The following is a 185,876-nucleotide window of genomic DNA, read 5'->3' on the forward strand; positions in this document are numbered from 1 at the left end:
CGACTCCGACTCCGACTCCGACTCCGACTCCGACTCCGACTCCGACTCCGACTCCGACGCCGACGCCGACGCCGACGCCGACGCCGACGCCGACGCCGACGCCGACGCCGGGTCCGGCGGCCAACCCGATCGGCATCAACGTCACCGGGCTTTCCTACTACGGGACCGAGGTGCCGTTCCTGAATCTGTTCAAGCTGTCCGAACCGTGGCTGACCCAGTGCGACGCCTACCAGGATCCGAACTGCAGCACCTTCGTCGAAGCGGGCGGCAGCTCCTGGAACACGAGGGAGCAGGCCAAGCTGATTCTGGATTCGAACGGCTACCCGCGTTCGCTGCCCGATCCCGCCCAGGGGGCGGCTAGCGGCACCAACTACACATCGGTCGCGACCCTGGTCCCGACCGGCTTGAATTCCGCCACCCCGGCCGGACGGTTCATCGTCCTTTATGACGGCGAAGGCACCCTGGCATACGGCCGCGGCGCGAGCAGGAATGCCTCGCTGTCCTCGCCGGGCCGGGATGTCATCGACGTCTCGACCGACGGCATCCAGACCTGGATCCAGGTCTCCATCAAGGCCACCGATCCCAACAAGACCGGGAATCACATCAGGAACCTGCGCCTGCTGCAGGCCGGCGGGGTCTGCAGCAACGATCCGGCGGCGTACTGCGACCCCTCGGCGGCACAGAGCGGCTGTGCAAGCGGCGGCTCGTGCCGGTCGTTCGAGCAGGTTTACCCGACTCAACCGTTCGACCCTCGCTTCCTGCGCAATCTGGCGGGTTTCAAGGCCGTCCGCTTCATGGCGTTCCAGAACACCAACGACTCGCAGGTCGAACTGTGGGCCGACCGCACCCTGCCCGACGACGTCACCTGGGTGTCCGAGCGCGGCGACGGCGGGCCGGTGGAGATGGCGGTGGCGCTCGGCAATCAGCTCGGTGCCGACATCTGGGTGAACATGCCGACCCATGCGGACGACGGCTATGTGCGCAGTTTCGCCACTCTGGTGAAGAACACGCTCGCGGCAAGCCGGAAGGTGTACGTGGAGTACAGCAACGAGGCCTGGAACGGTGCGTTTTCCGCCGGGAGCTGGATGGAAAATCAGGCACTCACGCGCTGGGCCGGCGCCAGCGACACACCCTTCGGCAAGCGCCTGCAATGGTATGGCATGCGCACCGCCCAGATCTGCGACATCTGGAAGGCGGTCTGGGGTGCATCGTTCAGCCGGGTGGTGTGCGTCCTGGGCGCCCAGGCGGCCAATCCCTGGACCGCCAGGCAGGCGCTGGACTGTCCTTTATGGGCGGCGGAAAACGGCGGAGCCTCGTGCGTGCAGCACGGCATCCGCGCGCTGGCGATTGCTCCCTATTTCGGCTATTACCTCGGTCTGCCGGAGAATCGGACGGTCGTGGACGCGTGGACCGGTCAGGCGGACGGCGGGCTGGCCAGCCTGTTCGCCGAGCTCCTGCAGGGCGGTTCCTTCGTCAACGGGCCGGCCGGCGGTGCGCTGGAGGACGCAAGGCGGCAGATGCTGCAGTACAAGGCCGTCGCCGCGGAATACGGGCTGGAGCTGGTCGCCTATGAGGGTGGGCAACATCTGGCGGGTGTCGGCGCGGTGGTCGACGACAATGCGGTCACCGATCTGTTCGTCGCCGCCAACCGCGACGGCCGCATGGGCCCGGTCTACAGCCGGCACCTGAACGACTGGAGCGCCGCGGGCGGCGGACTCTACAATCTGTGGAACAGCGTGGAGCCCTATTCGAAGTGGGGGGCGTGGGGATTGCTCGAATACCGCGATCAGGGCGGCGCGCCGAAATACGACGCGGTGAAGAGCCTCCTCTCCCCTTAGACTCCACGGAACCGGGCCGAAGGCCGTGCCGTCCGGTCTAACGCCGCGTTCCACGGAGCCTGGTGACCGGGCGGTCTCTTTTCACTCTTCGGCGATGGTCCGGTAACCCTCGGCGTCGAGCAGCTGGTCCATTTCCCCGATGTCGTCGGGTCTCACGGCGAACAGCCAGGCCTCGTAGGGCGACTGGTTGACCCGTTCCGGCGCGTCGGCCAGAGCCTCGTTGCGAGCGACGATCTCTCCGCTCAAGGGGCTGTTGACGTCCGCTGCCGCTTTCACCGATTCGACCACCGCACAGGCCTCGCCGGCGTGGACGCGGCGGCCGACGGCCGGCAGTTCCAGATAGACCAGATCCCCCAGCGCTTCCTGGGCATGGTCGGAAATTCCGACCTTGACGGTTCCATCCGCTTCCAAGCGGGCCCATTCGTGGGTCTTGGCGTATTTCAGCCCGGCCGGCAAGTTGCTCATGAGTCGGTGTCCTCTTTCTCGGGGCGGTCAGACCGCCATCGCCACAACTTATGTGAAATCGCCGGGCAGGTAAAGGCGTGTGGCGAGTAATGCAGTGTCGCCGACCGGTGTTACCCGGTCTTTCGGCACCGTTTGCGGGTAAACTACAGGGAACCCATACTGGAAATTTCTGGTCAGGAGCCCTCGAGAATGAGCGTTACCCAGGCGGATGTCGAAGCCGCTCTGAAAAACTTCGTCGATCCCAATCTCGGCGTCGATTGGTTCGCCGCCAAGTCGGTGAAAAAGATAAGCGTGGACGGCGACCGCGTGAGTCTTCGCATTGCGCTGGGGTATCCCGCCGGTTCCTGCCGCGATGAACTGGCGCAGGCCGCGAAAGCCGCGATCCGCGCGGCGGTCGGCGCCGCCGAGGTCGAGATCGACCTCGTCTCGGAAATCGTCTCCCATGCGGTACAGAAGGGCCTGAAGCCGATGCCGGGGGTGCGGAATATCATTGCCGTCGCTTCGGGCAAAGGAGGGGTCGGCAAGTCGACCACGGCGGTCAATCTGGCCCTGGCTCTGGCCGGCGAAGGCGCGCGGGTCGGTATTCTCGACGCCGACATCCACGGTCCCAGTCAGCCGCTGATGCTGGGCGTGTCCGGGCGGCCCGAAACGGAGGGCAGGAAGATCCACCCCATCGTTGCGCATGGTCTCCAATCCATGTCCATCGGCTATCTGATCGACGAGGACACCCCGATGATCTGGCGCGGCCCGATGGTCGTCGGCGCCTTGCAGCAACTATTGAACGATACCCTGTGGGAGGACCTCGATTACCTGATCGTCGACCTGCCGCCCGGCACCGGGGACATTCAGCTTTCGCTGGCGCAGCAGATCCCGGTGTCCGGCGCCGTCATCGTCACCACCCCGCAGGACATCGCTCTTCTGGACGCCCAGAAGGGCCTCAAGATGTTCGAAAAGGTCAGTATCCCCGTGCTCGGCATCATCGAGAACATGAGCGTCCATGTATGCAGCCGCTGCGGACACGCCGAACCGATCTTCGGCGAGGGCGGCGGCGAGAAGATGGCGCAGAAGTATGGCACCGAATTGCTCGGCCAGTTGCCGCTGGACCGCAGCATCCGCGAAGACGCCGACGGCGGGCGGCCGACCGTGATCGCGGCGCCGGACAGCGAGCCGGCCCGGATGTACCGGAGCATCGCCCGCAAGGTCGCGGCGCGGCTGGCGCTCAAGGCCAAGGACTACAGCGGCCGCTTCCCCACCATCACTGTCGTCAACAACTGACCGCATCGACATGGGTATCAAATCAGACCGCTGGATACGGAAGATGGCGCGGGAGCACGGCATGATCGAACCGTTCGAGCCGCATCAGGTCCGCCACGGCGATTGTTCCAGCGTCATCTCCTACGGCACCTCGAGTTACGGCTACGACGTCCGCTGTTCCAACGAATTCAAGATATTCACCAACATCAATTCGGCCATCGTCGATCCCAAGAATTTCGACCAGAACAGCTTCGTCGACCTGGTCTCGGACGTGTGCATCATTCCGCCCAATTCATTCGCGCTGGCTCGGACCGTGGAGTACTTCCGTATCCCCCGCGACGTCCTGACCATCTGCCTGGGTAAATCGACCTATGCCCGCTGCGGCATCATCGTCAATGTCACGCCCCTGGAGCCGGAATGGGAGGGGCACGTGACCCTGGAGTTTTCCAACACCACGCCCCTGCCGGCGAAGATCTACGCTAACGAAGGCGTTGCCCAGGTATTGTTCCTCGGCGCCGACGACGTCTGTGAAACTTCCTATCGCGACCGCAGCGGCAAATACCAGGGCCAGACCGGTGTCACCCTGCCCAAGGCTTGATTTCGACCTTTTTCGGAGAACCCCGTTCATGCTCGATTCGACCACTCTCTTCGCCGATGCCTGCCGTTTCATTCCCGGCGGGGTGAACTCTCCGGTCCGCGCCTTCCGCGGCGTGGGGGGGACGCCGGTGTTCGTCGATCGCGCCGAAGGCCCTTACGTCTATGGCGTGGATGGCAAGGCCTATATCGATTACGTCGGTTCCTGGGGACCGATGATACTTGGCCATGCCCATCCGGAGGTCTTGACGGCGGTGCATGCCGCGGTCGACCGGGGTCTGAGCTATGGCGCGCCGACGCTGGCCGAGACGGCCATGGCGAAGACGGTTTGTGCGCTGATGCCCTCGCTGGACCGGGTGAGGATGGTCAGTTCCGGCACCGAGGCGACCATGAGTGCCATCCGACTGGCGCGCGGATACACCGGTCGCGACAAGATCGTGAAATTCGAGGGCTGTTACCATGGCCATTCCGATTCACTCCTGGTCAAAGCCGGTTCCGGCGCCCTCACCCTCGGCGCGCCCAGCTCGCCCGGTGTGCCGGCCAGCCTGGCGGAACACACCCTCGTCCTGCCTTACAACGATGCCGCCGCAGTGCGGGACGTCTTCGCGCGTCACGGCGCCGAGATCGCCTGCATCATCGTCGAACCCGTGGCCGGCAACATGAACTGCGTACCGCCGGTTCCGGGCTTCCTGGAGACCCTGCGCGACGTCTGCGACGCCAGCGGCGCGGTGTTGATTTTCGACGAAGTGATGACCGGCTTCCGGGTGGCGCTGGGCGGCGCCCAGGCGCATTACGGTATTTGCCCGGATCTGACGACGCTGGGCAAGGTCATCGGCGGTGGCATGCCGGTCGGGGCTTTCGGTGGCCGGCTCGACATCATGGAGCAGCTCGCGCCGGTGGGGCAGGTTTACCAAGCCGGGACGCTGTCGGGCAACCCCGTGGCCATGGCGGCGGGACTGAAGACGCTGGAGCTGATCTCGCAGCCGAAGTTTTTCGATGAGCTGGCGGAAAAGACCCGCCATCTGGCGGAGGGACTGCGGGTCCGGGCCGAGCAGGCGGGGATTCCCCTATGCGTCAACTGGGTCGGGGGTATGTTCGGCCTGTTCTTCACCGAACAGCAAGGGGTGAGCCGGTTCGATCAGGTCATGGCCTGCGACCAGGAGCGTTTCCGGCGGTTTTTCCACGGCATGCTGGAAGAGGGGGTCTACCTCGCGCCTTCGGCTTTCGAGGCCGGCTTCGTGTCCGCGGCCCACGACTACCAGATCCTGGACCGCACCCTCACCGCGGCCGAGCGGGTATTCGCCGGACTTTGAGCCTGGAAGCCGTCCATCTGTGGGTTGGCCAGCACCCGCATCTCGCTGGGCTGGCGGTGTTCGCCATCGTTCTGGCCGAATCGCTCGCGGTCGTGGGCCTGCTGCTGCCCGGCACGGTCCTGATCTTTACTTTCGGTACGCTGGTGGGCGGCGGCTCGATGGATTTCGTCTCGACGTATGTCTGGGCATTGAGTGGCGCGCTCCTGGGGGATGGCATCAGTTTCTGGCTGGGCTGGCGCCATGGTCAGCGGATCCGGACCGTCTGGCCTTTCAGCCGGTTCCCGGCGGTGCTGGAGCGGGGGGCCCACTTCTTCCGGCGTTACGGCGGCCATGGCGTCCTGTTCGGCCGGTTCTTCGGCGCCGTGCGCGGTATCGTACCCCTGGTGGCCGGCATGGCCGGCATGCCGGCAGGCCGCTTCGTCGGCTACAGCGCCGTGGCGGCGGCCCTGTGGGTTCCCGTATTCCTGGCCCCGGGGGTCCTGTTCGGGGCATCGCTGGAACTGGCCTCGGGAACGACGGCCCGGCTGGTCGGGCTCGGGCTCGGGCTCATCGCTTTGCTGTGGTTCGCGGTGTGGGCGACGGTGCGTGTCTATGCGTTCCTGCAGCCCAGAGCCCGCGACCTGATCCTGCTGATGTTCCGCATCGCCGGAGAGCACCGTCTGCTCGGTCGCATCACGCTGCCGTTGCTCGATTCCGAGCGGCGGGACTACGGGGGGCTGGCGCTGGTCGGTGGTCTCATTTTCGCGGTGGTTTTCGCCCTGGGGCGGTCGTTCACGGTTCCTCCGTTGCCCGTTTCATTCGCTGCATGGCGCACGCCGGCGGCGGATTACGGTTTCACGGTGCTGGAGTCGCTGGGGAGCCGTGAAACCCTGCTGATCGGATTCGGCGTACTGGCGCTCTGGCTCGGCTTCCAGCGTTGGTTCGTCGCCCTTGCCCACTGGTTGATCGCGACGGTCTTCGCGCTGTCGTTGGGCTGGCTGGGAGACCATGGGTTCGTCCTGCCGGCGTTCGATGGTCATGTGTTGCGTGGAGGCGTGGCGTCCGGCTTTGTCGCGGTTCTCGTGGCGCCGGCGTTCCGGAGGGTCGGGGGATGGGTGGCGTACGCGGCGGCGGCGGCGCTGGTCGCGGCCTTGGGATTCGCCCGTATTTACCTGGAACACAGTGAAATACCCCAGGTCCTGTTCGCCCTGGCGATCGGTCTGTCATGGACGGTTCCGTTGGGAATCGCCTGCCGCAGGCATTGCGAAGCGAAGGCGGCATCGCCGGCTGTTGCGGCGCTGGTGACGGTTTGTCTGGCGCTGGTGCTGGCGGCCGCAGCCGTGCGGCACGGTCCGGCGGAATTCGTGCATGCCCCGCTCGTTCGCCGGATGACGACCGCCGAGTGGCTCGCGGACGGCTGGAAACGGCTGCCGGCTTACCGGCTGCAGCCGTTGGGGCGACCGCACCAGCCTTTGCCGATTCAGTGGGCGACCTCCCTGAATGGCGCGCGGGAGAACCTCGAAAAGCTGGGCTGGCGGATGGCGGCGCCATTGTCCTGGCAGTCGGCGCTGCAATGGTTCAACCCGCGGGCGAAACCGGAGGAATGGCCGGTGCTGGCGCGTTTCAACGAGGACAGCGAAGACGCCTTGCGCATGTTGCGGCCCGAACACGGCGGGCGCTGGACGGTGCTGCGGCTGTGGCCGAGCCGGTTCGTGCTGGCGGAAGACGGCGTCCCGCTTTGGGTGGGCAGGATAGACCGGCTCGAAGCGGTCAACCGCTTCGGTTTCCTGGGCTATTTCCGGGAGGCGGGCGACTCGGACCGCATCGATGCCGCGATGCTCCTGGCGCCGGAGCGCATCCCGGGGCTCGTTGCCACCCCGGTGATGCGGGATCCCGGATCCCCGGCGGTTCTGATCCGGGAGCGCTGGAAGCCGGTGCCTTAGCGTTTCATCATGTCGAAGAACTCACGGTTGGTCTTCGAGTCCTTGAGCTTGCCCAGCAGGAACTCGTTGGCCGCCATTTCGTCCATGGGCTGCAATATCTTGCGCAGAATCCAGCTTTTCTGCAGTTCGTCCGGATCGACGAGGTATTCTTCGCGACGGGTGCCCGAACGGTTGATGTTGATGGCGGGGTAGATGCGCCGCTCCGCGATCTTGCGTTCGAGGTGCAGTTCCATGTTGCCGGTGCCCTTGAATTCTTCGTAGATCACTTCATCCATGCGCGAGCCGGTGTCGATGAGGGCGGTGGCGATGATGGTCAGGCTGCCGCCTTCTTCGATGTTGCGGGCCGCGCCGAAGAAGCGCTTGGGACGTTCCAGGGCATTGGCGTCGACACCGCCGGTCAGCACCTTGCCCGAGGACGGCACCACCGTGTTGTAGGCGCGTGCCAGGCGGGTGATGGAATCCAGCAGGATGACCACGTCCCGTTTGTGTTCGACCAGACGCTTGGCCTTTTCGATGACCATTTCGGCGACCTGGACATGCCGTGCGGGTGGCTCGTCGAAGGTGCTGGAGACGACCTCGCCCTTGACGCTGCGCTGCATCTCGGTGACTTCCTCCGGCCGTTCGTCGATGAGCAGCACGATCAGATAGCACTCGGGATTCTTCTCTGCGATGGAATGGGCGACGTTCTGCAGCATCATCGTCTTGCCGGCTTTCGGCGGTGATACGATCAGGCCGCGCTGACCCTTGCCGATGGGGGCGACCAGGTCGATCACCCGGGCGGTCAGGTCTTCCGTGGTACCGTTGCCCAGTTCCAGCACGAAACGCTGGACCGGGAACAGCGGCGTCAGGTTCGAGAACAGGATCTTGTGCTTGGCGTTTTCCGGAGGTTCGTAATTGATCTGCTCGACCTTGAGCATGGCGAAATAACGCTCGCTGTCCTTGGGCGGCCGTATCTTGCCGGAAATGGTGTCGCCGGTGCGCAGGCTGAAGCGCCGGATCTGGCTCGGCGAGACATAGATGTCATCGGGTCCGGCGAGGAAGGAGCTGTCCGGCGAGCGCAGGAATCCGAAGCCATCCTGCAAGATTTCCAGCACCCCGTCGCCATAGATGTCTTCGCCGCTTTTTGCCAGTTTCTTCAGGATCGAAAAGATCAGATCCTGCTTGCGGGTTCGGGCGACGCCTTCGATGTCCAGGGATTCGGCGATTTCGATCAGTTCGGATACGGGCTTGCGCTTGAGGTCAGTGAGGTTCATGCGTTTCCATTGAGGAATTATCGGGGTATGGGAAAAGTCCGGGAGAATTGGCCAGGAAGGCCGCTGGACTCGGGGTCAGGGTCAATCCGACAGAACGCTGCCGGGTCAGGGGAAAAAACGGGGTGCTCGATGCTTCGGACGAAAGGGGCATTCGCTCCGGGGAATGACGGCGAATGCCCGGGAGGTTACATATTGCCTTCGAGGAAGGCCGCGAGCTGGGATTTGGTCAATGCGCCCACCTTGCTGGCGACCACTTCACCGCCCTTGAATACCATCAAGGTGGGGATGCCCCGCACACCGTAACGCTGCGGGGTCGCCGGGTTGTCGTCGATGTTGAGCTTGGCGACGGTCAGGCGGCCTTCGTATTCGCCGGCGATCTCGTCGAGGATGGGAGCGATCATCTTGCACGGGCCGCACCATTCGGCCCAGTAGTCCACCAGCACCGGTCCGGGTGCCTTGAGGACCTTGTCTTCGAATTCGGCGTCGGTCACATGAAGGATTTTGTCACTGCTCACTTGGGCGGCTCCTCGTAGGTGATCACCGGCCCGCTCCCTGGACTCAAGGCGTGCCTGCAGCGGGCCGTGATTGCGTAGATGGCTGGCATTTTCGGGCCAAAACGCCATGGATGCAAGTCCTCTCAGAGACGGCTGAGCTCCGGCAACCGGTCAGGGCGTCGATTCAGGCGACCTGCCGCCGTGTTTCGCCTTTTCCCAGGCAGCCGACGACCGTCTGGCGGGCCGCGTGGGCCAGTTCGTCGCGGTTGAGGTGTTCGCTGTCGATGGCGAGGCCGAAACTCAGTTCGGCCACGGTCCGGGGAATCCCCAGCATCCTCAGCAGGTGGGGAAGAAACGCAGCTTCGCCGACGAACGGCGCTATTTTGCCGGCATCCCCCCGGTAAGCCAGCGCGACCGGCTGCACTGCGACGCCGGCGCGTTTGGCCGGCTGGAACAGACGGGGATGGAACCGCAGCACGGTCTCTCCGCTGGAGCTGGTGCCTTCCGGGAACAGCAGCAGGGTGCGTTTCTGGCGCAGCAGCCAGGTCATCCGCTCGCCGAGCCGCTGGGTATCTTCGCGGTCGCCCCGCCGCAGGAACAAGGTGCCGGTGCGACGGGCGAGGAAACCAAACACCGGCCAGCCGGCGACATCCTGTTTGGAGATGAAGGTCAGCGGAGCCTGAGCGCCGATGACGACGATGTCCAGCCAGGAAATGTGGTTGGCGACCCACAGCGGCGCGTCGGGGTTCCATCGGCCACGGCGTTCGACGTGCACACCGAGGATGAGCAGGAGGGTGCGGAACCAGGCCATCTGGACCCTGTCCCGCAGGCACTGCGCGCGGTTTTCTCCCAGGGCGCGCAAGAGGGGGAACAGCAGCACCACGGCCGCCATGCCGCCCAGGCAGGCGACCGCCACCAGGACGGCCCTATAGGCCTGTCTGAAGCGCGGCATTCCGCTCGCCTCCGACGAAGTGGCGTTCATAGCGTCCTTGCAGGCGTTCCATCTTCAGCAGGACGAAGACGTCCATGACGTCGAAATCCTCGTCCCAGCAGGGTTCGCCGAAAACCCAGGCGCCCAGCCGCAGATAAGCTTGCAGCAGGGGGGGGACGCCGCTCTCGTCGCGCTGGCAGCGTTTCCAGGCGGGGACAGGGTGACGGGGCCGGACACCCAGCTCTGCCGGTCCCAGTCGCTCTTCCCCGACGTTGCGGTAGACCGCGTCCACCGCGAAACCGCTCGGGCCCGGCGGGATGCTGGCGCAGCCCATCAGGTGGTCGAAGCCGCCTTGGGTGACGTATTCCGACAGGGCCCCCCATAGGCAGGCGATGACGGCGCCGCCACGGTAGTTCGGATCCACGCAGGTGCGGCCGATCTCGAGGAATCGTCCTTTCAGGGCGAGGACGCCGGACAGGCTGAACTCGCCTTCCGAATAGAAGCGGCCCAGCCGTTTGGCCTGGCTGTCGCTCAGCAGACGGGTGCTGCCGATGACGCGTCGCTCGCGGTTGTCCATGACCACCAGGTGGTCGCAATAGGCGTCGAATTCGTCGATGTCGAGACCGTCGATGGGCGTGTGCAGGCGCGCCCCCATTTCCTCGGCGAAGACGCGGTAGCGAAGTTTCTGTGCGGCAACGATCGTCGCTTCGTCTCTCGCGACGAATGCCGTGAGCCGGCCCGGCCGACTCGTGCGTGATTCCGGTGCTCCCAACGTATATCTCCCGCGAACTTGATAAAGAGGTTCGGCAGAAGATACGGAGCGGAATTGACAGATTGGCTAAGACTCGGTGACGTTTGGATGAAAGCCGGGGTTTTCGATCAGGCTAGCCGCAGCCGAATCAGGGGCGTTCCAGGCGGAAGCGTTGCCCTTCGAAGACCAAGGTCAGGCTGGATTCGTCCACGCTTTCCAGGCGCACCCCTTCGGCGATGGTATCGCCCGCCGAGTGTCGTTTCATGTTGATGACGGCGAAGCGGTCGTCGGGGTGCGGACCGTAGGCGAACAAGTTGATCTTGAGCTGCGGAACCCGGCTCTGGAAGGAGGGTGGCATTTCGCTGAGCAAGGGAACCGTATCCCGCCTTGGCGCGGGCGTGGCCGGAGCGGGCGGCGGTGCCTTCCGTACCGGAGCCTCGGTTTCCGGCTCCTCCTCCTCCGCTTCGGTCGCATCGTCGATTTCGCCGGCCATCGTTTCGTCCCCGGCATCCTCTTCCGCCGCTTCTCCGGTCTCGGTTTCCGGTCCCTTGCCGCCGACGGGCCGGACCGCCGCCGGCGGTGCGGCCGGGTGCGGATGGAGTCCTCTGGGGGGGGCGTCGCCGAGCCGGCGGGCGAAAGGCGGCACCGTCGCCGCAGGAGGGGGCGACGGTTGGGTGGCCGCCACGGGCGCCGTCATTGAAGGAGTTTCCCGGGTCAAGGCCGGCGGCGACTGACTTGCCGGCGCGTCGGGCGCCGGCGGGGTGCCCGAGGTGAGTCCCAGAAAATAGCCCAACGCCGCCACGTTGGCGACGACTACTACGCCCAGGACCCACGCCAGCCAGGGGCGTCTAGGCACCGGTTCCGGTGAGAAGATCACGCTGTCCAGTGAGGCGGCTTGGCTGAGTTTTCGTTCCCGCTCCGATTTGCGGAGCGCATCGAGGATATAGGACATCGATCTAACCGGGCGAAGAGGTCATTCCAGGTGCGGCGCGTCGGCGCCCTTCGTTTCGTTGAGCAGGCGGATGAAAGTATGCGGCCCGACGGTACCATCGACAATCAGGCCGTGCTGTTTCTGGAAGGCGGCGACCTGGGCTTTCAGGGCTTCGTCGAAGCGCTGGGGGTCGGCGGGTCTCTTTTTTGCCGGAAAATGCTGGCGCAGCCATTTGACCGCGGGTGACGATTCGCCGGGCCGGAGTACGGTGACATTCGCCGCCGGCGGACGCCACAGCAGCGTGAACCTGCCTTCCCAGAACGGCAGGTTTTCCGTCAGCGGCAGGGTCGCGGGCTCGCCGCCGAATTCCACCGTCGCCAGATCGCCGGCGATGCCGGTCAGCGTGCCGTAGCGCTTTTCCCCGCCAGGGAGGGCGAATTCCAGCACCGCCGGGTGATTCAGCGGGCGCAGGCCCGGCCAGCCGGAATCCTCGCTGAGACAGCGCAGACCCTGGCGCTCTGCGGTGGCGCACGGCTTGCCGGCGCCTGCTTCGATTCGCCAGAGCGCGAACAGCCGGTCAAAGGCGGCGGATTCGTCCCGGCCTTTCGATTTCAGCAGATCTTCGAAACGGGCGCGGCCGGTCGCTGCCGCCGGCAGGACCGTCTCCGGCGCGGCTCGGGGTGGAGCGGTCGGTGCGGTCGCAGGCGCTTCCTGCGCGGATGATGCGGTGTTGCCGCCGGGCGTGCGGCCGATGAGGACGATCCCCGCGCCGCTCAGGGCCACGACCGCCACCCCCAGGAGCAGCCGCCGCAGGAAGCGGGGATGCAGGTTCCGTGGCAGGACCTCCCGGGCCGCGCGCCGGACGGTGGTGCGGTCCGCCTGGAATTTGCCCTGTGCGTAGGCACCCAGCAATGCCCGGTCGCAGATGATGTTGATCAGACGCGGAATTCCCCCGGACAGCCGGTGAACCGCCGCCAGCGCCGGGCGTGTGAACAGCGGGGCGGGGCAGCCGCTGACCGAGAGCCGGTGCTGGATGTAGTCGATGGTTTCCGCGCGGGTGAGCGGCGTCAGATGGTAGCGCGCGGTGATGCGCTGGGCGAGCTGCCGTAGCCGCTTCTGTTCCAGCAGCCGGGTCAGTTCCGGCTGGCCGATCAGGATGATCTGGAGGAGCTTGTGCTCGCTGGTTTCGAGATTGGTCAGGAGGCGAATCTGCTCCAGCACGTCGAAGCTCAGATTCTGCGCCTCGTCGATCACCAGCACCGTGCGCCGCCCTTTGGCATGGGCGGTGAGGAGGTACTCGTTCAGGGAATCGACCAGAAGCTTGAGACTCGCGCCTGCCTGCGGATAGCCGATGTGCAGTTCGTCGCAGACGGCGGCGAGAAGTTCCAGTGCGTCCAGGCGGGGGTTCAGGATCAGGGCGACGTCGACGTTTTCCGGCAACTGTTCGATCAGGCAACGGCACAGGGTGGTCTTGCCGGTGCCGACTTCGCCGGTGAGGGCGACGAAGCCGCCGCCTTCCTCCTTGATGCCGTAAATGAGGTGGGCCAGAGCCTCGCGGTGTCTGGCACTGGGGTACAGGAACCGGGGGTTCGGCGCGATCGAAAACGGCGCGTCGGTGAGCCGGAAGAATCGGGTGTACATCGTTTCTCGATCGGGGAGAATCCGGGAATGGTAATCCGAATCGAAGGGCATGGGCAGCCGTCACCGGACGCCGGGCGAGGGGCGACGGGCGCGAGCCGCCGCAAACCCGCCGGCGGAAGGAAGGCTTTCCCGGGCCGACTGGACGGGAAGGCCCGTCAACCGTTCACAGCACGATGTAATGATCCACCAGGAGTGCGGAGAATATCCCCACCAGATAGACCAGCGAATAGGCGAAGGTCTGCATGGCGAGGCGGGGATCGGCCTTGCGCTTCAGGCGGATGGCGTAATAGACGAAGATGCCGCCGAAGATCAGGGCGGCGGCCAGGTAGATTTCACCGCTCATGCCGGTGACATAGGGCATGAGGCCGGCCAGGAACAGCAGGATGGTGTAGAGCAGGATGTGGAGCTGGGTGAAGGCGATGCCGTGGGTCACCGGCAGCATCGGGATGTCGACCTTGGCGTAGTCGTCGCGTTTGGCGATGGCGTAGGCCCAGAAATGCGGCGGGGTCCAGACGAAGATCAGCAGAAACAGCAGCAGAGCGTAGGGGTGCACCGATCCGGTGACGGCGCACCAGCCCAGCACCGGCGGCGCGGCTCCGGCAGCGCCGCCGATCACGATGTTCTGCGGGGTGGCCCGCTTCAGATAGACGGTGTAGATGACCGCATAGCCGATCAGCGACAGGAAGGTCAGAAAGGCTGTCAGCATGTTCACGAAGGCGATCAGGATCGCCATGGCGACGATGCCCAGCACCAGTGCGAAGCCGACGACCTGAGCCGGACGGATGTCGCCGGAGGGCAGCGGACGGTTCTGGGTCCGGGCCATCTCGGCGTCGGCGTGGCGGTCGAGGAAATGGTTGAGCGCCGCCGCCGAGGCGGCCGCGAAGCCGATGCCGAGCGAAGCCCAGAAGGCGGTGTCCAGCGGCGGCACGCCCGGCACGGCCAGGAACATGCCGATGATGGCAGTGAACACGATGTGGCCCACCACTTTCAGTTTGCACAGGGCCAGATAGGTACGCCAGGAGATGCCGCCAGCCGGTTTGCCGCTGGAATTCGTCGTCATCGCTCAAGAATCGGTTGGGTTAAAATGCCCCGGCTTCACGACGGCCAGGCCGGCCGTTTCATCAACGGAGTTCAGTTCAATGTCGATACCGAGACTCGGATTTCTGCTCATGGCGCTGCCTCTGGCGGCGCCGGCGGCACCGCCCCAGGTGCACGAATTCACCCTGGCCAACGGCCTCAAGGTGCTGGTTCAGGAGGACCACCGTGCGCCAGTCGCCGTGTCGCAGGTCTGGTACAAGGTCGGATCGAGCTACGAATACGGCGGTATCACCGGCGTGTCGCACATGCTCGAACACATGATGTTCAAGGGCACGAAGAAGCATCCGCCGGGGGAGTTTTCCCGCATTATCGCAGCAAACGGGGGGAGTGAAAACGCCTTCACCGGGCAGGATTACACGGCCTATTTCCAGACCCTGGAGCGGAGCCGCCTGCCGGTGAGTCTGGAGCTGGAGGCGGACCGGATGCGCAATCTCAGGCTGCTGCAGGACGAATTCGTCAAGGAGCAGCAGGTGGTGATCGAGGAGCGGCGGCTGCGTACCGAGGACCAGCCCCACGCACGGATGGAAGAGCATTTCCAGGCGGTCGCCTTCACCGACAGCCCCTACCGCAACCCCGTGATCGGTTGGCCCGAGGACGTGGCCGGTCTCACGCTGGACGATCTGAGCGCCTGGTATCAGCGCTGGTACGCGCCCAACAACGCCACGCTGGTGGTGGTCGGCGACGTCGCTCCCGGGGAGGTGTTCGAGCTGGCCAGGAAGCACTTCGGCCCGCTCAAGCCGGCCAAGCTGCCGGCGCTGAAGCCGCAGGGCGAGGTGCCCCAGCTCGGCTTGCGGCGGATGGTGGTCAAGGTGCCGGCGAAGCTGCCGCACCTGGAAATGGGTTACAAGGTGCCCTCGCTCAAGACTGCCGCCGCGGAATGGGAGGCCTACGCCCTGGAAGTGGCGGCCGGCATTCTCGACGGCGGCAACAGCGCGCGTTTGACCAGCCGCCTGGTTCGGGGCCGGCAGATCGCGGCGGGCGTCGGAGCCGGCTACGATCTTTATGCCCGGCTGTCGCCACTGTTCAGCCTCGAGGGAACGCCCGCGCAGGGGAAGACCGTGGCGGAGCTGGAAGCGGCTTTGCTGGAAGAGGTCCGCCGGCTGCGCGAGGAGCCGGTCGCCGAGGACGAGCTGGCCCGGGTCAAGGCCCAGGTGCTGGCGAGCAACGTGTATCAGAGGGATTCGGTGTTTTATCAGGCGATGCAGCTCGGTATGGCCGAGACGGTGGGTCTGGGTTGGCGGAAAGTGGAGGAATACGTGGACAAGATCAATGCCGTGACGGCCGAGCAGGTGCGTGAAGTGGCCCGGAAATACCTGATCGACGACGGGCTCACCATCGCCCATCTCGAGCCACAGCCGATCCCGGAAGGGGCGAAGATCCAGGAAGGTCCCGAAGGCATGGGAGGCGGCCATGTCCGTTAAGCGCCTCGCCGTCGTTCTCTTGTTCGTCCTGCTGCCGTTGCAGGGTGTGTTCGCCTTGCCGGAAATCCAGACCTGGACTACGGCCAACGGGGCCAGGGTGTATTTCGCCCGGACCCAGGGGCTGCCGCTGCTGGACGTCCGCGTGGTGTTCGACGCCGGCAGTGCCCGCGATGGCGGGCAGTTCGGCTTGGCCGCGCTGACCTCCGCGGTGCTGGACACCGGTGCCGGCGACTGGAATGCCGACGCCATCGCCCAGCGCCTGGACGGCGTGGGGGCGGTGCTGGGCACCGGGATTTCCCGTGACAGTGCCTCGCTCTCGCTGCGAAGCCTGACCCAGCCCAACCTGCTCCAGCCGGCGCTGGAGACCGCCAGGGTCATCCTGGCGAAACCCCGCTTCGCGGCGGAGGATTTCGAGCGGGAAAAGAACCGCGTGCTGCTGGCGCTGAGCCAGCGTGAAGAGTCGCCCGCCGACCTGGCGGGTATCGCCTTCTTCAAGGCGGTATACGGCGATCACCCGTACGCTCACCCCAAGGACGGCCATGTCGCCACCGTGGAGAAGCTCACCCGGGACGACCTGGAGGCCTTCTACCGCAAGTTCTACGTGGCCAGGAACGCGGTGGTGGCGCTGGTCGGGGACATCGAGCGGGCGCAGGCGGAAAAGATCGCCGACGACCTGGTGTCGGCCCTGCCGCCGGGCGAGGCCGCCGCCCCTCTGCCGCCGGTGCCGATGGATCAGCCAGCGCAGACTCTCAGGCGCGCCTTCCCTTCCGAGCAGACCCACGTGTATTCCGGCCAGCCCGGCATGCGCATCAACGATCCGGACTATTTCCCGTTGTACGTGGGCAACCACATCCTCGGCGGCAGCGGTCTGGTGTCGCGGATCAGCGAGGAGGTGCGGGAGAAGCGCGGGCTGTCCTACAGTGCCCACAGCCACTTCTATCCGTTCCGGGTCGAGGGGCCGTTCCTGATGGGGCTGCAGACCCGCAACGAGAAGGCCGACGAGGCCTTGAACGTGCTGCTGCAGACGCTCAGGGATTTCATTGCCAAAGGGCCGAGCGACAAGGAGCTGGATGCGGCCAAGAAGAACATCGTCGGCGGCTTCGTGCTGCGGCTCGACAGCAACCAGAAACTGGTCGAGCAGATCGCCTCCATGGCGTTCTACGGCCTGCCGCTCGATTACCTGGCGACGTACATCCCGAAAATCGAGGCCGTGACCAAGGACGATGTCCGTCGGGTCTGGCAGGCGCGCATCCATCCGGACCGGCTGCAGACGGTGCTGGTGGGCGCGAATTCCGCAGCCGAAAGTGCGCAATGAGCTGCGCATCATTGGCGGGCTGTGGCGCAGCCGGCGGATCCGGTTCGCGCCGGAGCCCGGCCTGCGCCCGACCCCCGACCGGGTGCGGGAAACCGTCTTCAACTGGCTGCAGCAGCACATAGGAGGCGCGGTCTGCCTCGACCTTTACGCCGGCAGCGGGGCGCTGGGTTTCGAGGCGGCCTCGCGGGGGGCGGCGCGGGTGATCCAGGTCGAGCGCAATCCCAGGGTCTGCAGGGTACTGAAACAATCCTGTGCGATGCTGAATGCGGGGCAGATCACCGTGGTGTGTGCCGAAACCATGAAATTCCTTTCGGGGCGCCCGGAAGTCTTCGACCTGGTGTTCCTGGATCCGCCTTTTCGCACTGGCCAGGTCGGTCCCTGCTGCCGAAAACTGGAACAGGGCGGCTGGCTGAAGCCCGGCGCCAGAATCTACGTGGAAGCCGAGGCCGGACCCGCGCCTGACGGAATTCCGGCCAACTGGACGCTGCTGCGGGAAAAAGCCAGCGGTGACGTCGCCTACCGTTTGTATCAGCGTCTCGAGGAATCTCCCGTTTGAACGTCACCGCTATCTATCCCGGCACTTTCGATCCCATCACCCTGGGGCATGCGGACCTGGTGGGCCGCGCCAGCCGCATCTTCGACCGTGTCATCCTGGCGGTGGCCGAGAGCAAGGCCAAGACTCCGCTGTTCGATTTCGGCGAGCGTCTGGCACTGGCCCGGGAGGCTGTTGCCGAAATGCCCAACGTCGAAGTCGTGGGTTTCAACTCGCTGCTGGTCGACTGCGCCCGGACTCATGGCGCCACCGTGATCCTGCGTGGCCTGCGCGCCGTGTCCGATTTCGAGTTCGAATTCCAGATGGCGGGCATGAACCGTTCGCTGGGACCGGAGATCGAAACGATCTTTCTCACCCCCGGCGAAAGCTATGCCTTCCTTTCTTCCTCGGTCATCCGGGAGATCGCCAAATTCGGCGGCGACGTTTCGGCCTTCGTGCCAGGGCACGTGAGAGCGGCTTTGATGCGCAAGTTCGCCGGTTCCGGCTGAAACGGCTGCGCCTCCTCCGCTTTCATGGGTCGGGGGTGAAGGGTTTCAGTTTCCAGATGTTCGCCGCGTACTCCCGTACCGCCCGGTCCGACGAAAACTTGCCCATGCGGGCGACGTTGAGGATGGACATGCGGGTCCAGTGCTGACAGTCACGGTAGGCGTGCCCCACCTGCTGCTGGCAGTTGACGTAGGGCCGATAGTCGGCCATCAGCAGATAATCGTCCCGTTCCAGCAGGTGCGCGGTGAGCGGTCGGAACAGCTCCCTGTCGCCGTGGGAGAACAGGCCGCTGTCGATCAGTTCGATGACGCCCCGCAGTTCCGGATCACCGTGGCAGTAGTCGCCGGGATTGTAGCCGTCGGCCCTGAGCCGGGCTGCCTGCTCGCAGGTCAGGCCGAACAGGAAGAAATTCTCCGCCCCCACCTCTTCACGGATTTCGACGTTGGCGCCGTCCAGCGTGCCGATGGTCAGCGCGCCGTTCAACGACAGTTTCATGTTGCCGGTGCCCGAGGCCTCCTTGCCGGCGGTGGAGATCTGCTCGGACAGGTCGGCCGCCGGGTAGATGTTCTGCGCGTGCTTGACGTTGTAGTCCGGCAGGAATACGACCTTGATGAGATCGCGCACCGCGGGGTCCTGATTCACGGTGTCTGCGACGGCGTTGATCAGCTTGATGATCAGCTTGGCCATGTAATAGCCGGGTGCGGCCTTGCCGCCGAACAGGAAGGTCCGGGGCGTGATCTGCAGTCTGGGATCGTGCTTGAGGCGCTGGTACAGCGTGATGATGTGCAGCACGTTCAGGTGCTGGCGTTTGTATTCGTGGATGCGCTTGACCTGGATGTCGAACAGCGAGGTCGGGTCGACCACGACACCGGTGCGGTCGCGGATGATCCTGGCCAGCCGGCTCTTGTTTTCCAGCTTGATCCGCATCCAGTCCTGCTGGAACCCGGCATCGCCGGCGAAAGCCTCCAGCTCCCTGAGCCGGTCCAGATCCGACAGCCAGCTGTCGCCGATGCACCCGTCGATCAGCCGGGTCAGTCCCGGATTGCTCAGCCCCAGGAAGCGCCGCGGCGTGACGCCGTTGGTCACGTTCTGGAAACGCTTCGGGTCGAGGTCGTGGAAGTCCGGGAAGAGCTGGGTCTTCACCAGCTCGGAGTGCAATTCCGCGACGCCGTTGACGGTGTGGCTCCCGACCATCGCCAGGTTGGCCATGCGCACGTATTTCTCGCCGCTTTCGTCGATGATCGACAGCCGCGCGATCTTGTCCTCGTCCCCTGGGAAACGGGTGCGGACCTCGTCGAGGAAGCGGCGGTTGATCTCGTAGACGATTTCCAGGTGCCGGGGCAGCACCGAGCCGAACAGCGGCAGCGGCCATTTTTCCAGGGCCTCCGGCAACAGCGTGTGATTGGTGTAGGAGAAGGTCCGGCGGGTGATGTCCCAGGCCCGCTCCCACGGCATGGCATATTTGTCCACCAATTGCCGCATCAGCTCCGCCACGGCAATGGCCGGGTGGGTGTCGTTGAGCTGGACACAGAACATCTCGTGGAAGCGCTCCAGCGTCGAGCCCCGCCGCAAGCACAGGCGGATCATGTCCTTGATCGAGCAGGCGACGAAGAAATACTGCTGTTCCAGGCGCAGGCGCTTGCCCTCGAGCTGCTCATCGTTGGGGTAAAGGACTTTCGAGATGTTCTCGGAAAAGACTTTCTCCTCCACCGCGCCGTAATAGTCGCCCCGGTTGAAGTCGGCGAAGTCGAACGACTGGGCCGCCTCCGCACTCCACAGCCGGAGCAGGACGCAGGAGTCGGACAAATAGCCGACGATGGGTGTGTCGTAGGGTACGCCGACCACCACGCGGTCCGGTATCCAGCGCACCCGGAAGGCGCCGTGCTGGTCGGTAAAAGTCTCGGTATGTCCGCCGATCTTGACCACCTGGGCGAAGTTCGGCCGCTTGATTTCCCAGACGTTGCCGGGCAGCAGCCATTTGTCGGTGGTCTCCACCTGCCATCCGTCCTTGATGGCTTGGTCGAAGATGCCGAATTCGTAGCGGATGCCGTAGCCCGTCGCCGGGTATCGCAGCGTCGCCAGGGAGTCCAGATAGCAGGCCGCGAGCCGCCCCAGGCCGCCGTTGCCGAGGCCCGGTTCCTCCTCCAGTCCAATGTACAGGTCGAGGTCCTGGCCGGCCAGTGCCTCGCGGGCATTGTCGGTGATGCCGAGATTGAGCAGGCTGTTGCCCAGATGCGGACCGGGGAGGAATTCCGCCGACAGGTAGGCGACCTGGCGTACGTCGGGGGCATTGCGTTTTTCGAACTGGCGGACCCAGCGCTGCATGATGCGGTCGCGCACCGACAGTGCGATGGCTTGGTACCAGTCCTCGGGCACCGCCGTTTCCAGGGGGCGACCCACGGCCAGTGTGAGGTTGTCGATGAAGGCGGCCTTGAGAATTTCCGGGCTCATGCCGGTGCGGGTGTGTTCCGCTGCATCCGGGGCCGGCGCGGTCTTTTTCGGGTCGGATTTCTTGCTTGCCATGGGGAGTTCCGGGTCGAGGAGGGTGTGTCGGCAATTTTCCCGATAAAGGGGCAAACGCTCGTCCCTGTCAAGATCGTGCCTGGAATCCGCCCAGCCGGGCGCCCTCCATCAACAGCGACTGCGCGGCTCGTTCGGGTTTGCCTTCCGCTGGCTGCCGTTGCAGATAGCGTCCGTCTGGCTGCAGGTCCCAGGCGTGGCGGTTGTCGTTCAGCAGGAAATCCAGCACCTGCTCGAGGTGGCGGACGGCGGCGGGGTCCTCCACCGGCGCGACTGCTTCGACGCGCTGGTCGAGGTTCCGCGTCATCCAGTCCGCGCTGCCGATGTAGATTTCGTCGGCGCCGGCCCGTTCCCAAAGGCGGAGCCAAGCGGTCAAACGCGGCAGGAACGGTACCGGACGTTTGTTAAGGCAGATTGACGGAAACGGATGTCTTTGCGGATTCATTCGTAACATCCGGCGTCGAAGCTCGGCTACCATGGGGCCGATGGCGTCTCCTTGATGCCGGTCGAGCCTTCTGGAGGCGGGGTTGCAGATGAGAGGTATGAGAAGCGGCGAGAAGCGGTCCGGATTCTACCGCCTCGCAGTGGTGGCGGGGATGCTGGCGGTTTGTTCCCATGCGCTTGCCGTTCCGGGCAAGATCGTCATCCTGCGCCACGGCGAAAAGCAGGACGACTGCGCATCTTGCGATGTCGGCAGGGAGCGCTTACCGGTGCCGGGCGTTCGGTATCTGGGCGGGAATACCGCCGATTCGGTTCTGCCGTCCGAAGGCCCGGCGGCCTTGCCCGCCATCACCCTGCACACGCTGGAAACCGTCTCGCCGGTGGCGAACATCCAGGGCAAGCCAGTCGTCACCTGTTCTGCCGTACCGTTGCCGGACCAGTCCGACGGGGAGAAAGACCCGCTGCTCAACAAGCTTGCCCGAGCCGCCGCCCGTGACGTGCTGAACGATCCGCCTTCCAACGACCGGGGGAAGAAACCCCGGGTCTCTCTCCGGCAGCGGGTGCGAGGAATGGACGCCGTAGTCCCCGCCATGCCGCTGCCGCGCAGCCCCCGAACCGCATAGCCACGCGTTCCATGGAATCCTTCGAGCAACTCGTCCTCGGCTTGGGCCTGTTCTTTCTCAGCCTCAGACTGATCGGCCAGAGCCTTTCCGAGTTGGGCGGCGGCGGGTTCCGCCGCGCGGTCGAGGCTGCCACCCATATCCCGCCGCTGGCTTCGATGCTCGGCATCATGAGCGGTGCGCTGACCCAGAGCGCCACCGCCGTGACTTTCATTCTGGCCAGCATGCTCGGCAGCGGCCTGATCAAGCCGGCGGCGGCCCGCCTCGTTGTCGTCTGGTCCAACGTCGGCCTCACCGCCCTGGCTTTTCTCGCCGCCGTCGACATCCATCCGCTGGTGGCCTATTTCGTCGGCGGGACCGGCATCGCCCTGGGTTCCGTGCGCGCCAAGCCCTGGAGTACCGTCGCCGCTGCCCTCCTCGGCGTCGGCCTGTTGCTGTTCGCGCTGGAAAACATGGGGGCAGGTGCCGCCCCGTTGAAGAACGAGTCCTGGTTCCGGGCAGGTCTGGATACGGCGCTGGCTTCGCCCTGGTTCGCCTTCGCCTGCGGCTTCGGTGCCGCGGCGCTGCTGCAATCCAACGCGGGGGCAACGATGCTGGTGATCACCTTGTGCGGGGCGGGGGCGATGCCGGTGTCCGCCGCGCTTCCGATGATATATGGCACCAACCTGGGAGCGATTCCGCTGCGGGCCATGCTGGCTCTCGGCATGCAAGGCGATGCCGTCCGTCTGGTCCGCACCGAGGACCTGTTCTGCCTCGCCAGCGGGCTGCTGATGATGGCGCTGTTCATGGGCGAGCACTTCGGCGTGCCCCTGGTGGGTGCTTTGGTGGCGGAACTGACGGCTTCTCCCTCTGGCCAACTCGCCGTGGCGTTTCTGCTCTCGAATCTGCTGCCAGCGCTGGCGCTCTCACCTTTCCTGCCCGCCTGCGCCCGCCTGCTCGACCGCTTCTGGCCGCCCGCGCCGGAAAAGGCGCTGGGCGAGCCGGCGTTCCTGTCCAGCCATGCACTCACGGATCCGCCGACTGCGCTCGATCTTCTCACGAAGGAACTGGGGAGGCTGCTCGGTTCTGTGCGGGTGGCGCCACGCCGACCGGACGGAAGAAAGCCGTCCGCCGATACCGACCCCGACCTGCTGGAGCCGGAATTCCTCCGGCTCGCCGCCGCCATCGAGAGCTTCTGCGTCAAGCTGGCCTTGCGCGACGGGCTCGGGCCGGCCGAGACCGCCCGTCTGTACCGATTCCGGACGGCGCTCGCCCTCGTGCGGCATGTCGCGGAAGCTTCCGCCGAGTTCTCCACCCATCTCGATGCCCTGCCCGGACCGGTCGAGGTGGTGGCCGCTCCTCTGCGAGCCCGGTTGGATCACCTGCTCACCCTGGCGGCGGGAGCGGTCACCACGCTGGACTCGGCAGCGATCGCCGAATTCCATGCGCAGACCCGCCGCCACGGCGAGCCGGTCACAGCGCTCCGGCAGGCGTATTCGGACGGGGTCGCGGCCCTGGAAACAGAGCAGAGCATCGAGGCCGGCACCTTGGATACGGACTTCGAGCTGTGCGTGTGGCTGTTGCACCGCTTCGCCAAACTGCTCCCAGACCTGGCTTTCAGGCCGATGGCCCATGCTTCAGGGTGACTCCGGCCCGCCTTCCTTTCCTCTCTTCCGCTCGGTCTCAACGGAGTTTTTCGCACGGGGCGTCTTCTTGAACGACCAGTCGACCCGAGTTGCCGCGATGACGCCGGCTCGAGTGCCGATCGCGGCGCGTTCGAGCGGGTTGGACCTGCCCAGTTCAGCAGCGGCCTGGCTGGCCTGGGTTTTTTTCAGGGTGGTTTTTCCGGGCAGTCGGCGATTGTGTGCAATTCTGGAAGAAGGCCAAGCGGGCGATATCAGGCCTGGTCGATGCTCTCGACCTGGTACCGGGAAATCCTCAATGTGTCCGACCAATAGTCCTCCGGCAAACCCGCCTTGAGCTTGAGCTGGCGCAAGAAGTCCTCCGGCCGCGGCAAGGCTTCCCACACGGAAGGCAGAAAGGTGCCGCGCAGGGGGCCTTCCTGAAGTATCAGGCCGTCGATGCCGGCCCTCAGTCGTCCGATCAGGTCGCGCTCGGAAAGGAAACTCATGGGTTCGGGCGGCGTGAGCAGGGAGACATGGATGTCCAGGCCGTCGATTTCGTCCGCCGTGACGGGCGGGAAGCGCGGGTCGCGGAAGGCGGCGGAAAAGGCATTGTCGGCCACGTCGACGGCGAGCGGTTTCAGCGCTTCCAGGCAGCCGATGCAGCCGCGCAGTGCGCCGCCTTTCTTCAGCGTGACGAAAGTCGCACGCCGCTCCTTAAGCCGGGAAGGCAGTCCTGCAAGGTCGACCGGGAGGGGGCTGCCGGTGGTGAGGCCGTGCCGGATCGACGCGCGGGCGAGGTCCAGCAGGTATCGCCGGTGTCCGGGTTCAAGCGGGCAAGGGCCCTGGTTCGATGACATAGGCTCCGTATCCTACGACGCTGTCCTTGGAACCGGCGGTATCGCCGGAATTGCGCAGATCGACCGTTTTCGCCGAAAGACCCCGGCGGCGCGCGGCGATGAGGAGGCCCGCCACAGGCAGCCGTCCGCAGGCGTCTTCGAAGCCGATCTCCTCGGGGTGCAGCGATTCGATGGCGTCGGAGGTCGCCCGGTCCATCCGCCGGGCCGTCGCATAATCGTGATAATGGCTCAAATCCGAACTGACGACGATGAGGGTTTCGTCCCCGCCCCACACCAGGTCGATCGCCTCGGCGACCTGGCCCGGCACTGCATCGCCCACCACGATCGGCACCAGTTTGAAATCTTCCAGCATTTCCTGCAGGAACGGCAGTTGGACTTCGAGGCTGTGTTCCAGTACATGGGCCTGGTCCAAAACGTGTACGAACGGCAGTGCGGCGAGTACCGACTGGGCTTCGAGGTCCAGCGGGATTTCGCCCAGGGGCGTCGCAAAGCTTTGGGTGCTGCTCAGTGCGAGCCCCCGGAAGGCGATGCGGTGCGACGGACCCAGCAGTACGACGCGCCGGATGCTGTGCCGCAAAGGCTTCAGCAGGACATAGGCGCTGGCGGCGACGGGGCCGGAATAGACGTAGCCGGCATGGGGGGCGATCAGCGCCTTGGGCGGTGTACCGGCGGTCTTCGCTTCGCCGAGGAAGCCCTGCAGCAGGGCGTGGAGCTGGCGGCGGTCTGCGGGGTAGAACAGGCCGGCGACGGCTGGAGCTCGAACGGATCGCATGGTGTCCTCCTGCTGTGCAATGAAGAAACACTTGCTTGGCGGCTACAGAATTCATACTGTAGTTCCGTCTGTCAACTTCCCGTCGTTCCCGGGGGTACGTCATGGACACCAACATCGATGCCGCGGAAGCCTTTCCCACTCGGTTCTGGCATGTTCTGGAGGATGGTCGTGTCCAATGCGATGTCTGTCCCCGCTTCTGCAAACTGCACGAAGGGCAGCGCGGTCTGTGCTTCGTGCGGGGCAACGTCGGCGGCAAGGTGGTGCTGCTGTCCTACGGCCGCTCCAGCGGGTTCTGCGTCGATCCCATCGAAAAGAAGCCGCTGAACCACTTCCTGCCGGGGACGCCGGTGTTCTCCTTCGGCACCGCCGGCTGCAATCTGGCCTGCAAGTTCTGCCAGAACTGGGACATCAGCAAGTCGCGCGAAATGGATTCGCTGCTGGACCGGGCCAGCCCCGAGGCGATCGCCAGGACCGCCAAGGCGCTGGGCTGCCGCAGCGTGGCCTACACTTACAACGACCCGGTCATTTTCCACGAATACACGATCGATACCGCGCGCGCCTGCCGCGAGCTCGGTATCAAGTCGGTCGCCGTCTCCGCCGGCTACCAGTGCGCGGAGCCGCGCGCCGAGTTCTATCGCCACATGGATGCCGCCAACATCGATCTGAAAGCGTTCACCGAGGACTTCTACCACAGGATTTGCGGCGGCCATCTGCAGCCGGTGCTGGAGACCCTGGAATACATCAAGCATGAGACGCAGGTCTGGTTGGAGATCACCACCCTGCTGATCCCGGACGAAAACGATTCCGAACGGGAGCTGGAGGCGCTGACCCAGTGGGTGGTGGAGAAGCTGGGGCCGGACGTTCCACTGCATTTCTCGGCCTTCCATCCCGACTGGAAGATGCTGAACAAGAGCGCCACGCCGCCCGCGACGCTGCTCGAGGCGCGGCGGATCGCCATGAAGAATGGGGTGCGCTACGCCTACGTCGGCAACATCCATCACAAAGAGGGGGACAGCACTTACTGCCACCATTGCGGACGGATGCTGATCGGCCGCGACTGGTACGAGCTGTCGGAGTGGAACCTCACGCCGGAAGGACGCTGCAACCGCTGCGGCACGCCCTGTGCCGGCGTGTTCGAGTCCGCGCCGGGGGACTGGGGCGCGAAGCGCATGCCCGTCAGCATGGCTGGACGTGTCTGACGGTAGCCCCCCTTCAAACACACCGAAACGAGGATGCACCCATGAAACTCTACTATTTCCCCGGTGCCTGTTCCCTGGCGCCCCACATCGTGCTGCGCGAAGCGGGTTTGGATTTCGAGCTGGAGAACGTCGATCTCGGCACCAAGAAGACCGGCAGCGGCGCGGACTTTCTCCAGGTCAATCCCAAGGGCTATGTACCGGCATTGCAGCTGGACGATGGCCAGGTGCTGACCGAGGACCAGGTCATCCTGCAATACCTCGCGGACCTCGCGCCCGAGTCCGGCCTGATGCCGCCGTCGGGGACGTTCGAGCGCTACCGGCTCCTGGAGTGGCTGGCCTTCATCTCCACCGAGATCCACAAAACCTTCGGCCCGTTCTGGAATCCGGAATCTCCCGAGGCCAGCAAGCAGATCGCACTCGGGCTGCTGTCGCGGAGGCTGGATTACGTGGAAGACCGGCTGGAGGCGGGTGGTCCCTGGCTGATGGGGGACCGCTACAGCGTGGCCGACGCTTATCTCTCTACCGTGCTGGGTTGGTGCGAATACCTCAAGATCGATCTCTCGAAGTGGCCGCGCATCCTCGCCTATCTTGAACGCAACCAGGCGCGGCCAGCAGTTCAGGCCGCTATGAAGGCCGAAGGGTTGATCCAATAAGTTAAGTCCCGCCGGCCGGAAGAGGCTTCCGCGGCGCTTGCCAACGTGGAGGGGATATGTCGACATTCGATCGAGGATTCGCGCGGCTGTTGCTCGAAATTTGCCGCTATACCTATGCCAAGGCGTTCGCTCTCGCCCCCGAGGAAGGCGATGCGCTCCAGTGGATCGAGCAGCAGGGAGGCAAACCCGATCCCGCCTCGTTGGAGCCCATACGAGGGGGGGATACCTCGGTGGCCTGCGTTTTCCGGTATCCGGACAAGAATGTCGTTGCCTACATGGGCACCAAGACCGAATTCGACAACGCCGTGAACGCCAAGGATTCGATCGAGGATTGGCTCAACAATTTCCGGGCGGCACCGGTGCCGTTCAAACTCGGCAAGGAACATCTCGGCCTGGACAAAGAGGTGGAGCTCCCCGGCCGGGTCCACGCGGGATTCCTTTCCGAGCTGAAAGCCGTCCAGGCCAAGGTCATCGACGTGTTGTCGAAAAACGGTGGCAAGGACAAACCCTTGTACCTCACGGGGCACAGTCAGGGTGGCGCCGAAGCCACGCTCGCGACGGTGGCGTTGCTCGCGGGCGGATTCAAGGTCGCGGCCACTTACACCTTCGCCGCACCGCGCGCCGGCGACCGGACCTTCGCAGACGCGGTTCCGGCCGAGTTTCCGTTCCACCGTATCGAATTCGGCGACGACATCGTTCCCCACGTTCCGCCGACACTGCTGAGCAGGTGGGTGAAGACGCTCGTCACCGTTCCGAGGCATTTGCCTTTGAAGCGCTTTGGTGTTCCGGTCAAGGTGAACGAGTTCCTGGAACTGAGCGTCCACGACCTGGGTTATGTGGGCGTCGGCCGCTTGTGCTACGGCAACCATGAAAGCGGCCAGTTACACGTGGACATGAGCGTCCGCCAGGAGGCCTCCCTGTTTCTGGGGCGCTTGACACGCCTGCTCCGGCATCCGGAACATTGGGCCGAGCACCACCACTTGGCCGGGACGCGGGCCGAGGTCTCCGCAGGCAAGAAAGGCAATTACACCGCCTTGGTCAGTGATTTCCCTATCGTCGAGGGCTAGCAGTCGCCCCGTCTCGTCTCGCTGGAGGCCGTAACGATGAACCACGACGCTCCCTTTACGATCCGAAACACCGATAGATTGGGCTTGGCTCTGTCCGGGGGCGGGTTCCGAGCCGCGCTGTTCCATCTCGGCGTTCTGGCGAAAATGGCGGAACTCGATTTATTGCGACATGTGCAGATGCTCTCGACCGTGTCCGGCGGTTCCATCATCGGCGCGATGTATTATCTGAAGGTAAAACAGTTACTGGAACACGAGCGCACGGATGGGGTCATACCGTCCACACCCGGTGCCTACGTCAAGATAGTCCAGGAGCTGGAAACGGAATTCTTGAAAGGAGTCCAGACCAACTTGCGCGTGCGTGCCCTGCTGAACCCCATCAAAAATGCGAAGATGTTCATCAGCGACGATTATTCGCGCAGTGACCGCATGTCGGAGTTATATAACGAGACATTCTACCGCCCCATCCAGAGACCTGGGAAAGAGACATTGCGGGACTGGCTGCAAGATGCGCTGAGCCTAAAGGATTGCAGAGACATATTTCTCAAGGATCTCAAAATCGTCCCCAAGGGCGAACGGCCCGGATTCGATGTTGCCTTGCATAACCGGGACGCCGAGCACAAGATTCCCGTATTGAATATCAACGCGACGACGCTGAACTCCGGCGACAACTGGGTATTCACGGCGTCTTACGTCGGCGTGGCTTCATCGGATCGCTATCCGAGAATAAGTTTCGCCAATCCCAACGATCCCGGCTTGTCACCGGAGCAAAACAAAAAGCGTGCGGCCATATTGAACAAGCTGACCCTATCCGATGCAGTTGCGGCTTCCGCCTGCGTGCCAGCGTTGTTTGCGCCGTTTGCGATTCACGATTTATACGGAGAAAAAGACGTCATCGAATTGGTGGATGGCGGCGTATTCGACAACCAGGGCTTGACAGCGCTAACCGATGGAAAATGCACGCACATCATCTGCAGCGATGCCAGCGGGCAGTTGTGCCATGACCGCAGCCCTGCAAGCGGCATGGCTTCCGTGTTCATGCGTTCAAACGATGTGTTGATGAAACGGGTGCGGGACCTCATCGTTCGGGAGCTGGAGATGAAAGAGGGCGGCAAAACCGTCGATGCGCGTTTCTGGCATCTCAGGGAGGGGTTTGGCGGCACGCCGTATTTCCGGAGCTTCTCTCCGCCTCCCGACAGCAGCGATTACAACCAGACCGGTGCGGACAACGGGCAAATATTTCTGCTCTCGGCGATACGTACCGATCTGGATGCCTTCGCCGATATCGAAGCCAACGCTCTGATGTATGACGGTTATTGCTTGTGCGATAGATTCCTCAACCAATCCGAAGGCTTGAAGAATCCGCCGTCTCTCCCCTGGGGTTTTTATTCCGTCATGACGAGTCCCACGCTGGATAGCTGCAGACTGACCCATTGTCTTGCCGTGGGCGGTGACATGTTTTTCAAGGTGTTCCGCTTGACCGATACGAAAGGGAAATTGTTGGGAGCAGGTTTGGGACTGGTCGTCCTTCTGAGTATCTGGGCTTTCGTCTATGAAGCGTTGACCGTCTACGCCGATCGAATCCAGGGGGCATTGGCTGCGCCCGGGTGGACGGCGGCGGTCGTCGTCTTCGGCATGGCGGGATGGACGCTGATGAAGAAGCTGCCGCATCCTGTGCAGCATTGGCAGAAGTGGCTTGCCGAGGGCGTTAGAACGGTGCGCACCGGAAACGTGTTGGGTCTGGTTTATCCCCTCGCCATCGTTGGCAGCCTGGTTTCCATCGTGGCCTTTTTCTATCTGAAAGTAATCAATCCCAGATATCTGAAGCTTGGCCGATGAACTCCGCAGCCATGGCCATTTGACATACCGGCACGTTCATGTTGATAACCTTTGAAAGCAAAGTCGGGCGGGTGACGATGTTCGGCGATGTCGCTCTGCACCTGCTCAGGATGATGGGAAATACGGGTACGGTGCCGGGTGCCCTGCTGGCCAGGGACATCCCGGTGGCGCTCGAGAAGCTCGAACAGGGGCTGGCGGCCGAAGCAGCCCCGGTCTCCACTTCCTCCGAAGACGAGGAAGAGGAAAGGCAGGAAAAGCCGAACCTGCGGGTGCGGGCCTTCCCGCTCATCGGGCTGCTCAAGGATTCGCTGAAACATGGCTGCGACCTACTGTGGGAGCAGGAAGGGAAGGCTCCGCTCAAGTTCTGAGGCGGCGTCAGTTTCCGTTCTCCTGGTACAGCCGTTCGATCTGTTTCTTCACCATTTCGCAGGTCGCCTGCAGTTTCAGTGACTCGACCGCGTCCTGCAAGGTCTTCTCGAAATGGCTCCTCACGAGATCGCCCACCTTCACCTGCAGTCCGCCCACGAGCTCGATTTCCGGCTCTTCCCGCCATTCGATGCCGGTCGACACCGCGTTGATCGTGCAGCCGTCGGCGGGATCGATGCCCACGTCGGCCCAGGCATCGACCGCTCCGGTGAATTTCCGGCTGTCGAGCTTCAGGCTTTTGAAGTCCTCGCTGGAGGCCGCCGCTTCGCCGGTGAACCGGACGGGGATGGAGACATGGAAGAGGTTCCCGTTGCGGGTGACGGACGGCTGGCCTTCCGTCACGACCTGGACGTTCCATTCAGTATCGGCGCAGGTCTCCAGGCCGAGGATCTTTTTGCAGACCTTTTTCCGTCCACCCGAGTGAATCCTGGCAGGCTCTTTCAGCAGATCCACCGGCTTCCGGGCTTCGGTGGGGGCATCTGGCGCCGTTTGCTGCTCCGGCGCGGCGAGTGGTATGGGGGTGGGTGCCGGACTGACGGGCGGCGCCGGTACCGACATCCGTGCCTGGGCGCGCTTCGCTTCGTTCGCCAGGCGCTGGCGTACCCCCATGTGCCATGAAAACGCGAATACGGCGGCGAGGACGATCGACGCCGCCAGGATTTTTTTGATCATCGAGCGGTCGATCCTCGAGGCGAAAGGGGACGGTTCGGTCTCACGGGCGACATTCTACCGGTTTTCGAAAGAGCCTCCCCAGCGCAGCAGCATTGCCGGCAGCAACGCGAGATTGAGGCAGGTGGAAGACAGCAGGCCGCCGATGATGATGGCCGCCATCGGTCCCATGATTTCCAGTCCCGGGTCGTCGCTGCCGCTGGCGATGGGCAGCATCGCCAGCGCGGTCACCAGCGCCGTCATCAGAATCGAAGGCAGGCGTTCCTGGGCACCCCGCACGGCGGTGTCGAGATTCCATGTCTGCCTTTCCCTCTCGACCAGATGACGGTAATGCGAAAGCAGCATGATGGTGTTGCGGACGGTGATGCCGAACAGAGTCACGAAACCTACCAGCGCGCCCACCGAAAGGCTGGCGCCGGAAATCCCTGCTGCCAGCACCCCGCCAGCCAGTGAGAACGGCAGGTTGGCCAGGACGATGGCGGTATGGCGTAAACGGCCTATGGCGAGATAGGTGAGCACCAGCACGCCGCCGCCAGCCAGGCAGGCGCGGGCGATCAGTTCGCGCCGGGCGACGCCCTGTTCCATCGCGGCGCCGGTTATTTCCGCATAGACGCCGGTCGAACGTCCCAGCACCGCATCCAACCGGGCCCGCAATTCCTCCACGAACGAGGCCAGGTCGCGCCCCTCGACGCCGGCGGTCACGGTCTGGATGCGGCGGCCGCCGCCGTGCAGGATGTTGTAGCGATCCCCGGTTTCGGAGATTTCGGCCACCTCGCCGAGGGATACGAGCGTACCGTCCTGGCTTTTGAGCGGCAGTTCGCGCAGGCTGTCGAGCGACTGCCGCAAATCCGGCCGGAGGATGACGGACGTTTCGACGATACGCTGGCCGAGGGGGAAGTGGCCGACGGTCCGGCCGGCGAAAGCGGTGTCGACGGCATCCATGACGTCTCCCGGACGTAGTCCCCACACCTGGAGCTGATCGGGCCGCAGCCGGATTTCCGCCAGCGGCGAGCCGGGCGGCGACCGCAGCTGCACGTCCGTGGCTCCAGCCATCCTGCCGATTTCGTCGGCGAGCTCGCGCGCCTTCCGGTCCAGCAGATCCAGGTCTTCACCGTACAGATTGACTGCGACCGGCGAGGTGTAGCCCGAAATCGTTTCGTTGACCCGTTCGGTGAGGAAGGTGTTCACCTCGGCCCGTATCCCGGGGAAGCCCGCCAGTAGTCCGCGCAGCCGCTCCAGCACCTTCTGTTGTCCGCTGCCGGACATCGGTTGGAGGCGCACCTCGTATTCGCTGTAATGGCTGCCGTAGGTATCGGCGCCGCGCTCGGCCCGTCCCGCCCATTGCGAGACGGATTCCACCCCGGGGATCCGCAGGATCTCGCGGACGACCAGTCCGCCAAGGCGCAGCGATTCCTGCAGCGAGGTGCCGGGCAGGCTCGTGGTGTGCACGATGTAGTGCCCCTCGCGCAGGTGCGGCAGGAAGTCCCCGCCCAGCCCAGGGGCAAGCGCGGTCGCCAGGAGGCAGGCCGCGAGGCTGCCGGCCGCGAGCCGGGCCGGCTGCTTCGCGGCCCACCGCAGCCAGCGTCCATAAAGCGGTTGCAGCCAGCGGATCAGCGGCGGCGTTTCCGCCGCCTCTTTCGAACCCGTCAGCAGGGCGACGCAAAGCGCAGGCGTGACCGTCAGTGCGGTCGCCAGCGAGATCAGGATGGCGATGATGTAGGCGTAGCCGAGCGGCGCGAACAGACGGCCGGCGACGCCGCCCAATCCCAGCAGCGGCAGGAATACCAGGGCCACGATGAAGCTGGCGTAGACCACCGACCCGCGGACTTCCAGTGATGCCTCGTAAACGACCGTGAGCGCGGGGCGGGGGGCGGCAGCGGCGCGGTTTTCCCGCAGTCGCCGGAAGATGTTCTCGGTGTCGATGATGGCGTCGTCGACGACTTCGCCCAGGGCGATGGCCAGTCCTCCCAGCACCATGAGGTTCAGGTTGACGCCGAAAGCCTGGAGCACCACGAAGGCGCCCAGCAGTGAAAGCGGGATCGCCGCTGCCGAGATCAGAGCGGTGCGAAGGTCATACAGGAAGGCGTAGAGTACCGCCATCACCAGCAGCCCGCCCGCCAGCAGGTGAGCGCCGAGGTTGTCCAGCGCCCGCTCGATATAGTCGGCGGGGCGGAACAGTCTGGGATGCAGTGTCGCGCCTCGTGCGGCGAGCATCGGGGCGAGTTCCGCCAGGCCGCGTTCCACGCCGCGCGATACCTCGAGGGTGTTGGCGCCATACTGGCCGATCACCATCATGACGATGCCGGCGGCGCCATTGACTGCGGCCGCGCCGATCGGCGGCCTGGGCCCGAAACGGACCGTCCCGACGTCCCGCAGCTTGAGCACCGCGCCGGGCGAACGGTTGAGGATGACGTTGCCGAGGCTTTCCGGACCGAGCGGGACGCCCGTGACCTGAAGGGCCAAACGCTGGTTCTCGTTCTCCACGAAGCCGGCGCCCTGGGTGCGGAACGACTGGCGCACCGCCAGGCTCACGGCGTTGAGGTCGAGACCGAAGCGCTTGAGCCGTGCGGGATCGACTTCCACCTGCAACTGCTGTACTGCGCCACCGAAGACATTGACGTCGGCGACTCCCGGCACGGCGAGGAGGCGCGGCGTCATCACCCAGTCCGCCAGCGTCCGCAGTTCCATGGGGCCGAGGGTCTCCGAAGTCAAGCCGAACGTCTGCACCGTCGCCGAGGAGGAGGACAACGGCACCAGGACCGGCGTCCCCGCGCCTTCCGGAAGCTGACCGGCCAGCAGCGCCAAGCGTTCACTCACCAGTTGCCGGTCGCGGTAGATGTCGGTCTCCTCGGCGAATACCGCCGTTACCACCGACAGACCCTGGATCGACTCCGAGCGCAGGGTTTCCAGTCCGACGATGCCGGCCAGCTTTCGCTCGATGGGTAGGGTCAGGAGGATCTCGACCTGCCGGGTGGTGAGGCCCGGGGCTTCGGTCTGCACCACCACCCGCTTGGCGGAAAATTCGGGAAAGATGTCCAGTTTCGCCGTCGCCGCACGGTACAGGCCGTAGGCCGCCAGCAGCACCGCGAGCGCGATCACGACACCGCTGCGGCACACCGCGAAGCGGACCAAGGCGCCCAGCATCAGTCGTCCTCTTCGGGGATCGCGTGGCGCTGTTCCTCCGACAACAGCAGCTGCGCCCCCCGCGTCACCAGCGAAGCGCCTGGCTCTATCCCTTCGTCGACGAACCAGGCGTCGCCGTAGTCGCGATGAGCATCGATCGGCCTTCGCACGAAACGGTCTGCGCCGATCTGCAGGTAGACCCAGGGCCGGCCCTCGTGCCAGATCTGCGCCGAGCGGGGAATGACGACGCCGCTCAGCTTTTCGGCGGAGGCCGGAATCCATGCCTCGATACGCATGCCGGTACGCAACTTGCGGGCATCGGTGTGAAAGAACCAGGTTTCCCCTTGCACGATGTCGTCGGTCTTCGGCGCCGCCGAGACCAGTTCGGCGGGCTGTGCCGCCTGCCGGTCACCTTCCCGCGCCACCATGATACGGGCGGCGTCCGCAGGCAGCGCCTGGCCGTGGTGCAGGGTGACCAGGAGCAGCACCCGGCGCCGTTGCAGCAGATCGTCGAACAAGCGGGAGTCCCCGGCCACGGCGGCCTGGAACAGCTCCGTGCCCCACGCCTGCAGACCTTCCTCCTGCAACTCCCGGACATGCTGGCGCGCCGTCACGGCCCGTGCCTCGTCGGCGGCGAGTTGGGATTCGGCGTGGATCAGTTCGCGGGTGGCGACGATGGCCTCGCCGTGCAGGCTGGCGAGCCGGTCACGGTTCTTGCGGGCGAGCCGCAGCGCGGCATCGGTGATCTTGGCCTCGGCCTGGGCGGCGCGGTAGCGCGAGCGCAGTTCGAGCAATGGCTGGAGATCCACGATGCGGCCCAGTGATCTCGTTTCGGGCCGGTACTCGACGGCATCCAGGACGCGCGTTTCGATGCCAGCGAGTCGCTGCCGTGCAGGTTCGAGCACGACCCCGGTTTGCTGCACCGGTATTTCGAAAGCCGTCCCGGCCTCGTCGCCTGCGGCGCCGGAAAGGAAACAACAAAGCAGGACGGCCGCGCGCGTGGGGCGGGGCGTCCGGTGGATATACGGCATCGGCGGGGAGCGGAGGTATACTCGGAAAGGCCCGGCGCCCGGTCAGACGGCGAAGGACAGGGGAAACTGGCCGTCATCAGCCGCGACAACGAAAGCCTGTCTGCATTCGAGGAAAAAGACTATGATGGCGACTCCAATCTCAGCAGGTGTTCCCATGCAAATCTCTCCCCACAAGGTTGTCCTCATCCACTATACCCTAACCAACGACGAGGGAGACGTTCTCGACAGCTCCAGCGCGGACGAGCCGCTGGCTTACATCCACGGGATGGGCAACATCATCTCCGGCCTCGAGGATGCGCTGACCGGCCGGGTGGTCGGCGACAGCTTCAACGTCACCATCCCCCCGGAGGAGGCCTACGGCCTGCACGACGAGAACCTGGTCCAGGCGGTACCGCGGCACGCCTTCGAGGGCGTCGACGAAATCCTGCCGGGCATGCAGTTCCATGCCGAGTCCAACGAAGGCATGCAGATCGTGACCGTGCTGGAAGTGCTGGAAGACGAGGTGGTGCTGGACGGCAACCATCCCATGGCCGGCATGACCCTGCATTTCAACGTCGAAGTCGCCGGCATCCGCGATGCCACGCCCGAAGAGCTCGAACACGGCCACGTCCATGGTCCCGGCGGTCATCACCACTGATTCGGCAAGGCTGGCGGCTTCCCGGGGAGTCGTCTCGAAGCGCTAGTCGGCCAGGCGGGCCCAAAGATCGTGCGCGTCCGCGTCCTCGAAGGTGGCTTCCACGAATTCGCCGACCTCGAGGTGGGTGGCGCCATCGATGAAGACCTGACCGTCGATCTCCGGGGCATCGGCCCGGCGGCGGGCGACCGCGCCCTCTTCCACCACTTCGTCCACCAGCACCGTCTCGGTCCGTCCGATTCTCGTCCGCAGCCGCGCCGCGCTGATGCGCTCCTGCACCTCCATGAGACGGGCATGGCGCTCGGCTTTCACCTCGGCCGGCACTGGATCGGGCAGGGCGTTGGCCGCCGCGCCTTTCACCGGCGAGTATTCGAAGCAGCCGACCCGGTCGAGCCGGGCTTCCTCCAGGAAGTCGAGCAGTTCGCGGAACTCGTCTTCGGTCTCGCCGGGGAAGCCGACGATGAAGGTGCTGCGCAAGGTGAGTTCCGGGCAGACCTCACGCCAGCGGCGGATGGCGGCGAGGATGTTTTCCGTCGCTGCGGGCCGTTTCATCGCTTTCAGGACCCGCGCACTGGCGTGCTGAAACGGGATGTCCAGATAGGGCAGGAGTCGTCCTTCCGCCATCAGCGGGATCACTTCGTCCACATGGGGATACGGATAAACGTAGTGCAGCCGGATCCAGACGCCCAGATCGCCCAGCGCCCGCGCCAGTTCCTGGAAGCGCGTGCGCAGCGGCCGTCCGCCCCAGAAACCGGTGCGGTAGCCTAGATCCGCCCCATAGGCGCTGGTGTCCTGTGATACCACCAGGATTTCCTTCACGCCAGCGGCGACCAGCCGTTCGGCTTCGGTCATGACCTCGCCGATCGGCCGGCTCACCAGATCCCCGCGCAGCGCGGGGATGATGCAGAAGCTGCAGCGGTGATTGCAGCCTTCCGAGATCTTGAGGTAAGCGTAATGGCGCGGGGTCAGCCGGACGCCCTGTGGCGGCACCAGGTCCATGAAGGGATCGTGCAGCGGCGGAAGGTGTTCGTGCACTGCGTTCATGACTTCTTCATAGGCATGGGCGCCGGTCACTTTCAAGACCGCAGGATGGCGCGCCTGGATTTCCTCCGGCCGTTCGCCGAGACAGCCGGTGACGATCACCTTGCCGTTTTCCGCCACGGCTTCGCCGATGGCTTCGAGCGACTCCTCCACCGCCGCGTCGATGAAGCCGCAGGTATTCACGACCACCAGATCGGCGTCCTGATAGGTCGGCACGATGGCGTAGCCCTCGGCACGCAACTGGGTGATGATGCGCTCGCTGTCCACGAGCGCCTTGGGACAGCCAAGGCTGATGAAGCCGATTCGGGGGAGTTTCATGTCGGGATGGATTCGGCCGCTCGATGCGGGGGGAGTTCGAAGTATGGGAGAACGACCGGTCATTTTAACGGTTGCTGAGCCCGGAACTCCATCAAGACATGCCTTGGTCGAGAATTCCGGGGTACACTTTGCGTTTTTGCTGCATCGGGCACGAGGCGAGCAGCTCTGGAATGACCCATGTATTATCTCGAACCCAACAAAGATTACCGCAACGACTCCCTGCGCAAGGGCGCCGAGTTTTCCGAAGCCGAAATCCGTATCGACACGGCCAGGCATTACGACGACTGTTACTGGGACTACCGCACCGCCTGGTTCGACAACGAGAACCTGGCGCTGCACTACGGCTACTGGGAAGAAGGGATCAAGACCCACAGCCAGGCCCTCATCAACAAGAACCGCATCATGGCCGCGATCGCGGGGATCGAGGCTGGCGACCACGTGCTGGATGCCGGCTGCGGCATCGGCGGCAGTTCCATCTGGCTAGCCAAGCACGTCGGAGCCCGGGCCACCGGCATCACCGTCAGTGAGCAACAGGTCGAGCACGCCCGGCGTAACGCCCGGCGGCACGGCGTCGCAGACAAGACCGAATTCCAGGTGGCGGACTTCTGCCAGACGCCGTTTCCGGACGCCGTCTTCGACGTGGTCTGGGCCGTCGAGAGCAGTTGCTACGCCACGGACAAGCGCGATTTCTTCCGCGAAGCTTACCGGGTGCTCAAGCCGGGCGGCACCCTCATCGCCTGTGATGGCTATGCCGCCCGGCGCGAGTTCGACGAAGCCGAATGGCGGGCGGTGATGGACTGTCTGAACGGCTGGGCGGTGCCCAACCTGTCCACCGTGGAGGAGTTCCATGCCGGCATGGAGGAATGCGGCTTCCGTGAAATCCACGTCACCGAAGCGACCCGGGAAACCCTGCCTTCGTCCCGCCGCATGTATCTCACCGCGCGCTGGACCGCCCCGATGCAATGGATCATGCATTGGCTGGGGCTGCGCAAGAAGGCCCAGACCGCCAACTACAAGGTGGCACTGGCGCAGTGGAAGGTATTCAGCGAGGGCATGGTGCGTTACTGCATTTTCCGCGCGGAAAAACCCGTGTAAGCTGAAGCCGTCGTGGGCCCGGGGTGTCGGTTTCGGGCTGCCGCAACCGTTGTCCCCGGAGTCGAGAACGATGAACCGTCCCTTCCCACCCTCGATCGCTTTTCGGAAAGCATGGCTGGCGGGCTTTCTGCTTCTGGCCGCATCCCCCGTCCGAGCCGGGCTGACCGCGGGGCAACTCATCGACCAGGTGGGGATCTCCCAGGCCGACGTCGCACGCTTGCAGAAAGGAGAGATCGTTTCCTATTCGGTGGTCGAGACCGGTAGCAAATCGCTGGCGACCGGGATCGCCATGTACCTCAAAACGGCGCCGGCCCGGATCGTCGAGGTCGTCAGGCGCGGCGAACTCGCTGCCCGCGATCCGGACGTCACGGCTCGCGGTGTCGTGCCCAGCGGTGCCGGGGTCGAAGCCTTCGCGAAGTTCGCCTACGGCCGGGCGCAGGTGGACGAGGCTCGCGACCTGCTGAACGTCCGGCCGGGTTCCGGTTTCAATCTGTCGGCCGAGGAAATCGCCGGCTTCGCCGCGCTGAAGGCGAGCCTCGCCAGCGACGACGACGAAACGGTGGTGGAAGCCGTGTCCAGGCAGTACCGCTCGGTGCTTGCCGCCCGCCTGAGGGCCTACCGGAGCAAGGGGCTGGCCGGCATGGCCGCATACGAACGCGGCGACGGTGACAAGGCCGATCCGGCCGCCGAGCTGACCGATGCCATCCGGGCCAGCAAGTTGCTCGGCGATCGGTTCCCTGGGTTGCAGAAGGCTCTGCTCGGCTATCCGGCGGAGATGCCGGCCGGTGCGGAGGATTCGTTCATCTGGCTCAATCGCATGGTGCAGGGACGGCCCACCCCGATCCTGGTCCACCGCATCATTCATGCCGGGAACGACGGGGCCCTCCTGCTACAGAGCGCCTTCTACGTCGGCCATTCCTACGATGTCAGCCAGACTCTCGCCGGCACCGTGCCTTACCTCGATGGCGCCCTGGTCTTCTACTCGGTGCGTTCTTCGACCGACCAAGTCACCGGCCTCGGCGAGGCACTGAAGCATTCCATCGGCCGCGGTCAGATGGAGAAGGAAATGATCGAGAAGTTCCGAGCGCTCAAGGCCAGCGTGAAAGGCTGAAGTCCTCGAGTCCTTTCAACCCCCACCAGCGACACGCCCATGAACGAAGCCGCCGCGAACCTGTCCGGATTCCCCAAGGAATATGCCTTCCTGCTGCTGGGGACAGGCCTCGGCTTCTTTCTCGGCTGGCTGGTGTCCCGGATCGGCGGACCGGCACGGACCGCTCCTGGACGAACCGCAGGTGGGGCCGGCATTCCCTCCGATGCGCAGCCCGTCGACGTGGTCGTGAACGGAAAAATGGTCAGGCTGCCCTCCGATACCGCGGCGGAGATCCGCAGGCTGATCCGGGACGGCAATCCGGGTGGAGCGGTCAATCGGCTGAGGGAGGCGACCGGGCTGCGACCGGCGGAGGCCAAAGCCGTGATCGATTCGCTGGCGCGGATCGGGGATTGAGGCTCACCGTCTCCACTGCGGCGGGTTGACCGCCCTTCCCGCTTTCACCAGTTCCAGCAATCGGCGACCGAGCCGGAGCCGGATTTTCCTTTCACGCCCAGGGAGTTCAGGGTGAGATTGCCGCAGAGTGCGTCGGTGTGCGGACTCTGCGGCGTCGCTTGCAGCGTGAAGCCATTGGCGTCGGCGGCGGTCACGGAAATGACGTAATGGCCTTCGTCGGATTTCCCGTTGGAGGCGAAACCGAGTCTGGTGACGTCGCTCGTATAGGTCTTGTTGTCCATGAAGTACTGCTCCTCGCGTGCGGCGGCCCGCAGGAGCGCGGCTTTGCCGTCGGCGCGGCGGGTCCGGACGATGTGTTCTTTGTAGGACGGGTAGGCGACGGTGGCGAGGATGCCGATGATGGCCACGGTGATCATCAGTTCGAGCAGGGAGAATCCCCGCCCTCGCCGGATCGAGTCCGTGGCAGGCTCCAGGCCGCCTGCCGCCCGGGGGGCGGGAGTGACGCTCACCTTTCCGTTCGGTTCGGCCACGTCCGTTCACTCCTTTTCGTACCAGTAGAGCCGGTTGATGCCGGAATTGCCGACCGGATTGGACAGGTCGGGATTCGCCGGCAGGTTGCCGGCCGTGACGTAGAGTTTACCGTTGACGGCGACGGTGACGGGATCGCTGGGCAGTCCCCGGCCGGTGACGGTGAAGCGCTCGTTGGCCGGGGTCGCCGCGTTGAAGTTGAAGACGCCGGCCGCGTCGGCGAGACGGATGACATAGGTCAGCGACTCGCCTTCGTTGGGTCCGCACTGTCCGGAAACGCTTCCGCCCTGAGGCGCATAGGTGCTGAAATAGACCGAGCCGTTGTAGGTGAGCGGGCTGGAGAGCACTTTTTCGCCGCTGGCCGAACTGCCGATGTCGATGTACCAGCCGGATTTGTCGGGATGGACAGTGGTCGAGCTCGTCAGGTTGTCGAGATCCGCCAGGGTCTTGACCGGTCCCGTCGGCGGCGAGCCGCTGGCGACGTAGGTGTCCTTGAACATGTAAAACTGGTTCTGGACGTTGGTATCGAGTGGGTGCTCGCGGTCGCCGGAGCCGATCAGCACGGCATCGAAGCGGCTTGAGCCGGCGGGGGACGGCACGAAGTCCGGACGGTGGAAGAAGCGCCGGTCCGGCTGTCCGGCATGGCGGCCAACCGAGAGCACGGGGGTGAGGGTCCAGTGGGCGGGCTCGTTGTAGGACGTGGTGCCGTCCGGTTGCACGTAGGCCAGGTCGGCGCGCCACAGCACGCCGCCGGTGTCGCCGACGTACAGGCGGTCCACCATACCGTTGTCGTCGGTATCGACCGCCGTGACCTTGGAGGGAATGCTGTCGGCCAGTCCGGCATGCTGGAACGTCGTTGCCGATGAGGCACCCGATCCTTTGACTGCTTTCCAGACCAGTGCGCCGGTTTTGGCGTTGACGATGTAGATCGCGTTGCCCTCGGTGTCGTCGGTGCCGGTCGCCGCGTTCCGGGCATTCGCGGCGCTGGCTTCGTCTTTGCGGGTGCCATAGCCGCCGCCGAAGATGAGCACGGGTTTGCGGCCTTCGCCCCAGTCGAGCTGGGCGATGGTGGGATCGGAGAAGGTGTAGCCGAGTTCGTTGAAGTTTCCGCTGGCGTCGTTCTTCTCGATCGTCCAGAGCATCCTCGGGGTGTCGGGATCGGTGATGTCGAGCGCGTAATAGCCCTTGCCGCCGCGGCGCATGCCGATGAAGGCGATGACCTGGTCGGCGCCGTTCACGGTGCCGTCGCGGTCCATGTCGTTGACATAGACCGCTGCGGTGCCGTCGAGTCCGTAGACATGGGGTGTCGCCGCGCCGTTGTCCGAGAGCGGCTTTAGATTGCCGAGCAGCCGGCGGGGAATGAAGGCCCAGTCCTCGACGCCGCTGGGTGTTTCAGTGGTGGTGCCTCCCGAAGCCGAATTGCGGAACATGTGCAGGAAGCCGTCGTTGCCGGAGACCAGGATGCGGACGTCCTGAACGTCCCGCGAATAGCCGCTGCGTGCGCCGTAGTTGAGCGGCACGGCGGCCGAATGCAGCGGATCGGCCATCAGCCACTTGCGCTTGGCCTGGTTGGCCGGCGACGCCCAGGGGTGGGCCTCGGTGTAGTTGCCGTCGCCGTCCTCGTCGTTGGCGTCCTGTCCGCGGGCGAACTTGAGCAGTTTCACGGCCGTGGCCTGATCGTCGCTGCTGGCGGTGCCGTAGCTCGCGGCATCGCTCCAGACCTCGCCGCTCTTCGCCCCGTTCAGACGGAGCGTGTTCCAGAGCGCAGCCGCGGTGGTCGAATCGGCGTTCAGTGCGCGCAGGGCCGTCGCCGTGCCGTTGCTCAGACTGTCGGGTTCGGTATAGAGCTTCCGGGCGCCGCTGGTGGAGTTGCTGTCGCCGGGCGAGTTCGTCAGGAATCCGGGGATTCTTTGGCCGCCGCCGCCGCGGCCCACGCTGCGGCCGTCTTTTCCAACCACTTCGCCCTTGCCGGTATCGGCGTAGGTCTGTACATCGAAGCCGGAAGCGCTGGTCCAGTAGGTGAGCGCTTCATGCTTGATCCTGCCGTCGATGGGAGAGATCGCTTCGATCGGCGGACTGGATGCGTCCAGGACCTGGAGTCGGTGCGTGGTGGGATCGGATGCCAGCTTGAGCCGTTTCAGATTGCCGTTCCAGCGGGGCGCCTGTTCCGGCTGGAAGATGGAGAAAAACGCGTGATTCAGCGACTCCGTGCGGTTGAAGACGTTAACCGGTGAGGCGGCCGAGACGAAGGTGGTGCTCACGCTCAGCACTTCCTTGAAGACCTCTTTGAGGGAGGCGATCAGCACAGTGGGATCGGTGCTCAGCGGCAGCGCATTGTTGGTTCCGCCGGCGACCGCGTAACCGTTGGTCGTGGTGTTGATGTTCGTGGGAGCGACGAAGAAATAGGACGTGACGTTCTGTACGTCTTCCAGGTTGCCGGCGCTGCCGTAGGTGCCGTCCGCCAGATCGGCGTCGCGCATCCAGCGGATCACGTTGGCGAAGGCGCTGTTGCTGGTGCCCGGATTGAGGCCGTTCATACCGCCCGAGTCCTTGCTCTGCCTGATTGCGGCGTCGGAGTCGTTGTCCTTGTTGGAGACCTGGAACATGAAGTTGATCATGAACACCTTGGAGCAGTTGTCCACCAGTGGGCTCACGTAATTGGTGCCGTTTTCGATGCCGCTGTCCCACTTGAGCAGCCGGTCGTCGAAACTCGTTCCGGGGTTGTCGACGTCGAGGTTGTCGTTCCGGTTGCTGTCGCCGTAGTCCTGCCAGCCCTTGTGGCCGTTGAAGATGGCCTGGCCGGTCAGGTAGCGGAACAGCTCGAAATAGAGCTCCTTGCCCTGGAAGTCGTGGGCCAGGTTGCCTTGCGGCACGGGAATCCGGGCCAGGGCGTCATGGAAGCGCGCCTTGTCGGTGCTGAAACCTCTCAGCACGTAGGCGCCGTTGCTGCACTGGCCGCTGGGGCCGGCGCCGCACTGGCCGGTGGTGGAATCGGCGTGGTTGATCATGAGTCCCACCCGGACAGTGGCGAGCTCGGTGCCGAGATCGTCCATGGCCTTGCGCAAGGCGGCCCGGATCAGGTCGAAATGGGTCACGTCGCCGCTCGAGGGCAGATAGGTGGTTCCCGAACTGGGGGAGACAGTCGTCCTCAGCGAATGGCAGTCGTCGCCGTGTTCATCGTCGCCATCCTCCTGATGGTCATATCTGTGATCGTCATGCTCGTCGTCTTCACCGGTGCCTTGGCATACCAGTGCGCCCAGGTTCGAGCGGTAGTCCAGGCTGAACATCACCAGCGGTTTCCCGCCCAGCGAGCCGCCGCCAGCGAAATAGATGTCGGTGTCGTCCGCCCGGCCGGCGCAGAAGGGGGCGGCGATCGAAAGCACCATGATTGCGGGTTGGATTTTCATCGTTCTTCTCCGGATTCGACAGGTGCTAGGGGGTGGGCGCGGGTGTCGGTGTCGGGTCGGGAGTTTCGCTGTCGTAACGCACCGAGCCGCTGGAGACGAGGGTGCCGCGGACGGCGGACACCACGCCGGCGCGGGTGGCATCGGCGGACGATCCGGCCGGCGCGCCGTCGTAGTCGCTTTCGATGACGCGCTCGAAGACCTTGTTGCCCTCCTCGCGTCTGGACGAGCCGAAGGCGATGCTGCCGCGGACCCGGACGTGCACCGGCGGTGTCGTCAGCGGTGATGGCAGGGCCGGCAGCGACAGGCCGTTGCAGGTACCGTAGGGATAGCTTGCGGTGCAACGTACATTGTTGCCCATCCGGTCCAGGTTGAGATCGATCGCTTCCGCCGCGACGTAGTCGGCAGCCGCCTGCGCCTGCTGCAGGCCGTTGATGCGGGCCTCGGCGTTGCGCGCCATGCGGACGCTGGTGCTGCTGGAATGGATCGCCGCGATGCCCAGCATCGTCAGCACGATGGTGAACAGCAGGCCGACGACCAGGGCGGCGCCGTTTTGCGTGCTTCTTTTCCGGGCCATCGCCGTCTTCCCCTTCCGACGAAATGCTCAGTGATATTGCTGGTTCCGCAACTGTACCGTGGTCGTGAACACTTTTCGGCGGAAGTGGTCACCGAACGGTCCCAGTGTCACCGAGCCGAATGTATAAGTCTTGTCATCAGTGTAGCTTGAATCGGATTCCATGCTACGCACCAACACGTGGACTCTGGCACTGATGGCGCAGTCGAGCTCGTCGGGGGTGATGGCGGCATAATCCTCCCGGGTGGAGAGATACCGTTCGGGGATGCCATCCATGTCGCAGGACTCATCGGTCATGTTGCCGTCGCCGTCATCGATGCCGAATTCGATGTGGAAATATTCGATACCTTCGGCGATTTCTCCCCCGTCATCCGACTCGAAAATGATGGGGTTCCCGGTTTGTCGACCCAGGGTCTTTCGTATCAGCCTGGGCGCACACCGCGGATCGGTGGGTTTGCTGGCGCATTGTCTCGCCGTGTAACCTCGGCTGATGTAATAGACATGGACGACATACCGCCAATAGGCCGCGGAGCTGGAGCTGACCGGACAGTCGGGCGGCTCCGGCGGCGTGGCGGTGGATACGGGAAGTCTTACGAGATTGCCATTGGAGCCGCTGGTTCGCAGATAGATCAGTCCCGCGAAACGGTCGTTCCTTTTGTCCTCTCCGGTCTGACAATAGACGGGCTTGCCTTCTGCGTGCCTAAGGGCCAGCAGATTGGTTCCAGGCTTGAGATAGTCGTTGGAGTTGAAGCAGGGCCAATCGGCAGGTATCGAGTCCGCCGACGGGGCCATGAGGTAGTGCGTGGCCGGAGACGAGGACGTCGTCGTGGTCGTCCAGTTGGTTCCGCAGTCATTCTGCACGCTGATGGCCGAGGCGGAAGGGCAACGGCTCAGGTCGTTGCAATCGGCGCCACCCCAGAATCCCGCCAGCGCCAGGTCGCTGGCCAGCAGGTTGAGGGTGAACCGTCCGTTTTCCTGCATCAGCGCGAATTGCTCGTTCTGGCGGTAGTTGGTCTTGTGCTGCACGAACAGACTGCCGATGGCGCCGACCACCAAAAGGCCCAGCACCATCGATATCAGCAGTTCCACCGTGGAAAACCCCATCAGGCCGCTCCATCTCGGAATTTTCATGCTCAGATGCATCCTCCGCTGACGCCTTCGCGGCAGATATAGGTGCTGATCCGGAAAATCCGGCGGTATTCGTTGTTGGTGCCGTATTGGCCGTTGCCGCAGGTGTCAGATGCGTTTTCCGACCCTGCTTCGGGCAGGGCAGGCTCGCGGCCGCGCCAGACGATGGTGACGGTGTACTGGCCGGAGCCGCCTGCATTGCTGCTGGTCACGCACAGCGTGGGGTTGGCCAGCCCGCCAGTTTTGGAGACATTCGTTCCGGTGCCGGTCGTTTCGGCGGTGCCCAGCAGGCTGCGCTGGAAGTCGCGGCGATCGCAGACCGCCAGGTTGGCCGGCCCCGCGCAGTCGAGCGAGTCGCTGAACGTGGTGTTCGCGTTGAGGGTCCCGGTGTAGCCGGACAGGGCTTCGGTGTTCAGCCGCATCCGCTCCAGCACGTCCTGGCCGATGGCTGCGGCCAGACTGCGCTGGGCGGATTCGAACGCGGCCTTGCGGGCGGTGATCTGCAGGGCGGCCAGGCCCAGCAGCGCCACGGCAAAGATGAACACGCTGACGAGTACTTCGATCAGGGTGAAGCCGTTAGGGCGAGACCGGTTCATTGGCAGTCGCTTTCGGAAAGATTGACGCCATTGCTGCCCTTTTCCTGAATCTGGTTGCCGTCGTCGTCGCGGGTGGTCCGCAGGCGTCCCGTCATCGCCAGCACCAGACCTCGCGCCTTGGTGTAACCGCGGCTGTCGCAGAAGATGAAGGTGCCGTTGTTCACACCGCTCAGGAACCCCTTGCCGCCGTAAACCACCCGGTTGCTGCCGGTGTACTTGATGGTCATGGTCAGCGACGAAGAAACCGGGTCATGGACTCTCAGTACAGTTGCACCGGCCACCACGATCCAGCCGTCCGTCCAATTCTTCGAGTCGTCGCAGCCGGTGCCGGCGGTGTTCCGCTTGCATACGGTGACCTCGGAGTTGCGCTTCACGGCCTCACTGCGGGCATAGCTCAAGTCGGCCACCAGCGAATTGATCTGGGCCGCCATGCGGTTGTCCAGGATCAGATCGCGGAAACCGGGTATGCCCACGGTGAGCAGGACGGCGGCGAGGGCGATCCCGATCATGAGTTCGATCAGGGTGAAAGCGGCGGTTCTGCGCATCGGCGACTCCAGGAGCGGCGAACGCATGAGTTTCAAGCCTCTCTCCCTTCGGGAACGTTTGATCTAAGACACCAGCTCGAGAAATCCCGTCACTTCTTCCCGGTCGTGGTAGAGCTGGCGGAATCTCAGGCGGTGGGACACCCCTTGTGCGGCTAGCCGTTCCTCGATCAAGCCGCGGCAGCGTTCGACTTCCTCGTAGCGCCTGTTCATCGGCAATTTTAGATTGAACACGGCATAGCGGAAGGCGCCGTCGGCCGCCCAGTCGGCCACCAGCCGAGCGATCCGCGAGGGCTGTTCCACCATGTCGCAGACCAGCCAGTCGACCGGCCTGGAAGGGCGGAAACGGAAACCGTCGGTGCGCAAATGGGTCACCAGACCGGAGTCCAACAGTGCTGGATCCAGGTTGCCATTGTCGACGGCAGTGGTGCGGATGTGGCGCCGCACCAGTTGCCAGGTCCAGCCGCCGGGGGCGGCGCCCAGGTCGACGGCGCTCATGCCGGGGCGCAGCATGGTTTCGGGCCGGTCGACGAATACCAGGAACGCTTCTTCGAGCTTGAGCGTGGACCGGCTCGGCGCGGAGCGGGGAAGCTTGAGGCGGGGGATGCCGCAGGGCCACGGCGCCGAATCGTCCGGCAGCGTGTAGCCCAGATAGGCGGCGGTCGACGTCAGAAAGAACACGTGCAGGCGTGGGGCCTGCGGTCCGCCGCCGAGCAGGCCGGCCGCGGCGGCGGCGAAAGGACGCTCGAACTTGCGGGTGAAGGCGGCCAATTCCTTGGCCTCGTTGGTGTCCGCGGTTTCCAGCCAGAGCGTCGAATAGCGCCGCTGCAAGCCGGCCGCCGTGTCGAGGAGCGGGGTGATCCGGTCGTCGACCGGGAGGTCGGCCAACGGTCCGCTGGCGAAGATCCGCTGGCGGGCGAATATCAGTGCGTCGAACCGCAGCCTGGCGGCTCGGTTGGCCAGGATCTCGGGCTCGTGCGCCACGAAGACCACATGGGCCGAGTTCTCCTTGGCCCGGACATGGCCGGAAATCCCCGCCGCCTGGGTTTGGACCAGGATTTCGGCCGCGCATTCCTTTTCGAAGCCGCGGCGGCAGTAGAGGAGGATCGAGGAGGGCGATGTCAAGGCTTTACCTGGGCGCGGGGCTGGTTTAAGTTGGAACCGGCGAAAGCTGTGCATTCTAACCGACATCCTCGTCCCGACCGTGAGTTTCCCCCGTATCCTGGCCCACCGGCTCGGCAAGAAATTTTCCCGCTCCCTGGGGCATTCGCTATGGCATCGTACGCAGGATCTGGGGCGGCGCCTGATCGGGCGACGGCCGACGCCGGTCTTGCGGGCGGGTGAATTCTGGGCGGTGCGAGACGTGTCCCTCGAAGTCGCGGCGGGCGAGTGCCTGGGACTGGTCGGCCCCAACGGTGCGGGCAAGAGTACGCTGCTACGGATGCTCGGCCGCGAATACCGCCCAGACGCCGGGCGGATCGAATTGCACGGGGCGGTGAAATCGCTGATCCGCTTGGGACACGGGCTCCAGCCGATGTACAGCGGGCGCGAAAACGTCTATCTCAAGTGCGCCGAGCTGGGACTGTCCAAGCGCGACAGCGACGCCAGGCTGGACGAAATCGTGGCCTTCGCCGAACTGGAGGCGGTGTTGGAGCGACCGGTCAAGCATTATTCCGATGGCATGTACGCCCGCCTGGAGTTCGCCATCGCCACCTGCATGCCGGTCGATATCCTGCTCATCGACGAAGTGCTGGCGGTGGGTGACGTCGCATTCCAGTTGCGCTGTCTCGAGCGGCTCCAGACCCTCAAGCGTGAAGGCAGCGCCCTGGTCTTCGTATCCCATTCCGAAATGAACGTGCTCCATGTGGCCGACCGCTGCCTGCTGCTGTTCGACGGCCAGACCGTGGTCGAGGGACGGCCGGAAGCCGTGTTCGGGAAATACTACGAGGCCGTGGGTTATCTCAATCGCGACCTGAAGTCGCTCGGCGTCTTGCCGACTAGACCTCCGGACGTTTCCGCCGGGCTGGATTTTTCCGGGTCGGCGGACGAGCCATTGCAGGCCAACCCCGGCCAGCCGTTGGCGTTCGAACTGGAATACCGGGCCGAGCGCGATTTCGAGGCCGTCGATCTGCGGCTCGAATTCTGGAATACGGCGGGTCTGTTCGCAGCCAGCACACTGACGCCGGCGGACAGCCGGCCATGCCTGGCCGGGGGGCGGGGGCGCCTTCGGGTGGAACTGCCCTTCCTCGGCCTGGATGCCGGGATTTACGACGTTGCCGTGTCGGCGAAGGCGGGCGGGCGCGACCTGGCTTACCGAGGGAAGGCCCGGCGAGTCCAGGTCCTGCAGACGGCTTACGATCGCCCCGCCGGCTTCGGCGTCATGGAAGCGCATATCTGGACGGCACCTTCAGGCAGGCCGTCTTGAACGTCCGCTACGGGAGACGACCTCAGTGACCAAGGAACAGTGTGTGATTCCCAGGTGTCTGATCAATCAGATTCTGCGTTTGGCCCAGGCATCGCCGGAGCGCGAGGTCTGCGGGCTGGTCGGTGCCACCGCTGGGCGGAGGATGCGCTGTTATCCGGTGCCCAACGTCGCCGAACGCCCGGAATGCCGTTTTCTTCTCGATCCCAAGGGGCAGATCGACGCCCTGCGCGCCATGCGGGAGCGGGGGGAGGAACTGTTCGCGATTTTCCATTCACACCCCACGGCCGCAGCCATTCCATCCCCGGCCGACCTCGAGTTCGCCGCTTACCCGGAGGCGCTGCATCTCATCGTTTCGCTGGGCACGAAAGGAGTGCTGGAAATGCGGGGCTTCCGTATCGGATCGTCGTCCAGGCCGCGCGAGGTCGAACTCCTGTTGGCCCCGGAATGATCCGTCAGGCGGCGGTCTGGCGGTCTTCCCGATAGATCCAGCCGCGCCGACGCATCCATTTCTCCAGTTCCACTGCCCAGAACACGAGGGTGGACAGGACGAGACAGGCAGCCAGTTCATGCGGTTCCAAGGCCTCCGTCCGGAAGATGGGGTGGAGGGCCGGGATGTAGAGCACTGCCATCTGCAGCAGGAATGTGAGCAGGACGGCGCCGAGCAGGGGCTTGTTCGAGAAGAAGCCCAGCGCGAAGAACGACACCCGTTCCGATCGGACGGCAAGGACATGCCCCATCTGCGACAGGGTGAGCACGGTGAACACCATGCTTTGCCAGTGAGCCGAACCGGTATGGTAGGCCCATGCCTGCGACAGCAAAGAAACGCCCCCCATCAGCAGCCCGATCCAGAGAATGTGTTGCCACATGCCATGCGCGAAGATGCTTTCCTGAGGCGGACGCGGGGGGCGCTGCATGATGCCGCGTTCTTGGGGCTCGACCGCAAGGGCCAGGCCCGGCAGGCCGTCGGTGACGAGATTGATCCACAGGATGTGGATGGGGAGCAGTGGAATGGGGAGCATGAGGAACGGCGCGAGGAACAGTGTCCATATCTCCGCCGAATTGCTCGTCATCGTGTATTTGATGAACTTGCGTATGTTGTCGAAGATGCGCCGCCCTTCCCGCACGGCGGCGACGATGGAAGCGAAGTTGTCGTCCAGGAGGATCATGTGTGAGGCTTCCCGCGCCACGTCGGTACCGGTCTTTCCCATGGCCACGCCGATGTTGGCGCATTTCAGGGCGGGCGCATCGTTCACCCCGTCGCCGGTCATCGCCACGAACTCGCCTTTGTCCTGCAGGGCCCGGACGATCTTGATCTTCTGCTCCGGGGCGACGCGGGCGTAGACCCGGATTTCCTCCACCCGTTTCTCGAATTCCGCCAGGCTCAGGCGGGCCAGTTCCTCGCCCGTCAGGACCGGGGCGTCCTCGTCGGCGATGCCGAGGCGGAGGGCGATGGTGCGTGCGGTCGCGGGATGATCGCCGGTGATCATGACTGGCTTGATTCCCGCCGTCTTGCACAGAGCCACGGCTTCCGCGGCTTCGGGCCGCGGCGGGTCCATGAGGCCGACGAAGCCGAGGAAGCACAGCCCGGTTTCGACGGTTTCCGGACTCGGCTCCGCCGGCGGCTCCGGCCATTCCCGGAAAGCGAGGGCCATGACCCGCAGCCCCTCCGCCGCCATGCGTTCGGCAATCTCATGTAGCTCGTCGCTCTGGATGGGGACGGGACCCTGGATTCTCCATACCGTCCGACAGCGCGGCAACAGCATTTCCGGCGCGCCTTTGGTGTAGGCGACCAGTCCTTCCCCTTCACGGTGCAGCGTCGTCATCAGCTTGCGTTCGGAATCGAAAGGAATTTCGGCGGTGCGCGGACATGAGGCGGCGAGATCGATGCCGGAATGGCCGGCTGCGGCGGCGGCTTCGTACAGGGCGGTCTCGGTGGGATCTCCCAGGAGACGCCCCTCCTTGTCGACCCGGACATCGTTGTTCAGGGCCATGGCCCGCAGCATCGGCTCCGGCAGCTCCGGGCCCGGCCGGCCGTCGGCATAGAACGCCTCGGCCCGCATCCGGTTCTGAGTGAGCGTGCCGGTCTTGTCCGAGCAGATATAGGTGACCGAACCCAGCGTTTCGACCGCCGGGAGGCGGCGGATCAGCACGTGCTGGCGGATCATCTTGCGCGCGCCCAGCGCCAGGGAGACGGTCGCGACGGCCGGCAGGGCTTCCGGAATGGCGGCGACCGCGAGGCTGACGGCGGTGAGGAACATCAGTATCGGCTGTTCGCCCCGCAGCAGTCCGACGACGAAGATGATGGCGCAGATCGCCAGCACCAGCAGCGCCAGCCGCTTCCCGAGTTGGGCGAGGCGGTTCTGCAGGGGCGTGCGGCTTTCCTTCTCCTCGCGCAGGAGCTGGGCGATCTTGCCGAGTTCCGTTTCCATGCCGGTGGCGATCACGCTGCCCAGGCCCCGGCCGTAGGTGACGACCGTGCCCTTGTAGACCATGTTGCGGCGGTCACCGAGCGCAGCGTCGGGATTGCGTATCGCTTCGGTGGACTTGCCGACCGGCTGGGACTCGCCGGTGAGGGCGGCCTCTTCCACTCGGAATTGGGCCGTGTCCAGCAGACGGATGTCGGCCGGCACGATGTTACCCGCTTCCAGCAGCACCAGGTCGCCGGGAACCAGCTCGTGGGCCGGCAGCTCGTGATGCTGCCCGTCCCGCACCACCCGCGCGAGGGGGGCGGCCATGCTCTTCAAGGCCGCAATGGCGCGCTCGGCACGGTATTCCTGGACGAAGCCGATGGCCGCGTTGAGGATGATGATCACCACGATGGTCACGGTATCGGCGATCTCGCCGACCAGGCCGGAAACGATGCCGGCCAGCATCAGGACGCCGATCATGAAGTCGGCGAACTGACCCAGCAGCATGGCCAGCGGGCCGCGCGGCCGCTGCTCGATGATGAGGTTGGGGCCCCGTTCGGCGAGCCGTTGTTCGGCCTCCCGTTGCGACAGTCCCTTCTGCGGGTCGACCTTGAGCCAGGCAGTGATCTGCCACGGTTCCAGCAGATGCCAGTGCGCCGGCGGGTGAGGTTTCCGGGTCGCGTGGTGCTTACGTTTCATGGGAAGGCCCTCGGTGTTTCATCCTTAAGCAGCAGGGACTGGACGATTCACCTAGGGTAGCCGGCCCGCCGCCCCGGCGGAAGGGCTGGCAGGGCCGGCTCTCGCCTTTCGGAGAGACCCGAGACCTCACCGAAAGACGCTTTCTCTTTTCGGATTACTGCAGCTTCTTCTTGAGCAGTTCGTTGAGCTGGGCGGGATTGGCCTTGCCCTGGGTGGCCTTCATGGCCTGGCCGACGAAGAAGCCGAACAGTTTGTCCTTGCCCGCGCGGTACTGGGCCAATTGCTCCGGGTTGGCGGCGATGATCTGGTCGATGATCGACTCGATGGCGCCGGTGTCGGTGATCTGCTTGAGGCCCTGTCTCTCGATGATGTCGTCGGCGCTGCCGCCTTCGTTCCACATGGTTTCCAGCACCTGCTTGGCGATCTTGCCGGAAATCGTAGCGTCGGCGATGCGGCGGACCAGGCTGGCCAGTCCGGCGGCATCGATCTTCGATGCGGTGATCTCCAGGCCGTCCTTGTTGAGGAGGCCGGACAGTTCCACCATCACCCAGTTGGCGCACAGCTTGGGGTCGCCGGCGGCCTCGCGGACCACGGTTTCGTAGAAATCGGCCATTTCCCGGCTGGCGGTCAGCACTTCCGCATCGTAATCGCTGAGGCCGTACTGTGCCTTGAACCGGTCGCGCTTGGCGTCCGGCAGCTCCGGCAGCGTGGCCTTGACCTCCTCGATGAAGCCGCTGCTGATTTCCAGCGGCAAGAGATCCGGGTCGGGGAAGTAGCGGTAGTCGTTGGCCTCCTCCTTGCTGCGCATGGAACGGGTCTCGTCCTTGACCGAGTCGTACAGCCGGGTTTCCTGGATCACCTCGCCGCCGCCTTCCAGGATCTCGATCTGGCGTGCGATCTCGTGGTTGATCGCCTTTTCCACGAAGCGGAAGGAGTTGAGGTTCTTGATCTCGGCGCGGGTGCCGAACTTCGTCTGGCCCTTGGGCCGGACCGATACGTTGGCGTCGCAGCGGAACGAACCTTCCTGCATGTTGCCGTCGCAGATTTCCAGGTAGCGCACCAGGGCGTGCAGTTTCTTCATGTAGGCCACGGCTTCCTTGGCCGAGCGCAGATCCGGTTCAGACACGATTTCCAGCAGCGGCGTGCCGGCCCGGTTCAGGTCGATGCCTGTGTAGCCGTGGAAGTCCTCGTGCAGCGACTTGCCGGCGTCTTCCTCCAGATGAGCGCGGGTGATGCCGATGGTCAGCGCTTTCCCGTCGACGTTGATGCTGAGCTTACCGCGCGCGACCACCGGCAGATCATACTGGCTGATCTGGTAGCCCTTGGGCAGATCGGGATAGAAGTAATTCTTGCGGGCGAACACCGACACCGGCGCGATCTCGGCGCCGATGGCCAGGCCGAACTTGACCGCCATGCGCACGGCCTCGCGGTTGAGCACCGGCAGCACGCCGGGCAGGCCCAGGTCGATGGCGCAGGCCTGGGTGTTGGGTTCGGCGCCGTAGGCGGTGGGGGCGCCGGAGAAAATTTTCGAGCGGGTGGCGAGCTGGGCGTGGATTTCCAGCCCGATGACGGTTTCCCATTCCATGTTCGGTTACACCTTGAAGCTGTGGGTCAATCGGCGATGCCGGCCGGGGTGCGGGTATGCCAGTCGGTGGCCTGCTGATAGCGGTGGGCGACGTTCAGCAGCCGGTCCTCACTGAAATAGCCGCCGATGATCTGCATGCCGACGGGCAGGCCGTTGGAGAAGCCCACCGGGATCGACATGCCGGGCAGGCCAGCCAGGTTCACGGCGATGGTGTAGATGTCCGACAGATACATGGCGATCGGGTCTGCGCTCTTGGCGCCGAACTCGAAGGCGACCGAGGGCGCGGTCGGGCCCATGATGACGTCGACCTCCTCGAAGGCGCGGCGGAAGTCCTCGCTGATGAGGCGGCGGATCTTCTGGGCCTTGAGGTAGTAGGCATCGTAATAGCCGGCCGACAGCGCATAGGTGCCGATCAGGATGCGGCGTTTGACCTCGGCTCCGAAGCCCTCGCCCCGCGAGCGAGTATAGAGATCGGCCAGGTCGGTGGGGTTTTCGCAGCGGTGGCCGAAGCGCACGCCGTCGAACCGGGCCAGGTTGGACGAGCATTCCGCCGGAGCGACCACGTAATAGGCCGGGACCGACAGATGCATGTTCGGCAGCGAGATTTCCCTGACGATGGCGCCGAGCCTTCTGTACTCGTCCACGGCCGCGTGGATCAGGCCGGCGATGGCGGGATCGAGCCCTTCGCCGAAAAATTCCTTGGGCAGCCCTATGCGCAAGCCGTCCAGATCGTTGCCGAGGGCGGCGCGGTAGTCCGGCACCGGCCGGTCGACGCAGGTCGAGTCGCGCTCGTCGAAACCGGCCATGGTCTGCAGCATGATGGCGCAATCCTCGGCAGTGCGCGCCATCGGGCCGGCCTGATCCAGGCTGGACGCGAAGGCGATCATGCCCCAGCGCGAGACCCGGCCGTAGGTCGGCTTGAGGCCGGTGATGCCGCAGAAGGCCGCGGGCTGCCGGATCGAGCCGCCGGTGTCGGTGCCGGTCGCGCCTGGTACCAGCCGCGCCGCGACCGCTGCGGCCGAGCCGCCGGAGGAGCCCCCGGGTACCGTGGCGGTGTTCCAGGGATTCTTCACCGGCCCGTAGTAGCTGGTCTCGTTGGACGAGCCCATGGCGAATTCGTCCATGTTCAGCTTGCCGAGCATGACCGCGCCGGCAGCGTTGAAGCGCTCGACCACGCAGGCGTCGTAGGGCGAGACGAAACTGTCCAGCATCCTGGAGCCGCAGCTGGTGCGCACGCCTTTCGTGCAGAAGATGTCCTTCTGGGCGATGGGGATGCCCGTCAGGGGGCCGGCTTCGCCTTTGGCGAGGCGCTCATCGGCGGCGCGGGCCTGGGCCAGGGCGATTTCGGGGGTGGTCGTGATGAAGCTGTTGAGGGCGGGGTCGAGCCGCTCGATGCGCGCGAGGTGGGCTTGCGTCAGCTCGACGCTGCTGAATTCTCTCCGTTCGAGACCGGCGGCCAGTTCGGCGAGGGTCTTGCGATGCATGCGGTGGGGCTCCGAAATGTGCGAATTTTGAAAAAAAGGGCGGCGGAACCGGTTTATTCGATGACCTTGGGCACCAGATAGAGTCCGGCTTCGACGAGGGGGGCATGGGCCTGGAACAGAGCGCGCTGGTCGGTCTCGGTGACGTCGTCGGGACGCAGGCGCTGGGCCTCGTCCAGGGGGTGCGCCATCGGCGCGACCCGGCCGGTGTCGACGCTGCCGAGTTGTTCGACGAAGCCGAGAATCTGCGACAGGTCGTGGGCATAGGCCTCGACCTTGTCGTCGTCGATGGCGAGGCGTGCCAGCCATGCGATTTTGTTGACTTCCGCGGCGCTGAGCGACATGAGCGTATCCTGTTGATGGACGATGTGATCCATATCATACCGCATGTCTTGCTGGCCCCCCCAGCCCGTTGCTAGAGTATGCTTTTTTGCCAGGCCGGTTCCCGATGTTTAAGCGTCTGCGCGGTTATTTCTCGAACGATCTGTCGATTGATCTGGGCACGGCCAACACCCTGATTTACATCAGAGGTCAGGGCATCGTCCTGAACGAGCCCTCGGTGGTGGCCATCCGGGAGGACAAGAACCGCGGGGCCAAGTCCATCGCCGCCGTGGGGTCCGCGGCCAAGTCCATGCTCGGACGCACGCCGGGGAACATCACTGCCATCCGTCCGATGAAGGACGGCGTCATCGCCGACTTCACCCTGACGGAAAAGATGCTCCAGTATTTCATCCACAAGGTCCACCCGAACCGGCTGCTGCGGCCGAGCCCCAGGGTCCTGATCTGCGTGCCCTGCGGCTCGACCCAGGTGGAGCGCAAGGCGATCAAGGATTCCGCCGAGGGCGCCGGGGCACGTGAGGTCTACCTGATCGAGGAGCCGATCGCCGCCGCGGTCGGCGCCGGCCTGCCCGTGAGCGAGGCCCGCGGCTCGATGGTGATCGACATCGGCGGAGGCACCTCGGAAGTCGCCATCATCTCGCTCAACGGCGTGGTGTATGCGGCGTCGGTGCGCATCGGCGGCGACCGGCTGGACGAGGCGATCATGAATTACGTCCGGCGCAACTTCGGAACCTTGATCGGCGAGGCCACCGCCGAGCGCATCAAGCACGAGATCGGTTCGGCGTATCCCGGCAGCGAGGTCAAGGAAATCGCCGTGATGGGACGCAACCTGGCGGAAGGCATCCCGCGCAGCTTCACCCTGAACAGCAACGAGATCCTCGAAGCCTTGCAGGAACCGCTCGCGGGCGTGGTGGAAGCGGTCAAGCAGGCGCTCGAGCAGACTCCGCCGGAACTGGGTGCCGACGTGGCGGAGCGGGGCATCGTCCTCACCGGAGGGGGCGCTTTGCTGAAGGACATCGACCGGCTCATCGCCGAGGAGACCGGTTTGCCGGTGGTGGTGGCCGAGGATCCGCTGACCTGCGTCGCCCGCGGCGGTGGCAAAGTGCTGGAGCTGCTGGACCGGAAAGGCGGTACCCCCTTCTTCCTCGAATAGTTCCGTTCCCCATCAGCGTTGATACGAGAGGGGCGCGCCATCAAGCTCGCATTCACCAAGAAGCCGGCCCAGAATTTCCGGCTGCTGGTTTTCGCCGTCGTCTCGCTGGTCCTGCTCGCGGCCGACCGGCGGGGAGCGATCGGCGCGCTCCGGGGCGGGCTGGATGCCGCGGTCTATCCTCTGCAGCAGTTCGTCAGTGCGCCTGTGCGCTTCGCCGAGTGGCTCCGGGAAAACGTGTCCGGCTATGCCAGCCTCCTGGAAGAAAATCAAAGGCTCAAGGAGGAGAGCCTGCGTCTGGAAGCCAGGCTGGCTAAATTCTCCGCGCTGGAGCAGGAAAACATCCGTCTGCGGGCGCTGCTGGGCGCCTCGATCAAGATCGGCGAGCATTTCCTGATTGCCGAACTGCTGTCCATCAATCTGGTGCCCTACGAGCACCTGGTGCTGGCCAACAAGGGTTCGAACATCGGTGTCCACGTCGGCCAGCCGGTGTTCGATGCCCGCGGCGTGGTCGGGCAGGTGCTGCGCGTTTCGCCGGTCAGTGCCGAAGTGATGCTGATCACCGATCCGAATCATGCCATTCCGGTCCAGGTCGAGCGGAACGGGCTGCGGACGATCGCGGTGGGCACCGGCCGGATCGACCGGCTGATCCTGCCCTACCTCAGCGGCAGCGCCGACATCCGGGAGGGCGACCGGTTGGTGACCTCCGGCATGGGCGGCGTGTTTCCCGCCGGCTATCCGGTGGCGACGGTGGTGGACATTTCCAGCACCGGCAGTTCGCTCGCCAAGGTCTCGGCGGAGCCGGTCGCCCCCCTGGACCGTATCCGCGAGGTTCTGCTGGTCTGGACCCGCAGCGATGTCCAGACTCGGGACGAGACGGGGGAAAGCCCGTCCGGCGCAGCGGCTCCGCATGTGGCGCACTAGGCGAACACCCTCCCGTATCCTGATTTTCGCGAGCCTGGCCGCTGCGATGGCGATGCGGATCGTCCCTTTGCCGCAAGATTGGGCGCTGTGGAACCCGGACTGGATTCTGCTGGTGCTGATCTATTGGGCCGTGATGGTTCCCGACCGCGTCGGCGTCGGTACGGCCTGGCTGACCGGCCTCCTGGCGGATGCGCTGACGGGCCGGTTGCTGGGGCAAGATGCGCTGGCATACAGTGTGGTCATCTATGTCGGCGTGCGATTTCACCGGCGATTTCGGGTCTATTCGATGGTGCAGCAGGTTTTGGCCGTCGTGCTGCTGCTCGGCTTGGGGCTCCTGCTCACCCTGTGGACACGCCATATCCGGGGACTGGCCAGTGCGCCGGAAGGCTACTGGTTCGCGGCGTTGTCCGGCGGGCTGGTCTGGCCCTGGGTCCGCGTCGCGCTCGACGGCCTGGGGCGCCGTCACGGCGCGGCGTAGCCTCATGCCTGCGCCGGCCCTGCCGCAGCCATGAATATCCGAGCCGCCCGCAGATTCCCGAACGACGTTCGGGTATTCCAGTCCCGCATCGCCTTCAGCGTGGTCCTGCTGCTGCTGGCGGTGGCGGCGCTGGTCGCGCGTCTGGTTTATCTGCAGATCGTCGGTCACGAGCACTACGCGACCCTGTCACAGGACAACCGCGTCAAGATCGCACCGTTGCCGCCGACACGGGGCGTCATCTTCGACCGCAATGGCGAGGTACTGGCCGACAACGTCCCTTCGTACAGTCTGGAACTGGTGCCGGAACGCATCGACGACCTGGACGCAACGCTGGCGGAACTCCAGACCCTGCTCGGGCTGAGCGACGAGGACGTGCGCCGGTTCCGCAAGCTTCGATCCCAGCACAAGAGCTTCGAGAGCATCCCTCTCAAGATGCGGCTGGATGAAGAACAGATCGCGCGTTTCGCGGTCAAGCAGCCGTTCTTTCCCGGCGTCCAGATTGCCGTGCGCATGATCCGGACCTATCCTTACGCCGAACTCACGGCGCATGCGGTAGGCTACGTCAGCCGCATCAGCGAGGCGGATCTGAAGACGCTCGATCCTTCGCTCTACAGCGGCACCTACCACATCGGCAAGAGTGGGATCGAAAAGACCTACGAGACGTTGCTCCACGGCCGGACCGGCCACCAGGAGCTGGAAACCAATGTGCAGGGCCGCTCGATCGGCGTTCTCAACACGGTACCGCCCATCCCGGGGGCCGATCTGCGCCTGTCGTTGGACATCACCCTGCAGCGCGCGGCGGTCGACGCCCTGGGTGACTACAACGGTGCGGTGGTGGCGATGGAGCCCGCGACGGGTCGGGTGCTGGCCTTCGTCAGCAAGCCGAGCTTCGATCCCAATCCCTTCGTGTACGGCATTCCCAAGGCGGATTACGACCGGCTGCAGGCCTCGCCGGACCGTCCTCTGTACAACCGTGCCCTGCGCGGCGTCTATCCGCCGGGGTCGACGGTGAAGCCGTTCGAAGGGCTGGCGGGACTCGAAGTCGGGGACCTCGCCGCCGACCGCAAGGTGTCCTGCCCCGGCTATTTCCAGTTGCCCAATTCCTCCCACCAGTACCGCGACTGGCGCAAAGGCGGCCACGGCGCCGTCGATTTGAAATCGGCGATCACCCAGTCCTGCGACGTGTATTTCTACAAGTTGGCCCTCAGTCTGGGCATCGACAAGCTGAGCGAATTCATGGGGCGGTTCGGCTTCGGCACGCGCACCGGGATCGACATTCCGGGTGAGTTGCCGGGCGTCTATCCCTCCAAGGAATGGAAGAAGAAGCGCAGCAAATACCCCTGGTTTCCTGGAGAGACGGTCATCACCGGCATCGGCCAGGGCTACGTGGGGGTGACGCCGGTGCAACTGGCGCGGGCCACCGCCATTCTGGCCAACCGGGGTCGCGTGGTCACGCCGCGGTTGCTCGATGGGGTGCAGGGAGGGGCCGGCGCGGCGCCGGAAGAACGCCGCCGGGAGGAACTGGCCATCGCGCCGGAGCATTGGGACACGGTGATCCAGGCGATGATCGACGTCGTGCACAGCCCCCGCGGGACCGCGAAGAGCATCGCCGGCGGCCTTGCCTACCATATTGCCGGCAAGACCGGGACGGCCCAGGTCTTCTCGGTGGCGCAGGGACAGAAATACCGGGAGTCGGAGGTGAGCAAGGAGATGCGGGACCATGCGTTGTTCATCGCCTTCGCCCCGGCGGAGCAACCCCGCATCGCCGTGGCCGTGATCGCCGAGCACGGGGGGCACGGCGGCTCGGTCGCCGCGCCGGTCGCCCGGGCGGTGATGGAGCGCTATCTGAGCGGGAGTGCCCCATGAGATACGATCCCGGGCTGGCCGGTTTCTCTGCCGGGGAAACCCGCTTCGAACGCATCATGAAGCGGATCCACATCGATATCCCGCTGTTCGCCGGCCTGGTGACCCTGTCCGGTGTGGCCCTGGTGATCCTGTATTCGGCGTCGGCCCAGAGCTTCGACGTGCTGTTGCGGCAGGGAATCCGTCTGCTGCTGGCCATGGCGGTGATGCTGGCCATCGCTCAGATCCATCCGCGCCATTTCCGTTTTTACAGCCCGCTGCTTTGGGGCGTGGGGGTGTTGTTGCTGGCCGCGGTGCTGGTCATGGGAGAGATCGGGAAAGGGGCACAGCGCTGGCTCGACCTCGGCGTGGTGCGGTTCCAGCCGTCGGAAATCCTCAAGCTGGCGGTGCCGATGACGGTCGCTTGGTATCTGTCCGAATGTCCGGTTCCGCCGGCCTTCCGGCATGTCGCCGTGGCCGGCGTGTTCATCGCGATACCGGTGGGGCTGATCGCCAAACAGCCCGACCTGGGGACGGCGATCCTGGTCGGCGCCGCCGGAGCGGTGGCGGTATTCCTCGCCGGCATCCGCTGGCTCTACCTGCTGGTGCTCGGCGGCGCCGGGGCAGGGCTGCTGCCTGTGGTCTGGCATTTTCTGCACGATTACCAGCGGGACCGGGTATTGATGTTCCTGAATCCCGAGGCGGATGCTCTGGGCCGCGGCTATCACATCATCCAGTCCAAGATCGCCATCGGCTCCGGTGGGTTCTATGGCAAGGGCTGGCTGCAGGGCTCCCAGGCCCAGCTGGAGTTTCTGCCGGAGAAGTCGACCGACTTCATCTTCGCCGTGGTGGCCGAGGAGTTCGGGCTTCTTGGTTGTCTGGGGTTGCTGGCGATCTACCTGTTCATCATCGGCCGCTGCATCCACATTTCGCTCCAGGCGCAGGATGCCTACACTCGCCTGCTGAGTGGCGCCCTGACCCTGACGTTTTTCGTATACGTTTTCGTCAACACCGGCATGGTCGTCGGTATCCTGCCGGTGGTGGGCGTGCCACTGCCGCTGGTGAGCTACGGCGGGACCTCCATGGTGACGCTGCTCGCCGGCTTCGGCATCCTCATGTCCGTGCAAACGCATCGCAAGCTGTTGCCGGGGTGAGCGCACGAAACGTCGCGCCCCGTTTCCCTGGTGAGGTCCGAAGTGCCCGGCAGCGGTGTTGCGGCGTGCCGGAGGGAGATGCCGCCCACCCCGGCTGTCGTCAATCGGTGGCGGGGGGCGTGGTAAACTAACGGTACTGCAAATCAACCCTACGGCGGATGAACGTGAAAGCCCTCCTGATTCACGCCCGATGGCATGTTTTCCTTTCCCTTGTCCTCCTGGCCGGATGGTGCCTGCCGCTCCGGGCGGAGCCGCCGCTGATCCCCGCCCCCCCCGAACTGCCGGCCAAGGCCTATCTGCTGCAGGATTTCTACAGCGGCCGGGTGCTGGCCGAGCGCAATGCCGACGAGCGCCTGGAGCCCGCCAGTCTGACCAAGGTCATGACGGCCTACATCCTGTTCCGTGAGCTCGCCCAGGGACACGTCAAGCTGGAGGACATGGTGACCGTCAGCGAAAAGGCCTGGCGGACGGAAGGGTCGCGGATGTTCGCCCAGGTCGGTGCCCAGATTTCGGTGGAAAACCTGCTCAAGGGCATGATCGTCCAGTCCGGCAACGACGCCAGCGTCGCCCTGGCCGAGCATGTCGCCGGCGATGAGGCCGTCTTCGCCCAGTTGATGAACCAGAATGCCGAGCGTCTGGGGATGACCAATACCCATTTCAAGAACAGCATGGGCCTGCCCGACCCGGACCACTACACCACCGCGCGCGACCTGGCGACGCTGACCCGGGCGATGATCAAGGAGTTCCCGCAGTACTATCCCTGGCACGCCATCAAGGAGTTCGTGTTCAACGACATCAAGCAGGTCAACCGCAACCGGCTGCTGTGGCGTGATCCTTCGGTCGACGGCGTCAAGACCGGCCATACCGAAGGAGCCGGCTACTGCCTGATCACATCTGCCGTGCGCGACGGCGACCGGATGGTTTCGGTGGTCCTGGGTACCAAGAGCGATACCGATCGCGCCAACGCCAACCAGGCGCTGCTCAATTACGGCTTCCGCTTCTTCGAAACCAAACCGGTTCACAAGGGCGGCGAAGAGCTCGCCAAGGCCCGCATCTGGAAAGGCGAGCAGACCGAAGTGCCGGTCGGTGTGGACGAGGATCTGTACGCGACCTTTCCGCGAGGGCAGTTCCAGAATCTGAAAACGGCGATGGAAGTGGATGCCGACGCCATGGCACCGGTCAGAAAAGGCGACAGACTGGGCAGCATCCGGGTCACGTTCAACAACGAGACCATCATCCAGCGGGACCTGGTGGCTCTGCAGGAGGTGCCGGAGGGCGGCATCTTCCGGCGGGCCCTGGACCATGTCCTGTTGTGGCTGAAGCGGCGGCAGGGCTAGATTCGCGGCGTCCTGCCATGAACGGCCCCGTGGTTTATCTCAACGGCGAGTTTCTGCCGCTGGATCAGGCCCGCGTGTCCGTCCTGGACCGGGGTTTCTTGTTCGGTGACGGCGTGTACGAGGTCATCCCGGTCTACGGCGGGCGGCCGCTGCGGCTGGAAGAGCACCTCCGGCGGCTGGACGACAGCCTGCGAGGCATCCGCATGACCTCGCCCCTGATGAGGTCGGAGTGGTCGGAAATCATCGGCCGCCTGATCGATGGGGTGGACGATCAGTCGGTCTATGTGCAGGTGACGCGCGGCGTGGGCCCTGCCCGGGACCATTCGATCCCGGTCGGGGTTCGGCCCACTGTCTTCGCCATGGCTTCGCCGATCACGCCGGTTCCGGTGACCGGCGTGCGCGCGATCACGCTGGAGGATATCCGCTGGCGCTGGTGCAACATCAAGGCCATCACGCTGTTGCCCAACGTCCTGCTACGGCAGCAGGCGGTCGACCGGGGCTGCGCCGAGGCCGTGCTGGTGCGCGAGGGCCACGTGACGGAAGGGACGGCTAGCAACGTGTTCGCCGTGGTCGGCGGTACCATCGTCACCCCACCCAAGGGGCCCGAACTGCTTCCCGGCATCACCCGTGACTTGGTGCTGGAGCTGGTTCGGGCGGAGGGTCTGCCGGCGCGGGAGCGGGCGATCTCGCTGGAAGAGTTTTCGGGGGCAGAGGAAATCTGGATCACGAGTTCGACCCGTGAAGTGTTGCCGGTGGTCGAGCTGGACGGGCGGCCGGTCGGCCGGGGGAGCCCCGGGCCTGTCTGGGAGCGGGTCAGTGCGCTGTACCAGGACTTCAAGCGCAGGCTCAAGCGTGGCATCACGGCATGAGTCTGGACGCCCTGCTCGAATTCCCCTGTGAGTTTCCGATCAAGGTGTTCGGCCCGGCGGAAGGCGATTTCGCCGCTTCGGTCGAAGCCGCGGTGCGGCTGGCCGCGCCGGAGCTGGAAGAGCTCGGTGTCGCCGTCCGCGCCAGCGGCGGTGGCCGGTTCGTGGCGGTGACCGTGACGTTCATCGCCTCGAGCCAGGCACAGATCGAGGCGATCTACCAGCGCATCGGCACGCTGCCCGGTGTGCTCATGGTTCTTTGACGACTGTTCCGTCCGGGTAGGGTACGAGCCCGGACGCCCTTCCATCCGCCGGCCTCTCCGTCGGCGCAGTGATCACCGAAGTCCGTTGCCAGCCATGTCCGATTCCATCATCGAAACCAGCGACGAAAGACTGCGCCGGCTCGTGCGCGAAGTCGTGGATCTGCTGGAAAAACAGAAGCTGGAGGAGACGATACTTCAGCATCAGCCGATGTCTCGGCATGAGTTGATCGAAAACCTGATGCACAAGCAGCATCAGGTCGCGCTCAGGCAGAAGCTCGATTCGCTCCACGCCGCTGACATCGCTTATGTGCTGGAGTCGCTGCCGCAGGCGCAGCGTCTGGCCGTGTGGGCGCAGGTGGACCCCGAGATGGACGGCGAGATCCTGCTGCATGTCTCGGATGCGGTGCGCGAGTCGCTGATTTCGGACATGGACCGTGACGAACTGCTGCATGCCACCGAGCAGCTCGACACGGACGAAATCGCCGATCTGGCGCCCGACCTCCCCGAAGAGGTCATGCAGGAGCTGCTGAAGTCGCTCAATGACCAGACCCGTGCCCAGCTCGAATCGGTCCTGTCCTACGAAGAGGACACCGTCGCCGCGATCATGGATTTCGGCATGGTGGCGATCCGGGAGGATACGACGCTGGGCGTCGTGCTGCGCTATCTGCGCCAGCGCGGCGACCTGCCGGAGAACACCGACAAGCTGTTCGTGGTCGACAAGCAAGGGGTGCTGCGCGGCGTGCTCTCGCTCAAGCGCCTCCTGCTGCGGAGTCCCGAGGCGCGGGTGGCGGACGTGATGTCCAGAGATGTCGTCATGTTCCATCTGGACGACGATGCGTCCGTCGCCGCCCGTGCCTTCGAACGCTATGGTCTGCTGTCGGTGCCGGTGGTGGACGATCAGCAGCGCCTCGTGGGCCGCGTCAGTATCGACGCCATCGTCGATTACATCCGCCACGAGTCCGACGAGGAGGCACTGGCCCAGGCCGGTCTGCTTCAGGAGGAGGACCTGTTTGCCGGCATCTGGAAGAGCGTCAAGAACCGCTGGGTGTGGCTGGGCATCAACCTGCTGACCGCGTTCGCCAGCACCCGCGTCATCGATCTGTTCGACGACACCATCAGCCGGGTGGTTGCGCTGGCCTCGCTCATGCCCATCGTCGCCGGCATCGGCGGCAATACCGGTACGCAGACCAGCACCCTCATCGTGCGTTCGCTCGCCCTCGGGCTGGTCGATTCGTCCAACGTGCGGCGGCTGGTGTTCAAGGAAATCGCCATCGGCCTGATCAACGGCATCGTTTGGGGCAGCGTCATCGGTGTCCTGACCTACGCGCTCTATCGCGATCCGAAACTGGCTTCGGTGATGGCCGCGGCCATGACGCTGAATCTGCTGGTGGCGGCGGTGACGGGGCTGTTCGTCCCGCTGATCCGGGCCCGGCTGGACCTGGATCCCGCCATCGGCACCAGCGTGCTGCTCACCGCCATCACCGACGGTATGGGATTCTTCATCTTCCTGGGGCTGGCCACCCTGTTTCTCCTGAACTGAACGCCGATGGCCTTTCTTGTCCGCATGCTCGGGCGAGCCGACTACGAACCGGTGTGGCGCGCCATGCAGGAGTTCACCGGGCAGCGTGCCGATGACACCGCCGACGAACTGTGGCTGGTGGAGCATCCGCCCGTCTACACCCTCGGCATGAACGGCGATCCCGCCCACATCCTCGATGCCGGGGGGGTGCCGGTGGTCCGGACCGACCGCGGCGGCCAGGTGACCTACCATGGTCCCGGCCAGCTCGTGCTTTATACGCTGGTGGACCTGCAAAGGCGGAAGCTCGGCGTCCGGCGGATGGTCAGCGCGCTGGAACAGGCCGTCATCGGGCTGTTGCGCCAGTATGGCCTCGAAGCGCGGGCGCGCGGCGATGCCCCCGGGGTTTACGTGGACGGGGCCAAGATCGCGTCACTCGGTCTGCGGGTGCGCCGCGGCTGCTGTTACCACGGCGTCGCGTTGAACGTCTGCCCCGAGCTGGAGGCCTTCGACCGGATCCATCCCTGCGGTCATGCCGGTTTGGCGGTGACGCGATTGACCGACCTGGGCGTCGACGCGCAGGTGTTCGAACCGGCGGCGGCACTGGTGCGAGAATTGATGGTCCAGCTAGGCGACGAGGAAATCGCAGCATGAAAACCCTGGATGAAAATCGGGCGCCGTCGCGCCAGACGCCGGAGTCCCATCGGCGGGGCGCGGAAAAACTCTCGCGCATCCCCGTCAAGGTCGAACCCGGCGCGCCTCTACCCAAGCCCGACTGGATTCGGGTCCGGGCCGGGTCGGGCGACGAAGTTCGGCGCGTGAAGCGGCTGCTGCGCGAGCGCGGTCTGCACAGCGTCTGCGAAGAAGCGGCCTGTCCCAATCTGGCGGAATGTTTCGGCCACGGCACCGCCACCTTCATGATCCTCGGCGACATCTGCACCCGCCGCTGCCCCTTCTGCGACGTCGCCCACGGCCGCCCGGCGCCGCCCGACCCGGCCGAACCCGAGCGTCTCGCGGAAACCATCGCCCTGCTGAGACTGCGCTACGTGGTGATCACCTCGGTCGACCGGGACGATCTGCGCGACGGCGGCGCGGCCCATTTCGCCGCCTGCATCCGGGCCTTGCGCACACGCTCCCCCGCGCTGTCCGTCGAGATTCTGACCCCGGATTTCCGTGGACGGATGGAGATTGCCCTCGATTTGCTCGCTGCCGATCCGCCGGACGTGTTCAACCACAACATCGAAACCGTGCCCCGCCTGTACCGCCAGGCGCGGCCCGGCGCCGACTACCGCCAGTCGCTGGAGCTCCTGGCGCGGTTCCGCGACAAGGTGCCGGGCGTGCCGACCAAGTCGGGGCTGATGCTCGGCCTGGGCGAGACCCTGGACGAGGTGCGCGAGGTGCTGCGCGATCTCCGCGGCCATGGCTGCGAGATGCTCACGCTGGGACAGTATCTGCAGCCCAGTCGGGACCACCTGCCCGTGGTGCGCTACGTTCCGCCGGCGGAATTTGATGAACTCGCGGGGTATGCGCGGGAGCTGGGATTCGCCAGCGTCGCCAGCGCTCCCCTGGTGCGTTCGTCGTATCATGCCGACCAGCAGGCCGCGATCATCGGACGCTGAGACGCCTCCGCCCGGCGTCGACCGTTTCGCTTTATGCGAGCGAGTCCGCGTCTGCGGAGTTTTCGACCAACCACGACAGAAGAGGATTTTGCATGCCCGCCTACCCCCGAGCCGAGCTGGAAGAAATGGTCGCGCGCTGGCTGGCCGCCAACCGTGACGCGGAGCGGGCCGGCGACTGGATCCGGTCGCTCGGTGCGATGTACACCGAAGACGCCGAATACGGCTGGAACATGGGGCCCGATCAGGAGTTCCTGGCCCGCGGACGGCAGCAAATCATGGAGTGGGCGCTGGGCTTCCACATGGAGGGTTTCGAGCAATGGCGCTACCCGTACGACCACGTGGTGATCGACGACGCCCAGGGCGAGGTCATCGGGTTCTGGCGCCAGGTATCGCCGGCCCGGCGGCCCGATGGTAGCCACTACGAGGTCGCCGGGCTCGGCGGTTCCTGGTTCCGCTACGGCGGCGACTACCAGTGGAGCTGGCAGCGCGATTTCTTCGACCTGGGCAATGTCAAGGCGTTGTTCATGGAGCTGGCGGCCAACGGCCAGCTCGACGCGCCGGTGCGGCGCAAAATCGCCAGGCTGGCGAAAGGCCAGGCGATGCCCGGTGTCCATCCCCTGCATCCGGCGCCCGGCTTGCTCGCCAAACTCAAGGGATATTACGCGATGGCCCGCATCGTCCTGTCGGGCGGCTGACGAACGCCGTTCGCTGCCGCCGTCATCGATTTTCCCGACTGTTATAATGGGCTATTTGCTCATTTCGGAGAGAAGTCATGGCCTTGATGAAAGTCAGTTCCGGCCGGCAGGTGCCAGAGGACATCCATGTCGTCATCGAGATCCCGGCGTTCAGCGATCCGGTGAAATACGAGGTCGACAAGGAGACCGGGGCGCTGTTCGTCGACCGGTTCATGGGTACGGCGATGCAGTATCCGTGCAACTACGGTTACGTGCCCCATTCCTTGTCGGAGGACGGCGATCCGGTCGACGTCCTGGTGATCGCGCCCTGCCGCCTGCTCAGTGGTTCGGTGGTGCGTTGCAGGCCGATCGGCGTGCTGAAGATGGAAGACGAAGCCGGCAGCGACGCCAAGGTGTTGGCCGTTCCGGTGGACAAGCTTTCGTCGCTGTACTCCAAGGTCAAGTCCTACCGTGACGTTCCCGAACCGCAACTGGCCCAGATCGCCCATTTCTTCGAGCATTACAAGGATCTCGAGCCGGGCAAATGGGTGAAGATCATTGGCTGGGGAGACATCGACGAGGCGCGGCGGGAAATCACCGGCAGCATCGAGCGCTACAACCAGGCCAAGGAAAAGCCGTATTTCTGATTTCTCCTCAAGGACAAAGGGCATCCCAGGCGGTGCCCGGCGTTGCGCCGATCAGCCCCTCGGCGAAACGCAGCGCGGACTCGAGATTCGATTCCGCCGCCCGGCTCAAGGCATCCCCCAGGTCGAACCGTTCCCCGCGGATGCTCAGGAGATAAGCGGGCGGCGGCTCGCTACGGTTGATGCGCCGGTAGACTTCGAGCAGGGCTTGCGGGCTGACGGCATGGGTGGTGTAGCTGCCGTCGCGCCGGGGAACGAGCCGTTCGAACCGGAACGGCGGGGGGCAGCCGACGTGGGCGTCCACGAACAGCACCCGGTCCCGACCGGCGAGGTCGAGCGCGTGCTCGATCTGGAGCTGGAAATCCTGCAGGAATTCGATGTCCACCCCTGGCGAGCTTGCCAGCCGTACTTGCAGCGCTTCGAGGAACAGCGGTCCGAGCGCGTCGTCACCCCGGCTCGGGTTGCCGTAGGCGAAGACCAGCAGCCCCGCCACCTCAGCGCGACACCGTTCCGTCCGCCCGTCGGTGCAGACGGTCCAGCATCCGGCCGCCGGCGTTCGTCAGCTCGACGACCAGTGGCATCCTGCCCAGGGCATGGGTGGCGCAGGACAGGCAGGGGTCGTAGGCGCGGATCGCGACTTCGATGTGGTTCAGCAGCCCTTCGGTGATCGTCTGGCCGTCGAGATATTCGGCGGCCACCTGGCGGATCGACTCGTTCATCGCCTGGTTGTTCTGGGTGGTGGAGACGATCAGGTTGGCGCGGGTGACCAAGTCGTTCTCGTCGACCTGGTAATGGTGGAACAGGGTGCCCCGGGGCGCCTCGATCACGCCGATGCCTTCCGGCCGGCGCTCGCCATGGACGACGAGGTCGGTACCCAGCAGCTCCGGATCGTCTAGCAGTTCGCGAATACTCTCGGCGCAGTGCAGGGTTTCGATCATCCGGGCCCAGTGGAAGGCCAGCGAGCCATGCACCGGTCCACCGGCGCCTTGGGCCAGGAAGTCCTGCCGAGCCTCTTCGGCCAGGGGGGTGGGAATGAAGTCGCAGTTGTTGATGCGGGCCAGCGGTCCGACCCGGTACCAGCCGTTTTCCTTGCCCAGCGCCTCGATGTAGGGAAATTTCATGTAGGACCAGGAGCGCACCTCTTCGCGCAGGATGCCGGTGTAGCCCCGGTAGTCGAGCTTGTCGAAGATCGTCCGGCCGGAGGCGTCCTTGGCCCGCAGGCCGCCGTGGTAGATTTCGAAAGCGCCGTCGTCGCGGATCAGCCCCATGAAATTGGAATGGATCAGGCCGAAGCGTTCATGATGCTCGCGGTTGGCGAGGTAGATCCGGCGGATAAGCGCGAGTGCGTTGCGGCACCAGCCGAGAACCTGATCGATGTCCTGGCGCAGGAAATCCCTTTCCTCGCACGTCAATGCCTTGTTCATCCCGCCGGGGACGGCGGCGCTGCCATGGATGCGCTTGCCGGAAATGACCCGGATCACCTCCTGACCGTATTTGCGCATGCGGACACCTTCCAGGCCCACGTCCGGATACTCTTTCAGCACCTCGAAGATGTTGCGGCGGCCCGCCGGGCTGTCGAAGCCGAGCAGGAGGTCGGGCGTCGCCAGGTGGAAGAAGTGCAGGGCGTGCGACTGCAGGAACTGGCCGAAATGCATCAGCCGGCGCAGCTTCTCCGCGGCCGGAGTGAGCCGGTCGACGCCGACGACTTGGTCGATGGCTTTCGCCGCCGCGAGGTGGTGGCTCACCGGGCAGATGCCGCACAGCCGCTGCACCAGCACCGGCAGCTCCCAGTAAGGGCGGCCCTGGATGAAACGCTCGAATCCCCGGAATTCCACGATGTGGAGCCGGGCCTGACGGACGTGGTCGTCGTCGTCCAACAGCAGGGTGACCTTGCCGTGCCCTTCGACGCGGGTCACGGGGTCGATGACCACGCGTTTCAGGTTTTCGGGATTTTCGGCGGTCTCGAGATGGTCGTACATCGTCCACACCTTCGGGTTTTGGGATGACCCGATGATACCACCGCCAAGCACGGCGCAATCGGGGATCAGATGACCTTGGAATAGGCCCGCCGCTCCCGGTCCTGGCGCAGGTAGCGGTCGAAAGCCATGGCGATGTTGCGGATCAGGAACCGCCCCTTGGGGGTGACCGTCAGGCGGTCCGGCCCCAGCTCCAGCAGTCCGTCCGCCGCCATCGGTTCGAGGTCGTCCAGTTCGGCGGCGAAGTAGCGGGGGAAATCCACCCCATGCTGTCGACCGAGCCGGACGAAGTCCAGCTCGAATTGGCACATCAGTGCCTGGATCACGGCGCGCCGCAGCAGGTCGTCGTCATCGCATTCCAGCCCGCGCATCACCGGCAGCACGCCCTGGACGAGCCGGGCGTAGTAGTCCTCCAGGGTGCGGAAATTCTGGCTGTAAGTCGGCCCGACCTTGCCGATGGCGGTGACGCCCAGGGCGACCATGTCGCAGTCGGCGTGGGTCGAGTAGCCCTGGAAGTTGCGCTGCAGACGGCCTTCGCGCTGGGCCAGATTGAGTTCGTTGTCCGCCTTGGCGAAATGGTCCATGCCGATGTAGACGTAGCCGGCGCCGGTCAGGTGGGCGACCGCATCTTGCAGGATTTCCAGCTTGGTATCGGCGCTGGGCAGGTCTTCGTCGCGGATCTGGCGCTGTGGCTTGAACAAATGCGGCAGGTGGGCGTAGTTGTAGAGTGAAATCCGGTCCGGATCGGCGGCGAGGATGCGGTCCAGGGTATGGCGGAAGCCGCTCACCGACTGCTTGGGCAGGCCGTAGATCAGGTCGATGCTGACCGAGCAGAAGCCTTCGGCGCGGGCGGCGGTGAGGACGCGCAGCGTCTCCTCTTCGCTCTGGATGCGGTTGACGGCCTTTTGCACCGCCGGGTCGAAGTCCTGCACGCCCAAGCTCATCCGGTTGAAGCCGATTTCGCGCAGCAGGGCGATGGTGGCCGCGTCCACCTTGCGCGGGTCGATTTCGATCGAGTACTCGCCCTCGGCCAGCTCGAAATGCTCGCGCGTCGCTTCCATCAGCCGGCGCATCTGTGCGTGGTTCAGGAAGGTCGGCGTGCCGCCGCCCCAGTGCAGTTGGCGTACCTCCCGATGCGGTCCCAGGTGTCTGGCCTGCAGTTCGATTTCCTTTTCCAGGTAGTCGATGTACTTGCCGGCGTGCTCGCGGTTGGCGGTCACGATCTTGTTGCAGGCGCAGTAGAAGCAGACCGTCTGGCAGAAGGGGATGTGGAAATACAGCGACAGCGGCGAAGGATTCGCCTCGGCCGCGCGCCGCTGCAGCCATTCCTCGTAGCGGGCTGCGTTGAAGTCGGGCACGAAGCGGTCGGCGGTGGGATAGGAGGTGTAGCGCGGGCCGCTGCGGTCGTATTTGCGGATCAGCGCGGGATCCCATTCCACGCGGAGGGCGGTGTTCTGGCGGTTCATCGGGGGGTAGAATCTGGAAAAACCTAAGTGGCGGGGAACGATGCTCCTGGGCTCAGACCTTGTCAAGCCGGAACCGCCGCGCAAGAGGGCACACCGATGATACTCACCGAAAAGACCGTTCAGGACAGTGTGGCATTTGCCAAGGCCCGATCCAAGGCGAAGGAATACGCCGGCGATCCGGGAAAGCTGGCATCGCTGCTGGACAGGGCGTCCAAGAAGGCCGAGGCGAAGAAGGGGCCGCTGAGCGAGGTGCGGGATTCGCTCATGGCCTGCCTGCGGCTGCTCAGGGCCTGCGCCCAGAAGCGGTACTCCCTGCCCTGGCAGAGCCTCGGCCTGATCGTCGCAGCCGTGGTCTATTTCGTGATGCCGGTCGATCTGATCCCGGATTTCATCCTGAGCCTGGGGTTCGCCGACGATGCCGCCCTGCTGGCCTGGACCTTCAGGCAGGTGAAGTCCGACCTCGAGGATTTCCGCCGCTGGGAGCTCGAACAGGCGGAGTCCGAGGCGCCGGGCGACGTGGCGGAGGCTTCGTGACGCCGGGCATGCACGGTGTCCGCGTCGTCGCCGCCATGGAAGCCGCCAAGGGCATCGTCGTGCTCCTGGCCGGCTTCGGGGTGGTCGAGCTGTTGCATCACGGGCTGGAGCCCGTCGTCGACGAACTGGTGCGGCATACCCACCTCAACCCGGCCAGCCGTTATCCCCGGATTTTTCTCGATCTGCTGAAGAACCTGTCGGACCAGCGGCTCTGGGCGCTGGCCGCCCTGGCGTTCGGCTATGCCATGCTGCGCTGCATCGAGGCCTATGGCTTGTGGCGCGGGCGGCGCTGGGCCGAATGGTTCGGCGTGGCCAGCGGCGGTATCTACGTTCCTTTCGAGCTCTACGAACTGGCCGAAGGCGTGTCCTGGCTCAAGCTCGCGACGCTGGCCGTCAACCTGGCCGTGGTCGGCTATCTGGCCTACGCCTTGTGGGCGGGCAGCCGATTGCCGCCTCAGCCGGTATCGTCTTCGCTCGAGTAGACGCGTCCCTTCCAGCGGCTGCGCTCGCCGCGCCAGTAGCGCAGCGCCGAACTCCAGGTCATGGCCAGATAAGCGCCCGCGATGACCGGCATCAGCAACCCCCAGGCCGCGCTTCTGCCATAGAAGCGCAGGGTGGGCATATAAGTGCCCGCCATGAGCAGCACCGCCCAGGCGGCGGCAAGCGTCACCCCCTCATCGGATGCGAACAGGCCCGCCGCCGGCAGCCAGAACAGGATCAGCATGAGCAGCGTGCACAGCGCCAGCAGCCAGGCCGAGTAACGCAACTGGGTGAACGCGGTGCGGGCGATCATGTCCCACACGTCGGCCAGCGTGTCGTAGCGGCGCAGGCTCACCACCGCCCGCGACAGTCCGATCCAGGTCCTCGCGCCCGTCGCCTTCACCTTTTTCGCCAGGGTGCAGTCGTCGATGAGCGCGCCATGGATCGCGGCAAACCCGCCGATCCGCTCCAGCAGCCGGGTTTCCAGCATGATGCAGCCGCCCGCCGCCGCGGCGAAGCGGCGGTCCGGCGAATTGGACAGGGCGAACGGATACAGCATCTTGAAGAAGTAGACGAAGGCCGGCATCAGCAGCCTTTCCCAGAAGTTCTCCATCCGTAGCGAGGCCATCAGGGACGCGAACTGGATGCCCTCGCTGCGCATCTTTTCCCGCAGCACGCCCAGGACGCCCGGCTGAAGCAGGATATCGGCATCCAGCAGTACCGTGTATTCGGTGCCGACCCGGGCCACCCCCTGTTCCAGCGCCCACAGCTTGCCGCTCCAGCCCGGCGGCAGCGACTCGTTCCGCAGGAGGGTCAGATCGAGCCCTTCGACGCGCCCGGCCGCCTCGCCGGTGCCGTCCGTCGAGCCGTCGTCGACCAGCACCACGCGCAGACCTCCGCCCTGTTCCTTCAGCGCGGCCAGGGTTTGCCCGATCACCTCGGCTTCGTCCCGCGCCGGGATCACCACCGTGACATCCCCGAGATCGTAGAAGTGCCCGCCCGGAGATGACCGCAGCACCTCCCGGTTGAGCCAGGGAAACCAGGGAAGCGCCAGGACGATGCTCCAGAGCGTAGCGGAAACGAAAACCAGCCCTCCGAAAATCGAATCTGCGGTGTCCATACTTTCCCAGCCGTTCGAGAAGCGCGGGAGTTTCCACGGATGCCGGCGGAAACGCAACCGTCCCGGCTCAATCGGCGTCGCGCAGCATCTTTCGCAGGCCGATCAGCGCCGTGCGCTCCCAGCCCCGCCGGTCGTAGAAGGTCAGCGCCGGTTCATTGGTCCGGTCCGCCAGGAGCTGCAAGCGGGTGAGGCCGGCGTCGGCCGCCCAGCGCTCGATTTCGCCCAGCAGCCGCCGCCCGATCCCTTTCCCGCGGAACGCCCGCGCCACCACCATGTCTTCGACCAGCCCCACCGGGCCGCCCTCGGCGGTGGAAATCAGCGTCTGCACCGAACACATACCGATCACCCGTCCCTCGCATTCCGCAACCAGCACCCGGTCCGCGCTGCTCCCGATCAACAGGGCGAGTCCCCGGCGCTGGCGGTCCGGATCGAAGGTGAAATCCGCCTCGATGGAGAACAGGGTGCCGAGCAGTTCCACCATGGCTTCGATGTCACGCGTCTCGGCGGGCCGGATCAGGATGTCCATGGTTTTACTTGCAGTGAACTTGAGAAAATGGGGTTCGAGCCGACCGGGGATGGGCCATCCGCCGTGGCCGTCGGGAGCTCCGGCCGCATGGCCGAGCCGCCTGGACGGACGGTTGCCATGACGCGGCCTCGAACCGAAACCTTAGAGGAGCCTCGCAAATGAACACAAGTGAACCCCGTGCATCCGACGGAATGTTGGAAAAGCTGATCTCGCACAGGCTGATAGATCTGTTCATCCGGGTCGGGCTGATCGGTTTTCTGGTCATTTACTGCTATCAGATATTCAAGCCGTTCATCGGCTTGATGCTGTGGTCCGTCATTCTGGCAGTGGCATTTCATCCCATGCACGCCTCGCTGGCTCGAAGAATGGGCGACAAGCAGGGTCGCGCCGCGACCGTCCTGGTACTTGCGATACTCCTGTGTGTGCTTGTTCCCACCGCGCTTCTTGCCATCTCTTTCGCCGATTCGGCGACGGATCTGGTACGGCAGGTCCGGGACGGCAGCCTCAAGGTGCCGGCTCCCCGCGCTTTTGTTGCAGAATGGCCTTTGCTGGGAGACAAGCTGTACGCGCTCTGGTCGGCCGCCCATGAGGACATCGGCAGTGTGGCCGCGAGATTCGAGCCCAAGATTCGCACCGTCACCAAAGAGATATTGGGTTACGCGGCCAGTGCAGGCTCCGCGGTGTTGAAGTTCCTGGTTTCCCTGGTGCTTGCGGGCGTCTGGATGGCCTATGCTTCGTCCGGCCACGCGGCGGCGAGAGCCATCGCCAACCGGATGGCGGGTCCCGGGCAAGGGGACGCCCTGGTCAGGCTTTCGACGACGACCATTCGCGCCGTGGCGCAAGGCGTGATCGGCATCGCCTGCATTCAGGCGCTGTTGCTGGGTGCCGGCTTTATCCTGGTCGGCGTTCCAGCCGCGGGGGTTCTGGCCTTGTTGGTTTTGCTGCTGGGTATCATGCAAGTTCCTGCCCTTTTGATATCGCTGCCGACGGTCATTTATGTCTTCATGACCGATGACTCCACGATCGTGGCGATCATGTTCGCCATCTATACGATCGTTGCCGGCTCCGTCGATAACATACTCAAGCCCTTCATGCTGGGGCGGGGCGTGGACGCCCCGATGCCGGTGATTTTGCTGGGGGCGCTCGGCGGCATGGCGACCGGCGGCATCATCGGCCTGTTTCTGGGATCCGTCATGTTGGCGTTGGGGTATCAGTTGTTCATGGCCTGGGTGTATGACGATGCCGCGGTGGGAGGCAGCCGGGCGACAGGCGGGCAGGAATCCAGGGATTCCCCCCTGGAGTAGTGCTGTCAATCAGGATTTCCTTCTTTCCAGGAATTCGCTGATGAGCCGCTCGATCTCATCAGAGCCGTCAACCTCACCGGACAGAATGTCGGGAACCAACACCAGGGCGCCGACCCGCTCATAGCGGCTGTCGCCGCGGGCCGTGAAGGCCGGATGGATCTCCGGCTTTTCGCCGGGGTACAGCACGAACGCGCCCCAGACGTTACGGATGGCCTCGCGGTAGGTGTGCATCTTGTCGATGTCGGCCGGATTCGGCGACTCGATGCCGGTGTCGCCGCTCGCTTCGCCGCGGTATTTGGCGTCGAGGATCAACAGGCGGTCCCCGTCGCTCAAGATGATGTCCGGGCGCAGGTCATGGGAATAACTGCTCAATCTGCCGGAGGAGCGGGCGGCGCAGGTGGCGTTGTAATACAGAGCGATGCCCCGGCCGTAGTCCAGACGCAGCCCTTCCCGCAGGGCGTCTCCCTCCGGCTGGGCCTCGGCGATGATCGAGGCTCGCCGGGGTAGGCCGAATCGCGCATCGAGCCGCTGTTTCACCTGGAAAAAGCACCAGTACTCGTACAGCAAGGGTGCGTCCTTGATTTCGACCAGGGCGGTGAAGTCCAGCAGATTCGCGTCATGACGGCTGGCTTGCTGAAGCAGGGCGAACAACCGGAACAGTTCGCGGTAACCGGCGCGGCGTTGGAGCACCGTGGACCGGGCGGGAATGTGGCGCAGTTCCCCCACTTCCCGCCAGCGAGGCCCGTCCAGAAAGCGGTCGAGGGCCCGCTCCAGCCGGCCGATCTCGTCGCCCATTTCGGGATGCAGAAACGTGCCGCCGCCCTCGCCCAGCATGGCTTTGATTTGCGCCAGTCGCTGTTCGAGCCGGGTCAGGAAAAATTTCACGAACCGGTTTTCCGGCGTATCCACCGTGGCATGGCGCCGCCGGCTTCGAACCCGTCCGGGGAACAGCCGTCGGCCGGCGCGTTGAAACACGCTGCGGGCCAGTGCGGTGTCCTTGAGCGGATGGCCCGTCTCCAGCCGTCCCCATGCCGCCGGGCGGCTGAGAAGGGTCATGGCCGCGGCACTGTCCAGTTCGCGCACTCGGTCGATGGACGCTTCCTCGACGGTCGAAACCATGCGCTCATGCATGGCGCGGTGCATCAGCGTCGCGATGCCATCGAGATCGGGACGCCCGTGCAGCAGATGGCGCCGGATGAGCAGATACTGCAGATATGGATTGTCCCCGTCCCGCCCGATCCTTGCGCCAGTGGACCCCCGCGCTCTGCCGCAAGCTGAAGATCAATGTCGCATATTGATCACACAGGAAATCCAGCATGGCATTGAAATGCTCTTCCGTGATTTTCCGGTGGACGACCTTGATCCGGAACCCTGCCAGACTGGATTGGCCGACATGGTTTTGGAAGTTGACGCGATAGGTCGGCAGGGCATGGTGCGGGAGCCTTTCGAAGCGGCCCGCGCTCACGGCGTTCAGGCATCGTGAAAACTGGGCGGGTTCTTCACCGTAAAAGCGCAGATAGGCGGTTTGCCACTCATCGATTTCGATGACGCCGGCGCAGTCTTCCAAGGTCTCCCAGCCATTTTCATCGAGTCCGGGAAAGTTTCCCTCGCCGGTAATCAGCACGGCGCGGCTAGCCCGGCAAAAGAACGTCTCACCCATCTCCAGCCGCCCGATGGTTCTGCCAGAGCGCCCAGGCCTCGTCCCGTACGCATTGGCGCAGAGATTCCGGGGCTTCGACGATCACGTCGGCGCCGTGGCGCAGGACGTCCATCGCCAGTTCGGCTTCCACTGCATAGGGGATGCGCAGGCGGTAACTGCCATCCGGCAGCAGTTCGCCCTGCTGATCGCGGTGCCAGCACTCGTTCCGCACCCAGCGGGCGCGTTCCGGCACGAAGCGCAGGACCGCCCAGTGCCGGGTTTCGCCGGAGAAAATGCCGTAGCTCGACGTGTACTGCCGCTCCAGCACCTCGTCCGGAATCTCGTGCGCCGAGGTAGACAGGGAGCGCACCTGTCGCAGCGTGTCGAGTGAAAAACTGCGCAGGCCGTCACGCCAGTGGCACCAGGCATCGAGATACCAATTGTCCCGGTAATGGACCAGCCGCTGGGGGGAAACGATCCGGACGTTCACCTCGTCCCGGCGGCGGTTCCAGGCGGAGATTTCGAGCTGGTGCCGTTGCAGGAGCGCCTGCGCAACCTCGTTGAAGAATCGGGGTTCGACCGGACGCCGCGCCAGCGAGACCAGTTTCACGCGCCGGGCAACCTCCGCCGCCGGATGCCCGCCGCTTTCCAGCAGGGCCGCCAGGCGCGACTTGAGGGGGGCCACATGGGCCGCCAGAACCCCGGGCTCGATGTCTTCCAGCAGGTTTTGCGCTGCCAGCAAGGCATAAAGTTCGGCCGCGGAAAACCACAGGCCTGGCAGTTCATAGGGCGGGCCATCACCCGGTTCGAACCGGTAGCCGCGCGCCTCGCGGTCCCAGACGATGGGCGCATTCAGACGCTCGCGCATGTATTCGATGTCGCGCTTGAACGTGGCATCGGATACGCCCAGCGCTTCCAGAAAAGCGCCTTTGGGAACCAGTTTCCGCTCATGCAGCATCCGGTCGATCTTGTAGAAACGTTCGGTACGGTTCATCTCACTGACGAACTGGATTTCAATGGGGGAGCGTATTCGGGGTGTAGGTGCGGTGCACGCTGTTTCTTGTTCCGGTTACCGCGGCTTTCCGCATTGTCTCGGCCATCCAGACCTGCCTCACCTGTCGAACCGATAGGTACGGGTTCCGCTGTAGTAGCTTCCGTTGATAAAGCCCTGCGAATTGCAGATCAACCGTCCCCCGCTCTTCCAGCAATTGGTGTTCACGGGGCCCGTGGTCTTGGTGTAAGCAATCAAAAGGGAGGGGACGACGATCGGGGCCCATATGGCCATTCCCAGATATTCCATGCTCTTCTCGAATGAACCCTTGTAATCGATTTCCCCATTGGGAAGATGAGCGCAGCCTTCCAGGAGCGAAATATACAGAATCCAGCAAGCCCTTTTCATATAAGCCTCCAATCAGCGGATCGAATTGCGCCGAGCGCTTAAAGGTGCGCTCTGAGCCGAGATTAGAATATTCGAGGCAAAGGCTCATGGAGTGAGCCACTCCGATTGGTTCCCAACATTTTCACGGTGGCCGGCAATCGCGCCATCAGGCGATGAAGCTGCAATAGCCCTGGTCGCTCAGATCCTTCAGCATCCGTTGCAGCTTTTTCGCGCTGCGGGCAAACCCTTCGCTCTCGCAGAACTCGTTCAGTCTGTCGAGCGGTTCTTCCAGTTTGCCCTGGGTGCCGTGGAATTTCGGCAACACTTTCTGGAGGATCTGGATATCGATGGCGTCCTCCAGATGTTCAGCGCCGACCCGCTCCACCGCAAGCAGACGGTTGGACCTGATTTTTAACGATGCCGCAATTCGTACAATACAGCCTCAAATTCACACAATAGACCTTCGATGCTTTCCTTATCTCCTGGCCGACCATTGTGGTCTCGCGTCGCCTCGTCGGGTTGGTAAATCATTACGCCTTCGGCCTTCATCACCTCCTCTGCCGAATTCGGTACGACGCCCCAACGCCTGTTCATGTTCCTGTTCGGTCTGCCACGCCAACCGAGCTGGTACAGCCGTTCGGCAAATCGGTTCACGAGCGAGATGTCGCCGGACGTCTTGAGGAGTTGTTTCATCCGAGGATTAATCTTCATTGACGCCTGACCCGCGAGTTTGCTATGTCGTGGAACGTCCTTGGCGTCTAATTCGGACCAACCGATTACCAGCAGCGGCACGAGGGATTGCTTGACCTCAAACCCAACGTTGAAGGCCATCTGCTTGACTTGCTGGGGCTTCCCGTCCCATCCGAGGCGTAGAAGACCTGGTTGAAGGACATTCAGCCACAAATGTCGAGCTCCCTCGCCGAGTGTGTCAGCGAAAGAGTCTGGGTCGCACCATCTGTTGACCTCCTTCTCTGAAGCGTCGAATCGAGGATCGGGGTCAATGGCAACCGATTGGCGATCAGAAATCCCACTTGCGGTTCGATGCCAACGTAGCTGAAACTCGATTCCAGCGTTTGTTGGTATCCCTTGGACATATGCGAGTGGCCCCCTGTGTTCAAACTGCTGTCCAATATCGACGACATCTGGAGCAAACCGATCAGCCAACACCATGATGCCATAGGTCCCAGTCCCAATCGTTTCAGCCATGCGGCGGTTCAGTTCGTCCGGCGCGACCAAGGCACGGCCGATTCTCTCCTGCCAAGCCGCTAGCGCTTCAACGATCGACTCTGCTTGTAATGATACGACGTCGGTTGGTTTTGTAAGTTCGCGCCCCTTGAGGAATTCCTTCGTATACCTAAGCAACCTTTGGTACGACATCGACTCGATGGCTCGCTTATACCGTTTGAGTTGGTTTTCCCACACGAAGCGACTCAATTCATAGTTATAGCCAAACTTGACTTCTATCAGCCAGACGTTCCCTTTTTCGTCCACGGTGAGTAAATCCGCTGAACCGTCCCCGCCGTTTCGTCCTGCATCAAGCAATTTGATCTCGTGACCCCAGACGAAAACATGTAGATCCTCCTCGGATTTCAACTGATTTGGCAATAGGTCGATACAGTTGATGATTTGTTGGTGGTAATCGGCTTCATTAGAGCAAAACTTGTTCATTGGTAGCTTTTCAGTGAGGTTTTAAAGGTGTGAACACCTTTTTGGCCTAAGAGTCGGTAAATCCGGGCGCTTCAAACCGTATTCTGCGAAGATCACTCGAAATCACCTGTTCCACTGGCTTCAAATTTCGTCCCTACTTCCAAGGCAGCCTCTCCCGAAGTTCCAGTATCTTCTTCTGCTCTTCGCTCTCGATTTCCTCCTCACTCATCGCCTGTGCGGCGCTGGTGGCGTTCTTGCTCCGTGTCACCGTAGCGGTTACCGGGAGGCCGGTGCAATAATCCAGAACGACGCCATCGTCGCAAAGCGTGTGGATCACGAAAGCCTTCGCGGAAAACTTCTTGCCGTAGGGGAAGCAGTAGCTCACGCCGTATATCGGCTTGTCGACGACGGACGCGCACAGCATCGGTCCGTTCTTGACGGCCCAGACCTGTCTCCCCGATTTGGCATCATAGCCGCTGTATTCGCCGTCGCCATCGTTCTGGTCGATGACGACCACGTCCGTGTAGGTCGAGGTGTCCAGGCGGAAGGTCAGGGCGAAGGTGGCGATGGCCTTGTCGGCGCCGGAGGCGCCGAAGCTGGTGAGGGCAGTGGTCAGGAGCAGGGTGGTTCGTTTCATGGTCGTTGGGTTCCCGTGTGTCCAAAGTGAAAGCGCGGTTGCCGGCCGGATTCATCTCCGGACCCGGTTGCGCCGGGTCACACGATACGGGCGCCAGTGGCTCAAATAGTGAGCCACTCATACGGGAAGTGCGAACTTGAGATATCCTTATTCGCTTGAAAAGGGCCCAAGGCGCCTCGAAATCCCATTCCAGGCTTCCACGTGAGGCAACGCGCAGGCCAAGGGCCTGCCTCTTGCGCTTCGGCCGGTGCCGGTCGGGGCCACACCCTCTCACTCCTTTCTCTCGGTAATCATTTTGATCTCTACAGCCAACGTCACCATGCAGTTCGGCGTCAAGCCGCTGTTCGAAAACGTCTCCGTCAAGTTCGGCGAGGGCAACCGTTATGGCCTGATCGGGGCCAACGGCTGCGGCAAGTCGACCTTCATGAAAATCCTCGGCGGCGATCTGGAGCCGACCGCCGGTAATGTTTCGCTCGACCTCAACGTGCGTTTGGGCAAGCTGCGCCAGGATCAGTTCGCCTTCGAGGACCAGCGGGTGCTGGACGTCGTGATGATGGGGCACACCGAGATGTGGGCGGCGATGTCCGAGCGCGATGCGATCTACGCCAATCCGGACGCGAGCGAGGACGACTACATGCGGGCGGCGGAGCTGGAGGCCGCCTTTGCCGAATATGACGGCTATACCGCAGAAGCCCGTGCCGGCGAACTGCTGTTGGGTGTGGGCATTCCGCTGGAGCAGCACGACGGGCCGATGAGCGCCGTGGCGCCGGGCTGGAAGCTGCGCGTGTTGCTGGCCCAGGCGCTGTTTTCCAACCCGGATATCCTGCTGTTGGACGAACCGACCAACAACCTGGACATCAACACCATCCGCTGGCTGGAAAACGTGCTGAACGAGCGGGCCAGCACGATGATCATCATTTCCCACGACCGCCATTTCCTCAACAGCGTCTGCACGCACATGGCGGACATGGATTACGGCGAGCTGCGGGTGTATCCGGGCAATTACGACGACTACATGGTCGCTTCGACCCAGGCCAGGGAGCGCCTCCTGGCCGACAACGCCAAGAAGAAGGCCCAGATCGCCGAACTCCAGGCCTTTGTCAGCCGCTTTTCGGCCAATGCCTCCAAGGCCAAGCAGGCCACTTCGCGCGCCAGGCAGATCGAGAAGATCAAGCTGGAAGACATCAAGCCGTCGAGCCGGGTCAACCCGTTCATCCGCTTCAACCAGGACAGGAAGCTGTATCGGCTGGCACTGGAGGCGAAAGGTCTGAGCCAGGGCTACGGCGGCGATACGCTGTTCAGCGGCCTGGATCTGATGGTCGAAGTGGGCGAAAGGGTGGCGGTGATCGGCCCGAACGGCATCGGCAAGACCACTCTACTGCGCACGCTGGTGGGTGAGTTGGCGCCGAGGGAAGGGGTGGTGAAATGGTCGGAGAACGTCAACCTCGGCTATTTCGCCCAGGACCATGCCGCCGATTTCGCCGAGGACATGAATCTGTTCGAATGGATGTCGCAGTGGAAGCGGGAGGGCGATGACGAGCAGACGGTGCGCGGCACCCTCGGCCGGCTGCTGTTCTCGGCGGACGAAATCAAGAAATCGGTCAAGGTGCTGTCGGGCGGAGAGCAGGGCCGCATGCTGTTCGGCAAGCTGATACTGCGCCAGCCCAACGTCATGGTGCTGGACGAGCCGACCAACCACCTGGACATGGAATCCATCGAGTCGCTCAACACCGCGCTGGAACACTACCCCGGCACCCTGATCTTCGTCAGCCACGACCGCGAGTTCGTCTCCTCCCTGGCGACCCGTATCATCGAGCTGACGCCGCAGGGCGTGGTCAATTACCGCGGCACCTATGACGAGTACCTGCAGTCGCAGGGTCTGGAATAGGCCGGGATCCGGTGGCGCGGCTGATCGTCAACGCCCAGGTTTCGGTCCCGCTGGCGGAGATCGAAATCGGCTTCGTCCGCTCCGGAGGGGCCGGCGGGCAGAGCGTCAACAAGCTGGCCACCGCGGCGCATCTGCGCTTCGACATCGCCGCATCGTCCCTGCCGGAAACCTGCAAGACGCGGCTGCTGGATCACCGCGACCGGCGGATGACCGCCGAAGGGATCATCGTCATCAAGGCCCAGCGCTTCCGCACCCAGGAGAAGAACCGGGAGGACGCGCTTGCCCGGCTGCGCGGGCTGATCCTGCAAGCGCTGGCACAGCGCAGGCCAAGGAAGCCGACCCGGCCGACGCTGGCGGCGAAGAAGAAGCGCCTGGATGAAAAAACCAGGCACGGCGAGATCAAGAGGCTGCGGCGGCGGATCGGCGATTAGCGCGTCTCGGTTACCGCGGCGGGGGCCCGGGTCGAAAGGGGCGAGGCCGGCGTCGTCGCCATCGGCATTTCGGCGCCGAAGGCCGGAGTAAACCGCTCTTTCAGCCCGCCGTTTTCGCCGTAGATCAGCAATGCCTTGAGCCGCTCCCGTTCAGCGATGGCGTAACCCTTTTGCTCGCCCAGGCAAAGCAATGCGGTGGACCACGCGTCCGCCCACGTGGGGTCGGGATGAAGCACCGTGGTCGACAGCAAATGATGGTCGACGGGCCGGCCGGTCCTGGGATCGAGGATATGCGAATAGGTCTTGCCTCCCTCCTCGAAGAAATTGCGATAAGTGCCCGAGGTCATGATGGCGGTCCCCTCCGTCTGGTGGACATCCAGTATCCGTTCGACTTCCCGGGTATAGGGCGTGGGTTTTTCCACGGCGACGCGCCAGGGTTTGCCGTTGGCCTTGCGGCCCTTGACCTGCATCTCTCCGCCGACCTCGACCAGGTAGTTCTGGATGCCCTTCGCTTCCAGCAGGCTGGCTACCCGGCCGACGGTGTAGCCCTGGGCGATGGAGGACAGGTCGATGCGAAGCGCTGGATCCTTTTTGCGCAGGCGCCGGCCGGGAACGTCCACTTCCAGCTTGTCCATGCCGATGTGAGGCAGCACCGCGGCGATTTCGGCGTCGGTCGGCACGCGGGTCTGATGGCGCGAGAAGCCCCACAGGTCGAACAGGGGTTTGACCGTCAGGTCGTAACAGCCGTCGGTCTTGTCATGCACCTGGCGGGCGATGTCGACCAGCTCGGCGATCTCGGGCGAAACGGTCAGCCAGTCGGTCGTGGCTGCGCGGTTGATACGGGAGATTTCCGAATCTTCCCGGTAGTTCGACAGCTTGAGGTCGATGTCGTCGTAGACGGCATCCACGGCTCGCTTCAATTCGGTCTGGTCGGCCGGCAGGCCGTCCAGCACCATCTTGATGTGGTAAGTGGTCCCCTGCACATCGCCCGAGAGCAGGGTTTCGTCTTCCCCGGTCTGGCAGGCAACGAGCGTAGCGCCGAGCAGGAGTCCGCCGAAACGGCGCAGAACCGGGAACATCATGGTGATCTCTTTGCGGCGGCGTAGCGGGTGAGCCGAGCGCTTGCGTGGGAAAAGGACGGGCCAGCGGGTATCATATGCGGCCTTTGGCGGGTTCCGGCTTTGCTCAGCGTGGATTGGCCGCGGCCGGTGCGGGGGTTTGGGCCGGCGCGTTGGGCCGCAGTCCGTGCGGACGGAGAAAGCCCAGTGCGTACCCCAGCAGCAGCGCCAGGAACAGCGCGATCGACAGCCCGATGCGCACGGTCAGGGCGCGCACGGTTCTGGGTGAACGACGGTCGCCGTCCTTGACCAGATAGAACAAGGCGGAACCCAGGCTGGCGACGATCACGACCAGTACCAGCACGATGAGGACTTTAGGCAGCATGTTCGGATTCCTGGACGTCGGGTGCGGCGCACCCGCCACGGTTGGGAAATGAGGCATTATAGCTTCAAACCCGCGGGGGTTGCGGTCGTCGGGATCGCGCTGGCATTGCCTCTGTTCTGCTTGCTCGGAGCCTGGCAGCTCAACCGGGCCGCCGAGAAGCGGGCGCTGCTGGCGCAGCTGGCCAGCCAGTCGGTCGAACCGCCGCTGCGGCTCGATTCTCCCGCCGGACAGGCCGGGCCGCCACGCTATCGGCGGGTGGCGCTGAAGGGAGAATACGATGCCGGGCATCAGTTCCTGCTGGACAACCAGATTCACGACGGCAAGGCCGGTTATCACGTGCTCACTCCGCTCCGGCTCGCGGGTTCGGACCTGGGGGTGCTGGTCAATCGGGGCTGGATCCCCGCAGGAGCCGACCGCCGGCGGCTGCCCGAGCTACCGATCCGGACGCTCGCCGTCGAGCTCACCGGCATGGTGGAGCGTTTCCCGGCCGTGGGTTGGAAGCTGAAGGGGGCGGAAATCCCGGCGCCAGGCTGGCCGGCGATGGTGCAGGTCGTGGAGCGTCAGGCGCTGGAGCGGCGCCTCGGCTACCGTCTGCTGCCTTATCAGGTGCTGCTGGACCAAGGGGAGGCCGAAGGTTTCGTCCGCGACTGGAAGCCAGCCAACGTCGATCCGGATCAGAGCACGGGCTATGCCATCCAGTGGTTTTCCTTCGCCGCCATCGCCCTGGGGCTGTTTCTCCGCCATGGATTCAGGATGGGCGCAGCGCAGGATCCAGACCTTTCTCGATGATTTTTCTTGAACCCTCTCACAGCCATGGCACTCACTCCGACCCAGCGGCGAAACCAGCGTACCATCATCATCATCGCCCTGATCTGCATCGTGCCGTTCGCCGCGGCCTGGTATTTCGCCCGCCATCCGCAGTGGGTGATGGGCGACCTGGGTAACGTCGGGCACCTCATCACTCCCGCCATACCGCTGGACTACGGCGAACTGCTCGCGGCTCCGGTCACGTCTTCCGAATCGATGGCGCAGCTCAGGGGGCGCTGGATCGTCCTGAGCGTCGCCGATGGCCCTTGTGCCGAAGTCTGTCGGCAGAACCTGTACAAGACCCGGCAGATGCGGCTGATGTTGAACAAGGAAATTCCCCGGGTGCGCCGTCTCCTCCTCTTGACGGATCCGGGGGCGGCGGATGCGCTGGCCGACTGGCTGCGGCAGGACGAATTCCTGGCCGTGGCCGGTCTTGCGCCCGCCCTGAGGGAGAAGCTGGAAAAGGCGGTCGGCGGACCGCTGCAGCCGGGGCAGATTCTCCTGCTCGATCCGCTCGGCAACCTGATGATGTATTACGATGCGGACTTCGATCCCTATGGCGTGCTGAAAGATCTCAAGCACCTGCTCCGCGCTTCCCAGATCGGCTGACGCTGGATGGCCTATAACTTTAGAACAACAACCATGTTCAGAAAGCTCACTTTTCTCGGTCTGATCCTCCTGTTCGGCGCGCTGCTGATCGGCGCTTTCCTCCGTATCGCCGACGCCGGCCTCGGCTGCCCGGCCTGGCCCGGCTGTTACGGCGCACCCGTCGCCGACGAGCAGTCCGCCGCGATGATGGCCGCGGTCGGCGGCAAGGCGCTGAAGTGGCTGTGGCTGGGCTGGGTTCACCGGTATCTCGGCGGGGCTTTCGGCATACTGGCGTTGGTCCTGATGGCCATGATTGGGTGGCTGCCGGCGCACCGCGGGAGGGCTGCGTTGCTGGCGGCTGCGCTGCTGCTCCTGGCGGCGGGGCAGGCCGGGCTGGGCCTGTGGGGGCACTATGCCGCGCCGATGCCGCTGGTTTCCGCCGCACACCTGTTCACCGGATTTCTGACCCTCGGCTGCGCCTACTGGCTGTATCTGGCTGTCAAGGCGGAGGTGGACGAGAGGGCGGTGCGGGGAGCACCGGGTTTGCGTTTTCTGGCGCGTCTGGGGCTGGCGCTGCTGTTGGCCGAGATCGCCCTGGGTGGCTGGACCGAGGCCCAGCGCGCCGGCCTCGCCTGCCCGGATTTTCCTACCTGCCTGGGGCAGCCCTGGCCGGAGCTGGATTGGCGGCGTGCCTTCACGCTCTGGCCGAACGTCGCCGCCGACTACGCGGGAGGGGTGCTGCCGGTCGAGGCGCGGGCGGCCATCCATTTCGCGCACCGGCTCGGTGCCGTGGCGGTGTTCCTGGTGTTGAGCCTGTTGGCCATGGGGGCCAGTTCCAACCGCAATGCGGCCCCCATCAGCAAGCCGGCAGTGCTGCTGAGCTTCCTGCTGTTGCTCCAGGTCGGGCTCGGGGTGCTGAGTGTCCTGCTGCGACTGCCGGTGGCGGTCGCCGTCGCGCACCAGGCGGTGGCCGCGCTGCTGCTGCTCAACGTGGTGCACATCAATGTCTACCTGCGCCGGCGCCTGCCCGAAGCCGCCGCCGTTCCCGCAGAGGTGCCGGTGCGCCCGCCGGCTGCCGCGGTACCGCCGCCGCCAGCGCCGGAAAACCTGTTCGAGCGTTTGCGCGGACAGCTCGGCAAGACCCGCAGCAGCCTCACCGGTCTGCTTTCAGCCCTTGGGCGGGGGCGTATCGATCGTGCGTTGCTGGACGAGATCGAAGAGCAGCTGCTGATGGCCGACGTCGGCGTCCCTGTCACGCGAGAAATCATCGCCGATCTGGGTTCGGACCTGGACCGGCAGGAGCCGCCAGACGGCCGGGCGCTGCGTGACCGTCTGCGCGGCCGCCTGCTCGACATCGTCCGCCCCTGCAGCGTACCGCTGGTCATCCCGCCGGAGGTCCGGCCTTTCGTCATCCTGGTGGTGGGGGTCAACGGCGTGGGCAAGACCACGACCATCGGCAAACTCGCCAAACGGCTGCAGAACGAGGGCCACAGCGTCATGCTGGCCGCTGGGGACACTTTCCGCGCCGCCGCGGTCGAGCAGCTCCAGACCTGGGGCGAACGCAACAAGATCGCGGTGATCGCCCAGCACAGCGGAGCCGATTCGGCTTCGGTGATCTACGACGCCGTGGAGGCCGCCAGGGCGCGCGGGGTCGACATCCTGATCGCCGACACCGCGGGGCGTCTGCACACCAAGTCGAACCTGATGGAAGAGCTGAGCAAGATCAAGCGCATCATCGGCCGTCTCGACGAGACCGCGCCGCACGAGGTGCTGTTGGTGCTGGATGCCGGCACGGGCCAGAATGCCCTGTCCCAGGCCAGGCTGTTCAACGAGGCGGTCGGCCTGACGGGGCTGGTGTTGACCAAACTGGACGGCACCGCCAAGGGGGGGGTGATTTTCGCCCTGGCGCGCCAGTTCGGCATTCCCATCCGCTTCATCGGCATCGGGGAGGGTATCGACGATCTGCGCGACTTCGACGCCGTCCAGTTCATCGATGCCTTGTTCGCCGAGGAAGAGACGAGCGGGACCACCCGCCTGCATTGAGGCCGTGCTGGAATTCAAAGAGGTCTACAAGCGTTATCCCGAGTTTGGTGAAGCCCTGCACGACGTCAGCTTCCACATCGGGCGCGGCGAACGGGTGTTCCTCACCGGCCATTCGGGAGCCGGCAAGAGCACCCTGCTCAAGCTGGTCGCCGTGATCGAGCGGGCCACGCGTGGCCAGATCGTGCTGGACGGCCGGAACATCACCCGTGCCTCCAACCGGGAGATTCCCTATATCCGGCGCAAGCTCGGCCTGATCTTCCAGGATTACAAGCTGCTGTACGACCGTTCGGTGTTCGACAACGTGGCTTTGCCGCTGGTCATCGCCGGTTTCAATCCGGGTGAGGTCAGCCGCCGGGTGCGTGCGGCGCTCGGCAAGGTGGGCCTTTTGTCCAAAGAGAAGCGGCTGCCGCAGACCCTGTCCGGGGGCGAGCAGCAGCGCGTCGGCATCGCCCGGGCGATCGTCCACAAGCCGGACTTCATTCTGGCCGACGAGCCGACCGGCAACCTCGATCCGGAGGCGGCGCGGGAGGTCATGGACATCTTCCGCGATTTCAACGATCTCGGCGTGACCTTGCTCATCGCCAGCCATGACGAGCAGTTGATCTCACGGTGTGGTGGGCGGGTCCTGCGCCTTCAGCGCGGAAGTCTGTCGGAGGTGGGCGCATGAAACGGCAGCGCAGGCGTGCTCAGCGGTGGGGCGGCACGTCTGCGGCCCGGCGGCACAGCGGTCCGAGTCCGGTCGACCGGCTGCAGAGCTACTTGGTTTCGCACCTGCATACCGCCAAGGAGGCGCTGCGGCGGATGCGGCGCACGCCTTTCGCCATGGCACTCACACTCTTGGTCATCGCCGCCACGCTGGCGCTGCCCACCAGTTTCCACGTACTGGTGAAAAACCTCCGCATGGTCGGCGGAGACCTGGAAGCGACCAACGAGATTTCGCTTTACCTCAAGCCGGATCTGTCCAACGACGCCGGGCGCAGGCTGGCGGAGCGGTTGAAAAATCATGCGCAGATCGCCGAGACGCGGCTCGTCACCAAGGAGGCCGGCATCGAGCAACTGAAGACCTATAGCGGCTTCGGCGAAGCCTTGTCGGCGCTGAATTTCAACCCGCTGCCGGTGGTGATCGGCATACGGCCGAAGGACTCGCTGACCCAGCCCGAACAGGTCGAACGCCTCGTGGCCGAACTCAAAGCCCTGCCCGAAGTCGATCTGGTGCAGAGCGACATCCAGTGGATGCACCGGCTCCATGCCCTGCTCCAGGTCGCCGAGCGCAGTTTCGGCGTCCTCGGGGCGCTGCTGGCGGCCGCGGTGGTGTTCATCATCGGTAACACGATCCGTCTGGAACTTTACGGCCGCCGCGAGGAAATCGTCGTGCAGAAGCTGCTGGGCGCGACCGACCGGTTCATCCGGCGGCCGTTTCTCTATACCGGTTTCTGGTACGGTTTCCTCGGCAGCCTCGGCGCCTGGATCGTCGTCGGCGTCATGCTGCTGATCGTGCGGGCTCCCATCCGCCAACTCAACGTCCTCTATGGTAGCGACTTTACCCTGGCCTTTCTCGGTTTCCAGGAGACCATGGCGCTGGTCGGCATCGCCTGTTTCCTCGGGGTGGCCGGGGCCTTTGCGGTGCTCATCCAGCATCTGCGGGACGTGCGCCCCGAGTGAGTGGCAGGGCCGAGGGCTTGCCGAAGCCAGGAACTTGCGCTAGTTTTGGCACTCAAAAGGGACGAGTGCTAAAACCCATCACCACCATAACAGGGCATTCCATGACTTACGAATTGACTCTCCCGACCCATTTGCCGCTGGGGTCCATCGACGATTATTTCGCCGCGGTGAACCGTCTGCCGCGGCTGGATGCCGATGAGGAACGGGAACTGGCGATCCGTTTCCGTGACGAGCAGGATCTGGAGGCTGCCCGGCGCTTGGTGTTGGCGAATCTGCGTTTCGTGGCCTACATCGCGCGGGGTTACCTCGGCTACGGGCTGCCTCTGGCGGATCTGATCCAGGAGGGCAACATCGGTTTGATGAAAGCCGTCAAGCGCTACGACCCGGATGTCGGCGTGCGGCTGGTCTCGTTCGCCGTGCACTGGATCCGCGCCGAGATCCATGAATTCATCATCCAGAACTGGCGCATCGTGAAGATTGCGACCACCAAAGCCCAGCGCAAGCTGTTTTTCAATTTGCGCAAGATGAAGAATCGCCTGGGCTGGCTCACTCCCGAGGAAGCCGCGGCGGTGGCAGCCGAGCTGGGCGTGGACGTCGAAGACGTCTACAAGATGGAGAACCGGCTGAACAACCCGGATATGGCGCTTGAGGCGCATGGCGAGGACGACGGCGACGACCGCGAGAGTCATGCGCCCATCCATTATCTCCAGCAGGAAGGAGGCGACCCGGCGCTGCTCATCGAGCACAGCGAATGGGAAAACCGCCAGCAGGAAAAACTGCAGGAAGCCATCGGCCAGCTCGACGAACGCAGCCGTGACATCGTGGCCAGCCGCTGGCTCAGCGAAGACAAGCTCACACTCCACGATCTGGCGGCGCGCTACAACGTCTCGGCCGAGCGTATCCGCCAGCTCGAGAGCAGCGCGATGAAGAAACTGCGGAACGCTCTCGCCGACGCCGCTTAGCTGGCCAAGGCGGACACCGCGCCGGCCGGCGGTGTCCGCCCGTCCTTCATCAGGCCGGTTCCAACCCCAGCGCTTTCCAGACTTCGAGGCAGGCTTCGGCCCGATTCAGCGTGTAAAAGTGCAGGCCGGGAGCTCCTTGTTCCAGCAGCCGCCGGCACAGTTCCGTCACTACCTCCAGGCCGAAGGCACGGATCGCTTTGCGATCGTCGCCGAAGGCTTCCAGCCGCTTGCGGATCCAGCGCGGAATGTCGGCGCCGCACAGGTCCGAAAACCGCACCAGTTGGGAATGGTTGGTGATCGGCATGATGCCTGGCACGATTGGAATGTCGATGCCGAGTCGTTCGCAGTCGTCGACGAACCGGAAATAGGCTTCCGGGTTGTAGAAATACTGGGTGATGGCGCTGTCGGCGCCGGCATCCACTTTGCGCTTGAAATTCTTCAGGTCGCTCTCGGCGCTGGCCGCCTGTGGGTGAACTTCGGGGTAGCACGCTACCTCGATGTGGAAATGGCTCCCTGTTTCGGAGCGGATGAATTCCACCAGTTCGTTGGCGTGGCGGAATTCGCCGGCCGACAGCATGCCGGACGGCATGTCTCCACGCAGCGCCACGATGTGGCGGATTCCGTGCGAGCGGTAGGCTTCGAGGATTTCGCGGATGCTCCGGCGGGTGGAGGCGATGCAGGACAGGTGGGGAGCGCACTCGATGCCGGTGGTCTGCTGAATCTCCAACGCCGTTTCGAAAGTCTTCTCGCGCGTCGAGCCGCCTGCGCCGAAGGTCACGGAGCAGAAGCGCGGCTTGAGCGGCGCGAGCTTGGTCAGCGTGCGTCGCAGGTTCTCCGTCGCCTCTTCGGTTTTCGGCGGAAAGAATTCGAAGCTGAATTCCCGCGGATATTTCAACTGAGTCTTCATTGCACTCCCCATCGCCCCAGTCCTCTCGCAGAGGATGAGGAACGTCGCTGTGGCCTTCGTGTCGAGGAAAACGAAATCCTGCACGAGGCAGGCCGTCGGATTGAGCAGGCTCGAAAGGCCCGCCTCCGGAGCCGGGGGGGTCCGGAGACAAGGCCATTGCTTCGTCAGTAGCGGTAGTGGTCCGGCTTGTAGGGGCCCTCCTTGGGCACGCCGATGTAGGCGGCCTGCTCGTCGGACAGTTCGGTAAGCCGGGCGCCGATCTTCTTCAGGTGCAGGCGGGCCACCTTCTCGTCCAGATGCTTGGGCAGCACGTAGACCTTGTTTTCGTACTTGGCGCCGTGGCAGAACAGCTCGATCTGGGCCAGGGTCTGGTTGGTGAAGCTGTTGGACATCACGAAGGACGGGTGCCCCGTGGCGCATCCCAGGTTCACCAGCCGGCCTTCCGCCAGCAGGATGATGCGGCGACCGTTGGGGAGGACGATGTGGTCCACCTGGGGCTTGATGTTCTCCCAGGTGTATCGCCTCATCGCGGCGACTTCGATTTCCGAGTCGAAGTGGCCGATGTTGCAGACGATGGCCTGGTCCTTCATCTTCACCATGTGGTCGTGGGTGATGACGCCCACGTTGCCGGTGGCGGTGACGAAGATGTCGGCCTTGTCGCAGGCCTCGTCCATGGTCACTACGCGGTAGCCTTCCATGGCGGCCTGCAGGGCGCAGATGGGATCGATCTCGGTGATCCACACGGTGGCGCCGAGGCCGCGCAGGGACTGGGCGCAGCCCTTGCCCACGTCGCCGTAGCCCAGCACCACGGCGATCTTGCCGGCGATCATCACGTCGGTGGCGCGCTTGATGCCGTCCACCAGGGATTCGCGGCAGCCGTAGAGGTTGTCGAACTTGCTCTTGGTCACCGAGTCGTTGACGTTGATGGCCGGGAACGGCAGGCGTCCCTTGGCCTGCATTTCATACAGGCGGTGCACGCCGGTGGTGGTTTCCTCGGTGACCCCCTTGATGCCTGCCTGGATCCTGGAGTACCAGCCCGGTTTGGCTGCCAGCCTCTTCCTGATGGCCGCGAACAGCACCTCCTCCTCCTCGCAGGTCGGGTTGGCGAGGAGGGATGCGTCCTTCTCGGCCCGGGCGCCCAGGGTCACCAGCAGGGTGGCGTCGCCGCCGTCGTCCAGGATCATGTTGGGACCGACATCGCCCGGCCATTCCAGGATGCGGTGGGTGTACTCCCAGTAGTCCTCCAGGCTCTCGCCCTTGTAGGCGAACACCGGGATGCCGTCGGCGGCGATGGCGGCGGCGGCGTGGTCCTGGGTGGAGAAGATGTTGCAGGATGCCCAGCGCACTTCGGCACCGAGGGCCACCAAGGTCTCGATCAGCACCGCGGTCTGGATGGTCATGTGGAGGCTCCCGGCGATGCGGGCGCCCTTGAGCGGCTGAGCGGCCCGGTATTCCTCGCGGATCGCCATGAGGCCCGGCATTTCGGTCTCGGCGATGGCGATTTCCTTGCGGCCCCAGCCGGCCAGGGAGAGATCGGCGACCTTGTAGTCGTCGAATGCGGCGTTTGCTACAGCGTTCATGAATACCTCTTTGTCGGGTCTCCACCGGGGCGAGACTCTGATTACCCGTCGGCAGCCGCGGCCGGTGGAGATAAACAGAGCGCCGTTGGAAAACCGATTGTCCCCGCCGAGCCTGGCGGCCCTCGACGGGCCGTCGCAGCGCTCCTCGGCGCGGACAATGCCGCCGGAAACCGGCGGCTCAAATCTCTGGATCTGAATCAGGCGATCGGCAGGCCGGCCGCTTCGCGCAGCAGGTCGGCTTTGTCCGTCCGTTCCCAGGTGAAAGTGCCTTCGGTACGGCCGAAGTGGCCGTAGGCGGCGGTCGGGCGGTAGATCGGCCGCAGCAGGTCCAGCATGGTGATCAGACCCTTCGGACGCAGGTCGAAGTGCTCGCGCACCAGTTTGACCAGCGTCTCCTCGGCGATCCTGCCGGTGCCGAAGGTCTCGATGCTGATCGAAGTCGGCTCGGCCACGCCGATGGCGTAAGACACCTGGATCTCGCAGCGCTCGGCCAGACCGGCGGCCACGATGTTCTTGGCGACGTAGCGGCCCATGTAGGCGGCGGAACGGTCGACCTTGGACGGGTCCTTCCCGCTGAAGGCGCCGCCGCCGTGGCGGGCCATGCCGCCATAGGTGTCGACGATGATCTTGCGTCCGGTCAGTCCGCAGTCGCCCACGGGGCCGCCGATGACGAAGCTGCCGGTCGGATTGATGAAATACTTGGTGTCCTTGTGCAGCCACTCCCGCGGCAGGACATGGTAGATGATTTCTTCCATCACCGCTTCGCGGATGTCCTTCTGCGCCACGTCTGGCGCATGCTGGGTCGAGAGCACCACGGCATCGACCGCCACCGGCTTGCCGTCCTCGTAGCGGAAAGTGACCTGGCTCTTGGCATCCGGGCGCAGCCAGGGCAACACCTTGTGTTTGCGGACTTCGGCCTGGCGCTGCACCAGACGGTGGGCATAGGTGATCGGTGCCGGCATCAGCACGTCGGTCTCGTTGGTGGCGTAGCCGAACATCAGACCTTGGTCGCCCGCTCCCTGTTCGTGGTCGTCGAATTCGTCCACACCCATGGCGATGTCGGGCGACTGCTTGCCGATGGCGGTCAGGACGGCGCAGCTCTGCCAATCGAAGCCGATTTCGGGGTTGTCGTAGCCGATCTCGTGCACGACCTTGCGCACCAGTTCCTCGGTGTCCACCCAGGCGGAGGTGGTGACTTCGCCGGCGAGCACGACCATGCCGGTCTTCACGAGGGTTTCCACGGCCACGCGGGCCTTGGGATCCTGTGCCAGGATCGCATCCAGCACCGCATCGGAAACCTGGTCCGCGATCTTGTCGGGGTGACCTTCGGAGACGGACTCCGAAGTGAAGATGAAAGAGTTGCTCACGTTTTGATGCTTCCTACGGTTGAACGGCATGATCGCTCCCCTCATGCCAGCCCTCTCCCGCTTTGTGGGAGAAGGGGACGAAGAGACGCCTCGCGTTTTCTTGCGTTAAGCTGGAGGCGCATTATAGGCCAGGGGACCGGGCAGACAAAGCCCGCCGCCGAAGTCGGCCGTCTCGTAACATCGCTGTGTTATCCAACGGGATTTTAGTTCTTTTCGTGATTTTGGAAACAAACCATACCAAGAGGGCGAACCATGAATCTGGAATCCATCACCGTCGTTCTTCCCACCCGCAACGAGGCCGGCAATATCGGGGCGTTTCTGGCGTCGCTGCCCCAAGCGGTGCACTTGATCGTCGTCGACGCCAGCGAGGACGAGACGCCGGACATCATCCAGCGGGAGCGTCCCGCCCGGACGCAGGTGCTGCGGCGCAGGAGCACGATCACACAGGCGCGGCAACTGGGTGCGGAGGTGGCCCTCACCGACTGGCTGCTGTTCACCGATGCCGACATCGTGTTTCCGGATGGATATTTCGAGGCGCTGGAGAGAGTGATGGACGCGGCCGTGGTCTATGGACCCAAACTGTCGCGTGACCGTTTCGCCGCGTATTACCGCTGGTTCGGCTATGGACAGCAATGTTCACACTGGCTGGGGATTCCGGCGGCCACCGGGTCCAACCTGTTGGTCCGGAAGGATGCGCTGATGGCGGTCGGCGGATTCGATCCGGCGCTGGTGTGCAACGAAGACTCGGAGCTGGTCTGGCGGATCAAGCGGGCGGGCTACCGGATCCGGTTCGAACCTTCGCTTCCGGTCTATGCGCGGGATCACCGCCGGCTGGACAGCGGACTTTGGCGCAAGACCTGTCATTCGGTGTTCCGCTGCGCGCTGCTGTATTGGGATCTGATACCGGCCCGCTGGCGCGGGGCGGACTGGGGCTACTGGTCGCCGCAACGGAGCGGAAGGGCGCCGGGTATCTCGCGGGTGGAATGAGCGACGGCGCCAGTCGTCTTGAACCCGCCGATCCTGGAGTGGGAAGATCGACTTTGGAAGTCCTGGTTACGGGAGAGGGGTGATGAAACGTTTCGACTGGAACTTCGTTTTCCGTGGCGGGGTGCTCGCGATGCTTTTGCATCTTCCGCCGGTGTGGATCGCAAATGCCGCCGAAGCGGCAGGGGGAGGAACGGCCATGGCTTTGATCATCACTTCGGAGGCGTTCCCGCCAAACGGCGAGATACCGCGAAAATACACCTGCGACGGCGGTGATGTTTCGCCGCCTCTCACCTGGTCGGGGTTGCCGCCTGGCACTCGCAGTCTGGCGCTCATCGTCGACGACCCCGACGCCCCGGATCCCAGGGCTCCCCGCATGACGTGGGTTCACTGGGTGCTGTACAACCTGCCTCCCGAGGCGCCGGGTTTGCCCGAGGCGGTCCAGGCGCTGCCCGCCGGTACGCTGCAGGGGTTGAACGACTGGAAGCGCACGGGCTATGGCGGCCCCTGCCCGCCGATCGGCCGCCACCGCTATTTCCACAAACTCTATGCCCTCGACACCGTGTTGCCCGATCTGCACCGGCCAGACAAGGCGAAACTCGAACAGGCCATGACCGGGCATGTGCTCGGCCAGGCCGAGCTGATCGGGATTTACCAGCGTGCCCGCTGATTTTCGCCACCTGCGGCTGCATTCCCCCGCTCTCTACTGCCAGCGGTGTCCTTGCGGCAAGCCCGCCGTTTTGTGGGATCATTGGGCGTCGAGCGCCAGGTCCAAAGACGGGCGGATTGTTCTAGAAGGTCGAAGCTGGAAGGTATGCGAGTCGGGAAATTCGAAGTCGATCACATGGCGTTGCTGCTGGTTTTCGTGCCGGTCAGCATCGTGCTGGAGTGGGTTCATGCGGACCCGGTATGGATTTTCGCTGCGTCCGCGCTGGCGATCGTCCCGCTGGCGGGCCAGATGGGGAAGGCCACCGAATATCTCGCCGAACACCTTGGCTCGGGGCTGGGTGGGCTGCTCAATGCCTCGTTCGGCAATGCGGCTGAGCTGATCATCGGCTTCTTCGCGCTGCGGGCGGGTCTGATCGACGTGGTCAAGGCCTCGATCACCGGATCGATCATCGGCAACATCCTGCTGGTGCTGGGTGCCAGCGTGGTGGTCGGCGGGCTGAAGCACGAAACCCAGTATTTCAACCGTACGGCCGCCGGCCTGGGCGTCACCCTGGCCGCGCTCAGCGCGATCGCTCTGGTGGTGCCCGCGATCTTCCACTTGGTCGTCCAGGGGCACCCGGAGCCTCATGAACGGGAACTGAGCCTGGAAATCGCCCTGGTGCTGTTCGTCACCTACATCCTCAGCCTGGTGTTCACCCTGCGCACCCACCGTCATTTGTACGTCGGCGAGTCATCGGAGGAAACCGACGAGGCGCTCGGGGTGGGTGCCTGGAGCATGCGCAAGTCGTTGCTGATTCTGCTGGTGGCCACTGCGCTCGTCGCCTGGATGAGCGAACTGCTGGTGGGGGCGGTGGAGCACGCGGCGCACGACCTCGGAATGACCAACGTCTTCATCGGCGTGATCCTCGTCGCCATCGTCGGCAATGCGGCCGAGCACAGCACGGCGGTGATGATGGCGGCCAAGAACCACATGGACCTGGCCATGAACATCGCCATCGGCTCCAGCATCCAGATCGCCCTGTTCGTCGCCCCGCTCCTGGTGTTCGCCGGCCATGTAATGGGGCAGCCCATGGATCTGGTGTTTTCCACCTTCGAAGTCGTCGCGGTCGCGATCGCCGTCGCTGCGGTGGTCCTGATCGCGATGGACGGTGAGTCGAACTGGATGGAGGGAGTCAACTTGCTGGCGGTCTATGTCATCCTCGCCATTGCTTTCTATTTTCTTCCGTAGGGCTGAGTTACTCATGATAGGAAAGACGAGTCGACGCGATTTCATGCGCCTGGGCGCGAAGCTCGGGCTGGCCGCTCCCTTCCTGGCGGGCTTGGGGCGGAGCTGGGCGGAACCGAAAGGGCTCAAGTTCAGCCCATCCCTTCCCTTCAGCTACGAGATGTTGGTCAAGCGGGCGGAGGCGCTCGCCTCGCGCCCCTACTCGCCGCCGCCGGCCGTCTCCGAGGTGGTGCGTAAACTGGATTATGAGGCTTGGGGGCAGATCCGGTTCCGGACCGAGGACGCCTTGTTCGCCGAAGGGCCGTCCATTTATCCGGTCACGTTTTTCCACCTCGGCCAGTTTTTCCAGAAACCCGTCAAGATTCACGTCGTAGAGGATGGAAAAGCGCGCCAGATCTACTACAGCGCCGAGTATTTCGACATGCCGGGCGACAGCCCGGCCCGGCAAATGCCGGAACGATCGGGCTTCGCCGGTTTCCGTCTGCAAGAGGCCCGCACCCGCTCGGACTGGCGCACGCAGGACTGGATCGCCTATCTGGGGGCGTCCTACTTCCGGGCGATCGGCGCGCTCAACCAATACGGTCTGTCGGCGCGCGGCATCGTCATCGACGCGGCCGAGCCGACGCCTGAGGAATTCCCCGATTTCACCGAGTTTTACATCGAGGGCGCCGCGGCGGAAACCGATCCGGTCATCATCTGCGCGCTGCTGGACGGCCCCAGCGTCACCGGAGCGTACCGCTTCCTCACTTGGCGGAAAGAGGGGGTGGTGCAGGAGGTCGAAGCGGCGGTGTTCCTGCGCCGGAATGTCAAGCGGCTCGGTCTCGCGCCGTTGACCTCGATGTATTGGTTCAGCGAGTCGGAGAAGCGGAGGTTGGAGGACTGGCGGCCCGAGGTCCACGATTCCGACGGCCTGGCCATTTGGACCGGTACGGGGGAGCGCATCTGGCGACCGCTGATCAATCAGCCGTACGCGGTGACATCGAGTTTCGTCGACCACGATCCCAAGGGATTCGGTCTGCTCCAGCGCGACCGGGTGTTCGAAAATTATCTCGACGGCGTGAATTACGAGCGGCGACCCAGCCTGTGGGTCGAGCCGCTCGGCGGCTGGGGAGAAGGGGCGGTGCAACTGGTGGAGCTGCCCACGGATGACGAGATCCACGACAACATCGGTGTTTACTGGCGGCCGGCGGCGGCGCCCAAGGCCGGTTCATCTTACCGCTTACGGTATCGCTTGCACTGGCTGGCCGACGAACCTTATCCGGCCGCCGTCGCCCGCTGCGTCGCGACCCGCATCGGTCGGGGCGGTCAGCCCGGCAAGCCCCGGCCTCGCGGAGTCTACAAGTTTGCGGTGGAATTTGCCGGCGCGGCGCTGGAGCCGTTGTGGGGCGACACCGTGAAGGCGGCGCCGGTCGTCACGGCTTCCAGCGGGGCGATTCAGGGGGCTTTCATCGAGCCGATCCCTCATACCCGCCGTTGGCGGGCGATTTTCGACCTGATCCCCGACGGTACCGCTCCGGTCGAACTGCGCCTCTACATCCAGGGCAACGGCGACGCCCTCACCGAAACCTGGCTGTACCAGTTCCGGCCGCCGGCCTGAGCCGCGCGGATACCTTTCAAGGCTTGGCGTAGCGATCCCGGTAAGGCTGTAGCCGCTCCCAGAGCGCTTCGACAATGACGACGGAGGCTTCGTCCGGCGGCAGATCGTCGCGTCCCACGCTGCGTCCGCAGTCACGCCGCAAGGGGCTGTCCGGTGCCCATAGACCGAAGGTCTTGCGGATGTAACTGCCGAGGCTGAAATGCAGAAGGTAAAGCGCGGTGTTGAAGGTCAGGGCCACTTCGGCCTTCTGCCGTTCGTCGAACTCTTCGAGGAGTCTCTGCACCGCTTCGGCCACGGTGCGTGGACGCGGCGGTAATGTGCTCTTGGCCATGGTCTCAAGACTCGAGGTTGGTCTCCAGGCGGATCATGAGCTTAGTCTCTTCGCATAGAGGGGGTTGGTGCAAGTGGGGCCGTCAACAGTCATGGTTCCGGCCGCCCGTCTCGATTAACATACCTCGGCATGCGTGAGATGTTCCACGCACAAGGGCGCGTAGGCCTTTTTTCCGCATCGACGGAGCGAATGCCGCGATTCCGGCCGCGCTTTTTCGCCCGATTGGACGGTTTCCTTTCCAATATGGACATTTCCGTAAATGGTCCCTGACCCGGCTGGTGCGTTCCGGCTGCTGCTGCGATGCTGCCTCGTTTGCGCGACGGGCCCGGCCTGGGCCGTGGCGGACAGGACCGATTGGTTTCAGCCGTTCGTATCCAATACATTTACGTACGACAGCAATGTGTTCCGCCTTCCTTCGAGCCTCACGGCCGCCGAGGCGAACGCCCTGATCGACAACGTGTCCAAAGGCGGGAGCAAAGCCGATTTCGTCAACCGGATTTCGGCGGGTGCCAAGGTGAACTGGTATTCCGGGCCGCATCGAGTGAATGTGAATCTCGGCGTCGATGACAACATTTTTGTCAGGAACACGGCGCTGCAGAATCTGTCTACGCTCAACGAAGCTTCCTGGATCTGGGACGTTTCCAGGGCTTGGTCGACCCAGGCCGGCGCCGAATATCAGCAATACCTGAATGCCTTCGGAAACTACGTCATCCCGCGCAAGGACATGCTGACCAACATGGCTTATTTCGGAAAGGTGAAATATCAGTTTTCCCCGGACCTGCGTGCTGGAATCGGGGTGCGGTGGGACGAAATCAGCCACAGCGTGCGCAACCGGAGGCAGAACGACGTCCAGGAGCTGGGCGAGACGGTGGAGCTGGTGTATCAGAATGCGACCAGGAATTCGGCTGGAATCGAATACCGCCATGGCGCTGGATTTTATCCTCAGAGAAATCCGGCGAAATTCAGCTTTGACCAATACGAGGTCAATTCCCTGAAGTTTGTGGGCGGTTATATGTTTTCCGTCAAGACCCGTTTCGACGGCTATGTCGGATACCTTGCCCAGACCTTCGCCCAGGCCCCATGGTTCGATTACTCGGGCTGTATTTGGCGCATGGGCGTGGAGTGGTTGCCGACGGACAAGACCAGTGTAAAGATCTCCGGCTGGCAAAATCTCGAAGCCTACCAGGACGTCGCGTCCAGCTACTTCGTCGGCAACGGCGTCAAATTGCTTTCGAAATGGGAGACGAGCCGGAAGGTCGAAGTCGCGGGCGAATTCTCATGGGAGAGCCGAAATTACGTCGGGGGTGGCGGGGCCAATTCTTCCGGAACTCCGGTATCGCGCCGCGTCGACGATTTTTTCGCCGCGCAGGCCGGTTTCACCTACAGGCCCGTGGATTATGTTGATATTTTTCTGACGTACCGGTATGAAAAAAGAAAGGTGAACCGGGTGTTTTTTAATTACGAATATGATGGTCTAGGAGTTGGGGTGGTTTTGCGTTTTTGACGCGCGAAGCATTATGGATGGATATCGCTATGTCATTGAGCAGCGAGGGTGTTTTTTCAGGAGGACGGTCTCCGGTTGTATTGTTGCTGGCTACGGATACTCCCCTCCCTTATCGTGTTCTGCGATGTGCGGCCCAGGCAGGGGTCAAGGTCATTGTGCTGGGGACTAGGCGCGCAAAGCTATTGGCATTTTCCCGTTATTGCAGTGAATTTATTTTATGTCCGGTCGATTTCGTTGACGAAAACATTTCAGTTGTTCTGGATGAAATAAACAGAATTGCCGGCGAAAAGGCGATCGATCAGGTAATTCCTGGCGATGGCGCGACGACGGGGATATTGGTCAGGATTAAAGATCAAGTCCGCGTCAGATGTTTTCCATTGCCATCCGCTGTTGCTTTCGGTCGTCTCAACGACAAGGAAAAATTTGCCGACCTTTGTCGTGAACTGAACTTGCCGCATCCCAAGAGCATGCTGGCAAAGAATATCGGAGGTCTCGGGGAAGCGGTTGAAAAAATGGGGTTGCCGCTGATGGCCAAGCCTGTAAACAATCACGGCGGCGTAGGGGTAACCAGAGTCGATCAATGGCCTGACGAGCGCGTTGCGCAGGCTATAGATTATTCGCCGGTGTTGGTGCAAGAGTATATCGATGGGGAGGATATTTGCGTCAGTCTGTTCTGTGAGCAGGGTATATGCAGGCGGTGTGTGGTATATCAGCGCAAGAATGGCGAATACCGGTTCCGTCCTCATGGGGAGCTTATAGAGCTGGCGCAGACGGTTGCAAGATACCTGCAGGTCGACGGTGTCATTTGCTTTGATGCGAGACTGGCGTCCGATTCTGGAATATTGTATCTGATCGAGTGTAATCCTAGGTTCTGGTATAATCTTGATTATGCGTTGCTGGCTGGAGTGAATTTTGTCGCGCTGGGCCTGCCGAAGTGTTCCGGGTCAGAAGAAGGGGCAACGGATGGCTTCGCCGTCAGTTTGCCTCACACCTTTTTGGCCAAGATGATGATGCCATGGACGATTACTAAGGCCGATCTTAGGGGTGTGAGATTTTGGCTGAGCGATCCTTGGGTATTTTTTGTGATCGAAACGTGGCTGAATCCTAGATTCGGCGTTCTGGGCAGGCTCTGCTCTGTGTGGCTCGGTGTAAGAGCCAAGTTTGAGATCTTTCGGGCATGAGCATCCAAGTGGACTCATCGATGGTTTCGATGCCATCATTGGTGGTTGGTCGTCCAGTATTGCGGCTATTTGCTTGTCAAGGATAGAGGTATGGGTATGACGCATGTCAGTGCTCCTTCGGTTTTTGAAAGCCCTCTGGTTTTTCTGCTCAAGACGCTGTTCGCGCCGGTGGTCGCTTCCGGGGTATTTCTGGCAAGCCTTAGATTCGAGGGGTATCCGCTGGAGGGAGCGAACATCCTGATGTTTTTTCTGGTGTTCATCGTCGTCTCCCACACCTTCAAGGTGACGCGGTTGAACGACAGGCTGACCGCACGTTCTTTTTTCGAGACGGCGTTCGATACCATGGCGAGATGGATTTTTACGCTGGCGGTGGTCGCTTTGCTGACTTATGTCGCCGGTATCGAGGATTTTTTGGACGAACCCGGTTTCGTGGTTTGGGCGGGCGCGACACCATTCATCCTGCTGTTCGGGCAGCTTGCGGTCGGGCCGATGGTCAGGATCTATTTCCGTCGGTATGGCGACCATCGCAAGGCGGTGATCGTCGGGGTGACGGAGATGGGGGTGAAACTGGCGGAAGCGATCAGGAGTCACGCCTTCCTGCGCACGGACGTGCTCGGGTTTTTCGAGGACAGGCCGGCGGACCGCACCGCGGATCCCGGCGATCTGCCGGTGCTCGGGCGTACCGCGGATTTGCCCGCGTTTCTCCGGCAACATGAGGTGCATGCGGTCTACATCACCTTGCCCATCGCCCGCCAACCGCGGATCCTCGAGTTGCTGGACAATCTGAAGGATTCGACGGTCTCGGTGTATTTCGTTCCCGATCTGTTCATGACGGACCTGCTGCAAGCTCGCTGGGACACGCTGGCCGGTATTCCGGTGATGGCGGTCTGCGAATCGCCTTTCATCGGGATACGGGGTTTGAGCAAGCGCCTGATGGACATCGTGGGCGCCACGGTGGCGCTGGTGTTGCTGGCGCCGGTCATGCTGGTGATCGCTCTGGCGGTACGGTTGTCGTCGCCGGGGCCGGTGTTGTTCAAGCAGCGGCGCTACGGCGAGGACGGCGAGCCGATTTTCGTCTACAAGTTCCGCAGTATGACGGTTTGCGAGGATGGCGGCACGGTGACCCAGGCGAAACAGGGGGATGCCCGGGTGACGCCCTTGGGCGCGATTCTGAGAAGGACCTCTCTGGACGAGTTGCCCCAGTTCTTGAACGTGTTGCAGGGCACCATGAGCCTCGTGGGACCACGTCCCCATGCGGTTGCGCACAACGAGCTTTACCGGGGGCTGATCAAGGGTTACATGGTGCGCCACAAGGTGAAGCCGGGTATCACCGGCTGGGCGCAGGTCAACGGCCTGCGGGGCGAGACCGAGACGGTCGAGAAGATGGCGGCGCGCATCAGGTACGATCTGGAGTACCTGCGCAACTGGTCGCTCTGGCTGGACATGTGGATCTTGCTGAAGACCGTCGGCGTGGTCTTGAAGCAGAAGAACGCCTATTGATGGCCGGGTCCGATGGATTTGCGGGACGTGCAATCTGACAGACAGGAGACTCGCGATGCCCGGGAAGATTAGTTCCGGCGTGAAAGCGGCGTGGTGCCGCATCGCTTTGGTCATGGGGCTGATGGCCGGTTGGGGGGCCGTGGCTGGCGATGCGCCCTTGCACGAGGCGGGCGACTACCGGCTCGGACCGGGAGACGTGGTGAGGATCAGCGTGTTCAACTATCCCGAGCTGGCCATCGAAACCCGGATCAGCCAGACCGGGAACATCACGTTTCCGCTCACCGGTCCCATCGCCATCGGAGATTTGACGGCCGCCGAGGCGGAAGGGCGCATCGCCGGCAAGCTGCGCCAGGGCGGATACATCAGCGATCCGCATGTCACCGTGGTGGTCTCCCAGTTCAAGGCGAGGGAGGTCGCAGTGATGGGACAGGTCAGGAATCCGGGCAAGTATCCGATCGAGAGGCAGAGCCGGGTGTTGGACATGCTGGCCGCCGCCGGCGGGGTGACGACGGCCGATGCGGGCGATACGGCGACGCTGCTGCGTGCCAATGGCGAGAAGCTCGTCATCGATCTCAATGCCTTGTTCGAGGGAAGCGCCGGTCAGAATCCCGAGGTGGCGGCCGGCGACACGCTCTTCGTTCCGAAGGCGCCGCAGTTTTATGTCTACGGGGAAGTTCAGCGGCCCGGCGCCTACCGGCTTCAGCGGGGCATGACGGTCAGCCAGGCGATTTCCGCCGCCGGCGGACTGACGCCCCGGGGGACCGACACCTGGCCCGCGCCGATCGTCAAGCGGCGCGACGCCAACGGGGTGGAGCGGGAGACGACGGTGGACGGTTCTTATGCCCTGCAGCCGGATGACGTGCTGTATCTGCGCGAGCGGTGGTTCTGATCCATGGGCGCCAACCGGCTCATCCTGATTTTCCTCGCGCGCTGGCGGGTCTTCGGTTGGACGCTGGCCGTGACCGTACTGACCACGCTGGTGGCCAGCGTCGCGATGTCGAAAACCTATACCGCGTCGACCACCGTCGTGATCGATTACAAGGGAGGCGATCCGCTGACCGGCTCGGCGTTTCCGTCCGATCTCATGGCCGGTTACCTCGCGACCCAGGTGGACATCATCGGCAGCCACGCCGTGGCGGCACGCGTCGCGGATGCGCTGAAACTCTCGGAGGTTCCCGCTTACCGCGACCGCTTCGAAAAAGTCGCCAGGAAGACGGGTTCTCGCGCGGTATTCCGGGATTGGGCGGCGGACAAGCTGCTGGAAGACCTGGATGTGTCGCCGTCGCGGGAAAGCGACGTCATCACGATCTCTTTCGCAGCCTCCGATCCCCTGTTCGCCGCGGATGTGGCGGATACCTTTGCCCAGACCAGCATCCGTGCCAACGTCGAACTCAAGTTGGAACCGTTGAAGCGCCAGGCGGCCTGGTTCGACGAGCAGGTCCTGACATTGCGGAGCGCACTGGAAAAAGCGCAGGCCGAACTTTCCAGCTACCAGATCGCGCATGGCGTGCTCGCCGCCGGCGACAAGCTGGACGTGGAAACCGCTCACTTGTCCGATCTGTCCGCCCAGCTCGCGGCGGCGAAAGGCCAGATGTACGACGGTGAGGCGCGGGTTCAGCAGGTGAGGGCGGCGGCCCGTGGCGGGGTGGACGCGCTTCCCGATCTGTTGCAGAACCCTGCCTTGCAGGCGTTGAAGGCCGAGCTGGCGCGCGCCGAGGCCCGGCTCGCCGAAGTCGGTTCGCGCTATGACTGGAACCATCCGCAGCGGCGCGCCGTGGCGGCCGAGGTCGCCAGTCTGCGGCAAAGGCTTGCCGCCGAGGTGGCGAACGCGACGGGCGCCATCGAGCGCGCCGCCGAACTCGCCCGCCAACGCGTGGCGGACCTCGAAGGCGCGGTGGTCGAACAGAGGAAACGCATACTCGCACTGGGTGCCGAGCAGGACAAGCTGAGCGTATTGAAACGAGAGGTGGAGAATGCCCAGCGGGTCTATGATGCCGCGTTGCAGCGGGCGAGTCAGTTGCAGTTGGAGAGCCGGCTGGAGGGGACCAACATCGTCGTCCTCTCGCCGGCCGTGCCCCCGCTCAAGCCCAGCAAGCCGAAGGTGGCACTGAATCTGGCGCTGTCAGTCATCCTGGGCAGCGGGCTGGGGCTGGCATTCGTCCTCCTGTTCGAGTTCAAGGACAGGCGTATCCGTTCTGCGGAAGATGTCATCGACGAACTGGGTCTGCCCCTCCTGGCCGAAATGCCTCCGGAAAGGACGGCGTGGCCGCGCTTCTTCCGGCTTGCCGCGCCGTCCGCACTCAAGGGATGACCAGAACCTTCCGCGACGAATGCCATGAAAAATCTCCCTTCATCCGAAGGCCCGGCGTTGCCTCGCAGCGATGTCCAGTTGGGACAGCTCTTGCTGCATGCCGGGAAGCTGTCAGAAAAGGACATCGAGGCCATCGGCGTAAAGCAGAAGGAGGATGGGCTGAGGTTCGGTGAAGCGGCGCTACGTCTGGGACTGATCGGCGAGGACGATCTGCGCCAGGCTCTGGCGCGCCAGTTCGCGCATCCATGCCTGCCGGAATCGGATACCAGCGTCGATGCGGAACTGATCGCGGCCTTCTGCCCGCCGGGGCCGGAAGGCGAGGCGCTGCGGGACCTTCGCAGCATCCTGATGCTGCGATGGTTCGGCGGCCACCGGCGGCTGCTCGCCCTGACTTCGGGGCGGCCGGGTGAAGGGTGCGGCCGGTTGGCGGCGAACCTCGCCGTAGTGTTTTCCCAGTTGGGTGAGCGGATCTTGCTGATCGATGCAAACTTGCGGGAGCCGGAGCTGCACCGGCTGTTCAAGCTGTGCGGCGACCCCGGTTTGTCGGGCGTCCTCGCCGGGCGCCACAGTCCGGAGAAGGCGATCAGCAGCATTCCTGCGCTCGGTGATCTGAGCGTGCTGCCCGCCGGTGCGCCGCCACCCAATCCTCAGGAATTGCTGAGCCGGGCGTCTTTCATCCGACTGCTGGATGCCGCCGCGGAGCAATACGACATCGTACTGTTGAACACCCCGCCCGCTCTGCAGAGCGCCGATGCCCGGATCGTGGCGACGCGGGCGGCGGGCTGCATCATCGTGGTCCGCCGCGATGCGACCCGGCTCGGCGATGCCGCGGCGGTCAGGGACCAGCTTTCCGGCGCGGGCGTCGAGGTGCTGGGCGCGGTCCTGACCTCATGACGCCGGGCGGCATGCGCCGGCGTCCCGGCGTACCCCACGGTTCGGGGGAGGCGATGCTCGCTTACCGGCCGTGGGAAATCGGCCTCGTGACGGCCGTCGCGGTTTTTGCGGGCTGGCTTGCCTCGATCAGCCAGCCCATCGTTCTCGCCGTTTTCGTGGGCGGTTTCGTGAGTGTCTTTCTGCTGTCCAGGATCGACTTCGCGGTCTGGCTGTTGCTGGCGGGTACCCTGGTCGTCAACGGGGCGGTGCTCCTGATGTTCCCCCGCATGACCAAGATTTCCTGGGCCTTGTCCATGTTGGGCTTCTTCCTGCTGGCGGCCGGGCTGTTCCCGCTCTTTCTGGGGCGCTGGCGGGAGCGGGTCCGGCTGCCCGGCTTCCTCATGCTGTTCCTGGCTCTGGTCGCGTTGTCGGCAGGCACGTCGCTGCTGGGCCAGGGGCCCGCGCTGGAAATCCTGGCGGGCGTCAAGCGCTCCTACCAGATGCTGGGACTCGCCCTGGTGCTGGCGACGGCTCCCGTGACGGCGGTGTGGCGGCGTCATTTCCACGGCTGGGGCGGCTTTCTTCTGTCAGCCGCAGTTCTGCAGTTGCCGGTCGCGCTTTACGAAAGAATCGTCCTGGTGCCGCTGCGCGTGGGCATGGGCGGCGGCATCGTTCCCATCGACATCGTCGCAGGGACGTTCGAGCCGAATTTCGAAGGCGGCGGAGAAAACGGAACCATGGTCATCTTCCTGGTTGCCTGCCTTGCCTATGTGTTGACGGCGTGGCGGGAGCGGGTGCTTTCAACCTTGTGGGCTGCGGCGTTCGCGGTCGAACTGGGCGTGCCGCTGTTCCTGGGGGAAACCAAGATCGCCCTGGTGCTGCTTCCCATGATGTTCCTCCTGGTGTTTTCGCGGGAAATCCGCCGCAATCCGGCGGTCGCCGCGGCGGCATTGACCACGGGTGTGCTTTTGACGGGGGTTTTGGCCTGGCTGTATTTTTCGGTGTTCTCCATCCAGGGTAAGTCCCCGGAGCAGATGGTGCAGAACACCATCGACTACAATTTCGGTTCAGCGGGCTACTATGGCAACAAGGCCAGCCTCAACCGTACCACCGTCCTGACTTTCTGGTTCCATGAGCACGGGCTGCATAATCCGGCGGAAACCCTTTTCGGCCACGGAATGGGCGCCTCTTACGCGGGCGCGGGTACGCTGGTGGAGGGACACCTCAACCGGAAATATCCGGGGATGGCCATCAACCTGAATACGGCGTCCACTCTGCTTTGGGACTCGGGCGCCGTTGGTACCGCCATGTTTCTGGGCGTGCTCATCACCGCTTGGCGCGCCTCGGGCAGGCTGCTTTCACGGTGCGACGACGGCGCCGAACGCGGCCGGCTGGTGGCGTTGAGGGTTTGCCTCGCCGCCAATGTGTTTTCACTGTGGTATTCGAACAGCCTCATGAACAGTCCGAGCCACGAACTGCTGTTCGCATTCACCCTGGGCTATCTCGCTTGGTTGGTCCGGGCCAAATCCGCTCCCCCAGAATTTCCCGCAACGCCATGAACATCAGACTGCTCTATCTCACGCGTGAGCCGTTTCCCACTTTCCGGGTCGACGTGGCGACGCTGTTCGGCCGTTACCTGCCCAGGTTCGGGGTGTACTCGGACATCGTTGCCGTGCGTGAGGGCGACGGCGGCGAGTGCGCCTGGGAGGCGGGCAGGGCGTTCACCCGGCTCGCCCGTGGCAGGGGGGGGCGGATCCGGGCGCGGCTGATGCTCGCGCTGGACCTGTTCCGGCTGGTGCGCGCCGACCATGCCGCGGTTCAGGTTCGGGACAGGATTTTCGGGGCTCTGTTGGGGCTTTGGGCGGCCCGGCTGCGGGGAAAGCCGTTCTATTACTGGATGTCCTTCCCTTTCCCCGATTACTGGCTGGAACGCGGTTCGCCCGATCCGTCCGGCTTGGCCGGGCCGGGACGGCGCCTGCTGTTCCGGCTGCGTGGGCGCCTTTCCTCCTGGCTGCTGTATCGTCTCGTCCTGCCCGCTGCGGACCACGTTTTCGTGCAAAGCGATGCCATGCGGACGATGCTGGAGAGCCATGGCCTGCCGGCCGCGCGCATGACGCCGGTGCCGATGGGGGCGACGATTCCCGAGCGTATCGAGGACATCCCCCCGGTGGATGATCCGCGCCTGGCCGGTCGGCGCGTCGTGGTCTATCTGGGGGCGCTGGAACGGGCGCGCCGCTCCGAAGTGATGATCGAGGCCATGGCCGCGGTGCGCAAGGAATTTCCGCAGGCCCTCTTGGTTTTCGTCGGGGATGCGGAGGACCCGGGCGAGAGGCTCTGGTTCGATGCCCTGGTGCGCGAACTCGGGTTGCAGGACCACGTCCTGTTCACGGGCTGGCTGCCTGCGGAGCAAGCGCGCCGTTATTTGCGGACCGCCGAGATCGGACTGTCGCCTTGCGCGCGCACGCCTTCACTGGAAGTGGCGTCTCCGACCAAGGTCATCGAATACATGGCCTGGGGCGTTCCGGTGGTCGCCAACGACCTTCCCGACCAGGCCTACCTGATCGGCGAAACCGGCGGGGGTCTCTGCGTGCCGCTGACGCCTGAAGGGTTCGCCGCGGGCATTCTGCAATTGCTGCGGGACCCCGCGGCCGCGCGGCGCATGGGCGAAGCCGGTCGGCGGGCGATACCGGGTCTTAGGAGCTACGAGGTCATCGCGAGAAGCCTCGCCGAAAAATACCGGCAGCTGGCCGGCGGCGTGGCTCAGTGAGCGGTTCCGGCAATCCTTACGGTGGCGTCGCGCTCCGGCGCGGCGCGCTCGCCTACCTGGCGGGGCGGGCCGTTTCCGCATTGCTGACGTTTTCTGCGTTCACGCTGGCTGCCCGGGTCCTGCCACTGGATGCCTACGGGACCTACATGGCCGCGCTGGCTGCCATGGAAACGGGGCTTGCGTTCTCGACGCCGGGACTGGATTGGGTGACGGCCAGGATCCTTCCGGAGTATCGAATGCATGCCGCGGGGAGGGCGATCGTCTCCGTCATCTGCCGGCTCGCCGGGATCCAAATGGCCTTCTATTCCTGTGCGGGTATGGTGCTGTATTTCGATGCGGAACAGGTCGCGTCCCTGTTGCGTATGGAGGCGGCGGCGCCGGTGTTGTCCCTCGCCGGCGCGGTCCTGGCCGTGGAGGGATTCGGACGCCTCTATCGGGAGCAGATGCTCGGCGCCTTGATGCGCCAGGGTGCCGCCCAATCGGCCCAGGTGGTTCGCTCGGGGACGCTGGCCTTTCTGCTGGCGTCCGATTGGTTCGCGGGGCGTGAGATCGCCGCCCTGGACGCCGTGCGCTATGAACTGATGGCGGCCTGCGGGAGTACGGCATTGGGTGCTGTGCTCCTGCTGCGCGAGACGTGGTCACTGCGTCATCGGGTGGCGCCTTCGGGGGACTGGGCGCCGCCGCGCCGGAAGCAGCTTTTCAAGCTGGCGGTCAATACCTACGTCAGCTATCTCCTCGCCTTCGCCTACGGCTCACAGATGCTGACCCTCATCGTCGCCCGCATCCTTGGGGCCGACGCCGCCGCGGTCTTCGGCTTCAGCACCAATTTTTCCGACCAGGTGCGCCGCTACCTGCCGACCGATCTCCTGCGCAGCGTCATTCAACCCACCTTGATCGCGTTTTTCAGCCGGCGCCGGGACTTCGGCGGCTTCATGCTGCGGGTCGGACTCTGGTTCAAATCGTCCATGGTCCTGCTCATGCCGGTCGTCCTTTATTTCATCGTCTTCGGCGGGATGGGAGCCACGCTCGTGGGCGGAGAGCGTTTTCGAGAAGCCGGGCCGATCGTCGCCCTGATGCTGGTAGCGGGCGGGTTTGCTCCGTTGCGCCGAGTAGTAGAGCTGTCCTGCAACGTGGTGCTGGCCACAGACCTTTATGTCCGCTGGGGTTTCTGGCTGCTCGCGGTGCCGGCCGTGGCGGTTTTCCTCTTGACTGCAGGCGGGAGCCTGACCGAACTGATAGTACTCATCATCGCAGCGGAGGCGTTTTTCAACTTCGGCATCATCCTTGCGCTGCGGCGGCGGGGATACCCCTTCGAATTGGCTTGGGGAGGGATGCTTCGTCTGGCCGCCTGGTATGGCGTGGGGGTCGGCGCGCTGGTGTGGTCGGGACCGCTGATCCGTTTCGACATGCCGACGAGCATTGCGGTCTGTCTGCTCCTCGGCGTGGTGGGAACGCTCGTGGCCAAACCTTTGAGCGCCGCCGAAGGGACGCTCGTATCGGACTGGAGTCCGCGCGGTGCCAGGCTGTTGTCGCGTATCCCCGCCGCATGACCGATCGTTCCGGGGAAAGAGAAACCATGCGCAGAGTCTTGATGATCGGTCCGGGGACGAATGGCGGCATTGCGGCAGTGGTCGACGCCTGCCTCGAACCGGAATTCGTGTCCCACTGGAGAATCGAACGGCTCTGCTCGTATGAGGGCCCCGCCCTTCCGACCCAGCTTCGTGTCATGGCGGCGGCCGGGATACGGTTGCTGACCCGGCTGTTGGCGCGCCGTCTGGCCATCGTGCATGCCCACAGCGCCTCGCGCGGCAGTTTCTGGCGGAAATCCGTGCTTTGCGCGCTGGCGGATCTGTTCGGCGTCCCCTATGTCTTCCATGTCCACAGCGGCGAATTCGGCGTGTTCTACGGCAGCGAATGCGGCCCCGCGGCGAAATGGTGGATACGGAGGACCCTGCGGCGCGCCGCCTGCGTGATCGCTCTGACCGAAGCCTGGTCCAAGGTGCTGCTGGCCATCGAGCCTCGGGCGAGCGTTCGGGTCATAGGCAATCCGGTGCGTGTTCCCGATGCCCTGCCGACGGAGGGCGGCTCGGGGCGGCCGCAGGTACTGTTCCTGGGACGTCTGCGGGAGAAGAAAGGCGTCTTCGATCTGGTCCGGGCCATTCCCCTCGTGCTGAAACGCGTCCCCGACGCCGTGTTCACGCTTGCCGGCGTCGGCGAAACGGAGGCCGTCAGGCGGCTCGCCCTGGAGTTGGGGGTATCCGATGCCGTAAGACTGCCGGGCTGGATTGGGGGGGGCGACAAGGACGCCGAGCTGTCGGCGGCCCGGGTGCTGGTCCTTCCCTCCTACTTCGAAGGGCTGCCCGTCTGCATTCTGGAAGCGATGGCGGCTGGCGTTCCGGTCGTGGCGACGCCGGTCGGGGGCATACCCGAACTCCTCGGCGAGGGAGAATGCGGTCTGCTGGTGCCGCCGGGCGACGTGCAAGCACTGGCCGAGTCGCTGGTCGTCGCCCTGGAGGATACCGGGCTGCGCCGCCGGCTGCGCGAAAGTGCATTTCACCGCGCGGTGAACTACCATGCAATACGAGGCGTCCTGCGTCAGCTCGATGCCGTTTACCGGAGTGTCACCGCTGCCGGAAGGGCGGATGCGGCAAGCAGGTAGGGACGCTGGAATTTTTGGCAGGGTAGGTCGTTCCAAGACCATAATACAGCCGTTCGTTCGCCGATCGGGCCGGCGGGTCGCCGTGATCCAAGGCGGAAATCTTGAGGACCTGGTGGAGGGGATATCATGGGCGGGAAATTCGATTCCTTGTTTTCGGGTAGCGCGGCGTCGCCGCAGCGCCGCATTTTCCGGCGCATCGCCGGTGTGCTCTCGTTCATAGTGCTGGCGTCGTCGTTGCAGGCCGCCACGGCGGCGAAAGTCAAATCGTCGAGGGTCAGGGCCACACCGACGCCGAACCCCACGGCGACGCCAACACCGGCTCCCACGCCGACCCCGGTTTCGTCGCCGACTCCGACGCCCACACCTGCGCCGGGTGCCACCATCACCGGTTCGGTTTTTGTGGCTTCCGATCCGTATGACATCATCGTCGGCAGCCAGACCCAGCGCATCGACCTGAGCGGCAAGCCACGCACTTTCGACTTTGGCGGATCGGTTCCTTTCGTCAATCCGAACATCGGCATCGCCGACTTCGATACGATCAACTACTGGGATTCCGCGGCAGGCAAGGCCAAGGTCATCAACGGCTGGACCGTCACCGATGCCGGTATTCCGGGACGGGTATTCAAGACCAACGGCTATACGGCCATCGGCTACAAGGCAGGGGATGGCGTGGTGGAAGGGACGCTCAGAACCCAGCTCAATAGCGTCTACATTCCTTCCCGGCGGCGCTTCGTCTGGGATCTGAGCGTCAGATTCGGCGGCGCTGACCTGACGAAGTCCTGGACGTTTATGCCCACTGACGTTCATCCGGCGACCATCTGGCAGGTCAAACCGGATTCTTCTCCGCCCTCGCTGATAATGTCGCTCGATACCGATCCGGCCAACAGTCAGCGTCTATCTCTGGGCTTCTACATCAGAAATTTCGCTCAGGGAAAGAATGACAACGTTGGAAGCATTGGAGGATTGCTGCCGCAGCAGGACATCGACGTCGTGATCGACGCGTTTCTCGATGAGCGGACAGCGGCTAGCGGAGGGCAGGGATATTTCAAGGCTTGGGTGAATGGCACTCTGGTCGCCAACGTGGTCCGACAGACACTGGTTCCGAACGCCGTGTCTCCGCACCTTTGGTCGATAGGCATGTATCTTTGGAACGATACCACGCCACTGCAGTTCGATTATTTCGGATATTGGAAGCGGGCGCGGATGATCGTGCCGAACTGATCTTTCCTTTCCATGGATTATCGAAGGAGCAACAGCCGATTGATGGACAACGGGAGCAAGCGGCCGCGCATCCTCGCGGTTGCTTCCGGCGGCGGGCACTGGATGCAGTTGATGCGGCTCCGGGATGCCCTCCTCGGCGGCGACATGGCATTCGTAGCGACCCATTTTCCGGATTATCGGAAAAGTATCCCGCCGGGCGCGCGGTTTTATCTGGTAACGGATGCCAACAAGAAGGATTGGCTGCGGGGAGCGCTGCTGATCTGCGAATTGTTCTGGATCATTCTCCGCGAGCGGCCCGACGTCGTGATCTCGACCGGTGCCGCGCCAGGCTATTTCGCTTTGCGTTTCGGCAGGCTGCTGGGGGCGCGTACCGTCTGGGTCGACAGTATCGCCAACGTGGGCAGGATGTCGCTGTCCGGGCGCCTCGCGCGCCGCTATGCGGATTTGTGGCTGACCCAATGGGAGCACCTCGCGCGCCCCGAAGGGCCGCATTACATCGGAGCGGTCCTTTGATTTTTCTGACGGTGGGTTCCCAGGTACCGTTCGACCGGCTGTCCCGCTCCGTCGACGCTTGGGCCGCAAGGAATCCTCAGGCGGAAGTCTTCGGGCAGATCGGCCGTACCGCCTGGCGGCCGGCAGCTATGCAATGGGCCGAGCTGCTGAGTGCGGACGAGTACGTGGAGCTCTTGAAGCGGGCGAGAGTGATCGTCGCGCATGCCGGCATGGGAACCGTCATCAGTGCGGCCGAGCACGGCAAGCCCCTGATCGTGATGCCGCGGCGTGCCGATCTGGGGGAGCACCGCAACGATCATCAGGAATTCACGGCGAAGTGGCTGATGACTCGTTCCGGCATCAGCGTCGTTCACGGGGAGGACGAACTTTGGCAATTGTTGGACAAGGCAGGTACGCTCGTGCCTCCAGGCGGCCTCGGTTCGGAATCCTGCGAGCGGATGGTCACGGTTCTACGCGAGTTCATTTTCGAGGGCGTAAAGCCTTTTCGATAGCCTCACTCAAGCCTGCCAGGGGTCGGTCGAGCCCGTAGCATCAGCGGTACGCGGTGGTTCGGCAGAGGCGGTTTCTCTCTTGGGGCTCTGCCGCCAGAGTCCTCCGGTGGCAAAGCATCCCCACCCCCAGCGCAGCCAGTCGAGCAGCGCGTAGGCCAGCCACAGGGCCCAGGCCAGCATGAGCAGCCGGTAGGCAAACAGCGGTACCGAGATGACCCAGGGCCGGGGCAACATGGGGTCGCTCCGGTCCGTGTACCAGTTGAGCCGATAGGCGTTGGAGTCATAGCCCGTGATTCCCATGTCGGGCAGGCCGAGCAGCCCTCGATGCACGGCTGACAGCAGGATACTCAGCGCCAGCACGGTGAGGATGGCAAGGCCCGTCTGGACGAGGTTGAAGTGCTCCGGCTTGAGCGGCATGTTCGCGCTTCGGCGCCAGTTCAGCGCCACGATCCAGCCGGCGACGACGAGGCTCGCCAAAAGGGGGACCTGGCTCAGGCCGACCAGCAACAGCAGCCAGTGGCGGATCTCGAGCGGCAACCGGTTCAGCCACGTTCCCAGGGCGAACGCGGCGACGACTATCACCCCCAGTGTGCCCCAGAACAGCACGGACGGTCCCCAGGGCGGACCGCCAACCAGGAGGATCCAGCGGTCCTGGCCGAGTTCGATGCCGGTTCGGCTGTTCGTACTGGCGCTGCCCAGGTCGACCGCCGGCGCCACGGTGCGCAGCCCGATTCCGGCCGGTATGCGCCACGCCAGCCGGACGGCCTGTTCCCCGGGATGCAGTGGTACGGCGACGGCGCGCCCATTCTGGCGGATGGGTTGGGCGGTGCCGTCGATTTCGGCCGATTGCAGCTCGGCGCCCTCCGGCAGGGTGACGCTGTGTTGGCCACCTTTCGCGCTGCGGATGCTCAGCACCAGTTCGGAGTCGGTTGCACGGCTGCCTGGCCGGGTCTCAAGCGTGCTGCTTTCGATCGTCAGTGCGTTGCCCGGGAGGGGCGGCGGGCGGCTGATCTGCAGGGTCACCGTCTCCCCCGGCCAGGGGCGCCATTCGGGCAGCCAGTTGCCTCCGGCATCCTGGTGATGGACCACGGGAATGCCGCTCGTTTCGACGTGCCAGACCGGGCTGGTGTCGAGGCGCCAGATTTCGCTCCAGTCGTCGGTCTGCGGCGCGCGCAATTCCAGGCTGCCGGTCCTGTCGAGGGTCGATTCCCAGCTCGCATCGACGATGCCGGGCGGCAGATGAATCCGCACGCTTCCATTTTCGGCCGCCATTCCCGGCGAGATGACCGCCTCGCCGGGCAGCAGCGGAATGGTCAGCGCCACCGGCGCGTCGGAGGGCGATAGCCGTGCCACTCGAGTGGTGACGCGCCAGTCCAGCCCCAGCCGCAGGGTGCGTTCGACCGTCAGGAATACCGGCAAGGGGGCGTCGTCGCTGCGTGGTTCCGGGGAGGTTCCGCTGCTTTTGCGGACGAGCTGGATCTGGGATTCGGGCCTGCCGTTCGGGTCGACTCCGACGATCTCCCATCCCTCGCTGTCGACGTCTACCCGGTACGGGCGCAAGGGTAGAGGAAGGTCTATGCTGGGAAGGTTCGGCAAGGGGCCCGACAGATCGACGCGATGGATGCCGGGGTTCAGCATCAGCCAGAGGGTGCCTTCCGGGTCGGCATAGGGACCGGTGGGCGGGGCGCCGTCGACCCGGATGCTGGACGGTATCCACTGCGCGGACCGTACCGGCAACGGGATGGCGACGCGGTCTTCCGCATGCGCTTCGAGAGTCATGGCCAGTCCGCCGCGGCCGAGCCTGAGCTTCATCCGCTGGATCTGGGCGCATTCCGTTCCGCATTCCGGTGCCGCGAGGATGCGCACCCGGAGTTCGTCGAGCAGTGCCGGCGGCGGGAATTCAGCGGCGTGGCCGTCCGGCGCGGCGAACAGGGCCAGCGGCAACAGGATCAGCCCGGAAACGCCGGGTTTCGTTCGCCAGCCCAGGAGCAGCAGAACGGTCACGGCAAGCAGCGCCACCCTCAAGACATTCAGGCCGCGGTTGGCCCAGGGCGGGATCAGCAGCAGCCTGAGCTCTTGCTCCGCCAGCACCGGTCCGTTCCAGTTCAGCGCTATCAGGTTCCAGTCCCATTGCGGCAGGCCGGGGCCGGTCTGGGCGAGGGACTCGGGATCGATGGTTCGGGTCAAGTCGGCGGGTGGCGGGGTGTGGGGTTCCGCAAGCGAGCCCGGCTTCTGCTGCAGCGCCGCCGCCGGGGCGGCCGGTGCGCCGGCCTCCGGCTCCGCCGCCCGGTCGCCGTAGTCGAAGGAGAAGGCATGCGGCTCGAGTTGCGGATAAAGGCTCAGCCGAAGCTGTTGCACCGCGAACGGCAAGCTTGCGATCGCCAGGGTGGCCAGGACGATCACCCGGACGACGCGCAGCGCCGAGGCGAAGCTGCCGGAAGGAATGACCCGGCTCAGGGCGGTGACCCCGAGCAGCCAGAGCCACACGCTTTGCGGCGCATCCGGTTCGTGCCAGGTGAGGGCGAGGGTGAGAAGTGTGACGGTTCCGGCAGGCCATCCCCACAGCCGCGCGGCCGCAAGGGCGGTGATGAGGACCAGGAACAGGTCGAGCAGGGACCAGCGGCCGACCCAAGAGTCGGGGGCATGGTCGGCACCCGGTGCGGCGAAGAGGCGCCACCCCGGCGGCAGGTGGAGTTCGGCGGCCGCGCTCACGAAGTCGGCGTTCCAGCCCGTTGCGGGCAGCGAGGATATACCGGCTTCCCAGCGGCTTTCCGCCTGCAGGTTGAGCTCGCCTCTGCGGATTTCCACGCCACCGGGGCCGGCCTCGAGACGGGTGATGGTCTGGGGCTGGCCGTCCACCGTCACCCGTCCCGGCACCATGGTGGACGCCGCGTCCAGGCGCCAGCTGCGGCTGACCCGGCCGGAAATGTCATCCAGGATGGTGAGCCCCTGTCCGGAAAAATCCAGCCAAAGCGTCCGGCGGATGTGTAGCGCATCGGGTTCCGGCTCCGGGTCGCCCCGCCGGACCTGATCCAATCGCAAGGCGGTGCCGGGGACCATGGCGTAGGTCGGCAGCGTCCGGTATTCCTCAGGGAGCTGCGTCAGCCGCGGATCGACCGGGGGCGCGCCGGAAACTTCGACGACGCGAATCGAGCGGTCGGCGGCGAACGACCACAGTTCTTCCCCCGGCCACGGCGCCGCGAAAACGGGGAGGGCAATCTCTCGCAAGTCCCGTGTGGCCCGGCTGGTGAGGCCGACTTTCCAGTGGCCGGGGCGCAGTTGCAACCGGAGGCGTCCGTCCGGGTCGATGCGGGCGGGGAGCGGGCTGTCCAGGGAGAGTGGCACGAAACCGGGCAGCACGGAGCCTTCCAGCAGGACCTCGCGTGCTTCACCCGAGACGTCGAGTTCGAGCCGGGTCGAGATTTCCATCGGAACGGCGTCTCGCAGCAGGCGGACGACCTCGAGCCTGAGCGGCGAGGTTTCCGGTGCGGAGCCTTCAGGGGGCTTGCGCAGCCAGACTTGGCCCTGTTCGTCGACGAACGGAAACGCTGTCGCGCGACCGTCGACGCTGAGCCGGACCAGACCGGTTTCGCCGGGAAGGCGCAGGGTGTCGGGCAGGGTGGCCCAGGCGAAGCGCCCGGCTATGGTGTGAGCGCCGGGCGGCAGCCGGACACCGGGAACCGCGTTGCGGGCCGAGACGGTCGCCGGTTTGCCGTCCATCTCGACCGCCAGCGGCCAGGACTGAGGATCGCCGGGGAGGGGCACCCAGACGTCGGTGAAGCTTCGCCAGCGGCTGCGGAAGCTGCCGCCCCTTTCGTGGAGTTCCAGGTCCAGTTCCCCCGGCCAAGCGCACCGGCGTTCTCCGGGCTGCTCCAGGAGATGCGGGCAGGCATCCGTCTCGTGGCCGTGGAGCGCCCAAGGTATCCAGGGTTTGAGGGCTTCCGGCACGTCTGGCGGGTTCGGCGGGCCGCTCCAGGCGGGGACGGCGCAGGCCAGCAGGACCCAGAATGCGATGTGTCGAACCATTGGAGCGCTCCTCACCGGTGATGCCCCCGACTTTAGGCGTAGCGGAGGCAAGGGGCAAGAGCGTTGAAACTCAAGTTTCCCGCAGCGCGGCCTCGGTCTTCTCGTGGACGCCGCCGAAACTCCCGTTGCTCATGAAGACCACGTGATCGCCCGCCCGGCATTCCTGCCGCAAGCGTTCCACGATCGCGCCGATGCTGTCGCAGGTGACGATGCGGTCCGAAGCGGAGCTGACTTTCGCCAGGTCCCATCCGAGGTCGGGGGCCTGGTAAAGGATGGCGAGGTCGGCGGGCGCGAGGGATGCGGCGAGCGTGTCGGCGTGGACGCCCATGCGCATGGTGTTGGAGCGCGGTTCGACGACCGCGATGACGCGCGCGCCATCGACCCGCGCGCGCAGACCTTCGAGCGTCGTTGCGATCGCCGTGGGGTGGTGGGCGAAGTCGTCGTAGAGGGTGATGCCGCGGACCTCGGCGCGCACCTCCAGGCGGCGTTTGACGCTCTGGAACCGGCTCAGGGCCGAGATCGCAGCGGCCGGCTCGATGCCGGCATGATGGGCTGCGGCAATGGCGGACAGGGCGTTGAGCATGTTGTGCCGGCCGGAGAGCTGCCAATGGATCGTGCCCAGCCGTTTCTCACGGAACACCACGTCGAACCGGCTGCCGTCTTCGGCCAACGGGTGCGCCTGCCAGTCGGCGGCGGTGTCCGGCCCCAGGGCGGTTTTCTCGACCGGTGTCCAGCACCCCATTCTGAGCACTTCGGCCAGGTTTTCGTCCCGTTCCGGAACCACCAGCAGACCGTTGCCGGGCACGCTGCGAACCAGGTGGTGAAACTGCCGCTGGATCGCGGCGAGGTCGGGGAAGATGTCGGCGTGGTCGTACTCGAGGTTGTTCAGGATCGTGGTGCGCGGGCGGTAATGGACGAACTTGGAGCGCTTGTCGAAGAACGCAGTGTCGTATTCGTCCGCTTCCACGACGACGAACCGGCCTTCGCCGATGCGGGCGGAAATGCCGAAATTGAGCGGCACTCCGCCGATCAGGAAGCCCGGCTTGTGACCGTCGTGTTCCAGTATCCAGGCCAGCATGCTCGAGGTCGTGGTCTTGCCGTGGGTTCCCGCCACCGCGAGCACCCAGCGTCCCTTGAGGACATGGTTGTAGAGCCACTGTGCGCCGGAAGTATAGGCAAGCCCCATGTTCAGCACCGCCTCGACCTCCGGATTCCCGCGGGACAGCGCATTGCCGATGATGACGAGGTCGGGGACGGGATGAAGGTTGTCCGGGCTGTATCCGTTGCAGAGGTCGATGCCCTGCTGCTCCAGCAGGGTGCTCATCGGTGGGTAGATGTTTTGGTCCGATCCCGTGACGGTGTGGCCGAGCTGGCGGGCCATGATGGCGAGCCCGCCCATGAAGGTGCCGCAGATACCCAGGATGTGAATACGCACTTATCGATGCCTCGGTTTGTTGATCGGAGGGGTGGGGACGGAATCGCCAGGGGGTAGACGCGTGCATCCGGCGATTCGTATTGGGAAATGACCGATTATATCGCCGTATCTTTAGAGGGGGTGATATGGGTGCAGCGTCCATGGCGCCAACGGCCCCGGGACGTACTAGAATAACCGGTCCTGACTACCGGGTATTTTTCGTGGAGAGCTCGTCTGATGCCGTCGCATGGCGGTGACGCCAGTGTCGCTTTGATCTGTCGGCGAGGCTCCGGCTGACATGGCCATCTATGCCATCGGCGACGTACAAGGCTGCTATGCGGAGCTGCGGCGCCTTCTGGAGCTGATCCGCTTCGATCCCGCCAAGGACCGCCTGCTGTTCACGGGAGATCTGGTCAATCGCGGTCCCCAGTCGCTGGAAACCCTGCGGTTCATACGGGGATTGGGACCGGCGGCCGCCACGGTGCTCGGCAATCATGACCTGCATCTCCTGGCGGTGGCCTGCGGGGTCTCCCGGGTCAAGCACAAGGATACTTTCGGCGACGTGCTGGAAGCCGCCGACCGGGACGAGTTGCTGGCGTGGCTGCGTACCCGCCCCCTGGTGCACAGGGAAGGCAGCTATTGTCTGGTTCACGCCGGCATCCCCCCCGCCTGGAATGCGGAGACTGCGATGGCCAGGGCAGCCGAGGTCGAAACGGTCCTCGCGGGCGGAGACATCACTGGGTTCTGCCGACAGATGTACGGTGACAAGCCCGACCTCTGGTCCGACGATCTGGCCGGATGGGACCGGCTCCGTTTCATCACCAACGCCTTGACCCGCATGCGCTATTGTGATCGGACCGGACGGCTGGATTTCAGGCAAAAGGGGGCGCCGGGGCGGCACCCCGCTTCCTTGGTCCCGTGGTTCGACGTCCCTGACAGGGTGCCGCCGGGCACCACGATCGTGTTCGGGCACTGGTCCACGCTCGGCTATTTCGCCGGCAAGGACTGTTACTGCCTGGACACGGGCTGCTTGTGGGGCGGTGAGCTTACCGCGCTGAAATTGGATGGGACGTTGGAGCGATATGCCGTGCCGTCGCTGCACGGGGGATACCAGAAGCCCACCTTGGCGAAATAGCCGGCTCGGGGCCATGAAGCAGCCGCTGTGTCGGATGATAGGCGACATCCCTGTCGATTGCGGCTCGTGCTCGTCGCAAGGTGCTCCATGGGAGGTTATGCATTCCGACGCGAAAGACGGCGCGCCGGAAAACTTGGATCAAGGAGCGTGTTTGTAGGCGGAGTTGGCCGCGTCTTCCTCGATGGCTTTGGCGGCAGTGACGTATTTGCCGTGTTCACTGCTCTTGACCATGGCGAGCGTCACGACGACCGCGATGACCAGGCCCGCGATGTAAAACCAGAAATAATCTTTCTCTTCTTTTGCGTCGTTCATGGTTACTCCTCGTATTGTTTTGGTGACGCTGTATTGAGCCAGCGTTGACAATATATAGAGACTCTCGGGGTCCTTCTTTGACGGGGGTCAAGGTTTCGACGGATGCAAGCCGCCGAGGCTGGACTCATTTCAACTGCGCCAGGGCTTCGGCAATCCGTTCCCGCGAGTCCTCCAGGTCTTCTGGCGCGGCCGCTACCACGGCAGGCAGGCGGGTGATCTCCAGCGTATTGAGGATCAGTTGGCCGGGGGAGTTGAAATACTGCACCCACCACACGTTAGGCAGTCGGGTCAGTGTCACGCGGCAATCGCCGTACCCTCGTGACAGAACGGAAAGGCCCGCCGTCCCCAAGGTATCGATCAGGAATTTCGAATCTTCCGGTGTCAGCGGCAGCAGCGACAGGTTGATGACATGGGGACGATCGTTCGGGCAGTCTGCCGAATGGTCGAATATCTCGGTCAGCAGCGCGGGCGCGTTCATCAGGCCTTCCGGAAAGGACTGGGGACGGTGCGGCGGCCCATCGACCGTCAGGCGTTCCGCCCACTCGTAGACCGCCTCCGGCACTGGCCCGGTTTCCAGATCGTCCCGTCGCAGTTCACCGTCGACGCGATGCTGAACGCGCCAAACCCCGGCGAATACCGATTCCCGGATCGTCACCCGGTCCCGCGGCGTGACGATCCGTATCAGTACCTCGCCTTCGCCGAGTACTTCGTCGACGAAGCGCCTGGCCGCCGGGTCGCAAGGGGCGAGATCGACGATGCCCGGGGCGCCCCCCAGCCGTTCGATCACCTTCTGCAGTACGGCGCATCCCTCGCCGGTTTCATCCCGGCTCAGCGCGTGCAAAGGTGGCGGCGTGAAGGTCGCCATGGCTTCCGGCATGGGTGGACAGGCGCATTCGGGGTCGTCATGCGGGCGGATGAGCGGTGTGTTTCCGGTCGCTATGAAAGCAAATTCGTCTTGCATGGGAAGTCCTCGGAGGTGCCGGAGCCCCGGGGGGGCGGGTCGTCTAGCGCAGATCGCCCGGCAGGAAGCGGGCGTCGCCGATGCGGCAGGCTTCTTCTGCCGAGGGTCGCTGACGCTCGTACTGCGTCATGTCCAGGGCGTCGGCCGTGCAGTTTCCGTCGGGCCGGCGCCAGCCGGCCAGGCCGAGTTCTGCGCAGACGGCGAGTATCCGGGCGATGGCCGGTTCGAGTTGGGCCTTGACGGCCGGTGTCAGGCTGCCGCCATAATCCTTCATGTCGACGGGCTGGACGCCCACCAGATGGAGTCGCTCCGGCCCTTGCCCCATCAGCTTGCACAGGGCCAGCACCTCCTGGAAGCTGACCTGGTGCAGGCTGGTCTTGCCCGAATGCAGGTAGGCGGGCACATCCTCGTCCCGGGCTTCGACCAGCGAGGCCGGCGCCAGGCCGAAATCCACCGCATCGGCGATGATGAGCACGTCGCTTTCCTGGACGTATGGGATCAGTGCCAGCCCCTGGGTGCCGCCGTCCATCACGGTGACGTTCTCGGGGAAGACGTAGTCCCGCTGCAATGCCTGGGCGACGCGCACGCCGAAGCCTTCGTCCGCCCACAGCAGGTTGCCGATGCCCAAGATCAGGACGCGGGGAGGCATCGGATCACGGACGGTCGTCCTTCCATACCCGCCAGCCATCGATCATGGTGGTGGTGACGGACTGGCGCGACAGGTGCTGTTCTCGCACCGCCACGTAGACGTGGATGAGGGTGAAGATCACCAGATACCACATGCCCAGGTGATGCAGGCTGTGGACCTGCTGGCTGCCGCCCAGGGCGGGCAGCACCCAGCCGAAGGCGTTGGCGGCCCAGCTTCCGGCTCCGAGTCCTTCGCCGTACAGGGCGAAGCCGGTCGTGATCATGAAGAGGCTCCCGAGCACATAGAACAGGAACATGGCCAGCCCGGCCAGCGGGTTGTGGCCCGCATGCTTGCCGGGCTCTTCGACCAGAAATAGGTACCAGCGGACCTCGTGCAGCAGCGCCTGCCACCAGTGGACGTCATGGAGGCGTGGCGCAAACAGCTCGCGGGCATACCGGTTGCCCACCAGCGCCCAATAGGCACGGCCGATCAGACCGACGGCCAGCACATAGCCGGCGGAGAAGTGAACGAAGCGGACGTAGCCCATCAGGTAGTGGTCGCTGGCCTCGCCGGCAGTCACCACCGGCGGCCAGGCGATCAAATATCCCGTGACCGCCAACACGACGATGGCGAGGGCATTGATCCAGTGCCACAGCCGTACCGGCTTCTCGTAGACATAGACCGGCCGATCAAAAGTCTCGATGCTCGCCATGGCCGTGCTCCTAAAGTGCTTGCGTCAGCAGAGCCAGCCCCATGGCGCCCATCGCCGCGCCGCAGCCGCGGTACCAGGCCGGCTTCGGCAGCAGCCACCCCCCAAGGATGACGCCGATCAGGTGCAGCAGACCAGTGGCGGTGATGAAGCCGGCGGCATAAGTCCATCGTTCGGCGTCCGCACTGATCTCGGTTCCATGTGCATGGCCGTGGAACAGTGCGAACAGGCCGACCAGGCCCAAGGCAGTGAACTGCGACAGGCGGACCTTGCCCGCCACTAGCAGTCCGAGCAGTACGACCGAGGCGGCGATGCCGGTTTCGGTGTAAGCCAGCGGAATACCGGCGGTGCCCAGCCATCCGCCCAGGCCCATGGCGGCCATGAATGCCAGGGGCAGCAGCCACACCCGCCGCGGCGCGACGGTGACCGCCCACAGTCCCACGGCGATCATGGCCAGCAGGTGGTCGGTGCCGAAGAAGGGATGGGTGAATCCGGACACGAAGCCAGCGACGGGATGCATGCCGGTATGCGCGAGCGCGACGGGGCTCAGCGCCAACAGACTTGCCGTTCCGAACCAACGAACAGGATGCATGGTTGTCTCCTTGAATTTGTCCCGGTTTTCGAACGCGCTCAGCGCACCTTGACCCGCGTGACTTCCCGCCCGTCCTTGTCCATGACATGGGTCGAGCAGGCCAGGCAGGGATCGAAGCTGTGCAGGGTGCGCAGGATTTCCAGTGGCTGGTCCGGATTCTCCACCTTGGTGTTCATCAGGGATGCCTCGAATGCGCCGATGTTGCCCTTGGGGTCGCGGGGCGATCCGTTCCAGGTGGTGGGCACGATGCACTGGTAGTTGTCGATCTTGCCGTCCTTGATCTTGATCCAGTGTCCCAGAGCGCCGCGCGGCGCTTCCGTCGTGCCGGCGCCCATGGCTTCCTTGGGCCAGGTGTCCGGCTCCCATTTGGCGGTGTTGGCTGTCGCCAGATCGCCTGCCTTGATGTTGCTGACCAGTTTGTCCTGGAAATGCCTCATCAGATGGGCGCAATACTGGGCTTCCAGACCGCGGGCGGCGGTGCGCCCCAGCGTGGAGAACAGCGCGGTCAGCGGCAGGCCGAGATCGGTGAGCAGTTTGTCGACCGGCTCCTTGATTTCCGGGATGCCCTTGGCATAACCGACGATGTAGCGGGCCAGCGGGCCGACTTCCATGGCGTGGCCGCGCCAGCGCGGCGCCTTGATCCAGGAGTACTTGGCGCTTTCGTCCAGGTTCTCGATGTGGGTGCGGGTGCCCTTGGTGTTGCGCCCCAGCGCGAAATTCGGCTGGGTGACGCCGTCGAACGGATGCAGTCCGCGGCCCTCGTCGTCGTACTTGTACCAGGAATGGGTGACGAACTCCTGGATCTGCTCGGGGTCCTTCAGGTCGACCTCGTGCACTTCCTTCAGGTTGCCGTTGATGATGGCGCCGTGCGGCAGCAGCAGGTTGTTCACCGAGCGGTCGTTGGCCTTTTCCGGAATGTCTCCGTAGGACAGCACATTGGTGGCCGACAGCCCGCCGCCATACAGCCAGTCCTTGTAGAAGCCGGCGATCGCCTGGAGGTCGGGCAGGTAGACCTGTTCGATGAACTCGATGGTCTGGTCGATGATGGAGGACACCAGGTTGAGACGTTCCATGTTGACCGCGCCCACAGCGCCTACGCCATCGACGTTGATGGCGCAGGGCACGCCACCGACCAGCCAGTTCGGGTGCGGGTTCTTGCCGCCGTAGACGGTGTGGATCTTGACGATTTCCTTCTGGAAATCCAGGGCCTCGAGATAGTGCGCCACCGCCATCAGGTTGGCTTCCGGCGGCAACCGGTAGGCGGGGTTGCCCCAGTAGCCGTTGCCGAACGGGCCGAGCTGGCCGCTCTCGACGAACTTCTTCAGCCGGCTGGCGATGTCGTGGAAATAGCCCGGCGACGACTTGGGCCAGGGCGAAATGCGCTGTGCCAGTTCGGAGGTGGCTTTCGGATCGGCCTTGAGGGCACTGACCACGTCCACCCAGTCCAGCGCGTGCAGGTGGTAGAAATGCACGAGATGGTCGTGGGCCTGCAGGGTGAGCTGCATGATGTTGCGGATGGAGTTGGCGTTCTCCGGGATGGCGATCCCGAGCGCGTCCTCCACCGCCCGTACCGAGGTCAGGGCGTGGGTACCGGTGCAGACACCGCAGATCCGTTCGGTGAAGGCCCACGCATCGCGCGGGTCGCGGCCCTTCAGGATGACCTCCAGTCCGCGCCACATGGTGCCGCTGGAGACCGCGTTGCGGATGATGTTGTCGTCGTCCACATTCACTTCGCAGCGCATATGGCCCTCGATGCGGGTGACCGGATCGACCACGATCCGCTTGCCGGCGTCGTTGAGGGTGAAACCGTTGGGTGTTTGAATGGCAGTCATGGTGCTCCCCGATCCTTATTCTTGAGTTTCTTTCTCGTGGTCTTTCTTCTTGGCGATCGAGATGGCGGCATGCGCCGCGATGCCTGCGCCCACGGCGCCGGCGGCGACCAGCCCGACCTTGTCGGCATTGGCCTCGACGCCGAACGTATTGAGTTCGGTGACGCGGTCGTAGAACGAGCCCTTGTCCCAGAAATTCTCCTCGGAACAGCCGATGCAGCCGTGGCCGGACTGGATCGGGAAGGAGACGCCATTGTTCCAGCGTACCGTCGAGCACGCGTTGTAGGTCGTCGGCCCCTTGCAGCCGACCTTGTACAGACAGTAGCCCTTGCGCGCGGCCTCGTCGTCCCATTGCTCGACGAACTGGCCGGCGTCGAAGTGGGGGCGGCGGTAGCATTTGTCGTGGATGCGCTGGCCGTAGAACATCTTGGGCCGACCCTGGGCATCGAGTTCGGGAATCTTGTCGAAGGCCAGCATGTAGGTCACGACGCCGGTCATGACCTCGGCGATGGGCGGACAGCCGGGCACCTTGATGATGGGCTTGTCGGTGATGACCTTGTGGATCGGCGTGGCCTGGGTCGGGTTGGGGCGGGCCGCCTGCACGCAGCCGTTGGAGGCGCAGGATCCCCAGGCGATGACGGCGGCGGCGTCCTTGGCGGCATAGCGCAGCCGTTCGACGAAGGGTTTGCCGCCGACGATGCAGAACATGCCGTCCTCGTTCAGCGGCGGGTTGCCCTCCACGGCCAGGATGTAGCGGCCTTTGTACTTCTGCATGGTGTCTTCCAGCATGGCTTCCGCCTGGAAGCCGGCGGCCGCCATGAGGGTGTCGTCGTAGTCCAGCGAGAGCATGGACAGCACCACGTCCTTGGCCAGCGGGTGGGCCGAACGGATGAAGGATTCGGAACAGCAGGTGCATTCCAGGCCATGCAGCCACAGCACCGGCGTGCGCGGCTTGGTCTCCATGGCGTGGGCGATCGTGCCGATGAATTCCGGCCCCAGTGCGAGGGCCGATGCGGTCAAGCCGCAGAACTTGAGAAAACTGCGCCGGGTCACCCCTTGGCGGCGCATCACATCGTAGAACGTGTCCGGGCGTGCGGTCGTAGCCATGCTTCCTCCTCGAAGCCTGTAATCAGCCGTTGGGGTCCGACGCGCCAGCCCTGCTATGGCTCACTCGCCGGTCTTATCGTTGTCGATGACGGTTAAACCTTACTGGAAACATGGGAAATGCTTTCTACGAGGTTTGGGGGGCGATGTCAATCGTGGAGAGAGGAAAACGAGGCCCGGCCTACCGTAATCCGGCTGTCTCGTCCGGCCTGGGCATGTCCACCCCCAGGCTGATCACGAAGCTCGAGGCTTCCTCGATCGTCATGTGGGATCGCTTGATCCTCGATTCGTGGAGAATCACGGTGAAGCCGGAGGTGGGGTTGGGAGAGGTCGGTACGTAGATCACGTACCGGTCCCCGATCCGGTTGGTCACGAAGGCCGGGACCCACAGACCCTCCTTCGGGTATTCGATGTAGACGACCTCCCGCAGCTTGGTCGATCCATCGCCGCGGAAGATGTTCACCAGTTTCTGCGTCACTCGGTAAAGGGTACCCAGGAGCGGGATGCGGATGACCAGTTTTTCCACGAAATAGAGCAGGTGTGCCTTGCCGTGCTGCAGCAGGTAGCCGAAATAGGTGAGGAACAGGACGGCCGCGGTGAACATGACGCTCGGGATGAACAGGTTCCGGTAACTGCTGAAAAAACTCACCACGAAGTCTCTCAACAGGTTTTCCACATAGATCACGACCTGCAGGACGATGACGATGGGAAGGACGCCCAGCACGCCGATCAGAAAGTAATGCAGAATGCGCTGTGCCGACTGTTTCATGAACGGATCTCCAGGGGACGGTGGCGACTGAGGATACCAGCCGTCCTCTTTCGCCGCGAGACCGCCTGCCGCAGCGCAATGGTGACTTTCGGGTTCCCGGCGTGGTCGAACGTTATAATCCCGGCACAGATCACCGTCTGCTGCAGCGCTTTTCGGGCGGTCCGCGGCATCCGTCGGGTGAAGCCGACGACAAAGGGAGTATCGATGGTTTTTGAACGCAGGCTGGCAGGGGTGAACCGGTGACCGGACTGGTCCGGTTCGACCGTGTGTCGGTGGCTGTGCAGGGGCGCACGATTCTCCGCGCACTGAGCTTCGACATCCGCGAAGGCGAGAAGGCGGTGTTCAAGGGCAAATCGGGCTCGGGCAAGAGCACGGTGCTCAAGACCCTGCTGGGGGTGTATCCAGTGGCGGACGGTGAGGTCCGTTTCGCGGGCAGGCCCCTCGACCGGGACACCGTCAGCGCGATTCGTGCCTGTGCGGCCTATATCGGCCAGGAGCCCGTGTTGGGCGCCGACACGGTGCGGGAGGCCCTGCTGCTGCCCTTCGGCTTCAAGGCCCATCGCGGCAAGGCGCCTTCCACCGGCAGGCTGGCCGAGATCCTGGGCCGGCTCGGCCTCGCGCCGTTGATCCTGGAGCAGCACTGCAGCCGGATTTCCGGTGGCGAGAAACAGCGCATCGCCGTGGCTCGCGCCCAGCTCCTCGGCAAGCGGCTCTATCTGCTGGACGAGGTGACTTCCGCCCTGGACCCGGAAAGCAAGCGGGCGGTGCAGGACTTCTTCAGCGATCCAGCGCTCACCGTATTGTCGGTGGCGCACGATCCGGACTGGATCGCCCGGTGCGATACCGTGTTCGAATTGCAAGACGGGCGTCTGACGGCAGCGGGATGATGGACACGGTCGACATATCCCCGACGAGAATGATGCTGCTCTACGGCATCGCCGTGCTGCCCTGGCTGCTGCTGTGGAGCGCGGGGTTGCATCTCGCGCGCGAACTGTGGCTGAGCATCGTCCGGATGAGCGTGCAACTGGCGCTGGTCGGCATCTATCTCAAATACCTGTTCGCGATCAACGCTCCGGCGCTCAACGTCCTGTGGATCGTGGTCATGCTGGTGGTGGCTGATTTCACCATTCTCCGCCGGGCGGGTCTCCGCATCAGGCATTTTTTCCTTTCGACGCTTGCGGCCATCGTGGCCGGAACAGCGTTCTCGGTGGCTTATCTGCTGCTTCTGGTGATCCGGCCGGAGCCGATCTACGACGCGCGTTATCTGGTGCCGCTGGCCGGCATGATCCTCGGCAACTGTCTGCAGGGCAACGTGATCGGGCTGGAGCGGTTCTACTCCGCGATCCGGAAAAACGAGAACGAATACCTTACCTATCTGCTGCTGGGTGCGACCCGCCGCGAAGCGGTACGGCCATATTTCCGCGAGGCGCTCAAGGCCTCCGTCAACCCGACGTTGGCCAGCATGGCGACCCTCGGACTGGTCTCCCTGCCGGGCATGATGACCGGCCAGATACTCGGCGGCAGCGAACCCTGGGTGGCGGTGAAATACCAGATCGCCATCATGCTCTGCATCTTCGCCAGCATGAGCCTGGCTGCCGTGCTCAACCTCTCACTCAGCCTGCGCTTCGCCTTCGACGAGTTCGACGTGCTGCGGGAGGCGGTTTTCCGACGACATTGAAGGGTTGATGGTCCGCGTTCCCCCGGCTTTTCTCATGGACGGAGTCAATGGGCAGGTTGCAGGCGGTAACCGCTCAGGGTGTCGGCGAAGTGCTGCAACCAGGGCAGGTCGCTTTGTTTCGCCTGGAGGCACCAGGCGCGCAGGCGTTCCAGGCGCTCCTCGTGGCTCGTGAACGAGTCGGTCCATACCGCCTTGAGCTGCTGCTTGAACTGGAAGATCGTCGCCAAAGTTTGGCTATCTTCCAGCATCCGCCTGAAATTGTGCCAGGCGGCCGGGTCCGCCTTGATGTATTCGCGCAGCAACAAGGGACGTGTCTGTCGGAGTAGGCGTCGACCGGCTTTCGGCGATTTCGCCTGCTCCGACCGCAATACCGGGACGATGACGCGGCGGCCGTATAGGCTCAGGACGTGCGCACGGTTGCGCAGCACGGCTTTGACGGTGTCCATGTCGACGGACGGTTCTGCCGTATGGATGATGGTCTTGGGGGGCATGTTTCTGATCTTGGCCAGCTTCAGGAGGGTCATCAGCCGGATATACAGCCAGCCGATGTCGATTTCCCATCGGCGGCTGGAAAACTTTGCCGACGCCGGGTAGGCATGGTGGTTGTTGTGGAGCTCCTCGCCGCCGATGATGAAGCCGATGGGCCACAGATTGGTGGACGCATCGGGGGTTTCGAAATTGCGGTAGCCCAAATGATGGCCGAGTCCGTTGACGACGCCGGCCGCCCAGAACGGAATCCACAGCATCTGTACCGCCCACACCGCCAAGCCCGCGACGCCGAACAGGAGCAGGTTCAAGGCCAGCATCAGCGTGATCCCCAGGTCGGGAAAGCGGCTGTACAGCTTGCGTTCCAGCCAGTCGTCCGGCGTGCCGTTGCCGAACTGGGCCAGGGTCGCGGTGTTCCTCGCTTCCTTGCGATACAGCATCCAACCTCGCAGCAGGACGGTGAATATGCCGAGGCATTGGGGGCTATGCGGGTCGTCCGGGGTCTCGCAGCGCGCGTGATGCTTGCGGTGGATGGACACCCATTCCTTGGTCACGGTCGCCGTGGTCAGCCAGAGCCAGAAACGGAAGAAATGGCTGGCCAGGGGATGCAGGGACAGTGCCCGGTGGGCCTGGTGACGGTGCAGGAAGATGGTGACGCTGACGATGGTGACATGTGTCAAAGCCAGGGTCGCGAACAACAGCGGCCAGAAGGAAAGATGCGTTAAACCATGTGACATAGAGTACTGGACCTGTGCGGATCGGTTGCGCTTGCCGACGATGAGGCGCCGGCGAGGTGGAGGGGAGGTACTTTCACTGCGGCGTACCGGACGCTTCGCACCGAACGGGGGAGGACGGAGACGTATCTGATGAGACTGGATGCGGCGGGAAAGGTTCCTCAAAGGAGGGAAACAGGCACTGTCTCAGTTCGCCGGTCGCCACGCCCGGAGCTGGGCAACGGCACGGTCGACCGCCTGCGCAAATGCCTGGACCGCGCCGGCGGCATCCGGGCTGGCCGTGGGCTGGTCGAATTGGAACGTTTCGGTGTCTGCCGGCGTTTCGGCGCGCAGGCGGATCATGACATGAGAACTGCCGGGGCGTTCGAACACTTGTTCGAATGCCTGGAGTTCGATGTGCAAACGGTAGCCATTGGCGCTGCGGCCGGCTTTCAGCCGTTGTTCCAGGAGCTCGGACGGCGGCGCGATCCAGCGATCCAGGGTATAGGAGCGCAGTTCGGTCGGCTTGGCGTAGAGCAGGCGGTACTGCAGGCGGTCGTTCCGAAGCCACTCCGGAGCGTCGACGTCGACTGAAGACCAGGGTGCCGGTGCAGCCGCGCCGGCGGCACCGAAATCGTGCAGCGCGGGTTGGGGCGGGCGTTCCGGCAACAGGCTGCAGGCGGATGTGGCGAGCGAGAGCATCAGTGTCCAGGAAAGGCGTCGCATCATTTCGGCTCCTGAAATCCCGGCTCCCCCGGGCCTGGGAGACCCGGCGCCGGTCCCAGCAGCAGGGTCTGCGGGTCTCGTTCCAGTGTTTTCGACAGTCGGCGCAGACTGGCCGCGGTGTGAGCCGCGTCGTCGATCAGCGCGTCCAGTTCCGGCAACCGGCTGCGGATCAGGGTATCGCTCGCGGCTGCTCCGATGTCCACGACCTTTTGTGCGCTTTCGCTCAGTGCCCGGACCTGGCGGGAGGTTTCGCGGACGTCGCGGGCCATGGCAGAATGGTCCGCGAGCGCCTGCCTCAGTCTGCCGTCCAGGATGGGGATGCGTTCCAGCCCCTCTTCGATGTACCGTTCCAGGCGGACCAGTTCGTCCGCCGCCGTGTCCAGGCTTTCCAGGGTGTGCGCGATCCGCTGGCGGTTGCCGTCGTCGAGGAGGGCATTCAGCCGGCTGGTGAGCTGGGCAATCTGGGTGAGGATGTCCGACCCCGAACCGGTCAGCTTGTCCAGGATGGAGGGACGCAGCGGGATGCTGGCCGGGTTCCTGGGGTCGGTGCGCAGGGGTTCCGGGTCGTTGCCTTCGTCGCTGAGATCGATCTGGGCCAGGCCGGTAAGCGGCTGCACCCGCAGCGTGGCATAGGTGCCGCGGGTGATCGGAAGGCCCTTGTCGACCTCGATCCGGACCAGGATGGTGCGGGGATCGTGGGGCGCGAAGCTGATCGAGGCCACCTTGCCGGCCCGCACGCCACGGAAGATGACCAGGGATTCCGGGTTGAGGCCGGATACCGCGCCCTGGGTGGAGACCACATAGACGTCGCGTTCGGTGCCATAGTCGCCAAGAACAAGGGCGATGCCGATCAGCGCGCTGCCAAGAATGACCACGAACAGGCCGGTCAGCAGGGCATAGGTTTCCCTGACCATTTCAGTCGGACCTTCCCAGGATTCTCTGGGCGCGTTTGCCATGGAAGAAGTCGCGGGCGAAAGGATGCGCGCAGGCGATCGCATCGTCCAGCGTGCCATAGGATACCAGTTGCTGCCCGGCAAGCACGGCCACGCAGGTGCACAGGTCGCTGAGGGTGTCCAGGTCGTGGGTCACCATCACGACGGTGAAGCCCAATTCCCGGTGCAGTTGCCCCAACAGGCCGACGAACTCTTCGCCCAGCACCGGATCGAGGCCGGAGGTGGGTTCGTCCAGGAAGAGTACTTCGGGTTCCATGATCAAGGCACGAGCCAGGGCGGCCCGCTTGACCATGCCGCCGGACAGCTCCGCCGGCATCAGCAGGGCATCGGTTTCCCCCAGACCGACCATGGCGAGCTTCATGCAGACCAGTCGGGCGATCAACTCCTCGTCCAAGGTCTTGAGTTCGCGCAGCGGGAAAGCGATGTTGTCGAATACGCTCAGCGCGCTGAACAGGGCGCCGCCTTGGAACAGCACGCCGCAACGGTTGCGGAGCTGCTGCTTGCGGCGCGCGTCGGCTTCCGCCAATGACTCGCCGAGCAGCCAGACCTGACCCTGGGTCGGTGTCTGCAGACCGATCATTTCGCGCATCAAGACGGTCTTGCCGCAGCCGGAGGCGCCGACCACCCCCAGGATCTGTCCGCGGCCCAGGCTGAGGCTGATGTCGCGATGTACGAGATTCTCGCCGAAGCGGGTCCACACATGCTCCATGTGTATGACTTCGTCGTCCGTCATCGTATGCCCACACCTCGGAACAGGATGGCGAACACGGCGTCGATCAGGATCACCAGGGTGATGGAAACCACAACCGAATTCGTGGTCTCGTTGCCGAGGCTCTCGGTATTGGGCTCGATGCGCAGTCCATAATGGCAGGCGATCAGGGCGACGAACAGTCCGAACACGGCGGCCTTGCCCAAGCCGATGGCAAAGTTGGCGACCGGGACGGCGGCGGGCAGTTTCTGGAAGAACTGGTGATAGCCGATTTCCAGCTCCAGGTGGGCCGAGACCGCGCCGCCCGCCAGGGCGACTACATCGGTCCAGACCACCAGCAGCGGCAAGGCTACCACCAGGGCGACGACCTTCGGAAGGATCAGCCGCAGGGACTGGGAAATGCCCATGGCGGCGAGGGCATCCAGCTCTTGGGTCACACGCATCACGCCGATCCGCGCCGTCATCGAAGAACCGGAGCGGCCCGCGACCAGGATGGCCGCCAGCAGGGGTCCCAGTTCGCGGATGATGCTCATTCCCAGGATGTTGACGATGTAGACCTGTGCGCCGAAAGTCTTGAGCTGCAGCGACGACAGGTAGCTGACCACCACACCGATCAGGAAGCCCACCAGTGCCGTGATGCCCAGGGCACGGCCGCCGGTTTCGTGGATGGTAGCGGAGATTTCCCGCCAAGGGATGTCTGCCGGATGACGGGCGAGATGGGCCAGGTCCAGGATCAGCTGGCCGAGCAGGGCCAGGACCGCCAGCAGGTGACTGCCGAGGCCGGCGATTGCGGCGATGATCCGCCGGCGTATCGGCACCGGGGGCCTCCGGCCGTCCCGCACCGCGGGAATCCCCCCCGTTTGCCAGCGACGGAATGCGGATTGTTGTTCGTGGCGCAACGAGATCCGTTCCGGCAGCCGCTCTCCCCAGGCCTGCCACAGGACAAAGGCGCCGGCGCTGTCGAGCACGTTCACTCCGCGCAGGTCCCATTCCAGGTCTGGCCGCCGCGCTGCGCGGCATAGTCGCTCACGCAGATCCGGGGAGGCCGCTATCAGCCCGCGCAGGTTCCAGTGACCGTGGACCACGGCGGTGCCGTCTTCCACGGCGAATTCCGGTGGCGAGAGCGGCGGCAGGGCGGACGTTTCCGCGGAGCTTTGCGAAGCGAGCATGTTTCGACGCGCTTGACGAAATGGGCGGGGGCGCTTTTCCGGATGCCGAACTTGCACGATCATGGACCGCATCGCTCGACAGGCAACCGGAGGCTTGAATCATGAACCCTTCCCGCTGGAAATGCATCTTCGTATTGCTTCTGCTCACACTGCTGGGCGTGGGACCGATGCCCATCACCAGCATCATCGGCATCTATGTCGTGGTCGCCCGGCCGCGCTGGTTCCGGGATCTGGTGCGGCGGGTCTATGACGAGTGAGGCAGACTCCCCCGCTGGGCTGGGTACGGTCGAAGCATGGGGGAGGCTTCCCGCCATCCCTATTGCTTGAACGGTCTGGTCAAGTCGTTGTTCAGCCTGTTGTCGTCCGCCGGCACGTCGATACCCCCGGCAGGCGCGGGTTTTCCGGCATTGCCATACTCTTCGAAAACGCCGAAGGGCTGAATCTGATCGTCGGCGGGCAATTGCTTGCGGTTCCAGCCGCCACCCAGCGCGCGAATGAGCGCAATCGTGTTTTTCAGCCGTTCGGTCTTTAGCACCACCGCGTCGATGCGCGCCGTCAGCGTGTTGATCTGGGCGTAGATGAGGTCGAGGCTGGTGATCAAACCGCCCAGATAAAGCTCCATGGTCAGATTCTGCGTCTTCAGCGCGGCCTTGACGGCTTCGTCCTGCCGGTCGGCCGCCACGCTCAGCCGGTTGGTCAGGCTCAGTCCGTTCTCGACTTCGCGAAAGGCGTTGAGTACCGTCGCTCGGTATTTGTCCTCGGTTTCGCGGTAGGCCGACCAGGACTGCTGCAGTTGGGCGCGGCGCAGACCGCCCTGAAACAGGGGGATCGAAACGGAAGCGCCGTAGGACCAGTAACTGTTGGCGAGCGCGATCAGATTCATGCTGCCGTTCTCGTAGCCTCCGCTGGCCTTGAACACCACGTTCGGGAAGAACGCTGCGCGGGCGATGCCGATGGCGCGGTTCGCCTGTGCCATCTGGCGCTCCATCTGGGCGATGTCGGGCCGGCGTTCGAGCAGCGTGGCGGGAATGGTCTGCGGAATCGTGAATTCCGGTGATGGCAGCTCGTCGACCGGCGCGATGCTGAAAGCGGCCGGCGCCTTGTTGACGAGAATGGCGATCGCATGTTCGGTCACCTGACGTCGGCCCTGAATGTCGAGCTCTTTCGCTTCGGTGCTGTGCAACAGGTATTCGGCGCGGGCGACATCGAGTTGCGGCACGATGGCACCCTTGTACTGGGCGTCGACGATCTCCAGTGATTTTTTGTAGTAGGCGATCGACTGTTTATAGACGGAATCCTGTGCGTCATAGCCGCGCAGGGTGAAATAGTCCGTAGCGATTTCCGCCTGCAGGCTCAGGCGCGCAAGCCCGTACTCGGCTGCGCGCTGTTCGGCCTGGTAAATCTCCGCACGTATCCGGTTGCGGATCGCCGACCAGAAGTCGGGCTCCCAGGAGGCGAGTCCGCCGCTGTAATAATCCGACTGCTCGATCGGCGCATTGGGTGCGCGAAACAGCGTATTGACGGACTGCCGATTGTCCGAGGCGCCGAACTCCAGCCCGAACTGCGGGATCAGACGCGATCGCACCTTCATCATCATGTCCCGGGCCTGGACGAAGCGCTCCGCGGCGGCCTGCAGGTCGGCGTTGGCCGCCATGGCTTGTTCTTCGAGCTGGGTCAGGACCGGGTCGTTGAAAAGTTTCCACCAGTCCGGGCGCAGCTCGCCGTCCGACGGTTTCGCTTCGACGAAGGGACTCGATCCATGCCACGAGTCGGGGACGACGAACTGGGCGGGTTCATAAGGGGGGGCCAGATCCACGGCGGGGCCGTCGACGCACGCCGACAAATGGAGTATCAGCGGTATGAGACTACTGCGCCGCATGCGTGTGCGAAAAATACGTGATGCCGCCGGCTTCATCCGCGAGCCCATGTCCATCATTGGCCCGCAGTCGGAGATGCGGCTTCCTGGAGCCCCGGCGGTCCGTCCTCGCCGGAAAGATCGTAGCCCGGCGCCGGTTTGACGATGCGCACCTTGTCGCCTTCGAGCAGGGCGGCGCTGGGGTTGTTCACGATGCGTTCGTTCGGAGTGACGCCTTCGGTGAACTCCACCGTTCCGTCGAGAATCTTGCTCACCTGGATCGGTTTGAAGTGAATGCGGTCGTCATCTGTCACCACGGCGACCTGCGTGTTGGCTTCCTGAAATACCAGCGCGCTGGCAGGAATGCTGAGAATATGGGTATCGTTCGGCACCGTGAGGGTGACCGTGGCGTACGATCCAGGCCACAAGGCACCGTCTTCATTGTCGATCGTGAATTCGGTCACGATGGTGCGGGTGTTCGGATCGATGCCGTTGGCGGCGGTCAGGAAATTGGCGGTGAAATGGCGGTTGGTGTATTGCGGTACGACCACGTCGGCGGTGAGGCCGGGTTTGAGTATTTCCGCCAGAGTGCTCGGCACGGAAATGAAGAGACGCATCTTGTGTATGTCGGCCACGGAAAACAGATTGCTGACCGTATTGCCGTTGGTGCTGCTGATATAGCCGTCCTTGTTGATGTAGTCACCGACGTTGACATTACGCTGCGTCACCACGCCATCATAAGGGGCGACGATGGTTTTGAAGCGCATCTTCGCCAGGAAATTATTGACGTTGTTTTCCGCGGCCTTGACCTGGGCCGCTTCGGAGCGTTCATTGGCTTCCTGCACCGAGATTGACTGTTCCGACACCGCGTGCGATTCACGCAGCGCCAGCCAGCGTTTCAGGGACACCAGCGCGAGATTGTATTTGGCGCGTTGCGATTCCAGATCCGCCTTGGCCTGAGAAAACTCGGCATCGAGCGTCGGCTGGCTGATTTCCGCGAGCACCTCGCCCTGCTTTACGCGAGCCCCGTAATCCTTGTACCACATCTTCACATAGCCGGGGATCTGGGCGTAGATCGGCGCCTGATACCAGGCGTCGATATTGCCGGGAAGCGAAATGGTCGCGGTCGGCGCGATCGGCCGGGCGTGGGTGATGGCGACGGTCGGCACGGCCTCCCGGAGCGTTTCTTCGCGCAGGGCATCGGCGTCGCGTTTGCGCTGATAGAACTGATAGCCGACATACACGACGCAAAGCAGAATCGCTAGAGCTATGCGCGGTTCGCGCAGGATCTTGGGCATCAGCTTTTCTCCTTCCGGCTGGCGGTTCGCTTGCTGTAAATCATGGCGTAGACGCACGGTACGAAAAGCAGCGTCGCGAAGGTGGCGAGCATCAGGCCGCCCATGACGGCGCGGCCCAGCGGTGCGTTCTGGGAATTGCTCAGCGACATCGGCAGCATGCCGATGATCATGGCCGAGGCGGTCATCAGCACCGGTCGTATGCGCGCATAGCCCGCCTCGACGGCTGCTTTCAGTGCGTCGCCATGCATTTCGAACCGTTCGCGGGCATAGGAAACGACCAGGATCGAATTGGCGGTCGCCGTCCCCATCGACATGATGGCGCCCGTCAGTGCCGGTACCGAAATATTGGTGTGGGTGATGAACAGCGACCAGGCGATGCCCGCCAGTGCACCCGGCAAGGCGGTAATGATGATGAAGGGATCGAGCCAGGACTGGAAGTTGATGACGAGCAGCAGATACACCAGCACGATCGCAGCAACGAGGCCGGCCAGCAGTTCGAAATAAGCGCTGGCCATGGTTTCGGCCTGTCCCTTGATGTCCACCTGCGTGCCGCGGGGCAACTCTTTCTCCATGCTCTCGACGGCTTTCTCGACGTCCGCCAGCACGCCGCCGAGGTCACGTCCTTCGGCGGACACATAGATGTCGAACACCGGCATGATGTCCATGTGGGTGACGACTCCCGGCGTACCGGTCACGGAAAGGGAGGCGACGTTGCCAAGGAGTTGCATGCCCTTCCCGGAGGGATTCATGTCGCCTTTGTCGACCGGAATGGTCAGGAGATCGTTGATGCTGGCGAGCTGCGGCTGCGGCAGATAGATATTGACCTGGTAGGACAGGCCGGTCTTGTGGTCGAGCCAAAATACCTGGTCGACCTGCTGGCTGCCGGAGGTCGACATCAGCAGATTGTCGGTGATGTCTTTCAAGGTCAAATCGATGCCGAGTCCGAGGCTGCGATTACCGTTCACGTTCAGCGTCGGTGTGCGCATGGTCTGCTGGATCGTCACGTCGCTGGCGCCGCTGATCTTGCGCAACTCGCTTGCCAACCGGCGCGCGTATTCGTAGTTGGCTTCCATCTCCGTGCCGTTGATGCGGACGTCGATCGGCGATGGCGAACCGAAGTTGAGGATTTTCGCGGTCAGATCCGCCGGCTGGAAAGTGAATTCGGTTCCCGGATAGCGCTCTCGCAAGCCTTTGCGGAGTATGCGCCGGTAATCCCAGACGGGTGAGGCTTCATTTTTCAGGCTGATCGTCAGATCGCAATCCTGCGAGCCGATGGTCGGGGTCGGAATGAAAGCCAGATTGTGCGGACCGATCGGCAGACCGCAGTTGCTGACGACGCCTTCGACCTGACCGGGCAAGAGATTCGCGATGTCGTTCGAGACCAGCGAGGCGATGCGTCCGGCCACCTCGATGCGCGTGCCGAGCGGCGCCCGCATGTGCATCTGGATGGTTCCCGACTTGATCTCGGGGAAGAAGTCGCGTCCGTTGAAGTAATAAAGGACGAGAGAGCCGACCGCGAACGCCAGGAAGGTTCGGATGAAAGCGCCACGATGGGCTATCGCCTGCTCGAGTCGCGCCTTGTAGTTTTCGCGGAAACGGTCGAAACCGCGTTCGAAACCTTGCTGGAAGCGGCTCAGGAAGCCTGGCGGCTGTGCTGCGTGATGAGCGGAATGCGGCGCGTCGTGAGCTACCAGCACGTATTTCGCCATGGTCGGCACCAGGGTGCGCGACAGGATGAAGGAGGCGAGCATGGCGAAGATCACCGCCTCGGCCATCGGCGCGAACAGATACCCGGATACGCCGCTCAGCTCGAACAGCGGAAACCAGACCGTGACGATGCAAAGGGTAGCCACCAAGGTCGGGACGACGATCTGGTTGGCTGCATCGATGATGGCGGTTTCGAGCGGCTTCCCCATTTCCAGGTGGGTGTCGATGTTCTCGATCATCACGGTCGCATCGTCGACCAGAATACCGACCGCCAGCGCCAGTCCACCCAGGGTCATGATGTTGATCGACTCCCCCAGGAGGTGCAGACAGATGAGGGAGGTCAGGATGGCCAGCGGTATGGAGGTCGCGATGATGACCGTCGGTCGCCAGGAACCGAGAAACAGCAGTACGACCAGCCCGGTGAGCAAGGCGGCGGTTCCCATTTCGTGCAGAACATCCTTGATCGAGTCCTTCACGAAGATCGAGGCATCGTTCAGCAGTTTGATTTTCACGCCCTCGGGAACGATTTGCTCGATGCGCGGAATCATCTTTTTGATGCCGTCGACCACGTCCAGGGTCGATGCATTGCCGCTCTTCATCACCACGATCATGACGGCCTGCTTGCCCTCGACCAGCACGGCGTTGATCTGGGGCGGGCCGGCGATCTGTACATCGGCGACGTCGCGCAGATAGATCGTGGAGTTGGTCGCGTCGACCCGCTTGATCGGGATGTTGTTGAAATCCTCGATCTGCATCGGCGTGGCGTTGGTCTGCACCATCCAGTCGGTCTGCTTGATCTTCATGTCGCCCGCGGGCAGCACGATGCTCTGATCGCCGAAAGCATTGTGGACGTCGGTGGCGGTGATGTTGTGGGCGAGCAGTTTCTGCTTGTCGAGCGAGACCAGCAGCTGCTGGGGTTTGCCGCCGTAGGGTTGCGGCAGGATCGCTCCCGGGATGGTGACCAGCAGCGTCCGGATGCGTGCGTAAGCGAGATTGTAGAGTTCCGACGGCGACAGCGTATCGGAAGTCACCTGCAGCATGGCCACCGGCACCGAGGACGCTTCCAGGCGCATGATCAGCGGGGGTGAGATGTCCGGCGGCAACTGTTTGACCACCGTCTGCGAAATCGCGGTGATCTCGGCCTCGGCACCGGCGAGATTGGTGTCGGGCTGAAGATAGATATTGATGATGCTGATGCCGTAGTACGAATTGCTTTCGATGCGCGCAATGCCTTCCACCGTCGAAGTCAAGGCGCGCTCGTAATAATAGGTGATGCGTCCCGACACGTCCTGAGGCAGCAGTCCGGCATACGACCAGACCACGGAAACGACGGGTATCTTGATGGGCGGAAAGACGTCGGTCGCCGTTTTGAGCACCGACAGGATCCCGAACAAAACGATCAGGATCGAAAGAACCACAAAAGTGTACGGTCTGCGCAGCGCAATGAGGACGATCTGGTTCATGCGGGAAGCCTGCTGAAAACGGTCTTTTTGTCAGTCAAATGCAGGTTTCAAGAGGGATGTCTTCCGGCTTGAATCTCACGAACCAAACCGACGTCATGGCCATTGCTCCGCGGCGCGACTCAATCCGGCCCGGGACTGGGAGGATGGGGTTCGGTTTCGGGTCTTTGAGTCGGGTGGGTCATGGGACGCGGTTCATTCGCGGCAGGGGTGGTCGACCGGCTACCCCCAACGGTGCAAGTTTGGGTGCGCGGACGGCGGGCAGACCCGGTGGCGTCGGCACGATCATGGCCGGCCCGCCGTTCGGGAGCGAGGGATGGCCGCCACCGTATACGCCAAGCGGTTGGAGTTCATGTTCACGAATGATGCTTACAGCTCAAATCAAAGTGCCGGAGTCCGGGGCGTTTCCTTGGCATTGCCTGGAACGGCAGGCGGATGGCCCCGGGCTCGGCCAGAAAGCCGCAGAACGAAGCCGCTGTATCCTGCCACAACGGCCGCTGGCGTGCCAAGGTGGTTTGATGCCGTGTCGCTTCGGGGGCCGAGATGCCACCTCGAGCACGATCGGCCAGGATGCGCCGGCGCCTCGGAGATTCGGCTTTCCGGACGGGGCGAGGCCCCGCTCAGGATCCATCGGCGGATGCCGGCTGTTCCGAGGTCCAGTACTTCAGCCACTGGGTCCGAGGCAGCCACATCTGCGCCAGCGAGGTGAGAATCATCACCGTCGAGGCCAGACTGTAGCCGATGCCGCCGATCATGGTCAGCCAGGCGAAGATGGAGAAGAATTTGGTCAGCCACCACGACAGGACGTCGACGATGAGGAAGGCGAAGGGCGTGGCGATGAGGATCAGCTTCCATTTCCGCGGGAATTCGGCCAGGCCGAAAATCCAGCCCACGAACATGAAGATGAAGGCGATGCCAAACAAATGGATGTGCGAGACGCGGGTCAGTGAAGTGATGGAGGCTCCATGGTCGATCTCGGCGACCTTCTGCACGTTTTCCGGCTTGGTGAAGTCCGGCAGGCCAGAATCCGCGTTGTGGCAGCTTACGCAGTATTGGTCCAGGCGCGGCTTGATCTTGGACGCCCATTCGGTCATCGGCGCGCCGTCTTCCGCCCATTCGATCAGCTCGAACCTTACCTCGTCCGGTGCCATGGGCTTCATCTGGCCTTTGAGCATGGTTTCCAGCTTGGAACCCGTGCGGTTGCCGTAGTAGCTATAAATGATGTCGTTGATGGAAAGACCCGGTTTGCCGTCCGCCTTGCCGTGGGTCAGCATGATCTGCTCCCCTGCCATCAGCAGACCGATGCCGATGACCAGCAGAAAGCCGGTGAAAAGAACCTTATAAGCCTCGGGCAGCCGTTCGAGTGTGGTGTGTTGATGGATCATCAGGTGTGTCCTTTTTTGAAGACAGAAAACTGTGCCCATTAGATATGCGGACCCTGTGCCGGCGCAACCGGCCAGCGCCAGCGGGGCGTGAAATGCAGCGTTGCTTTTTCACGGCCGCTGCGGCCTTTTGGGCGGAGACTGGCGGCGTCTGCCGATAAGCTGTTATGTTGTCACCGGCCCGGCGCCGTTTGTGGCGATGCCGGAGGGCTGACTGGATCAGGAGAAGGCACGATGAACCTGAAAGAAGAGATGGAAAAGTTCCGCGATGGACTGCTGCAGCAGCGCGACGAGATCGTCGTGCAATTGGATCTGGCGCGCATGAACATCCGCGACGAGTGGGAAAAGGCCGAAGAACAGCTCGAGGAGCTGAAGGCCCGGGTGGCCCGTGCGGCGGACGAGGCCAAGGATGCTTCGGAAGACGTCTGGGCCGGCGTCCAGGTACTGGGCGAGGAGATCAGGAACGCGTACGAACGGATCAAGAACAAGCTTTGACCCGGTTCAGCAGCAACGCCGGACGCCGCTCCAGCGGCGTTGCTGCTCGGCTCGGAAGAAGGCCTTGCGGCTCAGCGGCTGGCCTTCGCCGTCATGGTGGCGGCGCCAGTGTTCGAGATAACGCTCGTAGGCATCGTCCCCGGTAGCCGTCCGGAGGGTGCGCCAGAAGGCACTGAGCTTGTCGGCCAGCTTCACCGTCATGCCGGTGGCGACGGGTCTTCCGCCGGAATGGACTTGCCGGGATTGAGGATGCCGTTCGGATCGAACTGGCGTTTGATGGCATGCATCAATGCCAGCGAGGTCCGGTCCAGTTCCTCGCCGACATAGTCTCGCTTCTCGATTCCGACCCCGTGCTCGCCCGACAGGGTGCCGCGCAGTTTCAGCACCAGCGTGAACATCTCGTGCAGACAGGCGTGGGCGCGTTCGTTCTCGTCCGCCCGGTCCGGGTCGAACAGCAGATTGACGTGGATGTTGCCGTTGCCGGCATGACCGAAGTTGACGATGGGAATGGCGTGCCTCCTCGAAAGCTCGTCGAGGCCGGCGATCAGGGCCGGCAGTTCGGTCACCGGCACCACCACGTCCTCGTTGAGCTTCTTCGGCGCGACCTTGCGCAGCGAGGGCGACAGCGCCTTGCGGATGCTCCACAGGGCTTCGACCTCGCTGGCGGTGCGGGCCGCGCGGAACTCGACCAGGCCCTCCAGGGTGGCCGCTGCACGCAGCGATTCGACGGCGGCGTCCAGGCTCTCGGGCGAACCGTCCACTTCGATCATCAACAGGGCGGCGGCGTCTTCCGGCAGGTCGACGGCAGCGTAGCGGCGCACCAGGGCGATGGCGTTGCCGTCGATGAATTCCAGTGCGCAGGGAATCACCGGCTGGGCCATGATCCGGGCGATGGCGCGGGCGGCGGAAGCGACGTCCACGTAGATCGCCCGCAGGGTACGTTTGGCGGAAGGCAGGGGAGTGAGTTTGAGGGTCGCTTCGGTGATGATGGCCAGGGTTCCTTCGGAACCGATGATGAGGCGGGTCAGGTCGTAGCCCACCACGCCCTTGGTGGTGTAGACGCCGCAGCGCAGCTCCTCGCCGGCCCCTGTCACGGCCCGCAGTCCCAGGGTGTTCTCCCGCGGCGTGCCGTATTTCACCGCGCGGGGGCCGGCCGAGTTGTAGGCGAGATTGCCGCCGATGCTGCAAAACTCGGCGGAAGTCGGATCGGGCGGCCAGAAGAAGCCGTCCGGCCTCACTGCATCCTGCAGTGCCTGGTTGGTGACACCGGGCTCGACCACGGCGAAGCGGTTGTCGGGCGAGATCTCGATGATCCGGCTCATCCGTTCCAGCGAAGCGACCACGCCGCCTGCGACGGGCACGGTGGCCCCGGTGGTGCCGGTGCCGCGGCCACGGGCAGTGAGGGGGATGCGGTGGCGGTTGCATAATCTGACCAGGGCCACGACATCCTCGTGCGATCGGGGAAACACCACCGCATCGGGCAGCGCCTGTCGTTTGCTGTTGTCATAGCCGTAGGCCCAGCACTCGGCCGGATCGGTATGCCGGCTGCCAGGTGGGAACAGCTTTTCCAGTTCGCGCAAGAATTCTTCGGAGACGGCCATCGGCATTCTCCCCCCACTATTCGCCGAACAGCTGATGGTCCACCAGATCGCACAGGCAATGGGTGATCAGCAGGTGGATTTCCTGGATGCGTGCGGTGCTGGGTGCGGTCACGCGGATTTCCACGTCGGTGTCGCGCAGCAGCGGTGCCAGGGTGCCGCCGTCACGGCCGTTCAGGGCGATGATGCTCATGTCGCGGTCTTGGGCGGCCACCGCGGCGGAGAGCACGCTGGGCGAGATGCCGCTGGTGCTGTAGATGACCAGGATGTCGCCGGCATGGCCCAGTGCCCGCACTTGTTTGGCGAACACCTCGTCGAAGTGGTAGTCGTTGGCGATGGAGGTGAGGGTGGAGGTGTCCGTGGTCAGCGCCACGGCCGGCAGTCCCGGCCGTTCCCGTTCGAAACGGTTGAGCATCTCCGAGGAGAAATGCTGGGCCTGGGCGGCCGAGCCGCCGTTGCCACAGCACAGGATCTTGCCGTCGGACAGCAGGCAATGGGCCAGCTTTGCCGCGGCGATTTCGATCGCGTCCCCGAGCATGGTCAATGCCTCCTGCGCGGCTTCGATATGGGCGCTGAAATGGCGCTCGATGCGTTCGTGTGGGTTCATTGCGCTTCGATGGCGTTCCTGATCCATTCTGCTTGCGGGCCGGCGGCACCCGGCGACACCGCCACCACGTCCAGTCGGACGGCACCCGTCACGCGGTGCTCGACCATGTAGTGCTGCGCCGTGGCCAGGAGCCGCCGGCACTTGTGGCGGTCGACGCTTGCCAGCGCTCCGCCGTACCGCTTGCCGCTGCGGTAGCGTACTTCGACGAACACCAGGGTTGCGCCTTCAGCCATCACGAGGTCGATTTCCCCCAGGCGGCAGCGGTAGTTCCGCTCGATCAGACGCAGGCCGCGGGCTGTGAGGTATTCCGCCGTCCAGCTTTCGGCCTGGGGACCGGTCAGCGGTCGGTGTCTGCCGCTGACTGCCATTACAGCGAGGGCGCACGCCCGATGAGGCGCGGCGAGTTGCCCTCGAACCGTGCGCAGCTCAACTGGCGGTGGATGCGGTTGCCCTCGCCTACGGTGAGTATACCGGTTGCGCCTTCGAAGCGTCCGCCGGAATGCAGCTCGTCGAGACGGCCGGCGAGCCGGTAGGCGTCGATTCCCATGGCGATCAGCCGGCGGTAGTCCTGCGGGGTCTGCGCGACCTTGGCTTCCAGTGTACGCTCGGATAAGGCGTCGCCGGCGGTTTCATCCAGCAGCCAGGGAATGTCGCAGAACACCACGCCGTTCAGCTCCCGGCCCAGTCCGGGGTCGGGTTCTCCCGAATACAGCGAGGACATCGCGTACACCGGCAGGTCCACGCCCAGCGATTCGAGGTAGGGCTTGATGATGCGCCCGTCGTGCTCATCAGCCGCCAGGAAAATGAAGTCCGCCACGTTTTCGTAAGGGACCGGCGTGGTCTGGCCGCCTTGTCCCACCAGCAGAGCGACGTCTTCCAGAAGCGTCGAATAATCGTTGCCGCCGGCCGTATAGGTCTTCGCCGCTGCGATGCGTCCGCCGGTTTGGCGCCAGTAATCGCTGAAGTGGTTCGCCACCCGCTGGCCGTAAGCCGACGACGGCGCGATCATGAGCGCCGTGTGGCGGTTGTCCAGGCGGGCGCTCGCCGCCACCTGTTCGACTTCCTGCTCGGGCGTGAGGCCGAACTGGAACAAGCGGTCGGCGCTGACCCCCGGATTCTCGTTCAGCGCCAGTACCGGCGTCGCCATGTCGCCGCTGTTGGCGAGGGCGGCGACGTCTTCTTTCAGCAATGGGCCGATGACCTGGGTTGCACCTTCGGCCAGCGCTTTCCGGTACAGGGCCGGCACGTCCCCGGCCTGGGTGTCGTAGAAGCGCAAGGCGGGTTTGTTCTGGGCAGTGTCAGCGTCGTGGGCGGCATCGATGCCGGTCCGGATCGCTTGGGCGGGTGCGGCGTAGGTGCCGGAGAGCGGCAGCAGCACGGCGACGACCGGGGCGGATCGGCTGCCGCCGGGTTCGGCCAGCGGAGTGATCTGGACGGTGGCGCTGGTTTCCGCGGCCGGCATGGCAGTGGTCGGTGGTTCGGCCGCCGCCCGATCGCTGCGCCGCATCAAAGAGTCGGCGAATGCACCCCGGGCCGGATGGGTCGGATAGCGTGCGTTCCACTCTGCGATGGCCTGGGCGCGCTGATCCGGCGTGGTCTGGCGGACCGCCCTGGCCAGCGCCACCCAGCCTTCGAACACCCCGGTCGCGGCCTCGGACTGTTGTTCCAGCACCGGATCGGGAACTCGGCTGAGGGCGTCGAAGATCGCTTCGTTGTTTTTCTGCACCGCCTCCGGCGAGCTCAGCAGGGGGCCGGCGGCGATGCGCTCCCGGGCGCTTTCCACCATGTTTCCCAGCTGGTTGTAGGCCGACGCGCGCAGCGTGTGATAATGCCCTTTCTGGGCCAGGGTCATCTGTGAGTAATCCAGACTGTCCAGCTTGGCCATGGCTTCCCGGGCACGCCCGGCATTGAGGTCGATGCGGGCGTTGAGTAACCCATAGAGAATGTGGTCGTCCACATCCAGCCGCCGCGGGTCGACCGATCCCAGCACCCGCCGCGAGGTCGCCGAATCGCCCGCGCGCAGGTAGGCATCGGCAGCGCGCAGACGGAAGTAGTCCGGCACGTTCGAAATCCCGCCCGCCTTCTCATAGAGCTGGCCGGCGCCGGAGAAATCCCCTGCCCGCAGCCGGGTTTGCGCTTCCGCCGACAGTCTGGCGGCCGGATCATTCGCCGCGGGTTTCAGGCTGGTGCAGCCGGCCAGGGCGGCAGTGATCGCCAGGGCGGCGACTCGAGTGACTATGCGCATGTCGAACCCTTTGATTCCATTTAGAAAATGCAGGCGTCTGAGCGGATGAACGGAGTACTATACCTAGTTGCCACGCCGATCGGCAATCTGGGCGACATCAGCTTTCGGGCCGTGGAAATCCTCAAGACGGTCGATCTGATCGCCGCGGAGGACACCCGGCACAGCCGGCCTTTGCTGGACCGCTATGGCATCGAGCGGCCGTTGTTCGCCCTGCACGAGCACAACGAGCAGCAGGCATCCGATCGCTTGATGGATAGGCTCAAAAACGGCCAGCGCGTCGCCTTGATCAGCGACGCCGGCACGCCGCTGATCAACGATCCGGGATTTCCGCTGGTGAGCCGGGCCCGTGCCGCCGGGATCATCGTAACACCGGTGCCCGGCGCTTGCGCCCTCGTCGCTGCCCTGTCCGCCTCGGGGTTGTCCACGGCGCGATTCGCATTCGAGGGGTTTGCGCCACGCACCGGCGCGGCCAGGCGGCGCCGGTTCGAATCGTTGGTGGCCGATGAGCGCACCCTGGTGTTCTATGAAGCCAGTCACCGTATCCGCGACTGCATCGCCGATGTCGCGACGGTTTTTCCCGGGGACCGCCGGGTCGTGGTGGCACGCGAGCTGACCAAGCTGCACGAGAGTTTCCTGGGAGCCCCTGCCGCGGACATGCCGGCGCTCATGGACCAGGCGCCGGAAAACAGCAAGGGCGAATTCGTGGTGGTGATCGAGGGTGCCAAGCCCGAACCGACCCAAACCGGGCCGTCGGCGGAGGCTGTGCGGGTGTTGAAGCTGTTGCTGGAAGAGTGTTCGGTCAAGAGCGCCACCGGGCTGGCTGCCCGAATCACCGGGGCGCGCCGGGAGGACCTGTACCGGGTGGCTTTGGAACTCCAGCGGGCCGGGAGAGATGGGAGTTGAAATCATCGCGGAGAGAGAAGACTATGCTCAAGCGTATTCTGGCCTCGGGGCTTGCCCTCGCCGGTATCAATGCCATCGCACGGCGGGCCCACCGCAAAGGTGTGACTGTGCTGATGTATCACGGCGTCATGGAGGACGACATCGTGCTGGCAGAAGGCGACTGGCTGCAGGTCCGGGCCTCCGAATTCAGAAGCCAAATGCAGCACCTGTGCCGCCATTACCGCGTCGTTCCTCTGGAGCGTGCCTGGGAGGAGGACGATGGCGGACGGTCCAGGGTTGCTCTGACCTTCGACGACGGTTACGCCAACAATTTCCGCGTCGCTTTCCCCGTCTTGCGGGAATTCGGATTCGCGGCTACCGTCTTTCTCGTCACCGGGGCGATCGGCAGCCGTCGCCTGTTCTGGTTCGACCGTCTGCAGCTTGCATTGGGTGGACGGGTGGCGCCCGCCGCACTCAGGCGCATCAAGGAAGACTTCAAGGCCAATGTACATCCCGACGCCATTGATGATGCGGTGGACGCTCTGCTGCGAGAGTCTCCCTCGGCGGGCGCGCTTCCGGAAGACGCGGTCGAGGCCTATCGGCCTTTGAGCGAGGAGGAAATCCGCGAGATGGCGGCGAGCGGTCTGGTCCGCTTCGGCTCCCATACCCATCGCCACGAGATTCTCCCCCGCCTGAGCCAGGCCGAGGCGGAGCGGACTCTGCAGCAATCGCTGGAAATACTCCAAACCTTGCCGGGTTATGGCGGCTACTTCTGCTTTCCCAACGGCGGATGGAGGCCGGAGCACCTCCCGCTCTGCCGGAGGTTGGGTTTCGAAGGCGCCGTCCTCACCCGTCCCGGCGTATGGAAGGAGCCGGGTGACCGGTTCACCATTCCACGGTTCGGCATCGGGCGGGGGGCGGATGGGGCCACTTTCGCTGCGACCGTTTCCGGCATCCTACCCCGGTTTCAACGGATGCTGCGTCGTTGAACCGGCCGGATCACCGGCCCGGACACTTGTAGGCGATCCCCGAGTAGGTCACGTTCGTCTCGGCCACATGGCCGCTGCCGGAACCATTGGAAATACGCATGCTGCCGGTTTCCCCCGCCCGGCTGGTCAGGAGCAGCACCGTATTCGCTCCCAGCCTGGCCGCTTCGTTTTTCATCCCGTTGCGCGCGCCGGTCTCCAGGTTCGCATTGCTGGTGAAGTCGCCGGTGAAGAAGTTGCCCTGATTTCCCGTGACCTCGCCCAGATATTCGCAACCGGCCGGTTCGCTGGTGACGATTCTGACGGCGCGGGCTTCGGGAAGCAGGGGATTGGCGGAACAGCCCGCCAGTACCGCGGAGCAGATCAAGACGAGACGAGCGCATTTGTGCATGCAAGGTCCTCCAACGGCTAGGCACGGTGTCGATTGCTTGTGAAGATGGTCGGCAGAGTGCTGCGAGCGGCCCTGCATCCTTGGGTCTCGATTGGAAAACCCTGTTTATAAAGGCTAAAATGCACACGAAGCCTTCGATGAGACGGAGGCCTCGCGCCATTTCAACGCCCCGGTAGCTCAGTAGGATAGAGCGTCCCCCTCCTAAGGGGAAGGTCGTACGTTCGAATCGTATCCGGGGCGCCACTTCCGGCCGGCCAATACCCCGTGGGGCACTGGGTCGGGACAAACGGCAACGATCCATCCGCCACTGTGAAGGTAAGATCTCCCTGCTGCGTCGTTTTCATTCGCTCGAGATGATGGACGTCGATGAGGGCGGATACGGAGAGGTCGGCGGGGTGAACCGTTCGATGGGACGCCTGAGGACGAACTTCCTGAGGTCGGTCAGTACCTACCATCCCGCGGTCAGTGGCAGAGCCGGCGCAATCAGGTCTGCTTCCATCGGATTCTTGAGCGTATGGGGATCTGCCTGGCAAGTCCCGGCGGCGGATTCCCGATTTCGGCAGAACCTGCCCGCTCGTCGCGGTGTTTCGCGCCGTTCAGGAGGATCTCCCGACCGCGGGCCGCTCTCCCTGAAGAAGCCTCCGCAGCAGAAACCGGCGCTCGTCTGAAAGACGGGTCGATGCTCGGCGCGCATCCCATTCCAAGGCGCGCGACGGGATTCGGGGGCGTCACGAAAATCGTCCAATCCCCGACGGCTTCCGCCCGGCACCGGCCATAGACACGGGTTCAGGGAACAGGTATGCAGGCCGGTGCGCTGAGTCCGGGTTTCAGTGGTTGGGTTGCCGGATTCTCCAGATATAGCTCGCCGTGAGGATGTCCAGCAGATGAACGGCTTCGCAATGAGGGGTATCGAATCTTCCTTCGACGATTTGCTTGCCCTTGCCGCGGTGAACGGTCTCCACGGGGTAGACCGCCCAGCCATGAGGGCCGCACCTGGATTCGACGGCCCATTCGAATTCCGTGCGGGTCAGGTGTTTGACGACGATGCGCGCGCGGTGCTTCTGGAGACTGATGGATACCGTACGCCCCAAGGCCCGCAGTTCGTTGGAAAAGGTCTCGAGGCTCGGGACCACGACATCGGTCAAATAGGCCTGGCATGCTCGTTGATGCTCGGCCGTTGCGGCGCCCGGGGAGGTTTGTTCGAGCGTCCGGCTTCTGAAGAAGCGGTGAAGCTTCTCGCGCCAGTCCATTATCATCGAGACCTCCGCCGGCAACCAGTCGCCTTCCATGGATCAGCCGGCCGCTTTCAAAATGAAAATTTGTATTGCCGCAAAGAGAGAGGCGACCGGTGACAAGAAGGGGTAGCCACCAGCCGCCACTCCTGGTTTCTGGGACATGAAACTTGGGATTTCATATGAACCGGGAACCACTCCGGTCCACGAGCAGGATTAAACGCCTTCCGGATGAGAAATGCAATGTATTCTCATTGATCGGTGCATGGGGAAGTGTCCGAGGTGCCCTCGCGGTGCTGCTCTGGCGGTTCCTGGAGGCATCTATCGCTGGCTGTGGGGGCGGGTGCTCTGCCGGCGACAGGAAGGTGCCGATGCCGGGAGTGAGGCGCTCACAAGGGGTTCGGGGTCCGTTTGGCCGTTGATGCCCTCACAGGCGGTGACAGATGCGCTCTCCTGGCATCGGGTCGCGAAAATCCGGCTGTCTTCCATGTCCATGGGAGTTCACGAGGCTGCCGCATCGGTTCGTCATGCATCCTTGTCGCGTTCGTCATGATGATATCACTCTTGCGGCAGTAGGATGGCGTCGGATCGCAGTTCATGCGGACCCTGCCATCCTGAAAATGAGCTCGAGGAGGTCGGAATGGAGCGACAAAAAGATAACTTTTGGTTCTATATTGGCGGCTTGATAGTTTTGGTGATTGCTCTCGTGTTCGTCTTCAAGAACACCCACAAGGAAGCGATTCCGGAAAAGGCATATACGGAAACCTCCAAGGAAATCGAAGAGCAGATCGCCAAGGCAAAGCAGCAGTAAAATCCACGATCCCGCCTTATTTGGAGGTGCAGGGAAGCACCTTCCTTTCGAAGATCAAAGCGGCGGCGGCTTGGGGTGTTCTCGACGGTTCACCCCTTCTGAGCCGGTGGCGACTCTTCAGCGATGCGCGGCACTTTCCGGGAAAGATGCGGCGCCGGCCTCGTCAGTGCCAGCCGCCGTAATTCCTGGTCGGATCGCCGCGAAAGCCCGAAGAAGTTTTGTCCTCGTCCGGCACGGAGGTGCTGAGCACGGCTGCGGCCATCAGGTTCTTGCGCGTATAGCCGCCCAGGGATTTGGCTTTCTCGGCTATGGCCGTCGTCAGAGGATTGATGTTGTAGCTGGTCAGCGATGCATCGGCGATGGCCAGCGTGAGTGGGGTCGCGTTTTCCGAGCCCATATCGGGAAGCACCTGCAGCAGGATGGGTAAGGAAGTGCCGGCGGGGATCACGATGGCATAGCGGTTGGTGTTTTCCAGTGTGCTGCTGGAAATCACACGGCCTTTTTCATCGGTGGCAAGGACTTTGCCATGGGTGATGGCGCCGCCGTGGCCGGTGACCGTTCCGGCGAGTGTTACCGTCTTTTCGTATTTTTGTATTGACTCAGGGAGGGCGACGCCGTCATTCGATCGTTCGCCGCAGGCGGTCATAACAGCGGCCGAACCCAGCAGTAGCAGAAGTGCGCGCCCCCCTTTCCGGAAAGGGCCCCATGGAAGATCGTTGAAAATTGTCATTACCGTCTCCTCAAGTCATATTCTTCGCAGGTGAGACGCTTTTTTCGAGCGCATTCCACCGGGGACCGGTGGTGAAGCGATGCCGATGCGGTAGCCTGGTCAGCCGTGGCGTGGGCAATGGCTCGCCACGCCAATGATATCGCCGGGAGTGTTCGGAGGCACTGAAAAACGGTGGGTTGGCGCGGTGTCGATTCCGGATCGGGGTTGACCACGCCGCGCAGGGAAATCGATCGGGAAAACGACTTCGCAAGAATCGATACTTGGCTTCGATCGTCGGGCGGCGAAGGCGGGGCCCCGGCCCAGAGTGAGAGCCCGGCTCGGAGTCCTGCGCCGGGGCGAGCGTACCGTAGCGGATCTCAGACGACGCCGAAAATCTTGCTAGCCAGCTCCTTTTGGGCGACGCGCTCGATCATGGTGTCCACAAAGGCCTCGATTCTGCGTTTTTCCTCCCGGCTGAGAGAAGGATAGGCCCGTTTGTACGCCGTGTTGAAGCCTTGGATGTCCTGGAGCGTGTACGGTGCGCGGATACTGGCGATGTAGCTCGAAACGTCCTGAAATGCTTGCGAGAACAATGGGATTGCCTGAACGGTATTCATGCGACGGACCTCTCTACTCCGGACCAGTTTGAGGATGACTGGTTGAGAGTCTATACCGTGCGCAGTAAATCAACAATGCGCAAAAATCTCCAATATATGTTTCCTTTGGTTAAACATTGATATAGTTGAGAACGTTTCTCTTTTGCGTTAACCTGTTTTCGACATCGGGACCAGTCGGCAAGGTCGTCGAGTGAATCCCTCGCCGTCAGTCCCGGTGTTCGGCGAGTTCCGGCCTCGTTTCCTGGCCGGAACGGCGTTTCTCTTTGTGGTGTGTCTGGGAAAGGAATGCCCCTCTTGGGACCCCGGCAGCGTCATTCGCCGCTGGGGCTTTTTTTTGACGGGACGATGAGCGAGGGAAGGTGTTGACGATGCGTGAGCCGCTCATTCCCTCATCCTTTGATGCATATGATCGGTTCCAGCCGGGCGACCAGCCGTGCTAGCCCGGCTCTGTCGGAGGCCTGCACCACGGCATGGACGTCCTTGTAGGCGCCGGGGGCTTCTTCGGCGACGCCCCGGTAGGAGGGGCTACGGATGAGGATGCCGCGCTCGGCGAGCTGGTCGATCACTTCCCGCCCCTGCCAGGTCCGGGTCGCCTGGTGGCGGCTCATGCTGCGGCCGGCGCCGTGGCAGGCGGAGGCGAAGGAGAGCGTCTCGCTCCCTGACGTGCCAGCCAGGATGTAAGATGCCGTGCCCATGGAGCCGCCGATGAGGACGGGCTGGCCGGTTTCGGCGAATGCCGCCGGCAGGTCCGGATGGCCGGGTCCGTAAGCGCGGGTCGCGCCCTTGCGGTGGACATGGAGCCGGCGGCGCTTTCCTTCCACGAGGTGTTCCTCGAACTTGCAGGTGTTGTGGGAGACGTCGTACAGCAGTTCCAGCCGGGCCGCGGGCAGCACGCGGGCGAAAACCTGCCGGGTGAGGTGGGTGAGTATCTGGCGGTTGGCGAGGGCGCAGTTGATGGCGGCGCGCATGGCGCCGAGGTAATCCTGGCCGACTTCCGATTCGATGGGCGCGCAGGCCAGTTCCCGGTCGGGCAGGGCGATGCCGTATCGCTTGGCCGCACCCTGCATCAGGCGCAGGTATTCGGTGCCGATCTGGTGACCCAGGCCGCGCGAGCCGCAATGGATGCTGACGACCACGTCGCCCTCCGAGATGCCGAAAGTTTGAGCCGATCCCGCGTCGAAAATCTCGGTCACCTCCTGGACTTCCAGGTAGTGATTGCCCGAGCCGAGGGTGCCCATCTCCGCGCGCTGGCGTTCCTTGGCGCGGGCCGAGACGTTTTCAGGCCGGGCGCCTTCCATGCGGCCGTGCTCCTCGACGCGGGTCAGGTCACGCGCCTCGCCCCAGCCCTGTTCGACCGCCCATTGTGCGCCGCCTTTCAGCATCGCATCGAGACCCTGGGCGTCCAGTCGGATCTTGCCGTGGCTGCCGAGCCCCACCGGAATGTCGGCGTAGAGGGTATCGGCCAGCAAGGTTTTCACCGGTTCGATGGCGGGGCGTTTCAGGCCGGTGAGCAGGGTGCGCACGCCGCAGGAAACGTCGAAGCCGACGCCGCCGGCCGAAACCACGCCGCCCGCGCCGGCATCGAAAGCCGCCACGCCGCCGATGGGAAAGCCATAGCCCCAGTGAGCGTCGGGCATCGCGTAACTGGCCTGGACGATGCCAGGCAGTCCGGCGACGTTGGCGGCCTGTTCCAGTACCTTGTCGTCCATGGCGCGGATCAGCGCTTCGTCGCCGTACAAAATGACGGGTACGCGCATTCCGCTTTCCGGATTCAGGCGCCAGGTGCAGGCGTCGAGTCGTTCGAGACGGTCGATGTTCATGACGATCCTCCCGGTTACACATCCACCACGCACTGTGCTCGCCACCGGCCGCCCGCTTCGCGTTCGACCTCGAGTTCGGTGTAGGTGGCGCCTTTGATTTCCACCGCGGGCCGATGGCGCAGCGGGTCCAGCGGCTCACCCCAGGCGATGCCTTTGAGTCGGCCACCGGCGATGTCGACCTGGAACCGCCCGAACACCATGTGTCGCACCGCCATTTCGTAGATGAGGGCGTTGAGCCAGTCCACCAGAGCCAGTTCCAGGTCGGCAGCCTCGCATTCCACTTCGACTTTTTCCATTTCCCGGACCGAAGCCGGGTCACAGATCACCGCCGACAGCGCCAGTGCCGCCTGCGCGAAGGCTTCTTCCGGCGTGGCGCCGAAGCCGCGCACGCCGATGTCGGCCATGTGCTCGAAATGTTCCCAATGGGGGGAATCGTAGTCTTTCATGGGGATACGTGCAGGCCGGTTCGGATTATGATCGGCATCGTAGCGAATTTACGGAAGCAACGACATGGGCGCCGAATCCACGGGACTGACCGCTCGTCTGCTCATCCTGCTGATGGTGGCGAACGGCATGCCCATCCTGCTGCGGAAGCTGCTGGGCGAGCGCTTCGGCTGGCCGGTGGATGGCGGTCGCCGGTTCCCGGACGGGCGGCCGTGGTTCGGTCCGAGCAAGACCTGGCGGGGGGTGGTCTGCGGCATAGGCGCAGCGGCGGTGGCAGCCCCGCTGCTGGGGCTGCCCTGGGAGGTTGGGGCTCTGGTCGGCGCGGCATCGCTGGCCGGAGACCTGTTGTCCAGTTTCCTCAAGCGGCGGCTCGGGATCGGTCCCAGCGGCATGGCGCTGGGTCTGGACCAGGTGCCGGAGTCGCTGTTGCCGCTCTTGGCGGTGCGGGAGCGCTTCGGTCTGGAATGGCGCTATATGGTCTGGTTCGTCATCGTGTTCATCGTCCTCGAACTCGCCTTGTCCGTCATCCTTTACCGCCTCCGCATTCGCAACCGCCCTTACTGAGCCGGTGACGCGAAAGCCGGTGGAGGGTGATTTCAGGAGGGCAGTTCAGGCGGATGTCCAGGATGGAAACGCCGGAGCCGGCCGAGGTGTAGCCTTGCATCCGGTGATAGCGCCAGTAGCCGCGACCGAAGGCACGGGGACAGCGGGCGTTCAGCGTCAGCGCAATGCCGCCGGGCAGGCAGATCTGGCCGCCATGGGTGTGGCCGCAGAGCATGATGTCGAAATCGGCGTAGGCGGCATGGCGGTACAGCTCGGGCGAGTGGGACAGCAGAATGGAGACGGCGCCTTGCGGGATCGGATCGGCGGCTTTTTCGATGTTGTCCGCCCGGTAGTAATGCGGGTCGTCGACGCCGGCGAGGAAGATGGATGCGCCGTCCTGGCGGATCTCGCGGGCTTCGTTGAGGAGTACGCCGATCCCCAAGTCTTCGATCTCCGGTGTCATGCGGATGGTGTCGTGGTTTCCGAGGATGGCGAACACGGGCTTGTCGATATGGGTGCGCACCTGCGCCAACCCGTCGATGGCGCCCCGGTAGGGCCCGAAGGTGCGGGCGCGGAAATCACCGGTCAGCACGCAGGCGTCGTAATGCCCGGCCTGGCCGATGGCGCGGATCAGGGCGTCCGGCAGGTCGCCGGCCATGTCCAGGTGCAGGTCGCTGATGTGGAGCAGGGTATAACCTTCGAAAGCTTCCGGCAGGTGTGGGAGTGTGAACTCGTTGCGGCGGATCTCGATGCGGCGGGCGGCGCGCTGGCCGGGCCGGTACAGGAGGCTCAGTTTGAGCAGGCGCCTCAGCAGGGTGTGCAGGCGGTTCCAGTTCTCGATATGGAAAAAAGTACGACCCTGTCCGAAGATGCGGGCCTCGAAATCGTGCTCGATGCCCAGCCGCTGGTTCAGATGACAGCGGCCGATCCGCCGCTCCAGCCGTGTGTACACATCGGCGGGGATCGGCGGGCAGGCAGGGCGATGCCCGGTCACGGCGTGTGTACGACCTGATCGAGCAGACGCGCCAGCCGGGCGATGGCGTTTTCCACGGACTTGAAGGTGTCCGTGGCATCCGTCGGGTTTTTGGCCAGCTTTTCCACCTTGCCGGCCGCCGTCGAAATCGCTTGTAATGCCTGCTGGTAGGTGGGGGCATCGGCGTTGAGCGAGGCGGCCACCAGGTCGATCTTTTGCTGGAAAAGCTGATCCAGCAGCTCGTCGCTTTGTTCCGCGAGTGCCGGCTTGGTGGTGCTGAGGGTTTCGAGCGCCTGGATGGTCTTCTGCAGGTCGGCAATCAGTCGGTCCATAGTCGGTAAGCTCCCGTGCCTTTATTCACGAAATTCGGTCCCCATGATGCCATGACGGAGGTTGTCGTGGACGGGGACGGTCGAGGTTATTTTGACGAGTTGAGTCCAATCAAGCAAAGGCACTGAATCAAGGAGAAAGCCGGTCATGAATTTGCCCGAGATACAGCAACGGTTGCGTGACTTCGCCGCAGAGCGGCATTGGGATCGATTCCATACGCCGAAGAATCTGGTCATGGCCTTGGCGGTGGAAAGTGCAGAGTTGATGGAGCACTTCCAGTGGCTGTCCCCCGAGCAGTCCCTGGACGTGCAGAGCGATGCCGAACTCAGGCAGGCGGTTGCCGAAGAGTTGGCGGACGTGGCGATCTATCTGATCCGGCTGGCAGACAAACTGGGGATCGACCTGGAGATCGCCATCCAGGACAAGATGCAGCGCAATGCGGACAAGTACCCTGTGTCCCTGGCACGGGGCAATGCCGTGAAATACAACCGGCGCAAGACGCCCTCCGAGGAACGGAATCAGGAAGCCGGAACATGATCAAGACGCTCGACAACCAGGTGATCGCTCTGGCCGGCCTGGCCCAGGCCACACACCTCGTCAGGCAGATCGCCCAGCGCGGTAGCGCGGATGCCGGCGACATGGAGGCCGTGGTCCGCAGTGTGTTCGCGATCGACGCAGACGATGTGCCCTCCGTCTACGGCGGGGTGGACAAGATCAAGACCGGGCTGCAGCTCCTGGACCGCCAGCTCGCGGGCTTCGAGCCCCCCGATGCGGAACTGGCGCGCTACGGCGCCACCCTGATTCTCCTGGAGCGCAAGCTCGTCAGTGCTCCCCGCCTGCTCGAAACCCTGCGTACCGGCATCGAGCAGGTCAAGGAACAGGCGGAGTATTTCGGTGAACTGAACGATACCGTTTATGCCAACCTGGCCGACCTCTACCAGCGCACGGTGAGCCAGTTACGGCCTCGCGTCATGGTCAACGGCCAGCCGTCCCATCTCACCAACAGCACCAATGCCAACCGTATCCGCGCTCTGCTCCTGGCGGGCATCCGTTCCGTGGTGCTATGGCGCCAGTGCGGCGGCGAGCGCTGGAAACTCCTGTTCCAGCGCAGTGCCATGCGCAAGGAGGCGCGGCGGCTGCTTCAGTCCTCACAGTAGCGGTAAGACCGGGCCGCTTTTTCCCCGCCTACGGTTCGGCCGGCGCCGGTGATGCGCCGGTCTTCCCTTTTCGGTCGGCATGACCCAGGTCCCTGCCGGGGGCGACCTCATCCCGCACCAGTCGTTTCAGTTCGGAGATTTCCGGAAAGCCTCCTTGCTCCTTGCGCGACCAGATCCGCTTACCGTTAACCCATACCTCGAAGAGTCCCCCCGTCCCGGGTTTCAAGGTCAGTTCGCCGATCTCCTGGTCGAAGGTCGTCAACAGTTCCTGTGCCATCCAGGTCGCGCGCAATAGCCAGCGGCACTGGGTGCAATACAGGATTTCGACGCGGTTGTTCATGGTGTCTCCCGAAGTTTGTTGAAGTCCGGGGCGTGTGCAGGGGGAGGCGCTTGGTCCGTGGCCGCCGGTTCAAGCCGGTGGCATGAGATTTTACCGACATTGGCCGGTGATGTGTCGTCAAACCGGAGAACCGCCCGCTCCCGATCGCCGCCCGCCTCTTCGACCGCCAGGGTGTCCCGTTTGTCGCGTTCCGGACAAGGTCGGCCCGCCACGGCGGATTTGTGCTCCACGAAACACGCGAGAATCGTGTGGTAATTAAATCAAGGGGTTGTTTTTGCTGGATATATGTTTCGTGGTACGCCGATTGCTTGGGTCTGATCGTGAGTGTCTACCAGTGTTCCGCACCGGGCTTTTCCAGACGGTGGGTAGCGAACGAATTCAAGGGGCGTGGCGGGACGAAGCAGCGACGGGCAAACGAATCTAGGAGTCTAGCAATGCAAACAGTGCAGAACCATACGGGGGCGGAGTCCGCTGGCCTAAACGCCGCGGTGAATGTCGACGAGATCATGCAGAAGGTGGCCGAGCACAAAGGCTGCGGCACTTCCGGCGGTTCCGGAAAAGCCAGCTGCGGTTCCGGCGCGGGCGCAAACGACCTGCCGCCGGAGATTTGGGAGAAGGTGAAGAACCACCCCTGCTACAGCGAGGAAGCCCATCACCACTACGCGCGCATGCACGTCGCGGTGGCTCCGGCTTGCAACATCCAGTGCAACTATTGCAATCGCAAGTACGACTGCGCCAACGAGAGCCGTCCCGGCGTGGTGAGCGAGAAGCTGACCCCGGAACAGGCGGCGAAGAAGGTACTGGCGGTGGCCTCCACCATTCCGCAGATGACCGTGCTGGGCATCGCCGGTCCCGGCGATCCGCTGGCCAACCCGGAAAAGACCTTCAAGACCTTCGAACTGGTCGCCAAGCATGCGCCCGACATCAAGCTCTGCGTCTCCACCAACGGTCTGGCGCTGCCCGATCACGTGGAGCGGCTGTCCCAGTACAACATCGATCACGTGACCATCACCATCAACATGATCGATCCGGAGGTGGGCGCCAAGATCTATCCGTGGATCTACTACAAGAAAAAACGCTACACCGGCGTCGAGGCCGCCAAGATCCTCAGCGATCGCCAGTTGCAGGGCCTGGAGATGCTGACCGAGCGCGGCATCCTGTCGAAGATCAACTCGGTGATGATCCCCGGCATCAATGACGAGCATCTGGTCGAGGTCAACAAGGCGGTGAAGTCGCGGGGGGCGTTTCTGCACAACATCATGCCGCTGATCTCGGCGCCGGAGCACGGCACCGTATTCGGTCTGACCGGTCAGCGCGGCCCGACGGCGCAGGAGCTCAAGGCCTTGCAGGATAAGTGCGAAGGCGAAATGAACATGATGCGCCATTGCCGTCAGTGCCGCGCCGATGCGGTGGGCCTGTTGGGCGAGGACCGTAGCGCGGAGTTCACCACCGACAAGATCATGGCGATGGAGGTCAATTACGATCTCGACGCCCGCAAGGCCTATCAGGAGGCCGTGGAAAAGGAACGCCAAGCGGTGGTGGCAGCCAAGCAGGAAGAACTGCAAACCCTGGCCGGTGCGCATTCCGACATCAAGATGCTGATCGCCGTGGCGACCAAGGGCGGCGGCAAGGTCAACGAACACTTCGGCCATGCCAGCGAATTCCAGATCTATGAGCTGTCCACTGCGGGCGCCAAGTTCGTCGGACATCGTCGTGTGGATCTGTACTGCCAGGGCGGTTATGGCGAGGAAGATGCACTGGGCACGGTGATCCGGGCCATCAACGATTGCCACGCGGTGTTCGTGGCCAAGATCGGCGGCTGTCCGAAGAGCGACCTCAAGGCGGCGGGTATTGATCCCGTGGACCAGTATGCCGGTCAGTTCATCGAACAGTCGGCGATCGCCTACTTCAAGGAGTATCTCGACAAGGTCGCGTCCGGCGAAATCGAGCACGTGGCCAAGGGTGATGCGGTGATCCGCCAGGGCGCTTTGATCGCGGCTTGAGACGACGGTTACAGGCGGGTTCCCTCACCCCAACCGCTCTCCCCAGGGGAGAGGGGCTCCACGCTCCCTCCCCCCTTGGGGAGGTGGGGATGCGGGTGCTCCCAGGAGTTTGAAACATGGCTTACAAGATAGTCGAAGAAAACTGCACGGGTTGTTGCGCCTGTGAACCGGAGTGTCCGAACCAGGCGATTTCGGAAACGAGCAACGGGCTGTTCGTGATCGACCCGGCCAAATGCACGGAATGCATCGGTCATTACGACGAACCGCAGTGTGTGGCGGTGTGTCCCATCGACCTCACCTGCATCATTGACGAAAACTACCCGCGATACGAAGCGGCTTAAGGGGAACATTCATGGATCTGACCATCACTCCGAGTGCGGAGAAGTTCATTCAGCGCATGGTGCGTTTCGGCGGCGCCGGACCCGACGCCGGTTTCAGGCTGGTCGTGAGTCCCGGGGGCTGTTCCGGCCTGGCTTCGGAGTTCAGCATCGAAGCCGCGCCCTTGCCGGGCGATGCCGTCGTCACCGTCCAGGGGCTGAAGCTGTTCCTGCCTGCGGAGAGCCGCTTGCTGCTGCAGGGTGTGACCATGGACTTCAAGGACACCCCGCTGCAGAGCGGTCTGGTATTCATCGACCCGAAGGCGACGGGTTGCGGAAGCTGCGGCAGCAGCGTATCTGCACCGGTTCCGGGCGAGGGTTCCGTGGGAATCTCCGGCATTCCCATCAAGAGCGTCTGAGACCCGGCGGCAATGGTCATGGCCCGCAGCGCAGTGCTGGAAGCAGCGCCGATCTTGGGCGATTCGGGGGCCGAGTGCCTGGGCGAGGGGCTGCCTGCCGAAGCGGAGCGGCATCTGCGTCTGGCCGGCCAGAACTATCACCGGGACGAGGTGGCGTTGGGGCATCTCCGGGCCGCCTGGGAGCACGCACCGGGGCATGCGGCGGTCTACATCGGCAAATACCGGTTCTATTTTTACAAGAACCGGCTGGCCGAAGCCTTGGAAACCGCCAAGGAATGCCTGGTGAAGGCGGCGCTCGACAACGGCATGTCCCCCGATTGGCGGGAGGCCAGACCGGAGGATGCGGATTTCTCCAGCTTCGAGGCCGTCCTGCCGCGGTTTTTCCTGTTCACGCTCAAAGGCTATGCCTATTTGCAGATGCGCCTGGGCAACCTGGAAGAAGGCCGGGCCGCGGTCGAGAAACTGCTGGAGCTGGATCCGACGGACAAGCTCGGCGGCAGGGTGTTGATGGGCGTCCTGGAGAGGCAGGCCAATGGGGACGACGAGGAGTGAGATCGAGGAGGCGCGCGACTGGCAGGGCAATCTGCTGGATTGCAGCCGCTGCGAGCAGCGGGAAGGGCTGACCGAAGGCCGCTGTCATCTCGGCCACGCCTGCGTGCACGATCGCTACGCCCGCCGTATCGACCGGTTCTTCAGGTGGAATCCGGATCTGGCCAAATCCTACCTGGATCATCCGTATTTCGAGACCCGGGCAGTGGCGGCCAAGCACGTGGAGCTGTTCTACCTGCCGCGGCTGGTGGCGGATCCGGACGAGACCGTCCGGCAGAGTGTGGCCCAGCGCCTGCCCGTGCGCTCGAAACCGTTCGAAATCCTCCGGCACGATCCGCACCGGGACGTCCGGGTCAGAGTGGCCGAGCGGCTGGAGCCGCGCGATTTGGCCACGATGATCGGAGATACGGATTATTTCGTGCGGCAGATCGTGGCACGGCGCCTGCCGCCCGGTCTGCTGGTGAAGATGATCCACGATCCCGATCCGGAGGTTCGCAAAGTGGTGGCACAGCGGATTGCGCCGGAATGGCTGCCGACGCTGGCGGCGGATACGGAGATGCCGGTCCGGCTGGCGGCGGTCAGGCGCATGGACAACAAGCAGCTGCGGCAGTTCGTCAAGGACCCGGACTGGCGCTTGCGTTACGAGGTCGCCGGCCGGCTGGAGCTCGCCGATCTGGAGCCCCTGCGCGCCGATCCGGACCCGGCGGTGCGGGAGTTGGTGGCGCAGCGGCTCGATCCACCGCGGGGCGAAGGCGTTTGGCCGGAGGCATGTTGACGATGTATCGAGAGGTTAGCCATGGGTGACATCAGTCGCGACAGCGATAGCATGGAACTGAACGATCCGCCGAAGTTCAACTTCGGGGAAAAGGTCAGATCCAAGAAGGTAGTGCGCAACGACGGCACTTTCACCGGCGCGGAAATCGGCGAAGTGCTGGTCAAGAAGGGTGAGGTCGGCTACGTCAAGAGCATCAACACCTTTCTCCAGCAGTTCTATATCTACGCCGTGGACTTCCCGGACCGGGGTTATGCGGTCGGTATGAAGGGTCGGGAGCTGGAGTCGGTCGACAATCCGCCGCCCCCGAAGCAGGACGCCGAACCGAGGGGGGAAACCGCATGATCGACCAACGCGCTCCGATCTATCAGTGGGGACAGAAGGTCTCCACCGAAGTCGACATCTTCAACGACGGTAGTTACCCCGATCATGAACCGGAGGCGCTGCTGGTCGCGGCCGGCACCGAGGGCGAGATCGTCCAGATCGGCCATCACGAGGAAGCCAACATTCCGGTGTATCTGGTCGAATTTCCCGGAGGCTACGTCATCGGCTGCTTCGAGGAGGAGCTGCGCTCGGAACGGAAATCGGTCCAGGTGGCGGGCCTGCTCTAGCGGGTGACGGCGGAGGGCCGGGTCATGGGGTACGGAGGCGGCGTCATGGGCAGCATTCAGGCGATAGCGAATACCCAACCCAACGAGCTGGATCTGAAACGCATCGAACGTGCCATCCAGGCCCGCAAGCGCTACCGCTATGTCACCCCCGAGGTGCATCCGACCGAGGATGGCTATCTGATCCAGAGTTCCTGCTGTTCGCGCAACATCGATCCCAACGGTGGAGTCATCGACATCGCCCGGCTCGAGTTCAAGCCGAGCCGTGGCTGCTGGTGGCTGTACCACAAGGATCACGCGATCGGACACTGGATCATGCACGGCGAGTATCGCTCGCTGCAGCAAATCCTGGCGCTGTTGAACGAAGACCCGAACAGGCGGTTCTGGCAATGAGCGAGACCTCGATCTACCTGGACAACAACGCCACGACACGGCCGGCTCCGGAGTGCGTGGCGGCGATGATGGCCTGCCTCCAGATGCATTATGGCAACCCCTCCAGCAAGCATCGTCTGGGCGAGGCCGCCAAGATGGAGGTCATCGCCGCACGGGCCAGGCTCGCCGCGCTGCTGGGCGCCTCTCCGGCGGAAATCGTTTTCACCAGCGGTGGTACCGAATCCATCCAGCAGGCCATCCGCGGTGCGCTGGCCTTGGCGGCGGACAAGCGCCGGGTGGTGACCAGCGCCGTAGAGCATCCGGCGACCTTGCTTCTGCTGGAGCATCTGGAAGCGCAGGGGCTCGAAGTGATCCGTCTGCCGGTCGACCGGCAGGGGCGCCTTGATCTCGCCATGCTGGATGCCGCGCTCACTCCCGATACCGGCTTGTTGAGCCTGATGTGGGCCAACAACGAGACCGGCGTGCTGTTTCCCATCGCGGAAGCGGCGGCGCTGGCCGCGAGCCGGGGGGTACTGTTCCATTGTGATGCGGTCCAGGCCGTAGGCAAGCTGCCCATCGATTTGAGACTGGTGCCGCTGGATTTCCTGTCCCTGTCCGGACACAAGCTGCATGGCCCCAAAGGCATCGGCGCGCTGTTCGTGCGCAAGGGCCGCAAACTGCCGCCGCTGCTGTTGGGTCACCAAGAACGCGGGCGCCGCGGCAGCACCGAGAATGTGGTGGGCATCGTGGGGCTGGGCGTGGCGGCGGAACTGGCGGCGGAACATTTGGCGAGCGGGATGGACGCCGTCGCCCGGCTGCGCGACCGCCTGGAAAGCCGGCTGCTCGCTGCGTTGCCGGGGGCTTCGGTGAACGGCGCCGGTGCGCCTCGGGTGGCCGGGACGTCCAGCTTCAATCTGGGGAATGTCGAAGCCGAGCTGGTGCTGGACAAGCTGGACCGCGCCGGGGTCTGCGCCTCTGCCGGAGCGGCCTGCAGCGCGGGTGGTACGGAGCCTTCCCACGTGTTGACGGCGATGGGGCTGGGGAAGGAGGGAGCATTGGCCACCCTCCGTTTTTCATTGAGCCGCTACACCACCGTGGCCGAGGTGGATGCCGTGTGCGGCCTGTTGCCGGGGATCGTGCGCAGCCTGCTGGCCGAGGCGGCGTGATCCCCGGCCGATTCCGAAACGACCGACCGATTTTTTCAACCTCTGACCCGGAGTCTTCATGAAGGTAATGATCCGTAGAAACGCCGCTGGCGAACTGTCCGCCTATGTTCCCAAGAAAGACCTGGAGGAGCCGATCGTGTCCCAGGAGAAACCGGAAATGTGGGGGGGCACGGTGACGCTGGCCAACGGCTGGCAGCTCGTACTTCCGGAGATGGCCGAAGGCACGACGTTGCCGATCACGGTCGATGCCAGGAAGCTCGCCGGGAGCGACGACTGACCATGGCGCTCACGACGGAAGCGCTCGAGCGGATTCGGAGCCAGCTTGGCACAGCGGCTACGGCGGCGGAGCAGGTTTCCGCCTTGCGCCGCGCCTTTCCCGGTCTGTCCGTCACCCGTTGCGACGCCGGCGACATCGATACGGAGACGCCGGTGCTCGAAACGACCCGGTTCAACCTGTATCTGCTCGATGCCGCCGATCATTGTGCCCGCGTGACCGCCGACCTGAGCCGCGCCACCGGCCTGATCCTGGCCGAGAAACCCAAGGGGGCGGCGCCATGAGCGTCCAGCCGAGCATACTGTTTTCCGATCCGGACATGAGCCTCGCCGAACTGGAGGCGGTCGAGGAAGTGCTGAAATCGCCGAGGCTTTCCGCCGGCTCGGTGGTTGAAGATTTCGAAGCCGCCTTCGCCGAATATCTGGGTCGGAAACATGCGGTGGCGGTGAGCAGTGCCACGATGGGGCTGCTGCTGGCGCTTCGGGCTTACGGCATCGGGCCGGGCGACGAAGTCATAGCCCCTCCTTTCGGCTTCCGCGAAACCGCCCATGCCATTACGCTGGCCGGCGCGAAGCCGGTGTTCGTGGACATCGACTACTGGACCTGCACCCTCGTGCCGGACAAGGCGGCTGCCGCCGTCACGCCCCAGACCAAGGCCATCCTGGCCAGCAACGTCAACGGCCACCCGGCGCTGTGGGCGCAGCTCCGGGCGCTGGCCGACGAATGCGGCCTGATTCTGATCGAGGATTCCAGCGAGGCCATCGGCTCGCGTTATCAGGGCAGGCTGGTCGGAAGCTTCGGTGACTGCTCGATCTTCGACTTCACCCAGCCCAGTGCCCTCACCACCGGTGAGGGTGGCATGGTGGTGACCGACGACGGGAATCTGGCGCTCCGCCTGCGCGGCCACCGCAACCGCCGCCTGGACGAGCGTAACTCGGTGGTGTTGGGCGATTCGCCGCCGTACCGGGCGGAAATGAGCGACATCAACGCGGCCCTCGGCCTGGCCCAACTGAAGCGGCTGGACGGGATACTCGAGCGGCGTAAGGACGTCGAAGCCTATTACGATGCCTTCATGCAGTCCTTCGAGGGCATCAAGCCGGCTTATCAGGCGCCGGAGGTCGACGAACTGCACTGGATGGTCTACCTGGTGCATCTGGGGACGCGCTTCACCCGTTCCAGCCGTGACGTGGTCATCCAGGACCTGGCGACGGCGGAGGTGGAATCCGTGGCTTTCTGTTCGCCCCTGCATACCCAGCGCCATTACCTCGACCTGGGTTACCGCAAGGGCCAGTTCTTCGTGACGGAAAAGCTGGCGGACCGGGCCATCGCCCTGCCGTTCCACTGCCATCTCACGGAAGACCAGATCGGCTTCATCGTCCAGACCGCCAAGGATTCATCCGTCAACGTGGGCGCCGGTGCCGCGATCTATCTGTGAGCGAAGAGACGATGTCCGGTTATCTACGTACCGGAATTCGGCGGAATGCAAAGGTCTGCGTGACCGTCCTGCCCTCCGGCAAGACGGTCGAAATCAGCAGTGGCAGCCGTCTGCTGGACGCGGTGCTGCTGACGGGCGATGCGATCGTTCCCCGCTGTGGCGGCCATGCCCGATGCGGGGAATGTCACGTGCTGGTGCGATACGGCGGACGCGGCTTGTCCAAGATCCGTCCCGACGAGCGGGAAAAGCTCGACAACATGCGAGGTACGGAGACCCTGTCCAGGCTGTCCTGCCAGGCGGTCCTGGGCTCCCGTGAGATCACCATCGAACTGATGTTCCAGAAGAGAGGATAACTCCCATGACGACCCCAGAAAAAATCGAATCCTTGATCCATGTCCGCTTCGCGCCCAATGGCACGGTCATGGAAATCGGCGAGCGCCCGCCGGGCGTCGAGGCGCAGACCTGGTTCAACTACCTAAGCCAGAACACGTCCAACTGCTACCAGGCACTGGCCGGCGGACGCGGCATGTTCCGGCTGCCGCGTCCGCAAGTGGATGCGCTCAAAGCCGCCCTTTCATCCGCGGGGTGAACCTCATGACGGCAACGATACCCACCGAGATTCAGGCCGGGCTGGCCGGCGGCCAGGTCATTCCGTACCTGGGTCCTGGCGTGCTGGATCTGGACGGCGGCAGCGCCGTACCCAGCGCTCCGGAAACCCTGGTGGAGCTGATCACCGCCAAGGTGACCGTGCCCCACAAGATCCGCAGGAATCTCACTGCGGCGGGGCAATACATCGAAAACTTCAAGCATCGCAAGACCCTCGTCGGCCTGCTCAAGGAGGCTTTCGCCGCGGCGCCGGCGCCCAACGGTCTGCACCGGTATCTGGCGGGGCAGCCGTTGCCGTTGGTCGTCGATGCCTGGTACGACGCCAGCATGGCGGCGGCGCTGGCCGGGCGGTCCGATTTCGGACAGGTCCAGGGGGTGAGCCGCGCCGAGCATTTCGGCGAGTGGGTGCATTATTTCCACGCCGATGGAAGTCCTGCCGCAGAGGCGGACGCTGCGAACTGGAATCTCCTGCTCTACAAGCCACTGGGCGGTATCGCCCCGGCCGCAAACTTCATCCTGTCCGACTCGGACTACGTCGAAGTGTTGACGGAAATCGACATTCAGACGCCGATCCCGGAACCCGTAAAGCAGATCCGTAGCGGTCGCCACTTCCTGTTCCTGGGCTGCCGCTTCCGTACCCAGCTGGAGCGGACCTACGCACGGCAAATCATGAAGCGCTCGTCGGATCTGCACTGGGCGGTGCTGCCGGACGAGCCGACCCGCAACGAAGAGCGTTTCCTGGCGGAGCAGCGCATCCGGCGGATCGATCTGCCGCTCGAGGACTTCGTGCGACGACTGGCGGGCGCGGCAGCCGCGCGACAGGCGGCTTGAGCCCAAGGGAATCCGCTTCGGGCCCGCCGAAGGCGTGTTCAGCTTGCCCGGATCGCGTCGTATACGCGGGCCATTTCGTCGGCGGCCACTTCGGTGACGGCGGCGGGGGCGAAAACATCCGTCCCGGACAACCACTCCCGGCAGCAATCCTCGTTGCGCAGGGCGATGCAGACGGCGTGATTGAGCTCATAGAGGCGGAATGCCAGCCCGGCGTCGCGCAGCGAGGACTGCAAGGCATTCTGGACCAGGCTGCGCACCACCCGGTGGGGTTCCGAATAGGGAATCTCGCCGGCGCGGCCGGCGGCGGCTTCGACGCAGGCGTGCACATCGTAGGAGGCGTGCCCGCGGCAGGCCAGGGGGCGGACCTGGTAGATCAGGCAGATCCCGTTCTGGATGTAGGGACAACGCAGCCGCAGCGCGACCCGCTGCGCCTCGTCCAGTCCGCGCGTCTGGGCGTCGGCGTCGGCGATGCGGGCGGGGAGGTCGATGCCGATGGACTTGAATCTGCCGTCACTCCAGCGGACGTAGCGGCCGATCATCAGCACTTCGGGCGCCGTGGCGGTGACCCGCAGCGTGCAGCAGGTCGCGCAGCCCTTGTGGCAGGCCAGCGGCGGCTGCCCTTCCGCCTGGATGTCGACGTTGCGGTCGAAGCTGTCCCAGGCCTGGAGCAGCAGGCCGTCGACGAGACCGTCGCTGCCTTGCCGTGTTTTCAGCGTTTCGGCAAAGGCCCGGTGCTGTGCCTTGAAGAAGGACAAAGGTCCGGAATCGCCGCCGTCATGTCCCGCCATTTCTGGGTCAGCTCCGCAAAAAGTTGTTGCCGTCTGCCCATGATAGCCGGACTGCCGGGTAATAACCATATTATTTGTAGTAGAATTGGGCCGAGGGCATCCGGTTCGGTTGTCCGGAGCAATTGATACACGTCGAGGAGCGAGGAGAAAAACATGGTTGGTGAGTTTTGGTATCGCGGAGAAAGATTCAGGGCCACGATTCACGGGCGTCCGGGCAAGGAAGAGCTGTTTCTGATCCACATGCTGGAAGACGACGAGGAGGGGCCGGAAATCTCGCTGGACCGTTTCGAGGATCCCGGCAACGATCCGAACCAGAGCCTGGAAGAGTGCCTGGCCATGCTGGCAGACCGGCTGATGAAGGAACAGGGGATTTCGGCCTCCAGGCCGGATGCGGACTTCGCCTGGGTCCAGCCGAAGACCGGCGTCAATGTGCACAGCGGCGTACAGGCCCATTGACGGGGAAAGCCCTGGACGGACCGGTCCGTCCAGGGCTGTTTGGCAGGGGAGGCAGTCCACCTTGGCCAGTCCGTCACCGAATCGTCATTGGCCGGCCATGGCTCTGACTTAATTCGGGCTTATGGTTCCTCGCTTCGATCAACCCCCCGCGAAGAGTCCCATGATCGCTGCCGCAGCGTCACACCCGCATACCGCCTTCCGATCCGGGTGCCGAAAAAATTCCGTTCAGACGCTCGTTCCCGCCTTGGTTCTGGCCTTGGCCGGCTGTGCTTCCGTCAATGCCGAGAATTCGGTTCCGCAGATGGAACAGGGCATTCAGATCGGGGATCCGGCTCCCGGCAGGGCGGTGATTTGGAGCCGGGCGGACCGTCCCGCGCGCATGATGGTGGAATACGCTTTCAGCGCTGATTTCGCCGGTTCGAAAACCGTTCGCGGTCCCTATGCCCTGGAAGGCACCGACTATACCGCCCGCCAGGAGCTGACCGGCTTGCCGGCGGGCAGGGACGTCCATGTAAAGGTCTGGTTCGAGGATCTGACCAATGCCCGCAGCCGGAGTGAGCCTGTGACGGGGCATTTCCACACCATCGGCAGGCGTGACGACATCCGTTTCGTATGGGGCGGCGACACTGCCGGTCAGGGCTGGGGCATCAACCCCGCTTTCGGCGGGATGAAGATCTACGAGACCATGCGCCGGGTGAAGCCCCGGTTCTTCATCCATAGCGGGGACACCGTCTAGCGTTCTCCCGTCACTCCGGACTGGGTCACGGAACCCGCACCGCGGCGATCAGGCCCGGTTTCGAGGGTAGGGCGCCTCGGTCGTGATCCGCGGATCATCCAACGGGCGGCCTACGGTGAAGTGATACAGCGACTGGAACGCCTTCCCGGACAGCCCCAGCAGTTCGTGGAAGGCATCGTCGAAGTAGCAGCCGATGCCCGTGCCGCGCAGACCACGGGCTTCGGCTTCCAGATAGAGCGCCTGGCCCAGGAGTCCCGCTTCCCAGTGAAGCTGGCGATAACGCCAGGGCGCGGCGTTCAGGATCCCTTCAAACTCCGCCAGCATCCCCAGGGCGAAGGCGCTGTCGGTGGCGATGGCCTGGTGGCAGCAGACGGTGCGGGCCAAGGGGCCGCAGCCGCCTTCCGCCAGCAGGAACAGCGGCAGGTGCCTCGGACAGTCCGAGGGTCGGGTCCAGGCGAAATCCGGCCGCAAGGCCGCGCGCAGCTTCGTTTCCGCGTCCCGGCTGCGCGGCAGGGCGTACAGCCCCGGAGCCAGTCCCGTGACCCGGTGGACGAACAGGACCGGGTGCAGGGCCGGTGTCAGGTCCCAGACGTCCCAGGGAGCGCAAGGTCGGGCCAGCAGCGCGTCCAGCAGGGCATAGAAATCGTTCCTCACCAGTTCGAACCGCCGGTCGAAGCGCTGGGCGCTGCGGCGCTGACGGATCACTGCGGCGGCGGCAACGGCCGGCAGATCGGCGCGAGGCGGATAATCCGTCTCGGGCGGGGAGGGAGTTGCTTGAACAGAACCCCGGCTGGCATCGGCCACCTCGTCGATGACGGGCCAGTGGTACATGGGGTGCGGGTCGAGGACGTTCGCCTTGCCGGCCCACTTCAGATTGCCGAACACAGGTGGAGGCAGCGGCGGGGCAGGTTCGATGAAGACCTCGAGCAGGAGTTCGGCTTCTTCGCCTTCGGCGCCGGCAAACTCGGACGCGCGGTCGAGCCCCAGCAGGCGGGCGGTGACGCCGGCATCCGCCATCTCCACCCGGCGCAGGCCCCATCCCAGGGCGGCGGCGGCGTAGCGCAGGGCGCCGATGGCGTGACCGGTGTCGAGCTGGCAGTAACGAAAAGCCCGTTCGCCGTATTTCCATGCCTCCCGCCAATGGATGGAGCTGAGGCCGATCAACAGCCGGGAGGGACCGTCAGCGGTGTCGGGCGTCGCCCGGGCCCGGCATTCGAGCGCATGGTCGCGGCTGAGGTAATGGTAGATGCCGTCGTCCAGCCCGTCGAGGTTCTGGCAGACTACGTAGCCTTCGGTGGGGTGGAGGTTGCCGCTGGAAGGATTGCAGCGCAGCGACCAGCGGTCCGGGCCGTATTCCTTCCAGGCCGACAAGGCCAGGGACAGTTCGAGCAGCAGGCCGACCGAATCCAGCGTCAAAGCGCGGGGCGGGACGGCGCCGGGCCGGTGCAGATCCGGATACGAGGTATCGAGACGATCCGCCAGCAGGGGAAGCCGGATTCGGTCGGTGCCTTCGAAAGTCCGGAATGGATCGGGCTGCGCGCTCCAGTCCAGGGTCTCGGGTCCTGCCGCGTAGCGTTCGAGCCGGTGTTTGGTGCGTTCGTGATAAGCGAATATGCGCCGCGAATCGCCGTCGTTCATCGGCCGATGGAATCCTCGAGAGCCGGGCAGGGATGAGGCCGGCGGCAGCTTTCCGGATCGGCGTCGGCCGTTTGCCGGCTGCTGCCGAGCCCGATCCAGGCCCGGATCGTTTCCGGATCGAAGCCGACCTCCCGCCGTTCCCCGACCCGCATGAGCGGACGACGGATCAGCAGGGGGTCCGCCAGCATCGAGGCGATCGCCTCCTCCGCGTCCAGGGATTCCGGGACGATTTCCCCTGCCTTGACGCGAGGGGCCGCACGGTTGAACCACTCGGCCACGGGGCGGTCGCCGAAAAACAGCCGCAGTTCGCCGGCGCGCCAAGGCGTCGCCAGGAGGTCGTGGACGATCAATTCGTGCCCGGCCTCGCGGAGCATCTGCTTCTGGCGCGCGTTGTTGGCACAGCCGGGTTTTTCGTAGAAGTGGACCCGAGCCATGGCGGTGTCAGCTCGCCCATGCCTGATGGGGTCGGTAATCGCCGGGGGCGATGGCCTCGGCTTGGCCGATCGCGCCGCATTTGAGGCAGTGTTCCAGCACGTTGAAGGCCTGGTCCGAACACAGATCGTCGCGCGATTGCTTGCAGCCGGTGGCGCCGCAGGTCTTGCAGGTATACAGGGTGCCATTGCAGGGCTCGCCGCTGCTTTTGCGCGTGCCTTGACACAATTTCAGAGCCGATTTGATCACCTGGTAGGTCATGGTTACTCCTTAGTCAGTGTGGTCTATGCGTGAAACTCGTGCCAGCTTTCATCTAGCTCAAATAATTGGCGGAAACGCCGTCGGTATCGATCAGGACTTCACCGTTTTCGATTTTCAGCGGATATTCGGCCAGAGTGCAGCGCTTGCCCTTGATGCAGCCACCATCGCTGTCGAACTCCCAATCGTGGTGCGCACAGGTCAAGGTCCTGCCGTCGAAACGGGCATCCGCCAGCGGCTCCCGGGCATGGGGGCACATCCCCTGGAAGGCGCGGGGCCGCCCGCCGCTTGGCCATACCACCAGCATCAGGGTGCGGTTGACCGCCACGACCTCGTATTTGCCTTCTCTTAGTTCGCTTTCGTCACAGGCCTTGGTGAACATGGCTGATCCTGCCGGTTGAGGGGGACGCCGTCGGCGGCGTCCCTTGTCGAAGGTTCAGACTGGGCGGTTGTCCGGGATACGGATCGGGCCCATGATCTTCAGGCCCTCCTCGAAACTGATCACGTCGAACTTCTCGTCGAAGTTTGCCGCGGCCTCCGCGACGGCGACCAGCTTGCCGGCCGTGTCGAGCTTCTTGAGGTCGTTCTTTTCGATGCGGAACAGTTCCAGCAGTTCGTTGTACACGGTCGCCTCATCCAGCGGCAGCACCCAGAAGGTGGCGCCGCGATGCGTGATCTGGTAGCGCCTGGAAATGTCCAGGTTGCCGGCGAAGAAAAAATACTTGCCGGCAGGCGATAGCTTGTCTCCCAGGACGTCCATGAGCAGATCGAGATGCTCCAGCGACAGCGCCACGCCAGCCAGGAAGGGAAGGGTGGGTTCGCCGGCTTTCGCCACGGTCATCACTTGATCGAACTTGATTTCGGGCGGGCGAGCCTCGTCGCTCACTTGCTGGGCGAACTTCAGGGCGATCATTCCGCGGAAGCCGAAGACCCCCGGCTGGGCAGTGGCGCCTTTGAAGACTGGGCTCAACAGCCGGTTTTCGTTTTCCAGGGACGCGAGGGGAGTTTCGCTAATGTTGGTCATGACGCTCCTTAAAAGTTGGTTTTCGGTGAAATAGACGGTATTGCGTTGAAACGAGGCGTGGGACGGGCTGAACCGCCCCGTTTTCGGCCGATGCACTCAGGTGACGACGACCGGGACGGCGAGCCTGACCTTGCGGCCCAGTTGCATGTCCACCTTCTGGCGAGCTTTTTCGATCGTGAGGGGTTTCGTCAGCAAGGAGTTCGCTCCCTGTTTGAGACATTCCTGCGCCAGGGGATCGGTGGCGGCGTCGGCCACCACGATGATCCGGATGTCTTCCAGACGCGCGCGGATTTCTGCCAGGACGTCGATGCCCCGGCTCCTGACCACGCCCAGCCCTAGCAGCAGTACCGCCGGTTTCCAGTCCAGCGCCTTGGCATAGGCGGCCTCGAGGCTGCCCAGTTCGTGGGTTTCGATTTCGTCGTGCAGCATGAACTGCAGGGCGGCACGGGTGATTTCGTCGTCGTCGACGACGAAGACCCGCCTGTCGTCCACCGCTCTTTCGGTATCGACGCCTATCTGCATGGGCTTCTCCTGATCGTTGGGGTTTTTCCGTCCGGTCGAACCGGCTGCGCCTTCCCTTGGCCTCCGGGGGCGCCACTCGAACCGTCGGCGCCCCAACCATGGAGACCTTCATCCCGAATCTTGCAATCCATGTGCCGTTCTCCGGCCGGTTTCCGGCAGGGTGGTCATTTCAAGGGCTTGGGCCGGATGACGGGCGATTTGAGAGAGGGAGGCTTGTGCCGTTCCCTACAAACAGTGAGGTTTTGTTGCGTTGTGAACATCCCCGAAACTCCTCCGGGTGTCCGTCCATGGGGGGACGTTTACAGGAATTTCATGTCGTTAGCGGGGCGTAAAGAAGGGTGGCACACCGGTTGCTTGGGAGCCAAGCGTGCAGCGTTCACTGCCGTGAAAGTGGCGGCGACAAGAAGAAGAAAAAGAAAGCGCCTTCCTCGTGCGGCGGGTCGGAGGTTCCAACATCGGCAGAACGCTGCTGGCCATGAAGCATCGATCATCCTGATTAATTCGGAGAAACACCATGTCAAGTCTGAGACAAATTGCGTTCTACGGCAAAGGCGGCATCGGCAAGTCCACCACCTCCCAGAACACCCTGGCCGCGCTGGCCGAAATGGGCCAGAAGATCCTGATCGTCGGCTGCGACCCCAAGGCCGACTCCACCCGTCTGATCCTGCACGCCAAGGCTCAGGACACCATTCTGTCCCTGGCCGCCGACGCCGGCAGCGTCGAGGACCTGGAGCTGGAAGACGTGATGAAGGTCGGCTTCCGCGACATCCGTTGCGTGGAATCCGGCGGTCCGGAACCGGGCGTGGGCTGCGCCGGCCGCGGCGTTATCACCTCGATCAACTTCCTGGAAGAAGAAGGCGCTTATGATGGCATCGACTACGTCTCCTACGACGTGCTCGGCGACGTGGTTTGCGGTGGTTTTGCCATGCCCATCCGCGAGAACAAGGCGCAGGAAATCTACATCGTCATGTCCGGCGAAATGATGGCCATGTATGCGGCCAACAACATCTCCAAGGGCATTCTGAAGTACGCCAACTCCGGCGGCGTGCGTCTGGGCGGCCTGATCTGCAACGAGCGCAAGACCGACAAGGAGCTGGAACTGGCCGAATCGCTGGCCAAGAAGCTGGGCACCCAGCTCATCTACTTCGTGCCGCGCGACAACATCGTGCAGCACGCCGAGCTGCGCCGCATGACCGTGATCGAGTATGCCCCGGATTCGGTGCAGGCCGGTCACTATCGCAACCTGGCGCAGAAGATCCACGCCAATTCCGGCAACGGCATCATCCCGACCCCGATCACCATGGACGAGCTGGAAGACCTGCTGATGGAGCACGGCGTGATGGCCCAGGTCGACGAGTCGCAGGTCGGCAAGACCGCGGCCGAGCTGGCGGCGTAAGGAGATCGGCGGCACGGCGGCGTGTGGTCGTTCCGGCCGCGCGCCGCTTCTGGGCCATCTGCCGGTCGTTTTTCACAACTCAATCAGGAGCTTTAGCAATGAGCCTCACAGTTGAGCAAGTCAAACAGAGAAACAAGGACCTCATCAAAGAGGTGCTTGAGGTTTATCCCGACAAGACGGCCAAGCGCCGCGCCAAGCACCTTGGCACCTTCGAAGAAGGCAAGCCCGACTGCGGGGTCAAATCCAACATCAAGTCGATCCCCGGTGTCATGACCATCCGCGGCTGCGCCTACGCCGGTTCCAAGGGCGTGGTCTGGGGCCCGATCAAGGACATGATCCACATCAGCCACGGTCCGGTCGGCTGCGGCCAGTATTCCTGGGCGTCGCGCCGCAACTACTACATCGGCACCACCGGCATCGACACCTTCGTCACCATGCAGTTCACCTCCGACTTCCAGGAGAAGGACATCGTCTTCGGCGGCGACAAGAAGCTGGAGAAGATCATCGACGAAATCGAGGAACTGTTCCCGCTGAACCACGGCATCACCGTTCAGTCGGAATGCCCGATCGGCCTCATCGGCGACGACATCGAAGCGGTTTCCAAGAAGAAATCCAAGGAATACAGCGGCAAGACCATCGTTCCCGTCCGTTGCGAAGGTTTCCGCGGCGTGTCCCAGTCGCTGGGCCATCATATCGCCAACGACGCGGTGCGCGACTGGGTGTTCGACAAGGCCGGCGACAAGCACCCCGAGTTCCAGTCCACGCCTTACGACGTCGCCATCATCGGCGACTACAACATCGGCGGCGATGCCTGGTCTTCCCGCATCCTGCTGGAAGAAATGGGGCTGCGCGTGATCGCCCAGTGGTCCGGTGACGGCACCCTGGCCGAGCTGGAAAACACGCCGAAGGCCAAGCTGAACGTGCTGCACTGCTACCGTTCGATGAACTACATCTCCCGCCACCTGGAAGAGAAGTACGGCGTGCCCTGGGTCGAGTACAACTTCTTCGGTCCCACCAAGATCGCCGAGTCGCTGCGCAAGATCGCCAGCTTCTTCGACGACAAGATCAAGGAAGGTGCGGAGCGCGTCATCGCCAAGTACCAGCCGCTGATGGATGCGGTGATCGCGAAGTACCGTCCGCGTCTGGAAGGCAAGAAGGTCATGCTGTTCGTCGGTGGCCTGCGTCCGCGTCACGTGATCGGCGCCTACGAGGACTTGGGGATGGAGATCGTCGGTACCGGCTACGAGTTCGGCCACAACGACGACTACCAGCGCACCACGCACTACGTCAAGGACGGCACGCTGATCTATGACGACGTGACGGGCTATGAGTTCGAGAAGTTCGTCGAAGCCATCCAGCCCGACCTGGTCGGCTCCGGCATCAAGGAAAAGTACGTCTTCCAGAAGATGGGCGTGCCGTTCCGCCAGATGCACTCCTGGGACTATTCCGGTCCGTACCACGGTTATGACGGCTTCGCCATTTTCGCCAGGGACATGGACATGGCCATCAACAACCCGGTCTGGGGGATGACCAAGGCCCCGTGGAAGAGCGCGGCTTAAGCCATAGCCGGAAGAGAAGGTCAGTAGGGTGCGCCTGGCGCACTACACATAGCAAAGCGGTGCGCCTCTCCTGGTGCATCCTACAACCGAGATTTGGAGTCTGAACATGAGTCAGAATGCAGAAAAAGTCCTAGACCACTTCAACCTGTTCCGCGAACCGGAATACATCAATCTGTTCGAGAGCAAGCGTAAAGAATTCGAGTTCATGCCGCCCGACCAGCAGGTCGAGGAAGTGCGTGAATGGGCCAAGACCGAGGAATACAAGGAAAAGAACTTCGCCCGCGAAGCGCTCGTGGTCAACCCCGCCAAGGCCTGTCAGCCGCTGGGCGCGGTCTTCGCGGCCGTCGGTTTCGAAGGCACCATCCCCTTTGTCCACGGCTCCCAGGGATGTGTGGCGTACTACCGCTCGCATTTCAGCCGGCACTTCAAGGAACCGACCTCCTGCGTGTCTTCGTCCATGACCGAGGACGCGGCGGTGTTCGGCGGTCTGAACAACATGATCGATGGTCTGGCCAACACCTACAACATGTACAAGCCGAAGATGATCGCGGTTTCCACCACCTGCATGGCGGAAGTGATCGGCGACGACCTGAACGCTTTCATCAAGACCTCGAAGGAAAAGGGCAGCATTCCGGCCGATTTCGACGTTCCGTTCGCCCATACGCCGGCCTTCGTCGGCAGCCACATCACCGGCTACGACAACGTCATGAAAGGCATCCTGCAGCACTTCTGGGACGGCAAGTCCGGCACCGTCGAGCCGCTGGTGCGCCAGCCCAATGAATCCATCAATTTCCTCGGCGGTTTCGATGGCTACACGGTCGGCAATCTGCGGGAAATCAAGCGTATCTTCAATCTGTTCGGCATCGACTACACCATCATCGGCGATAACAGCGACGTGTGGGACACCCCCACCGACGGCGAGTTCCGCATGTACGACGGCGGCACCACCCTGGAGCAGGCGGCCAACGCGCTGCACGCCAAGGCCACGATTTCCATGCAGGAGTTCTGCACGGAGAAGACGCTTCCCTTCATCGCCGAGCATGGCCAGGAAGTCGTCGCTCTGAATCACCCGATCGGCGTGAAGGGGACCGACAGGTTCCTGATGGAAATCTCGCGCCTGACCGGCAAACCGATTCCGGTGGAGCTGGAGAAGGAACGCGGCCGTCTGGTGGATGCCATCGCCGATTCCACCGCCCACATCCATGGTCAGAAGTTCGCCATCTACGGCGATCCCGATCTGTGCTACGGCTTGGCGGAATTCCTGTTGGAACTGGGCGCGGAGCCGACCCATGTCCTCGCCACCAACGGTGGCAAGGCCTGGGAAACCAAGATGCAGGCACTGTTCGATTCGTCGCCGTTCGGCAAGAACTGCAAGGTCTACCCCGGCCGTGACCTGTGGCACATGCGCTCGCTGCTGTTCACCGAGCCGGTCGATTTCCTGATCGGCAACACCTACGGCAAATATCTGGAGCGCGACACCGGCACGCCGTTGATCCGCATCGGCTTCCCGATCTTCGATCGCCACCACAAGCACCGTTATCCGGTGTGGGGCTATCAAGGCGGCCTGAATGTTCTGGTCTGGATTCTCGATCGCATGTTCGAGGCGATCGATGCCAACACCAACATTCCCGCCAAAACCGACTACAGCTTCGACATCATTCGCTGAGTCGCGGCACGTAGGTCTTTTCCTCCTGTCCGCGCGGGTGCCCCCTTCACCCGCGCGGCAGGCCGGAAAAGGTCCGTTCGCAAGCCATCGCTCTGCCCCGTGTCCGGCAGGACAGTGCCATGGCAGCAGTCCCGGTAAATACTTCACAAAAAGTGTGGTTATTTTCGATACAATGCCTTGTGGGCGCGGGATTCGTCCCGCCCGCCCGGATTTCCTTCCAACTGGTCGATCAAGGACAACAACATGGCTAACGTGACTTTTTCCTCCCCGCTCTTGCCGAAGGACGTCACCGTCTACGCGGTGGCCGGCGATACCCACACCCTCCTCAAGGTGGCGCAGAAGAATAAGATTCCCCTGCCCTTCGAGTGCGAGGACGGCAACTGCGGCTCCTGCGTGATGGAGGTGGTGTCGCTGTCGGACAAGCCCTTCATGGCGCAGGACCTCACCGAGAAGGAGCGTGCCACCCTCGTGGCGGCGGGCAAACTCTCCAAGGCGGAGATCGAGGAAGCGGTCGTCAACGACAGGCCGCCGCGCTATCGCCTGGCCTGCCAGTACATCGTCCGCGACGAAGACATCCTGGTCCGGTTCAGCGGTGAGCCCGGCGTCGTCTGAGTACAGTGACGTTATTCGTCGGCAACGCCGGTGGTTTGTCCGCCGGCGTATCCTCCGTCTGACCCGGAACTTGCGGACCACTTCGGACCACACCGTCGCTCCGAGATAAACCGGATCGCCTCGCCACAGACGTCTTCCTCGTCTTCGCAGGGAGATCACAGCCCGCATTCCCCCCGCGCGGTCGGGGGCTCCCTCGCATCCCAAGGGGGTGTCTTCGGCGGGTCCCCAAGTTTTAGGCATTTCCCCGTTTTTTGCTCGGTCGTTTCAATCGAACCGCGGTTACTCGACTTGTGCGTTTTCTTACATCGCTCGCTCGGTTTGTTGACAAGGCAACAGCCAGCGTCGTGACCGGGGTTCGGAAATCGGCACGAAATCAATTGGATGTACGGATGGCACATCCTCTGCATGACTGATGTACGTGCAGTCGCGGAGGTGGGGTATGAGCAGCTTATCGAGCAAGATTCAGGACGTCTTCAACGAGCCGGGTTGCGGCAAGAACCAGGGCAAGTCCGAGAAGGAACGCAAGAAGGGCTGCACCAAGCAGTTACAGCCCGGCGGGGCCGCCGGCGGCTGCGCCTTCGACGGCGCCAAGATCGCCCTGCAGCCGATCACCGACGTGGCCCATCTGGTCCACGGCCCCATCGCTTGCGAAGGCAATTCCTGGGACAACCGTGGCTCCAAGTCCTCCGGCTCCAACCTCTGGCGCACCGGTTTCACCACCGACATCAACGAGACCGACGTGGTGTTCGGCGGCGAGAAGCGGCTGTACAAGTCCATCAAGGAGATCGTCGAGAAATACGACCCGCCCGCGGTCTTCGTCTACCAGACCTGCGTGCCGGCCATGATCGGCGACGACATCGAAGCCGTGTGCAAAGCGGCCTCGAAGAAATTCGGCAAGCCGGTGATCCCGGTCAACTCGCCCGGTTTCGTCGGTCCGAAAAACCTGGGCAACAAGCTGGCGGGCGAAGCCATCCTCGACCATGTCATCGGTACCGAGGAGCCGTCCTACACCACGCCTTACGACATCAACATCATCGGCGAATACAACCTGTCCGGCGAGCTTTGGCAGGTGAAGCCGCTGCTGGACGAGCTCGGCATCCGCATCCTGTGCTGCATCTCCGGCGATGCCAAATACCGCGACGTGGCCTGTTCGCACCGGGCCCGGGCGGCGATGATGGTCTGCTCCAAATCGATGATCAACATCGCCCGCAAGATGGAGGAGCGCTACGGCATCCCCTTCTTCGAGGGTTCTTTCTACGGCATCGGCGACACCAGCGACGCCTTGCGCGAGATTGCGCGGCTGCTGATCGAGCGGGGCGCGCCGGCGGAGCTGATGGAGCGCACCGAAGCCCTGATAGCCCGTGAGGAAGCCCGGGCCTGGGCCGCGATCGAACCGTACAAGAAGCGCCTGACCGGCAAGAAGGTGCTGCTCATCACCGGCGGCGTGAAATCCTGGTCGGTGGTGGCCGCGTTGCAGGAAAGCGGCATGGAGGTGGTCGGCACCAGCGTGAAGAAATCGACCAAGGAAGACAAGGAGCGCATCAAGGAGATCATGGGCGAGGACGCCCACATGATCGACGACATGACGCCGCGCGAAATGTACAAGATGCTCAAGGAGGCCAAGGCCGACATCATGCTGTCCGGCGGGCGTTCCCAGTTCGTGGCTCTGAAGGCCAAGATGCCCTGGCTGGACATCAACCAGGAGCGCCATCACGCCTACATGGGCTATGTGGGCATGGTGGAACTGGTCAAGGAAATCGACAAGGCGCTGTTCAATCCGGTTTGGGAGCAGGTGAGGAAGCGCGCACCGTGGGAGGAAACCACCTGGGAAGAGCGGGCCGACGCGGCTCTCGCCGCCGAAGCCGCCGCGTTGGCCGCCGATCCGGAGCTGGCCAGGGCGCAGCGCCGCGCCGCCCGCATCTGCAAGTGCAAGGCGGTGGACCGCGGCGCCATCGAGGACGCCATCCTCGCGTACGGGCTGGAAAGCGTCGAAGCGGTCACCGAGCGTACCCACGCGGGCAGCGGCTGCACCGGTTGCACCGGAACGATCGCCGGCATCCTCGACGGCATCGAAGACTGGCGGCCGGCTCCCTCGGCTGAACCGGCAAAACGGGCAGCGTGAGGCGGCCATGGCCAAGGTCACCCATTCGCAGAAATCCTGTACGGTCAACCCGCTGAAAATGAGCCAGCCGATCGGTAGCGCGCTGGCCTTCATGGGACTGAAGAACTGCATGCCCCTGTTCCATGGCTCGCAGGGCTGCACCTCGTTCGGCCTGGTGCTGTTCGTGCGCCATTTCAAGGAAGCGATCCCGCTGCAGACCACCGCCATGAGCGAGGTCGCCACGGTGCTCGGCGGCCTGGAAAACGTGGAGCAGGCCATCCTCACCATCGCCAACCGGCAGAAGCCCGCCATCATCGGCATCTCCTCCACCGGGGTGACCGAAACCAAGGGCGATGACGTCGACGGATACCTCAAGCTGATCCGGGAAAAGCACCCCGAGCTGGATCACATCAAACTGGTGTACGTCTCCACGCCGGATTTCAAGGATGCATTCCAGGACGGCTGGGCCAAGACCGTGACCCGGATGGTCGAGCAACTGGTCGAACCGGTACCGGCCGATACCGTGCGCGATCCGGCAAAGGTAAACCTGTTGCCGGGCGCCCATGTGACGCCGGGTGATCTGGACGAACTGCGCGACCTGATCGAGGCCTTCGGGCTGGAGCCGGTGATCCTGCCCGATCTGTCGGGATCGCTGGACGGGCATGTGCCCGACGATTTCACTCCCACCACCATCGGCGGCATCTCGCTGGAAGAGATCGCCGGCATGGGACGCTCGCGCCATACCATCGCGGTGGGCGAGCAGATGCGGCCTGCCGCCGGGGCGCTGGAGAAAAAGACCGGCGTTCCGTACACCCTGTTCGACCGCCTCACCGGGCTCGAAGCCAATGACGGACTCATCGCTCTGCTGGCGGGGCTGAGCGGCCGGCCGGTGCCGAACAAGATCAAGCGCCAGCGCAGTCAGCTGGTCGATGCCATGCTGGACGGGCATTTCCATTTCGGCGGCAAGCGCATCGCCATCGGCGCCGAACCGGACCTGTTGTGGACGCTGAGTGGCTGGTTCCATGAAATGGGCGCCGAGGTCGCGGCGGCGGTGACCACCACCGAATCGCCGTTGCTGGAGCGCATCGCGACCGACGAGGTGCTGCTCGGCGACCTGGAAGATCTGGAGGCGCGTGCCGCCGGGTGCGATCTGCTGGTCACGCATTCCCACGGCCGGCAGGCGGCGGAGCGGCTGGCGATCCCGTTCTACCGCATCGGCATCCCGATGTTCGACCGCCTGGGGGCGGCGCACCAGACCATCGTCGGCTACCGGGGGACCCGCGATCTAATTTTCGAGATCGGTAACTTGTTCATTGCCAGCGGCCACGAGCCCACCCCTGAAACCTGGGCTTATCCTGAGGAAACGGGACATGTTGGCGAGAAGACGCTTGCGGCTCATTAAAGCCCCAGACGTATCGGACGAATCGTTTAATCGCGGAGGAAGCATGAAAGTCGCATTCGCTACCCAGGACCTCAAGCGTGTCGATGCCCACTTCGGCTGGGCCAAGAACATCGCCGTCTACGAGCTTTCCGCCGAAGGCGCGGACTTCGTCGAGGCGATCCAGTTCGAAGGCGACCTGCAGGAAGACGGCAACGAGGACAAGCTGGCGCCCAAGCTCGAGGCCATCAGGGACTGCGCCATCCTCTACGTGGCCGCCATCGGCGGCTCCGGGGCGGCGCGGGTCGTGGCTCAGGGCATCCATCCGATCAAGGTGCCCCAGCCGGAACCGATCGCCGAGCTGCTGGACAAACTGCGGGATGTCCTCCGGGGCAACCCGCCGCCCTGGCTGCGCAAGGTGCTGGCGAAGGAAAACAAGGGTCGGGAACGTTCATTCGATTTTGAAGACGACGAAGAGGTGCAACATGGCTGAAGCAGCCAAAGTCATGGCGGAAGTCCCCGCCTCGCCGATGGAATCGGCGTTCATCAAGGAGCTGGTCAAACAGTGGCGAGCCCAGGATTCGTACGGAACCTGGGAGGGCAAGAGCGACGAACAGTTGCTCGATCCGTACATCTTGGACAAGGAGAAACGCGCGTCGATTCCCATCATCGGCGATCCCGATCCGGAAACCTTGTGGCGGCTGGAGCTGTTTTACAACGCCGTGGGCCTTTCGATCGAGCGTGCCACCAAGGTGATGGTCACCCCGATGATGAAGATGTCCCATGAAGGTTTCGGCCGCATGGTCCTGATCGCCGGTCGGCTGATCGTGGTCAACAAGCAGCTGCGGGACGTGCACCGCTTTGGCTTCCCTTCCATGGAGAAGCTGGCCGAGGAGGGCGAAAAGCTGGTGAATGCCGGTGTCGAAATGATCCGCCGCTATCCCGATGTGGCGAATTACAGTTGATCGGAGGTTCGTCGATGAGTGAAGGAGCAGAAGAACTGAAGGCCAAACTGAAGAAACTCAACGCCCAGGCCACGGCGCTCAAAATGGACCTGCACGATCTGGCGGAGGACTTGCCCACCGGCTGGAACAGGATCATGGAAGTCGCCGAAAAGACCTATGAGGCATACCGCCAGCTCGATGAATTCCGTAAGAGCACGGCCAGTTAGGAGTCAAATCATGAGTGAATTTTCCGTGACCCTCCCCAGTGGGAAAGTCTGGGTGCCGAAGTTCGTCGGCGAGATAAACCAGGACAAGTGCATCGGCTGCGGGCGCTGCTACAAGGTCTGCGGGCGTGAGGTGCTGGAAATGGTCGGCATCAACGAAGATGGCGAAGCCGTCGCCATCGGCGCCGGCGAGGACGATGACGACGACGAGTACGACAAGAAGGTGATGTCGATCGCCAATGCCGACAACTGCATAGGCTGCGAGTCCTGCGCCAAGATTTGCCCCAAGCAGTGCTACACTCACGTACCCTTGGCGGCTTGATCCAGGGTTTGTGGGGCGTGTTTTTCATTGGTGCCGGGGAGGGAGGAGCATGCTGGCCAGAAACGGCGTTTTCAGCCATGACCCCTTGCTGGCTTATGCCGAGAATCCGAGCGAGCCGTTGACTCTCGCGTTTGCATCGGCCATAGAATTGGCGCGCAGTTCATCCAGGCTGGCAGGCCGCGGCTGCTTCGGCCTCGATCCCGCCGAATTCTGCACGCTGCTCGACCGCTATTTTCCCGGCGCGCGCGGCGTTTACGTCAAGCCGGCGGGCGGAGCGGGGCGGGCGCCGGGCGATGAGTTCGACTCCCTCCTGGGCCTGCTGCTCGAACATTGTCGCGGCGACGCCGTGGAATCCCGCTGGCTTGCGCATGCCATCGCCGCCTGCTGCATGGGCGACGACCACCTGTGGCAGGACATGGGGCTGGCAGACCGGAAGACGCTCTCGGATCTCCTGGCGCGCCATTTCCCCGCGCTGTACGCTCGCAACGACGGCGGCATGCGCTGGAAAAAATTCTTCTACAAGCAGCTCTGCGAGCGCGAAGGTGCCCATGTCTGCCGTTCGCCGACCTGTGCGGAGTGCGACGAATATGCGAACTGTTTCGGACCGGAGGAGGATGACGCATGGCAGCCGGTGAAGCGTTGAAGGGACAGATGCCGGGGTGCGCCGCCGTGAATGCGCCCGCCGAATGGATGGATTTTCTGGACCGCCGCGGCGCGTCCGGCGGTGAAGGCGCGGAACTGGCGCTGGGGGGCGACCTCATCGCGGATCTGTCCCATTTCGGGCTGATCGAAGTCAAGGGCGAAGAGGCCGGCAAGTTCCTGGGCAGCATGCTGACCGGCGACGTGCGCCTGGTGTCGGAGACCCTGGGCCAGTTCACCAGCTGGTGCGACGGCAAGGGAAGGATCCAGGCGACGTTCTGGCTGTTCAAGCGGGGTGGCGCCTATTACCTGTTGCTGCCGGAGGCGCTGCTGCCCGGCGTGATCACGCGGCTGAAGATGTTCCTCCTGCGCACCAAGGCGACCATCACCAATGCCAGCGGTACGCTGGCCCGGATCGGCCTGTCTGGCGCCGGGATCGCCGACACGCTGGGCTCGGCCTTGCCGGAGCCACGGGGCGGTACCATGTCGGTCGGCGACTGCACATTGCTCGCCCTGGGTGGCGAACCCAGGCCGCGCTGGCTGGCCGTCGGCACTTCCCCGGCCGTGAGCGCGCTTTGGAACAAGGCTGCGGCGTCGGCCCGGCCCGCGGGCGCTGGTGCTTGGGCCTTGCTGGATATACTGGCCGGTATTCCTTACGTCACCACCGAGACGGCCGGCGAGTTCATCCCTCAGATGCTGGACCTCGAAGCGCTCGGTGGTCTGAGCTACAAAAAAGGCTGCTACCCCGGACAGGAGGTGATCGCCCGGTTGCATTACCGGGGCCAACTCAAGCGCAAGGTCTTCCTGGCTCATGCCGACTGTCCGGAGGTTCCCGCACCGGGCACCCGGCTCCATCGGCCGGGGTTCGACGAAAGCGTCGGTCTCGTGGTCTCGGCGGCGAAGGATGGGCGAGAGTATCCGGTCACCATGCTCGCCGTGGTCGTGCTCGAACGAAAGGCGCAGGGGGACATCCGCCTCGGCAGTGCCGACGGTCCATTGCTGGTGTTCGCCGACCAGGACGATGATCCGCCGCATTCCGACGCCGGCTGCTGAGGCAGCGAGGTCCCGTGATTTTCACGTTGATCCTGAACGAAAGGACAATGCCATGCGACGTAAACCCTATGAACTGAAAGTCGAAGTCAAAGCCGTCTATCTGCGGGAGCACTCCCGGCCCGATGCTCATCAGTACACCTTCGCCTACACCGTGACCATGGAGAACACCGGCACCGTTCCCGCCAAGCTCCTGGGCCGGCGCTGGATCATCACCGATGCCAACGGCAAGACGGTGGAGGTGGTCGGGGAGGGCGTCGTCGGCGAGCATCCGTATCTCCGGCCCGGCGAGGCTTTCGAGTACACCAGCGCCGCGACCATCGCCACCCCGGTCGGCAGTATGCACGGCAGCTATCAGCTGATCGCCGACGACGGGATGCCATTCGAGGCGCCCATCGCCGCGTTCAGCCTCGCAATCCCGCGCCGGCTGCACTGAATCTCCCACAGGACGAGGACGAATCCGATGAATTTCGTGAAGGGCGGGTACGGCATGGATTACGCGACGAGGGCCGCCGGCGGACTGGTTCCGGTGGTGATCGAGCAGTCGGCGCGCGGCGAGCGTGCCTTCGACATTTATTCGCGGCTGCTGAAAGAGCGCGTGATTTTTCTGGTGGGCCAGGTCGAGGACTACATGGCCAATCTGGTGATCGCGCAGTTGCTGTTCCTGGAATCGGAGAATCCCGACAAGGACATACATCTCTACATCAACTCCCCCGGCGGGCTGGTGACGGCGGGACTGGCGATTTACGACACCATGCAGTTCATCAAGCCGGACGTCAGCACCCTCTGTGTCGGCCAGGCCGCCAGCATGGGGGCACTGCTGCTGGCCGGGGGCGCGGCCGGCAAGCGCTACTGCCTGCCGCATTCGCGGATCATGATTCACCAGCCGCTGGGGGGATTCCAGGGGCAGGCCTCGGACATCGACAT

General features: G+C 64.0%; 190 protein-coding genes, 1 tRNA gene and 1 riboswitch. Of the genes, 106 read left to right on the forward strand and 85 right to left on the reverse strand.

Going from position 1 to position 185,876, the window contains the following annotated elements; translation table 11 throughout:
• Nucleotides 1–1,838: cellulose-binding protein (locus tag H156_RS17225; RefSeq protein WP_211221992.1), on the forward strand; the 1,838-nt coding region annotated here is incomplete at its 5' end.
• Between the two features lie 81 nt (nt 1,839–1,919).
• Here the strand turns inward: H156_RS17225 and gcvH are convergent.
• Entirely contained in the window at nt 1,920–2,303 is a 384-nt protein-coding gene (gene gcvH, locus H156_RS0106665; protein WP_010959423.1) for a glycine cleavage system protein GcvH, read from the reverse strand.
• Nucleotides 2,304–2,492: 189 nt separating this feature from the next.
• Here gcvH and apbC point away from each other — a divergent pair, with 189 nt between their 5' ends.
• The 4 genes from apbC to H156_RS0106685 are packed head-to-tail and all read left to right on the forward strand — an operon-like array spanning nt 2,493 to nt 7,386.
• On the forward strand, nt 2,493–3,578 hold the full coding sequence (gene apbC, locus H156_RS0106670) for an iron-sulfur cluster carrier protein ApbC (RefSeq protein WP_010959424.1): 1,086 nt from the start codon (nt 2,493–2,495) through the stop codon (nt 3,576–3,578).
• Nucleotides 3,579–3,588: 10 nt separating this feature from the next.
• A complete protein-coding gene (gene dcd, locus H156_RS0106675) occupies nt 3,589–4,155 on the forward strand; it encodes a dCTP deaminase (protein WP_010959425.1) in 567 nt (188 codons plus the stop codon).
• A gap of 28 nt (nt 4,156–4,183) precedes the next feature.
• Nucleotides 4,184–5,464: a glutamate-1-semialdehyde 2,1-aminomutase gene (gene hemL / locus H156_RS0106680; RefSeq protein ID WP_017365925.1), complete on the forward strand. Its 1,281-nt coding sequence runs from the start codon at nt 4,184–4,186 to the stop codon at nt 5,462–5,464.
• A complete protein-coding gene (locus tag H156_RS0106685; protein WP_017365926.1) occupies nt 5,461–7,386 on the forward strand; it encodes a VTT domain-containing protein in 1,926 nt (641 codons plus the stop codon). Before hemL ends, H156_RS0106685 begins: the two co-directional genes overlap by 4 nt.
• Here H156_RS0106685 and rho read toward each other — a convergent pair.
• The 7 genes from rho to cyoE all read right to left on the reverse strand — a co-directional run bounded on the left by rho (nt 7,383) and on the right by cyoE (nt 14,447).
• Nucleotides 7,383–8,639: a transcription termination factor Rho gene (gene rho / locus H156_RS0106690; RefSeq protein WP_010959428.1), complete on the reverse strand. Its 1,257-nt coding sequence runs from the start codon at nt 8,637–8,639 to the stop codon at nt 7,383–7,385. The genes H156_RS0106685 and rho overlap by 4 nt on opposite strands.
• A gap of 185 nt (nt 8,640–8,824) precedes the next feature.
• On the reverse strand, nt 8,825–9,154 hold the full coding sequence (gene trxA / locus H156_RS0106695; protein ID WP_010959429.1) for a thioredoxin TrxA: 330 nt from the start codon (nt 9,152–9,154) through the stop codon (nt 8,825–8,827).
• A gap of 163 nt (nt 9,155–9,317) precedes the next feature.
• Nucleotides 9,318–10,085 (reverse strand): lysophospholipid acyltransferase family protein, encoded by a 768-nt coding sequence (locus tag H156_RS0106700; RefSeq protein ID WP_017365927.1) that lies wholly within the window; start codon nt 10,083–10,085, stop codon nt 9,318–9,320.
• On the reverse strand, nt 10,060–10,836 hold the full coding sequence (locus tag H156_RS0106705; protein WP_017365928.1) for a GNAT family N-acetyltransferase: 777 nt from the start codon (nt 10,834–10,836) through the stop codon (nt 10,060–10,062). The genes H156_RS0106700 and H156_RS0106705 overlap by 26 nt, the downstream gene beginning before the upstream one ends.
• Nucleotides 10,837–10,963: 127 nt before the next feature.
• Nucleotides 10,964–11,767: a general secretion pathway protein GspB gene (locus H156_RS0106710; protein WP_017365929.1), complete on the reverse strand. Its 804-nt coding sequence runs from the start codon at nt 11,765–11,767 to the stop codon at nt 10,964–10,966.
• Nucleotides 11,768–11,788: 21 nt separating this feature from the next.
• Nucleotides 11,789–13,387 carry an ExeA family protein gene (locus H156_RS0106715; protein ID WP_017365930.1) on the reverse strand — a complete coding sequence of 533 codons (1,599 nt, stop codon included), beginning with the start codon at nt 13,385–13,387 and terminating at the stop codon, nt 11,789–11,791.
• Between the two features lie 163 nt (nt 13,388–13,550).
• Complete coding sequence (gene cyoE / locus H156_RS0106720; RefSeq protein ID WP_010959434.1) at nt 13,551–14,447, reverse strand: heme o synthase; 897 nt, start codon at nt 14,445–14,447, stop codon at nt 13,551–13,553.
• A gap of 79 nt (nt 14,448–14,526) precedes the next feature.
• Here cyoE and H156_RS0106725 point away from each other — a divergent pair, with 79 nt between their 5' ends.
• From H156_RS0106725 to coaD, 4 genes are read left to right on the forward strand one after another with little or no spacing between them, the layout of a single operon-like run.
• On the forward strand, nt 14,527–15,906 hold the full coding sequence (locus H156_RS0106725; protein WP_017365931.1) for a M16 family metallopeptidase: 1,380 nt from the start codon (nt 14,527–14,529) through the stop codon (nt 15,904–15,906).
• Entirely contained in the window at nt 15,896–17,221 is a 1,326-nt protein-coding gene (locus H156_RS0106730) for a M16 family metallopeptidase (RefSeq protein WP_017365932.1), read from the forward strand. Before H156_RS0106725 ends, H156_RS0106730 begins: the two co-directional genes overlap by 11 nt.
• Nucleotides 17,211–17,777 carry a 16S rRNA (guanine(966)-N(2))-methyltransferase RsmD gene (gene rsmD / locus H156_RS0106735; protein ID WP_010959437.1) on the forward strand — a complete coding sequence of 189 codons (567 nt, stop codon included), beginning with the start codon at nt 17,211–17,213 and terminating at the stop codon, nt 17,775–17,777. The genes H156_RS0106730 and rsmD overlap by 11 nt, the downstream gene beginning before the upstream one ends.
• Nucleotides 17,774–18,262: a pantetheine-phosphate adenylyltransferase gene (gene coaD / locus H156_RS0106740; protein WP_010959438.1), complete on the forward strand. Its 489-nt coding sequence runs from the start codon at nt 17,774–17,776 to the stop codon at nt 18,260–18,262. The genes rsmD and coaD overlap by 4 nt, the downstream gene beginning before the upstream one ends.
• A 22-nt stretch (nt 18,263–18,284) precedes the next feature.
• Here coaD and H156_RS0106745 read toward each other — a convergent pair whose 3' ends face one another.
• Both H156_RS0106745 and H156_RS0106750 read right to left on the reverse strand, forming a co-directional pair.
• Nucleotides 18,285–20,783, reverse strand: coding sequence for a glycogen/starch/alpha-glucan phosphorylase (locus H156_RS0106745; protein WP_017365933.1), 2,499 nt, complete (start codon nt 20,781–20,783; stop codon nt 18,285–18,287).
• A 67-nt stretch (nt 20,784–20,850) separates the two neighbouring features.
• Nucleotides 20,851–21,225 (reverse strand): hypothetical protein, encoded by a 375-nt coding sequence (locus H156_RS0106750; protein ID WP_017365934.1) that lies wholly within the window; start codon nt 21,223–21,225, stop codon nt 20,851–20,853.
• Nucleotides 21,226–21,322: 97 nt separating this feature from the next.
• Between H156_RS0106750 and H156_RS0106755 the strand changes: the two genes are divergently transcribed.
• Together H156_RS0106755 and H156_RS0106760 are read left to right on the forward strand one after the other, a co-directional pair.
• Nucleotides 21,323–21,844, forward strand: a complete 522-nt coding sequence (locus H156_RS0106755; protein ID WP_017365935.1) for a hypothetical protein — start codon at nt 21,323–21,325, stop codon at nt 21,842–21,844.
• An 11-nt stretch (nt 21,845–21,855) separates the two neighbouring features.
• The gene (locus H156_RS0106760) at nt 21,856–23,466 is read left to right on the forward strand and encodes a Na/Pi symporter (RefSeq protein WP_017365936.1); all 1,611 of its coding nucleotides are present in this window, start codon (nt 21,856–21,858) and stop codon (nt 23,464–23,466) included.
• A 251-nt stretch (nt 23,467–23,717) separates the two neighbouring features.
• Here the strand turns inward: H156_RS0106760 and amrA are convergent, their stop codons facing one another.
• Nucleotides 23,718–24,302, reverse strand: coding sequence for an AmmeMemoRadiSam system protein A (gene amrA, locus H156_RS0106765; RefSeq protein WP_017365937.1), 585 nt, complete (start codon nt 24,300–24,302; stop codon nt 23,718–23,720).
• On the reverse strand, nt 24,271–25,074 hold the full coding sequence (gene amrB / locus H156_RS0106770) for an AmmeMemoRadiSam system protein B (protein ID WP_017365938.1): 804 nt from the start codon (nt 25,072–25,074) through the stop codon (nt 24,271–24,273). The genes amrA and amrB overlap by 32 nt, the downstream gene beginning before the upstream one ends.
• A gap of 101 nt (nt 25,075–25,175) precedes the next feature.
• On the opposite strand from amrB, the gene amrS reads away from it, so the two are divergent.
• Genes amrS through H156_RS0106795 form a run of 5 tightly spaced genes read left to right on the forward strand, consistent with a single transcriptional unit; the run spans nt 25,176 to nt 30,197 of the window.
• Nucleotides 25,176–26,273 (forward strand): AmmeMemoRadiSam system radical SAM enzyme, encoded by a 1,098-nt coding sequence (amrS, locus tag H156_RS0106775; protein WP_010959445.1) that lies wholly within the window; start codon nt 25,176–25,178, stop codon nt 26,271–26,273.
• A 41-nt stretch (nt 26,274–26,314) separates the two neighbouring features.
• Nucleotides 26,315–26,926: a glutathione transferase GstA gene (gstA, locus tag H156_RS0106780; RefSeq protein WP_017365939.1), complete on the forward strand. Its 612-nt coding sequence runs from the start codon at nt 26,315–26,317 to the stop codon at nt 26,924–26,926.
• Between the two features lie 56 nt (nt 26,927–26,982).
• The gene (locus H156_RS0106785; protein WP_010959447.1) at nt 26,983–27,993 is read left to right on the forward strand and encodes a lipase family protein; all 1,011 of its coding nucleotides are present in this window, start codon (nt 26,983–26,985) and stop codon (nt 27,991–27,993) included.
• Between the two features lie 36 nt (nt 27,994–28,029).
• Nucleotides 28,030–29,829 (forward strand): patatin-like phospholipase family protein, encoded by a 1,800-nt coding sequence (locus H156_RS0106790; RefSeq protein ID WP_238536891.1) that lies wholly within the window; start codon nt 28,030–28,032, stop codon nt 29,827–29,829.
• Nucleotides 29,830–29,867: 38 nt separating this feature from the next.
• Nucleotides 29,868–30,197 (forward strand): DUF1840 domain-containing protein, encoded by a 330-nt coding sequence (locus tag H156_RS0106795; protein ID WP_010959449.1) that lies wholly within the window; start codon nt 29,868–29,870, stop codon nt 30,195–30,197.
• A 7-nt stretch (nt 30,198–30,204) separates the two neighbouring features.
• Here the strand turns inward: H156_RS0106795 and H156_RS0106800 are convergent, their stop codons facing one another.
• From H156_RS0106800 to H156_RS0106810, 3 genes are read right to left on the reverse strand one after another with little or no spacing between them, the layout of a single operon-like run.
• Nucleotides 30,205–30,927: a DUF4403 family protein gene (locus tag H156_RS0106800; protein ID WP_017365942.1), complete on the reverse strand. Its 723-nt coding sequence runs from the start codon at nt 30,925–30,927 to the stop codon at nt 30,205–30,207.
• A gap of 54 nt (nt 30,928–30,981) precedes the next feature.
• A complete protein-coding gene (locus H156_RS0106805) occupies nt 30,982–34,068 on the reverse strand; it encodes an efflux RND transporter permease subunit (protein ID WP_017365943.1) in 3,087 nt (1,028 codons plus the stop codon).
• Entirely contained in the window at nt 34,068–34,952 is an 885-nt protein-coding gene (locus H156_RS0106810; RefSeq protein ID WP_238536892.1) for an efflux RND transporter periplasmic adaptor subunit, read from the reverse strand. Before H156_RS0106810 ends, H156_RS0106805 begins: the two co-directional genes overlap by 1 nt.
• 280 nt (nt 34,953–35,232) lie before the next feature.
• Between H156_RS0106810 and H156_RS0106820 the strand changes: the two genes are divergently transcribed.
• Nucleotides 35,233–35,715: an FKBP-type peptidyl-prolyl cis-trans isomerase gene (locus tag H156_RS0106820; RefSeq protein ID WP_017365946.1), complete on the forward strand. Its 483-nt coding sequence runs from the start codon at nt 35,233–35,235 to the stop codon at nt 35,713–35,715.
• Nucleotides 35,716–35,757: 42 nt separating this feature from the next.
• On the opposite strand, the gene rimO is transcribed toward H156_RS0106820, so the two are convergent.
• Entirely contained in the window at nt 35,758–37,071 is a 1,314-nt protein-coding gene (rimO, locus tag H156_RS0106825; protein WP_010959453.1) for a 30S ribosomal protein S12 methylthiotransferase RimO, read from the reverse strand.
• A 177-nt stretch (nt 37,072–37,248) separates the two neighbouring features.
• On the opposite strand from rimO, the gene H156_RS0106830 reads away from it, so the two are divergent.
• The 3 genes from H156_RS0106830 to H156_RS0106840 all read left to right on the forward strand — a co-directional run bounded on the left by H156_RS0106830 (nt 37,249) and on the right by H156_RS0106840 (nt 39,670).
• The gene (locus H156_RS0106830; protein WP_010959454.1) at nt 37,249–38,166 is read left to right on the forward strand and encodes a methyltransferase domain-containing protein; all 918 of its coding nucleotides are present in this window, start codon (nt 37,249–37,251) and stop codon (nt 38,164–38,166) included.
• 70 nt (nt 38,167–38,236) lie between these two features.
• Entirely contained in the window at nt 38,237–39,277 is a 1,041-nt protein-coding gene (locus H156_RS0106835; RefSeq protein ID WP_017365947.1) for a hypothetical protein, read from the forward strand.
• 39 nt (nt 39,278–39,316) lie between these two features.
• Entirely contained in the window at nt 39,317–39,670 is a 354-nt protein-coding gene (locus H156_RS0106840; protein WP_017365948.1) for a hypothetical protein, read from the forward strand.
• 44 nt (nt 39,671–39,714) lie between these two features.
• Here H156_RS0106840 and H156_RS0106845 read toward each other — a convergent pair whose 3' ends face one another.
• From H156_RS0106845 to rlmM, 7 genes are all read right to left on the reverse strand, one after another.
• Entirely contained in the window at nt 39,715–40,200 is a 486-nt protein-coding gene (locus tag H156_RS0106845; protein WP_017365949.1) for a type IV pilin protein, read from the reverse strand.
• 6 nt (nt 40,201–40,206) lie between these two features.
• Nucleotides 40,207–43,605, reverse strand: coding sequence for a pilus assembly protein (locus tag H156_RS0106850; protein ID WP_017365950.1), 3,399 nt, complete (start codon nt 43,603–43,605; stop codon nt 40,207–40,209).
• Nucleotides 43,606–43,630: 25 nt separating this feature from the next.
• Nucleotides 43,631–44,179 carry a pilus assembly PilX family protein gene (locus tag H156_RS0106855; RefSeq protein ID WP_017365951.1) on the reverse strand — a complete coding sequence of 183 codons (549 nt, stop codon included), beginning with the start codon at nt 44,177–44,179 and terminating at the stop codon, nt 43,631–43,633.
• Nucleotides 44,180–44,206: 27 nt separating this feature from the next.
• Nucleotides 44,207–45,307, reverse strand: coding sequence for a PilW family protein (locus H156_RS0106860; RefSeq protein WP_238536893.1), 1,101 nt, complete (start codon nt 45,305–45,307; stop codon nt 44,207–44,209).
• Nucleotides 45,308–45,309: 2 nt separating this feature from the next.
• On the reverse strand, nt 45,310–45,900 hold the full coding sequence (gene pilV / locus H156_RS0106865) for a type IV pilus modification protein PilV (RefSeq protein ID WP_017365953.1): 591 nt from the start codon (nt 45,898–45,900) through the stop codon (nt 45,310–45,312).
• A complete protein-coding gene (locus H156_RS16430; RefSeq protein WP_161625738.1) occupies nt 45,897–46,445 on the reverse strand; it encodes a GspH/FimT family pseudopilin in 549 nt (182 codons plus the stop codon). The genes pilV and H156_RS16430 overlap by 4 nt, the downstream gene beginning before the upstream one ends.
• 63 nt (nt 46,446–46,508) lie before the next feature.
• Entirely contained in the window at nt 46,509–47,567 is a 1,059-nt protein-coding gene (rlmM, locus tag H156_RS0106875; RefSeq protein ID WP_017365955.1) for a 23S rRNA (cytidine(2498)-2'-O)-methyltransferase RlmM, read from the reverse strand.
• Nucleotides 47,568–47,646: 79 nt separating this feature from the next.
• Here rlmM and H156_RS0106880 point away from each other — a divergent pair, with 79 nt between their 5' ends.
• A complete protein-coding gene (locus tag H156_RS0106880; protein ID WP_017365956.1) occupies nt 47,647–48,867 on the forward strand; it encodes an ABC transporter ATP-binding protein in 1,221 nt (406 codons plus the stop codon).
• 25 nt (nt 48,868–48,892) lie between these two features.
• A complete protein-coding gene (locus H156_RS0106885) occupies nt 48,893–49,315 on the forward strand; it encodes a M67 family metallopeptidase (RefSeq protein ID WP_017365957.1) in 423 nt (140 codons plus the stop codon).
• A gap of 4 nt (nt 49,316–49,319) precedes the next feature.
• Here H156_RS0106885 and H156_RS0106890 read toward each other — a convergent pair whose 3' ends face one another.
• From H156_RS0106890 to gatC, 4 genes are all read right to left on the reverse strand, one after another.
• The gene (locus tag H156_RS0106890) at nt 49,320–51,974 is read right to left on the reverse strand and encodes a cation-translocating P-type ATPase (protein WP_017365958.1); all 2,655 of its coding nucleotides are present in this window, start codon (nt 51,972–51,974) and stop codon (nt 49,320–49,322) included.
• Nucleotides 51,975–52,128: 154 nt separating this feature from the next.
• Nucleotides 52,129–53,559 (reverse strand): Asp-tRNA(Asn)/Glu-tRNA(Gln) amidotransferase subunit GatB, encoded by a 1,431-nt coding sequence (gatB, locus tag H156_RS0106895; protein ID WP_010959467.1) that lies wholly within the window; start codon nt 53,557–53,559, stop codon nt 52,129–52,131.
• 26 nt (nt 53,560–53,585) lie between these two features.
• On the reverse strand, nt 53,586–55,043 hold the full coding sequence (gene gatA / locus H156_RS0106900) for an Asp-tRNA(Asn)/Glu-tRNA(Gln) amidotransferase subunit GatA (RefSeq protein WP_017365959.1): 1,458 nt from the start codon (nt 55,041–55,043) through the stop codon (nt 53,586–53,588).
• A 53-nt stretch (nt 55,044–55,096) separates the two neighbouring features.
• Nucleotides 55,097–55,384 (reverse strand): Asp-tRNA(Asn)/Glu-tRNA(Gln) amidotransferase subunit GatC, encoded by a 288-nt coding sequence (gene gatC / locus H156_RS0106905; RefSeq protein WP_017365960.1) that lies wholly within the window; start codon nt 55,382–55,384, stop codon nt 55,097–55,099.
• 104 nt (nt 55,385–55,488) lie between these two features.
• On the opposite strand from gatC, the gene H156_RS0106910 reads away from it, so the two are divergent.
• The 13 genes from H156_RS0106910 (at nt 55,489) to ppa (ending at nt 67,849) form a co-directional block, all read left to right on the forward strand.
• The gene (locus tag H156_RS0106910) at nt 55,489–56,532 is read left to right on the forward strand and encodes a rod shape-determining protein (protein ID WP_010959470.1); all 1,044 of its coding nucleotides are present in this window, start codon (nt 55,489–55,491) and stop codon (nt 56,530–56,532) included.
• Between the two features lie 18 nt (nt 56,533–56,550).
• The gene (gene mreC / locus H156_RS0106915; protein WP_017365961.1) at nt 56,551–57,453 is read left to right on the forward strand and encodes a rod shape-determining protein MreC; all 903 of its coding nucleotides are present in this window, start codon (nt 56,551–56,553) and stop codon (nt 57,451–57,453) included.
• Complete coding sequence (gene mreD / locus H156_RS0106920; RefSeq protein ID WP_036246190.1) at nt 57,440–57,931, forward strand: rod shape-determining protein MreD; 492 nt, start codon at nt 57,440–57,442, stop codon at nt 57,929–57,931. Before mreC ends, mreD begins: the two co-directional genes overlap by 14 nt.
• A 30-nt stretch (nt 57,932–57,961) precedes the next feature.
• Nucleotides 57,962–59,797: a penicillin-binding protein 2 gene (mrdA, locus tag H156_RS0106925; protein WP_017365963.1), complete on the forward strand. Its 1,836-nt coding sequence runs from the start codon at nt 57,962–57,964 to the stop codon at nt 59,795–59,797.
• The gene (rodA, locus tag H156_RS0106930) at nt 59,794–60,927 is read left to right on the forward strand and encodes a rod shape-determining protein RodA (RefSeq protein WP_010959474.1); all 1,134 of its coding nucleotides are present in this window, start codon (nt 59,794–59,796) and stop codon (nt 60,925–60,927) included. Before mrdA ends, rodA begins: the two co-directional genes overlap by 4 nt.
• Before the next feature lie 158 nt (nt 60,928–61,085).
• Nucleotides 61,086–62,264 (forward strand): D-alanyl-D-alanine carboxypeptidase family protein, encoded by a 1,179-nt coding sequence (locus H156_RS0106935; protein ID WP_017365964.1) that lies wholly within the window; start codon nt 61,086–61,088, stop codon nt 62,262–62,264.
• Between the two features lie 17 nt (nt 62,265–62,281).
• Nucleotides 62,282–63,133: a D-amino acid aminotransferase gene (locus tag H156_RS0106940; protein WP_017365965.1), complete on the forward strand. Its 852-nt coding sequence runs from the start codon at nt 62,282–62,284 to the stop codon at nt 63,131–63,133.
• Nucleotides 63,130–63,393: a YbeD family protein gene (locus H156_RS0106945; RefSeq protein WP_010959477.1), complete on the forward strand. Its 264-nt coding sequence runs from the start codon at nt 63,130–63,132 to the stop codon at nt 63,391–63,393. The genes H156_RS0106940 and H156_RS0106945 overlap by 4 nt, the downstream gene beginning before the upstream one ends.
• A gap of 94 nt (nt 63,394–63,487) precedes the next feature.
• Nucleotides 63,488–64,933 carry a magnesium transporter gene (gene mgtE / locus H156_RS0106950; RefSeq protein WP_010959478.1) on the forward strand — a complete coding sequence of 482 codons (1,446 nt, stop codon included), beginning with the start codon at nt 63,488–63,490 and terminating at the stop codon, nt 64,931–64,933.
• A gap of 6 nt (nt 64,934–64,939) precedes the next feature.
• Nucleotides 64,940–65,563 (forward strand): lipoyl(octanoyl) transferase LipB, encoded by a 624-nt coding sequence (gene lipB, locus H156_RS0106955; RefSeq protein WP_017365966.1) that lies wholly within the window; start codon nt 64,940–64,942, stop codon nt 65,561–65,563.
• On the forward strand, nt 65,560–66,528 hold the full coding sequence (gene lipA, locus H156_RS0106960) for a lipoyl synthase (RefSeq protein WP_017365967.1): 969 nt from the start codon (nt 65,560–65,562) through the stop codon (nt 66,526–66,528). The genes lipB and lipA overlap by 4 nt, the downstream gene beginning before the upstream one ends.
• 92 nt (nt 66,529–66,620) lie before the next feature.
• Nucleotides 66,621–67,223 carry a Cif family virulence factor gene (locus tag H156_RS0106965; protein WP_010959481.1) on the forward strand — a complete coding sequence of 201 codons (603 nt, stop codon included), beginning with the start codon at nt 66,621–66,623 and terminating at the stop codon, nt 67,221–67,223.
• A gap of 77 nt (nt 67,224–67,300) precedes the next feature.
• A complete protein-coding gene (ppa, locus tag H156_RS0106970) occupies nt 67,301–67,849 on the forward strand; it encodes an inorganic diphosphatase (RefSeq protein ID WP_017365968.1) in 549 nt (182 codons plus the stop codon).
• A gap of 7 nt (nt 67,850–67,856) precedes the next feature.
• Here the strand turns inward: ppa and H156_RS0106975 are convergent, their stop codons facing one another.
• The 3 genes from H156_RS0106975 to hemN form a co-directional block, all read right to left on the reverse strand.
• Complete coding sequence (locus tag H156_RS0106975) at nt 67,857–68,339, reverse strand: hydrogenase maturation protease (protein WP_017365969.1); 483 nt, start codon at nt 68,337–68,339, stop codon at nt 67,857–67,859.
• A gap of 1 nt (nt 68,340) precedes the next feature.
• Nucleotides 68,341–69,825, reverse strand: coding sequence for a Ni/Fe hydrogenase subunit alpha (locus tag H156_RS0106980; protein ID WP_017365970.1), 1,485 nt, complete (start codon nt 69,823–69,825; stop codon nt 68,341–68,343).
• Nucleotides 69,826–69,890: 65 nt separating this feature from the next.
• Nucleotides 69,891–71,288: an oxygen-independent coproporphyrinogen III oxidase gene (gene hemN / locus H156_RS0106985; protein WP_017365971.1), complete on the reverse strand. Its 1,398-nt coding sequence runs from the start codon at nt 71,286–71,288 to the stop codon at nt 69,891–69,893.
• 96 nt (nt 71,289–71,384) lie between these two features.
• Here hemN and H156_RS0106990 point away from each other — a divergent pair, with 96 nt between their 5' ends.
• Nucleotides 71,385–71,822, forward strand: a complete 438-nt coding sequence (locus tag H156_RS0106990) for a YkvA family protein (protein ID WP_017365972.1) — start codon at nt 71,385–71,387, stop codon at nt 71,820–71,822.
• A complete protein-coding gene (locus H156_RS0106995) occupies nt 71,819–72,304 on the forward strand; it encodes a DUF2127 domain-containing protein (protein WP_017365973.1) in 486 nt (161 codons plus the stop codon). The genes H156_RS0106990 and H156_RS0106995 overlap by 4 nt, the downstream gene beginning before the upstream one ends.
• Here the strand turns inward: H156_RS0106995 and H156_RS0107000 are convergent.
• Complete coding sequence (locus H156_RS0107000) at nt 72,277–73,422, reverse strand: glycosyltransferase (RefSeq protein WP_017365974.1); 1,146 nt, start codon at nt 73,420–73,422, stop codon at nt 72,277–72,279. The two genes, H156_RS0106995 and H156_RS0107000, sit on opposite strands and share 28 nt — an antisense overlap.
• A gap of 67 nt (nt 73,423–73,489) precedes the next feature.
• The gene (locus H156_RS0107005; protein WP_017365975.1) at nt 73,490–73,948 is read right to left on the reverse strand and encodes a GNAT family N-acetyltransferase; all 459 of its coding nucleotides are present in this window, start codon (nt 73,946–73,948) and stop codon (nt 73,490–73,492) included.
• Nucleotides 73,949–74,106: 158 nt separating this feature from the next.
• Here H156_RS0107005 and H156_RS0107010 point away from each other — a divergent pair, with 158 nt between their 5' ends.
• The gene (locus tag H156_RS0107010; RefSeq protein ID WP_238536894.1) at nt 74,107–75,252 is read left to right on the forward strand and encodes an AI-2E family transporter; all 1,146 of its coding nucleotides are present in this window, start codon (nt 74,107–74,109) and stop codon (nt 75,250–75,252) included.
• Between the two features lie 9 nt (nt 75,253–75,261).
• Here H156_RS0107010 and H156_RS0107015 read toward each other — a convergent pair whose 3' ends face one another.
• The 7 genes from H156_RS0107015 to H156_RS0107045 form a co-directional block, all read right to left on the reverse strand.
• Nucleotides 75,262–76,491, reverse strand: a complete 1,230-nt coding sequence (locus H156_RS0107015; RefSeq protein WP_338009793.1) for a DUF2357 domain-containing protein — start codon at nt 76,489–76,491, stop codon at nt 75,262–75,264.
• Nucleotides 76,376–76,912: a DUF2357 domain-containing protein gene (locus H156_RS0107020; protein ID WP_081504057.1), complete on the reverse strand. Its 537-nt coding sequence runs from the start codon at nt 76,910–76,912 to the stop codon at nt 76,376–76,378. The genes H156_RS0107015 and H156_RS0107020 overlap by 116 nt, the downstream gene beginning before the upstream one ends.
• Nucleotides 76,905–77,885, reverse strand: a complete 981-nt coding sequence (locus tag H156_RS0107025) for a helix-turn-helix transcriptional regulator (RefSeq protein ID WP_017365979.1) — start codon at nt 77,883–77,885, stop codon at nt 76,905–76,907. The genes H156_RS0107020 and H156_RS0107025 overlap by 8 nt, the downstream gene beginning before the upstream one ends.
• 117 nt (nt 77,886–78,002) lie before the next feature.
• Nucleotides 78,003–78,290, reverse strand: coding sequence for a hypothetical protein (locus H156_RS0107030; protein ID WP_017365980.1), 288 nt, complete (start codon nt 78,288–78,290; stop codon nt 78,003–78,005).
• 145 nt (nt 78,291–78,435) lie between these two features.
• A complete protein-coding gene (locus H156_RS0107035; protein WP_017365981.1) occupies nt 78,436–78,654 on the reverse strand; it encodes a hypothetical protein in 219 nt (72 codons plus the stop codon).
• Nucleotides 78,655–78,680: 26 nt separating this feature from the next.
• A complete protein-coding gene (locus H156_RS0107040; RefSeq protein WP_017365982.1) occupies nt 78,681–79,937 on the reverse strand; it encodes a hypothetical protein in 1,257 nt (418 codons plus the stop codon).
• A 133-nt stretch (nt 79,938–80,070) separates the two neighbouring features.
• Nucleotides 80,071–80,553 carry a hypothetical protein gene (locus H156_RS0107045; protein WP_017365983.1) on the reverse strand — a complete coding sequence of 161 codons (483 nt, stop codon included), beginning with the start codon at nt 80,551–80,553 and terminating at the stop codon, nt 80,071–80,073.
• 295 nt (nt 80,554–80,848) lie between these two features.
• Here H156_RS0107045 and H156_RS0107050 point away from each other — a divergent pair, with 295 nt between their 5' ends.
• Both H156_RS0107050 and arfB read left to right on the forward strand, forming a co-directional pair.
• A complete protein-coding gene (locus tag H156_RS0107050; protein WP_026046026.1) occupies nt 80,849–82,441 on the forward strand; it encodes an ABC-F family ATPase in 1,593 nt (530 codons plus the stop codon).
• Between the two features lie 11 nt (nt 82,442–82,452).
• Nucleotides 82,453–82,872 (forward strand): alternative ribosome rescue aminoacyl-tRNA hydrolase ArfB, encoded by a 420-nt coding sequence (gene arfB, locus H156_RS0107055; protein WP_017365985.1) that lies wholly within the window; start codon nt 82,453–82,455, stop codon nt 82,870–82,872.
• On the opposite strand, the gene H156_RS0107060 is transcribed toward arfB, so the two are convergent.
• On the reverse strand, nt 82,869–83,954 hold the full coding sequence (locus H156_RS0107060; RefSeq protein WP_017365986.1) for an FAD:protein FMN transferase: 1,086 nt from the start codon (nt 83,952–83,954) through the stop codon (nt 82,869–82,871). The genes arfB and H156_RS0107060 overlap by 4 nt on opposite strands.
• Before the next feature lie 103 nt (nt 83,955–84,057).
• A complete protein-coding gene (locus tag H156_RS15905) occupies nt 84,058–84,315 on the reverse strand; it encodes a twin transmembrane helix small protein (RefSeq protein ID WP_017365987.1) in 258 nt (85 codons plus the stop codon).
• 48 nt (nt 84,316–84,363) lie between these two features.
• Between H156_RS15905 and H156_RS0107070 the strand changes: the two genes are divergently transcribed.
• From H156_RS0107070 to rpoH, 6 genes are all read left to right on the forward strand, one after another.
• On the forward strand, nt 84,364–85,104 hold the full coding sequence (locus H156_RS0107070) for an SURF1 family protein (protein ID WP_238536895.1): 741 nt from the start codon (nt 84,364–84,366) through the stop codon (nt 85,102–85,104).
• Between the two features lie 6 nt (nt 85,105–85,110).
• Nucleotides 85,111–85,731, forward strand: coding sequence for an SCO family protein (locus H156_RS0107075; protein ID WP_154656678.1), 621 nt, complete (start codon nt 85,111–85,113; stop codon nt 85,729–85,731).
• Between the two features lie 33 nt (nt 85,732–85,764).
• On the forward strand, nt 85,765–87,753 hold the full coding sequence (gene ftsY / locus H156_RS0107080) for a signal recognition particle-docking protein FtsY (protein ID WP_036246195.1): 1,989 nt from the start codon (nt 85,765–85,767) through the stop codon (nt 87,751–87,753).
• 4 nt (nt 87,754–87,757) lie between these two features.
• Nucleotides 87,758–88,420 carry a cell division ATP-binding protein FtsE gene (gene ftsE / locus H156_RS0107085; protein ID WP_010959504.1) on the forward strand — a complete coding sequence of 221 codons (663 nt, stop codon included), beginning with the start codon at nt 87,758–87,760 and terminating at the stop codon, nt 88,418–88,420.
• Nucleotides 88,417–89,415 (forward strand): permease-like cell division protein FtsX, encoded by a 999-nt coding sequence (gene ftsX / locus H156_RS0107090; protein WP_017365990.1) that lies wholly within the window; start codon nt 88,417–88,419, stop codon nt 89,413–89,415. Before ftsE ends, ftsX begins: the two co-directional genes overlap by 4 nt.
• Nucleotides 89,416–89,516: 101 nt before the next feature.
• On the forward strand, nt 89,517–90,377 hold the full coding sequence (rpoH, locus tag H156_RS0107095) for an RNA polymerase sigma factor RpoH (RefSeq protein WP_010959506.1): 861 nt from the start codon (nt 89,517–89,519) through the stop codon (nt 90,375–90,377).
• Nucleotides 90,378–90,426: 49 nt separating this feature from the next.
• Here the strand turns inward: rpoH and metF are convergent, their stop codons facing one another.
• The 3 genes from metF to metK all read right to left on the reverse strand — a co-directional run bounded on the left by metF (nt 90,427) and on the right by metK (nt 94,231).
• Nucleotides 90,427–91,284, reverse strand: coding sequence for a methylenetetrahydrofolate reductase [NAD(P)H] (gene metF, locus H156_RS0107100; protein WP_026046028.1), 858 nt, complete (start codon nt 91,282–91,284; stop codon nt 90,427–90,429).
• A 164-nt stretch (nt 91,285–91,448) separates the two neighbouring features.
• Nucleotides 91,449–92,864: an adenosylhomocysteinase gene (gene ahcY, locus H156_RS0107105; RefSeq protein WP_017365992.1), complete on the reverse strand. Its 1,416-nt coding sequence runs from the start codon at nt 92,862–92,864 to the stop codon at nt 91,449–91,451.
• A gap of 70 nt (nt 92,865–92,934) precedes the next feature.
• Nucleotides 92,935–93,017: riboswitch (S-adenosyl-L-homocysteine riboswitch) on the reverse strand.
• A gap of 44 nt (nt 93,018–93,061) precedes the next feature.
• A complete protein-coding gene (metK, locus tag H156_RS0107110; RefSeq protein ID WP_026046029.1) occupies nt 93,062–94,231 on the reverse strand; it encodes a methionine adenosyltransferase in 1,170 nt (389 codons plus the stop codon).
• 252 nt (nt 94,232–94,483) lie between these two features.
• Here metK and H156_RS0107115 point away from each other — a divergent pair, with 252 nt between their 5' ends.
• From H156_RS0107115 to H156_RS0107130, 4 genes are all read left to right on the forward strand, one after another.
• The gene (locus H156_RS0107115) at nt 94,484–95,218 is read left to right on the forward strand and encodes a glycosyltransferase (RefSeq protein ID WP_026046030.1); all 735 of its coding nucleotides are present in this window, start codon (nt 94,484–94,486) and stop codon (nt 95,216–95,218) included.
• An 82-nt stretch (nt 95,219–95,300) separates the two neighbouring features.
• Nucleotides 95,301–95,885, forward strand: coding sequence for a YbhB/YbcL family Raf kinase inhibitor-like protein (locus H156_RS0107120; RefSeq protein WP_017365994.1), 585 nt, complete (start codon nt 95,301–95,303; stop codon nt 95,883–95,885).
• 144 nt (nt 95,886–96,029) lie between these two features.
• Entirely contained in the window at nt 96,030–97,112 is a 1,083-nt protein-coding gene (gene cax / locus H156_RS0107125; RefSeq protein WP_010959512.1) for a calcium/proton exchanger, read from the forward strand.
• Nucleotides 97,113–97,125: 13 nt separating this feature from the next.
• Complete coding sequence (locus H156_RS0107130; RefSeq protein ID WP_238536896.1) at nt 97,126–98,706, forward strand: OpgD/OpgG family glucan biosynthesis protein; 1,581 nt, start codon at nt 97,126–97,128, stop codon at nt 98,704–98,706.
• 16 nt (nt 98,707–98,722) lie between these two features.
• Here the strand turns inward: H156_RS0107130 and H156_RS15910 are convergent, their stop codons facing one another.
• Nucleotides 98,723–99,037: a DUF6794 domain-containing protein gene (locus H156_RS15910; protein WP_017365996.1), complete on the reverse strand. Its 315-nt coding sequence runs from the start codon at nt 99,035–99,037 to the stop codon at nt 98,723–98,725.
• Nucleotides 99,038–99,296: 259 nt separating this feature from the next.
• Here H156_RS15910 and H156_RS0107140 point away from each other — a divergent pair, with 259 nt between their 5' ends.
• The 13 genes from H156_RS0107140 (at nt 99,297) to H156_RS0107205 (ending at nt 114,057) form a co-directional block, all read left to right on the forward strand.
• Nucleotides 99,297–100,541, forward strand: a complete 1,245-nt coding sequence (locus H156_RS0107140; RefSeq protein ID WP_017365997.1) for an outer membrane beta-barrel protein — start codon at nt 99,297–99,299, stop codon at nt 100,539–100,541.
• A gap of 29 nt (nt 100,542–100,570) precedes the next feature.
• The gene (locus H156_RS16680; protein WP_162136876.1) at nt 100,571–101,722 is read left to right on the forward strand and encodes an ATP-grasp domain-containing protein; all 1,152 of its coding nucleotides are present in this window, start codon (nt 100,571–100,573) and stop codon (nt 101,720–101,722) included.
• A 90-nt stretch (nt 101,723–101,812) separates the two neighbouring features.
• Complete coding sequence (locus H156_RS0107155) at nt 101,813–103,222, forward strand: undecaprenyl-phosphate glucose phosphotransferase (protein WP_017366000.1); 1,410 nt, start codon at nt 101,813–101,815, stop codon at nt 103,220–103,222.
• A gap of 55 nt (nt 103,223–103,277) precedes the next feature.
• Nucleotides 103,278–104,111: a polysaccharide export protein EpsE gene (epsE, locus tag H156_RS0107160; protein ID WP_017366001.1), complete on the forward strand. Its 834-nt coding sequence runs from the start codon at nt 103,278–103,280 to the stop codon at nt 104,109–104,111.
• A gap of 3 nt (nt 104,112–104,114) precedes the next feature.
• Nucleotides 104,115–105,533, forward strand: a complete 1,419-nt coding sequence (gene epsF / locus H156_RS0107165; RefSeq protein WP_017366002.1) for a chain length determinant protein EpsF — start codon at nt 104,115–104,117, stop codon at nt 105,531–105,533.
• A 24-nt stretch (nt 105,534–105,557) separates the two neighbouring features.
• On the forward strand, nt 105,558–106,427 hold the full coding sequence (epsG, locus tag H156_RS0107170) for a chain length determinant protein tyrosine kinase EpsG (protein WP_017366003.1): 870 nt from the start codon (nt 105,558–105,560) through the stop codon (nt 106,425–106,427).
• 11 nt (nt 106,428–106,438) lie between these two features.
• Nucleotides 106,439–107,965, forward strand: coding sequence for a hypothetical protein (locus H156_RS0107175; protein WP_154656680.1), 1,527 nt, complete (start codon nt 106,439–106,441; stop codon nt 107,963–107,965).
• Nucleotides 107,962–109,173 (forward strand): glycosyltransferase family 4 protein, encoded by a 1,212-nt coding sequence (locus H156_RS0107180; protein ID WP_050998221.1) that lies wholly within the window; start codon nt 107,962–107,964, stop codon nt 109,171–109,173. Before H156_RS0107175 ends, H156_RS0107180 begins: the two co-directional genes overlap by 4 nt.
• Nucleotides 109,170–110,723 (forward strand): lipopolysaccharide biosynthesis protein, encoded by a 1,554-nt coding sequence (locus tag H156_RS0107185; protein WP_017366005.1) that lies wholly within the window; start codon nt 109,170–109,172, stop codon nt 110,721–110,723. The genes H156_RS0107180 and H156_RS0107185 overlap by 4 nt, the downstream gene beginning before the upstream one ends.
• 26 nt (nt 110,724–110,749) lie before the next feature.
• Nucleotides 110,750–111,832, forward strand: a complete 1,083-nt coding sequence (locus H156_RS0107190; protein WP_026046034.1) for a glycosyltransferase family 4 protein — start codon at nt 110,750–110,752, stop codon at nt 111,830–111,832.
• Between the two features lie 126 nt (nt 111,833–111,958).
• Complete coding sequence (locus tag H156_RS0107195) at nt 111,959–113,053, forward strand: hypothetical protein (protein WP_017366007.1); 1,095 nt, start codon at nt 111,959–111,961, stop codon at nt 113,051–113,053.
• A gap of 42 nt (nt 113,054–113,095) precedes the next feature.
• On the forward strand, nt 113,096–113,566 hold the full coding sequence (locus tag H156_RS0107200) for a hypothetical protein (RefSeq protein WP_017366008.1): 471 nt from the start codon (nt 113,096–113,098) through the stop codon (nt 113,564–113,566).
• Nucleotides 113,563–114,057 carry a glycosyltransferase gene (locus H156_RS0107205; RefSeq protein WP_017366009.1) on the forward strand — a complete coding sequence of 165 codons (495 nt, stop codon included), beginning with the start codon at nt 113,563–113,565 and terminating at the stop codon, nt 114,055–114,057. Before H156_RS0107200 ends, H156_RS0107205 begins: the two co-directional genes overlap by 4 nt.
• A gap of 6 nt (nt 114,058–114,063) precedes the next feature.
• Here the strand turns inward: H156_RS0107205 and H156_RS0107210 are convergent, their stop codons facing one another.
• Nucleotides 114,064–118,083 (reverse strand): hypothetical protein, encoded by a 4,020-nt coding sequence (locus H156_RS0107210; RefSeq protein ID WP_017366010.1) that lies wholly within the window; start codon nt 118,081–118,083, stop codon nt 114,064–114,066.
• Between the two features lie 70 nt (nt 118,084–118,153).
• Nucleotides 118,154–119,518, reverse strand: coding sequence for a UDP-N-acetylmuramate:L-alanyl-gamma-D-glutamyl-meso-diaminopimelate ligase (gene mpl, locus H156_RS0107215; protein WP_017366011.1), 1,365 nt, complete (start codon nt 119,516–119,518; stop codon nt 118,154–118,156).
• Nucleotides 119,519–119,795: 277 nt separating this feature from the next.
• On the opposite strand from mpl, the gene H156_RS0107220 reads away from it, so the two are divergent.
• Nucleotides 119,796–120,632 carry a symmetrical bis(5'-nucleosyl)-tetraphosphatase gene (locus H156_RS0107220; protein WP_017366012.1) on the forward strand — a complete coding sequence of 279 codons (837 nt, stop codon included), beginning with the start codon at nt 119,796–119,798 and terminating at the stop codon, nt 120,630–120,632.
• A gap of 138 nt (nt 120,633–120,770) precedes the next feature.
• On the opposite strand, the gene H156_RS0107225 is transcribed toward H156_RS0107220, so the two are convergent.
• The 8 genes from H156_RS0107225 to H156_RS0107260 all read right to left on the reverse strand — a co-directional run bounded on the left by H156_RS0107225 (nt 120,771) and on the right by H156_RS0107260 (nt 127,536).
• Complete coding sequence (locus tag H156_RS0107225; RefSeq protein ID WP_198323211.1) at nt 120,771–120,944, reverse strand: hypothetical protein; 174 nt, start codon at nt 120,942–120,944, stop codon at nt 120,771–120,773.
• A 124-nt stretch (nt 120,945–121,068) separates the two neighbouring features.
• Nucleotides 121,069–121,905, reverse strand: coding sequence for a hydrogenase expression/formation protein (locus H156_RS0107230; RefSeq protein WP_017366013.1), 837 nt, complete (start codon nt 121,903–121,905; stop codon nt 121,069–121,071).
• 43 nt (nt 121,906–121,948) lie between these two features.
• Nucleotides 121,949–122,554, reverse strand: a complete 606-nt coding sequence (locus tag H156_RS0107235) for a HyaD/HybD family hydrogenase maturation endopeptidase (protein ID WP_017366014.1) — start codon at nt 122,552–122,554, stop codon at nt 121,949–121,951.
• 4 nt (nt 122,555–122,558) lie between these two features.
• Nucleotides 122,559–123,245: a Ni/Fe-hydrogenase, b-type cytochrome subunit gene (cybH, locus tag H156_RS0107240; RefSeq protein WP_017366015.1), complete on the reverse strand. Its 687-nt coding sequence runs from the start codon at nt 123,243–123,245 to the stop codon at nt 122,559–122,561.
• Nucleotides 123,246–123,255: 10 nt separating this feature from the next.
• A complete protein-coding gene (locus H156_RS0107245; RefSeq protein ID WP_017366016.1) occupies nt 123,256–123,834 on the reverse strand; it encodes a HupE/UreJ family protein in 579 nt (192 codons plus the stop codon).
• A gap of 38 nt (nt 123,835–123,872) precedes the next feature.
• Entirely contained in the window at nt 123,873–125,666 is a 1,794-nt protein-coding gene (locus H156_RS0107250; RefSeq protein ID WP_017366017.1) for a nickel-dependent hydrogenase large subunit, read from the reverse strand.
• Between the two features lie 15 nt (nt 125,667–125,681).
• Complete coding sequence (locus H156_RS0107255; RefSeq protein ID WP_017366018.1) at nt 125,682–126,770, reverse strand: hydrogenase small subunit; 1,089 nt, start codon at nt 126,768–126,770, stop codon at nt 125,682–125,684.
• A gap of 178 nt (nt 126,771–126,948) precedes the next feature.
• Entirely contained in the window at nt 126,949–127,536 is a 588-nt protein-coding gene (locus H156_RS0107260) for a DUF502 domain-containing protein (protein WP_010959535.1), read from the reverse strand.
• A gap of 239 nt (nt 127,537–127,775) precedes the next feature.
• Here H156_RS0107260 and H156_RS0107265 point away from each other — a divergent pair, with 239 nt between their 5' ends.
• Together H156_RS0107265 and H156_RS0107270 are read left to right on the forward strand one after the other, a co-directional pair.
• Nucleotides 127,776–128,423 (forward strand): ABC transporter ATP-binding protein, encoded by a 648-nt coding sequence (locus H156_RS0107265; protein WP_017366020.1) that lies wholly within the window; start codon nt 127,776–127,778, stop codon nt 128,421–128,423.
• Complete coding sequence (locus H156_RS0107270; RefSeq protein ID WP_026046035.1) at nt 128,423–129,214, forward strand: ABC transporter permease; 792 nt, start codon at nt 128,423–128,425, stop codon at nt 129,212–129,214. The genes H156_RS0107265 and H156_RS0107270 overlap by 1 nt, the downstream gene beginning before the upstream one ends.
• Nucleotides 129,215–129,258: 44 nt before the next feature.
• Here the strand turns inward: H156_RS0107270 and H156_RS0107275 are convergent, their stop codons facing one another.
• The 5 genes from H156_RS0107275 to H156_RS0107295 all read right to left on the reverse strand — a co-directional run bounded on the left by H156_RS0107275 (nt 129,259) and on the right by H156_RS0107295 (nt 134,042).
• Nucleotides 129,259–130,437 (reverse strand): DesA family fatty acid desaturase, encoded by a 1,179-nt coding sequence (locus tag H156_RS0107275; RefSeq protein WP_017366022.1) that lies wholly within the window; start codon nt 130,435–130,437, stop codon nt 129,259–129,261.
• Between the two features lie 183 nt (nt 130,438–130,620).
• Nucleotides 130,621–131,142, reverse strand: a complete 522-nt coding sequence (locus H156_RS0107280; RefSeq protein ID WP_228370242.1) for an ABC-type transport auxiliary lipoprotein family protein — start codon at nt 131,140–131,142, stop codon at nt 130,621–130,623.
• A complete protein-coding gene (locus tag H156_RS0107285) occupies nt 131,139–132,053 on the reverse strand; it encodes an MlaD family protein (protein ID WP_017366023.1) in 915 nt (304 codons plus the stop codon). Before H156_RS0107285 ends, H156_RS0107280 begins: the two co-directional genes overlap by 4 nt.
• Before the next feature lies 1 nt (nt 132,054).
• Nucleotides 132,055–132,825, reverse strand: coding sequence for an ABC transporter ATP-binding protein (locus H156_RS0107290; protein WP_017366024.1), 771 nt, complete (start codon nt 132,823–132,825; stop codon nt 132,055–132,057).
• Nucleotides 132,822–134,042: an MlaE family ABC transporter permease gene (locus H156_RS0107295; RefSeq protein ID WP_017366025.1), complete on the reverse strand. Its 1,221-nt coding sequence runs from the start codon at nt 134,040–134,042 to the stop codon at nt 132,822–132,824. The genes H156_RS0107290 and H156_RS0107295 overlap by 4 nt, the downstream gene beginning before the upstream one ends.
• A gap of 29 nt (nt 134,043–134,071) precedes the next feature.
• Between H156_RS0107295 and H156_RS17230 the strand changes: the two genes are divergently transcribed.
• A complete protein-coding gene (locus H156_RS17230) occupies nt 134,072–134,227 on the forward strand; it encodes a hypothetical protein (RefSeq protein ID WP_010959543.1) in 156 nt (51 codons plus the stop codon).
• A gap of 59 nt (nt 134,228–134,286) precedes the next feature.
• On the opposite strand, the gene H156_RS0107305 is transcribed toward H156_RS17230, so the two are convergent.
• The 4 genes from H156_RS0107305 to H156_RS0107320 form a co-directional block, all read right to left on the reverse strand.
• Nucleotides 134,287–135,849, reverse strand: coding sequence for an efflux transporter outer membrane subunit (locus H156_RS0107305; protein ID WP_228370243.1), 1,563 nt, complete (start codon nt 135,847–135,849; stop codon nt 134,287–134,289).
• 53 nt (nt 135,850–135,902) lie between these two features.
• Nucleotides 135,903–137,123 (reverse strand): efflux RND transporter periplasmic adaptor subunit, encoded by a 1,221-nt coding sequence (locus H156_RS0107310; RefSeq protein WP_010959545.1) that lies wholly within the window; start codon nt 137,121–137,123, stop codon nt 135,903–135,905.
• The gene (locus tag H156_RS0107315) at nt 137,123–140,293 is read right to left on the reverse strand and encodes an efflux RND transporter permease subunit (protein ID WP_017366027.1); all 3,171 of its coding nucleotides are present in this window, start codon (nt 140,291–140,293) and stop codon (nt 137,123–137,125) included. The genes H156_RS0107310 and H156_RS0107315 overlap by 1 nt, the downstream gene beginning before the upstream one ends.
• Before the next feature lie 617 nt (nt 140,294–140,910).
• On the reverse strand, nt 140,911–141,675 hold the full coding sequence (locus tag H156_RS0107320) for a hypothetical protein (RefSeq protein WP_017366028.1): 765 nt from the start codon (nt 141,673–141,675) through the stop codon (nt 140,911–140,913).
• A gap of 231 nt (nt 141,676–141,906) precedes the next feature.
• Between H156_RS0107320 and H156_RS0107325 the strand changes: the two genes are divergently transcribed.
• Nucleotides 141,907–142,167, forward strand: coding sequence for a hypothetical protein (locus H156_RS0107325; protein ID WP_017366029.1), 261 nt, complete (start codon nt 141,907–141,909; stop codon nt 142,165–142,167).
• A 6-nt stretch (nt 142,168–142,173) separates the two neighbouring features.
• On the opposite strand, the gene H156_RS0107330 is transcribed toward H156_RS0107325, so the two are convergent.
• Genes H156_RS0107330 through H156_RS0107350 form a run of 5 tightly spaced genes read right to left on the reverse strand, consistent with a single transcriptional unit; the run spans nt 142,174 to nt 146,617 of the window.
• Nucleotides 142,174–142,368, reverse strand: a complete 195-nt coding sequence (locus tag H156_RS0107330; RefSeq protein WP_010959549.1) for a YbdD/YjiX family protein — start codon at nt 142,366–142,368, stop codon at nt 142,174–142,176.
• Nucleotides 142,365–143,768: an FAD-binding oxidoreductase gene (locus H156_RS0107335; protein ID WP_017366030.1), complete on the reverse strand. Its 1,404-nt coding sequence runs from the start codon at nt 143,766–143,768 to the stop codon at nt 142,365–142,367. Before H156_RS0107335 ends, H156_RS0107330 begins: the two co-directional genes overlap by 4 nt.
• Nucleotides 143,769–143,784: 16 nt before the next feature.
• A complete protein-coding gene (locus H156_RS0107340) occupies nt 143,785–144,372 on the reverse strand; it encodes a phosphoheptose isomerase (RefSeq protein ID WP_010959551.1) in 588 nt (195 codons plus the stop codon).
• Nucleotides 144,369–144,740, reverse strand: a complete 372-nt coding sequence (locus H156_RS0107345) for a YraN family protein (protein WP_017366031.1) — start codon at nt 144,738–144,740, stop codon at nt 144,369–144,371. Before H156_RS0107345 ends, H156_RS0107340 begins: the two co-directional genes overlap by 4 nt.
• On the reverse strand, nt 144,740–146,617 hold the full coding sequence (locus H156_RS0107350; protein WP_017366032.1) for a penicillin-binding protein activator: 1,878 nt from the start codon (nt 146,615–146,617) through the stop codon (nt 144,740–144,742). Before H156_RS0107350 ends, H156_RS0107345 begins: the two co-directional genes overlap by 1 nt.
• A 27-nt stretch (nt 146,618–146,644) precedes the next feature.
• On the opposite strand from H156_RS0107350, the gene rsmI reads away from it, so the two are divergent.
• Together rsmI and H156_RS0107360 are read left to right on the forward strand one after the other, a co-directional pair.
• Entirely contained in the window at nt 146,645–147,520 is an 876-nt protein-coding gene (rsmI, locus tag H156_RS0107355; RefSeq protein WP_017366033.1) for a 16S rRNA (cytidine(1402)-2'-O)-methyltransferase, read from the forward strand.
• A 23-nt stretch (nt 147,521–147,543) separates the two neighbouring features.
• Nucleotides 147,544–148,488, forward strand: a complete 945-nt coding sequence (locus tag H156_RS0107360; protein WP_017366034.1) for a polysaccharide deacetylase family protein — start codon at nt 147,544–147,546, stop codon at nt 148,486–148,488.
• Between the two features lie 10 nt (nt 148,489–148,498).
• Here the strand turns inward: H156_RS0107360 and H156_RS0107365 are convergent, their stop codons facing one another.
• Entirely contained in the window at nt 148,499–148,876 is a 378-nt protein-coding gene (locus H156_RS0107365; RefSeq protein ID WP_017366035.1) for a DUF4156 domain-containing protein, read from the reverse strand.
• A 166-nt stretch (nt 148,877–149,042) separates the two neighbouring features.
• On the opposite strand from H156_RS0107365, the gene H156_RS0107370 reads away from it, so the two are divergent.
• A tRNA-Arg gene (locus H156_RS0107370) sits at nt 149,043–149,119 on the forward strand.
• Between the two features lie 584 nt (nt 149,120–149,703).
• Here the strand turns inward: H156_RS0107370 and H156_RS0107375 are convergent.
• A complete protein-coding gene (locus tag H156_RS0107375) occupies nt 149,704–150,132 on the reverse strand; it encodes a hypothetical protein (RefSeq protein ID WP_154656681.1) in 429 nt (142 codons plus the stop codon).
• Between the two features lie 616 nt (nt 150,133–150,748).
• On the opposite strand from H156_RS0107375, the gene H156_RS17000 reads away from it, so the two are divergent.
• A complete protein-coding gene (locus H156_RS17000; RefSeq protein ID WP_017366037.1) occupies nt 150,749–150,919 on the forward strand; it encodes a hypothetical protein in 171 nt (56 codons plus the stop codon).
• A gap of 163 nt (nt 150,920–151,082) precedes the next feature.
• Here H156_RS17000 and H156_RS0107385 read toward each other — a convergent pair whose 3' ends face one another.
• The 4 genes from H156_RS0107385 to H156_RS0107400 form a co-directional block, all read right to left on the reverse strand.
• Complete coding sequence (locus H156_RS0107385) at nt 151,083–151,649, reverse strand: hypothetical protein (protein ID WP_017366038.1); 567 nt, start codon at nt 151,647–151,649, stop codon at nt 151,083–151,085.
• 356 nt (nt 151,650–152,005) lie between these two features.
• Complete coding sequence (locus H156_RS0107390; RefSeq protein WP_017366039.1) at nt 152,006–152,245, reverse strand: hypothetical protein; 240 nt, start codon at nt 152,243–152,245, stop codon at nt 152,006–152,008.
• Nucleotides 152,246–152,634: 389 nt separating this feature from the next.
• The gene (locus H156_RS0107395) at nt 152,635–154,065 is read right to left on the reverse strand and encodes an RtcB family protein (RefSeq protein ID WP_017366040.1); all 1,431 of its coding nucleotides are present in this window, start codon (nt 154,063–154,065) and stop codon (nt 152,635–152,637) included.
• Nucleotides 154,066–154,079: 14 nt separating this feature from the next.
• On the reverse strand, nt 154,080–154,511 hold the full coding sequence (locus H156_RS0107400) for an archease (protein WP_017366041.1): 432 nt from the start codon (nt 154,509–154,511) through the stop codon (nt 154,080–154,082).
• 64 nt (nt 154,512–154,575) lie between these two features.
• On the opposite strand from H156_RS0107400, the gene H156_RS0107405 reads away from it, so the two are divergent.
• Entirely contained in the window at nt 154,576–155,073 is a 498-nt protein-coding gene (locus H156_RS0107405; protein WP_017366042.1) for a CDP-archaeol synthase, read from the forward strand.
• Here the strand turns inward: H156_RS0107405 and H156_RS0107415 are convergent.
• Entirely contained in the window at nt 155,033–156,046 is a 1,014-nt protein-coding gene (locus tag H156_RS0107415) for a metallophosphoesterase (protein ID WP_010959565.1), read from the reverse strand. The genes H156_RS0107405 and H156_RS0107415 overlap by 41 nt on opposite strands.
• Nucleotides 156,043–156,357 (reverse strand): hypothetical protein, encoded by a 315-nt coding sequence (locus H156_RS0107420; protein WP_010959566.1) that lies wholly within the window; start codon nt 156,355–156,357, stop codon nt 156,043–156,045. The genes H156_RS0107415 and H156_RS0107420 overlap by 4 nt, the downstream gene beginning before the upstream one ends.
• 145 nt (nt 156,358–156,502) lie before the next feature.
• Here H156_RS0107420 and H156_RS0107430 point away from each other — a divergent pair, with 145 nt between their 5' ends.
• Nucleotides 156,503–156,892, forward strand: coding sequence for a nucleotide pyrophosphohydrolase (locus H156_RS0107430; protein WP_017366044.1), 390 nt, complete (start codon nt 156,503–156,505; stop codon nt 156,890–156,892).
• Nucleotides 156,889–157,512, forward strand: a complete 624-nt coding sequence (hflD, locus tag H156_RS0107435) for a high frequency lysogenization protein HflD (protein WP_017366045.1) — start codon at nt 156,889–156,891, stop codon at nt 157,510–157,512. Before H156_RS0107430 ends, hflD begins: the two co-directional genes overlap by 4 nt.
• A gap of 28 nt (nt 157,513–157,540) precedes the next feature.
• On the opposite strand, the gene H156_RS0107440 is transcribed toward hflD, so the two are convergent.
• Nucleotides 157,541–157,852, reverse strand: coding sequence for an Rdx family protein (locus tag H156_RS0107440; RefSeq protein ID WP_017366046.1), 312 nt, complete (start codon nt 157,850–157,852; stop codon nt 157,541–157,543).
• A 434-nt stretch (nt 157,853–158,286) separates the two neighbouring features.
• Here H156_RS0107440 and nifB point away from each other — a divergent pair, with 434 nt between their 5' ends.
• The 15 genes from nifB (at nt 158,287) to H156_RS0107515 (ending at nt 167,204) form a co-directional block, all read left to right on the forward strand.
• On the forward strand, nt 158,287–159,855 hold the full coding sequence (nifB, locus tag H156_RS0107445) for a nitrogenase cofactor biosynthesis protein NifB (protein WP_010959571.1): 1,569 nt from the start codon (nt 158,287–158,289) through the stop codon (nt 159,853–159,855).
• 116 nt (nt 159,856–159,971) lie between these two features.
• Nucleotides 159,972–160,196, forward strand: a complete 225-nt coding sequence (locus H156_RS0107450; protein ID WP_010959572.1) for a 4Fe-4S binding protein — start codon at nt 159,972–159,974, stop codon at nt 160,194–160,196.
• A gap of 11 nt (nt 160,197–160,207) precedes the next feature.
• Nucleotides 160,208–160,591 (forward strand): HesB/IscA family protein, encoded by a 384-nt coding sequence (locus H156_RS0107455; protein ID WP_017366047.1) that lies wholly within the window; start codon nt 160,208–160,210, stop codon nt 160,589–160,591.
• 18 nt (nt 160,592–160,609) lie between these two features.
• Nucleotides 160,610–161,143 (forward strand): tetratricopeptide repeat protein, encoded by a 534-nt coding sequence (locus tag H156_RS0107460; RefSeq protein ID WP_154656682.1) that lies wholly within the window; start codon nt 160,610–160,612, stop codon nt 161,141–161,143.
• The gene (locus H156_RS0107465) at nt 161,124–161,915 is read left to right on the forward strand and encodes a 4Fe4S-binding leucine-rich repeat protein (protein WP_017366049.1); all 792 of its coding nucleotides are present in this window, start codon (nt 161,124–161,126) and stop codon (nt 161,913–161,915) included. Before H156_RS0107460 ends, H156_RS0107465 begins: the two co-directional genes overlap by 20 nt.
• 21 nt (nt 161,916–161,936) lie before the next feature.
• Entirely contained in the window at nt 161,937–162,257 is a 321-nt protein-coding gene (locus H156_RS0107470) for a nitrogen fixation protein NifZ (RefSeq protein ID WP_017366050.1), read from the forward strand.
• The gene (locus H156_RS0107475; RefSeq protein WP_010959577.1) at nt 162,254–162,523 is read left to right on the forward strand and encodes a nitrogen fixation protein NifZ; all 270 of its coding nucleotides are present in this window, start codon (nt 162,254–162,256) and stop codon (nt 162,521–162,523) included. Before H156_RS0107470 ends, H156_RS0107475 begins: the two co-directional genes overlap by 4 nt.
• A 24-nt stretch (nt 162,524–162,547) precedes the next feature.
• A complete protein-coding gene (locus H156_RS0107480; protein ID WP_202948237.1) occupies nt 162,548–162,913 on the forward strand; it encodes a DUF3024 domain-containing protein in 366 nt (121 codons plus the stop codon).
• Entirely contained in the window at nt 162,910–164,058 is a 1,149-nt protein-coding gene (locus H156_RS0107485) for a cysteine desulfurase family protein (protein ID WP_017366052.1), read from the forward strand. The genes H156_RS0107480 and H156_RS0107485 overlap by 4 nt, the downstream gene beginning before the upstream one ends.
• Before the next feature lie 58 nt (nt 164,059–164,116).
• Nucleotides 164,117–164,335 carry a putative nitrogen fixation protein NifT gene (gene nifT / locus H156_RS0107490; RefSeq protein WP_010959580.1) on the forward strand — a complete coding sequence of 73 codons (219 nt, stop codon included), beginning with the start codon at nt 164,117–164,119 and terminating at the stop codon, nt 164,333–164,335.
• 2 nt (nt 164,336–164,337) lie between these two features.
• Nucleotides 164,338–164,616: a hypothetical protein gene (locus H156_RS0107495; RefSeq protein WP_010959581.1), complete on the forward strand. Its 279-nt coding sequence runs from the start codon at nt 164,338–164,340 to the stop codon at nt 164,614–164,616.
• Nucleotides 164,613–165,767, forward strand: a complete 1,155-nt coding sequence (locus tag H156_RS0107500) for a DegT/DnrJ/EryC1/StrS family aminotransferase (RefSeq protein WP_017366054.1) — start codon at nt 164,613–164,615, stop codon at nt 165,765–165,767. Before H156_RS0107495 ends, H156_RS0107500 begins: the two co-directional genes overlap by 4 nt.
• Nucleotides 165,764–166,120 carry a 2Fe-2S iron-sulfur cluster-binding protein gene (locus H156_RS0107505; protein ID WP_238536897.1) on the forward strand — a complete coding sequence of 119 codons (357 nt, stop codon included), beginning with the start codon at nt 165,764–165,766 and terminating at the stop codon, nt 166,118–166,120. Before H156_RS0107500 ends, H156_RS0107505 begins: the two co-directional genes overlap by 4 nt.
• Nucleotides 166,121–166,125: 5 nt before the next feature.
• Nucleotides 166,126–166,356 (forward strand): hypothetical protein, encoded by a 231-nt coding sequence (locus H156_RS0107510; RefSeq protein WP_010959584.1) that lies wholly within the window; start codon nt 166,126–166,128, stop codon nt 166,354–166,356.
• A 5-nt stretch (nt 166,357–166,361) separates the two neighbouring features.
• On the forward strand, nt 166,362–167,204 hold the full coding sequence (locus H156_RS0107515) for an SIR2 family NAD-dependent protein deacylase (RefSeq protein ID WP_026046039.1): 843 nt from the start codon (nt 166,362–166,364) through the stop codon (nt 167,202–167,204).
• A 38-nt stretch (nt 167,205–167,242) separates the two neighbouring features.
• Here the strand turns inward: H156_RS0107515 and H156_RS0107520 are convergent, their stop codons facing one another.
• Entirely contained in the window at nt 167,243–167,992 is a 750-nt protein-coding gene (locus tag H156_RS0107520) for a CxxCxxCC domain-containing protein (RefSeq protein ID WP_017366057.1), read from the reverse strand.
• Between the two features lie 153 nt (nt 167,993–168,145).
• Between H156_RS0107520 and H156_RS0107525 the strand changes: the two genes are divergently transcribed.
• Nucleotides 168,146–168,448 carry a hypothetical protein gene (locus tag H156_RS0107525; protein WP_017366058.1) on the forward strand — a complete coding sequence of 101 codons (303 nt, stop codon included), beginning with the start codon at nt 168,146–168,148 and terminating at the stop codon, nt 168,446–168,448.
• Between the two features lie 244 nt (nt 168,449–168,692).
• Nucleotides 168,693–169,184 carry a PhoD-like phosphatase N-terminal domain-containing protein gene (locus H156_RS0107530; protein WP_017366059.1) on the forward strand — a complete coding sequence of 164 codons (492 nt, stop codon included), beginning with the start codon at nt 168,693–168,695 and terminating at the stop codon, nt 169,182–169,184.
• Nucleotides 169,185–169,232: 48 nt separating this feature from the next.
• On the opposite strand, the gene H156_RS0107535 is transcribed toward H156_RS0107530, so the two are convergent.
• The 6 genes from H156_RS0107535 to H156_RS0107560 form a co-directional block, all read right to left on the reverse strand.
• A complete protein-coding gene (locus H156_RS0107535) occupies nt 169,233–170,822 on the reverse strand; it encodes a SagB/ThcOx family dehydrogenase (RefSeq protein WP_017366060.1) in 1,590 nt (529 codons plus the stop codon).
• Nucleotides 170,819–171,256, reverse strand: coding sequence for an ArsC/Spx/MgsR family protein (locus H156_RS0107540; RefSeq protein ID WP_010959590.1), 438 nt, complete (start codon nt 171,254–171,256; stop codon nt 170,819–170,821). The genes H156_RS0107535 and H156_RS0107540 overlap by 4 nt, the downstream gene beginning before the upstream one ends.
• Before the next feature lie 7 nt (nt 171,257–171,263).
• The gene (locus H156_RS0107545) at nt 171,264–171,515 is read right to left on the reverse strand and encodes a hypothetical protein (RefSeq protein ID WP_010959591.1); all 252 of its coding nucleotides are present in this window, start codon (nt 171,513–171,515) and stop codon (nt 171,264–171,266) included.
• Nucleotides 171,516–171,567: 52 nt separating this feature from the next.
• Nucleotides 171,568–171,894 (reverse strand): monooxygenase system ferredoxin subunit, encoded by a 327-nt coding sequence (locus H156_RS0107550; RefSeq protein WP_017366061.1) that lies wholly within the window; start codon nt 171,892–171,894, stop codon nt 171,568–171,570.
• Between the two features lie 54 nt (nt 171,895–171,948).
• Entirely contained in the window at nt 171,949–172,536 is a 588-nt protein-coding gene (locus tag H156_RS0107555) for a hypothetical protein (RefSeq protein WP_017366062.1), read from the reverse strand.
• A 96-nt stretch (nt 172,537–172,632) separates the two neighbouring features.
• On the reverse strand, nt 172,633–173,058 hold the full coding sequence (locus H156_RS0107560) for a response regulator (RefSeq protein WP_010959593.1): 426 nt from the start codon (nt 173,056–173,058) through the stop codon (nt 172,633–172,635).
• Between the two features lie 514 nt (nt 173,059–173,572).
• Here H156_RS0107560 and nifH point away from each other — a divergent pair.
• The 14 genes from nifH to H156_RS0107630 all read left to right on the forward strand — a co-directional run.
• Complete coding sequence (nifH, locus tag H156_RS0107565) at nt 173,573–174,454, forward strand: nitrogenase iron protein (RefSeq protein ID WP_010959594.1); 882 nt, start codon at nt 173,573–173,575, stop codon at nt 174,452–174,454.
• A 98-nt stretch (nt 174,455–174,552) separates the two neighbouring features.
• Nucleotides 174,553–176,013 carry a nitrogenase molybdenum-iron protein alpha chain gene (gene nifD, locus H156_RS0107570; RefSeq protein WP_010959595.1) on the forward strand — a complete coding sequence of 487 codons (1,461 nt, stop codon included), beginning with the start codon at nt 174,553–174,555 and terminating at the stop codon, nt 176,011–176,013.
• Between the two features lie 106 nt (nt 176,014–176,119).
• Nucleotides 176,120–177,679 carry a nitrogenase molybdenum-iron protein subunit beta gene (gene nifK, locus H156_RS0107575; protein ID WP_010959596.1) on the forward strand — a complete coding sequence of 520 codons (1,560 nt, stop codon included), beginning with the start codon at nt 176,120–176,122 and terminating at the stop codon, nt 177,677–177,679.
• A gap of 243 nt (nt 177,680–177,922) precedes the next feature.
• On the forward strand, nt 177,923–178,291 hold the full coding sequence (locus H156_RS0107580; RefSeq protein ID WP_010959597.1) for a 2Fe-2S iron-sulfur cluster-binding protein: 369 nt from the start codon (nt 177,923–177,925) through the stop codon (nt 178,289–178,291).
• 439 nt (nt 178,292–178,730) lie between these two features.
• Nucleotides 178,731–180,413 (forward strand): nitrogenase iron-molybdenum cofactor biosynthesis protein NifE, encoded by a 1,683-nt coding sequence (gene nifE / locus H156_RS0107585; RefSeq protein ID WP_010959598.1) that lies wholly within the window; start codon nt 178,731–178,733, stop codon nt 180,411–180,413.
• A 7-nt stretch (nt 180,414–180,420) separates the two neighbouring features.
• Nucleotides 180,421–181,794, forward strand: coding sequence for a nitrogenase iron-molybdenum cofactor biosynthesis protein NifN (gene nifN / locus H156_RS0107590; RefSeq protein ID WP_017366064.1), 1,374 nt, complete (start codon nt 180,421–180,423; stop codon nt 181,792–181,794).
• Between the two features lie 43 nt (nt 181,795–181,837).
• Entirely contained in the window at nt 181,838–182,263 is a 426-nt protein-coding gene (nifX, locus tag H156_RS0107595) for a nitrogen fixation protein NifX (protein ID WP_017366065.1), read from the forward strand.
• Complete coding sequence (locus H156_RS0107600; RefSeq protein WP_017366066.1) at nt 182,256–182,735, forward strand: NifX-associated nitrogen fixation protein; 480 nt, start codon at nt 182,256–182,258, stop codon at nt 182,733–182,735. Before nifX ends, H156_RS0107600 begins: the two co-directional genes overlap by 8 nt.
• Nucleotides 182,736–182,749: 14 nt before the next feature.
• A complete protein-coding gene (locus tag H156_RS0107605; RefSeq protein WP_010959602.1) occupies nt 182,750–182,941 on the forward strand; it encodes a CCE_0567 family metalloprotein in 192 nt (63 codons plus the stop codon).
• 10 nt (nt 182,942–182,951) lie between these two features.
• Nucleotides 182,952–183,260 (forward strand): ferredoxin III, nif-specific, encoded by a 309-nt coding sequence (gene fdxB / locus H156_RS0107610; RefSeq protein WP_017366067.1) that lies wholly within the window; start codon nt 182,952–182,954, stop codon nt 183,258–183,260.
• Nucleotides 183,261–183,309: 49 nt separating this feature from the next.
• Nucleotides 183,310–183,903: a nitrogen fixation protein NifQ gene (locus H156_RS0107615; protein ID WP_017366068.1), complete on the forward strand. Its 594-nt coding sequence runs from the start codon at nt 183,310–183,312 to the stop codon at nt 183,901–183,903.
• Nucleotides 183,882–184,952, forward strand: coding sequence for a CAF17-like 4Fe-4S cluster assembly/insertion protein YgfZ (ygfZ, locus tag H156_RS0107620; protein ID WP_026046040.1), 1,071 nt, complete (start codon nt 183,882–183,884; stop codon nt 184,950–184,952). The genes H156_RS0107615 and ygfZ overlap by 22 nt, the downstream gene beginning before the upstream one ends.
• Before the next feature lie 52 nt (nt 184,953–185,004).
• The gene (gene apaG / locus H156_RS0107625) at nt 185,005–185,385 is read left to right on the forward strand and encodes a Co2+/Mg2+ efflux protein ApaG (RefSeq protein ID WP_010959606.1); all 381 of its coding nucleotides are present in this window, start codon (nt 185,005–185,007) and stop codon (nt 185,383–185,385) included.
• Between the two features lie 54 nt (nt 185,386–185,439).
• Nucleotides 185,440–185,876, forward strand: a 437-nt coding sequence (locus tag H156_RS0107630; protein ID WP_026597593.1) for an ATP-dependent Clp protease proteolytic subunit, incomplete at its 3' end; no start/stop codon positions are given.

It is taken from the genome of Methylococcus capsulatus str. Texas = ATCC 19069 (genome assembly GCF_000424685.1).
In the GTDB taxonomy this organism is placed as follows: Bacteria; Pseudomonadota; Gammaproteobacteria; order Methylococcales; family Methylococcaceae; genus Methylococcus; species Methylococcus capsulatus.

Coding starts and splice junctions, on each gene's coding strand:
- gcvH (WP_010959423.1), bottom strand. CDS start 2,303: ATGAGCAACTTGCCGGCCGGGCTGAAATACGCCAAGACCCACGAATGG.
- apbC (WP_010959424.1), top strand. CDS start 2,493: ATGAGCGTTACCCAGGCGGATGTCGAAGCCGCTCTGAAAAACTTCGTC.
- dcd (WP_010959425.1), top strand. CDS start 3,589: ATGGGTATCAAATCAGACCGCTGGATACGGAAGATGGCGCGGGAGCAC.
- hemL (WP_017365925.1), top strand. CDS start 4,184: ATGCTCGATTCGACCACTCTCTTCGCCGATGCCTGCCGTTTCATTCCC.
- rho (WP_010959428.1), bottom strand. CDS start 8,639: ATGAACCTCACTGACCTCAAGCGCAAGCCCGTATCCGAACTGATCGAA.
- H156_RS0106700 (WP_017365927.1), bottom strand. CDS start 10,085: ATGCCGCGCTTCAGACAGGCCTATAGGGCCGTCCTGGTGGCGGTCGCC.
- H156_RS0106710 (WP_017365929.1), bottom strand. CDS start 11,767: ATGTCCTATATCCTCGATGCGCTCCGCAAATCGGAGCGGGAACGAAAA.
- H156_RS0106715 (WP_017365930.1), bottom strand. CDS start 13,387: ATGTACACCCGATTCTTCCGGCTCACCGACGCGCCGTTTTCGATCGCG.
- cyoE (WP_010959434.1), bottom strand. CDS start 14,447: ATGACGACGAATTCCAGCGGCAAACCGGCTGGCGGCATCTCCTGGCGT.
- H156_RS0106725 (WP_017365931.1), top strand. CDS start 14,527: ATGTCGATACCGAGACTCGGATTTCTGCTCATGGCGCTGCCTCTGGCG.
- H156_RS0106730 (WP_017365932.1), top strand. CDS start 15,896: ATGTCCGTTAAGCGCCTCGCCGTCGTTCTCTTGTTCGTCCTGCTGCCG.
- H156_RS0106745 (WP_017365933.1), bottom strand. CDS start 20,783: ATGGCAAGCAAGAAATCCGACCCGAAAAAGACCGCGCCGGCCCCGGAT.
- H156_RS0106750 (WP_017365934.1), bottom strand. CDS start 21,225: ATGAATCCGCAAAGACATCCGTTTCCGTCAATCTGCCTTAACAAACGT.
- H156_RS0106755 (WP_017365935.1), top strand. CDS start 21,323: ATGAGAAGCGGCGAGAAGCGGTCCGGATTCTACCGCCTCGCAGTGGTG.
- H156_RS0106760 (WP_017365936.1), top strand. CDS start 21,856: ATGGAATCCTTCGAGCAACTCGTCCTCGGCTTGGGCCTGTTCTTTCTC.
- amrA (WP_017365937.1), bottom strand. CDS start 24,302: ATGTCATCGAACCAGGGCCCTTGCCCGCTTGAACCCGGACACCGGCGA.
- amrB (WP_017365938.1), bottom strand. CDS start 25,074: ATGCGATCCGTTCGAGCTCCAGCCGTCGCCGGCCTGTTCTACCCCGCA.
- amrS (WP_010959445.1), top strand. CDS start 25,176: ATGGACACCAACATCGATGCCGCGGAAGCCTTTCCCACTCGGTTCTGG.
- gstA (WP_017365939.1), top strand. CDS start 26,315: ATGAAACTCTACTATTTCCCCGGTGCCTGTTCCCTGGCGCCCCACATC.
- H156_RS0106785 (WP_010959447.1), top strand. CDS start 26,983: ATGTCGACATTCGATCGAGGATTCGCGCGGCTGTTGCTCGAAATTTGC.
- H156_RS0106790 (WP_238536891.1), top strand. CDS start 28,030: ATGAACCACGACGCTCCCTTTACGATCCGAAACACCGATAGATTGGGC.
- H156_RS0106795 (WP_010959449.1), top strand. CDS start 29,868: ATGTTGATAACCTTTGAAAGCAAAGTCGGGCGGGTGACGATGTTCGGC.
- H156_RS0106800 (WP_017365942.1), bottom strand. CDS start 30,927: ATGATCAAAAAAATCCTGGCGGCGTCGATCGTCCTCGCCGCCGTATTC.
- H156_RS0106805 (WP_017365943.1), bottom strand. CDS start 34,068: ATGCTGGGCGCCTTGGTCCGCTTCGCGGTGTGCCGCAGCGGTGTCGTG.
- H156_RS0106820 (WP_017365946.1), top strand. CDS start 35,233: ATGCAAATCTCTCCCCACAAGGTTGTCCTCATCCACTATACCCTAACC.
- rimO (WP_010959453.1), bottom strand. CDS start 37,071: ATGAAACTCCCCCGAATCGGCTTCATCAGCCTTGGCTGTCCCAAGGCG.
- H156_RS0106830 (WP_010959454.1), top strand. CDS start 37,249: ATGTATTATCTCGAACCCAACAAAGATTACCGCAACGACTCCCTGCGC.
- H156_RS0106835 (WP_017365947.1), top strand. CDS start 38,237: ATGAACCGTCCCTTCCCACCCTCGATCGCTTTTCGGAAAGCATGGCTG.
- H156_RS0106840 (WP_017365948.1), top strand. CDS start 39,317: ATGAACGAAGCCGCCGCGAACCTGTCCGGATTCCCCAAGGAATATGCC.
- H156_RS0106850 (WP_017365950.1), bottom strand. CDS start 43,605: ATGAAAATCCAACCCGCAATCATGGTGCTTTCGATCGCCGCCCCCTTC.
- H156_RS0106855 (WP_017365951.1), bottom strand. CDS start 44,179: ATGGCCCGGAAAAGAAGCACGCAAAACGGCGCCGCCCTGGTCGTCGGC.
- H156_RS0106860 (WP_238536893.1), bottom strand. CDS start 45,307: ATGAAAATTCCGAGATGGAGCGGCCTGATGGGGTTTTCCACGGTGGAA.
- pilV (WP_017365953.1), bottom strand. CDS start 45,900: ATGAACCGGTCTCGCCCTAACGGCTTCACCCTGATCGAAGTACTCGTC.
- H156_RS16430 (WP_161625738.1), bottom strand. CDS start 46,445: ATGCGCAGAACCGCCGCTTTCACCCTGATCGAACTCATGATCGGGATC.
- H156_RS0106890 (WP_017365958.1), bottom strand. CDS start 51,974: ATGAAACGTAAGCACCACGCGACCCGGAAACCTCACCCGCCGGCGCAC.
- gatB (WP_010959467.1), bottom strand. CDS start 53,559: ATGGAATGGGAAACCGTCATCGGGCTGGAAATCCACGCCCAGCTCGCC.
- gatA (WP_017365959.1), bottom strand. CDS start 55,043: ATGCATCGCAAGACCCTCGCCGAACTGGCCGCCGGTCTCGAACGGAGA.
- gatC (WP_017365960.1), bottom strand. CDS start 55,384: ATGTCGCTCAGCGCCGCGGAAGTCAACAAAATCGCATGGCTGGCACGC.
- H156_RS0106910 (WP_010959470.1), top strand. CDS start 55,489: ATGTTTAAGCGTCTGCGCGGTTATTTCTCGAACGATCTGTCGATTGAT.
- mreD (WP_036246190.1), top strand. CDS start 57,440: ATGTGGCGCACTAGGCGAACACCCTCCCGTATCCTGATTTTCGCGAGC.
- mrdA (WP_017365963.1), top strand. CDS start 57,962: ATGAATATCCGAGCCGCCCGCAGATTCCCGAACGACGTTCGGGTATTC.
- rodA (WP_010959474.1), top strand. CDS start 59,794: ATGAGATACGATCCCGGGCTGGCCGGTTTCTCTGCCGGGGAAACCCGC.
- H156_RS0106935 (WP_017365964.1), top strand. CDS start 61,086: ATGAACGTGAAAGCCCTCCTGATTCACGCCCGATGGCATGTTTTCCTT.
- H156_RS0106940 (WP_017365965.1), top strand. CDS start 62,282: ATGAACGGCCCCGTGGTTTATCTCAACGGCGAGTTTCTGCCGCTGGAT.
- H156_RS0106945 (WP_010959477.1), top strand. CDS start 63,130: ATGAGTCTGGACGCCCTGCTCGAATTCCCCTGTGAGTTTCCGATCAAG.
- mgtE (WP_010959478.1), top strand. CDS start 63,488: ATGTCCGATTCCATCATCGAAACCAGCGACGAAAGACTGCGCCGGCTC.
- lipB (WP_017365966.1), top strand. CDS start 64,940: ATGGCCTTTCTTGTCCGCATGCTCGGGCGAGCCGACTACGAACCGGTG.
- lipA (WP_017365967.1), top strand. CDS start 65,560: ATGAAAACCCTGGATGAAAATCGGGCGCCGTCGCGCCAGACGCCGGAG.
- H156_RS0106965 (WP_010959481.1), top strand. CDS start 66,621: ATGCCCGCCTACCCCCGAGCCGAGCTGGAAGAAATGGTCGCGCGCTGG.
- ppa (WP_017365968.1), top strand. CDS start 67,301: ATGGCCTTGATGAAAGTCAGTTCCGGCCGGCAGGTGCCAGAGGACATC.
- H156_RS0106980 (WP_017365970.1), bottom strand. CDS start 69,825: ATGTACGACCATCTCGAGACCGCCGAAAATCCCGAAAACCTGAAACGC.
- hemN (WP_017365971.1), bottom strand. CDS start 71,288: ATGAACCGCCAGAACACCGCCCTCCGCGTGGAATGGGATCCCGCGCTG.
- H156_RS0106990 (WP_017365972.1), top strand. CDS start 71,385: ATGATACTCACCGAAAAGACCGTTCAGGACAGTGTGGCATTTGCCAAG.
- H156_RS0107000 (WP_017365974.1), bottom strand. CDS start 73,422: ATGGACACCGCAGATTCGATTTTCGGAGGGCTGGTTTTCGTTTCCGCT.
- H156_RS0107005 (WP_017365975.1), bottom strand. CDS start 73,948: ATGGACATCCTGATCCGGCCCGCCGAGACGCGTGACATCGAAGCCATG.
- H156_RS0107010 (WP_238536894.1), top strand. CDS start 74,107: ATGAACACAAGTGAACCCCGTGCATCCGACGGAATGTTGGAAAAGCTG.
- H156_RS0107020 (WP_081504057.1), bottom strand. CDS start 76,912: ATGGGTGAGACGTTCTTTTGCCGGGCTAGCCGCGCCGTGCTGATTACC.
- H156_RS0107025 (WP_017365979.1), bottom strand. CDS start 77,885: ATGAACCGTACCGAACGTTTCTACAAGATCGACCGGATGCTGCATGAG.
- H156_RS0107030 (WP_017365980.1), bottom strand. CDS start 78,290: ATGAAAAGGGCTTGCTGGATTCTGTATATTTCGCTCCTGGAAGGCTGC.
- H156_RS0107040 (WP_017365982.1), bottom strand. CDS start 79,937: ATGAACAAGTTTTGCTCTAATGAAGCCGATTACCACCAACAAATCATC.
- H156_RS0107045 (WP_017365983.1), bottom strand. CDS start 80,553: ATGAAACGAACCACCCTGCTCCTGACCACTGCCCTCACCAGCTTCGGC.
- H156_RS0107060 (WP_017365986.1), bottom strand. CDS start 83,954: ATGATGTTCCCGGTTCTGCGCCGTTTCGGCGGACTCCTGCTCGGCGCT.
- H156_RS15905 (WP_017365987.1), bottom strand. CDS start 84,315: ATGCTGCCTAAAGTCCTCATCGTGCTGGTACTGGTCGTGATCGTCGCC.
- H156_RS0107070 (WP_238536895.1), top strand. CDS start 84,364: ATGAGGCATTATAGCTTCAAACCCGCGGGGGTTGCGGTCGTCGGGATC.
- ftsY (WP_036246195.1), top strand. CDS start 85,765: ATGTTCAGAAAGCTCACTTTTCTCGGTCTGATCCTCCTGTTCGGCGCG.
- ftsX (WP_017365990.1), top strand. CDS start 88,417: ATGAAACGGCAGCGCAGGCGTGCTCAGCGGTGGGGCGGCACGTCTGCG.
- rpoH (WP_010959506.1), top strand. CDS start 89,517: ATGACTTACGAATTGACTCTCCCGACCCATTTGCCGCTGGGGTCCATC.
- metF (WP_026046028.1), bottom strand. CDS start 91,284: ATGAAGACTCAGTTGAAATATCCGCGGGAATTCAGCTTCGAATTCTTT.
- ahcY (WP_017365992.1), bottom strand. CDS start 92,864: ATGAACGCTGTAGCAAACGCCGCATTCGACGACTACAAGGTCGCCGAT.
- H156_RS0107115 (WP_026046030.1), top strand. CDS start 94,484: ATGAATCTGGAATCCATCACCGTCGTTCTTCCCACCCGCAACGAGGCC.
- H156_RS0107120 (WP_017365994.1), top strand. CDS start 95,301: ATGAAACGTTTCGACTGGAACTTCGTTTTCCGTGGCGGGGTGCTCGCG.
- cax (WP_010959512.1), top strand. CDS start 96,030: ATGCGAGTCGGGAAATTCGAAGTCGATCACATGGCGTTGCTGCTGGTT.
- H156_RS0107130 (WP_238536896.1), top strand. CDS start 97,126: ATGATAGGAAAGACGAGTCGACGCGATTTCATGCGCCTGGGCGCGAAG.
- H156_RS15910 (WP_017365996.1), bottom strand. CDS start 99,037: ATGGCCAAGAGCACATTACCGCCGCGTCCACGCACCGTGGCCGAAGCG.
- H156_RS0107140 (WP_017365997.1), top strand. CDS start 99,297: ATGGTCCCTGACCCGGCTGGTGCGTTCCGGCTGCTGCTGCGATGCTGC.
- H156_RS16680 (WP_162136876.1), top strand. CDS start 100,571: ATGTCATTGAGCAGCGAGGGTGTTTTTTCAGGAGGACGGTCTCCGGTT.
- H156_RS0107155 (WP_017366000.1), top strand. CDS start 101,813: ATGGGTATGACGCATGTCAGTGCTCCTTCGGTTTTTGAAAGCCCTCTG.
- epsE (WP_017366001.1), top strand. CDS start 103,278: ATGCCCGGGAAGATTAGTTCCGGCGTGAAAGCGGCGTGGTGCCGCATC.
- epsF (WP_017366002.1), top strand. CDS start 104,115: ATGGGCGCCAACCGGCTCATCCTGATTTTCCTCGCGCGCTGGCGGGTC.
- epsG (WP_017366003.1), top strand. CDS start 105,558: ATGAAAAATCTCCCTTCATCCGAAGGCCCGGCGTTGCCTCGCAGCGAT.
- H156_RS0107175 (WP_154656680.1), top strand. CDS start 106,439: ATGCGCCGGCGTCCCGGCGTACCCCACGGTTCGGGGGAGGCGATGCTC.
- H156_RS0107180 (WP_050998221.1), top strand. CDS start 107,962: ATGAACATCAGACTGCTCTATCTCACGCGTGAGCCGTTTCCCACTTTC.
- H156_RS0107190 (WP_026046034.1), top strand. CDS start 110,750: ATGCGCAGAGTCTTGATGATCGGTCCGGGGACGAATGGCGGCATTGCG.
- H156_RS0107195 (WP_017366007.1), top strand. CDS start 111,959: ATGGGCGGGAAATTCGATTCCTTGTTTTCGGGTAGCGCGGCGTCGCCG.
- H156_RS0107200 (WP_017366008.1), top strand. CDS start 113,096: ATGGACAACGGGAGCAAGCGGCCGCGCATCCTCGCGGTTGCTTCCGGC.
- H156_RS0107210 (WP_017366010.1), bottom strand. CDS start 118,083: ATGGTTCGACACATCGCATTCTGGGTCCTGCTGGCCTGCGCCGTCCCC.
- H156_RS0107220 (WP_017366012.1), top strand. CDS start 119,796: ATGGCCATCTATGCCATCGGCGACGTACAAGGCTGCTATGCGGAGCTG.
- H156_RS0107225 (WP_198323211.1), bottom strand. CDS start 120,944: ATGAACGACGCAAAAGAAGAGAAAGATTATTTCTGGTTTTACATCGCG.
- H156_RS0107230 (WP_017366013.1), bottom strand. CDS start 121,905: ATGCAAGACGAATTTGCTTTCATAGCGACCGGAAACACACCGCTCATC.
- H156_RS0107235 (WP_017366014.1), bottom strand. CDS start 122,554: ATGCCTCCCCGCGTCCTGATCTTGGGCATCGGCAACCTGCTGTGGGCG.
- cybH (WP_017366015.1), bottom strand. CDS start 123,245: ATGGCGAGCATCGAGACTTTTGATCGGCCGGTCTATGTCTACGAGAAG.
- H156_RS0107245 (WP_017366016.1), bottom strand. CDS start 123,834: ATGCATCCTGTTCGTTGGTTCGGAACGGCAAGTCTGTTGGCGCTGAGC.
- H156_RS0107250 (WP_017366017.1), bottom strand. CDS start 125,666: ATGACTGCCATTCAAACACCCAACGGTTTCACCCTCAACGACGCCGGC.
- H156_RS0107255 (WP_017366018.1), bottom strand. CDS start 126,770: ATGGCTACGACCGCACGCCCGGACACGTTCTACGATGTGATGCGCCGC.
- H156_RS0107260 (WP_010959535.1), bottom strand. CDS start 127,536: ATGAAACAGTCGGCACAGCGCATTCTGCATTACTTTCTGATCGGCGTG.
- H156_RS0107270 (WP_026046035.1), top strand. CDS start 128,423: ATGGACACGGTCGACATATCCCCGACGAGAATGATGCTGCTCTACGGC.
- H156_RS0107275 (WP_017366022.1), bottom strand. CDS start 130,437: ATGTCACATGGTTTAACGCATCTTTCCTTCTGGCCGCTGTTGTTCGCG.
- H156_RS0107280 (WP_228370242.1), bottom strand. CDS start 131,142: ATGATGCGACGCCTTTCCTGGACACTGATGCTCTCGCTCGCCACATCC.
- H156_RS0107285 (WP_017366023.1), bottom strand. CDS start 132,053: ATGGTCAGGGAAACCTATGCCCTGCTGACCGGCCTGTTCGTGGTCATT.
- H156_RS0107290 (WP_017366024.1), bottom strand. CDS start 132,825: ATGACGGACGACGAAGTCATACACATGGAGCATGTGTGGACCCGCTTC.
- H156_RS0107295 (WP_017366025.1), bottom strand. CDS start 134,042: ATGCGGTCCATGATCGTGCAAGTTCGGCATCCGGAAAAGCGCCCCCGC.
- H156_RS17230 (WP_010959543.1), top strand. CDS start 134,072: ATGAACCCTTCCCGCTGGAAATGCATCTTCGTATTGCTTCTGCTCACA.
- H156_RS0107305 (WP_228370243.1), bottom strand. CDS start 135,849: ATGCGGCGCAGTAGTCTCATACCGCTGATACTCCATTTGTCGGCGTGC.
- H156_RS0107310 (WP_010959545.1), bottom strand. CDS start 137,123: ATGCCCAAGATCCTGCGCGAACCGCGCATAGCTCTAGCGATTCTGCTT.
- H156_RS0107315 (WP_017366027.1), bottom strand. CDS start 140,293: ATGAACCAGATCGTCCTCATTGCGCTGCGCAGACCGTACACTTTTGTG.
- H156_RS0107320 (WP_017366028.1), bottom strand. CDS start 141,675: ATGATCCATCAACACACCACACTCGAACGGCTGCCCGAGGCTTATAAG.
- H156_RS0107325 (WP_017366029.1), top strand. CDS start 141,907: ATGAACCTGAAAGAAGAGATGGAAAAGTTCCGCGATGGACTGCTGCAG.
- H156_RS0107330 (WP_010959549.1), bottom strand. CDS start 142,368: ATGACGGTGAAGCTGGCCGACAAGCTCAGTGCCTTCTGGCGCACCCTC.
- H156_RS0107335 (WP_017366030.1), bottom strand. CDS start 143,768: ATGGCCGTCTCCGAAGAATTCTTGCGCGAACTGGAAAAGCTGTTCCCA.
- H156_RS0107340 (WP_010959551.1), bottom strand. CDS start 144,372: ATGAACCCACACGAACGCATCGAGCGCCATTTCAGCGCCCATATCGAA.
- H156_RS0107345 (WP_017366031.1), bottom strand. CDS start 144,740: ATGGCAGTCAGCGGCAGACACCGACCGCTGACCGGTCCCCAGGCCGAA.
- H156_RS0107350 (WP_017366032.1), bottom strand. CDS start 146,617: ATGCGCATAGTCACTCGAGTCGCCGCCCTGGCGATCACTGCCGCCCTG.
- rsmI (WP_017366033.1), top strand. CDS start 146,645: ATGCAGGCGTCTGAGCGGATGAACGGAGTACTATACCTAGTTGCCACG.
- H156_RS0107360 (WP_017366034.1), top strand. CDS start 147,544: ATGCTCAAGCGTATTCTGGCCTCGGGGCTTGCCCTCGCCGGTATCAAT.
- H156_RS0107365 (WP_017366035.1), bottom strand. CDS start 148,876: ATGCACAAATGCGCTCGTCTCGTCTTGATCTGCTCCGCGGTACTGGCG.
- H156_RS0107375 (WP_154656681.1), bottom strand. CDS start 150,132: ATGATAATGGACTGGCGCGAGAAGCTTCACCGCTTCTTCAGAAGCCGG.
- H156_RS17000 (WP_017366037.1), top strand. CDS start 150,749: ATGGAGCGACAAAAAGATAACTTTTGGTTCTATATTGGCGGCTTGATA.
- H156_RS0107385 (WP_017366038.1), bottom strand. CDS start 151,649: ATGACAATTTTCAACGATCTTCCATGGGGCCCTTTCCGGAAAGGGGGG.
- H156_RS0107390 (WP_017366039.1), bottom strand. CDS start 152,245: ATGAATACCGTTCAGGCAATCCCATTGTTCTCGCAAGCATTTCAGGAC.
- H156_RS0107395 (WP_017366040.1), bottom strand. CDS start 154,065: ATGAACATCGACCGTCTCGAACGACTCGACGCCTGCACCTGGCGCCTG.
- H156_RS0107400 (WP_017366041.1), bottom strand. CDS start 154,511: ATGAAAGACTACGATTCCCCCCATTGGGAACATTTCGAGCACATGGCC.
- H156_RS0107405 (WP_017366042.1), top strand. CDS start 154,576: ATGGGCGCCGAATCCACGGGACTGACCGCTCGTCTGCTCATCCTGCTG.
- H156_RS0107420 (WP_010959566.1), bottom strand. CDS start 156,357: ATGGACCGACTGATTGCCGACCTGCAGAAGACCATCCAGGCGCTCGAA.
- H156_RS0107430 (WP_017366044.1), top strand. CDS start 156,503: ATGAATTTGCCCGAGATACAGCAACGGTTGCGTGACTTCGCCGCAGAG.
- hflD (WP_017366045.1), top strand. CDS start 156,889: ATGATCAAGACGCTCGACAACCAGGTGATCGCTCTGGCCGGCCTGGCC.
- H156_RS0107440 (WP_017366046.1), bottom strand. CDS start 157,852: ATGAACAACCGCGTCGAAATCCTGTATTGCACCCAGTGCCGCTGGCTA.
- nifB (WP_010959571.1), top strand. CDS start 158,287: ATGCAAACAGTGCAGAACCATACGGGGGCGGAGTCCGCTGGCCTAAAC.
- H156_RS0107450 (WP_010959572.1), top strand. CDS start 159,972: ATGGCTTACAAGATAGTCGAAGAAAACTGCACGGGTTGTTGCGCCTGT.
- H156_RS0107455 (WP_017366047.1), top strand. CDS start 160,208: ATGGATCTGACCATCACTCCGAGTGCGGAGAAGTTCATTCAGCGCATG.
- H156_RS0107460 (WP_154656682.1), top strand. CDS start 160,610: ATGGCCCGCAGCGCAGTGCTGGAAGCAGCGCCGATCTTGGGCGATTCG.
- H156_RS0107465 (WP_017366049.1), top strand. CDS start 161,124: ATGGGGACGACGAGGAGTGAGATCGAGGAGGCGCGCGACTGGCAGGGC.
- H156_RS0107470 (WP_017366050.1), top strand. CDS start 161,937: ATGGGTGACATCAGTCGCGACAGCGATAGCATGGAACTGAACGATCCG.
- H156_RS0107475 (WP_010959577.1), top strand. CDS start 162,254: ATGATCGACCAACGCGCTCCGATCTATCAGTGGGGACAGAAGGTCTCC.
- H156_RS0107480 (WP_202948237.1), top strand. CDS start 162,548: ATGGGGTACGGAGGCGGCGTCATGGGCAGCATTCAGGCGATAGCGAAT.
- H156_RS0107485 (WP_017366052.1), top strand. CDS start 162,910: ATGAGCGAGACCTCGATCTACCTGGACAACAACGCCACGACACGGCCG.
- nifT (WP_010959580.1), top strand. CDS start 164,117: ATGAAGGTAATGATCCGTAGAAACGCCGCTGGCGAACTGTCCGCCTAT.
- H156_RS0107495 (WP_010959581.1), top strand. CDS start 164,338: ATGGCGCTCACGACGGAAGCGCTCGAGCGGATTCGGAGCCAGCTTGGC.
- H156_RS0107500 (WP_017366054.1), top strand. CDS start 164,613: ATGAGCGTCCAGCCGAGCATACTGTTTTCCGATCCGGACATGAGCCTC.
- H156_RS0107510 (WP_010959584.1), top strand. CDS start 166,126: ATGACGACCCCAGAAAAAATCGAATCCTTGATCCATGTCCGCTTCGCG.
- H156_RS0107515 (WP_026046039.1), top strand. CDS start 166,362: ATGACGGCAACGATACCCACCGAGATTCAGGCCGGGCTGGCCGGCGGC.
- H156_RS0107520 (WP_017366057.1), bottom strand. CDS start 167,992: ATGGCGGGACATGACGGCGGCGATTCCGGACCTTTGTCCTTCTTCAAG.
- H156_RS0107525 (WP_017366058.1), top strand. CDS start 168,146: ATGGTTGGTGAGTTTTGGTATCGCGGAGAAAGATTCAGGGCCACGATT.
- H156_RS0107535 (WP_017366060.1), bottom strand. CDS start 170,822: ATGAACGACGGCGATTCGCGGCGCATATTCGCTTATCACGAACGCACC.
- H156_RS0107540 (WP_010959590.1), bottom strand. CDS start 171,256: ATGGCTCGGGTCCACTTCTACGAAAAACCCGGCTGTGCCAACAACGCG.
- H156_RS0107545 (WP_010959591.1), bottom strand. CDS start 171,515: ATGACCTACCAGGTGATCAAATCGGCTCTGAAATTGTGTCAAGGCACG.
- H156_RS0107550 (WP_017366061.1), bottom strand. CDS start 171,894: ATGTTCACCAAGGCCTGTGACGAAAGCGAACTAAGAGAAGGCAAATAC.
- H156_RS0107555 (WP_017366062.1), bottom strand. CDS start 172,536: ATGACCAACATTAGCGAAACTCCCCTCGCGTCCCTGGAAAACGAAAAC.
- H156_RS0107560 (WP_010959593.1), bottom strand. CDS start 173,058: ATGCAGATAGGCGTCGATACCGAAAGAGCGGTGGACGACAGGCGGGTC.
- nifH (WP_010959594.1), top strand. CDS start 173,573: ATGTCAAGTCTGAGACAAATTGCGTTCTACGGCAAAGGCGGCATCGGC.
- nifD (WP_010959595.1), top strand. CDS start 174,553: ATGAGCCTCACAGTTGAGCAAGTCAAACAGAGAAACAAGGACCTCATC.
- nifK (WP_010959596.1), top strand. CDS start 176,120: ATGAGTCAGAATGCAGAAAAAGTCCTAGACCACTTCAACCTGTTCCGC.
- H156_RS0107580 (WP_010959597.1), top strand. CDS start 177,923: ATGGCTAACGTGACTTTTTCCTCCCCGCTCTTGCCGAAGGACGTCACC.
- nifE (WP_010959598.1), top strand. CDS start 178,731: ATGAGCAGCTTATCGAGCAAGATTCAGGACGTCTTCAACGAGCCGGGT.
- nifN (WP_017366064.1), top strand. CDS start 180,421: ATGGCCAAGGTCACCCATTCGCAGAAATCCTGTACGGTCAACCCGCTG.
- nifX (WP_017366065.1), top strand. CDS start 181,838: ATGAAAGTCGCATTCGCTACCCAGGACCTCAAGCGTGTCGATGCCCAC.
- H156_RS0107600 (WP_017366066.1), top strand. CDS start 182,256: ATGGCTGAAGCAGCCAAAGTCATGGCGGAAGTCCCCGCCTCGCCGATG.
- H156_RS0107605 (WP_010959602.1), top strand. CDS start 182,750: ATGAGTGAAGGAGCAGAAGAACTGAAGGCCAAACTGAAGAAACTCAAC.
- fdxB (WP_017366067.1), top strand. CDS start 182,952: ATGAGTGAATTTTCCGTGACCCTCCCCAGTGGGAAAGTCTGGGTGCCG.
- H156_RS0107615 (WP_017366068.1), top strand. CDS start 183,310: ATGCTGGCCAGAAACGGCGTTTTCAGCCATGACCCCTTGCTGGCTTAT.
- ygfZ (WP_026046040.1), top strand. CDS start 183,882: ATGGCAGCCGGTGAAGCGTTGAAGGGACAGATGCCGGGGTGCGCCGCC.
- apaG (WP_010959606.1), top strand. CDS start 185,005: ATGCGACGTAAACCCTATGAACTGAAAGTCGAAGTCAAAGCCGTCTAT.